Here is a 227,402-nt window from a genome sequence, read left to right on the forward strand (position 1 = left end):
CAGGGGGGACCCTGTGGGAGAGTAGGACGCCGCCGAACAAATATTGGGAAAACCCCCGCATCGATTCGATGCGGGGGTTTTCTGCGTTCCGGGGGCCTTCTGCGTCCCCGAAGGGACGACGGCGGACAGCAGCCGCGCGGGTAGCAGCCGCTCAGAGCCGGCCCGCCGCTTTCAGAGCCAGATAGGCATCCGCCAGCGCCGGCGCCAATTCCTCGGGAGTCGCGTCCACCACGGTCACTCCGTGACGGCGGAGTTGTTCCGCGGTACGCCGACGCTCGCTCTGCGCCTGAGCCGCCGCCGCTGCTTCGTACACGGCCTCTGTCGCGCCCCGGGCCCGCGCCATGAGAGCGATACGCGGATCGGCCACCGAGGCCACCAGGACAGTGTGGCGGCGCGTGAGCTGAGGGAGGACCGGCAGCAGACCCTGCTCCACCGGCGCCGCGTCCAGTGTCGTGAGGAGCACGATGAGAGAGCGCCGAGGGGCGCTTCGAAGAACGGTGGCGGTGAGGCCCCGGGCGTCGGTCTCGACGAGTTCCGGTTCGAGCGTGGCCATCGCGTTGACCAGGGAAGGCAGTACATCGCCCGCCGAGCGACCCTGGACCAGGGCGCGGACCCGGCGGTCGAAGGCCAGCAGGGCCACCCGGTCGCCGGCGCGCGAGGCGAGGGCCGCGAGCAGCAGTGCCGCGTCCATGGAAGCGTCCAGGCGAGGGGCGTCGCCCACCCGTCCCGCCGAGGTACGCCCGGTGTCCAGGACCAGCAGGATGTGCCGGTCGCGCTCCGGGCGCCAGGTGCGGACGGCGACGGCGGACTGCCGGGCCGTGGCACGCCAGTCGATCGAGCGGGTGTCGTCCCCCGGGACGTACTCGCGCAGACTGTCGAACTCCGTTCCCTCGCCACGGGTCAGCACACTGGTGCGTCCGTCGAGTTCACGCAATCGGGCGAGCCTCGACGGGAGATGCTTGCGGCTGGTGAACGGGGGCATGACTCGTACCGTCCAAGGCACCTTGTGGGCGCCCTGACGGGCGAACAAGCCGAGAGGGCCGTAGGAGCGGATCGTCACACGGTCCGCGTGGCGGTCGCCGCGGCGGGTGGGACGCAGCCGGGTCGTCACGCGTCGGCGTTCGCCCGGCGGGATGGACAGCCGGTGCCGGGAGTCCACGATCTCGGTGCCCCGCTGCCAGCTGCTGGGTGGCCAGGCGTCCCGCAGCGCCGCCCGCAGGAGGCGGCGGGACGGGTTCGTGATCGTGAGCGTGACGTCCGCCGTGTCTCCGAGGCGGGTGGAGGTGTCACCGGAGCGCGTCAGCAGCAGACGGCGCACCGGCGCGGCCAGCGCGTAGTCGCAGGCGCAGGCCAGGGCCAGGGGGCCGTTGACCGCGAGGACGCCCGTCCAGCTCGGTTCCAGGATGCCGACGGGGATCGAGCCGAGGGCCGCGAGGAGGGCGGCGCGTCCGGTGACCGCCATCAGCGGGGCACCGGGACGTGGGCGAGGACGGCGTTGATGACCGCGTCCGCGGTCACGCCCTCCATCTCGGCCTCCGGGCGCAGCTGGATGCGGTGGCGCAGAGTGGGCAGAGCGAGGGCCTTCACGTCGTCCGGGATGACGTAGTCGCGTCCCGTCAGCCACGCCCAGGCGCGTGACGTCGCGAGCAGAGCGGTGGCGCCGCGCGGGGAGACGCCCAGGGTGAGCGAGGGCGACTCGCGGGTGGCGCGGCAGATGTCCACGACGTACGCGGTGATCTCGGGGGACACGGTCGTGTTGGCGACCGCGGTACGGGCCGCCGCCAGATCGGCGGCGCCGGCGACCGGGCGCACACCGGCGGCGCGCAGGTCGCGAGGGTCGAAGCCCGAGGCGTGCCGGGTGAGGACGTCGATCTCGTCCTGGCGGGAGGGCAGAGGGACCGTCAGCTTGAGGAGGAAACGGTCCAGTTGGGCTTCGGGGAGGGGGTAGGTGCCCTCGTACTCGACCGGGTTCTGGGTCGCGGCGACGAGGAAGGGGTCGGGCAGCGGGCGCGGGGTGCCGTCGACCGTGACCTGGCGCTCCTCCATGGCCTCCAGAAGAGACGACTGCGTCTTGGGCGGGGTCCGGTTGATCTCGTCCGCGAGAAGCAGGTTGGTGAAGACCGGGCCGGGCTGGAAGGAGAACTCCGCGGTGCGGGTGTCGTAGACGAGGGACCCGGTGACATCGCTCGGCATCAGGTCCGGCGTGAACTGGACGCGCTTGGTGTCGAGTTCGAGGGCGGATGCGAGGGCGCGGACGAGCAACGTTTTGGCGACCCCGGGGACTCCTTCAAGCAGTACGTGTCCGCGGCAGAGAAGGGCGACGACGAGGCCGGTCACGGCGGGGTCCTGGCCGACCACGGCTTTGGCGATCTCGGCACGCAGGGCTTCCAGGGAGGCCCGGGCGGTTCCGGGGTCCCCGCTCTGCCCGGCGTTGTCGGTGGTCGGGTCCATCATGAACGGCGTACCTCTCTTTCGAGGGCGTCGAGTTGGTCGGTGAGTGCGATGAGGGCCGCGTCGTCGCCGGGCGGCGGTCCGAAGACAAGGGCGTGCAGGCTCTGTCCGTCGGCGGCGAGGTGGGCGGACAGGGCGGGAAGCAGGGCCTCGGGTGCGTGTGCCTGGGCGGCGGGGACGCCGACGAGGGGGGCGAGGCGGGTGCGGGTGGCGGAGCGAAGAGCGTCCGCGGCGCGGTCGCGGGCCCTGGCCTTGAGGTAGAGGCGGGCGCGGCCTTCGGCGGTCTCGGAGGCGCGGATCGCGACGGGAAGTCTCTCGGGCACGAGCGGGCCGAAGCGGCGTGCCCGCCAGAAGGCGGCGAGAGCCGCCGCGATGAAGAGCTGCAGGGTGGCCCAGAGCCATCCCGGGGGCAGCAGGTCGAGGAAGTCCTTCCGGTCGCCGGTTCCGGTGGCGGAGGCGTCTGACAGCGAGGGGAGGTACCAGACCAGATGGGGGCGGGAGCCGACGAGTTGCAGGGCGAGCGAAGCGTTGCCCTGCTCGTCGAGACGGTCGTTGTAGAGGATGTCGGGTGCGCCGAGCACGACGGTGTCGCCGCCGCCGGAGGCCGCGGGGACGCGCAGGAGGGTGGCCAGGCGCGCGCTGGGGTAGCAGGAGTCGGCGTCGAGGTGGCTGGTGGTGTAGCGGATGCCGCCGGTGTCCGCGGAGCCCGCGCGCCGCGCCTCCGGCAGCGCGCAGTCCGGGGCGAGCGTGGAGCCGCCACTGGTGGCCGGGTCGGCGGTGACGCCGGGGGCGAGTCGTTCGACGGACCAGCTGCCGGCCGCCACCAGGACGGTCCGGCCGCCGGAGGACGCCGTCGCCGCCCGCAGTCGCGTCTGCTGGCCGTGCGTCAGCCGGTCGGGTACGGCCACCAGCAGGGTGGTGTCCGGGCTCGCGGAGGTGCGCGCCGCGTCGAGTGTGGTGACCACGCGGGTGGAGACGCCCCGTTCGGCGAGCAGCTCGGCGACGGCGCGGCTGCCGTAGGGGTCGGGCGAGCGCGGGTCCAGGGCGCCGTGCCGGGTGGTGGAGCGTACGGCGGCCATGGCGACGGCCGCGGCCAGGATCAGTACGACGGCGAGCGCGATGCCCCGCGTCCGGGTCCACACCTGGCGGCCGGTGCGGGCGGTGGAAGTGCTCGTCGGCGTGGCCTCGATGGTCACTCGGCTGTCCCCTGGCGGGTGCTGTGGGCCGCGCTGGTGGCGCTCGTGGCGAAAGTCGGCCTGGTGCGTTCCACGTCCCGGTCGAGTTCGGCGAGGCGGTGGTACGACTGCTCGCCGGCCCTGCGTCCACCGTATGTGACGTCGTCGAACTCGCGGGCCGCGGCGCGCAGTCGGTCCGCGTGGGCGGGGAGGACACGGCCGGCCTCGGCAGTCGCTTCGTCGGCGGTGCGGCCGGGGCGGACGTCGAGCAGGGCTCGTTCCTCCAGAGCGCGGACGAGGGCCCGCATGCGCTCCTGGACGGCCTGGTTCCAGTGGCCCTGGGCCGCGTGCGCCTCGGCGGCCGCGCGGTGCTCGGCGGCGCTGCGGGGCCGCTCGTCGAACAGGACGGCGGCGGAGCGGGGTTGGCGTCGGGGGGTGCCGAGGCGCCACCACAGGGCGGCCAGGACGGCGACGGCGAACAGGACGACGACGATCAGGCCGACCACGCCGCCGGGAGTCGCCGAGGCGGCCGCGCCGAACAGCCGGTCGAGGAAGTCCCAGAACGCGTTCAGGGCGCGCTGGAGCAGGCCGGGATCGTTCTCGTGGTACATCCGCTTGGACAGTTCCCGCCGGGCCGCTTCCCGCGCGGGGTCGCGCGGGACGGTCACCGGCGGTTCGTCGCCCGAGCCGCCGGACGCCAGGACGGCGCGGTCCGTCGCACCCAGCAGCCGTCGTACGACCGTGGCGGCGGCACCGGATGGCGCCGCCGCCGTGAGAACTCCCCCCGCGAGGCTCACCGCATCAGCTCCCGGGGACGGTACCGGGGGCGCCGGTGCCGTAGCCCTGCACGCCGGCGGCGCGGGCCAGTTCGAGGTCGAGGGCCTCGCGGCGGATCCGCTGGTCGATGTAGAGGAGCACGGTGACGCCGGCGCTGATCGGAAGGGTGAGCGTGGTGCCGATCAGGGAACCGATCCCCCGGATGATCAGGAACGCCCAGCCGACGTGTCCGCCGTCGGGGCCGAGGAAGTTGTCCATGCTGTCGCCGCTCACGGCGGATCCGATGAGGGCGAACGGGATGGTGACGATCGCCGAGACGATGCCGGCGATGAGCCAGGCGAGCAGCTGGATGCCGAGGACGCGCCACCAGGCGCCGCGCACCAGCTTGGCGGAGCGGCCCATGGCCTTGAGGATGCCCTGGCGTTCCAGCATCAGGGCGGGCGCGGCCAGGTAGTAGCGGATCGCCAGCCACACCGCGACGACGACCCCGGCGAGGATGCCCAGGCCGAACAGCGCGGACCCGCCGGCGTCGCTGCCGCCCCCGGCGCGGACCAGGATGCCGGGCAGCGCGCCGGCGACGATCACGCCCACGGTGATCAGGCCGAGCAGGATGAGCAGACCCGCCAGCTTCGGAATCTGCGTGCGGGCCTCACGCCAGGCCTCGCCGGCGCTGACCGGTTTGCCGAGCACGGCGCGGCTGGTGACGGTCGTGAGCAGCGCGGTCGCGACGACGACGGCGGCTGCGGAGATCACCGTGACGATGCCGCTGCCGATCATGGAGTCGCGCAGGGCGCGGTACACCTCGTCGGGGGTCGCGGTCCGGCTGTCGAGAGAGGTGCGGGAGAGGACGTCGTTGAGGACGAAGCCCTGCACGAGGACCAGGCAGGTCTCCGTGACCACGGCGACGGCCAGCGCTATGCCGAGGACCGTGCGCCAGTGGGCGCGCATGGTGGACACGGCGCCGTCGAGGATCTCGCCGACGCCGAGCGGGCGCAGCGGGATGACACCGGGCTTGGCGGCGGGGGGCGGGCCGCCCCAGCCACCGCCCCAGGAGGGATGACCGCCGGGGGAGCCGTATCCGCCGTAGCCCGGGGGCGGGCCGCCGTGGCCGCCGGGTGGGCCCGCGTATCCGCCGCCGTGGCCCGGGCCGCCGGGATGCGGGGCGCCCCAGCCTGCGCCGGGCGGCGGGGGCGCCTGGTGCGGGCTGGGGGCACCGGTGGGCGCCGACCACTGGCCGGGTGGCGGCTGCTCCTTGGACCATTTCCCGCCCGGGCCCTGCGCGTCCGCGCTCGGCTGCGGCGCGGGCTCGGCGGGGCCGGGGCGGTCGGCGGGTTCGGCGGGGCCGGACGCACCGGGTTCCCGCCCCTCGGACGACGGGGCGGATCCGGGCGAGGCCCAGCCCGGAGTGTCTGTCATCGAAGCTCCTTCTCGGTGCCCGTCCGCCGACGCGGCGGCAGGTTGGCAGTAATCGTGCCATGGGCCGGTCATCGGGGGACCGGCCGCGGTAGGGGCTGGACACCTTCAATTGTCCGCCGGATCCGGGGCAGACTGACGGCATGGCTGATCAGCAGGCGCGAACCGGCGGGGAGAAGCGGTCGACCGAGATACCGGTGATCCGATGGGAGGAACCACCAGAAGGTCCCGTACTGGTCCTTCTTGATCAGACAAGGCTGCCGGCCGAAGAGGTCGAGCTGGTGTGCACCGACGCGTCGGCGCTGGTGGAGGCGATCCGTTCGCTCGCCGTGCGGGGAGCGCCGCTGCTCGGGGTCGCGGGGGCGTACGGGGTCGCGCTCGCCGCCGCGCGTGGCTTCGAAGTGGCCGAGGCCGCGCGGGCGCTCGAGGAGGCCAGGCCCACTGCGGTGAACCTGTCCGTCGGCGTGCGCCGGGCCCAGGCCGCGCACCAGGCGGAGCTGGCCAGGACCGGCGATCCCACCGCAGCGGCCGTGGCGACGCTGGCCGCGGCGCGGGCGCTGCACCGGGAGGACGCCGAGGCCAGCGCCCGGATGGCGGCCCATGGCCTGGCGCTGCTGGACGAGCTGATGCCCGGTGGCGGGCACCGGATCCTGACCCACTGCAACACCGGATCGCTGGTCTCGGGAGGGGAGGGCACGGCCTTCGCGGTGGCTCTGGCGGCGCATCGCGAGGGGCGGTTGCGGCGGCTGTGGGTGGACGAAACGCGTCCGCTGCTCCAGGGCGCTCGGCTGACGGCGTACGAGGCGGCCCGTACCGGCATGGCGTACACCCTGCTCACCGACAACGCGGCGGGCTCCCTGTTCGCGGCGGGCGAGGTGGACGCGGTGCTGATCGGTGCGGACCGGATCGCGGCCGACGGTTCGGTGGCGAACAAGGTGGGCAGTTACCCGCTCGCCGTGCTCGCCCGGTACCACCATGTGCCGTTCATCGTGGTGGCGCCGGTGACGACGGTCGACCCGGGCACCCCCGACGGGGCGTCCATCGAGGTCGAGCAGCGTCCCGGTTACGAGGTGACCGAGGTCGCGGCCCCCCAGGGGCCGGTGACGGGTGCGGGGGGCGGGATTGCGGTGGCTCCTCTGGGGACCCAGGCGTACAACCCGGCGTTCGACGTGACGCCGCCCGAGCTGGTGACGGCCGTCGTCACCGAGGAGGGAGTCGTTTCACCGGTGACCGCCGAGGCTCTCGCGGAGCTGGGCGCCAGATCCCGCCGGGCGGCGCTCGGCTAGGGACGACATCGGCTCGACGGCCGGCAGCGGCCCCTCCGCCCGCGGTGATGCGCGGAGAAGAGGGGCCGGGCCCGGAAAGCGGGCAGCGGAGCCGGAGCGCGGGGGCGAAAACGGGCCGGACGGGGGCGGGCCGCCGCGCGGCCGGAGACGTCCCGACGGACAGGGGCAGACAGTGACGGCTTCCTACGGCTAGGGTCACCGGCCAGTGACCTCCCTCACCAGGGCGCCTGTCGCTGTTATGAGAATGGGATGATGTCGTTTATGAAGGGACGAGTCCTTGTCGTCGACGACGACACCGCACTGGCCGAGATGCTCGGCATCGTGCTGCGTGGTGAAGGTTTTGAGCCGTCTTTCGTAGCCGACGGCGACAAGGCGCTGGCCGCTTTCCGGGAGAGCAAGCCCGATCTGGTGCTGCTGGACCTGATGCTGCCCGGCCGGGACGGCATCGAGGTGTGCCGGCTGATCCGGGCCGAGTCCGGGGTGCCGATCGTGATGCTCACGGCCAAGAGCGACACCGTCGATGTCGTCGTGGGCCTGGAGTCGGGCGCTGACGACTACATCGTCAAGCCGTTCAAGCCAAAGGAGCTGGTGGCCCGGATCCGGGCACGGCTGCGGAGGTCGGAGGAGCCGGCGCCGGAGCAGCTCACCATCGGTGACCTGGTCATCGATGTCGCCGGGCACTCGGTGAAGCGGGACGGGCAGTCGATCGCGCTGACTCCGCTGGAGTTCGACCTGCTGGTCGCGCTCGCGCGCAAGCCGTGGCAGGTGTTCACGCGCGAGGTGCTGCTGGAGCAGGTGTGGGGCTACCGGCACGCGGCCGACACGCGGCTCGTCAACGTGCATGTCCAGCGGCTGCGCTCCAAGGTCGAGAAGGACCCGGAGCGGCCGGAGATCGTGGTGACCGTCCGCGGTGTCGGTTACAAGGCCGGACCGAGCTGACATGTCCGGGGACAGCGCCGCTTCGGCTCCCGGCGGGTCCGGGACCCGTCCGGGGCGGTCTGTCGGCCGGAAGGCGGCTGGTGCGCGTTTCCGGAACCTGCTCGAGGGCGGGCTGCTGGAGGGCGGTGTTCAGGGCAGCCCGGTCCTGCGGCTGTTCCTGCGCTGGGTGCGCCGTCCGCTGCTGCCGGTGATGCGGCTGTGGCGGCGCAACATCCAGCTCCGGGTCGTCGCCACCACCCTGGTGATGTCGCTGGGTGTCGTCCTGCTGCTGGGCTTCGTCGTGATCGGGCAGGTGCGCAACGGCCTGCTGGACGCGAAGGTGAAGGCGTCGCAGAGCCAGGCCACGGGCGGATTCGCGGTGGCCAAGCAGAAGGCGGACGAGGCGGCCGGTGGGACCGGTGCGGCCGGCGACGCCGGTACGAGTGACGGCACGGCGACCGCGGACGGGCGGCAGTCCCAGAACGTCATCCAGTGGATGAGCGACCTCGTGGAGTCGCTGTCCAGCGGTGGCGCGGGCGCCTTCGACGTGGTGACGCTGCCCGTGGGTGACGACAGCGGCGGCGGGCGCAGCCCGCGCGGCTCCGGGAACGTCAACCCGACCTCCAGCGTGCCCGCCGACCTGCGCGAGCGGGTCAACAGCGGTACGACGGCCGTCCAGAGCAACACGCGGATCATCTACTACGGCGGCAAGGAGTCGCAGCCGGGGCTGGTCATCGGCAAGCAGGTCAACGACCCCAACGGCCGCTCGTACGAGCTGTACTACCTCTTCCCGCTCACGCAGGAGGAGAAGTCCCTCAGCCTGGTCAAGGGCACTCTCGCCACCGCCGGGCTGTTCGTCGTCGTCCTGCTCGGGGCCATCGCCTGGCTGGTGGTGCGGCAGGTCGTCACGCCGGTGCGGATGGCGGCCGGGATCGCGGAGCGGCTGTCCGCCGGGCGGCTGCAGGAGCGGATGAAGGTCACCGGCGAGGACGACATCGCCCGTCTGGGCGAGGCCTTCAACAAGATGGCGCAGAACCTCCAGGTCAAGATCCAGCAGATGGAGGACCTGTCGCGGATGCAGCGGCGGTTCGTCTCCGACGTCTCGCACGAACTGCGCACCCCGCTGACCACCGTCCGGATGGCCGCCGACGTCATCCACGAGGCGCGCGAGGACTTCGACCCGGTGACCGCGCGGTCGGCCGAGTTGCTCGCCGACCAGCTGGACCGTTTCGAGTCGCTGCTCGCGGACCTGCTGGAGATCAGCCGGTTCGACGCCGGGGCCGCGGCGCTGGAGGCCGAGCCGATAGACCTCAGGGAGGTCGTCCGCCGGGTCGTCAGCGGCGCCGAGCCGCTCGCCGAGCGCAAGGGCACCCACATACGGGTGCTCGGGGACCAGCAGCCCGTCGTCGCCGAGGCGGACGCCCGGCGCGTGGAGCGCGTGCTGCGCAACCTCGTGGTCAACGCCGTGGAGCACGGCGAGGGCAGGGACGTCGTCGTCAAGCTCGCCGCGGCGGGCGGGGCCGTGGCCATCGCGGTGCGGGACTACGGCGTCGGGTTGAAGCCCGGTGAGGCGACCCGGGTCTTCAGCCGCTTCTGGCGGGCCGACCCGGCACGCGCGCGTACCACCGGTGGCACCGGTCTGGGGTTGTCGATCGCCCTGGAGGACGCGCGGCTGCACGGCGGCTGGCTGCAGGCGTGGGGCGAGCCGGGCGGCGGCTCCCAGTTCCGGCTGACGCTGCCCCGGACCGCGGACGAGCCGCTGCGCGGTTCGCCGATACCGCTGGAGCCCAAGGACTCGCGCCGCAACCGCGGCCTCGACGAGGCCGGACTGCCCCGCGGGAGCGAGGAGAAGCGGGCGACCGTTCCGGTGCAGCCGGCGGGTGCCCAGGGGCCGGCGTTGCCGCCGCGGGCGTCGATCGCGCCGCGGCTGGCCTCGGCCACGCCCGCCGCCGGCCCGACGGCGCTGCCCGGCCACGGCAATGGCGCGCGCGTGGTGCCCCGGCCCACCGGTGGCGTACGCCGTCCGGGTGACGGGCCCGCCGCACGTCCGGCGCCCGAAGCGAGCGAGGGCGGGTCCGATGCCGTCGCGCCGGAGGACTCGACCGAGCCAGGGGAGGCATTTCGTGGTCGCTGACCGCGAGGGGGGCGCACGGCGGCGGCCGGGGCGTGCGGTGGCGTACGCCGCCTTGGGTGTCGTACTGCTGGCCGGTTGTGCCTCGATGCCCGACAGCGGGGACCTGCGGGATGTGGAGTCCACGCCGCGGCAGGACACCGGGGTCCGGGTGTTCGCGATGCCGCCGGCCGACGGCGCCGGTCCGGGCGAGATCATGCAGGGCTTCCTGGAGGCGCTGACCAGTGACGATCCGGAGTACGACACGGCGCGCAAGTATCTGACGGCCGACGCCGCGAGCAGTTGGCGGCCGGAGCGGTCGGCCACGGTCCTGGCGAACGGGCCGACCATCGAGACCGACTGCGGTCCGAGCGGCCGGGAGGAGGCCAACAGCGTCACCTGTGTGCTGGCCGGTACCCGGGTCGCCACGGTCGACGCTCAGCAGGCCTTCCAGCCCGCCGGCGGCTTCTACCGCAAGAAGCTGCACCTCACCAAGAGCCCCAAGAGCGGGCAGTGGCGCATCGACGGACTGCCCGACGGTGTCGTCATGGGTAAGTCGGACTTCCAGCGCAACTACACGTCCGTCGACAAGTACTACTTCGCGTCCGACGCGGCGGTCGGGACGGGCGGGCAGCCGGTGGCGGTGGCCGATCCGGTGTTCGTGCGCAGCAAGGTCGACCCGATGACCCAGCTGGTCCGTTCGCTGCTGCGCGGGCCCACCACCTGGCTCGGGCCGGTGGTCAGGTCCAGCTTCCCGACCGGTACGGCGCTGCAGAAGGACGTGTCCGGGCTGGCGCCGGACGACCAGAACAAGCTGACGGTGCCGCTGAACCTCAAGCCCTCCCGGGTAGCGGCGGGCAAGTGCACCGAGATGGCGACGCAGGTGCTGTTCACCCTGCGGAACCTGGCGCCGACGCTGGAGTCCGTGGAGCTGCGGGGGACCGGCGACGACCGGCTGTGCGAACTGACCGAGGAGCGCGCCGAGTCCGTCGCCTGGCACGGGTCGTCCAAGCGTCCCGAGTACCTGTACTTCATCGACGGCAAGCACCGGGTGGTGCGGATGCCCGCCGGGAGCACCGGCACCGGCTCGGTCCCGGTACCGGGTCCGCTGGGCGAAGGCGGCAAGGGGCTGCAGTCGGTGGCGGTGTCGCGCGACGAGCACACCGCGGCCGGGATCGGCGACGAGGGCCGGTCGCTGTACGTGACGTCGCTGGCGTCGGGCGGCTCGCTCGGCGAGGCGCTGGTGACCAGCGTCGGCGCCACTCCCGAGGAGCGGTTGACCACGCCGAGCTGGGACGCCCGCGGCGACCTGTGGGTGGCCGACCGCGACCGGCACCGTCCTCGGCTGTTCGTCGTGGACCCGGACACCGGCAAGCCGGAGCAGGTGGCCGTCCCGGATCTGTCGGGCCAGATCAAGGACGTGCGGGTGGCCGCCGACGGGGCGCGGATCGCGCTGGTGGTGGAGAAGGACGGCAAGCAGTCCCTGCTCATCGGCCGGATCCAGCGCGACGACGGAACCGGGCAGGGCATGTCCGTGGACGGGCTGCGGTCGGCGGCACCGGACCTGGAGCAGGTCAGCGCCATCTCCTGGGCCGGTGACAGCAGGCTGCTCGTCGTCGGACAGGAGCAGGGGGGCGTGCAGCAGATGCGGTACGTCCAGGTCGACGGGTCCACGCTCGACGGCCCGGCGCCGGGCGCGCTCACCAGCGTCAAGGCCATCGCCGCGTCCGAGGACGAGCGGGTGCCGCTGGTGGCCTACTCGGAGGACGGGATCGTACGGCTGCCGTCCGGGGCGCAGTGGCAGAAGGTCGACAAGGACGGGACGGCGCCGGTCTATCCGGGCTGAGGCCAGGCGGTACGGCCGGCAGCTTGCGGCCTCCCCTCGGGGCGAGCGGGCCCCGCCGCCCTCCCCGGGCGAACGGGTCGGCCGCACGGCGCTGTCCACAGGCGGGTCGGCCCCGCGGCGTCGTCCACAAGCGGGTCGGCTCCGCGGCGTCGTCCACAAGCGGGTTGTCCACAGGGGTGGCCGGTCGGCGGCGGTGTGGGCACAGTGGTGGTCATGCGGGGGTGGTGGCAGGACCTCACCGACCTGGTGCTGCCGGCCGACTGCGCGGGCTGCGGTGCACCTCGTACGGCGCTCTGCCCGCGGTGCCGGGCCACGCTGGAGGAGGCCGCGCCGCGGCGGGTGCGGCCCGTGCCGGAGCCGGCCGGGCTGCCGGTGGTGCACGCGGTGGCGCCGTACGCGGCGGAGGTGCGCGCGCTGCTCCTCGCGCACAAGGAGCGGGGTGCGCTGACGCTCGCGGGAGCGCTCGGCCCGGCACTGGCGAGGGCCGTGCGCGCCGGTCTGGGCCACGGCGGCGGCACGGGGGCCGGCGGCCGGGGCGCGGGTGCCGGGGGAGGGCCGGAGGGATGGCCGTGGCGCGGGCCGGTGCTGCTGGTCCCCGTGCCCTCCGCCCGGTGGGCCGTGCGGGCACGCGGACACGATCCGGTGCGGCGGATGGCGCTCGCGGCGGCGGGGGAGCTGCGGCGCACCGGCACGCCGGCCCGGGTGGCGGCCGTGCTGCGCCAGCGGCGGCCCGTGGCGGACCAGGCGGGGCTGGACGCGCGGCGGCGCCTGGAGAACCTCTCCGGGGCGCTGGAGGTGACCGCGGGCGGCGGGCGGCTGCTCGACGCCGGTCGCATCGTGCTCCTCGACGACCTGATGACGACGGGCGCCAGTCTCGCGGAGGCGGCGCGGGCCCTGCGCCTGGCGTCGGTATCCCGTCGGGATGACGAAACGGCCGTGTATCGGGCCATAACTCGGGAAGGTAGGGGGGAACGGAACGACGTACGGACGGAGAGGAGGAAGTGGGTGCACAGTGCACCGGAAAAAGTGGTGCCGAACGCCCTCCCGCGGGTGCTCCATGCAGCCGTGATCGCGGCTCCCGCTGATTCTTTCGAAATAAACAGGAACTGACTGTCAACTTGCATCGTTGCAGGTAGTGACGGGGGCAATTCACTTGAACGGAGGTACGGCGCAGTAGAGGGTGACGACATCCGTCCGGGCGAGATATGTTCGGTTGTGAGGAAAGGCGCAGGCCAGGGCCTCGCATTCCGAATGCCGTGCTGCGGGTTTTCCCGCAATCACCCGCACTGGTGGGGTGGAGATCTCGTCCATGGGGGAGGAGGAGGTGGAAGTCACCGAGTCCGAGGTCCGGTGATCACCGGACCTGGTGCAAAAGGGAGATGCTCCGCCGATGGAGCGGAGCGATCCGGGAACGGAGTTCTGCGTGGACATCGTCGTCAAAGGCCGCAAGACCGAGGTGCCCGAGCGGTTCCGCAAGCACGTGGCCGAGAAGCTGAAGCTGGAGAAGATCCAGAGGCTCGATGCCAAGGTGATCAGCCTCGACGTCGAGGTGTCCAAGGAACCGAACCCCCGACAGGCCGACCGCTGTGACCGAGTGGAGATCACGCTCCGCTCCCGCGGTCCGGTGATCCGGGCGGAGGCGGCGGCGAGCGATCCGTACGCGGCACTGGATCTGGCGGCGGAGAAGCTGGACGCCCGGCTGCGCAAGCAGCACGACAAGCGGTACTCGCGCCGAGGCGCGCGCCGGATCTCGGCGGCAGAGGTCCCCGACCACGTCCCGGGCGCAGCGACCCTCGACGGCAACGGTCTCCTCGTCCAGGAGGAGGAGACGGACGGAGTGCCGACCAAGAAGATCGGCCCGCTGGAGGTCAAGGGCGAAGGCCCCCTCATCGTCCGCGAGAAGACCCACGTCGCCGCCCCGATGAGCCTCGACCAGGCTCTCTACGAGATGGAACTGGTCGGCCACGACTTCTATCTGTTCGTCGACTCCGAGACGAAGGAGCCGAGTGTCGTCTACCGACGGCACGCCTATGACTACGGCGTGATCCATCTCAGCACGGACCCGATGGTCGCCGAGGCGCAGCCACCCGCGGCAGGTGGCACGCTGGGTGGCTGACCCGCCCGGCTGAAGCTGAGCCGGTGCCCCTGGAGCGCGTGTGCGCCCCCAGGGGCACCGGTGTGCGACCACTTCTCGCCCCACACGTCACCTCGGTGTCGCCCAGGCATGGAATCATGGCCGCACCGGCCCAACCGGTGGGCCGCTGCCTTGGGTTGGCGATGGCACAGGACCACAGGCCACAGCCTTCAGGGGGAGGAACGATGGCGGACACCTTCGGACCGATGCGGGACGGGGACGCCGACGACGATGTCATCGGCGCGGGCCCGGACACGGGCGCTTCACGCAACGAGCCGATCAGAGTCCTGGTGGTGGACGACCATGCCCTCTTCCGGCGCGGCCTGGAGATCGTGCTCGCGGCCGAGGAGGACATCCAGGTCGTCGGCGAGGCGGGTGACGGGGCCGAGGCCGTCGACAAGGCCGCCGATCTGCTGCCCGACATCGTGCTGATGGACGTCCGCATGCCCAAGCGCGGCGGGATCGAGGCCTGCACCTCGATCAAGGAGGTCGCTCCCAGCGCGAAGATCATCATGCTGACGATCAGCGACGAGGAGGCCGACCTCTACGACGCGATCAAGGCGGGTGCGACCGGATATCTCCTCAAGGAGATCTCGACCGACGAGGTGGCCACCGCCATCCGCGCGGTGGCCGACGGACAGTCGCAGATCAGCCCGTCGATGGCGTCGAAACTCCTCACCGAGTTCAAGTCGATGATCCAGCGCACCGACGAGCGCCGGCTGGTGCCCGCGCCCCGGCTGACCGACCGGGAGCTGGAGGTCCTCAAACTCGTCGCCACGGGGATGAACAACCGGGACATCGCCAAGGAGCTGTTCATCTCGGAGAACACCGTGAAGAACCACGTCCGCAACATCCTGGAGAAGCTGCAGCTGCACTCCCGGATGGAGGCCGTGGTCTACGCGATGCGGGAGAAGATCCTGGAGATCCGCTAGTGCCCGTCCCCGGCGCCTAGCCGAGGAGGCCGGCGAGTTCCCTGGCGAGGGGCTCGCGCAGCTCGGGTGCGTCCACCCGCTCCACGCGCACGTTCGTGCAGTTCACCCAGGTCGCCGCCTCGACCAGGGCCTGGGCGACCGCCGGGACCGCCTTCGGGCCGTCCAGGGTGGCCTGCTTGGCCACCAGCGTGCGGCCCTCGCGGGCCGGGTCGACACGCCCGACCAGCCGGCCGCCGGCGAGCACCGGCATGGCGAAGTAGCCGTAGACCCGCTTCGGCTTGGGCACGTACGCCTCCAGCCGGTGGGTGAAGCCGAAGATCCGCTCGGTGCGTGCCCGCTCCCAGATGAGTGAGTCGAACGGCGACAGCAGCGTCGTGCGGTGCCGGCCGCGCGGCGGCGTCGCCAGGGCCGCCGGATCGGCCCAGGCCGGCTTCCCCCAGCCCTCGACCTCGACCGGCACCAGACCCGAGTCCGCGATCACCGCGTCGACCTGGTCGCCCTTGAGGCGGTGATAGTCGGCGATGTCCGCGCGCGTGCCGACGCCGAGCGACTCGCCCGCGAGCCGGACCAGCCGGCGCAGGCACTCGGCGTCGTCCAGCTCGTCGTGCAGCAGCGCGTCCGGGACCGCGCGCTCGGCGAGGTCGTACACCCGCTTCCAGCCGCGCCGCTCCACGCACACCACCTCGCCGTACATCAGCGCCCGCTCCACGGCGACCTTCGTGCCCGACCAGTCCCACCACTCGCTCGTCTTCTTCGCACCGCCCAGCTCCGTGGCGGTCAGCGGGCCCTCCGCGCGCAGTTGCTTGACGACCTGGTCGTAGGTGCCGTCGGGAAGCTCGTGGTTCCAGTGCGGGCGGTTGCGGTAGGCGCGGCGGCGGAAGGCGAAGTGCGGCCATTCCTCGATGGGGAGGATGCAGGCCGCGTGCGACCAGTACTCGAAGGCGTGCGTCTGCGTCCAGTACGCGGCGTCGACCGTCTTGCGCCCGACCGCGCCCAGACGCGCGTACGGCACCAGCTCGTGGGACCGGGCGAGCACCGAGATCGTGTCGAGCTGGACCGCGCCGAGGTGGCGCAGGACCCCGCGCACACCCGCGCGCCGGTCGGGCGCGCCGAGCAGGCCCTGCGCCCGCAGAGCGATCCGGCGGGCGTCGTCCGCGGTGAGGGTGGTGGCGGGGCGCGGAAGGGTCGTCATGCGTCGGACGATAGAGGGTGCCACTGACAACCCGCGAGGAGCTGCGCGTTCTTCAGGCCGCCGACGGTGCCGGCCGGCACGCGCGGGTTCTCCGGGCCGCCGGCGGTGTCACCCGGCACGCGCCGGTTGTTCGGGTCCCGGACGGTGCCGGCGCCGGCACGCACGCGCCGTCCCACCGGCACGCGTGCGTGCGTGCCTCAGACAGGCGCGGGCAGATAGGGGGCCGTGGAGGGCAGGCTCAGATCCGAGGGGAGGAGGGAGCCGATCCAGCAGTCCCGGCGCACCCCCTTGTTGTTGATACCGGAGCGCAGGGTCCCCTCGACGGTGAAGCCCGCGCGTTCGGCCACCGCGCGGGAGGCGTGGTTGCCGACCTCGGCGCGCCACTCGACGCGGTCGACGCCGACGTCGGTGAAGACCCAGCGGCAGGCGGTGAGCGCGGCCTCCACGACATGCCCCCGGCCGCGGTGCTCCTTGGCCGCCCAGAAGCCGATCTCGGCGGTGCCCAGCGAGCGCATCGTGAGGGCGAGCATCGCGGCCAGCTCCCCGCCGGTGAGAAACACGCCGAAGGTGAACATCGACCGCTGCGCCCAGCCGTCCGGCACGATCTGCTCCGTGAAGCTGATCGCGTGCTCCGGCAGATAGGGCGAGGGGACCGTCGTCCAGCGCTGGATCTCCGGGTCCTGCACGGCCGCGTACACCGCGTCCGTGTCGTCGGGGCCGACCGGGCGCAGTACGAGACGGTCGGTGGTGAGCGTGACGGGTTCCATCGCCCGATTCTGCTCGGGACGTCCGTCCGGAGCCATGGTTTTTGCGATGTGTGAGCGGGCGATCACATTTCGCGCAAATCCTCGCGCCGATGCGGCACCATCCGGATGCCCCGGCCGTTGTCCCGGGTGAAGCAGCCGTCGGGCCGCCAGGCCTCCCGGCACGGCCGGGTCCTCGCATACGATGGCCGTTGCTCAGTACGTCAAATGGAAACCGACCGTCCCAGGCCCGACCGGCAAGGAGACAAACCCCCGTGTCCGTCCTCTCGAAGATCATGCGTGCAGGCGAAGGCAAGATCCTGCGCAAGCTGCACCGCATCGCGGACCAGGTCAACTCCATCGAAGAGGACTTCGTCGGCCTCTCCGACGCCGAGCTGCGGGCCCTCACCGAGGAGTACAAGCAGCGGTACGCGGACGGCGAGACCCTGGACGACCTGCTCCCCGAGGCGTTCGCCACCGTCCGCGAGGCCGCCAAGCGCGTCCTCGGCCAGCGCCACTACGACGTGCAGCTGATGGGCGGTGCCGCGCTCCATCTCGGCTATGTCGCCGAGATGAAGACCGGTGAGGGCAAGACCCTCGTCGGCACGCTGCCCGCGTACCTGAACGCCCTCTCCGGAGACGGCGTCCACCTGATCACGGTCAACGACTACCTGGCCGAGCGCGACTCCGAGATGATGGGCCGCGTCCACAAGTTCCTGGGCCTGGACGTCGGCTGCATCCTGGCCAACATGACGCCGGCCCAGCGTCGTGAGCAGTACCAGTGCGACATCACGTACGGCACGAACAACGAGTTCGGCTTCGACTACCTGCGTGACAACATGGCGTGGTCCAAGGACGAGCTGGTGCAGCGCGGCCACAACTTCGCCATCGTCGACGAGGTCGACTCCATCCTGGTCGACGAGGCCCGTACGCCGCTGATCATCTCCGGCCCGGCCGACCAGGCCACCAAGTGGTACGGCGACTTCGCCAAGCTGGTCACGCGCCTCAAGCGCGGCGAGGCCGGCAACCCGCTCAAGGGTGTCGAGGAGACCGGCGACTACGACGTCGACGAGAAGAAGCGCACGGTCGCCATCCACGAGTCCGGTGTCTCCAAGGTCGAGGACTGGCTGGGCATCGACAACCTCTACGAGTCGGTGAACACCCCGCTCGTGGGCTACCTGAACAACGCCATCAAGGCCAAGGAACTCTTCAAGAAGGACAAGGACTACGTCGTCATCGACGGCGAGGTCATGATCGTCGACGAGCACACCGGCCGTATCCTCGCCGGCCGCCGCTACAACGAGGGCATGCACCAGGCGATCGAGGCGAAGGAAGGGGTGGACATCAAGGACGAGAACCAGACGCTCGCCACGATCACCCTGCAGAACTTCTTCCGCCTCTACTCGAAGCTGTCCGGCATGACCGGTACGGCGATGACCGAGGCCGCCGAGTTCCACCAGATCTACAAGCTCGGCGTGGTCCCGATCCCGACGAACAGGCCGATGGTCCGCAAGGACCAGTCGGACCTGATCTACCGCACCGAGGTGGCCAAGTTCGAGGCGGTCGTCGACGACATCGCCGAGAAGCACGAGAAGGGCCAGCCGATCCTCGTCGGCACGACCTCCGTCGAGAAGTCGGAGTACCTCTCGCAGCAGCTCAGCAAGCGCGGCATCCAGCACGAGGTGCTCAACGCCAAGCACCACGAGCGTGAGGCGTCGATCGTCGCCCAGGCCGGCCGCAAGGGCGCCGTGACCGTGGCCACCAACATGGCCGGCCGTGGTACGGACATCAAGCTCGGCGGCAACCCCGAGGACCTCGCCGAGGCGGAGCTGCGCCAGCGCGGCCTCGACCCCGAGGAGCACATCGAGGAGTGGGCCGCGGCCCTGCCCTCCGCCCTGGAGAAGGCCGAGCAGGCCGTGAAGGCGGAGAAGGAAGAGGTCGAGGAGCTGGGCGGCCTCTACGTCCTCGGCACCGAGCGGCACGAGTCGCGGCGGATCGACAACCAGCTGCGCGGCCGTTCCGGCCGTCAGGGCGACCCCGGCGAGTCCCGTTTCTACCTGTCGCTGGGCGACGACCTGATGCGTCTGTTCAAGGCCCAGATGGTCGAGCGCGTGATGTCGATGGCCAACGTGCCCGACGACGTGCCGATCGAGAACAAGATGGTGACGCGCGCGATCGCGTCCGCGCAGTCGCAGGTCGAGCAGCAGAACTTCGAGACCCGTAAGAACGTCCTGAAGTACGACGAGGTGCTCAACCGGCAGCGCGAGGTCATCTACGGCGAGCGCCGGCGCGTCCTGGAGGGCGAGGACCTGCACGAGCAGATCCAGCACTTCATGGACGACACGATCGACGCGTACATCCACGCCGAGACCTCCGAGGGCTTCCCCGAGGACTGGGACCTGGACCGGCTGTGGGGTGCCTTCAAGCAGCTCTACCCGGTGAAGATCACCATCGAGGAGCTGGAGGACGCGGCCGGCGACCGGGCCGGTCTGACCGCCGAGTTCATCTCGGAGTCCATCAAGGAAGACATCCACGAGCAGTACGAGGGCCGCGAGACGCAGCTCGGCTCCGAGATCATGCGTGAGCTGGAGCGCCGGGTCGTGCTGTCGGTGCTGGACCGCAAGTGGCGCGAGCACCTCTACGAGATGGACTACCTCCAGGAGGGCATCGGCCTGCGCGCGATGGCGCAGAAGGACCCGCTGGTCGAGTACCAGCGCGAGGGCTTCGACATGTTCACCGCGATGATGGACGGCATCAAGGAGGAGTCCGTCGGCTACCTGTTCAACCTGGAGGTTCAGGTCGAGCAGCAGGTCGAGGAGGTCCCGGTCGAGGAGGCCCAGCCGGTCGGCGAGGGCGTGCAGGACACGGTGCCGGCGCAGGCGGGCGCGCGTCCCGAGATCCGCGCGAAGGGGCTGGACGTCCCGCAGCGGCGGGAGCTGCACTTCTCCGCGCCGACGGTGGACGGTGAGGGCGGCATCGTCGAGCGGGACCTGGAGGACGACGACGAGCCGGTGCGCTCCGAGTCGGACGGCCTGACGCGGGCCGAGCGGCGCCGGCAGGCCAAGGGCGGGCGACGCCGCAAGAAGTAGCGGGGCGCCTGCGGCGCTTCAGCCGTTCGAGAAGGGCCGGGTCTCCTTGCGGGGAACCCGGCCCTTCCCGTGTCGCCGTGCGCGGGCCGCGCGGGCCGCGCGGGCTGTGTGGCGGGGCTGTGCGAGGCCCGTGCTGGTGCTGGTGCTGGTGCTGGTGCTGGTGCCGGCACCGGCGCCGGCGCTCGGTTACGGCGTGCCCGTTTCCACCGCGGTGCAGCGCCAGCGGAGGTCCTTGCCCAGTTCCAGGCGGAAGGCCATGGCCCGGAGCCGGTCTCCGGCGGCGATGCGGGCGAAGACCTCCAGGGCGCCCTCGCTGGGGACGTAGTAGCCGATGTCGTGGACGACAGGACGGCGGCCGGGGGTGCGCAGCGGGCTGAGTTCGGCGAGGCGGGCCAAGTCGTCGTAGGCACGGCCCGCGGTGTGGCGGAGCATCCAGTGGACGGGCCTCTGGCCGCTCAGGACGGCCAGCAGGCGGTCGGCGAAGAGGTCGGTCGGACGTTGCTGCCGCACGCCCGGCACAGGCGCCGTACGGGGCGTCTCGGCGCGCGCGGCGGCTGCCGGCCGGCTGGGCGTGCGGGGCGGTGCGCCGCCGGGGCGGCGGGAGTCGCGGCGGGTCGGCGGACGGTGCCGCGGGCGGGACTGGGCGGCGCGGCTCATGACCTTGTTCATGGGGGTCCCCCGTTCGGCGGGCCCGGCGATACCGGGCGGTAACTCGCTGGTGGGGATCTTGTACGGGGCGCGGGAGGGGCTCGCAAGGAAAGGGCGGGGGCCGGCGAGGGGGCGGGAGGTTCACCTATCCGAGGGGCTCGGTGGGCCCCCGGCCCCGTGTCCAAGCGGCCGGGCAGGGTGAATCGACGGCCCGTGGTGGACGCCTCCGGGGGAGTGGGCAGGGCCCCGAAAGGGGACGGGCGCACGTATCCTGAAGGCCCTCCGGGAGACGGCGCCAGCCGCCCTCCCCGGGGCCCCAGCGGAGCCTTTGACCAGGAAAGAGCGGCCAGCATGCGCGTCTACGTCCCCCTGACCCTCCCCGCTCTCGCCGAGGCGCACAAGACGGGTGAGCTGGGGAGCGGCCCGTTCGTCGCGTATGCCGTCACGCCCGCGCTGCGCGAGTGGTACGTCTCCGAGAACATCGAGGAGCTGGAGTACGCGGCGCTCGGCCGGGCGGCGCTGGCCTCGCTGCGGCTGCTGGCGGCGGAGCCGGGCGCGGTACGGCGCCGGGTCGTGGTCGCCGTGGACGTGCCCGACGGCGCCGTGAGCGTGGACCCGGACCGCGGACGCGCATCGTCCGCCCTCGGCGAGGTGACCGTGAAGGTGTCGGTGCCGCTCGCGAAGGCGGCCGCGGTGCACGTGGACGCGGACGACGCGGAGGCGGACGTGGCCGCGGCGGCCGACGCGCTGGAGGCGGCGGACGGCGGGGACGACGACGCGCGGTTCGTCGTGGACGAGGCGGACGACCAGGAGCTGCTGTGGTACGCCACGCAGGAGATCCCCCACCTGGTCGGGCAGGGCTGACCTGACCCGTGCGGGAGGACGGCCCGGCCCGGACCCGGCGGGAGCCGGGCCGACCTGGGACGCGCACTGATTGTCAGTGGCGGCGGGTACGGTCTTCGACATGGGGATGCACGGAAGCGCGCACATCGTCTGGGACTGGAACGGGACCCTGTTCCACGACAATGACGCGATCATCGGGGCGACGAACGCGGCCTTCGCGGAGCTGGGGCTCGCCCCGATCACGCTGGAGCAGTACCGGTCGCTGTACTGCGTGCCGGTGCCGAAGTTCTACGAGCGGCTGATCGGGCGGCTGCCGACCGACGCCGAGTGGGAGCTGATGGACGGGGTCTTCCACCGGCACTACGCCAGCCACCGCGTGCGGTGCAGACTCACCGAGGGCGCGGAGGAGCTGCTCGCGGGCTGGCGGTCGGCGGGGCACAGCCAGTCGCTGCTGAGCATGTACGGGCACGAGGAACTGGTGCCGCTGGTGCGGACCTTCGGCATCGAGGCGCACTTCCTGCGCGTCGACGGGCGCACCGGGCCGTCCGGGGGCAGCAAGGCCGAGCACATGGTGCGGCATCTGGAGGCGCTGGCGCAGGCGGTGCAGCCGGCGCGGACCGTGGTCATCGGGGACGCGGCGGACGACGCGGTCGCCGCGCGGTACGTGGGGGCGAAGGCCGTGCTGTACACCGGGGGCTCGCACAGCCGGGCCAGTCTGGAGGAAGTCGGGGTGCCGGTGGTGGACACCCTGGCCGACGCCGTGGCGGAGGCACGAAGAATCGCCGGTAAGGGCTGACCCCGCAGCGGGGGCGGTGAGGGCAGGGGGCGGCGAGCCGGGTGGGCGTGCCCGGCCGCGGCGGGACCCTTCAGTTCACCGGTGCCTTCGTGCGCAGGACGTTCAGGAACTCCCGCATCCAGGCCGGGTGGTCCGGCCAGGCGCGGGCGGAGACCAGGGTGCCGTCGACGACCGCCTCGGCGTCCTGGAAGCCCGCTCCGGCCGCCTGCATGTCCGGCTCCAGCGCGGGGTAGGCGGTGACCCTCCGGCCCCTCAGGGAGTCGATCGCGGCGGTGAGCAGCGGGCCGTGGCAGATCTGGGCGACCGGCTTGTCGGCGTCGAAGAACGCCTTCAGGATCTTGCGCAGCTCGGCGTCGTTGCGCAGATACTCGGGGGCCCGGCCGCCGGGGATGACGAGGGCCGCGTACTGCCCCGGGTCGACCTCGGCGAAGGCCAGGTCGGCGGGCCAGGTGTAGCCGGGTTTCTCGGTGTAGGTGTCGTAGCCGGGTTCGAAGTCGTGGACGACGAAGCGGAGCGTCTTGCGGGTGGGGGCCGCGATGTGGACCTCGTAGCCTTCCTCGCGCAGCCGCTGGTAGGGGTACAGGACCTCCAGGGACTCCGCTGCGTCGCCGGTGACGATGAGGATCTTGGTGGGCATGTGGGCTCCTCGGGGCGGACTCCGGGCTCTGCGGGGGGAACTCTGGGCACCGTGCCCCGGCCGGGCGCGCTTGCCAAGAGGGCCCGATGCTTTTCAGCGTGCGGCCAAAGGCCCGGGGCCGCGACCGGGTCGGCGACCGCCGCGTCCCGGGCCGGGGCACCCGTCGGCGGATACGTCACTCCGCCCCGCACCACCGCTGTGCAGAACGTCAAACTTCACCCCTCGGTTTTGTACACATACGGCTCATGACGGGCCCCGGGTAAGTGGCGATAGCCTTGTGGCGTGATCAGCGCGATATCTCGCGGGGGCGATCCTGCTCCTGCCCTGCGCCCGGGTTGCACGGAACGCTTCCGTGACCGGGCGGCGGTCGCTGGTCTTCGCGGGCGGGGCGGGGGCGCGGAAGCCTCCGGAGCGCCGGGACCGGTCCGGACGGCGACGGTGCCGAGAGCAGCGTCACACCCGACGGACATCTCGACAATGGCCGAATACCCCCCGCTCATCTCACCTCGCGGCATACCGTCGGAACCGACCGGACACCCCGGGCCGTGGCGTTATGTCGCAAGGGAAGAGACCGTACTTCCTTCTACGTCACGCAACGGCGCGCGACAGGAGCCAGAGGACAATGCAGACCAAGCTGGACGAAGCCAAGGCCGAGCTGCTCGAAAGGGCCGCACGGGTAGCTGAGAACAGCCCGGTCGGGGGGCACCTACCGACCGGGACGACGAGCGAGGGCACCCCCGGCACCCCGGACAGCGAATCCGTGCTCGCGTTCCTCCAGCGCTACTACCTGCACACCGCCCCGGAAGACCTCGCCGACCGCGACCCGGTCGACGTCTTCGGTGCCGCGGTCTCGCACTACCGTCTCGCCGAGACCCGCCCCCAGGGCACCGCGAACGTCCGGGTGCACACCCCGACGGTCGAGGAGAACGGGTGGACCTGCAGCCACACCGTGGTGGAGGTCGTCACCGACGACATGCCCTTCCTCGTCGACTCCGTGACGAACGAGCTGACCCGGCAGGGGCGCGGCATCCACGTCGTCATCCACCCGCAGTTCGTCGTCCGGCGTGACCTGACCGGCAGGCTGATCGAGGTGCTGCCGACCCCGCCCAGCGGCGACCTCCCGCACGACGCGCACATCGAGTCCTGGATCCACGTCGAGATCGACCGGGAGACCGACCGCGCCGACCTGAAGCAGATCTCCGCCGACCTGCTGCGCGTCCTGTCCGACGTCCGTGAGGCCGTCGAGGACTGGGAGAAGATGCGCGACGCGGCGACCCGGATCGCCGACGGCCTGGAGGACGAGCCCGTCCCCGACGACCTGCCCCGGCCCGAGGTCGAGGAGGCCCGCGAGCTGCTGCACTGGCTGCACGCGGACCACTTCACCTTCCTCGGCTACCGCGAGTACCAGCTGCGCGACGACGACACGCTCGCCGCCGTGCCCGGCACCGGTCTCGGCATACTGCGCTCGGACCCGCACCACGCCGAGGCCGACCAGCACCCCGTCAGCCCCTCCTTCGAGCGTCTCCCGGCCGACGCCCGCGCCAAGGCCCGCGAGCACAAGCTGCTCGTGCTGACCAAGGCCAACAGCCGGTCCACCGTGCACCGGCCGTCGTACCTGGACTACATCGGCGTCAAGAAGTTCGACGCGGCAGGCAACGTCGTCGGCGAGCGCCGCTTCCTCGGCCTGTTCTCCTCCGCCGCGTACACCGACTCGGTGCGCCGGGTCCCGGTGGTCCGCCGCAAGGTCGACGAGGTGCTGGACCGCGCCGGCTTCTCGCCCAACAGCCACGACGGCCGCGACCTGCTCCAGATCATGGAGACCTACCCGCGCGACGAGCTGTTCCAGACGCCGGTCGCCGAGCTCCAGTCGATCGTCACGAGCGTCCTCTACCTCCAGGAGCGCCGCAGGCTGCGGCTCTACCTGCGCCAGGACGAGTACGGCCGCTACTACTCGGCCCTCGTCTACCTCCCGCGCGACCGCTACACCACCGGCGTCCGCCTCAGGATCATCGACATCCTCAAGGAGGAGCTGGGCGGCACCAGCGTCGACTTCACCGCCTGGAACACCGAGTCGATCCTGTCCCGACTGCACTTCGTCGTCCGCGTCCCGCAGGGCACCGAGCTGCCCGAGCTGTCGGACGCCGACAAGGACCGCATCGAGGCGCGCCTGGTCGAGGCGGCCCGCTCCTGGGCCGACGCGTTCGCCGAGGCACTGACCGCCGAGTGCGGCGAGGAGCGCGCGGCCGAGGTGCTGCGCCGCTACAACCACGCCTTCCCCGAGGGCTACAAGGCCGACCACAGCCCGCGCGCCGCGGTCGCCGACCTGGTCCACCTGGAGCAGCTGAGCGAGGACAAGGCGTTCTCGCTGAGCCTGTACGAGCCGGTGGGCGCCGCGCCCGACGAGCGCCGCTTCAAGATCTACCAGAAGGGCGGCACGGTCTCCCTCTCCAAGGTGCTGCCGGTGCTGAGCCGGCTCGGCGTCGAGGTGACCGACGAGCGGCCGTACGAGCTGCGCTGCGCGGACCGCACCACCGCCTGGATCTACGACTTCGGTCTGCGCATGCCGAAGTCGCTCGGCGGCGGCAACGGCGACTACCTGGGCGACGACGGCCGTGAGCGGTTCCAGGAGGCGTTCGCCGCGACCTGGACCGGCAAGGCCGAGAACGACGGCTTCAACGCCCTCGTGCTGAGCGCCGGGCTGACCTGGCGGCAGGCGATGGTGCTGCGCGCCTACGCCAAGTACCTGCGGCAGGCCGGCTCGACCTTCTCGCAGGACTACATGGAGGACACCCTCCGCAACAACGTCCACACCACCCGGCTCCTCGTCTCCCTGTTCGAGGCCCGGATGTCCCCGGACCGGCAGAAGGCCGGGCTGGAGATCACCGACGCCCTGCTGGAGGAGCTGGACGCCGCCCTGGAGCAGGTGGCCAGCCTGGACGAGGACCGCATCCTGCGGTCCTTCCTGACCGTCATCAAGGCGACCCTGCGCACCAACTTCTTCCAGGAGGCGCACGGCGGCACGCCGCACGACTACGTCTCCATGAAGTTCGACCCGCAGGCCATCCCGGACCTGCCCGCGCCCCGCCCGGCGTACGAGATCTGGGTGTACTCGCCGCGGGTCGAGGGCGTGCACCTGCGCTTCGGCAAGGTCGCCCGAGGCGGCCTGCGCTGGTCCGACCGGCGTGAGGACTTCCGCACGGAGATCCTCGGCCTGGTCAAGGCGCAGATGGTGAAGAACACCGTCATCGTGCCGGTCGGCGCCAAGGGCGGCTTCGTCGCCAAGCAGCTGCCGGACCCGAGCGTGGACCGCGACGCCTGGCTCGCCGAGGGCATCGCCAGCTACAAGACGTTCATCTCGGCGCTGCTCGACATCACCGACAACATGGTGGCCGGTGAGGTCGTGCCGCCGCAGGACGTGGTCCGGCACGACGGCGACGACACCTACCTGGTGGTCGCCGCCGACAAGGGCACCGCGACCTTCTCGGACATCGCCAACGGGGTCGCCGAGAAGTACAACTTCTGGCTCGGCGACGCCTTCGCCTCCGGCGGCTCGGCCGGCTACGACCACAAGGGCATGGGCATCACCGCGCGCGGCGCCTGGGAGTCCGTGAAGCGGCACTTCCGTGAGCTGGGCGTGGACACGCAGTCCGAGGACTTCACGGTCGTCGGCATCGGTGACATGTCCGGTGACGTGTTCGGCAACGGCATGCTGCTCTCCGAGCACATCCGCCTGGTCGCCGCCTTCGACCACCGCCACATCTTCATCGACCCCGTCCCGGACGCGGCCACCTCCTACGCCGAGCGCCGCCGCCTGTTCGAGCTGCCCCGCTCCAGCTGGGCCGACTACGACACCGCGCTGCTGTCGCCGGGCGGCGGGATCTTCCCGCGCAGCGCCAAGTCGATCACGCTGAACAGCCACATCCGCGAGGCCCTCGGCATCGCCGACAAGGTCACCAAGATGACCCCGGCCGACCTGATGAAGACGATCCTCAAGGCGCCGGTGGACCTGCTGTGGAACGGCGGCATCGGGACGTACGTGAAGTCGTCGGCGGAGTCGAACGCCGACGTCGGCGACAAGGCCAACGACGCCATCCGCGTCGACGGCGCCGACCTGCGGGTCAAGGTCGTCGGCGAGGGCGGCAACCTGGGCCTGACCCAGCTCGGCCGCATCGAGTTCGCCATGCTCGGCGGCAAGATCAACACGGACGCGATCGACAACAGCGCCGGCGTGGACACCTCCGACCACGAGGTGAACATCAAGATCCTGCTGAACGGCCTGGTCGCGGACGGCGACATGACCGTCAAGCAGCGCAACAAGCTGCTCGCCGAGATGACCGACGAGGTCGGCGCGCTGGTCCTGCGCAACAACTACGCGCAGAACACCGCCCTCGCCAACGCCCTGTCCCAGGCCAACGCCATGCTCCACGCCCAGCAGCGGTTCATCCGCCACCTGGTGCGCGAGGGCCACCTGGACCGCGCGCTGGAGTTCCTGCCGACCGACCGGCAGATCCGCGAGCGCCTCGCACAGGGCCAGGGCCTGACCAGCCCGGAGACGGCCGTCGTGCTGGCGTACACGAAGATCACGGTCGCCGAGGAGCTGCTGCACACCTCGCTGCCGGACGACCCGTACCTGCGCACCCTGCTGCACGCGTACTTCCCGACGGCCCTGCGCGAGCGCTTCGCCGAGGCCATCGACAACCACCCGCTGCGGCGCGAGATCACCACGACCGTGCTGGTCAACGACACGGTGAACACGGGCGGTACGACGTACCTGCACCGTATGCGCGAGGAGACCGGCGCCTCCCTGGAGGAGATCGTCCGCGCCCAGACCGTGGCCCGCGCGATCTTCTCCTCGGCACCGGTGTGGGACGCGGTGGAGGCCCTGGACAACAAGGTCGACGCGGCCGTCCAGACCCGCATCCGGCTGCACTCGCGCCGCCTGGTCGAGCGCGGCACCCGCTGGCTGCTGAACAACCGGCCGCAGCCGCTCCAGCTCGCCGAGACGGTCGAGTTCTTCGTCGACCGGGTCGAGCGGGTCTGGCAGGAGCTGCCGAAGCTGCTGCGCGGCGCGGACCTGGAGTGGTACCAGCACGTGTACGACGAGCTGTCCGCGGCCGGCGTCCCGGACGAGATCGCCACCCGCGTGGCGGGCTTCTCCTCCGCCTTCCCGGCGCTCGACATCGTCTCGGTGGCCGACCGCATGGGCAAGGAGCCGCTGGACGTCGCCGAGGTCTACTACGACCTCGCCGACCGGCTCAGCATCACCCAGCTGATGGACCGGATCATCGAGCTGCCCCGCGCCGACCGCTGGCAGTCCATGGCCCGCGCCTCCATCCGCGAGGACCTGTACGCGGCGCACGCGGCCCTGACCGCGGATGTCCTCGCGGCGGGCAACGGCACCTCGACGCCGGAACAGCGGTTCGAGGCCTGGGAGCAGAAGAACTCCGCGATCCTGGGCCGGGCCCGCACCACCCTGGACGAGATCCGCAGCTCGGATTCGTTCGACCTCGCCAACCTGTCGGTGGCGATGCGCACGATGCGGACGCTGCTGCGCACGCACTCGTAGCCGGACGCGCACACCTGCGCAGCCGTCAGGCACGAAAGGCGCCCCGGGCCGACTGCGGTCCGGGGCGCCTTCGTCGCTGCCCGCCCCGACCGGGCTCTCCCGCCCTCCCTCGGCGAGAAACCCGCGACCCGCGTCGCGAGGAACGCGCGTCGCGCGTCCTGACGAACACGCGGCACGCGTCCCGACGAACCCGCGTCGCGTGCAACTCGCGGTGGAATTACCGTTTCCTGCGGATAGTGGAGCTTCGGGTAGGGTCGGTGCACCATGCACACCGCGTCGCCTGAGACCCAGCCGGAGCGCCGTACGGCACCGTCGCGCGGCACGGTGTCCCGCGTCGGCCGGGCGGCGGCGCAGGCCGCCGCCGCGCTCGTGGTGGTGCTGCTGCTCCTGGTGGTGATCCGCCTGCCGTGGGCGGGCGACCTCGGTATGCACGCGGCCACGGTCCAACGTCTCCGGCACAGCCTGCTGCACCCCGGCAACCCACTGGTCGACGCCGACACACCGAGCCCGTACTACTCGCCGTGGATGCTGGTGCTCGGCATCGTCGCCAAGCTGACCGGCCTGTCGGTCTTCGTGGTCCTGCGCCTGGCCGCGCTCGCCGGGCTGGGCCTGCTGGTCACCGGGGTGTGGCGCTACGTCCGCACCCTCAGCGCCCACCGTGCCGCCCCCGCCCTGGCCCTGCTCGCCCTGCTCCTCCTCTGGGGGCCGCGGCTCTTCGAGTGGAGCGGCTTCCTCGGGCTGAACTCCCTCGCGCTGACGGTGTCGTACCCCAGCGTGTTCGCGCTCGGGCTCACCTTCCACTTCTGGGCATGGCTGACGCGCTCGCCGCTCGTGGAGACCGGCCGGCCGGGGTGGGTCGGGCTGGGGCTGCTGTGGGCGGTGATCCTGCTGTGTCACCAGTTCACCGGGGTCGTGGCCTCCCTCGGTGCCCTCGCCGTGCTGCTCGCGGCCCGGCCGGCCCGGACGGTGCTGCTCCGGCTCGGCGCCGGGCTGTCGGCGGGGCTGCTGGTGCTGTGGCTCTGGCCGTACTACGACTTCTTCGAGCTGTTCGCCGCGGGCGCGGACCTGGAGGCCATCCACCGGCCGCTGTACCAGGACCTCGCCGGAAGGTTCGGACTGGTGTCGCTCGGGGTGGTGGCGCTGGCCTTCCGGTGGCGGCGGAACCACCGGGACCCGCTGGTCCTCTTCTTCCTCCTCGGCGCGCTCGTGTGCGCGGCGGGCGGTCTGACCGGCCACTACTCCTGGGGCCGCGCCCTGCCTGCGGCGCTGATCCCGGCACAGCTCGCGGCCGCGCTGGAGGTGGTGTCGGCGGGGCGGCGGGCGGTGCGCCAGGGGTGGGCGTGCCTGCTGCTCGCCGCGCTGGCGGTGGGGGCGTGGACGCAGGCCGGGACGCTCGGGTACGTGGTGGGGCGGGACGGGCTGCCCGGGGTGGTCGCCGCGAAGTACCGGACGCCCTGGGCGGGTTATCAATGGATCATGCGGGCCGGGGTGGAGTACGGGGACGTGGTGATGGCCCGCACGTTTCCGGCTCGGCAGATCCCCGCGTACGGGCCGTACACCGTGGCGCCCGGGTATCCGGACGTGTTCCTGGCGGACGGCGCGCGGCGGGAGGCGGCGGTGGAGCGGTATTTCGCGGCGGGAGCGTCCGGGGAGGAGCGGCGGGGGATTCTGCGGGAGTACGGGGTGCGGTGGGTCGTCGGCGGTCCGTCGTCGGCGGCACCGTGGCTCCGGAAGGCGGCCGTGGGTCCGGGCCACCAGGTCCTGTACCGAGTGCTCCGCTGAGCGGCCCGGGGCGGACGGCCGACCCGCTCAGCGCAACGCACTCGCCACCAGCCGCACGGCGTTCCGCACCCGGGGGCGGGCCAGCCGTCGGACCATCGGACGGATCACCCGGGCCGTCGCTCCGACCGGATGCCAGCGAAGCTGGAGACGCCCGGGGTTGCGGGACTCCGGTTCGACCGTGAGTTCGTGGGCGCCGACCCGGATCCTGCGGGGCGGGATGTCGAGGGGCGCCAGCAGCAGGCCCGAGTGGGACAGGCCCTGCTGGTCGAGGCGGATCACGGGGTGGCGTACGCCCTCGAAGCCGTGGAGGGGGAGCGAGGCGGCGGCGAGGTCGAGGCGGACCGTGCCGTCGAAGACGCCGGGACGGACCGGGTCCAGCCGGAAGGGGATCGTCATCCGGCGCCGGCCCGGAGTGAGGAGCAGGGACGCGCGCTGCGGGCCCACGGGCAGGCGGAGGCCGGGGTCGTACGTGCGGATCGCGAGGGTCAGCGACGCACCCGGGCCGGGCGTCAGCTCGGTGATCTCGTGGCGGAACTGGGCCGCGGAGAACGGCCGGGTGTCCAACTCCAGCTCGGACAGGTCCAGTTCGCGGCGGGCACGGTCCGTGGCGGGCGGCGTGTCACCCCAGTACGGGGTGCCCGCGGCGTCGGTCGTCACGTGCCGTGGCGCCACCCCGTGTCCCAGCCCGCGCGCCGCCAGCCGGGCCTCGGCCGTGCGGCCGTCCCGCACCAGCTCCAGCACCACCCGCTCCGGCCGCGGCAGCCGTTCGTACGCGCCGGGGGACAACGTGTCCAGGTAGGGGTTCATCAGGTCCGCGAAGGAGGCCAGCCACTCCTCGTCCCGGTACGGCAGGTCGCCGGCGTACATCCGGAAGTCGTGCTTGAGGAACTTGTAGTCCTTGTCCTCCCGCAGCCCCGCGTGCCCGCTGCTCACCAGGAACTCGTCGATCAGCCGCTGCACGTGCACGCGGTCGCGGACGTTGGAGAGCCTGTGCCGCTGGTTGGAGATGGAGGCGGCGGACGCGGCGGCGAACGGCTCGATGTACCAGACGTACACCGGGTCCGGAATGATCGTGAACGCCTCGGCCAGGCAGTACGCCTGCGCCGAGAACAACTGGTCCTCGTAGTGGATGCCCTCGGGGAAGCGCAGCCGGTGGCGGTCCAGGAAGGTGCGGGCGTACATCTTGCTGGTCGCCAGGTGCTCGAAGAGCAGCCGCGGCTCCTCCTCGATGCCCGCCAGCGTGCGGCGTTCGGCGACCAGGTGCGGCATCCAGGTCGAGCGGCGGCCGTTGTCCACCCGGACCCGGCGGACCGCGCCCATGGCGAAGTCCACCTCCTGGGCGCGATGCGCGGCGAGCAGCAGTTCCACCGCTCGCGGCGGGAGTTCGTCGTCGCTGTCCAGGAACATCAGGTACGGCGCCCGGGCGATCTCGATGGCCCGGTTGCGCGGGGCGCTGCACCCGCCGCTGTTGTCCGGCAGGCGGATGCAGCGGATGCGGTGGTCCTGCGCCGCCAGCGCCCGTGCCACGGACGGCGTGTCGTCCGTGGAGTGGTCGTCGCTGATGATGATCTCGATGTTCGTGTGGGTCTGCGCGCGCAGGGAGGCGACCGCACGCGGGAGGCGGGCCGCGTCGTTGTGGACGATGACCGTGACCGTGACGTCGGGGAGGGTCATGCCGTGGCCTCCTCGGGGGTGGGGGCGGGGGTGCGGTCCTCCACGGGGAGCACCGGTGGCAGTACCTCCTCCGGTTCGCCGAGGAACACCCGCCGGACGACCCGCTCGGCGGCGCGCCCGTCGTCGTACTCGCAGAACCGGCGCCGGAACGCCGCCCGCGCCTTGGCCGCGCTCTCGTCGCGCCAGGCGCCGGAGACGAAGATCTCCGTGAGTTCCTCCTGGGTGCGGGCGACCTGGCCGGGGTGTTCGGCCATCAGGTCGAAATAGACACCGCGGGTGGTCCGGTAGGTCTCCCAGTCGTCGGCGTGGATCACGATCGGCCGGTCCAGGTTGGCGTAGTCGAACATGATCGACGAGTAGTCCGTGACCAGCGCGTCGGCGGCCAGGCACAGTTCCTCGACGGGGTCGTAGGAGGAGACGTCGATGATCCGGCCGGAGCGGCGCAGGCCGGTCAGCGGGGAGGCGGTGCCGCCGTAGAAGTAGTGGGCGCGGACCAGGAGGACGGTGTTCTCGCCGAGGCGGTCGGCGAGGGCGGCGAGGTCGACCCGGGGGGTGAAGCCGGCCTCGTAGTCGCGGTGGGTGGGGGCGTACAGGACGGCCGTCCGGCCGGGCGCGATGCCGAGGCGGTCGCGGGCCGCGCGGACGTCGGCGGCGGTGGCCGTGTAGTACACGTCGTTGCGCGGATAACCGTGGTCCAGCGAGGTGTAGCGGGACGGGTAGGCGCGCTCCCACATGCGGGTGGAGTGGCTGTTGGCGCTGATGCTGTAGTCCCACTTGTCGATGCGGGCCAGCAGGGCGGCGAAGTCCAGGCCCTGGGCGGCGGCCGGATGGTCCATCTGGTCCAGGCCCATGCGTTTGAGCGGGGTGCCGTGGTGGGTCTGGAGGTGGATGGCGTCCGGGCGCTTCACCACACCGTTCGGGAAGTTGACGTTGTTCGTGAGGTACTTGGCGGTGGCCAGGGTCTCCCAGTAGCGGCGGGTGCCGGGGATCACGTGGTCGGTGCCGGGCGGCAGCAGGGCCGCCTTCTCCTTGTTGACGACCCACACGGGGTGGATGTGCGGGGCGAGCTCGGCCAGCTTGGCGGCGATCGCGGCCGGGTTGCAGGCCACGCCGCGGTCCCAGTAGGCGGCGAACACGGCCAGGCCGGGGTCCACCGGGCGGCTCAGGGCGCGGCGGTACAGGTGGTCGCGGACCTTGACGCCCAGTTGCCGCTTGCGGGTCCGTACGGCCGCGCGGGCGGCGCGGCGGGTGCGGTTGGCGGCCTGGAACGCGCGGTACCTGGCGTAGGCGCCCTCCTCCAGCAGCCCGTGCCGCACGCCCTCGGGACCTGCCGGGCGCCGGTGGCCCTCGGGACGCCAGCGGACCGCGGCCAGGGAGGCGCGGCGGAAGAACTCGCGGGCCAGCGGCTCGGGCAGGTCCTCGCGGGCGAAGGTGCGCACCAGGTCACGCACCATGAGGTCGTACAGCACCGCGCGGGGGGCGCGGCGGTCCCGGGTGAGCGGGAGCAGGGACTCGTAGCGGTCGATGAGCGCGAGGCGGTCCTCGGGGGCGCGCGGGGGCAGGCTCTCGGGGCGCAGCACGCGGTGTTCGTAGGCGGGCTGGTTCAGGCAGGCGACGCGGTCGGCGCACAGCAGGGCCGAGTGGGCGGCGCACGGCTCGTCGTCGGTGGTCAACTGCTCCTCGTGGGCCTGCCAGAACGCGGCACGCAGGGCGCGGTTGCCGAGCAGCGGGGTGAGCCGCAGCAGGTCGGCCGCCTCGGCCAGGGGGAGACCGGCCCGGCCGACGGCGGCGAGCCGGCGCCCGTCCCGGGAGGGGACGGCGGCGGTCTTCCAGGTGGTGGTGACGTGGTCGAAGAGCAGGACGTCCACCGGGGGGCCGACGGCGTCCAGTTCGGCGGTCCGTTCGGCGATCAGGCGGGGCGCGCCGGCCGGCAGGCCGTCCTTGGCGTGGACGAAGTGCAGCCAGCGGCCGGTCGCGCGGGCGGCGCCGGCCGTCCGGGCCGCCGCGTCACCGGTGCCGTCCGGCAGCGGTACGACGATCGTCTCGGTGGTGTGGCGTTCGGCCGTCTCCCGGGCCCAGTCGCCGACGGCGGCGACGATCACCTCGGCATCGGGGAGGGGGTGGGCCGCCAAGGAGTCCAGTAGCTCGGCCAGATGTCCCTGCGTGTTCGGTCCGTGGACGATCACGCTCAGCTGGGGCATCGCAGGGACTCCTTCGGCTCGTCGTCTCCGAGTACACCTTTCATAACATACTGCTACTAAACGGATGAAAGGGATAATCGTGTCTCGGGTAAGAGCTGGGCTCAGGAGGGAAGAGGGACTTTCGGCGCCTCCGGGTTCCCCGCGGTCTTCGCCTCCGGGTTCCCTCCTGTGTTCGCCTCCGGGTTCCCCGCGGTTTTCGCCTCCGGGTTCCCTCCTGTGTTCGCCTCCGGGTTCCCCGCGGTTTTCGCCTCGGCCTTGGGTGCGGGGCTCTTCGGGGCGGGCTTCTTCGGGGCCGGCTTCTTGTCGCCGGTGAAGGCCTCGTACTCCTTCATGACCTCCTCCGTCGGCCCGTCCATGCGCAGCTCGCCGCGCTCCAGCCACAGGACCCGCTCGCAGGTGTCGCGGATCGACTTGTTGTTGTGGCTGACCAGGAAGACCGTGCCCGCGTGCTGTCGCAGCTCGCGGATGCGTGCCTCGGAACGCTTCTGGAAGGAGCGGTCGCCGGTGGCCAGCGCCTCGTCGATCAGCAGGACGTCGTGGTCCTTGGCGGCGGCGATGGAGAAGCGGAGCCGGGCGGCCATGCCGGAGGAGTACGTGCGCATCGGCAGGGTGATGAAGTCGCCCTTCTCGTTGATCCCGGAGAAGTCGACGATGTCCTGGTACCGCTCCTTGACCTGCTCCCGGGACATGCCCATGGCGAGCCCGCCGAGGAAGACGTTCCGCTCGCCGGTGAGGTCGTTCATCATGGCCGCGTTGACGCCCAGCAGGGACGGCTGGCCGTCGGTGTAGATGTGCCCGTTCTCCACCGGGAGCAGCCCGGCGACGGCCTTGAGCAGGGTCGACTTGCCGGAGCCGTTGGTGCCGATGAGTCCGATCGCCTCACCCTTGTAGGCGACGAACGACACCTTCTTGACCGCGTGCACCTTGCGCACGCCGGCCGCCTTCTCGGCCTGCTTGCGGCGCAGGATGCGGTTGAGGGCGGCGGTGGCGGTGCCGCGGCCGGCACCGGTGCCGTTGACCCGGTAGACGATGTCGACGGCGTCGGCGACGACGGTGGGGGCCTTCTCGGTGTTCTCGGGGGTCTGCTCAGCCACGGCCGTACGTCTCCTCAGCCTTCCAGAAGTAGATGAAGCCGCCGATGCCAGCGAGCAGGGCCCAGCCCGTGGCCGCCGCCCACACGTGCGGGGGCAGCGACGCGGCGTGGAAGCTGTCGATCAGCGCGAACCGCATCAGGTCGATGTAGACGGCGGCCGGGTTCAGCTCCAGCAGGACCGTGACGACGCGCGGCAGCTTGTCGTGCGAGGTGATCTTGTCGATGCTCCACATCACACCGGACACGTACATCCAGGTGCGCAGCACGAAGGGCATCAGCTGGGCGATGTCCGGGGTCTTGGCGCCCATCCGGGCCACGATCATCGACACGCCCGCGTTGAACGTGAACTGCAGAACGAGCGCCGGGATCGCCAGCACCCACGAGACGGCGACCGGCACGCCGAAGACGAGCAGGATGACGATCAGCGCGGCCATCGAGAACAGCAGCTGCTGGAGCTGCTGGAGCGCGAAGGAGATCGGCAGGGCGGCGCGCGGGAAGTGCAGGGCGCGCACCAGGCCGAGGTTGCCGGAGATCGCGCGGGTGCCGGCCATGATCGAGCTCTGCGTGAACGTCCAGATGAACACGCCCGTGACCAGGAAGGGGACGTAGTCCGGCACGTTGTGCTTGGTGCCGAGCAGCACGCCGAAGATGAAGTAGTAGACCGCCGCGTTCAGCAGCGGGTTCATGACCTGCCAGATCTGGCCGAGCTTCGCCTGGCTGTACTGAGCGGTGAGCTTGGCGGTGGCGAAGGCGCTGATGAAGTGGCGCCGGGCCCACAGCTGGCGGACGTACTCCGGCAGGGAGGGGCGGGCGCCGCTGACCGACAGGCCGTGCCGGGCCGCGAGCGCCGCGAGATCGTCGCCGGCCGGGGCCCGGGTGGGGGGCGGTGTGTGGAGGACCTGGCTCACATCCGCTGCTTTCGCTCGGGGGAGGGGGTGCTGCGCCCGGCTCTCGCCGGGTTCGCCGTGTCCGAGCCCGTCGTCCGGCGTTTCCTTACGCTTCTCTTCATGTTCTCTTACGTCGGGACGGGACCGTATCGTCGCAACGTGAGACTAGGCCCAAGGGACGTCGGAACGCAACCGTTTCGTCGTGACGGCCTATGCTGTGCGGTATGACGACGAACGCCGCCGAGTCCGCCGACGAGCCGCCGGCGCGTCCGCGCCGCCGGGCGCCCGCCGGGGCGGCCGTGCTCCGGGAGGACGTGACCGAGGCCATCCGGGCGGCCGTCTTCGAGGAACTGGCGGCCGTCGGCTACGCGCGCATGTCCATCGAGGGCATCGCCCGCCGGGCCGGCGTCGGCAAGACGGCGGTGTACCGGCGCTGGCGTTCGAAACTCCACCTGGTCCTGGACGTCGTCTCCGCGATGGCCGTGACCGGCTTCCCGGTCCCCGACACGGGCTCTCTGGAGGGCGACCTGCGCCTCCTCTACGAGGTCACCTCCCGTGCCCTGCGCCACCCGGTGGCGTCCCAGATCATCCCCGATCTCCAGGCGGAGGCGGCCCGCAACCCCGAGATCGCGGAGGCGCTCCAGAAGGCGCTGCGGGACGGCCAGGAGGGTGTGGCCAGCAGGATCGTGGCGGCGGCGGAAGCGCGGGGGGAACTGGGTCCGGGCGTCGACCCCGACCTCGCCCTGGACCTGATCTCGGGCCCCCTCTACTGGCGCTCGGTGGTCATCCGCTCCCCCAAACTCCCCAAGGGCTACCTGGAAAAGCTGGCCCGGGCCACGGCAGGGGCGCTCAAGGCACTGTGACACCCGCTGGTCGCCCGCCCGCCGCCGGCCGGGCGGCGGGCGGGACCGGCCGGCGCAGTGAGGCCGACGGGGTCCGCCAGGGTCCTTCGTTTGGATCAGGCCGGATCAGGGAGCGGTGCCAGGGCCCGCGAGCCCGGCATGATCCAAACGAGAGGCCCTAGGAGCGTGCCGCCTCCGGATGGCCGAGCAGCCAGCCCTCCCAGGCCGACGCGACCATGTCCTGGACGTCGTACTTGGCCCGCCAGCCGAGTTCCGTGGCGATCCGGGTGGCGGAGGCCACGACGCGGGCGGGGTCGCCGGGGCGGCGGGGGGTGACCGTCGGGGGACGGTCGTAACCGGTGACCGCGTTGACGCAGTCGATCATCTCGCGGACGGAGACACCCTCGCCGCGGCCGATGTTGAGGGTCAGATCGGTGCCGGGGGAGGAGCGCAGGGCGCGGGCGACGGTCACATGGGCCTCGGCCAGGTCGGCGACGTGGATGTAGTCGCGCACGCAGGTGCCGTCGGGGGTCGGGTAGTCGTCGCCGAAGACACGTGGCGCAGCGCCCTCGCCGAGCCGTTCGAAGACCATCGGGATCAGGTTGGACACGCCGTTGTCGGCCAGCTCGGGGTCGGCCGCGCCCGCCACGTTGAAGTAGCGGAGCGATGCCGTGGCGAGGCCGGTCGCCCGGCCCGTGGCACGGACCAGCCACTCGCCGGCCAGCTTGGTCTCGCCGTAGGGGGACAGCGGGTGGCAGGGGGTCTCCTCCGTCACCAGGTCGACGTCGGGCATGCCGTAGACGGCCGCGGAGGAGGAGAAGAGGAAGGAGCGGATCTCCGCCTTCGTCACCGCCTCCAGCAGCACGCGCAGACCCTCGACGTTCTCCCGGTAGTAGTGCAGCGGGCGGAGCACCGACTCACCCACCTGCTTCTTCGCCGCCAGATGCACCACCCCGGTGATCCCGTGCCCGGCGAGGGCGCGGGCCACCGCGTCCGCGTCCAGGACCGAGCCGCGCACCAGGGGGATCTCGGCCGGTACCCGCTCGGCGACACCTGTGGACAGGTCGTCGTAGACGACCGCGCGCTCGCCCGCCTCGGCCATCGCCCGTACGACGTGCGCCCCGATGTATCCGGCACCGCCGGTGATCAGCCAGGTCATGTGCGGGGCGTCTCCTCGTCAGCTGGTCGGTGGGCCCGGGTGTCGTCCGCCGGGCCCCGGTCCCGTGTCCCAGTGAAGCAGGCGGCGGAGCCGGCCGCGGGCCACCCTCAGCACTCCGCGCGGGCCGGTCGCCACACGCACCGCCAGCGCGCCGGAGTGCGTGGCGTACGGCTGCACCAGGATCACGCCGTGCACGGCGCTCGGCACGGCGCGTCGGCGCAGCCGTCCGGCGCCCGCGAGGGCGTGCGCCGTGACCTCCCGTCGCGCGCCGTCCGCGAAGCGCAGGGTCAGCCGCAGGTCCCAGGTACCCGAGCCGAGTGCCGCCGGCTGGACGGGCACCTGCGCCGACCAGACGTCCGCGCCGGCGGGCGTGAGCGTCACCGTCGTACGCCCGCCCGTGCGCTCGTCCTCGCGCGCGTGCCACTCCACGTCCACCTCCCGCGGGCCCGCCCCGGCCACCCTTCCGTACAGCTCGTGCAGCCGCAGACACAGCAGCGAGGCTCGCGCGCGCGGGCGCAGTTCCGCGTCCACCGCGAGGGGGAGCGCGGAGACGGGTCCGGTCAGCAGCGGGGCCAGGGAGACCTGGGGGAGGCCGGGGGACCAGACCGGGGTGCCGTCGGCGGCGCGGGCGTAGGGCGGGAGCAGCCGGGCGGGGCGGGCGGCGAGTTCGCGCAGGCGGGGCAGGTCGCGGGGCTCGGGGGAGGTCAGGACGACCCGTGCGAGCAGGCGGCCGGGGGCGGCGGGGTTGGGATTCCAGTCGGCCGCGTCGTAGCGCGCGAGGTACTCCCGGGTGTGCGCCCACCACGCGCGCTGGTAGTCCGCGTCGCGCAACCCCAGTTCGCGCGCGTACATACGCACCTCGTGGTCGAGGAACTTGGCCCGTGCCGCCCGCGCCAGCTCCTTCTGCCCGGCGCCCAGCAGAATGTCGTACGCCAGCGCGCACGCCTCGACGCGCGCCGTCCAGTTCTCGATGCGCTCGCGGTCCAGTGAGAGCGACAGCCGCTCGGCCGACCGGCGCACCTGCCACACGTAGACCCGGTCGGGGACGAGTGCGACCCGCGGGCTCGCGGCCAGCACGCGCGCGGTGAAGACGAAGTCCTCGTAGAGGAAGCGGCCCTCGGGGAAGCGGATGCCGTGTGCGCGCAGGAAGTCGGTGCGGTACAGCTTGTTGACGCACAGTGTGTCGTGGACCAGCCGGGGGCGCTGGGAGGGGTGCGCGAGGACGGTGGGCGCCGTGTAAAGGGGTGCCTGCCAGGGCTGTTCGCGCCCCGAGGGCAGCTCCCGGCGCACGCACAAGCCGCTCGCGACCTCGGCGCGCGCCCCCGTGGCCGCCGCCCGCAGCGCCTCCACCGCACCGGGCGGCAGCACGTCGTCGCTGTCCAGGAACATCACGTACGGCGCCGTCGCCGCGTCGATCCCGGTGTTGCGGGGGCTGCCGCAGCCGCCGCTGTTCACACTCCGGCGCAGCACCCGCAACCGCGGTTCGCCGGCGGCCAGCTCGCCGAGCAGTCCGTCGCTGCCGTCGGTGGAGCAGTCGTCCACCGCGATCACCTCGGCGACCGCGGGCCCCTGCGCCAGCGCCGAGCGCACGGCGTCGGCCACATGGGCGCGGTCGTTGTACCCGATGACGACGACGGCGACCCGAGGCTCCGGCTCCGGGGCCGGTTCCGCGTGCGGTTCTCGCGGTGGTCGGGGTTCTGGATGCATGGGGTCCATGGGTCGGCGGCGGAGAAATGTCCGGTGACGCCCCGTCAAGAGACGCTCAGCGCTCGACCGGGAAGACGGTCGGAGCCGGGTCGGGGTTCCGTCGCCGGCACGCTCTTGGCGGCCGGTGGCCGCGCGGCCCGCCACAGCCGCGTGAAGGACAGCACGGCGGCGGCCGTCAGCAGCCCGTTCCGGCCCAGCATCAGCAGGCACCCGGTCCAGGTGCCCTGGACCACCTCGTGGTAGTTCAACGGGTACGCCACCGTGCTCAGCGCGCACGCCGCCAGGACCAGCACCGTCACCGGCCGCTGGCTGGTGTGCCGCGAGGTCAGGCACACGGCGGCCAGCCCGACCAGCCAGATCATGTACTGCGGGCTGATGACCCGGCTGGTGACCGTGAACAGCAGCACCGCGCTCAGTGCCGCGTCGTAGGGCGTGGCCGCGCTCCAGTGCCGCGCCCGCACCCGCCACAGCACCAGCAGCCCGAAGGCCACCGCCGTCAGCGCGAGGGAGGCGGTGGCCACGGCGTGCACGTGCGGGCCCACCATCTCGATCGCCCCGTACCGGTAGCGGGACCGGCCCGGCCACCCCGCGTGCCGGGCCAGGTTGAGTGCCGTACCGCCGAGCGACTCGATCTGCACGCCCCGGCCGCCCTGCTCCCGCAGGAAGGACAGCGGGTGGGTGAAGAAGGCCGCGCACACGGCGAGGCACGCGATCCCGGTACCCGCGGCCCACGTCCACGCCGTCCGTGCCGGCCGGCCCCGGGGCGTGCCCAGCAGCACCAGCGCGGGCCACACCTTCACCAGCGCGCCCAGCGCCCCGAACACGCCGCTCGCGCGCGGGGAGCGTGCCGTGCCCAGCAGCGACAGCACGGCCAGGGCGGTGACCTGCACGTCGTACCGGGCGAGCGGCAGGTGCAGCAGCAGCGGCAGGCCGCCGGTCCACAGGGCCGCGCCCAGCAGGCTCCGTCCGGGCCGGGTGCCCGCGCGGACCAGCGCGGCCGTGGTCAGCGCGTCCACGGCCAGCGAGAGCAGCACGAACGCCTGAAAATACGTCAGGCCCGGCAGCAGGCCCGGCGCCAGCAGCACCGCGCCCGCGCCCGGCGGGTACTGCCACAGGCTGTCGTGCACCGGGAAGGAGCCGTGCGCGAGGACGCCGTACCAGTGGAAGTACAGCCGCCACACCTCCCGGGTCACCGAACCGCCGCCCAGCGGCCGGGCACCGCTGTGGGCGATCAGCCACAGCATCAGGGCACGGGTGATGAGCCACATGGCGGTGACGGTGAGGACCGGACCGGGGGTGACGCGGAGACGGTTCATCACATGGGAGCCTAAGCGGTGTGGATGGGGTATCCATGCTGATACTCCGTCAATGACTGCAAATGCTGGTTAATCCCAAAAGATCGGTCCATGGTGAACGTCGGGCTTCCTGCGAAACCGCGGTCGCGTCGGGCGGCCGGAGCGACCACTGCCGTGCCGACCGGTGCAACGAGGCACACACCCCGCCGGGTACCGGGGCACCTCCGGGAGCGGCTCGCGCGGACCGCCGCCGCGGGTGTGCCCGCGCTGGTGATGCTGACGCTCGGACTCTGGGGGCTCGACCGGGACGGCATGTGGCGCGACGAGGCCGTCAGCTTCCAGGTGGGGCGCCGTACGGTGCCCCAGATCTGGCACCTGCTGCACGGCGTGGACGCGGTGCACGGCCTGTACTACCTGCTGCTGCACGCCGTCCTCGCCGTCCATCCCGGCGAGGTCGTCCTGCGCCTGCCGTCGGTGCTGGCGGCGGCCGGCACGGCGGGCCTGGTGGCCGCCCTCGGCACCCGGCTGGTCCGGCCGCGCGTCGGCCTGTGGGCCGGACTGCTCTACGCCGTCACGCCGATGGCCGGGCACTACGCGCAGGAAGGCCGCTCCTACGCCCTCGTCGCGGCCGGTGCCACCGGGGCGACGCTGCTGTTCGTGCGGGCCGTGCGGAACGGCTCCTGGTGGCCGTACGGCGTCGTCCTCGGTCTCACCTGCTGGCTGCACGAGTTCGCGGTGCTGCTGCTCCTCGCCCACGCGGTGTCGCTGGCGCTGGCCCGGGCCGGGGCGCGGGTGTGGCGGGGCTGGGGGTGCGCGGCGGCGGCGGTCGCGCTCGCGCTGCTGCCGATGGTGGTGGTGTCGCGGCGGCAGGCGGCACAGCTGGCGTGGCTGCGGACGCCCACGACGGAGACGGCCGAGGGGCTGCTGCGAAGGTTCCTGGGGCCGGCGGACGCGGTGTTCTGGGTGTGTCTCGGGCTGGCCGTGGTGGGGCTCGTGACCTTGGTGGGGCGGCGCGGGGAGGTGACGTGCGCGGGCGTGGCGGTGCCGATGGCGGTGGTGCCGCCGGTGGCGCTGATGCTGGCGTCCCAGCTGTCGCCGCTGTACGTCGACCGGTACGTGCTGTTCGCGCTGTCGGGCGCGCCGTTGGCGGTGGCGTGCGGGGCCGAGCGGGTGGCGGGGGCGGTGGCGTGCGGGGCCCGGCGGGCGGCCGGGACGGTGCGGCGTCCGGGGCCGCCCGGCCGGCCGGCGAGGCGCCTCCTGTCGTGGTCCTCCTCCGTCACCCTCACCGGTGTGCTCGCCCTCGCCCTCTCCCTCCTCCACCAGTTCCCCCTTCTCCAGAAGGACCGGGAGCCGGGGTCGCGGGCCGATGATCTGGCCGCCGTCTCCCGGTCCGCCGCGCGGCGGCTGGGACCCGGTGACGCGGTGCTGTTCCTGCCGGCGTCCCTGCGGAACGCGGCGCTCACCTATCCCCGGGCGTTCCGGGGGACCGTGGACGTGGCGCTGGTGACGGGGGCGGCCGAGTCCGGGACGCTGTACGGGCGGGAGGCCGGCGCGGCCGAGCTGCGCCGCAGACTGGCCCGGCTGGACCGGGTCTGGGTCGTCGCGGACCGGAGGCTGCTCGCCGGCCGCGCGGCCCCCGCCGACCCCGTCGAACGCGCCAAGGCCGCCGTCCTCTGGCAGCAGTTCACCGGCCGTGAGGCGGCCGTACGGGGCGGGGCGGCCGTCCGGCTGTACGTCCGCCCGGTCAGCGGGCGGACCGGGCCTCCGACTGTGCCGCCGCGTCCAGCGCGGTCGTGAGCTGGTCGAGCCGGGCGCGCAGCTCGCCGATCTCCGCCAGGTCGAAGCCGGTCGCCGACATGATCCGGCGCGGCACCTCCAGGGCCCGCTCGCGCAGCGCCGCGCCCTCCTCGGTGAGGTGGACCCGGACGGACCGCTCGTCCTCGGCGCTGCGCTCGCGCCGCACCAGACCGGCCCCCTCCAGCCGCTTGACCAGCGGGGACAGCGTGCCCGAGTCGAGCCGCAGCTGTTCGCCGAGCTTCTTGACCGGCAGGTCGCCCTGTTCCCACAGCACCAGCAGCACCAGGTACTGGGGATAGGTGAGCCCGAGGTCCTTGAGGATCACGCGGTAGACGCCGTTGAAGGCGCGGGACGCGGCGTGCAGCGAGAAGCAGATCTGGCGGTCCAGGCGGAGCCAGTCGGCGTCGGGGGAAGCGGTGGCGGTCATGACTCCAGGGTAGCTCCAGCGGGCCATTTAGTTGTGCACAACTTAATTGTGTGCTCTACTTGGGCCGTGCGGCGGTCGGGACAGGGGCCGCCGGAACACCGACTTCGTACAAGGGATGGTCTCCATGGACGCGCTCTACACCGCCGTCGCCACCGCCACCCACGGCCGTGAGGGCCGTGCCGTCTCCTCCGACGGCAAGATCGACCTCAAGCTGGCCCCGCCGGTGGAGCTGGGCGGCAACGGAGAGGGCACCAACCCGGAGCAGCTCTTCGCCGCCGGTTACGCCGCCTGCTTCGGCAGCGCCCTCGGGCTGGTCGGGCGCCAGGCCAAGGTCGACGTCAGCGACGCGGCCGTCACCGCCGAGGTGGGCATAGGCAAGCAGGGCGAGGGCTTCGGGCTGAAGGTCGTCCTCCGTGTCGAGCTGCCCGACACCGTGGACCAGGAGACCGGCCGCAAGCTGGTCGAGACCGCCCACCAGGTCTGCCCGTACTCCAACGCCACCCGCGGCAACATCGAGGTCGACCTCGTCATCGAGTAGTCGCCGAGGGGAAGTCGGGGGCCGGTCCGGGACGGGGCCGGCCCCCTCGGGCGTTCCGGGACCGGGCCGGCCCCGGGCGTTTCCGGGCCGGCGGTTACGCCGACGTGAGGGCGTCCGGAGCCGCGGACTGGCCCACGATCCGTACCGACGACTGCGGCATCGGCTCGCCGAGCAGCAGCGTCCGCACCACCCGCTCGGCCGCCCGCCCGTCGTCGAACTCGCAGAACCGGGCCCGGAAGTCCGCCCGCAGCCGCTGCGACTCCTCGTCCCGCCACGCACCCGAGCCGAACAGCCAGGCCAGCTCCCGCCCCGAGTACGCGACATGGCCCGGCGGCTCGGCGGTGATGTCGAGATACGTGCCCCGGCTCGCCCGGAACGCCGCCCAGTCGTCGGCGTGCAGCACGATCGGCCGGTCCAGCACGGCGTAGTCGAACATCAGGCTCGAATAGTCCGTGACCAGCACGTCCGCCGCGAGCAGCACCTCCGCGACCCGCGGCTCGTCGGTCGCGTCGACCACGACCCGGCGCCGGGCCAGCTCCGTGAGCCCCATGCCCCGCGCGGGGCCGGCCGCCAGTGTCGGATGCAACCGGACCACGAGCGTGTGCCCCTCGCCGAGGTCGGCCGCGAACCGGGCCAGGTCGATCCGGTCCACGTGCCCGCCCCGGCGGTAGTCCCGGCGGGTCGGCGCGTACAGCACGACCCGGTGGTCCGCCGGGATGCCGTGCCGCTCCCGGAAGTCGCCGGCACCGCCGTTCACCAGCACGTCGTTGCGGGGGCTGCCGGTGCGCGCCGAGGCGAAGTGACAGGGGTAGGCCCGCTCCCAGACCAGCTCGGAGTGGCGGTTCGCGACCAGGCTGTGGTCCCAGCGGTCGGCCCGGCGCAGCATCTGCGGCACGTCGAAGCCGAGCCGGGCGCCCGGCTTGTCCAGCAGATCGGCGCCCGCGTACTTCAGCGGGGTGCCCTGGTGGGTGTGGATGTGCACGCTGCCCGGGCGCTTGGCCAGAGCGCCGGGCCAGTTGACGTCGTTGACGAAGAACTTCGCGCGCGCGGTCACGTCGAGATAGCGCCGCGAGCCGACGATCACGTGTTCGACGCCCGGCGGCAGCCCCGCGGCCGTCTCCGCGTCCCGCACCACCCACACCCCCCGCAGCCGCGGGGCGATCTCGCACGCGGCGGCGTAGACCGCCGCCGGATCGCCCAGCAGGCCGCGATGGGAGGACGCCGAGTACACCACGAGGTTCTCGTCCAGCGGGCGGTGCGCCCGCACGGCCGCCCAGCCGGTGCGGGCCCGCGCGGCGGCCGCCCGGCGCGCCCGCTCCGCCCGCCGGGCCGCCTCCCGCCCGGCCCGCACGGCCTGCCGCCGCAGCCGGTACCCGGTCCAGGAGCCCTCCAGCACCGCGACCTCGCCGTCCACCACGGCGTCCACGGGCCGGTGCCGGCGGAACATCTCCGCCGTACGCCGGAAGAACTCGGCCTTGTCGGCGGGCGGCAGCCGGTCCGGCTTGGCGAGGATGTCCAGGCAGTGCTCACCCATCTTGCGGTGCAGGTACGGCCGCCAGCCGGCCAGCTCCGGCCGCCCGGCGACGAACGCGAAGACCCGCTCGTACTGGTCGTGGATGTCGAAGTGCTTGCGGCTGGTGGTGGACAGGATGTTGCCCTGCCTGCGCTGCCGGTAGAGCACGCAGATCCGGTCCAGGGCGGCGATCCGGCGGGCGCTGAGCATGACCGGGAAGGTCCAGGGGGTGTCCTCGTAGTAGCCGGGCGGGAACGCGAAGCCGTGCTCCGCGACGAACCCCCGGCGGTAGACCTTGTTCCACACCACCATCAGCAGGTCCAGGACCTGCGGATACTCCGAGGCACTGAACGTGTCCTCGCGGGCCAGCAGGTCCGCGAGGACGTTGCGCCGGGTGCCGCCCCACCAGTAGGTGCGCGCGTAGTCGAAGACGAGCACGTCCGGGTCGGCGGCCTCCGTCAGCCGGTCGGCGATCGCCCGCAGCGCGCCCGGGGTGAGCGTGTCGTCACTGTCCAGGAAGAACAGGTAGTCACCGGTGGCCTCGGGCAGGCCCGCGTTGCGGGCCCGGCCGAGGCCCACGTTCTCCGGCAGGTGCAGCACCTTCACGCGCGGGTCGCGCTCGGCGTACTCGTCCAGGATCGCGCCGCAGCCGTCCGGGGAGCAGTCGTCCACGGCGATCAGCTCGAAGTCGCCGAAGGACTGCTGGAGCACCGAGTCCAGGCACTCGCGCAGAAAGCCCTGCACCTTGAAACAGGGCACGATCAGACTGAAGCGGGGCACGGCGGGTCAGCTCCTCACGAGGGTCGCGGCGGTGGGGGCGGGGATGCGCTCGGCGAGCGGGATCACGGGCGGCACCGCCTCCGGGGGCTCGCCGAGCAGTACCCGCCGCACCACCCGCTCGGCGGCCTGCCCGTCGTCGAACTGGCAGAACCGCTCCCGGAACGCGGCCCGCAGCGCCCCGGCCTCGCGGCCCGCGTAGGAACCGTCACGGAAGACGGCGGCCAGTTCCTCCGGGGTCCGGGCGACCAGCCCGGGCGGCTCGGCCGGCAGGTCGAAGTAGACGCCCCGGGTCTCCCGGTAGACGTCCCAGTCGTCGGCGTACACGACGATCGGCCGGTCCAGGTTGGCGTAGTCGAACATGATCGACGAGTAGTCGGTGACCAGCGCGTCCGCGGCCAGGCACACGTCCTCGGCGGAGCGGTGCGCGGTGACGTCGATGATCCGGCCGGAGCTTCTCGCGGGCCCCCGGTCGTAGAAGTAGTGGGCGCGCAGCAGCACGACGACGTCGTCGCCGGCCGCCGCGCAGAACGCCTCCAGGTCCAGGCCGGTCTCGAAGCCGGTGTGGTGGTCGCGGTGGGTCGGCGCGTACAGCACGGCCGTCTTTCCCTCCGGCACGCCCAGTGCGCGCCGGATCCGGGCCACGTCACGGGCGGTCGCCGTGTAGTAGACGTCGTTGCGCGGATAGCCGTACTCCAGATGCTCGTAGGAGCCGGGGAAGGCGCGCTCCCACATCTGGGTGGAGTGGCGGTTGGCCGACAGGTTGAAGTCCCAGCGGTCCACCCGGCCCAGCAGCTTGGTGAAGCTGCCGGACTGCGCGGCCACCACCGGGTACGTCGACTGGTCCACGCCCATCGTCTTCAACGGTGTGCCGTGCTGGGTCTGCAGGTGCACGCTGCCGGGCCGTTTGACGACGCCCTCGGCGAAGTTCGCGTTGTTGACCAGGTAGGTGGCGCGGGACAGCACCTCCCAGTAGCGACGGGAGCCGATCACCGCGTACTCGACGTCCCGGGGCACGGCGTGTTCCTGGCCGGCCTCGACGAGGAACACCGAGCGGATGTGCGGGGCGAGTTCGCGGGCCTTGGCGTGGATCGCGGCCGGGTTGCAGGTGTAGCCGCGGCCCCAGTAGGCGCAGTACACCGCCAGCTCGGGGTCGAGCGGGCGGCGCAGGTCGCGGGCGTAGCGCAGCCGGGTGCGCAGCATGTGCGGGCGGGGCAGCCGCCGGGCGGCGCCGCCGGCCGCCCGGTTGACGCCGCGCAGGGACCGGAAGGCGGCGTACGCGCCCGCTGCCAGCAGCCGGTGCTGCACGCCCAGGCTGCCGGCCGGCACCCGGTGGCCGGCCGGCCGGAACCGCCGGTGGAGGCGGGCCGCGCGGCGGAAGAAGGCCCGGTGCCCGGCGGGCAGCCGCTCCGGCCGGGACGCCGTCTTCAGCACCACCGCGAACAGCTGGTCGAACAGGGGCCCGGTCCGCTGGACGGGCAGAGCGCGCTCCGCCGCCCGCGTCAGCACCCGTTCCACCTGGTCCAGCAGGTTGTGCTGGTGCGGCCCGGGCAGATTGAGCCGGCTGCCCTGGCGGCGCAGCCGGTGCCGGACGACCGGCCGGCGCAGCACCGCGATCCGCTCGGCGGCGATGCCGGCCAGCCCGCCCCAGCCGAGGTCGGTGAAGCAGCCGTCCGGGAAGGTGAGCCCGTGCTCGACCAGGAAGGCACGGCGGTGGACGGCGCTCCACGCCGGCAGGAGCACGCCGGTCAGCTCCGGCAGGTCGGCGGGGGCGAAGACGCCCTCGGGGGCCCCCTTCAGCAACGGCGCGGCCGGGTTCGTCGGCTCGCCCTCCCACCAGGGGGCGCGTTCGTGCTCGGCGTACAGCACGTCCACGCCACCGGTCTCGGCGAGCCGGGCGTCCAGCGCCGCGAGCGCGCCCGGCAGCAGCAGGTCGTCGCCGTCCAGGAACAGCAGATACGCGCCGGTGGCCGCCCGCATCCCGGCGTTGCGCGCCCCGCTCAGACCGGCGGACGGGGGGGAGTGGACCGGGGTCACCCGGGAGTCCCGCTCCGCGTATCCGGCGGCCACGGCGGCGGCCGGGGCGTCGAGGGCGTCGCAGACCGGAATCAGCTGGAGGTCGCCGAAGGACTGGCCGAGGACCGAGTCCAGGGCCTGGGACAGCCGGCCGGCGACCCCGTGGGAGGGGACGATGATGCTGAAGCGGGGCATGTGGTTCTTTCTGTCGTCTTGCGGACGCGGCCGGGCCGTCCCGCCGGACGCCAGGTGGACGGCCGGCTCGGGGCGGGCCGCGTCGAGCCGAGGGGCACAGGAACTCCCGGGAGGACCAACGGTGTTCAACTGCTCTCGGTGACGGGGAGGGGGCCGGAAGGTTGCGGCACGGTGGCCAGCGGGGACCGGGCGCAGGCCGACGGCACCGGCCGCCGCTCCGCGAGCGGCACCACCGCGGGCAGCTCTCTCTCGCCCAGCACCACGCGCCGTACGACCCGTTCGCCGGCGCGCCCGTCGTCCCACGGGCAGAACCGCTCCCGGAACGCCGCCCGCAGCTCCTCCGAGCGCGAGCCGCGCCAGTGGCCGGTGGCGAAGATGTCGATCAGCTCGTCCTCGCTGCGCGCCACCGCGCCCGGCGGGAAGGCCCGCGGGTCGAAGTAGGCGCCGCGGGCCGCCTCGTACGCCGCCCAGTCCTCGGTGTGCACCACGATCGGCCGGTCCAGGTTCGCGTAGTCGAACATGACCGGCGCGTAGTCGGTGAGCAGCGCGTCCGAGGCGAGGCACAGGTCGGACAGGTCCGGGTGAGCGGAGACGTCGATGATCCGGGTGCCCCGGACGGGACCGTGCGTGCGGGCCAGGAGCACGAAGCGCGGGCCCAGGCGGCGCAGGATCCGCTCCAGGTCGAGCAGGGGGCGTTGGGTGCGCCGGTAGTCGCGGTGCGCGGGCACGTACAGGACGGCGACCGCGCCCTCCGGGACGCCCAGCGCGGAGCGCAGCCGGGCCACGTCCGCCGTGGTCGCCCGCTGGAGGACGTCGTTGCGGGGCAGTCCGTACTCCAGGGTGGTGTAGCGGCCCGGGTGGACCCGCTCCCAGGTCAGGGTGGCGTGCCGGTTGCCGGACAGGACGTAGTCCCACTGGTCGACGCCCCGCAGCAGCTCCGCGAAGTCGGTGTCCCGGGCCGCCGCGGGGCGCTCCTGCAGATCCAGGCCCGCGTGCCCCAGCGGGGTGCCCTGCTGGGTCTGCACGAAGACCTGCCCGGGCCGCTTGCGCAGCCGCCGCCCGAAGCCGGCGTCGCTGACCAGGTAGCGGGAGCGGGCCAGTGCCGTCCAGTAGGCGGCCGTGCCGGGCGTCAGCCGGCGCGGGCCCGGCGGGACCGCGTGCTCCTGCCCGGGCCCGGCGATCCACGCCGTGCGCAGGTGCGGGGCGTGCGTCCGGAAGGCCTCCTCCAGCGCGGCCGGGTCGCCACGCCCCTCCTGGGCGGTGAACACCGCCCGGTCCGCCCGCAGCGGCAGCCGCAGCTGGATGCGGTAGTGCAGCCGGAGCGCGCCGGCGCGCAGGGCGCGGGCCGGCTTCACCGCGGACTTCACCGTCCTCCGGCGGACGGCCGCGGCCAGCTGGAGGGCCCGGAACGTGCGGTGCAGTCCGAAGCGGACCAGGGTGTGCCGCAGCCCGGCGGGCCCGCCGGGCACCCGGTGACGGGCGTAGTGGGCGCGGGCCCGGCGCAGGAACTCGCCGTGGCTGCCGCGTGGCAGCCGGTCCCGCCGGGTGAACACCGCGATGTGGTGGTCGACCATCCGCCGGAACAACTCCGGCCGCCAGTGGTCGAGTTCGGGTCGCTCCGCCAGGTACGCGAACACCCGGTCGTACTGCTCGAACAGATCGAAGTGCCGACGGCTGGTGGTGTCCAGGATGCTGCCCCGGCGCTGCCGGTAGTGCACGCACACCCGGTCCAGGGTGGCGATCGACCGGGCCGTCAGCAGCACGGGGAAGGTCCACGGGGTGTCCTCGTAGTAACCGGGCGGGAAGGCGAAGCCCTGCTCCGTGACGAACTCCCGCCGGTACGCCTTGTTCCAGGCCACCATGAGCACCCGCAGCAGCCCCGGCCGGTCCGCCAGCCGGAACGGTGCCGGGCCCTGCTCGGTGAGCTGGGCGGCCAGTTGGTTGCGCACCTCCCGGCCGTCCCCGTAGGTGCGCGCGTAGTCGAAGACGAGCACGTCCGGGTCGCCGGTCTCCTTCAGCCGGTCGGCGATCGCCCGCAGCGCGTCCGGGGTGAGCGTGTCGTCGCTGTCCAGGAAGACCAGGTAGTCACCGGTCGCCTCGGCCATGCCCGCGTTCCGGGCACGGCCCAGCCCCCGGTTCTCGGGGAGGTGCACGGGCTTCACGCGGGCGTCGCGGGCCGCGTACTCGTCGATGAGCGCCCCGCAGGCGTCGGGCGAGCAGTCGTCCACCGCGATCAGTTCCAGATCGGACCACGACTGCGAGAGCACCGAGTCCAGGCACGCGGGGAGATACGCCTGGACCTGGTACGCGGGGACGATGACACTGAACCTGGGCAAGGGACATCCATGGGTCGGTCGGCGCGGGCGTTCTGCCCGGCAACGGCCGATGGAGTGACGTGGTTACGGGCCCGTACGGCATTCGGGCTACATCAGGTGAACGCGAAGGGGCGGGCCCCTGAAGACCCGCCCCTCGAAAGGTGTCCTTTTCGTGGCTACTTGACCGCGCCGGCCATCACCCCCGACACGAACTGCCGCTGGAACGCGAAGAACACGGCCAGCGGGATGACCATGGAGATGAACGCACCGGGTGCGAGCACGTCGATGTTGTTGCCGAACTGCCGTACCTGCGTCTGGAGGGCGACCGTGATCGGCTGGGTGCCCGACTTGGTGAACACCAGCGCGACCAGCATGTCGTTCCACACCCACAGGAACTGGAAGATGCCGAGCGAGGCGATCGCCGGGCCGCCCAGCGGCATCACGACCCGTGCGAACAGCCGGAGTTCCCCGGCGCCGTCCAGCCGGGCCGCCTCCAGCAGCTCGCGCGGGATCTCCGCGAAGAAGTTCCGCAGCAGGAACACCGCGAACGGCAGTCCGAAGCCGGTGTGGAACAGGATCACCCCGAAGATCGTCCCGAACAGGCCCAGGTCACCGAAGAGTTCGGCGATCGGGATCAGCGCCACCTGCACGGGCACCACCAGCAGGCTCACCACACCGAGGAACCACCAGTCCCGGCCCGGGAACTCCATCCACGCGAACGCGTACCCGGCCAGTGCCCCGATCACCACGACGAGGACGGTCGCCGGGACCGTGATCAGTACCGTGTTCACCAGGGAGTGGGTGATGTCGGAGTTCTCCAGCAGCTTCTGGTAGCTGTCCACGGTCAGCTGGGAGGGCTTGGAGAACACCGTCCACCAGCCGCTCGCGCTCATGTCCTGGGGCGCCCGCAGCGAGGACACGAGCAGGCCGATCGTGGGCACGAGCCAGAACAGGCCCACGACGATCAGGACCACGCGGACCAGTCCGCCGCCGAGCTTCCCGGTGATCCGGGCACCGACCGACCGCCCGGCCCCGACCGCCCGGACCGACTCGGCCTTCCCGACCCTTCCGGCGGTCGCCGTCATCGCCTGACCTCCCGCCGCAAGCGCCGAATATTGAACAGCATCACCGGGATCACCAGGAGCAGCAGGAACACCGAGATCGCGCTCGCGATGCCCGGCTGGCTCTCCGCGAAGCCCTTGCGGTACAGCTCCAGCGCCAGCACGTTCGCGTCGTCCTGGGAGGAGCCCGGCGCGATGATGAACACCAGGTCGAACACCTTCAGCACGTTGATCATCAGCGTCACGACGACGACCGCCAGCACCGGCGCCAGCAGCGGCACGGTGACCTTGCGGAACACCTGCCACTCGGTGGCGCCGTCCACCCGCGCCGCCTCCAGCAGTTCCCGTGGCACGCCCGCCAGCCCGGCCGCGATCAGCACCATCGCGAAGCCCGCCCACATCCACACGTACGCCCCGATGATCGACGGGGTGACCAGCGCCGGGCCGAGCCACTCGACGCCGTTGTAGGGCTCCCTGAAGTTGCTCGCCGGCAGCCTGAGCCGCGCCCCGTCGGCCGCCGCGGGCAGCGTGAACGTGCCGTCGCCGGCCGCCGTCGCCGAGGCGACCACCTTGCCGTCCTTCACCGCCTCGATCCGCATCCCGGCATAGCCCACCTCGGACGGATCGGGCGCGCCGAGTCTGCCGACGCCCTTGCCGCGGGTGAAGTCCTGCCAGGTGGTGCCGGTGACCTCGCCCGGCTCCGGCCGGGCGGCGGCGGCCTTCCGCACGTCGTCCGGCAACTGGTCCGGAGCGACCCCGACGAGGGGCAGGGCGACCGGCCGCCCGGCGTGCACGGCGTCCTTGGTGACGAAGCCGCCGCCCTCCGCCACCAGCGGCGACTCACGGCCCGGGTGGGCCTTGGGGAACGCCGACGCCTGCGCGAACGTGTCGTGCACGCCCACCCACACCGCGTTCGCGACCCCCTTGTCCGGGTCCTGGTCGTACACCAGCCGGAAGATGATCCCGGCGGCCAGCATCGAGATCGCCATCGGCATGAAGACGACCAGCTTGAACGCCGTCCCCCAGCGCACCCGTTCGGTCAGCACCGCGAAGACCAGACCGAGCGCGGTGGAGACCGTCGGCGCGAACACCACCCAGATGACGTTGTTCTTCAGGGCGGTCCGGATGCCGTCGTCGGTGAACAGGGTCGTGTAGTTGTCGAACCCGGCGAAGCCGTCGCCGGAGGCGTTGGAGAAACTGCGGACGATCGAGTACCCGATGGGGTAGACCACGAGCGCGCCGAGCAGCACCAGCGCGGGCAGCAGGAACAGGGCTGCCACGGTCCTGCGGGTGCCGGTCACGCTCTTGCGACTGCGGGGCGCGGCGGGGCCCGGTGGAGCCCCGGCCGCCGCTGCCGACGCCATGGCCGGATCAGCCCCCGTTCCCGTACGCCGCCGCCGCGTCCTTCTCCAGCTTCGCCTGGGCGCCCGCGATGTCCTTCGGGTTCTTCAGGAAGTCCTGAAGGTCCTTCCACTCGCCCTTGCCGGGCGTCCCGCCGAATGCCTGCGGAGCCTGGTCGGACATGTCGAAGCGGAAGTCGTCGCCGGACGCGATCAGCGCCTTGGCGATCTTCTGCTGCACCGCGTTCGGGTACGCCGAGACCGGCACGTTCTTGTTCGGCGAGAGGTAACCGCCGAGCTTCGCCTGGATCGTGGCCGCGTCCGGGGAGGCGAGGAAGGCGACCAGGGCCTGCGCCGCCTTGGAGTCCTTCAGGATCACGGCCGCGTCACCGCCGGAGACCACCGGCGCGGCCGAGCCGACGGCCGGGAACGGGAACACCTTCGCGTCCGTGCCCACCTTCGCCTTGGTCTCACCGATGTTGACCTGCACGAAGTCGCCCTCGTAGACCATCGCGGACTTCGGCTGGTCGCCGCCGGTGAAGGTCTGGGTGACAGACTGCGGGAACTCCGTCTGCAGCGCGCCGCTCTGGCCGCCCGCCAGGTAGTCCTTCTTGCCCCAGATCTGGGCGAGCGTGGTCAGCGCCTGCTTCACCGACGGATCGGTCCACTTGATCTTGTGCTGGGCGAGCTGGTCGTACTTCTCCGGGCCCGCCTGGGAGAGATAGATGTTCTCGAACCAGTCGGTCAGCGGCCAGCCGTCCGCGCCGGCCACCGAGAACGGCGTGACCCCGGAGTCGTACACCGCCCGCGAGGCGGTCAGCAGGTCCTGCCAGGTTTTCGGCTCCTGGGCGCCCGCGTTCTCGAAAACCTTGGTGTTGTACCAGATCAGCGACTTGTTGGCGGCCTTGTAGTAGACGCCGTACTGCTTGCCGTCGACCTTGCCGATGTCCTGCCAGCCCTGCGAGTAGTTCTTCGCCAGCTCCTTTCGGCCCTCCGGCCCGACGGGCTTGGCCCAGCCCTTCTGCACCGCCTGCTTGATGGCGCCGGGCTGCGGCAGCAGCGCGACGTCCGGCGGCTGGCCGCCCGCGACCTTCGAACCGAGGAAGTTGATGATCGGGTCCTGCGCGGGCACGAAGGTGACCTTCGCGCCGGTGCGCTTCTCGAACTCGGCGAGAACCTTCTTGAAGTTGGCCTGCTCCCCACCGGTCCAGACGGCGGCCACCTCCAGCCGGGCGCCGTCCAGTTGCGGCAGGGTGACGGTGGAACCGGTGGGCGCGCCGGTCTTCCGGCCGCTGCCCTTCTTGTCGTTGTCGCTGCCGGAGCAGGCGGTGAGCGCGAGGGCTCCCGCGAGCAGTGCGGCGAGTGTGGTGACGGCCCTGTCTGTGCGGAACGTGCTGCTCTTGCTGCGCATCACTTCCCCGTTCGTCGTTCTCCGTTGAACGTCGTTGAACGTCAGAACTCTGTCCCGTGCGGTCCGGTGTACGCCGGGCCGCTCCGGGTGGGCAAGAGCGCCTGCGGTGTCGACCGGCGCATCGTGACCGGCTCGTGACCAGGGGTGTATGCGCGCCGTTTTCCGGCGATCGCCGGACGGCAGGATCACTCAGAGGAGCGACGGCACCTCCGCCGCCGAGACCTGCCGGGCCGCCCGCTCCACCGCGCTCGCCAACAGGGCCAGGTCGGTCGGGCCGTTGCCCAGCTCCCGCACGGGCCGGCGGGTCGGCGGGTCGCCCATGCGCTGCCAGTCCAGCGGGACGACCGTGGGCCGCTGGGTCGCCGTACGCGGGATACGGCCGGTCACCCGGCCGCCCTGGAAGCCCACGGCCCGCCCGTCCGCGCCCACCAGCGTGCCGCGCCCCGGCGCCGGCTGGTCCGGCCCCGGCTGCGGGGCGTCCAGCCCGACCCGCAGGGCCGCCAGGCGCGCCGGTTCCGTCTCCGCCGTACGGCCGTCGGCCCCGGCCGCCGCCACCAGATGCACCCCGAGCCGCTCGCCCTCCCGGGCCACCGCCTCCAGCGCGCGTACGACCGAGCCGGCCGCGGGCCGCCCCGGAGAGCCGAGCGGGGGAGAGACCAGTGCGTCCAGGTCGTCGACGACCACCACCAGCCGGGGCAGCGGCGGCGCCGCCGCTGCCCGCCGCCGGGCCGCCGCGCCCGGCCGCAGCCGCAGGGTGGAGCTGGGCGGCGCCTCTATGTCACCGGAGCCGGAGGAGGGGGAGGCGGCGCGCTGGGCGACGATCCGGCCGGACACCTCGTGTCCCGCGTGCCACTGCGCGAAGTCCGTGCGGCCCAGCAACTCCGCCCGGCGCTTCAGCTCGGAGGTCAGGGACTGCGCGAACTCCCGCATGCGCACGGGGTCGTTGGCGATGAGGTGCGTGGTCACATGAGGTATGTCCGTGCAGACGCGCAGGCCCTCACCGTGCCCGGCGCCCGCCCCGGTCCCGTCCCGGCCGTCGAGCAGCACCACGGCCAGCCGGTCCGGCCGTTCGGCTGCGGCCAGCGAGGCGACCACGGTCCGCAGCAGCTCGGTACGGCCGCTGCCGGCCGGCCCCTCGACCAGCAGATGCGGCCCGTCGGCCACGAGGTCGACGGTGACCGGCCCGCGCGGCCCGGCACCCAGCACCGCCCGCGCCCGGCCGCCCGGCGACTCCGTGTCGTCCGCCGCGTCCGCCCAGCGGGCCATCAGCGAGGCCGGGGTGGCGCGGGCCAGCCCCAGCTCGTCCAGCAGCCGCGCCGACTGCGGCAACGGCGTGGCGACGCGCGCGTACGGCTCACCGGGCGGGCCGTCCGGGCGCAGCGGCGCCAGCGCCCGCGCGAACCGCTCCGCCCAGGCGGCGGAGACGGCGTCCACGGTGGCGAGCGTGCCGGGGGCGACGGGACCGCCCGGCGCGACCCGCAGCAGTTGCAGCGCGGCGGCGACGTCCCCGCTGAGCAGCGCCACGGCACCGCAGTGCCGGAACGTCGGCGTCACCGCGCACGCGTCCTCGTACGTCCGGCTCGCGGAGCCGGTCGCGGGGGAGCCGGGCGAGTGGGGCGAGCCGGTGGAGGGGGCTGCGGCGGGCTCGGTCTCGGCCAGGCACAGCACGTGGATCCCGGCCCGCGGCCCGGCCACGGCCAGCCGCGCGAGAGAGTCCCGCAGCGCGGCCCCGCCCGGATCACCGTCCACGACGACGACGGTGAAGGGCCCCGCGAAGCCGCCCCCGCCCGCGTCCTCCCTGGCCCAGGAGGGGCGACGGGAGGCGGAGAGGTGAGCGGGAACGCCGGTCCCGGCGTGGGGGCGGGCGGCGGCGTACGGGGCGGGGGGCGCGCCTTGACCGGGCGGGCCCGGGTTTCCGGCGGGCGGTGTGTGCCCGGGGCCGCCGGACGCGCCGCGGTGAGCACCGGCACCGGGGAGACCGGAGGAGCCGGAGAGTCCGGGGGGCCGGGAGGAGGGAGCGGTCGGCGAGGTCATGCCGGGGGCGCCGGGGTGGGGGGACCCGGGGAAGCCCGGGGTGCCGGGGTGCGGGTCCGGTACGGGGTGCGGGGGGTGTCCGGGAGCGCCGGAGCCGCCGGGGCGCGCGCCGGCTTCGGGGAAGCCGGGGGGCTGTGAGGGCGAACCGGACGCGAGGGGCCGTCCCTCGGCGCCGGGTGCCGTCGCGGGGTACGCGTCGCGGGCCGCGCCGGGGTGGGCCGCGGTCCGGCCCGTCGCCGCGTGGTCGTCCACCCGGCGCAGCAGTTCCTCCGCGCGGGCCGCCGCCTGCTCGCGGTCGTAGGCCAGCAGCAGGCGGCAGTCCTGGCCGTGGCCCGGCCGCACGTGCGGCAGCCAGCCCAGCCAGGCCCACTCGGCCGTACGGTCCGCCACCGGCCGTGCGCGGTCCGCGCTGATCAGCACGATCTCCAGCAGGTCGGGGGAGTGCAGCGCGGCGAGCTGGGCCAGCACCGCGCGCGCCAGCCCGGACAGCCGGGGGCGCGGACCGGCCAGGCCCAGCGCGCCCACCTCGCGCAGCGCGGTGGTCACCGGGACGGCCGGCAGCAGACCCGAGCCGTCCGGTGCGCTCCGGTCGGCCGTCCCGAGCCGCACGGTCAGCGCCTCGGAGTGTCCGGGCCCCCGCTCCCACAGCCGGGGCCCGGGGCCCAGGGCCGTCAGCAGCAGGGCGGCGGGGTCCGGCCAGGTCTCCGGCTGCCGCGGGGCACCAGCGGCCGGGACGCCGCCGGGACGGGCGGCCGTACGGTCGTACGCCTCCGGGCCGGCCGGCTGCTCCCCGCGTCCGCCGGCCAGCCGGCGCGCCCAGGCGCCGAGCCCGCGCCGCCGGGCGCCCTGCGGGGCCTCGGCGCCCCCGAGCGGAGTGTTCCCACGTCCGTCCGCCCGCGCGTCCTCGGCGTCCGTCGCGGCGGAGTACGGAATGTCGGTGTGCGGGGTGTCGGTGTACGGGGTGTCGGTGTACGGGGTGTCGGTGTACGGGGTGGCGGACGCGGCCCGGGGCGTCCCGCCCGGCCCGCCGACGCCGAAGCGCCCCGCGTGGGTGTCCCCGCCGGACGCCGTCCCCCGTCGGCTCTCCACACTCGGGGCCCCGGCCTGCCCCGGCACCACCGGCGACCGTCCGCGCCGGTGCTCCTGGGCGTCCACGCCACCGCCGGAGGAACCCCAGCCGGCGGAGTCGTGGGAGCCGTAGGCATGATGCGGGCTCCCGGAGGGCCCCGCCACGGCGCCGCCCGCCCCGCCGGCGCGCCCCGCACCGGCCGAAGGCGCCGTCGCCCCGCCGAAACGGTCCTCGCCGCCGAAACGGCCCGCACCGGCCGAAGGCGCCGTGGCCCCGCCCCGGCCTCCCGCTCCCGCCGACGGCGACCGTCCACCGCCGGGGCTCCCGGGGCCGACCGCACCCGGCGACGCCTCCCGCGCGTGCGGCGCGGCCGGGACGGCGGATCCCGCTCCCGGCGCACCCGGGGCCGACGAGCCACCGTCCCCGTCCCCCGGGGCGACCCGCACACACCCCTCGCCGTCGGGCACCGTCCGCACCCGCGTCCCGGGGCCCGCGCACGGCGTGACCCGCAGGGCGGACTCGCCGATCCGCAGCAGGCCCCCGGCGGGGACGCGCACCGGCCGGTCCGTCACCCGTGCGCCGTCGAGGGAGGTGCCGTTCGTGGAGCCGAGGTCGGCGACCGAGACCCGGCCGTCCGCGCCGACGGTGACCACGCAGTGCAGGCGCGAGACGTCGGGGTCGTCCAGCGGGACGTCCGCGTCGGCGGAGCGGCCCACGGTGATCCGGCCGCCGTGCAGCAGATGGACCCCGCCCGCGTCCGGACCCGCCACCACGTGCAGCTGGGTCGGGGCGTCGTCCAGCTCGGGATGCGGCTCGGGGGCCGCCGGGGCGCCCAGGGACAGCACGACGCCGTCGACCAGCGGCGGCTCGCCGAGGGTGCTGCGGCGGGGGTCGAGCCGCTCCCCGCCCGTGTACAGCACCACGGACGCGCCGCCCGCCTCCCGGCCCGCGCCGGTCTCGCCGGTGACCGCCCCGGCCAGCGCCGACGCGACCGCGGCCAGCTCCGTGCCCGCGGGCGCCGTGACCAGCACGTCGCGGCTCGCGGCGCGGCCCCGCTGCGGGGACGGGCCGAGCGGGTCTACGACGGTCAGCCGGATCTGCATCGGCGTCAGCGGTCCCTTCTGCGCGGGTCTGCGCGGGCGCGGACTTCCCCCCACCCCCACGAGCACGTCGGCCAGCAGCCGTCGGAGCCGTCCCGGCGAGCTGCTGGAGGCATCCTCGCACCTGCCGCCGACAACGCGCCCGGGACCCGGGCAGAAGTGATCTTGATTGGTCGGCTCTGCCCCCAAAAGTGCCTGACCAGTACGCCACAGGCGATCAGTTGAGATCGGTCACGTCCGGCTCCGGCAACCAGGAGACGGGCACGCGCGTCTTTCCGTCGAACTCCCCGAACATGCTCGGGAACGCGTACGTAGTGCCTTGAAGCACGGCACTAGAGTTGGGTCGGAACACCGGAACACCGGAACACCGGAACACCGGAAATGCAGGAAAGCAGCAACAGCAACCAGCAGGGAGCGCGTGACGTGCGGCCAGTCGGCAGCAAGTACCTGCTTGAGGAGCCGCTCGGACGCGGCGCCACAGGCACCGTCTGGCGTGCCCGCCAGCGCGAGACCGCGGGCGCCGAGGCGGCCGTGCCCGGCCAGCCGGGCGAGACCGTCGCGATCAAGGTCCTCAAGGAGGAGCTGGCGAGCGACCCGGACATCGTGATGCGCTTCCTGCGCGAGCGTTCCGTCCTGCTCCGGCTCACCCACCCGAACATCGTCCGGGTCCGCGACCTGGTCGTCGAGGGCGACCTGCTGGCCCTGGTCATGGACCTCGTCGACGGTCCCGACCTGCACCGCTACCTGCGCGAGAACGGCCCCCTCACCCCGGTCGCCGCCGCGCTGATGACGGCCCAGATCGCCGACGCGCTCGCCGCGAGCCACGCCGACGGCGTCGTGCACCGCGACCTGAAGCCCGCGAACGTGCTGCTCATGCAGCACGGGGGGCAGATGCACCCGATGCTGACCGACTTCGGCATCGCGCGCCTCGCCGACTCCCCGGGCCTGACCCGCACCCACGAGTTCGTCGGCACGCCCGCGTACGTGGCACCGGAGTCCGCCGAGGGCCGCCCGCAGACCTCCGCCGTCGACATCTACGGCGCCGGCATCCTGCTCTACGAACTGGTCACCGGGCGCCCGCCGTTCTCCGGCGGCAGCGCCCTGGAGGTCCTGCACCAGCACCTGAGCGCCGAGCCGCGCCGCCCCTCCACCGTCCCGGAACCGCTGTGGACGGTCATAGAGCGCTGCCTGCGCAAGAACCCCGAGCAGCGGCCCAGCGCCGAGAACCTCGCGCGCGGGCTGCGGGTCGTCGCGGAGGGCGTCGGCGTGCACGCGAACGCCGCGCAGATCGCCGCGGCCGAGGGCGTCGGCGCGCTGCTCGCGCCCGACCCGGACCCGGCCGCCGTCCCGGGCGTGCCCGGCGCCGCCGACCCCACCCAGGTGCTGCCGACGAACGCGCCGCAGGGGGCGTACGACCCGAACGCCGCGACCAGCGTGCTGCCGCACACCAACGGCCCCACCGGCGCGGCCGACCCCACCGCCGTGCTGCCGAACACGGGCGCGGCGGACCCGACGGCCGTCCTGCCACCCGTACCGCAGGGCCAGCAGGGCCAGCAGGGGCAGTACGGCCAGCAGGGGCAGCAGCCGGACCAGCCGCACCCCTGGCAGTCGCAGCTGCGGGCCGCCCGCGACCGCAACGAGCAGACGCAGATCCAGTACCTGGACCCGGACGAGGACCCGCTGCGCCGCCGGCCCCAGCGCCAGGTCGCCCGGCCCCAGCAGCAGCCGCGCCCGGCCCCGCAGGGCCGCCCGCAGCAGCCCCAGCCCCGCGGCCGGCACCCGCAGCAGTCCCCCGGCTACGGCTATCCGCAGCAACAACCCCAGCAGTACGCCCCGCCGCAGCAGCCCCAGCAGCCCCAGCAGCCGCAGCGGTACGCCCCGCCCGCCCCGCCCGAGCCGCAGCGGCCCGCGCGGGAGCCCAGGGCGCCGCGGCAGCGCGGCGCCAACCCGATGAAGATCCCCGGTCTGGGCTGCCTCAAGGGCTGCCTGTTCACGATCGTCATCCTGTTCGTGGCCGGCTGGCTGATCTGGGAGCTGACTCCGCTGCAGGACTGGATCGGCACCGGCAAGGGCTACTGGGACCAGCTGACCGACTGGGTGGGCACGGCGGCCCGCTGGATCAAGGATCTGGGCGGCTCGTCCGGCAGCGGAAACTGATCGCTGGTTTAGGGATTTGTCGACATCTGGCGGGTGATTTCCGTCTCCGCGGTGAAGGTTGGCTCCTCGGACGCGTAGTTTTAACGACAACACGCGTCTGTAGGAGCAGTCTTGGCACGGAAGATCGGCAGCCGGTACACCGCGAACCAGATCCTGGGGCGGGGAAGCGCCGGCACGGTGTGGCTGGGCGAAGGGCCGGACGGCCCGGTCGCCATCAAGCTGCTGCGTGAGGACCTCGCCTCCGACCAGGAGCTCGTCGGACGCTTCGTGCAGGAGCGCACCGCGCTGCTCGGCCTGGAGCACCCGCACATCGTCACCGTGCGCGACCTGGTGGTCGACGGCAACGACCTGGCCCTGGTCATGGACCTCGTCCGCGGTACCGACCTGCGCACCCGGCTGGAGCGGGAGCGGCGGCTCGCCCCCGAGGCGGCCGTGGCGATCGTCGCCGACGTCGCCGACGCGCTGGCGGCGGCCCACGCGGCCGGGGTCGTCCACCGCGACGTCAAGCCCGAGAACGTCCTGCTCGACATGCAGGGCCCGCTCGGGCCGGGCGGCGCCCACCCCGCCCTGCTCACCGACTTCGGCGTCGCCAAGCTGATCGACTCGCCGAAGCGCACCCGCGCCACGAAGATCATCGGCACTCCCGACTATCTCGCCCCGGAGATCGTGGAGGGCCTGCCGCCCCGCGCGGCCGTGGACATCTACGCGCTGGCGACCGTCCTGTACGAGCTGCTGGCCGGCTTCACGCCCTTCGGCGGCGGACACCCCGGCGCGGTCCTGCGCCGGCACGTCACCGAGACCGTCGTCCCGCTGCCCGGCATCCCCGAGGAGCTGTGGCAGCTCCTGGTGCAGTGCCTGGCCAAGGCCCCCGCCTCCCGGCTGCGCGCCTCGGAGCTGGCGGCGCGGCTGCGCGAGCAGCTGCCCCTGCTGGCCGGGATGCCGCCGCTGGACGTGGACGAGCCGGGGCCCGCCGACGAGGAGGCGGCGGAACCGGCCCCGGCGGCGCCGACGGGCGACGAGCCGGTACGGCGCCGGGGCGCGGTCTCCCTGGTGCCCGGCGCCAAGCCGGACTCCAACCGGGACACGCACACGTCGATGCGGGTGCCGGCGCCGGACGAGCTGGCCGGCGGGGCCCACGGGACCGCGCGCGCTCCCCGGACCCCCGGTACGCCCCGGCCGGGCTCGGCGCGGCACCGGGCCACCGTGCGGCGGCGCCGGATCACCCTCGGCGTGGCCGGGGTGGCGGTGGCCGCGGCGGTGGGCGTCGGCGCGTGGCTGGCGTCCGCCGACGGGGACGACCGGCCGGCACCGGCCAACCACAGCACGTCGGCGCCCTGAACCGCTTCCCGGCCGGTCGGGACGGGCGGCCGGGGCGGCGAGGAGGCCGGCGGCACCGCGGCTCCGGGCCCCCTGCCGGCAAGGGCTCACTCGCCACTCGGCGGAGCCGTTAGGCTTGAAGCGTGGCAGTCGTCGATGTATCCGAAGAGCTGAAGTCCCTCTCCTCGACCATGGAGTCGATCGAGGCCGTTCTGGACCTCGATGCGTTGAGGGCACAAATCGCCGTGCTTGAGGAGCAGGCGGCGGCCCCGTCCCTGTGGGACAACCCGGACGAGGCGCAGAAGATCACCAGCAAGCTCTCCCACCTCCAGGCCGAGGTGAGGAAGGCGGAGGGGCTGCGCGGCCGTATCGACGACCTCGCTGTCCTCTTCGAGATGGCCGAGGAGGAGAACGACCCGGACACCCGTGCCGAGGCCGAGTCCGAGCTGGTCTCGGTGAAGAAGGCGCTGGACGAGATGGAGGTCCGTACCCTCCTGTCCGGCGAGTACGACGCCCGTGAGGCGCTCGTCAACATCCGCGCCGAGGCCGGTGGCGTCGACGCCGCCGACTTCGCGGAGAAGCTCCAGCGCATGTACCTGCGCTGGGCCGAGCAGCGCGGCTACAAGACCGAACTCATCGAGACCTCGTACGCGGAAGAGGCCGGCATCAAGTCGACCACCTTCTCCGTGCAGGCGCCCTACGCCTACGGCACCCTCTCCGTCGAGCAGGGCACGCACCGCCTCGTGCGTATCTCGCCCTTCGACAACCAGGGCCGCCGCCAGACCTCCTTCGCGGGTGTCGAGGTGCTGCCGGTCGTCGAGCAGTCCGACCACGTCGAGATCGACGAGTCCGACCTGCGCATCGACGTGTACCGCTCCTCGGGCCCCGGCGGCCAGGGCGTCAACACGACCGACTCCGCGGTCCGTATCACGCACCTCCCCACCGGCATCGTGGTCTCCTGTCAGAACGAGCGGTCGCAGATCCAGAACAAGGCGACCGCGATGAACGTCCTCCAGGCCAAGCTGCTGGAGCGCCGCCGGCAGGAGGAGCAGGCCAAGATGGACGCCCTCAAGGGCGACGGCGGCAACTCCTGGGGCAACCAGATGCGTTCCTACGTGCTGCACCCCTACCAGATGGTCAAGGACCTGCGCACCGAGTTCGAGGTGGGCAACCCGGAGGCCGTGTTCAACGGCGAGATCGACGGGTTCCTGGAGGCCGGCATTCGCTGGCGCAAGCAGCAGGAGAAGTAACTTTGTCGACATGACAACTGCCGCCCCCGAGGCGGCAGTTGTTCTTTTGTCTGGGTTTTACATCACACTCACAGGCTTCAACTCTCCGCAAACACCTCCCCACCGGACATTGCGCCCGCAACGCCCTTGACGTTGCTTTGAAAAATGGGAAAGGTGAGCCGCGGCATGCGTACTTGCGGGGCGCATGTGAACCGGGGGATCGAGTTGACGCCACTTCGTCACCAGCTGCCTCCGTCGATCACGGCACGCCCCACGCGAAGCCTCATTGACGTACAGCTACTGGGGGTAGCAACCATATGACGAAGAAGACGCGGATCCGGGTCGCGCGGATAGCCGCCGGCGCCGTGATCGCGGCCGGTGCGTCGCTGACCGCGGCCGGCGCGGCCTCCGCCCTGGACCTCGACGTCCAGGCGGGCCCGATCAGCCTGGGTGTGAGCGGTGTCGGCGCCGACGGCGGCAACACCGACGGTGGTACCGACGGCGGCTGCCCGATCGGTATCTGCACCGACGGCGGCACGGACGGCTCGGGCGGTGCCGCCGCCAGTGGCGGTGACGCCTCCACGGGCGGTGACGCCTCGACCGGCGGTGACGCCTCCATCGGCGGTGACGCCTCCATCGGCGGTGACGCTTCCATCGGCGGTGACGCTTCCATCGGCGGCGACAGCGGCACCGATGGTGGCACCGGCACCGATGGTGGCAATGGCACTGACGGTGGCAACGGCACTGACGGTGGCAACGGCACCAACGGCGGTAACGGCACTGACGGTGGCAACGGCACCAACGGCGGTAACGGCACCGACGGCGGCAATGGCACCGATGGTGGCAACGGCACCGACGGCGGCAATGGCAACTCCGGCGGTAACGGCACCGACGGTGGCAACGGCAACTCCGGCGGCAACGGCAACTCCGGCGGCAACGGCACCTCGGGCGGCAACTCCGGCGGCAACGGCGGCACCAGCGGTTCCAGCACCGGCGGTGACTCCGGCAGCACCAGCGGTTCCACCGACGGCGGCTCCGGCGGCACCGGTGGCAACCACACCACCCCCGACGGCGGCAACGACAACGTTCCGCAGGACGAGGGCTCCTCGCAGCTGACCGACACCGGCTCCGACACCACGGCCCAGGGCGGCGACAAGCAGCTCGCCGAGACCGGTGCCGGCCAGACCGCGTTCCTGCTCGTGGGCGCCGCGACGATGATCGCCGGTGGCATCGGCTTCCGCGTTCTCCCGCGCCTGGTGAACGGCCGGGGCGGCGCCGCGGCCTGAGCGTAGCCATACGCTCACGCATCGCACGCACAGCATGAACGTAAGGGCCCGGAGCTTGGCGCTCCGGGCCCTTACGACGCTTTCGCGGGCTACGTCACACGGTCTGGTGCGCCAGCAGCGCCACCGCGGCGATCAACAGCGCCAGCAGCGCGATCAGCGCCATCGGGTTCAGCCCGTTCAGGCCCCCGAAGAAGCCCTCCTGCTGCAGTCGCTGGCGGTTGGCACGGCACACCGGGCACCGGCCCTCGCTCACGGGCGCCGCGCAGTTCGCGCACACCAACCGGTCGTACGTCATGCGCTCGCCCTCCTTGCACCGGCCATCACACGTACAACGCTCACGGGAACGAGAACGTTCCCCTTCGCTTCCCCTTCCACTGTGCCAGGTTCCCGCCCGGCGTGCGCGGGGCCCGTGCGGAGGAGGCGCGGACAGGGGGCGGTACAAATAGGCACAAGTCTTGCCCAACCTCAACCTGCGACTGCACTTGCACACCCGGTTCGCGTATGGTCACGCTCATCTACCCCCGGCGACCCGTGGTGCATCCGTGATCCGATTCGACAACGTCTCCAAGGTCTACCCCAAGCAGACCCGGCCCGCGCTCAGGGATGTCTCCCTGGAGGTGGAGAAGGGCGAGTTCGTCTTCCTCGTGGGGTCCTCCGGCTCCGGAAAGTCCACCTTTCTGCGGCTCCTCCTCCGTGAGGAGCGGTGCAGCCACGGCCAGGTGCACGTGCTGGGCAAGGACCTCGCCCGTCTCTCCAACTGGAAGGTGCCGCAGATGCGCCGCCAGCTGGGGACCGTGTTCCAGGACTTCCGGCTGCTGCCGAACAAGACGGTGGCGGAGAACGTGGCTTTCGCGCAGGAGGTGATCGGCAAGTCCCGCGGCGAGATCCGCAAGTCCGTGCCGCAGGTGCTCGATCTCGTCGGGCTCGGCGGCAAGGAGGACCGGAGGCCGGGCGAGCTGTCCGGCGGTGAGCAGCAGCGCGTCGCCATCGCCCGCGCGTTCGTCAACCGGCCCAAGCTGCTGATCGCCGACGAGCCCACCGGCAACCTCGACCCGCAGACCTCCGTCGGCATCATGAAGCTGCTCGACCGCATCAACCGGACGGGCACCACCGTCATCATGGCGACGCACGACCAGAACATCGTGGACCAGATGCGCAAGCGCGTCATCGAGCTGGAGAAGGGCCGCCTCGTCCGCGACCAGGCCCGCGGCGTCTACGGCTACCAGCACTGACCGCACCCAGTTCCCGAAAGGCCTGAAGAACCCGCCATGCGCGCCCAGTTCGTCCTGTCGGAGATCGGTGTCGGTCTCCGCCGCAATCTGACGATGACCTTCGCCGTCATCGTCTCCGTCGCCCTGTCCCTGGCCCTGTTCGGCGGCTCGCTGCTGATGAGCGACCAGGTGAGCACCATGAAGGGCTACTGGTACGACAAGGTCAACGTCTCGATCTTCCTGTGCAACAAGCACGACGCGGAGAACGACGTCCACTGCGCCAAGGGCGCGGTCACCGACGACCAGAAGAAGCAGATCCTCGCGGACCTGAAGAAGATGCCGGTCGTCGAGAACGTGACCCAGGAGTCGCAGGACGAGGCGTACAAGCACTACAAGGAGCAGTTCGGCAACTCCCCGCTGGCCGGCTCGCTGACGCCGGACCAGATGCAGGAGTCGTACCGGATCAAGCTCAAGGACCCGCAGAAGTACCAGGTGATCGCGACCGCGTTCAACGGGCGGGACGGCGTGCAGTCGGTGCAGGACCAGAAGGGCATCCTGGACAACCTCTTCCAGCTGCTGAACCTGATGAACCGGGGCGCGCTCGGCGTGATGGCGATGATGCTGATCGTCGCCCTCCTGCTGATCGTCAACACCGTGCGCGTCTCCGCGTTCAGCCGTAGGCGCGAGACCGGGATCATGCGCCTGGTCGGTGCCTCGGGCTTCTACATCCAGGCGCCGTTCATCGCCGAGGCCGCGGTCGCCGGACTCATCGGCGGCGGTCTCGCGTGCGTGGGCCTGGTGGTCGGCCGGTACTTCACCATCGACCACGGCATGGACCTCTCCCACAAGCTCACCCTCATCAACTTCGTCGGCTGGGACGCGGTGTTGACCAAGCTGCCGCTGATCCTCGCCACCAGCGTGCTGATGCCGTCGCTCGCCGCCTTCTTCGCGCTGCGCAAGTATCTGAAGGTGTGACGCATGCCAAGGGGGCCGCACGGACTTCGGGCCGTGCGGCCCCTTCGCGTTCCCCTAGACTCACCGCCATGTCAGGCCGCGACCTGTTCTGTCAGCCCCGCCGCATCCGCCGCGGGGCCGCCCTGACATTGGTCTTCGCCGGGGTGCTGATCACCGGCGCCGCCACCGGCTCGTTCCCGGAGCCCACCGGCCCCGCGCGCGGGGCCGCCGCCGGTCCGGTGGGTCCGGCCAGCCGGCACGAGGCCGTCGAGAGGGCCGCCGCCGAGGCGATGGCCGACGGCAAGTCCCCCATGGAGGCCGCCGAGCGGGCCGTCAGCCGCAGCGGCGACCGCTGGGGCGCGGTCTACTCCGAGGACGAGTACGAGGAGTTCCGGGACGCGCTCGACGGCCGGTACACCGGCGTCGGACTGTGGGCGCGGCAGGAGGCCGACGGCCGGATCGCGGTCACCAAGGTGCGGTCCGGCTCCCCCGCGGCCGCCGCCGGGATCCGCGCCGGCGACCGGCTGCGCAGCGTCGACGGAGGCAAGGTCGAGGGGCGGCCGGTCACCGACGTGATCGCCTTACTCCGCGGCGACGCCGAGGACGCCCCGGCCGGCACGACGGTCACCCTCGGCCTGGAACGCGGCACGCGCGCGTGGACCGAGACCTTGCGCCGGGCCCGGCTGTCCACCGACTCCGTGACCGTGCGCCGGCTGCCCGACGGCGTCACCGTCCTCAAGGTCTCGGCCTTCCCCAAGGGTTCCGCGGACGCGGTCCGCGAGGCGCTGCGCGCGGCCCCCGCCGACGGCCGTACCGTCCTCGATCTCCGGGGCAACTCCGGCGGCCTGATCACCGAGGCGGTGGACACCGCCTCCGCCTTCCTGGACGGCGGTCTGGTCGCCACCTACGACGTCGACGGCGACCAGCGCGTCCTGCACGCCGATTCCGGCGGCGACACCACCCGTCCCCTGGTCGTCCTCGTCGACGGCGGCACGATGAGCGCGGCCGAGCTGCTCACCGGCGCCCTGCAGGACCGGGGCCGCGCGGTGGTGATCGGCTCCCGCACCTTCGGCAAGGGCTCCGTCCAGATGCCGACGAACCTGCCCGACGGCTCGGTGGCCGAGCTGACCGTGGGGCACTACCGCACCCCCAGCGGGCACGCGGTGGACGGCCGGGGCATCACCCCCGACCTGGAGGCGGGGGCCGGGGCCCTGGAGCAGGCCGAGAAGGTCCTCGCCGGCCTCGGCGACCCGTCGTGAGCCCCCGTTAAAGCGCTTCCCTCACACCCCCTCCGTGGTGCGAAAATAGTCGGCACTATGAGCAAGGGAATGTACGTACCCAAGGAGTCCCAGCCCAAGCAGGGCGGCGGGGCCGCCAAGGCCAGGGACGGCGAGAAGGGCGGCAAGCGCAAGATCGTCGCCCAGAACAAGAAGGCCCGGCACGACTACGCGATCATCGACACCTACGAGGCCGGGCTCGTACTCATGGGCACCGAGGTCAAGTCGCTGCGCGAGGGACGGACCTCGCTGACCGACGGCTTCGTCCAGATCGACCGGGGTGAGGCGTGGCTGCACAACGCCCACATCCCCGAGTATCACCAGGGCAGCTGGACCAACCACTCCGCGCGCCGCAAGCGCAAGCTGCTCCTGCACCGCGAGGAGATCGACAAGCTGGAGTCGAAGTCCCAGGAGACGGGTCACACGATCGTGCCCCTCGCCATCTACTTCAAGGACGGCCGGGCGAAGGCCGAGATCGCTCTCGCGCGGGGCAAGAAGGAGTACGACAAGCGGCAGACGCTGCGGGAGAAGCAGGACCGGCGGGAGTCGGACCGGGCGATCGCGGCGGCGAAGCGCAGGCAGCGTGGCGTCTAGCGGGCCGACCGCCCGGGAATAGGCTGGCATGGTCGTGCGTTGGTCACGTACGATGGCACTGCACTCCACAGAGGGTGCGTGACCCCTCCACGGAGGGATTGAAAAATCAACATGGGGATGATCGGTTTCGACAGCGGTTGTCGAAGCAGGGGAAGCGTGTCGAGGAAGCGGCAATGATCTCGTAAACCATATGTCGCAAAAAATAATCGCCAACACCAAGCGCGATTCCTTCGCCCTCGCTGCCTAAGTAGCGACTTGCGAAGTGTCAGCCCGGGGCTGTTCCCGACCCGGATCCTGGCATCAGCTAGGGAACTAAACCTTGATCCCGGTCACGGGGTGAAGAGGGAAATCTAACAGTGACTGAGCCCGTCGGCGACTTGTTCGCGTGATCGCCGGGGCTGAGAAAAGCACAGCGAACTGCACACGGAGAAGCCCTGATTCCGCACCGTTGGACGCGGGTTCGATTCCCGCCATCTCCACGATCGGGAGGCTCCCGAGCCTCCTTACCCATGTGGGCGAAGGCCCCGTCGCTTCGAGCGGCGGGGCCTTCGTCATGCCGCCGCGGAGTCGGCCGTGGCATCGGCCGAGCCGTCCGCCGTGCTGATGAGCAGGGCGAGAGCCGCCGCCGCGGCCGGTACGGCGAAGGCGGTGACGGGGGAGAGGCGCTCCGCCGCCCAGCCGCCCGCCGCCGAGCCGCAGGCGACACCGGCGAGCAGCCCGGTCACCATCAGGCTCATGCCCTCGTTGAGCCGGTCGGCCGGGGTCCGCCGCAGCACCAGCGTCATCGCCGTGACCATGGTGGGCGCGGTCGCCATCCCCGCGATCAGCAGCGCACCGGCCAGCACCAGGAGCGAGCCGGTGGTGGCCGTCGCCCAGGGCAGGGTCATGAGCACGGCCATGGCCGCCAGGCACCGGGTCAGCCGGGGCCCGGCCGGCTTCCGTGCCCCGTACACCAGCCCCGCCGCGCACGAGCCGGCCGCCTGGAGGGCGAGCACGGCACCGGCCGCGGCCCGCTGCCCCTGTGCGTCGGCGTAGGCGATCGTGACCACCTCCATCGACCCGAACACCGCTCCGGTGGCCACGAAGCAGACCAGCAGCGGCGGGATGCCGGGGCTGCGCAGCGGTGACGGCGCCTGTGAACGGGCCCGGGTGGGCGGCTCGGTCGCCCGCTGGGCGGTGAAGACCAGCATGCCGACGAGCAGCAGCAGTGCCCCCGCGAGCGTTCCCGCCTCCGGGAAGAGCGTGCCGGCCAGGAAGGACGCGAGCACCGGCCCGAGCATGAAGCACAGTTCGTCCGCGGCCTGCTCGAAGGAGTTCGCGGTGTGCAGCGCCCCGGGCTCGTCGCGCAGCAGATGGGCCCAGCGGGCGCGGGACAGCCCACCGATGTTCGGGGTGGCCGCGGTGCCGGCGTAGGCGGCGAACAGGGTCCAGTCGGGGGCGTCGTAGCGGACGCACAGCAGCAGGGCGAGGCTGCCGAGCACGGAGACGACCGTGGCCGGCAGCGCGATCCGGGCCTGCCCGTTCCGGTCCACGAGACGCGCGAGGAAGGGCCCGGCCAGCGCGGTCGCCGCGAGGCCGGTGGCGGTGACGGCGCCGGCGAGGGCGTACGAGCCCCGGGAACCGGCGATCATCACGACCGCGCTCACGCTGAACATGCCCATGGGCAGCCTGGCGAGCAGGTTGCCGGCGGTGAAGGCGCGAGAGCCGGGCAGGGCGAAGAGACGGCGGTATCCGGTGTGCCGGTGTCTTTCTTCCGGTATGCGGCTGTTCTGTATTTTGCTGTCCTGTATCCGGTCCGGCATCCGGCTGTCCTGTATCCGGCTGTCCTGTATCCGGCTGTCCTGTACCCGGCTGTCCTGGGAGGTCTGTTGCGGCATGGCTCCACGGTCGCCCGAAGTGGATCACCGGGTCCAACACCTGCCGCGTACCGATTGACGCACTCGCGTTGTAAGTTCTCCGTCATGCCCGCTCCCGCCCACCTCGATCCCCGCCTGCTGCGAGCCTTCGTCGCCGTCGCCGAGGAACTGCACTTCACGCGGGCCGCGGCCCGCCTGTACATCGCCCAGCAAGCGCTCAGCCGGGACGTACGGCGACTGGAACGGGAGCTGGGCGCCGAGCTGTTCGTGCGGACCACCCGGCAGGTGACGCTGACCCCGGACGGCGAACGCCTGCTGCCGCACGCGCGCCGTGTCCTCGCCGCCCAGGACGACCTGCTCGCCGCGTTCGCGGCCGGCCAGGCCCGCCCCCTGCTGGTCGACGTCAACACCGCCGGCCTGGGCACCGGCCGCAGGGTGCTGCACCGGGCGCGGGAACTCGCCCCCGACTGCGAGCTGATGGCCCGCTACGAGAGCGGCCTGACCGGAGCCGCCGCCGAACTGCTGGCGGGCCGCCTGGACGCCTCCTTCGGCCGGTTCGCCGGCCTCGACCCGGCGCTCCGCTCCGGTCTGGAGCAGCAGCCGGTGCGGTACGAGCCGATGGCCGTCGTACTGCCCGAGAGCCACTCGCTGGCCGGGCTGCCCAGGGTGCCGGTGGCGGCGCTGGCGGGAGAGACGGTGTACGCCGGCGCCGGCAATCCGCGGACCCGGGAGTGGACCGACCTGGCCCTGCGGCTCTTCGAGGGGTGGGGGGTCCGGTCGGCCCCGGCCCTCCCGCCGGCCGTCGGCGACGAGGAGTTCGGCCGCATCATGGCGAAGACCGGGAACCCGGTGCTGGCCGTCGTGGACTACCCGCCCCTGCCCGGCACGGTGTGCCGTCCCCTCGTCGACCCCGTCCCGCTGTCGCCCGTCTCCCTGGTGTGGCGGAAGGGGCTGGTTCATCCCGGGCTGACCGCGTTGCGCAGGGCGGTGGCCGAGATCGCTCGGGTGGAGGGTTGGCTGCGGCGACCGGCTGATGGATGGATTCCGGACATGGACGAGGTGGCGATGAGCGCCCGCGTGTGACGAGGCGGCGCACGGCACTCCTGGGCGTGCGCTACATTCATGGCCCGGGCACAGGGTGGTAGTGGGGGCGCTCGGGCCGGGTGGGGGCCTGGTTCGATCGACGGGCCCGGGATCGTGAGCGCGCCCTGAACTGTCCCGTGGGGGGATGCACGCGCGTGAAAAAGTGGCCTGAAGACGCCCAACCGGAAGGGCAAGAGATGACGTCCGCGGAACGCGGTCTGCCGGTGGGCGAGGGCGACGAGCGGATAGATCCGGACACGGAACCGGAGACGAGTCCGGCCATGGACACGGAGCCGGCACGACCCGCACACGTCACACCGCCCACCGAGGCGGCCTCCTCCGCCCATACCGGTTCCACCGAGACCGGTTCCACCGATACCGCTTCCGCCGAGACCGGGTCCACCGAGACCGACGCTGTCGAGACCGGTTCCGTCGAGACCGAGGCTGTCGAGACCGGTTCCGTCGAGACCGACGCTGTCGAGACCGGTTCCGCCGAGACCGAGGCTGTCGCGACCGACTCCGCTGTGACCGTCGCGTCCGCGGTGTCCGCCGAGGCCGGCCCGCGGGGGTCCGGGGGGCCGGTGTTCGTGGACGCGTCGGGCCGTCGCAGCCGCCGTTTCCGTCGCCTCGGCGTGGCCGTGGCCGTCGCCTGCACCGGTTACGCCGCCCTCATCGTCGCCACCCTGCTGTCCGGGAACTCCGCCGCCCCCTGGCTGCCGGTGCCGGGCCAGCACGAGGACAGGCCCGCCGGCAAGATGGAGACCTCGCCGCTGCCCAGCGCCTCCACGACCCCGGTCCCGCCGGGTACCGGCACGGTGACCGCGCCGGCCGTGGGTGTCGCGGCGACCGGCGCCGCCGTACCCGGCAGCAAAACGCCCGCCGCCGGTACCGGTGCCTCCGCGTCGGCCCCGCCGGTGGCGGGCGACTCCACCCCGCCCGGCGCCGAGGACGGCACCACCGGCTCCCCGGCCCCGTCGGCCCCGGCCGGCGAGTCCCCGGCACCGTCCGCGTCCGGTACCGCCGGCGCCACCGCCACGGCGCCCACCCCGACCCTGCCGGGCCGTACCCACACCCCGCCGGGCCGCACCCGGCACCCACACTCCAAGCTCCCCCTCTGACCAGGCGGAACACCCTCAGATGGCCTCACACCCCCGGCGCCGCCCCCGGCTGCCGCTGCGCTACCTGCTGCCCCTGCTGGTCCTGGGCGCGACCCTGGCGATGCTGATGCTGCGCGGCTACGTGCACAACGAGATCCTCGCGGACCACCGCGTCAGCCCCGCCGCGGCGAACGACGAGGTGCCGCGGCGGATCCTGGACGGCGGGCCGGTCGTCGACACCCGCGACGGCCGCAGCGACAGCCTGCGCATACCGGACCACCGCATCGTCCTCACCTTCGACGACGGCCCCGACCCGACCTGGACCCCGCGGGTCCTCGACGTGCTGAAGAAGCACCACGCGCACGCGGTCTTCTTCGTCACCGGCACCATGACCTCCCGCCACCCGGAGCTGGTCCGGCGCATGGTCGCCGAGGGACACGAGGTCGGCCTGCACACCTTCGGCCACCCCGACCTGTCGTACCACTCCACGCGGCGCATCGACTGGGAACTGTCCCAGAACCAGCTGGCGCTCGCCGGAGCGGCCGGCATCCGCAGCTCGCTGTTCCGGCCGCCGTACTCGTCCTCCGCCAACGCCATCGACAACAGGTCGTGGCCGGTCACGCAGTACATCGGCAGCCGCGGCTATCTCACCGTCGTGGACGACACCGACAGCGAGGACTGGCGCAAGCCGGGTGTCGAGCGGATCATCCGCAACGCCACGCCCCACGGCGGCCGGGGCGCGGTCGTCCTCCTGCACGACTCGGGCGGCGACCGGCACCAGACCGTCCAGGCGCTCGACACCCTCCTGCCCCGGCTCCAGCAGCGGGGCTACACCTTCCAGACCCTCACCGGCGCACTGCGCGCCCCGAGCGCGGACACCCCCGTCACGGGCCTCGACCTGTGGAAGGGCAGGGCGTGGGTCTTCCTGGTGCGGGCGGCCGACGACATCACCGGCGTCCTGGTCGTCGGCCTCGCCGTCGTCGGCGCTCTCGTCCTCGCCCGCTTCGGGCTGATGCTGCTGCTGTCCGCCGCGCACGCCCGCCGCACCCGGCGCCGCGACTTCCGCTGGGGCGACGAGCCGGTCACCGAACCGGTGTCGGTGCTGGTACCGGCGTACAACGAGGCCAAGTGCATCGAGCACACGGTCCGCTCGCTGACCCGCGGCGAGCATCCGGTCGAGGTGCTCGTCATCGACGACGGTTCCGCCGACGGCACCGCGGACATCGTCGAGGCGCTGGACCTGCCCGGTGTCCGCGTGGTCCGCCAGGAGAACGCGGGCAAGCCCGCCGCCCTCAACCGGGGCCTGGCGGAGGCCCGCCACGATCTGGTCGTGATGATGGACGGTGACACCGTCTTCGAACCGGCCACCGTCCGCGAACTCGTGCAGCCCTTCGCCGACCCGCGGGTCGGCGCGGTCGCCGGCAACGCCAAGGTCGGCAACAAGAACCGGCTCATCGGGGCCTGGCAGCACATCGAGTACGTGATGGGCTTCAACCTCGACCGCCGGATGTACGACGTCCTGCGGTGCATGCCGACCATCCCCGGCGCGGTCGGGGCGTTCCGCAAGTCCGCGCTGGAGCGCGTCGGCGGCATGAGCGACGACACGCTCGCCGAGGACACCGACGTCACGATGGCCCTGCACCGGGACGGCTGGCGCGTGGTGTACGCCGAGAAGGCCCGCGCCTGGACGGAGGCGCCCGAGTCGGTCCAGCAGCTGTGGTCCCAGCGCTACCGCTGGTCGTACGGCACCATGCAGGCCATCTGGAAGCACCGCCGCGCGGTGTTCGAACGGGGTCCGTCCGGCCGCTTCGGCCGGGTCGGCCTGCCCCTGGTCTCCCTCTTCATGGTCGTCGCCCCGCTCCTGGCCCCGCTGATCGACCTGTTCCTCGTCTACGGCCTGGTCTTCGGCCCGACAGGAAGGACGATCGCGGCCTGGTCCGCCGTCCTCGCGGTCCAGGCGATCTGCGCGGCCTACGCCTTCCACCTCGACCGGGAGCCGCTCACCTCCCTGCTGTCCCTCCCCCTCCAGCAGCTGCTCTACCGCCAGCTCATGTACGTCGTCCTGCTCCAGTCCTGGATCACCGCCCTCACCGGCGGCCGGCTGCGCTGGCAGAAACTCCGTCGTACGGGAGGGGTGGCGGCGCCTCCGCCGGCACCGGCCGGGCGGCAGCCCGCGTCTGCGGGGAGCCCGGCGGGCTGACCGGCGGCGGCCTGCCCTACGCGGGGTGGGCCACCGCCTCCTTCTGCAACCGGACCGCCGCCAGCAGGCTCAGACCGGGCTCCGCCTGGCGCAGCGCCTTCACGGCGGCGACCGAGGCGATGTCCCCGGTGAAGCCGGCGTCGGCCAGCCGGGCGCGGACCCAGTCGGCCCGCAGCCGGCCCTCGCCGGCGCCCGCGGTGGCGGTGACGAGCGCGGCGGCACGCTCCAGCCCCGGCCGCTCCTCGTCCCCGGCCGCGGCCAACGCCTCCCGCAGCGCCGCCGCGATCAGGTCCGAGTCCCGGATGACCAGCACGGTGTCGTTCTTCTTGCTCAGGTGCGTGAATCCCTTCATGTGGATCATGGTGACGCGCCGGTGTCGCCGTCCGCACGTGACTTGAGGGGTTTCAGAGCCGGCGGCCGCGGGGCGGGCATGCCTCACCGGCCGCTTCCCGGGCGAGTGAGAGCAACGTTCCCTTGCGGTCACTCACAGCCACAGGCCGGAAACGAGCCCTCCCTACCTTCGGGGTCAGTCAGTGGTTGGCAGACCGAGCAGCCGGAGCCCCGTGGAGGCGTGATGACAGCCCCAGCCCCAACCCGTCGCAGTGGCCGCTGGATCGAGCGCTGGGATCCGGAGGACGAGGAGTTCTGGCACGCGACCGGGGAGCGGATCGCCCGCCGGAACCTGTGGTTCTCCGTGCTCTCCGAGCACATCGGGTTCTCCGTCTGGACCATGTGGTCCGTGCTGGTGCTGTTCATGGGCCCCGAGTACGGGCTCACCCCGGCCGACAAGTTCCTGCTGACCTCCGTGGTCACGCTGGTCGGCGCGGTCGTCCGGGTGCCCTACACCTTCGCCGTGGCCGTCTTCGGCGGGCGCAACTGGACGATCGTCTCGGCGAGTCTGCTGCTCGTGCCGAGCGTCGCCGCGTTCCTCGTGATGAAGCCGGGGACGTCCTTCTCCACCTTCCTGCTGGTGGGGCTGCTGGCCGGCATCGGCGGCGGCAACTTCGCCTCCTCCATGACCAACATCAACGCCTTCTTCCCGATGCGGAAGAAGGGATGGGCCCTCGGGCTCAACGCGGGCGGCGGCAACATCGGCGTGCCCGTCATCCAGCTGGTCGCGCTCGCCGTCATCGGCGCGAGCGGCGGCCCGCGCGTGCTGCTCGGGATCTACATCCCGCTGATCGTCGTGGCCGCCGTGCTGGCCGCGCTGTTCATGGACAACCTGGCCACGGTGCGGAACGACACCGGCGCCGCCAAGGACGCGGCGCGGGACCCGCACACCTGGATCATGGCCTTCCTCTACGTGGGCACCTTCGGTTCCTTCATCGGCTACAGCTTCGCCTTCGGCCAGGTGCTGACGAACGAGTTCGGCCGGACCCCGCTGCAGGCGGCGTACCTCACCTTCATCGGCCCGCTGCTCGGCTCCCTGATCCGCCCCGTCGGCGGCCGGCTCGCCGACCGCTACGGCGGCGCCCGCATCACCCTGTGGAACTACGTGGGCATGGCAGCCGCCACCGCCGTGCTCATCGTGGCCGGCATGCGGAAGTCGCTGCCGCTGTTCGTGTCCGTCTTCGTCGTCCTGTTCGTGCTCAGCGGCCTCGGCAACGGCTCGACGTACAAGATGATCCCCGGCATCTTCCAGGCCAAGGCGCTGGCCGAGGGACTGACGGGGGAGGCGGCCGTCGCCCACGGCCGGCGGCTCTCCGGCGCCTCGATGGGCCTCATCGGAGCGGTCGGCGCGCTCGGCGGCGTCGGCATCAACCTCGCCTTCCGCCAGTCCTTCCTCTCCTACGGCTCCGGCACGGGCGCGTTCGTGGCGTTCCTCGCCTTCTACGGTGTCTGCTTCGCGGTCACCTGGGCCGTATACCTTCGCCGCCCGGCCGGGCAGGTCACCGTCACGGCGGCGGCCTCGGAGGAGAAGGCCCAGCTCAGCTACGCCGAGGTATGACGTAACACCGGCGACATAGAGTCGAACCGAGCCTGTCACGGATCGTTGACAGGCTCGATCGGCGTGCCGGTCAGCTAGGAGAGCCCATGTACGACGAAGAGCAGCAACCCGAACACGGTCCCCTCGCCGGGTTCACCGTGGGTGTCACCGCCGCGCGCCGGGCCGACGAACTGGGCGCCCTGCTCCAGCGGCGCGGCGCCACCGTCCTGCACGCACCCGCCCTGCGGATCGTGCCGCTCGCCGACGACAGCGAACTGCTGGCCGCCACGAAGGAGATCATCGACCAGGTGCCGGACGTCGTCGTGGCCACCACCGCGATCGGCTTCCGGGGCTGGGTCGAGGCCGCCGACGGCTGGGGGCTCGGCGAACAACTGCTGGGCCGGCTGCGCGGGGTGCGGCTGCTGGCCCGCGGTCCGAAGGTCAAGGGCGCCGTCCGGGCGGCCGGACTGACGGAGGAGTGGTCGCCGTCCTCGGAGTCGCTGGCCGAGGTGCTCGACCGCCTGCTGGAGGAAGGCGTCGACGGCGACCGCATCGCCGTACAGCTCCACGGCGAACCCCTGCCCGGATTCGTCGAGTCGCTGCGCGCCGCCGGGGCGGAGGTGGTCCCCGTCCCGGTCTACCGCTGGATGCCCCCGGAGGACATCAGCCCCCTGGACCGGCTGCTGGACGCGGCCGTCACCCGCGGCCTGGACGCCCTCACCTTCACCAGCGCCCCCGCCGCGGCCTCCCTCCTCTCCCGCGCGGAGGACCGCGGGCTGCTGGACGACCTGCTGTCGGCCCTGGCCCACGACGTCCTGCCGGCCTGCGTGGGCCCGGTCACCGCGCTCCCCCTCCAGGCCCGCGGGGTGGACACGATCCAGCCGGAACGCTTCCGTCTCGGTCCCCTGGTCCAGCTCCTGTGCCAGGAACTCCCGGCTCGTGCCCGCTCGTTGCCGGTCGCGGGCCACCGGATGGAGATCCGCGGCCACGCGGTCGTGGTGGACGGCGAGCTGAAGCCGGTCCCGCCGGCCGGCATGTCCCTGCTGCGCGTCCTGTCCCGCCGCCCCGGCTGGGTGGTGGCCCGCGCGGACCTGCTCAGGGCCCTGCCCGGCGCGGGCCGTGACGAACACGCCGTCGAGACGGCGATGGCCCGCCTGCGGACGGCACTCGGCGCGCCCAAGCTGATCCAGACGGTGGTGAAGCGGGGGTACCGGCTGGCGCTCGATCCGGCGGCGGACGCGAAGTACGCCGACGCGTAGGGGCCGCGCGCGGAACACCGACCGGTACGAGGGGTTCCGGTGCCCCCGGCGAGCAGGCACTGTGAGAGGCGAGGAAGGCGACGGTTCCCCGGAACGGTTTCCCCGCACACTTCCGCACGGTTCCAGCCCAGGCGGTGACTCGCACATGGCATTCGGTGGCGCCACGCCCGCGTACGAGCTGCGATTCGATGCCGGGCGGGTGTGCCTGGACCTGCTCGCCACCACGCATCCGGGCGAACGGCTCGACGGCACGGGGGCGTTGCGTGCGTGGATCGCGGGCGCGGGACTGGTGCCGGCCGGTACGCCGCTGGACCACGCCGACGGGTCGTGGCCGGCGGGCTTCCGGGAACTGCGGGGGGACGTGGAGCTGTTGGTGCGAAACGCGCGGGGCGTTCCGGCACCGGCCTGCGGGCATGCGCTGGACCGCGTGAACGAGGTCGCGCGGGCCGCGCCCCCGGTGCCTCTCGCCGTGCGCGGGGCGGACGGCCGTCTCGTGCGGGAACTGGCCGGTCCGCCCGGCTGCGCCGCGCTGCTCGCCGTCGTCGCGCGGGACGCCGTCGAGCTGCTCACCGATCCCGTCGCGTGGGCCGCCGTGCGGGAGTGCGAGGGGGACAATTGCCCTCTGGTGTACCTCGACACGTCCCGTGGGCGGCGTCGGCGCTGGTGCTCCAGCGAGGTGTGCGGGAACCGGGAGCGGGTCGCCCGGCACCGGCGACGGGCCGCGCTGACGCGGGCGTGAGGGTGGGGGGACGTCCGGGGCGGGCGTGATTTCCGTAACACCAGGTTTAGTTGGCCCATACACGGGCATTTCCAGGCGTCTTCGGCGGCGTGTCGGAAATGTAAAGATCACGCGGTGGGAATGTGCACGCATGTCCCGCTCGTCACGTCATCCTCGAGAAATCTGTCACTCCGGTTTGAACACGCGGGCACCCCGGTCCGTACGGGTGGGCGAGCGACCGACTGGGGGAACCCCCGGACACCGGAGGTGGGCGTGCGCAAGGATGCGGCCGTGGCCAATGAACGTGGAGCGAGGGCCCGACATCGCATGTCCTCATCACAGCCCTCCGAACCCGACGAGGAGCTGATGCGTGCCCTGTACCGGGAGCACGCGGGGCCCCTGCTCGCCTATGTCCTGCGGCTGGTCGCCGGCGATCGGCAGCGCGCCGAGGACGTCGTGCAGGAAACACTCATCCGTGCCTGGAAGAACGCCGGTCAGCTCAATCGGGCGACCGGTTCGGTACGCCCCTGGCTGGTGACGGTCGCGCGCCGCATCGTCATCGACGGCCACCGCAGCCGGCAGGCCCGGCCGCAGGAGGTCGATCCGTCGCCGCTGGAGGTCATCCCCGCGGAGGACGAGATCGACAAGGCGCTGTGGCTGATGACGCTGTCTGACGCGCTCGACGACCTGACCCCGGCCCACCGGGAGGTGCTCGTCGAGACGTACTTCAAGGGGCGTACCGTCAATGAGGCGGCCGAAACTTTGGGCATACCCAGCGGAACGGTCCGTTCCCGGGTGTTCTACGCCCTGCGGTCGATGAAGCTGGCACTGGAGGAGCGGGGGGTGACGGCGTGATGAGCAACGGGTACGGGGGGATGCAGGGATTCGGACCGGGTGGTCCGGGTATGTCTGGGCCCATGAACCCCAGTCAGGGATCTTCGGTGCCGAGCGAGCACGAGACCGTCGGCGCCTATGCCCTCGGGATTCTGGACGACGCCGAGGCAACCGCTTTCGAGGCGCATCTCGCCGGCTGCGAGTGGTGCGCCCAGCAGCTGGACGAGCTGGCCGGGATGGAACCGATGCTGGCCGCCCTCGCGGACCTGCCGGGCTCCGGCAGTACGCCCGCGATCGGCGACTCGCTGTCCGCCAGACCCAGTCCGCGGCTGGTGGAGAAGCTGGTCGACGAGGTCGCCGAGAAGCGCGCCCAGAAGCGCCGGCGCAGCTTCTACATGATCGCCGCCGCGGCGGCGCTGATCATCGCGGGCCCGCTGGCCGCGGTGGCCGTCAACGGCGGCTCCGACGGGGGCAAGCAGGTCACGGCGACGCCGGCCCAGGCGACGTTCGAGACGATGGCCGACAAGAAGTCGGCCACCGACCCGGCGTCCCACGTCAGCGCCACCGTCGGCATGGCGCAGAAGGACTGGGGCACCCAGGCCGTCCTGGAGCTGAAGAACGTCAAGGGCCCGCTGAAGTGCTCCCTGGTCCTCGTCGCCAAGAACGGGCAGCGCGTGACCATGTCGTCGTGGTCCGTGCCCAACTGGGGGTACGGCATCCCGGACGCCACGACCGAGACGGCCAAGAACCCGCTCTACATCGGCGGTGCGGCGGCCTTCCAGCCGAACGAGATCGACCACTTCGAGGTGGTGACCTTCGAGGGCAAGAAGCTGGTGCAGGTCGACGCGTAGCGGGTGCCGCGCCCGGAGTCCGCGGCCCCCGGGCCTCCCGCCGGACCCCGGGCGCGGGGCGTGCCGCGTTCGCCCGCCGGTGTGCCGCGGCTCGGCGCACGGCTCCCCGCACCCCCCGGGAGTCGCGGCCCCGTAGCTTTGACGGGCCCCCTTCGCGTACGGTTGACGGCTGCCCAGCACGTCAGAAGGGGGCCCGGTGGCCGCTCAGGTTCAGCAGTCCGCGGTCGGCTCGGTACACGACGCACAGGATTCCGTCCGTGACCGGGAGATCAGCGTCGAACAGGAACACCTGGACCGGGTGTACCGGCGGCTGGAGGAGAAGATCCACGAAGCCGAGTTCCTGATGCGCGACGCGGCCCAACGCGGCCAGGTCGGCACCCCCGGCGCGCTCGCCGAGCGGGACGCGCAGGTCTTCCGGGCAGGTGTCCACCTGAACCGGCTGAACAACGAGTTCGAGGACTTCCTCTTCGGCCGGATCGACCTGCTGCTCGGCAAGGACGGGAAGAAGGGGCCCGACGGGGCCTACACGGCGGTCGAGCCGGCGGAAGGCGCCGTGCGGCCGGACCACACCGCCGACATCGCCGAGACCCTGCACATCGGCCGGATCGGCGTCCTCGACGAGGACTACTCCCCGCTGGTCATCGACTGGCGCGCACCCGCCGCCGCGCCCTTCTACCGGGCCACGCCCGTGGAGCCGGGGCGGGTGGTGCGGCGCCGGGTCATCCGGTCCAAGGGGCGCCAGGTGCTCGGCGTCGAGGACGACCTGATGCGGCCCGAGCTGACGGCCTTCCTCGACGGCCGCGAGCTGCCCGTCATCGGCGACGGCGCCCTGATGGCCGCCCTCGGCCAGGCCCGCGGCCACACCATGCGGGACATCGTCTCGTCCATCCAGGCCGAGCAGGACATGGTCATCCGGGCCCCCGCCGCCTCCATCACCTACGTGGAGGGCGGACCGGGCACCGGCAAGACGGCGGTCGCCCTGCACCGCGCCGCCTACCTGCTCTACCAGGACCGCAGACGCTACGCGGGCGGCATCCTGATCGTCTCGCCGACCCCGCTGCTCGTGGCCTACACCGAAGGCGTGCTGCCCTCGCTCGGCGAGGAGGGCCAGGTCGCGATCCGGGCGATCGGCTCGCTCGTCGACGGCGCGGAGGCCACCCTGTACGACTCCCCGTCCGTGGCCCGCGCCAAGGGCTCGTACCGCATGTTGAAGGTGCTGCGGAAGGCCGCCCGGGGGGCCCTGGAGCTGGGCCCGACCGCTCCGGCGGGGCAGCTCGCCCTGGACGAGGACAGCGAGCGGCCGGCCTTCGCCGGCCCGCCCTCGCGGCTGCGTGTCGTCGCCTTCGGCCGCCGGCTCGAACTGGAGGCCGGTGAGCTGGAACGTATCCGCCGTACCGCCCTCGGCGGCACCGCGCCCGTCAACCTGCTCCGCCCGCGCGCCCGCAAGCTGCTGCTGGACGCCCTGTGGGCCAAGTCCGGCGCCGGTTCCCGGCACGCCGACCCGGAGCTGGCCGCCGAACTGCGCTCCTCCTTCGACGAGGACGTCACCGGCGAGGACGCGTTCATCGGCTTCCTCGACAGCTGGTGGCCCGAGCTGACCCCGAAGGGCGTGCTCACCGCCATGGCCGACGAGAAGCGGCTCGGCCGCTGGGCCCGGCGCATCCTCAACCCCGGCGAGGTCCGCAAGGTGGCCCGCTCGCTGAGGCGGGACGGCCACACGGTGCACGACATCGCCATGCTCGACGAACTCCAGGCGATCCTGGGCGCGCCGGCCCGGCCGAGGAAGAAGCGCGAACTCGACCCGCTGGACCAGCTCACCGGTCTGGAGGAGCTGATGCCGGTGCGCGAGGAGTCGCAGCGGGAGCGGGCCGAGCGCCTCGCGCAGGAGCGCACCGAGTACGCGCACGTCATCGTGGACGAGGCGCAGGACCTCACGCCGATGCAGTGGCGCATGGTCGGCCGCCGTGGCCGGCACGCCACCTGGACGGTCGTGGGCGACCCGGCGCAGTCCTCCTGGTCCGACCCGGACGAGGCGGCCGAGGCCCGTGACGAGGCCCTCGGCACCCGGCCCCGGCGCCGCTTCCAGCTCACCGTGAACTACCGCAACCCGGCCGAGATCGCCGAGCTGGCCGCGAAGGTGCTCGCGCTCGCCATGCCCGGCTCCGAGGCCCCGTCCGCCGTTCGGTCCACCGGGGTCGAGCCGCGCTTCACCGTCGTACGGGACTCGTGGGAGAAGACCGTGCGGTCCGAGGCCGAGCGGCTGCTCGGGCTGGTGGACGGCACGGTCGGCGTGGTCGTCGCGATGAACCGGCGCGAGGAGGCCCGGCGCTGGCTGGCCGGGCTCGGTGACCGCGTGGTGGCCCTCGGCAGCCTGGAGGCCAAGGGCTTGGAGTACGACGCGACGGTCGTCGTCTCGCCCGCCGAGATCGCCGACGAGTCGCCGGCCGGGCTGCGGGTGCTGTACGTGGCGCTGACCCGGGCCACCCAGCAGCTGACGGTGGTGTCGGGGGAGCGGGACGAGCCGGACGAGGCGGGGGTCGCGGACCTGCTGCGGGATTAGCGCCCAGGAACTCTCGGCAGGGGGAATGGGCCTACGGCATCCGTTTGTTAGCCTTGGTGTGGCACCGGCCCGATCCAAGCCCCCGGGCCCAACCTTCGTCCCTCAGAGGGACCACTTGCCGCGAGGCGAGCATGGCGGGTCGGTGTCATGAACGTGGGAGGCCCACGTCACGCATGTGACGTGGGCCTCTTTCTTTGCCCTGACGGCCTCTTTCCCTGCTCGATCGATTCTCGTATGGTGGAATTAGTTTTCCGAAATCGCGCACCTCGGGCAGTCTCGTGTGAACAAAACGTCCGCAACTCAGGGCGGCTACCACGTACTGAGCGGTAGGTGCGACGATCGGACGGCACAACTCGCGACACGGTGAAAGCAGAGGAAGTCGGCCATGGCAACGGCGCCCAGCGTCTCCTACTCGATGACGATCCGGCTGGAGGTGCCCGCGAGCGGAACCGCCGTCTCGCAGCTCACCACCGCCGTGGAGTCCTCCGGAGGCTCGGTGACCGGCCTCGACGTCACCGCGTCCGGGCACGAGAAGCTCCGGATCGACGTCACCATCGCGGCCACCTCCACGGCCCACGCCGAGGAGATCGTCGAGCAGCTGCGCGGCATCGAGGGCGTCACCCTCGGCAAGGTCTCCGACCGTACGTTCCTGATGCACCTCGGCGGCAAGATCGAGATGGCGTCGAAGCACCCCATCCGCAACCGTGACGACCTCTCCATGGTCTACACGCCGGGCGTGGCCCGGGTCTGCATGGCCATCGCCGAGAACCCCGAGGACGCCCGCCGCCTCACCATCAAGCGCAACTCCGTTGCGGTCGTGACGGACGGTTCCGCCGTGCTCGGCCTCGGCAACATCGGCCCCAAGGCCGCGCTGCCCGTCATGGAGGGCAAGGCGGCCCTGTTCAAGCGCTTCGCCGGCATCGACGCCTGGCCGATCTGCCTGGACACCCAGGACACCGACGCGATCGTGGAGATCGTCAAGGCCATCGCCCCGGGCTTCGCCGGCATCAACCTGGAGGACATCTCCGCGCCGCGCTGCTTCGAGATCGAGGCCCGGCTGCGCGAGGCCCTCGACATCCCCGTCTTCCACGACGACCAGCACGGCACCGCGATCGTCGTCCTCGCCGCCCTGACCAACGCCCTGCGCGTCACGACCAAGGCGATCGAGAACATCCGGGTCGTCATGTCCGGCGCCGGCGCCGCCGGTACGGCCATCCTCAAGCTGCTGCTCGCCGCGGGTGTGAAGAACGCGGTCGTCGCCGACATCCACGGTGTCGTCCACGCCGGCCGCGAGGACCTGGTGAACGCCCCGGCCGACTCGCCGCTGCGCTGGATCGCCGACAACACCAATCCCGAGGGCCTGACCGGCACCCTGAAGGAGGCCGTGCACGGCGCCGACGTCTTCATCGGCGTCTCCGCCCCGAACGTCCTGGACGGCGACGACGTGGCCGCCATGGCCGAGGGTGCCATCGTGTTCGCGCTCGCGAACCCGGACCCCGAGGTGGACCCGGCGATCGCCCGGCAGACGGCGGCCGTCGTGGCCACCGGCCGCTCCGACTTCCCCAACCAGATCAACAACGTGCTGGTCTTCCCGGGTGTCTTCCGCGGTCTGCTGGACGCGCAGTCCCGTACGGTGAACACCGAGATGATGCTCGCCGCCGCGAAGGCCCTCGCCGACGTGGTGAGCGAGGACGAGCTGAACCCGAACTACATCATCCCGAGCGTCTTCAACGACAAGGTCGCGGGCGCGGTGGCCGGAGCGGTCCGCGAGGCCGCCAAGGCGGCCGGCGCGACGGCCTGATCACGGCGTGGCGTACTGTGCGAGGGGCTGTGAGCATCACCACGGCAGCCCCCGCACCGGCGCGTCGTGGAACCACGCGATGCCGGGCGCGCTCTAGGGTGACGGCCGAGCGGGCGCTTTTCGTGTGACTCCCCAGGGTGTTCTCACGACTCCTACGGGTGCCGGATTGGCTTTCCCGCCGCAGGTAGGGGCAGGATGCGTCCCTGGGCGCGAGCGCATCGGCATCGCAGTGCCTCGGGCGGCTCCGCCGCGTGGCACACCCCAACGGCAAGAAAAACACGGGAGTAACAACATGAACCGCAGTGAGCTGGTGGCCGCGCTGGCCGACCGCGCCGAGGTGACCCGCAAGGACGCCGACGCCGTGCTGGCCGCGTTCGCCGAGACCGTCGGCGAGATCGTCGCCAAGGGCGACGAGAAGGTCACCATCCCCGGCTTCCTGACCTTCGAGCGCACCCACCGTGCCGCTCGCACCGCGCGCAACCCGCAGACCGGCGAGCCCATCAACATCCCGGCCGGCTTCAGCGTGAAGGTCACCGCGGGCAGCAAGCTCAAGGAAGCCGCCAAGGGCAAGTAAGCGCTCCGCTCCGAGCGCCGCGGGTGACTGCGGGCCGGCGCCGGCCGGCCGGGCAGTTCCCGCGCCTCCTCAGGGGCGCAGCCCAGCCTGAGACGCCAAAGGGGCGGCCCTCCTTCACCGGAGGGCCGCCCCTTCGTCGTACGGCCGTGTCACGGGCTTCTGGTCCCGTCCACCGGGCGCCTCGCCCGGCCACCTCACCGTCGCCCCCCGTTGCCCGTGTCTTTCCCCGCCGTGCCCGGCCGGGGCGCTCCGCGGGCCCCCGGCCGGGGGCGGTGCCGTCCTCGGCCGGGGAGTGGGGGAGCCGCCGGGGTCAGCCGAGGGCCTTGCCGGGCAGCTCGACCTTCGCGCCCAGTTCCACGAGCTTCTCCATGAAGTTCTCGTAGCCGCGGTTGATCAGGTCGATGCCGTGCACCCGGGACGTGCCCTCGGCGGCCAGGGCCGCGATGAGGTACGAGAAGCCGCCGCGCAGGTCGGGGATGACCAGGTCGGCGCCCTGCAGCCTGGTGGGGCCGGAGACGACCGCGGAGTGCAGGAAGTTGCGCTGGCCGAAACGGCAGTCCGAGCCGCCCAGGCACTCGCGGTAGAGCTGGATGTGCGCGCCCATCTGGTTCAGCGCCGAGGTGAAGCCGAGCCGGGACTCGTACACCGTCTCGTGGATGATGGACAGGCCCGTGGCCTGGGTCAGGGCCACGACCAGCGGCTGCTGCCAGTCGGTCTGGAAGCCCGGGTGGACGTCCGTCTCCAGGGCGATGGACTTCAACTGGCCGCCGGGGTGCCAGAAGCGGATGCCCTCGTCGTCGATCTCGAAGGCACCGCCCACCTTCCGGTAGGTGTTCAGGAACGTCATCATCGAGCGCTGCTGCGCGCCGCGGACGTAGATGTTGCCGTTGGTCGCGAGGGCGGCCGACGCCCAGGACGCGGCCTCCAGGCGGTCCGAGAGGGCACGGTGGGTGTAGCCGCCGAGCTTCTCCACACCGGTGATCCGGATCGTCCGGTCGGTGTCCATCGCGATGATCGCGCCCATCTTCTGCAGCACGCAGATGAGGTCCTCGATCTCCGGCTCCACGGCCGCGTTGGACAACTCGGTGACGCCCTCGGCCAGTACGGCCGTCAGCAGCACCTGCTCGGTCGCGCCGACGGACGGGTACGGCAGCCGGATCTTGGTGCCGCGCAGGCCCTTCGGCGCCTCCAGGTACTGCCCGTCGGCCCGCTTCTCGATGGTCGCGCCGAACTGCCGCAGCACGTCGAAGTGGAAGTCGATGGGCCGGCCGCCGATGTCGCAGCCGCCGAGGCCCGGGATGAACGCGTGGCCGAGGCGGTGGAGGAGGGGACCGCAGAAGAGGATCGGGATACGGCTGGAACCCGCGTGGGCATCGATGTCGGCCACGTTGGCGCTCTCGACGTACGTGGGGTCCATCACCAGTTCGCCGGGCTCCTCACCCGGACGGACCGTCACCCCGTGCAGCTGGAGCAGACCTCGGACGACCCGCACGTCACGGATGTCCGGAACATTGCGCAGTCGGCTGGGGCCGCTGCCCAGCAGGGCGGCGACCATGGCCTTCGGTACGAGGTTCTTCGCACCGCGGACACGGATCTCGCCCTCCAGCGGGGTTCCGCCGTGGACAAGCAGGACATCGTCGTTGACGGTCATGAATCTCGCGTTCCGATGAGTTGGTCAGGGGCCGGCCGATCACTGTGCGCAGGGGCCGGGAAGACAGGGTAATCGCCGATTACCCCCCTCCCGTAAGCCCAAGGACCGCCCAGCCGCGTCATAGCTGTGTCACAACACGAAACGTTCCCCGTCGGGCACATGGGGTCACCGTCGTCGGGTCGGTGCGCCGGGGCCGCGCCCCCGCGCCTGAGCAGGCTTCACTCCGGTGCCCCCGATTGGCTCCCCACTCCGGGGGAAGATGCGGGATCATGTCTGGCATGACCGAGGTGTCCTCGCTCACAGGGCGGCTGCTCGTGGCCACCCCCGCCCTGGCGGACCCGAACTTCGACCGTGCGGTCGTGCTCCTTCTCGACCACGACGAGGAGGGCTCCCTCGGTGTCGTCCTCAACCGCCCCACACCGGTGGGCGTCGGCGACATCCTGGAGGGCTGGGCCGCCCTCGCCGGCGAGCCCGGTGTCGTCTTCCAGGGCGGACCCGTCTCGCTGGACTCGGCGCTCGGCGTCGCCGTCATCCCCGGCGGCGCGAGCGGTGACGGCGCGCCGCTCGGCTGGCGGCGGGTGCACGGCGCGATCGGGCTGGTCGACCTGGAGGCGCCGCCGGAACTGCTCGCCGCCGCCGTCGGCAGCCTGCGCATCTTCGCCGGTTACGCCGGGTGGGGGCCGGGCCAGCTGGAGGACGAGCTGGTGGAGGGCGCCTGGTACGTCGTGGAGTCCGAGCCGGGCGACGTGTCCTCGCCGGCCCCGGAGAGGCTCTGGCGCGAGGTGCTGCGCCGGCAGCGCAACGAGCTGGCGATGGTGGCCACGTATCCGGACGACCCTTCGCTCAACTGATGCGTGTGAGCTTTCAGTACCCTGGGCGGTATGAGCACTCTTGAGCCCGAGCGCGGGACTGGTACGGGGACCCTCGTAGAGCCGACGCCACAGGTGTCCCACGGCGACGGTGACCACGAGCGCTTCGCCCACTACGTCCAGAAGGACAAGATCATGGCGAGCGCCCTCGACGGCACCCCCGTCGTGGCGCTGTGCGGCAAGGTCTGGGTGCCGGGCCGCGATCCGAAGAAGTACCCCGTGTGTCCCATGTGCAAGGAGATCTACGAGTCCATGGGCAGCGGCGGCGAGGACAAGGGCGGCGACAAGAAGTAGGTCCCCGGTCCGCCCGGTGGTGCCGAGATCCCCGGGGCGCGCGTCAGGCGCGTCCCGGGGATCTTCGTGTTCTCCGGCCGCCGGGTGGTCCAGACCTCTTGTGGGGGCCCGGCGCAGTCCCTAGCCTTCGATGCGTGCTGCACGCGTTGTGCAGGAAGCAAAGGTCGTTGCGCCCTGTGCAACGCGCCGTGGGCTGAGGGGCTGATGTCGTGGAACTGATTCCGGCGCCGCGCGCCGTCGAGGAACCGGCGGGGGCCGGTGTGCCGCTCGGCCCGGACACCGTGCTGTGGGCCGGTCCGGGCACGGAACGCGCCGAACGCTGGCTGCGCGCCGCCCTCGGCGCGGCCCTGGGGCTGCCGCTGCGCCCCGGCCCCCGGGACGCCCGCGACTGCGTACGGCTGCTCCTGGACGACACCCTGGAACCGGAGGCGTACCGGATCGACGCCGCCGCCGGGCGGGGCGTGGAGATCCGCGGCGGCGGGCCCGCCGGCGTGTTCTGGGGCGCGCAGACCCTGCGCCAGCAGCTGGGGCCCGACGCCTTCCGGCGCGCCCCCGTACGGCCGGGCGCCGCCCTCGCCGTCCCCCGGCAGGTCGTCGAGGACGCCCCCCGGTTCCGCTGGCGCGGCCTCCTCCTCGACGTCGCCCGGCACTTCATGCCCAAGGAGGGCGTGCTGCGCTATCTGGACCTGATGGCCGCGCACAAACTCAACGTCCTGCACTTCCATCTGACGGACGACCAGGGCTGGCGCATCGAGATCAAGCGATACCCGAAACTGACCGAAATCGCTTCCTGGCGCTCACGGACCAAATTCGGCCACCGCGCCTCACCGCTCTGGGACGAGAAACCGCACGGCGGCTACTACACCCAGGACGACATCCGCGAGATCGTCGCCTACGCCGCCGAACGGCACATCAGCGTCGTCCCGGAGATCGACGTACCGGGCCACTCGCAGGCCGCCGTCGCCGCGTACCCCGAACTCGGCAACACCGACGTCGTCGACACCACCGCCCTCTCCGTCTGGGACACCTGGGGCATCTCCGCCAACGTACTGGCTCCCACCGACACCACCCTGCGCTTCTACGAAGGGGTGTTCGAGGAGGTCCTGGAGCTGTTCCCCGCGGACGCCGCGGGATTCTCGGAGTTCGTCCACGTCGGCGGCGACGAGTGCCGCAAGGAGCAGTGGACCGAGTCCGTGGCGGCCAAGACGCGGATCGCGGACCTCGGACTCGCCGACGAGAACGAGCTGCAGTCCTGGTTCATCGGGCACTTCGACGCCTGGCTGGCCGCGCGCGGGCGCCGCCTCATCGGCTGGGACGAGATCCTGGAGGGCGGGCTCGCCCCGGGCGCCGCCGTCTCCTCCTGGCGCGGCTACGGAGGCGGCGTCGCGGCGGCGCGGGCGGGCCACGACGTGGTCATGTGCCCCGAGCAGTACGTGTACCTGGACCACCGTCAGGCGCCGGGCGAGGACGAGCCCGTGCCGATCGGTTTCGTGCGCACGCTGGAGGACGTCTACCGGTTCGAGCCGGTGCCGGACGGGCTCACCGGGGACGAGGCCCGGCGGGTGCTGGGCACCCAGGCCAACGTGTGGACCGAGGTGATGGAGGACGCCGCGCGCGTGGACTACCAGACCTTCCCCCGCCTGGCGGCCTTCGCCGAGGTCGCCTGGAGCCGGCTGCCCGCCCCGGCGGAACGGGACTTCGCGGACTTCGAACGCCGGATGGCCGCCCACTACCGGCGACTTGACGCCCTGGGCGTCGCCTACCGGCCACCCACCGGCCCCCGCCCGTGGCAGCGGCGCCCCGGCGTGCTCGGCCGCCCGATCGAGGGACCGCCGCCGAACCGGTGACGGCGGCGCGGGCCGCCCCGAACAGGTAACGGAAAAATACCGCCGGGATCACCGAAGAGTGGCAATCCGCTTGTACCGGTTATGCCGTGCGAAAACGGACCATCTCCCTGATGAGGTGGGCGAATGCCTCCTAGCGGACCCCCGCGTTCGAGCGTTGCGAAGATGTGCCAGAGTTGCGTCGTCCGCCCTGTCAGCACGTACCGTACGGCAACACAGGCGGGACCATGTGGGGCAGCGGGAAGGGGCAGCCGGTTTGACCACGCACGCACCGCAGACGGCGCAGGCCGTCACGTTGCCCACGACGCTGGACGAGGCCGTGGCGGCCCTCGCCGCCATGCCCACCGCGGTCCCCGTGGCGGGCGGCACCGACCTGATGGCCGCCGTCAACTCCGGCCAGCTCAGGCCCGCCGCCCTGGTGGGCCTCGGCCGGATCAGCGAGATCCGCGGCTGGCAGTACCAGGACGGCCACGCGCTGCTCGGCGCGGGCCTCACCCACGCGCGCATGGGCCGCCCCGACTTCGCGGCCCTGATCCCGGCGCTCGCCGCCGCCGCGCGTGCCGCGGGCCCGCCGCACATCCGCAACGCCGGCACCCTCGGCGGCAACATCGCGACGGCCGCCCCCACCGGGGACGCGCTGCCGGTGCTGGCCGCCCTGGAGGCGACACTGATCATCGCGGGCCCGGGCGGCGCCCGCCGGGAGATCCCGGTGTCGCACCTGCTGGCCGGCGTGGAGATGCTGCGCGGCGGCGAACTCATCGGCTACGTGCGCGTACCGCTGCTGCACGCCCCGCAGGTCTTCCTGAAGGCGACCGGACGCACCGGCCCGGGGCGCGCGCTGGCCTCCGTGGCCCTCGTCCTCGACCCCGCCCGGCGCGGCGTGCGCTGCGCGGTGGGAGCCATAGCGCCGATGCCGCTCAGGCCCCTGGAGGCCGAGGAGTGGGTCGCGCGGCTCATCGACTGGGACAACGACCGCGCCCTCGTCCCGGAGGCCCTGAACGCCTTCGGCGAGTACGTCGCCGCGGCCTGCATCCCGGACCCGGCCCCCGAGCCCGACGGCTCGGTGACCCCCCTGCCGCCCGCCGTACTGCACCTGCGGCGCACCGTCGCCGCGCTGGCCCGACGAGCACTGGGGAGGGCGCTGTCGTGACCGACGACCAGCACGGAGAGGACACGCCCCAGGGCGGCGGACGCTGGAACCCGCTGCCCCAGGGCGACTACGACGACGGCGCCACCGCCTTCGTCAAACTCCCCGAGGGCGGTATCGACGCCCTGCTGAACGGCGACAGTCCGCTGGCCGCGCCCGGACACGGCTATGTGCCGCCGCGGATAGCGGCCAGGCACGCGGAGGGCGCCGTCGACGACTGGCCCACGCCCGCCGGCGGCGGCCGGTGGCCCGACGCGAACGCCGCGCCGGCCCAGCCGGGGGCCGCGGACGACCGGTTCACGTACCAGCCGGGTGCCACCCAGCACTGGACCTTCGAGGAGCCCGCGGCACCGGCCGCCCCGGGACACGACGTCACCGGGCAGTGGTCCATCCCCGTCGCGGGGGGCGATCTCCCCGACGAGTCGGGCGAGTACACCACGTCCTCGCTGGTCGAGCAGTGGGGCGGCACCCCGCCGGCCACGCTGCCGGGCGGCGCGCCGGCGCCCTGGGCGACGGACGGCGCCGGCCACGCGTGGGGCGAGTCCCCGGCCCGCCCGGCCGCCCCCGAGCCGGGCACCCACACCGACCACACCGGCCACCCGGCCCTGCCCGACCACACCGGCGCCCACCCGGCGGGCGGCGCCCCGGCGTCCGCGCCGGACGCGTACGTCCCGGAGGGGGGGTACGCGCCGGAGGACGGGTACGCCGCCGAGGAGGGTTACGCCCCGGAGGACGGGTACGCCGCCGAGGAGGGTTACGCCCCCGAGGACGGGTACGCCCCCGAGGACGGGTACGGGCATGGCCCGGCCACCGGACATGGGACGCCGTTCACGCGGGACGCCCGGGCGGAGACCGCCGACGCGGAGGACGGCCGCGCCGGAAGCGGGCACGAGGGCGCCGGGCACGTCGGGAGCGGTCACGACGGGGCCGGGCGCGAGGATGCCGGGCACGTCGGGAGCGGGCACGCGGACGGGCGGCACACCGGCAGCGGTCACGCCGACGGGCGGCACACCGGCAGCGGCCCCGTGGACCCCGGGCACCCCCGGGCGCACGGCGACACCGCCGACGCCGGCCCGCACGGCGAACCGGCGCCGCCGGCCCACCGGTCGGCCGAGCCCGGAGCGGCGCCCGCGGCGCCCCGAACGGAGGCCCACGGCCTCGCCGAAGCCCCTGAGCGCCCCGCTGACACCCCCGCGGGCCACGAGGGGCACATCGGCCCGGACACCGCGCCCCGGCCCGCCACGACGGCGGCCACGGCCGCCGCGCCCGACCCGGCGGACCCCCAGGGCTCCGTGACGGCGGCTCACCCGGCGGACCCCGCCGACACGCCCGACACGCCCGACCCCGCGGAAGCCACCGGCCCGGCGGACCCCGCCGACCCGGCCGCGTCCGCGCCCCCGGCCGCGGCGGCCGTACCCGAGGGCACCGCGGGCGCGCCCGCGCCGGACGGCGACACCGAGAGCGCCGCCGGGGAGCCCGCGCCCGAGGGGGCCGGAGAGCCGGCCGCCGCGGCCCTGCCGCCGCACGACGACCACCCCCTCGCCTCCTACGTCCTGCGCGTCAACGGCACCGACCGTCCGGTCACCGACGCCTGGGTCGGCGAGTCCCTGCTGTACGTGCTGCGCGAGCGGCTCGGCCTCGCCGGCGCCAAGGACGGCTGCTCACAGGGCGAGTGCGGGGCCTGCAACGTGCAGGTCGACGGCCGCCTGGTGGCCTCCTGCCTGGTTCCGGCGGTCACCGCGGCCGGCAGCGAGGTGCGCACGGTCGAGGGCCTGGCCGCGGACGGGCAGCCCTCCGACGTACAGCGCGCGCTCGCCCGGTGCGGCGCCGTCCAGTGCGGTTTCTGCGTGCCCGGAATGGCGATGACCGTGCACGACCTGCTGGAGGGCAACCCGGCGCCGACCGAGCTGGAGACCCGGCAGGCCCTGTGCGGGAACCTCTGCCGCTGCTCGGGCTACCGGGGTGTCCTGGAGGCCGTCAAGGAGGTCGTCGCCGAGCGCGAGGCGTCCCACGCCGACACCGAGACGGACACGGACGAGGCACGTATTCCCCACCAGGCGGGCCCCGGCGCCGGCGGCGTCCACCCGTCGGCGTTCGAGGCGCCGGGCGCGTTCGCCACCCCGCACACGCCGGGCGCGTTCGGCACCCCGGGGACCGCACCGGACGGCTACGACGCCCACGGCGGCACCTACGGCGACGCGCAGGACCCGTACGGGGACGCGCCCGACCCGTACGGCACGCAACCCGGACCGCAGGACCAGCACTACGGCCAGGACGGAGGCCAGGGGTGAGCAACGAAGCCGGCATCGCGACCACCGCCGCGGAACCCGCTCCCGCCGCCGAGCCGCCGCCGCACGGCCTCGGCGCCTCCCTGCCGCACGCCGACGCCCGCGCCAAGACCGAGGGCACCTTCCCGTACGCGGCCGACCTGTGGGCCGAGGGCCTGCTGTGGGCGGCCGTACTGCGCTCCCCGCACGCACACGCGCGCATCGTGTCCATCGACACCACCCACGCGCGCGAGATGCCCGGCGTCCGGGCCGTCGTCACCCATGAGGACGTGCCCGGCACGCCCCGCCACGGCCGGGGCACGCCCGACCGGCCGGTGTTCGCCTCCGAGGTCGTACGGCACCACGGCGAGCCCATCGCCGCGGTCGCCGCCGACCACCCGGACACCGCGCGGATGGCCGCCGCGGCCGTCATCGTCGAGTACGAGGTGCTCGATCCCGTCACCGACCCCGAGCAGGCTTTCGAAGCCGAGCCGCTGCACCCCGACGGCAACCTGATCCGGCACATCCCGCTGCACCACGGCGACCCGGAGGCGGTGGGCGAGGTGGTGGTCGAGGGCCTGTACCGCATCGGCCGCCAGGACCCGGCCCCGATCGGCGCCGAGGCCGGCCTCGCCGTGCCGCGCCCCGACGGCGGGGTGGAGCTGTACCTGGCCTCCACCGACCCGCACCGCGACCGCAACACGGCCGCCGCCTGCTACGCCCTGTCCCCGGATCGGGTGAAGATCGTCGTCACCGGGGTGCCCGGCGCCACCGCCGACCGCGAGGACCAGGGCTTCCAGCTCCCGCTCGGCCTGCTCGCGCTCAAGACCGGCTGCCCGGTGAAACTCACCGCCACGCGCGAGGAGTCCTTCCTCGGTCACGTCCACCGCCACCCGACCCTGCTCCGGTACCGGCACCACGCCGACGCCGAGGGCCGGATCGTCAAGGTCGAGGCGCAGATCCTGCTGGACGCGGGCGCGTACGCCGACACCTCCGCCGAGGCGCTGGCCGCCGCCGTCTCCTTCGCGTGCGGCCCGTACGTCGTCCCGAACGCGTTCATCGAGGGCTGGGCCGTCCGCACCAACAACCCGCCCTCCGGCCATGTGCGCGGCGAGGGCGCCATGCAGGTGTGCGCCGCCTACGAGGCGCAGATGGACAAGCTGGCCAGGAAACTGGGCCTGGACCCGGCGGAAGTGCGCCTGCGCAACGTCCTCGCCACCGGTGACGTCCTGCCGATCGGCCAGACGGTGACCTGCCCGGCGCCGGTCGCCGAACTCCTCCAGGCGGTACAGGACTTCCCGCTGCCCGCGCTGCCCAAGGACACGCCCGAGGAGGACTGGCTGCTGCCCGGCGGCCCCGAGGGCGCCGGCGAACCGGGCGCGGTGCGCCGCGGCGTCGGCTACGGCCTGGGCATGGTGCACATGCTCGGCGCGGAGGGCGCCGACGAGGTGTCGACGGCGACGGTCAAGGTCCACGACGGGGTCGCGACCGTGCTGTGCGCGGCCGTGGAGACCGGCCAGGGCTTCACCACCCTGGCCCGGCAGATCGTCCAGGAGACCCTCGGCGTCGAAGAGGTCCACGTCGCCCCCGTCGACACCGACCAGCCCTCGGCCGGCGCGGGCTGCCGGGGCCGGCACACCTGGGTGTCCGGCGGCGCGGTGGAACGTGCGGCGAAGATGGTCCGTACCCAGCTCCTCCAGCCCCTCGCGCACAAGTTCGGCATGTCGACGGAGCTGCTGCAGATCACCGACGGAAAGATCACCTCCTACGACGGTGTCCTCTCCACCACCGTCATGGAGGCGATGGAGGGCAAGGAGCTGTGGGCCACGGCCCAGTGCCGCCCGCATCCCACCGAGCCGCTGGACGCCTCCGGCCAGGGCGACGCCTTCGTGGGCCTCGCCTTCTGCGCGATCCGCGCGGTGGTGGACGTCGACGTCGAACTGGGCTCGGTCCGGGTGGTGGAGCTGGCGGTCGCCCAGGACGTCGGCCGGATCCTCAACCCGGCCCAGCTGGCCGCCCGCATCGAGGCGGGCGTCACCCAGGGCGTGGGCATCGCCCTCACCGAGAACCTCCGTACGCCCCGCGGCCTGATCCGCCACCCCGATCTGACCGGCTACGCCCTCCCGACCGCTCTGGACGCCCCCGACATCCGGATCGTGAAACTGGTCGAGGAACGGGACGTCGTCGCCCCCTTCGGCGCCAAGTCGGTCAGTGCGGTCCCGGTGGTGACGGCCCCGGCGGCGATCGCCTCCGCGGTCCGCGCCGCCACCGGCCGCCCGGTCAACCGCCTCCCGATCCGGCCGCAGGCGGCGGTGGTCACGGACCGATGAGCACGTCTCCCGGCGACCCGCGCTACGAACCCGCGCCCGGCGCGGGCAAGCTGCTGCTGTGGATCCTGCTGTTCGCCGTGGCGGCCCTCGCCGTCGTGCTCGGCGGGATCTACCTCACCTGAGGGACGGCGCCGTCCCGGTCACCGGGGTGACGGCGACCGGCGGCCGACGGTCGCCACGGCGGCTCACGGAGAGACCGCCGCGGGCCGGGTACGCCCCCGGAGGGGACGGCGCGGCCGTCCCCCCCGGCCAACCGCGCCCCCGCGCCCCCGCACCCCGCCCACCCCACGCACCGGCCTCCGGCGACGGTGGAGGTGATCCGGGCGGACGCGCAACGGACACGGCGCGCCCGGCGTCCTCTTCCGTGGGCCGTTGTCAGTGGGGCGGCGTAGTGTGCCGAGTGGTGGGGGCACCTGCCCGGAGGCCGCGTACGACGGTGTGCGCGGGCCTGTCACGTACGGGGAAGATCGCGGGGGAGCGATGAGCACGACGGACGCGGGGACGACCGCGATCACGCTGACCGAGGCGGAGCTGGAGCGCTACGTCACGCACATGCCGACCCGCGGCCTGCTCACCGGCGCCGGCCTGCCTCCGGAGACCGACCTGCTGACCTTCTCCCCGCTGCGCACACACGGCCTGCGCACCCTCGCCGACGCCGCCGACAGCCCCAGCCCCTTCCGCCTGGCGGAGGAACTGCGCAGCCGCCTGGTCATAGGCGAACTCCTCACCCCGGCCGGCATGGAGCGCGAGTCGATCCTGCTCGACGGCGCCACCGGCGAGATCACGACGGCCCACCTCTTCGATCCGTCCGAGCCGCGGCCCTTCGCGCCCTCCCTCGCCACGCTGCTGCGCTTCGCCGCGGTCACCGAGGAACTGGCGGGCTTGCGCGGCCGTTTCGCCTCCCTGGCGGGCCAGTACGGCCCCCGGACCGTAGCCGAGGCGTCCCGTCGCCTCCTCGCGCTCTTCGAGGCGGACACGAACGGCGAGGTCCCGCCGTACTGGAAGGCGGCGGCCCTGATCCGCCCCCTCGCCCTGGTCGCCGGTCCCGGTACGGCCTCGGGCCTCGCCCTGGACGTCCCCGCGCGCGTCCTGGACCAGCAGTTCGGGCACGGCAGGGTGGCCCGCTTCGAGGAGGTCGACTTCCCGGCGACGCTCACGCACGAGCCGACCCGCCGCTTCCTGCGCGAGACGGGGCTGCCGGAGGAGGCGGTCTTCTACCGCACGGACACCGACGTCCCGCTGCCGACGCTGCGCGAGCACTTCTCCCAGGAGCACCCCGACTATCCCCTCGCGGAACTCCCGGCCCACTGCGACCACTTGATCCGCCTGGGCTGTCTGCTGGAGGAGAACAGCCTGGTGGTCGACGGCAGAACGGGCCGGGTCCTCACCTTCAGCGAGCCGGACGCGACGCTCCACTCCCTCAACACCGACGTCTCCACCCTGGCCTGCACTCTGTGGCTGATCCACCACGAGCGCACGATCGACGCACACCTCGGCCACGAGCTGGCGACCCACGCCTACGACCACCTGGTCGCGGCGATGATCCACACCCTGAACACCCTCGACCCCACGGGCACCCTGCCCGACACGACCTGGCACTACTGGACGGAACTGTTCCAGAACGAGGCGGGCGGGGTGTTCTGAAGCCCCGGGGCCGGTGAACTTCCGCTATCCGGTCACTGAGCGTGTCCGCATCGCCCTACCGTGAACCGTGACGGTGTTGACACGCACGGTGAGGGAGGGGTGTGGATGACGACCGACGCGAACGCGGAGCCACTCAAGGACGGGGCCGGCGAGCGGGGCTGGGAGGTGGACCCGGACGACGAGTGGGGTGTCGCAGTCATCACCACGGTCGGACGGCAGATGAAGCTGCGGCGAGAAGCGGTGGGAATGAGGGCTGGCGACTTCGGCATGGCTGTCGGCTATGGCGAGGACATGGTCTACAAGATCGAGAGCGGCAAGCGGATTCCCCGGCCCGAGTATCTGGACAAGGCCGACGAGGTGTTGGGCGCGGGTGGACTGCTCTCGGCGATGAAGGAGGACGTGGAGCGGGTCCGATACCCGAAGAAGGTGCGGGATCTGGCGGAGATGGAGGCCAGGGCGGCCGAGATCGGTGTCTACGAGTGCAACATCATCGCCGGACTCTTGCAGACAGCCGAGCACGCGCGAGCCGTGATCAGGGCAGCGCAGCCGCCGTACTCGCGGGACGATGTCGAGCGTATGGTGGCCGCTCGTCTTGCCCGACGGTCGGTCTTCGATCGCACACCGGCCCCGTCCATCCACTTCGTACTGGAAGAAGCGCCGCTGCGTCGTCAAGTAGGGGGCACAATGGTGTGGTGTCGGCAGCTCGAACACCTGTTGGAAGTGGGGCGGTTGGACAACGTCACACTTCAGGTCATGCCGACGAACACCGACGCCCACCCCGGGCTGGACGGCAGGATCGAGCTGCTGAAGTTCTCTGACGGCAAGGCGGTGGGCCGCTCGGACGGCCTGTTCTCCGGTCGGCCTGTCTCGGAGCCGAAACAGCTCCGCATCCTGGAATTGCAGTACGGCACCATCCGTGCGCAGGCCCTCCCGCCACGGGAGTCGCTTGCCTTCATCGAGAAACTGCTTGGAGAGACATGATGCGCAATGCCTCCGCCGGGCGCGCCCCCGAACTGGCGTGGTTCAAGAGCAGCTACAGCGGCGGTACCAACGGCGAGTCCTGCGTAGAGGTGGCCACCACTCCCGGCACGGTGCACGTTCGTGACTCGAAGACCGTCGGCGGTCCGCGACTCGCTGTCACGTCGGATGCCTGGACGGACTTCGTGTCGTACGTGTTCAGCCCACGGTGACACCTCGACAGCCGGTCTCCGAGGACCAGAAGGGCGGCACCCTCTCGGGGTGCCGCCCTTTCGTTGTGCCTGGTCAGACGATAGAGGCCGTGGCGGGAATCGAACCCACGTAACTCGCTTTGCAGGCGAGTCCCTAAACCACTCGGGCACACGGCCGTGTTGAGTTGTTCTTCTCGGCCGTGTCGGGCGGCCGTGTTCGTGAGAAGAACGTACGGGGGCGGGGATCCGGGGCTCAAGGGGATCCGGGGGGCCGCAACGGGACTGCCATGCCGCGTTCACAAACGGTGGGGGCGTACGGACGGGGTGGGCGTACGACCAAGGGCGGAGGGGAGGTCCGACTCCTGACAGGGGTCAAACCGGTTCGTGCCGCTTACTCTGACGGAATGAGTGCCCTCGGATCCCGTGACCCCGCCGTCCTCGACGCACCCCCTGAGCAGGGCGGCGGTGTGCTGAGCCGGTCGTACCGGGCGCTCAGCGTGGGGATCGTGTCCGTCGTGGTGCTGATCGCCTTCGAAGCGACCGCCGTCGGAACCGCCATGCCCGTCGCCGCCCGCGAACTGGACGGCGTGGCGCTGTACGCGTTCGCCTTCTCCGGGTACTTCACGACCAGCCTCTTCGGCATGGTGCTCGCCGGGCAGTGGTCCGACCGCAGGGGACCCCTGGGGGCTCTCACCACCGGCATCGCCGCCTTCGCCGCGGGTCTCGTCGTCGCCGGCACCGCGCAGGTCATGTGGGTGTTCATCCTCGGCCGGGCCGTACAGGGCCTGGGCGGCGGGCTGGTCATCGTGGCGCTGTACGTCGTCGTCGGCCGTGCCTACCCGGAGCCGCTGCGGCCCGCGATCATGGCGTCCTTCGCGGCCGGCTGGGTCGTCCCCTCCATCGTCGGCCCCCTCGCCTCCGGCGCCGTCACCGAGCACCTCGGCTGGCGCTGGGTCTTCCTCGGCATCCCGGCCCTCGTCGTCTTCCCGCTCGCCCTCGCCCTGCCCCAGATACGGCGGAGGGCGTCGGGCCCGGTGGACGAGGAGGCCGGCGCCGCCTCCTTCGACCGGCGGCGCATCCGGCTCGCCCTCGGCATCTCCCTCGGCGCCGGCCTCCTCCAGTACGCCGCCCAGGACCTGCGCCTCCTCTCCCTCGTCCCCGGCCTGGCCGGTGCCGCGCTGCTCGTGCCCGCCGTCCTCGGCCTGCTCCCGCGCGGTACCTACCGGGCGGCCCGCGGCCTGCCCTCCGTCGTGCTGCTGCGCGGACTCGCCGCCGGTTCCTTCATCTCCGCCGAGTCCTTCGTACCGCTGATGCTGGTCACCCAGCGCGGGCTGTCACCGACGCTCGCCGGGTTCTCGCTGGCGGCCGGCGGCGGGACGTGGGCGCTCGGGTCGTTCGTGCAGTCCCGGCCGCGCCTGGCGCCCTACCGGGAGCGGCTGATGACCGTCGGAATGGTGCTGGTCGCCGTCGCGATCGTGACCGCGCCGAGCGTGCTCGTGCACGCCGTGCCCGTGTGGACCGTCGCCGTCGCCTGGGGCGTCGGCTGCTTCGGGATGGGGCTGGTGCTCTCCTCCACCAGCGTGCTGCTGCTCCAGCTCTCCGCCCCCGAGGAGGCCGGCGCCAACTCCGCCGCCCTGCAGATCTCCGACGCCCTCGCCAACGTCGTCCTCCTGGCGGGGACCGGCGCGGCCTTCGCGTCCCTGGGCGGCGGCAGCACGGCGGCCACCACCGCCGCGTCCTCGGGCCGTCCCGCCGCCTACGCCGCCGTCTTCCTGCCGATGGCGGCCGTGGCGCTGGCGGGGACCTGGGTGACCCGCCGACTGCGGCAGCGGGACGCCTGAGGCAGCGAGCCGGTCACGCCGGGTGCGCCTGCGGGAGGGAGGGCGGAGAGACGGTGATCGCGGGACGGGTGCGGCAGTTGTGACGTGCCTCCCACCCACGCGCGCCCCGGGCTCGTTCGCGCGTCGACCGGAGGGCGGCGCCGGTAGGGTGGCCCGGTTGTCATACGTAGCCACCGACCACTGATCTACGGAGACCGTGACTACCACCGCCGCTTCCTCCGCTTCCTCCCACCACCTCTCGCCCGCCTTCCCCGGCCGGGCCCCCTGGGGTACCGCCAGCAAGCTGCGTGCCTGGCAGCAGGGGGCGATGGAGAGGTACATCCAGGAGCAGCCCCGTGATTTCCTCGCCGTCGCCACCCCCGGCGCCGGCAAGACGACCTTCGCGCTGACGCTGGCGTCCTGGCTGCTGCACCACCACGTCGTGCAGCAGGTCACCGTGGTCGCGCCCACCGAGCATCTGAAGAAGCAGTGGGCCGAGGCCGCGGCCCGGGTGGGGATCAAGCTCGACCCCGAGTACAGCGCGGGCCCGCTCGGCCGGGAGTACGACGGCGTGGCCGTGACGTACGCCGGTGTCGGTGTCCGGCCCATGCTGCACCGCAACCGGGTGGAGCAGCGCAAGACCCTCGTGATCCTCGACGAGATCCACCACGCCGGCGACTCCAAGTCCTGGGGCGAGGCCTGCCTGGAGGCGTTCGAGCCCGCCACCCGGCGCCTGGCGCTGACCGGTACGCCGTTCCGCTCCGACACCAACCCCATCCCCTTCGTGACGTACGAGGAGGACAACGCCGGCATCCGGAGGTCCGCCGCCGACTACACGTACGGCTACGGGTCCGCGCTGGCGGACGGCGTCGTCCGCCCGGTGATCTTCCTCAGCTACAGCGGCAACATGCGCTGGCGCACCAAGGCCGGTGACGAGATCGCCGCACGGCTCGGCGAGCCGATGACCAAGGACGCGGTCAGCCAGGCCTGGCGTACGGCCCTCGACCCGCGCGGCGACTGGATGCCCAGCGTGCTGCGCGCCGCCGACCAGCGGCTGACCGAGGTCCGCAAGGCCATCCCGGACGCGGGCGCCCTCGTCATCGCCTCCGACCAGGACTCCGCGCGCGCCTACGCCAAGCTCATCCGGGAGATCACGGGGACCAAGGCGACGCTCGTGCTGTCGGACGACGTCGGCGCCTCGAAGAGGATCGACGAGTTCAGCGACAGCAACGACCGGTGGATGGTCGCCGTGCGGATGGTGTCCGAGGGCGTCGACGTACCGCGGCTCGCGGTCGGGGTGTACGCCACCACCATCTCGACCCCGCTGTTCTTCGCGCAGGCCGTCGGGCGCTTCGTGCGGTCCCGGCGGCGGGGCGAGACCGCGTCCGTGTTCCTGCCGACCGTGCCCGACCTGCTGACCTTCGCCAACGAGATGGAGAAGGAGCGCGACCACGCCCTCGACAAGCCGCAGAAGGAGGGCGAGGGGGACCCGTACGCCGAATCCGAGAAGGAGATGGAGGAGGCGAACAAGCAGCAGGACGAGGACACCGGCGAACAGGACATGCTGCCCTTCGAGGCGCTGGAGTCCGACGCCGTCTTCGACCGGGTGCTGTACGACGGCGCCGAGTTCGGCATGCAGGCCCACCCCGGGAGCGAGGAGGAACAGGACTACCTGGGGATTCCGGGGCTGCTGGAGCCCGAGCAGGTGCAGATGCTGCTGCAGAAGCGGCAGGCCCGGCAGATCGCGCACAGCCGGAAGAAGCCGGACACCGACGCGGATCTGCTGGAGCTGCCGGCCGAGCGGCGGCCGGTGGTCACGCACAAGGAGCTGATGGAGCTGCGGAAGCAGCTGAACACGATGGTCGGCGCGTATGTGCACCAGAGTGGGAAGCCGCACGGGGTCATCCACACCGAGCTGCGGCGGGTGTGCGGGGGGCCGCCGAGTGCGGAGGCCACGGCGGGGCAGTTGCGGCAGCGGATCGCCAAGGTGCAGGAGTGGGCGACCCGCATGCGGTGACGCTGCGCCGGCCTGGCCGACGTGCATGCCTGCCTGCCCACCCACCCACCCGACTCGGTCGGCCCGAACCGCACCCTCACGGGGCTCCGCCCCGGACCCCGATGGGGTGGGGTGGGCCGGGCGTTCGGTCGGGCTGAGGTCACCCTCACGGGGCTCCGCCCCGGACCCGGGATGGGCGGGGGCTGTTCGGGTGAGGTTTGGGGCGGTGGTTCGGTGTGGCTTCGTTGGTCCTCGTGGTGTGCGTATCCGGACGAATGGAGCCAGGCCGGATCTGGTCTTGCCCGGATTCTGGACGAAGGCTTCCGCTCAGCGAACCGGCTTCGCTACTGTCCGGCTACGCACACGCCCCGTGGCAGCGCCGCCGCGGAGCGCAGCCGTGAAGCGACTCGGCCCGGAGCCGCCGGGCAGACATGCCGATCGGCGGCCCTCTGAAGCGCGTCGCCGACGGGACTCGACGACGCATCCTTCGCTCGGAGGCCGCCGACCTCACCGCCGAAGGAGTGGGCGTCGTGACCGCGGAGACCTCTCAGACGCTCGACCGGGGACTGCGCGTCCTCAAGCTGCTGGCCGACACGGACCACGGGCTGACCGTCACCGAGCTGTCCACCAAACTGGGCGTGAACCGGACCGTGGTGTACCGGTTGCTCGCCACGCTGGAGCAGCATGCACTCGTACGCCGTGATCTGGGCGGCCGGGCCCGGGTCGGGCTCGGGGTGCTGCGGCTCGGGCGGCAGGTGCATCCGCTGGTACGGGAGGCCGCGTTGCCCGCGTTGCGGTCGCTGGCCGAGGACATAGGGGCGACGGCGCATCTGACGCTCGTGGACGGCTCCGAAGCGCTGGCCGTCGCGGTCGTGGAGCCCACGTGGACGGATTACCACGTCGCTTACCGGGCCGGGTTCCGGCATCCACTGGACCGGGGCGCGGCCGGCAAGGCGATCCTCTCCGCACGGCAGTCGCCGTCCGCCGACCCCGGGTACACGCTGACGCACGGTGAACTGGAGGCGGGGGCGAGCGGGGCCGCGGCGCCCCTGGTGGGGGTCACCGGCGTCGAGGGCAGTGTGGGCGTGGTGATGCTGGTCGACGCCGTGCCGGAGCGGGTCGGCCCGCGGGTGGTGGAGGCGGCACGGGAGGTCGCCGAAGCCCTGCGCTGAGCTGCCGCCCGGCGCACCACGCCCGGCCGCCCGCGGCGTGCCCGGTCCTCCCGGGCCGCCACGTGCGTTCGTTGGCCGTCCGGACGATCTTTTTGGCCGTCCGGACAATCAGGGACCCTTCTCTTTGACCGAACGGCGCACTCGTGCGTCCGTTCGGTGGCGGATCATCGGGGATCGAGCAAGCCCGAGGCGGAGGGAGCGGCCCGGGTGCCGGTGGCCGGGGTCGTCCTCGGCGGTCTTGCCGGTGTCCGCGGCATCCGGTGCTCCCGGCTCGCCCCGGATTCTGGGAGGCCCCCTCGTATGACCGTTCTCGATCTCACCGCCGACGTCGTGACGCTGACCCGCGCCCTCGTCGACCTGCCCTCCGAGAGCGGAGAGGAGGAGCGCATCGCGGACGCCGTGGCGGCGGCCCTCCGGCGCCTGCCCCATCTCACCGTGGACCGCGTCGGCAACTCCGTCATCGCCCGCACCGCTCTCGGCCGGCCCGAACGCGCCCTGCTGGCCGGCCACCTGGACACCGTGCCGGCCGCCGGGAACCTGCCCTCCCGGCTCGCCGGCGGCCGGGTCCACGGACTCGGCGCCTGTGACATGAAGGGCGGCGTGGCCGTCGCGCTGCGGCTCGCGGCCACCGTGCCCGAGCCCACCCGCGACCTCACCTACGTCTTCTACGAGTGCGAGGAGGTGGAGGGGGAGCGCAACGGGCTCGGACGGATCGCCGCCGCCCGGCCGGGACTGCTGGAGGAAGCGGACCTCGCCCTCCTCATGGAGCCCTCCGACGCCGGTGCCGAGGCCGGCTGCCAGGGCATCCTCACCGCCGACATCGTGGTCGAGGGCGTCCGCGCGCACACCGCCCGCGCCTGGCAGGGCGTCAACGCCGCGCACCAGGCCGGCCGGGTGCTCCAGCGGCTCGACGCGCACATTCCCGAGCGGGTGGTGATCGACGGGCTGGAGTACCGGGAGGGGCTCGGCGCCGTCGCCGTACGCGCCGGGGTCGCCGGGAACGTCGTGCCCGACGAGTGTGTCGTCACCGTCAACTGCCGCTTCGCGCCCAGCCGTTCGGCGGAGGACGCGGAGGCGTACGTGCGCGGGCTCTTCCCGGAGTACGAGGTGCGGGTCACCGAGGTCGTCGAGGGCGCCCTGCCCCACCTGGACCGGGTCGGCGCCCTCGTCACCGCGCTCGGCGCCGAACCGCGGGCCAAGCTCGGGTGGACGGACGTCGCCCGGTTCGCCGCGCTGGGCGTGCCCGCGGTGAACTACGGTCCCGGGGACCCCTCGCTGGCGCACACCGCGGGGGAGTACGTGCCCGTGGAGCATCTGGAGCGGTGCGAGGCCCGCCTCAGGGCATGGCTGAGCTGAGCCCCGCCAGCGCCCGCAACTGCAGCCACAGCACGAGCCGTTCGTCGGGGTCGTCCAGCGCGACCCCGGTGTGCTGCTGGAGCTGCTTGAGCCGGTAACGGCAGGTGTTGGGGTGCACGGCCAGCAGCCTGGCCGCGCCCGCCATGTCGCAGCCCGCCTCGAACCAGCAGACCAGCGTGCGGGCGTACTCGGTGCCGTGCCCGGCGTCGTACGCCAGCACCCGCCGCCAGGCGCCCGCGGTCAGCTCCCGCCGCTCGCCCATCACCTCGGTCAGCCGCAGCAGGGTCACCCGGGCCCGCACCTCGTCCACCGCGGCCACCGGCAGATCCGCGTCCAGCACCCGCAGCACCAGGTCGGCGTCCGCCCGCGAGTCGGCGAGCCCGTCCGCGCCCGGCACCACCTCGCCGAGCGCCGCCCGCACCGGCACCCGCAGCGCCTGCCCGGCCCGCGCCACGATGTCCTCGGCCAGCCGCTTGTGCCGTTCACCGGGCCCCGGCAGCACCGCGTACACCACCCCGTCCACCAGCACGCACGCGTGTCGGCCGTAGCGGGCCTCGCACTGCAGGCGTACGACGTCCAGCAGCCGCAGCGCGGTGCGTTCGGCGTCCGGGACGCTCGCGGCGGAGTCCAGGACGAACGCCGCCACCCGGGCCGGGCCCTCGGCCCCCAGACGGGCGGCGGCGGTTGCCGGGTCGGGCGCGGTGCCGTCCAGCAGCCGGCGCAGCAGATCACTGCCGCGGTGCCGGGCCAGTTCCCGGGCCGCCCGCGCGCGCAGCAGGAGCAGGGCCGCGGTGGAGGCGCCCTGGGCGAGAGTGTCCTCGGCGTCGGGGGCGAGCGAGCCGCCGTCGATCACCCACACCGAGCCCAGGGTCTCCCCGCCGGCCCGTACCGGCATGGCCAGCCGGGGCAGGCCGGTGCCGGTCAGCGCGGGCAGCCGCACCGGCCGGTCGGCGGCGAACAGCCGCCGGTACTGCTCGGTGTTCTCCGCGCTGGCCGGCACCTGCCGGCCCAGGATGCCCTGCCGGCGGTCCTCGTCCACGGGCTGGCCGGAGACGGTGGAGTAGGCGAGGATGCGCTGCCGCGGGTCCTCGACGGCGGTGGCCCCGCCGGTCGCCGTCGCGATCGCGTCGGCCAGCGCGAACAGGTCGCCGAGTCCACCGTCGGCCCAGGCGGCGGCGGGCTCGGCGGAGACGGCCGAGGCCAGCAGCAGATGGACCCGGTGCCAGGGGGCGTCCTCCGCGACCGACAGCAGGGCCACCCCGTGCGCCTGCGCCGCGGCGACCGGCCCGTCCGCGCCGCGCACCACCACCCCGGTCAGCCCGGCCCGCGCCGCCTCCGCCGGCAGCGGTCCCGCGTCCGCCGCCCGCACTCCGACCGCCAGCAGCAGCCCGCCGGGCAGCGGGGGCAGCGGGGTGCGGCCGTCGTGGAGCACGATCTCGGTGACCGGGGCCCCGAGCCCGGCGGGGGCGGTGTGCAGGCGCAGCGCGGGGCCGCCGACGACGTCCAGGAGATCGCCGAGGGTGCAGGCGTCCATGGGGGTCCTCAGCAGGCTGTTGGCGGATGGTGAAACGAACGTACGGCTGCGTTGGCTGCTCGCACAACACGGGCGCCCGCGTCGCCGCCGAGACTCGTGCCATGACAGCAGCACCACCGATCACCGGGGTCACCGTCCGTACCGTCCACGACGTCGCCGGGCTCGCGGCCGTCGCCGACCACTTCAGCGACGTCTGGCGGACACCCCGCACCGCCCCGCCCTATCCGGCCGAGGTGCTGCACAGCCTGGCGCACGCGGGGGGCGCGGTGCACGCCGTCCACGCCGGACAGCGGCTCGCCGGGGCGTCCGTGGCCGTCCTCGGCCCGGAGCGCGGCACGTACTCGCTGGTGGCCGCCGCCGAGCGCGGTCTCGGGCACCGGCTGAAGCTGGCCCAGCGGGACTGGGCCGTCGCGCTCGGCGCCCGCACCATGCGCTGGACCTTCGACCCCCTGGTGGGCCGCAACGCCCGCTTCAACCTGGCCAAGCTGGGTGCCGTCGGCACCGAGTACCTGGTCGACTTCTACGGCCCCATGGCCGACGGCGTGAACGACGGCGACGAGAGCGACCGGCTGACGGTGACCTGGGACCTGACGGCGCCCGGCGGGTCGTACGACGTCCACCCCGAGGGGCCCGTCCTGCGGACCGCCCCCGACGGCGGGCCGCTCGTCCGGCGCGCGGGACGGCACCTGTGGTGCCGGGTCCCGGACGACGTCGTCGGCCTGCGCGCCGAGGACCCCGGACGGGCACTGCGCTGGCGGCACGCGGTGCGCGAGGTGTTCCTGGACGCCTTCGCGGAGGGGTTCCGGGCCACCGGGATGTCCCGGGACGGCTGGTACACGCTCACCCGGACGGAGGAGGCGGCGTGAAGCTGGAGCGCGTGGAGATCGTGCACGTGGCGATCCCCCTGGTCACCCCGTTCCGTACGTCCTTCGGGACCATGACGGCGAAGGACACCTTCCTGCTGCGGGTCGTCACCGACTCCGCCGAGGGCTGGTCGGAGTTCGCCGCCGACCCCGAGCCGCTGTACTGCTCGGAGTTCGTCGCCGGCGCGGAGATCGTGCTGCGTGACTTCCTGCTGCCCCGGGTGGCCGCCCTTCCGCGCCCGACCACGGCCGCGCTGGCCCCGGCCATGGCGAAGATCAAGGGGCACGAGCTGGCCAAGGCGGCCCTGGAGACGGCCGTGCTCGACGCCGAGCTGCGCAGCCACGGCATGCCGCTCGCCACCTACCTGGGCGCGGTACGGGACCGGGTGCCCGCCGGGGTCTCCGTCGGCATCAGGAACTCGGTGCCCGAACTGCTGGACGAGGTCGAGCGCTACCTCGCCGAGGGGTACGTGCGCATCAAGCTGAAGATCGAGCCCGGCTGGGACGTCGAGCCGGTACGGGCGGTCCGCGAGCGCTTCGGCGAGGACCTCCCCCTCCAGGTCGACGCCAACACCGCCTACACCCTCGCCGACGCCGAGCACCTGCGGCGGCTGGACGCGTTCGGGCTGCTGCTGATCGAGGAGCCGCTGGAGGAGAACAACCCCCACGCCCACGCCCTCCTCCAGCGGCGCCTCGCGACCCCGGTCTGCCTGGACGAGTCCCTGCACCACGCCCGCGACACCGCGTCCGCGATCGCCATGGACGCCTGCCGGGTGGTGAACGTCAAACCGGCCCGCGTCGGCGGCTATCTGGAGGCCCGCCGGGTGCACGACGTGGCGCACGCCCACGGGGTGCCGGCGTGGTGCGGCGGCATGCTGGAGACCGGCATCGGACGCGCCCCCAACCTCGCCCTGGCCGCGCTGCCCGGCTTCACCCTGCCCGGGGACACCTCGGCGTCCAGCCGCTACTTCGCCGAGGACATCACCGAGCCGTTCGTCCTCCAGGACGGCCATCTGCCCGTGCCCACCGGCCCCGGCATCGGTGTCGTGCCGCTCCCGGACGCCCTGCGCCGGTTCACGCGGGAGCGCCGGGACCTGTACAGGGCGTGACGGGAGCGCCGGGACCTGGACAGGGCATGACGGGAGCGCCGGGATCCGCGCAGGGCGTGGGTCGGGACCCGCGCACGGCAGGAGACGGGACCCCGCGCACGGCAGGAGACGGGACCCTGTACACGGCGGGAGACGGCACCCGTACGCGGCACGAGGGGACCAGTGGGGGTCGCGTTAGATTGAACCCGTGCTCTCACGTCTCACACGCCCCCAGGCCCTCGCCGTCTGCGCACTGCCCGTCGTGGGCCTGCTGGCCACGGCGGTCTTCGCGCCGCTGCCGTTCTCACTGGCGCAGCCCGGCCCGACGGCGAACGTGCTCGGCGAGAACCGGGGCACCCCGGTGATCACCGTCTCCGGTGCGGCCACCCGGAAGACCCGTGGGCAGCTGCGGATGGTCACGATCGTGGCGACCGGTCCGGACGCCCGGATCTCCCTGGGCGACGTGGTCGGCGACTGGTTCCGCACCGACCGGGCGGTCATGCCCCGCGACTCGGTCTACCCGAGCGGGGACACCGTCAAGGAGGCCGAGGAGCACAACAAGGCGCAGATGCGGCAGTCCCAGGACGCGGCGACCCAGGCGGCGCTGAAGTACCTCGGGCTGAGCGCCGACAAGGTCAAGGTCACGCTGAAGCTCGCCGACGTGGGCGGGCCCAGCGCGGGGCTGCTGTTCACCCTGGGGATCATCGACAAGCTGGACGGCGACGGCAGCGGCGGTGACCTGACCGGAGGCCGCACCATCGCCGGTACGGGCACCATCGACGCCGCCGGCAAGGTCGGCGCGGTCGGCGGGGTGGCCCTGAAGACCCAGGCCGCGCGCCGCGACGGGGCCACCGTCTTCCTGGTCCCGAAGGCGGAGTGCGCCGACGCCGAGGCGGAGCTGCCCCAGGGGCTGCGGCTGGTCCCGGTGACCACGCTCGAGAGCGCCGTCGACTCCCTGGTGGCCCTGGAGAAGGGCAAGGGCCCGGTCCCCAGCTGCTAGCTCCGGTGCGCCGGGAGGGCCTACTTCACGAACCCCTCCTGCTGCATCCGGTCCGCAGAAGCTCACCCGCGCTCACCCCCGGTCGGTCGTGTCTCTTCCCGGTCCGTGCTCCGTCGGCTCGCCGGCCGCCTGCTCCACCAGCGGGATGATCCGCAGCGGAACCGGGTTCTCCATGACGATCGCCGTGGAGGCCCGGACGATGCCGTCGAAACCGACGACCCGGTCGATCACCCGTTGAAGATCGGCGTTGGAGCGGGCCACCAGGCGGCACAGCATGTCCCCGCTGCCGGTGGTGGTCAGCAGCTCCAGCACCTCCGGCACGGTCGTCAAGTACGCCCGGACGTCGGCGCCTTGGCCCTGCCGGATCTGGAGCGTGGCGAACGCGGTGACCGGGTAGCCGAGGGCCGCCGGGTCCACCTGCGGACCGAATCCGCGGATGACTCCGTTCGACTGAAGCCGGTCCAGGCGGGCCTGCACCGTGCCCCGGGCCACGCCCAGCCGCCGGGACATCTCCAGCACGCCGATGCGCGGCTCGCGCGCCAGCAGCACGATGATCCGCCCGTCCAGATGATCGATCGCCACGGGACCCCCTGAGATGGTCATCCTGTACAGAAAGACCGCCGATGCGGTCGCACCACTGAACAGATTGCCCAGTGGATTCGCGAACTATTGCGCACCTTGCAGAGCGAGGCCACCCTTCCGCTATGACGCAGACCACACAGCACACTCCCGACACGACCGCCCGGCAGGCCGACCCCTTCCCGGTCAAGGGAATGGACGCGGTCGTCTTCGCCGTGGGCAACGCCAAGCAGGCGGCGCACTACTACTCCACCGCCTTCGGCATGCGGCTGGTCGCCTACTCCGGACCGGAGAACGGCAGCCGCGAGACCGCCAGCTACGTGCTGGAGAACGGCTCCGCCCGGTTCGTCTTCACCTCCGTCGTCAAGGCGACCACCGACTGGGGCCGCTTCCTGGACCAGCACGTGGCCGAGCACGGCGACGGCGTCATCGACCTGGCCATCGAGGTCCCGGACGCCCGTGCCGCGCACGCCTACGCCGTCGAGCACGGCGCCCGCTCCGTCGTCGAGCCGTACGAGGTGAAGGACGAGCACGGCACCGTCGTCCTCGCCGCGATCGCCACCTACGGCGAGACCCGCCACACCCTGGTGGACCGCTCCGGCTACGACGGCCCCTACCTCCCCGGCTACACCGCCGCCCAGCCGCTCGTCCAGCCGCCCGCCCAGCGCACCTTCCAGGCCGTCGACCACTGCGTCGGCAACGTCGAACTCGGCAAGATGAACGAGTGGGTCGGCTTCTACAACAAGGTCATGGGCTTCACGAACATGAAGGAGTTCGTGGGCGACGACATCGCCACCGAGTACAGCGCGCTGATGTCGAAGGTGGTCGCGGACGGCACCCTCAAGGTCAAGTTCCCGATCAACGAACCCGCCGTCGCCAAGAAGAAGTCCCAGATCGACGAGTACCTGGAGTTCTACGGCGGCGCGGGCGTCCAGCACATCGCGCTCAACACCAACGACATCGTGGCGACGGTCCGCACCATGCGCGCGGCCGGCGTCGAGTTCCTCGACACCCCCGACTCGTACTACGACACCCTCGGCGAGTGGGTCGGCGACACCCGGGTACCGGTCGACACCCTGCGCGAGCTGAAGATCCTGGCCGACCGCGACGAGGACGGCTACCTGCTGCAGATCTTCACCAAGCCGGTCCAGGACCGGCCGACCGTGTTCTTCGAACTCATCGAGCGGCACGGTTCGATGGGCTTCGGCAAGGGCAACTTCAAGGCACTGTTCGAGGCCATCGAACGCGAGCAGGAGAAGCGGGGCAACCTGTAGCCGACAGGTCCCCCCGCCGGACGCGCAGGGGGGACCGTGGAGCAGCGCATCGACCTCGCCGCACCGGCCGTGCGCTGGCTGCGGGAGCGGCACACGCTGCGCGAACCCACGGTCCTCCAGTCCTTCGCCTTCGACGACGTCCATCGCCACCTCTACGTCCTCCAGCTCACCCGGGGCGGCCGGGACACCGGCGACCTGTGCCTGAACCGGCTGGACCACCAGGGCGGACACCTCGGCCACATGTATCTGGAGGGCTTCGGACACGGCGTGAGCATGGGTGTCCAGCACGCCGCCGACGGCACGGTGTGGATCTGGACCGAGACCGACGCCCTGGCCGGCTACGGCCGGGGCGTCACCCGTTTCCGGTTCGTGAGCGGCGCGACCCGCACCCCGCGGGACGTCAAGGTCCGCCGTCCGATCGAGGGTTCCCGCACCAACCAGCCCACGGTCTGCCCGGCCACCGGCCGCCTGGCCGTCCGCTACCGGCTGCGGGGCGGCCCGCGCTACCGGGTCTGGGACCTCGCCGCCTTCACCGCCCGCGACTACGCCTCCCCGCTCGCCGACCTCCCCCAGACCGGCGCCCACCCCGACCCCGACGTCCCCTTCCAGGGCTTCGCCCTGCACGGCGACCACCTCTACCAGCTCGCCGGCAGCGCCTACGACCCGCGCACCAACCCGCCCGCCGGCCACGGCGACACCTGGCTGTCCTGTCTGGACATCCGCACCGGCGAGCTCGTGGCCCGCCACCGCACCGAGGCGGCCTGGTCCCTCGACCACCGCGAACCGGAGGGCCTCGCCGTCCGCTCCACGGGCACCCCGCGCCTCTACCTGGGGTTCGCGTCGGGGCGGGAGGGCGCCCGCAAGTTCTCCCTGTACTACAAACCCGGCCCCTAGGGTCTTTCGTTTGGATCAGGCCGGATCAGGGAGCGGGGTCTGGTGCCGTGCATCGCAAGGCGGAGGAGGGCGCCATGGCAACCGACGACAACGCGGCGAGGCGCGGTGCCAGGGCCCGCGAGCCCGGCCTGATCCAAACGAGAGGCCCTAGGCGGCCTCCCCGGGCAGCGGTTCGTCCGGCACGTCGCCGAGCGCGTTCAGCGCGTCACGGGCGTCGGGCGCCCACAGCGGGGAGAAGACGGGGTTGATGCGCAGCGCCTCCTGAAGATGCCGCCGCGCCGGCGCGTACTCCTCCAGCTCGCCCTCGATCATGCCCCGGTGGAACACGTACAGCGCGCTGCGCACCCCGCCCCCCTTCGCCTTGTCGGTCGCGACGGACGCGTAGGTCAGCGCCTCCTCGTCCTCGCCGGCCCGGTGCAGCGCCCACCCCAGCGCGTCGGCCACCTCGATACCCGGCTGCCGCCGCCACTCCTCCCGCAGCCGCTCCACCGCTTCCCACGGGTCCCCGTGGTCCGCCTCGTACCGCCCGATCAGCAGCTCCTCGTCGACCCCGCCGGCCACCGACTGCCGTACCGCCGTCTTCAGCAGCGTGTACTGCTCCTCGGCGAGCCGGGGCTGCCCCAGCGCCTCGTACAGCTCGCCCAGCTCCAGCAGGTCGTCGGCGTCCGGCCGCTTCGCGACGGCGGCCCGGTACGCGGCCAGCGCCTCGTTCGTGCGCCCCAGCGCGGCCAACGTCCGCGCCCGCCCGGCCGGCGCCGTCCGCTGATCGGGATCGAGCCGCAGCGCGGCCTCGAAGTGCCGCAGCGCGTCCGGCAGGTCCCCGCGCTCCCAGGCCAGCTGCCCGACCCCGGCCAGCCAGGCGGCCCGCTCGGCCGGGGTGCGGGCGGCGGCCGCCGCGTCGGTCAGCTGGGCCACCGCGTCCTCGCGCCAGCCCCGGTCCCGGTACACCGCCGCGGCCCGCGCCATCACGGCGGGCCGGTCCGCCGCGCCGGTCCGCAGCGCCAGCAGCTTGTCCAGGGTGGAGCGGGCGTTCTTGTAGTCGCCGAGCCCGGTGTAGGCGTCGATCAGCGGCGGATACGCCGTCCACCGCTTCGGCGCCGCCTTCAGCGCCTGCTCGGCGTTCTGTTTCGCCGTGGGGAAGTCCCGGCGCGCCAGCGCCAGCGAGGCCAGCCCGTCCAGCGCCTCGGGGTTCCGCGAGCCGCGCACCTCCAGCGAGGACCGCAGCGCCCGCTCGGCCCGCGGGTAGTCCGCCGTGTCGCCCGTCCGGCGCCCCCGCTCCACGTACGCCGACCCCAGCACGGCCCACGCCCCGGCGTCCCGCGGCTGCGCCCGCACCCGCGCCTCCTGCCGCCCGATGAGCGCGGTCAGGCCGGGCAGCGCGGTCGGCGCCCCGTAGGTCACCGTCGTCAGCGTCCCTGCCTGGGCCTGCGCCCGCGGACCCGCGGCCGGCGCCGTGACGTCCCGGTCCTGCCGCTCCTTCGGCAGCAGTGTCAGCACGGTGCCGGCGACGACCCCGCCCGCCAGCGCGGCGACCAGCAGCCGGCGCAGCACCCGCCGGGAGCGGCGCGGCGCCGGCGGCCCGGCGAGCGGGGACGTACCCGGCACAGACCCTCGGTTGTCCATGGCGCTCACTGTGCGCCAGTACGACGAGCACATCCGGGTGGCCGAAGGGCGGGGCGGGCGGGGTTCACACCGATGGCCGCGAGTGCCACGCTGTGATCATGAGCCGTATCGAAGCACCGCGCGACGAGCACACGGGCAACCTCACCGACCGGCTCCTCGCCGGCCTGCCGCCCGAGGCCGTGCTGACCGATCCCGACGTCACGGCCTCCTACGGACGCGACATGGCGAGCTTCTGCCCGGCGGGCACCCCCGCCGTCGTCGTCCTCCCGCGCACCGTCGAGCAGGTCCAGCACATCATGCGGACCGCCACCGAGCTGCGCGTCCCCGTCGTCCCGCAGGGCGCCCGCACCGGCCTGTCCGGCGGCGCCAACGCCACCGACGGATGCATCGTGCTGTCCCTCGTCAGGATGGACCGGATCCTGGAGATCAGCCCCGTCGACCGGATCGCCGTGGTCGAACCGGGCGTCGTCAACGCGACCCTCTCCCGCGCGGTCGAGGAACACGGCCTGGCCTACCCGCCGGACCCCTCCAGCTGGGAGATGTGCACCATCGGCGGCAACATCGGCACCGCCTCCGGCGGCCTGTGCTGCGTCAAGTACGGCGTGACCGCCGAGTACGTGCTCGGCCTGGACGTCGTCCTCGCCGACGGCCGTCTGCTGTCCACCGGCCGGCGGACCGCGAAGGGCGTCGCGGGCTACGACCTCACGCGCCTCTTCGTCGGCTCCGAGGGCTCCCTCGGCATCGTCGTCCGGGCGGTCCTGGCACTGAAGCCCAAGCCGCCCCGGCAGCTCGTGCTGGCCGCCGAGTTCGCCTCCGCCTCCGCCGCCTGCGACGCCGTCTGCCGCATCATGGCGGGCGGTCACGTGCCGTCCCTCCTCGAACTGATGGACCGTACGACCGTCAAGGCGGTCAACGACCTCGCCCACATGGGGCTGCCCGAGAGCACCGAGGCGCTGCTGCTGGCCGCCTTCGACACCCCGGACCCCGCCGCCGACCTCGCCGCCGTCGGCGCCCTGTGCGAGGCGGCCGGCGCCACCCAGGTCATCCCCGCCGACGACGCCGCCGAGTCCGAGCTGCTGCTCCAGGCCCGGCGGCTCTCGCTGACCGCGCTGGAGGCGGTCAAGGGCACGACGATGATCGACGACGTGTGCGTGCCCCGCTCGCGGCTCGGCGCCATGCTGGACGGCGTGGAGCGGATCGCCGCCGCGTACGACCTGACGATCGGCGTCTGCGCGCACGCCGGCGACGGCAACACGCACCCCACCGTCTGCTTCGACGCCCAGGACCCCGAGGAGTCCCGCCGGGCCCGCGAGTCCTTCGACGAGATCATGGCCCTCGGCCTGGAGCTGGGCGGCACCATCACCGGCGAACACGGCGTCGGCGTGCTGAAGAAGGAGTGGTTGGCCCGGGAGATCGGCCCGGTCGGGGTGGAGATGCAGCGGGCCGTGAAGCAGGTCTTCGACCCGCTGGGCATTCTCAACCCCGGCAAGCTGTTCTGACGCCTCCCTCACCGGGCGAGCAGCTGGTCGAGCGCGTCGTCGAGGCCCAGTCGCCCGCCCTCCGTCCCCGGCGGCACCGCCCGCAGCGTCCGCTCCAGCCAGGCCGACACCTGCGGGATCGGCGCCTCCAGCAGCGCGTCCCCGTCCGGCGAACTCAGCGCCATCAGGACGACACCGCGCCCGTCGACCTTCGTGGGCCACGCCCGTACGTCCCCGTGCCCGCACGGCCGGAACACCCCCTCCACCAGCAGGTCGCGGGCGAACGTCCAGTCGACGGGGTGCTCGGAGTCGATGTGGAAGGTGAGGTGGACGGCATAGGGGTCGTCGGAGCGGTAGCTGAGCCGGGCCGGGACCGGGACGCTGTGCCCCGGCGACAGAACCAGCCTCAGTTCCAGCTCGCGCTCCACCACGGTGTGCTGCATGACCTGCGTTTCCTTTCTGGCCGGGGCCGCTCGGAACGGGCCCGCACCAGAGAGAGGGGGCGGGGGCCGGGGCATTACGCGGGTTCGGGGAAGATCTTTCGCGAGGCCCGGGAGTCCGGCGTGGCGTTGCCCGGATCGGGGTGGGTCCGGCGGGACTGGCGGTGGGGAGATGCCCGGGTCTGATAGATGTGGAGCCCCCCATCCCACCCCCGAGCAGATACGGGACGACGGACATGAGCGCCCCAACCCCGGCCCCAGGTGACGACCGGCCCCGCGAGGGCTACTACCCGGATCCGTCCATCCCCGGCTATGTCCGGTACTGGAACGGCGCCTCCTGGGTGCCCGGAACCAGCCGCCCGGCACCCAAGGACGGCGAACCGCTCATCCCGCCCCCCGGCGTCCACCCGGCACCCGTGTCCGTGGAGGAGACGGGGCCGCACTTCTTCGACGAGGACCCGGCGGACCCGGGCCGCCCGGACGGCGGCGACCAGCAGGGCCGGTCCGACCAGTGGGCCGCGGCGGCCGGGTCCGGGCAGGACGCCCAGCCCGCGCAGGGCGCCCAGTGGGGCCGGCCCGGCCAGTCCGGCGCGGCCGGGCAGTGGGCCGGTTCCGGTCCGGCGGGCCGGCCCGGTCAGCCTCCCCGGTCCGCGCAGCCCGGCCGGCCGGCCGGGTTCGGCGCCGACCCCGGCCGGGGCGCCCCCTGGGGCACCGACCCGCGCGTGCCCGCGGACTCCCGGAGCGGGGACTCCCCGAATGCGCCGGAGGGCTCCGGCGCCGCCGGGACCGACGGCACCGTGACCGTCCCGCCGGCGGAGGGCGGCGGCGCGCCGGATCCCGGGACCTTCATCTTCCGCCGGCCGATCCCCGGCCCGGCCGCGCCCCGGACCGACGACGGCACGATGACCTTCCGCCCGGTACCGCCCGGCCCGTCCGAGGGCGGGGCGTCCGGCGGTCCCGGCCCGGCCGGTCTCGGCCCGCAGGGGCCGGTCGGCGCGCCCGCGAACCCCGGCTTCAGCGCCGGGAAGGCCGCGGCGGCCCGCGCGGCCTCCGCCCAGCCTCCCCAGGCGTCCCAGGGACCGCAGACCCCCCGCATCCCCCAGCCCTCCCCGCCCCCGAACCCGGCCGCCGCGCCCCCTTCGGTGCCGCAACAGGCGGGTCCCGTGCAGGCGGGTCCCGTGCAGGCGGGCCCCGCGCAGGCCGTGCCCCCGCAGTCCGGTGCTCCCGCCACCCCGCTGAGCAGCGGACCCGGCGGCGGACAGGCGTCCTGGGCGCAACAGGTGCACCAGCTGGCCGGGGGCGGGGACGAACAGCCGGTGGCGCCGTGGAAGCCGCCGGTGGAGGACCCCTTCCAGGCCGCCGCGCGCCGGCAGGCCGCCGCCCGTCCCGCCGGACTCGGCAAGCGGCTCGCCGCCCGGCTGATCGATCTGCTGGTGGTGGGGGCCGTGACGGCCGTCGCGGCGGTCCCGCTCGGCAGCCGGGCCGTGGACCACGCCCAGGAGAAGATCGACGCGGCCCGGGTGTCCGGCCACGAGGTCACCGTCTGGCTGCTCGACGGCACGACCGGCACCAGCCTCGGCATCGTCCTCGGCGTCCTGCTCCTCGCCGGTGTCCTGTACGAGGTGCTGCCCACCGTCAAGTGGGGCCGCACCCTCGGCAAGAAGCTGTGCGGTCTTCAGGTGCGGGACATCGAGGGGCACGAGCCCCCGACGTTCGGCCCGGCGCTGCGCCGCTGGCTGGTCCTCAGCGTGCCGGGGCTGCTGGTCGTGGGGGTCGTGGGGGTGCTGTGGTGCCTGTTCGACCGGCCCTGGCACCAGTGCTGGCACGACAAGGCCGCCCACACGTTCGTGGCGGGCTGACCGGGGCGGGCGTACTCCGTCCGGCCGTCTGCCGGATGCGGAGCCGGGAGGCTCGGGTTCCACTCGGGCCATGAGCAGCGAACCGCCCCCCGGCTCCGGAGAGCAGCCCCCCGAGGACGACCCCTTCAGGAAGCGGCCCCCCTCGGACCAGGGATCGGGCTCGCCGTACGACGCCCCGTACGGCGGCGCCCGGCAGCCCCCGCCGCCGGGCGCGGGCCAGCCTCCCCCGCCCGGCGGCCAGCCACCCCCCTACGGCGGCGGCCCGCCTCCCGGCGGTCAGCCCCCTCCCCACGGCGGCCCCTACGGCGGTGGTCCGTACGGCGGTTCCCCCTACGGCTCCGGCCCGGAGGGGCCCTACGGGGCCGGCGGCTATCCGGCGGATCCGCTGGCCGGCATGCCCCCGCTCGCCGACAGCGGGAAGCGGACACTCGCGCGGATCATCGACATGATCCTCGTCGGCATCGTCGTCTGGCTGCTCACCTGGGCGTTCGGGGTGCGGGAGTACACCGTCGACGGCGACCGCATCGAGGTCGGCAGGTCCCTCGCGCAGTCCTGTATCGCCGCCGTGCTCTACATCGCGTACGACACCTTCCTGATCAGCAGGTCGGGGCAGACCCTCGGCAAGAAGTGGCTCCATCTGCGGGTGGCCGACCTGGCGAACGGCGCCACGCCCTCCGTGCAGACCTCGCTGCTCCGCTCCCTGGTGCTGTGGCTGCCGTTCGCCTTCTGCTGTGCGTGCATCTGGACGGCGATCTGCGGGGGTTGGAGCTTCTTCGACAAGCCCTACAAGCAGGGTCTGCACGACAAGGCGGCCAAGACGGTGGTGGTCGGCACCCGCTGAGCGAAGCGGCCCCCGGCCGCCCGTACGGCGGCGGCGGATCCGGAGCACGCCCGGACCCGCCGCCGTCGTGTCGTACCGTCACGGGGGCCCACGGTCACAGGGCCGTACCGGCGCCGGCCCGTACGGTCACAGGGCCGTGGGGACGCGCTCCTCGTCCGCCACGGGCTCGGCGGACGCCGGTGCCGTGCGCGCCCCGGGCGCCGGGACCGTCATGGCGACCAGCAGCCCCAGGGCGAGTGCGGCGACGGCGATGACGGCGATCCCGAGGCCCGAACTCGTCTGCGACAGCAGCAGCATGGCGAGCGTCGAGAAGAGCACGGTGCAGGAACCGTAGGCGAGCTGTGCGGCGGTCGGACGAGGCATGGCAATCGTGTCCTCGGCAGTATTCGGGAGTGGGGTGCGGGGGGTGCCGTGCGACTCTCTCGGCGTGCATGCCCGAGCGGAACGCCCGGTAAGCACGACCTAACCCACGGTACCGTTGCACGGGGGGCGCACGGAGTCACCGAACCCGCCGAACGGGCCTTGCCCTGCGCCCGTCGGCCGGACGGCACGTGTTCGTAAAACGAACGCCACCTCCGCATAGTGCACTTGTCCTGCTCAAGTCAAGGTCTGTCTTTTCCGCTAAACCTCTAGTCAAATGTCGTCACTTGATTACACGCGTTGATCTTGCGCGCACGGATTCCTCCATGACCCGGAACCCCCTGTCCGTGTGCGCGGCGCGGGGGAGGAACTCAAGTGACCAGCAGATCCTGGACGTTCAGAGCGGCTGCCATCGGCGTGACGCTCGCGGCGGCCTCCGCCACGTTCGCGACCTTCGCCGTCGCGGAGGCGAGCACCCCGGCCCGGTCCGCTGCCGCCAACCGGCACGACCCGGCCCCGGTCAAGCAGCAGAAGCACGACCTGGACGGCCCGCTGAGCAAGACTCAGGACGCCCAGCGCGAGGAAGCCCTGAACCAGCTCATATCGGGCAAGGTGAAGGCCCAGGAGCGCAACGGCTCCAAGGTCGTCCAGCTCAAGAGCCGCAAGGGCCAGAGCAAGTACGTCGAGCTGAGCCGCGAGAAGACCGACAAGATCTTCACGATCCTGGTGGAGTTCGGGAACCAGACCGACCCCAAGTACGGGGGCACGGCGGGACCGCTGCACAACAAGATCGCCGCGCCGGACCGCAAGAAGGACAACTCCACGGCCTGGCAGAAGGACTACGACAAGAAGCACTACCAGGACCTCTACTTCGGCACCGGCAAGAAGACCGAGTCGCTGAAGAAGTACTACGAGAAGCAGTCCTCGGGCCGCTACTCGGTCGACGGTGAGGTCACGGACTGGGTCAAGGTCCCCTTCAACGAGGCCCGTTACGGCAACAACGCCTGCGGCTCGAAGAACTGCCCGAGCGTGTGGAACGTCGTCAGCGACGGTCTGAGCGCCTGGGTCGCGCAGCAGAAGGCGGCCGGCAGGACCGACGCCGCGATCAAGGCGGACCTGGCCAAGTACGACCAGTGGGACCGCTACGACTTCGACGGCGACGGCAACTTCAACGAGCCCGACGGCTACGTCGACCACTTCCAGATCGTGCACGCCGGTGAGGACGAGTCCGCGGGCGGCGGCGTCCAGGGCGAGGACGCGATCTGGGCCCACCGCTGGTACGCCTTCGGCACCGACGCCGGCGCCACCGGTCCCGAGAACAACAAGCTCGGCGGCACGCAGGTCGGCAGCACCGGCATCTGGGTCGGCGACTACACCATCCAGCCGGAGAACGGCGGCCTCGGTGTCTTCGCCCACGAGTACGGCCACGACCTCGGTCTGCCGGACGAGTACGACACCAACGGCGGCGACAACTCCACCGGCTTCTGGACGCTGATGTCCTCCGGCTCCTGGCTGGGCACCGGCAAGGAGTCCATCGGCGACCTGCCCGGCGACATGAACGCCTGGGACAAGCTCCAGCTGGGCTGGCTGAACTACGACACCGCCGCGGCCGGCAAGCAGTCCACGCACAAGCTGGGCCTCGCCGAGTACAACACCTGGGACAAGCAGGCCCTCGTGGTCAACCTGCCCGACAAGGCGGTCACCACCACGATCACCCAGCCCGCCGAGGGCTCGACCCAGTGGTGGAGCGGCAGCGGCAACGACCTCAAGAACACGCTGACCCGTACGGTCGACCTGACCGGCAAGTCGTCGGCGAGCCTGGACCTGGACGGCTGGTGGGCCACCGAGGACGGCTACGACTACGTCTACACCGAGGCTTCGACCGACGGCGGCGCCAACTGGACGGCCCTGGACGGCACGGCGGACGGCCAGGCCCTCCCGCGTGACGCCAGCGGCAAGCCGGCGCTGAGCGGCTTCTCGCAAACGCACAAGAAGCTGTCGTTCCCGCTCGACGCCTACGCGGGCAAGAAGATCGACCTGCGCTTCCGCTACGCCACCGACGGCGGTGTCGCGGAGAACGGCTTCACGGCCGACCGGATCACCGTGACCGCCGACGGCGCGCCGGTGTTCTCGGACAACGCCGAGACCGCCGACGCCGGTTGGACCGCGGCCGGCTTCTCCCGCATCGGCGCGTCCTTCACCAAGGACTACAAGCAGTACTACATCGCCGAGAACCGCCAGTACGTGTCGTACGACAAGACCCTCAAGGTCGGCCCGTACAACTTCGGTTACCTCAACACCAGCCGGCCGGACTGGGTGGAGCACTACGCGTACCAGAACGGCCTGCTGATCTGGAAGTGGGACACCTCCCAGGCGGACAACAACACCAACAGCACCAACGGCCACCCGGGCTCCGGTCTGATCCTGCCGGTCGACGCCCACCCGAAGGCGCTGAAGTGGTCCGACGGCACGCTGCTGCGCAACCGCATGCAGGCGTACGACTCGCCGTTCAGCCTGGAGGCCACGGACGCGATCACCCTGCACCAGGCGGGCGTCGCGACCAAGATCAAGTCGCAGAAGGGGGTGTCGGTCTTCAACGACCACACCAGCACCTACTACGACCCGGCGAACCCGACCGGCGGTGTCAAGATCACTGACACCAACACCAAGATCGCCATCGTGAAGCAGGCCAAGGACGGCTCCACGGTGCAGATCAAGATCGGCCCCGCGGTGAAGTAGTTCCCTGTCATCGCAGGTCACAGACGTATCGGCGGCAACCCCTTGGCGGGTTGCCGCCGATCGTGTTTAGGTGCGTCCTGTGGGTCTCTTATTGACAGCGATCGAAACGGGGATGTGACCGCATGGCCGCAGGAGGCTTCTGCAAGCTGCCGAACGGCACGGTGGTGGTGGCGCTGAACCTGCCCAGTCCGGCCGGCGGGCCGGGCGGCGTGCGGGTGCTGGTGCACGCCCAGAACCGGGCGCGTGCCCTGACCCGGCTGCGCAACCTGGGCCTGCGCGCGATCTACCTGCGCGGCAACGCGGCTCCGCCCAGCCCGGACGAGATCACGGCGGTGCTGCACCATCCCGACGGCCTGATATGGCGCACGGCCCCGGACAACGGTGTCACCGGCACCGAGCTGTGGCATCCGATCCGGGCCCTGCTGCGCCTGCCGGTGACGCAGGCATGACCGAGCGGCCCGCGCCCCCGGGGGGTGCGGGCCGCTCGGTGCGGGCCGGTCGTCCGGTGTTACTTCGCGGTCGCGTGCTTGGCGGCGCGCTGCTTGGCGGCGGCCACCTTCGCGGCCTCCTTCAGGCCGGCCACGGTCGTGTGCAGCCGCTCGGGCCGGGACTTCCCGGCGGAGGCGCGCAGCTTCTTCTGGGCCTCGGCGTTCGTGAGGGCCACGATGTTCGCCGAGGCCGGCTGGACGGAGCCCTTGGCGAGGGTGAAGATGCCCTGGTTGCCGCCGACCGGGATCCAGAAGTTCGGCACGCTCGTGATGCCGGGGTGGTCGGCCGCCACCAGCTGCCGCAGGTACAGCGCGTACTGCTTGCCGACGGTCAGCGGGGCGGTGCCCTCCATCGTCACCTGGTCCGTGTCGATGTTGCCGACGATGATCTCGTCCCCCTCGGAGATCCCGCCGCCGCGCTTCATCATCCCGGCGACCCGCACCTTCAGGAAGATCATCGGCGTGCAGTCCGCCGCGCCCGGCCCGTCACCGGCGATCCCGGAGGGGGTGGCCGTCGGGTCGGGGGAGCTGGTGGCCGAGGGGTCCGGGTTGGGGTCGGTGCTGTCCGGCTCGGTCGGGTCGATGGCGGGCTCGCCGGCGTTGTCGCCGCCCTTGTCGCACTCCCGCGTCTGGATGCTGAGCACGGGCCCGGTGATGGCGATCTCCGCCACCGAGCTGACGTCCTCGGCGCTGCTGTAGTAGGCGTAGTCCGCCTCGACGTGCAGCCCCCCGCCCGCCTCGGTGGAGCCGGGGCCCGAGCAGGCCGTCAGGCAGGCCAGTGCCGCACCGGCGGCCACGGCGAAACGCGTTCTCGTCTTCATCACTGTCGTTGTCCTCCTCAACCGCTCAGTACTTGGCCTTGACGCCCTTGACGTCGTCGTACCAGGGGCCGTCGCTCCCGCAGCCGAACTTGCCCGTGCCCTGCCGCATGACGGCCGGTCCGGGGTTGGCGCAGGTGATGTACTCGTGGTCGAGGCCGTAGGCGTGGCCCACCTCGTGCTCGGCGACGATCTTCTTCTCGCGTGCGCTGAGGCCGCGCATGGTGGAGGTGTTGAAGACGATGTACACCTCGTCGTAGCTCCAGTAGCCGAGGGTGCAGCCCTGCCAGCTGGTGCGGGCCCAGTCGTCCCAGGCGTGCCCCTCGTCCTTCACCTCGATCTCGGGGTCGCCGTTGTTCTTCTCGTACCGGAAGTATCCGGGGGCACTGGTGGCGTCCCAGCGGCCCTGGGCGCCGTTGAAGGCGTTGTAGTACGTGGTGGTGATCTTGTTGTACTTGTACGAGATGGGGTCGTTGCCGCTGACCCCGAAGAACTTGCCGCAGAGATGGTGGTAGGCCTGGGCCGGAGCGGCGGTGCTGAAGTGGATGGCGACGAACGAGGCGCACAGCAGGAACACCTGGAGGATCCTGGGCGCGGCCCCGAGTCTGCGGCGGCGCAGAGGTTCGGACATCGATCTGCTCCCTGTGAGGAAAAGTTCCGAGGAGGGGAGCAGTGCTGTGTTCCGGACATGACAAAGCAGACCGTCCGCGCGACTGGAGATCCCTTTACCGCCCCCTGGCGTGGACATTACATAGGTGATCCACAGGATGTAAGGGGTCCGGGGAGAATGTGTTGATCTTGAGGTGAGGCGGGGCGGGGCGCCGCTCCGGTCAGGCGGAGACGACCGGCTTCCCGGTCAGCTCGACGCCCGCCTCCCGCAGTTCCTCCAGGGCCCGCTCCGTCGTCCCGGAGGCGACCCCGGCCGTCAGGTCCAGCAGCACCTGGGTGCGGAAACCCTCCCGGGCGGCGTCCAGGGCGGTGGCCCGCACGCAGTGGTCCGTGGCGATGCCCACCACGTCCACCTCGGTGATCTCCCGCTCCCGCAGCCAGTCGGCCAGCCGGACCCCGTTCTCGTCGGTGCCCTCGAAGCCGCTGTAGGCCGCCGAGTACGCCCCCTTGTCGAACACCGCGTCGACCGCGCCGGAGGCGACGGCCGGGGCGAAGTTCGGATGGAAGCCCACGCCCTCGGTGCCCGCGACGCAGTGCGCGGGCCAGGAACGGACGAAGTCGGGGTTGTCCGCGAAGTGGCCCCCGGGCGCGATGTGGTGATCGCGGGTGGCCACCACATGCCGGTACCCCGTCCCCGCCGCCTGGCCGATCAGCTCGGTGATGGCGGCGGCCACGTCGGCGCCCCCGGACACCGCGAGACTGCCCCCCTCGCAGAAGTCGTTCTGCACGTCTACGACGATCAAGGCGCGGCGCATGGTGGGTGTCCTTCGACTAAGAGTGAAGTAACTGAGCCTAGAGACTTCCGGGCCCGTGCGGGAGGGGGCGTTCGAAGGGGCGGGCGGTCCCGCTCTAGCTACCCGAGCGCCCGTGCACGTACTCCGTCGGAAGGACGGGTTCCCCGCGGGAGAGCTGGATCGCGGAGAGCGGCAGATTCGCGCGGGCCGCGATGTGGCGCTCCCGGACCGCGTCCAGCGGCTCGCGGGCGACCACCTCACCGCCCTTGACCAGCTCGACCAGCAGCTGCCGGTCGACCAGCTCGGCCGGGACGGGTCCGGTGCCGACGACCTCGGCCTCCGCGACACCCTCCGCGTCCAGCCGGCGCGCGGCCCATTTGCGCCCCCCGATGGAGGTCTTGCCGCCGCTGGACTTCTTCGCGACCGGCACCAGCGGCGCCTTCGGGTCGGTGGTCTCGGCGCGGGCGACCAGCTTGTAGACCATGGAGGCGGTCGGGTGCCCGGAGCCGGTGACCAGCTGGGTGCCGACGCCGTACGCGTCCACCGGGGCCGCGGCCAGCGAGGCGATGGCGTACTCGTCCAGGTCGGAGGTCACGACGATCTTCGTGTCCGTCGCGCCCAGCTCGTCCAGCTGCTGCCGCACCCGGTGGGCCACCAGCAGCAGGTCGCCGGAGTCGATGCGGACCGCGCCCAGCCCCGGGCCGGCCACCTCCACCGCCGTACGGACGGCCTCGGCGACGTCGTAGGTGTCCACCAGCAGGGTGGTGCCGCGGCCGAGGGTGTCCACCTGGGCCCGGAAGGCGTCCCGCTCGCGGTCGTGGAGCAGGGTGAAGGCGTGCGCGGAGGTGCCGACGGTCGGGATGCCGTAGCGGAAGCCGGCGGCCAGGTCGGACGTGGTGGCGAAGCCGCCGACGTAGGCGGCGCGGGCGGCGGCCACCGCGGCCAGCTCGTGGGTGCGCCGGGCGCCCATCTCGATCAGCGGGCGCGGTCCGGCGGCGGAGGCCATCCGGGAGGCGGCCGCGGCGATCGCGGAGTCGTGGTTGAGGATGGAGAGGATCACGGTCTCCAGCAAAACGCACTCGGCGAAGGTGCCCTCGACGCGCATGATCGGCGAGCCGGGGAAGTACACCTCGCCCTCGGGGTAGCCCCAGATGTCCCCGCCGAAGCGGTAGTCGGCGAGCCACCGCAGGGTCTCCTCGTCGACGATCTCCCGCTCGCGCAGGAAGCCGAGGACACCGGAGTCGAAGCGGAAGTTCTCCACCGCGTCCAGGACGCGGCCGGTGCCGGCCACCACGCCGTAACGGCGCCCGTCCGGCAGCCGCCGGGTGAAGACCTCGAACACGCTCCGCCGTTCGGCCGTACCGGCCTTCAGCGCGGCTCGCAGCATCGTCAGCTCGTACTGGTCCGTGAAGAGCGCCGTCGAGGGAACATCCACCGGCAGCCCAAGGTCCGCTGTGTTCATGGCAAGGATCGTACTCCCTTCTCGTCGGTGTGACGATTTATCGGGGCCGTGGCAGCATGGGCTTTGTGACGTCACCCGCGCCCGTAGAGATCGAACGCACCGAGTCGGCGGAGGAGGTCTTCGCCGTACCCGAGCCCGACGTCCCCTGGGTCACGATCGTCCACAACGACCCGGTCAACCTCATGAGCTATGTGACGTACGTCTTCCAGACGTACTTCGGCTACACCAAGGACAAGGCCGCCAAGCTCATGCTCGACGTCCACCACAAGGGCCGGGCCGTCGTCTCCAGCGGGAGCCGCGAGGAGATGGAGCGCGACGTGCAGGCCATGCACGGCTACGGTCTGTGGGCCACCCTCCAGCAGGACCGGAAGTAGCGACCGAACTCATATGCCCGGACATTTCGAACCGCTCCCCGGCGGCGGCGCCGCCGTCGCGCTCGACGACGTCGAGATCTCCATCATCCGGTCGCTGGCCGTCCAGCTGCTGGAGCTGATCGGCCCCGGCCCCGCCGCCGACACCCCGGACGACCCGCTCGCCGAGCTGTTCGCCGAGGGCCCGAGCGAGCCGCCCGCCGACCCGGTGCTGCGCCGGCTCTTCCCGGACGCCTACAGCGATCCGGAGCAGGCCGCGGGCACGTCGGCGGAGGCCGAGGAGCGGCGGGCGCACTCCGCCGAGTTCCGCCGCTACACCGAGAACGACCTGCGCGCCGGCAAGCGGGAGAACGCGCTCGGGGTGATCCGCAGCCTGGACGCGCTCGCCCCGGTCGACGAGGGCGGGGCGGTGCTCAAGCTCTCCCCCGAGGAGTCCCGGCAGTGGGTCGGCTCCCTCAACGACCTCCGGCTGGCGATCGGCGCCCGGCTGGAGATCACCGACGAGGACGACACCGATCTGCTCTACCGCCTCCCGGAGGAGGACCCCCGCAAGCCGATGGTGCTGGCCTATCTCTGGCTGGGCGGGCTCCAGGAGACCCTGGTGACGACCCTTATGCCGTGATCGGCAGGATTTGCCCTGCCGGGGGTGTTCGCTCAGAGGACGCTCAAATCCGGATAACGATCCCGTCACCTTAGTGGCCGGGTTTAGTGCATTCAGCCGCACTTTGTCCGCTTTTTCCTATGCGATGCCTCACAGCGCCCCTCTGTGATCAATATTGCGGCCGTGATAAATCTTCACGACCGCCCGGCCAACACCACCCATGTTCGGCCGGGTGCGCCACCGAGCCGACGACCGTCGGCCAGGCAACAGCTCCAGCAATCCGGGGGGATCGAGACCCGATCCGAGGCCGACGAAAGGCCCGGGTCGGCATGGAGAAAGGCGCACCACACATGACCTCAGCGCAGGTCGACCAGCATCGCGACGGCAACGAGGCCGTGCGGGCGGAGGGCAGCGAGGGCGGCGAGGGGTATCAGCGCGGGCTCGGTGCCCGGCAGATCCAGATGATCGCCATCGGCGGTGCCATCGGCACCGGCCTCTTCCTCGGCGCGGGCAAGGGCATTTCCAAGGCCGGCCCGAGCCTCATCCTGGCGTACGCCGTCGCGGGCCTCGTCATCTTCTTCATCATGCGCGCGCTCGGCGAGCTGCTGATGTACCGCCCGGTGTCGGGCTCCTTCTCGGAGTACGCGCGCGAGTTCATCGGTCCCTTCGCGGGCTTCGTGACCGGATGGACGTACTGGCTGTTCTGGGTGGTCACGGGCATCACCGAGGTCACCGCGGCAGCCGCCTACATGACGTACTGGTTCGACATCCCGCAATGGGTGTCGGCCCTGATCTTCACGGTCATCCTCTACGGCGCCAACCTGATCTCCGTGAAGCTCTTCGGTGAGCTGGAGTTCTGGTTCTCCATGGTCAAGGTCACCGCCATCATCGGCATGATCCTGATCTGCGTCGGCATCCTGACCGTCGGCTTCTCCGACGCCGGTGACACCGCCTCCGTCAGCCACCTGTGGAGCGACGGCGGCTTCTTCCCGCACGGCGTCGGCAACACGCTGATGACGCTGCAGATGGTCATGTTCGCCTTCCTCGCCGTCGAGCTGGTCGGCGTCACCGCGGGCGAGTCCAAGGACCCGAAGACCGTGCTGCCCAAGGCGATCAACACCGTGCCGTGGCGCATCGCCGTCTTCTACGTCGGCGCGCTGATCATGATCCTGTCGGTCGTGCCGTGGACCAACTTCCACCCGGGCGTCAGCCCCTTCGTGGCCGCCTTCGAGAAGATGGGCTTCGCCGCCGGCGCGGGCATCGTCAACTTCGTCGTGCTCACCGCCGCGCTGTCGTCCTGCAACTCCGGCATGTACTCCACCGGCCGCATGCTGCGCGACCTGGCGCTCAACAGCCAGGGCCCGAAGGTCTTCACCAAGCTGACGCGCAGCGGCACCCCGCTCGTCGGCACCACGGTCTCCGCCGCGCTGATGCTCGTCGGCGTCTGGATCAACTACCAGTGGCCGGGCAAGGCGTTCGACTACGTGGTGTCCTTCGCGACCATCTCCGGCATGTGGGCCTGGATCGTCATCCTGCTCTGCCAGATCCGCTACCGCGCCAAGGCCGACCGCGGCGAGCTGCCCCGCTCGGAGTTCCGCACCCCGGGCGCGCCGTTCACCAGCTGGATCGCCCTCGCCTTCATCGGCATGGTGATCGTGCTGATGGGCATCGACAAGGACGCCCGGGTCTCGCTGTACTGCGCGCCGCTGTGGGGCCTGATCCTCGCCGTCGCCTACCTGGTGCTCAAGCGCCGCAACCCGGAGGCCGCGGCGTTCCGCAAGCGCTGACGGACACAGAGACACCCTCCCCAGGACGTCCGGCCACCGGGAGCACTCGTGGCGCCCCTGGTGGCCGCCGCTCAGGACGTCCAGCATGTGGGCCGTCCCGTACCATCCCTCGGTACGGGACGGCCCCTCTGCTTATCCTGACCCCCATGCTGACCATCACCCAGGCCCTCGTGGACCAGATCGTCGCGCACGCGCGCAAGGACCACCCCGACGAGGCGTGCGGCGTCGTCGCCGGCCCGGCCGGCTCGGACCGCCCCGAGCGCTTCATCCCGATGCTGAACGCGGCCATGTCGCCCACGTTCTACGAGTTCGACTCGGGCGACCTGCTCAAGCTCTACCGCGAGCTGGACGACCGCGACGAGGACCCCGTGGTCATCTACCACTCGCACACCGCCACCGAGGCCCACCCGTCCCGCACGGACATCTCCTACGCGAACGAGCCGGGCGCCCACTACGTCCTGGTCTCCACGGCGGACACCGACGGCCTCGGCCCGTTCCAGTTCCGTTCCTTCCGGATCGTGGACGGCGTGGTCACCGAGGAAGAGGTCGAGGTCGTCGAGTCCTACTGAGACCGGCGCCCCGGTCCGGTGTCCGACAGGCCCCCGGGCCGCCCCCGGGCCGCACCGCCGTCTCGCTCTCCGGATGCACAGCGTCCGGCATACGGAATCACACTCCGGGAAACGAAGGGGGAATCGATACGATGAGCCCATGGTTTTCCACGACGTGAGCGACAAGACGCCGGGCATGCTGCTCGTCGCGCGGCTGCACGTCGACCTGTGCAGGCTCGCCAGCGCCATCTGTTGACGCCGGCCTGCCGCCGTACGGCCGTGAGCCGCGGCGTCCAGACCCGCGCATGTCGCCCGTGCGCTCCGCGCCGCCGCGCGCCCACCGACCAGACACCTTCCGACAGGAGCCCTGAGCCATGGCCATCGAGGTCCGCATCCCCACCATCCTCCGCCAGTACACCGACGGTCAGAAGGCGGTGGAGGGCAGCGGGAGCACCCTCGCCGAGCTGTTCGCCGACCTCGAGACCCGGCACGCGGGCATCCAGGCCCGCATCGTGGACGGCGACCAGCTGCGCCGCTTCGTCAACGTCTACCTCAACGACGAGGACGTCCGCTTCCTGGACGGCATCGGCACCAAGCTGTCCGACGGCGACAGCGTGACGATCCTGCCGGCCGTGGCCGGCGGCATGCGCTGATCGGCCGCTGAGCAGCGATGCGCTACGACTCCCCGCTGGCCGCGGTGGGCAACACCCCTCTGGTGCGCCTGCCGCGGCTGTCGCCGTCCCCGGACGTCCGCATCTGGGCCAAGCTGGAGGACCGCAACCCCACCGGCTCCGTCAAGGACCGCCCCGCCCTGCACATGATCGAGCAGGCGGAGAAGGACGGCCGGCTCACCCCGGGCTGCACGATCCTCGAACCCACCTCCGGCAACACCGGCATCTCCCTCGCCATGGCGGCCAAGCTCAAGGGCTACCGCATGGTGTGCGTGATGCCGGAGAACACCTCCCAGGAGCGCCGGGACCTGCTCGGCATGTGGGGCGCCGAGATCATCCCCTCGCCGGCCGCCGGCGGCTCCAACACCGCCGTGCGCATGGCCAAGGAGCTGGCCGCCGAGCACCCCGACTGGGTGATGCTCTACCAGTACGGCAACCCGGACAACGCGGGCGCCCACTACGCCACCACCGGCCCCGAGATCCTCGCCGACCTGCCCTCGATCACCCACTTCGTGGCGGGCCTCGGCACCACCGGCACCCTCATGGGCGTCGGCCGCTACCTGCGCGAACACAGGCCGGGCATCCAGATCGTCGCCGCCGAGCCGCGCTACGACGACCTGGTCTACGGCCTGCGCAACCTCGACGAGGGGTTCGTCCCCGAGCTGTACGACGCCTCCGTCCTCACCACCCGGTTCTCGGTCGGCTCGGCCGACGCGGTCACCCGCACCCGCGAACTCCTCCAGCAGGAGGGCATCTTCGCGGGCGTCTCCACCGGCGCCGCCCTGCACGCGGCGATCGGCGTCGGAAGGAAGGCCGTCAAGGCGGGCGAGAGCGCCGACATCGTCTTCGTCGTGGCCGACGGCGGCTGGAAGTACCTCTCCACCGGCGTCTACACCGCGGCCACCACCGAGGAGGCCATCGAGACGCTCCAGGGCCAGCTCTGGGCCTAGGGCCTCTCGTTTGGATCATGCCGGGCTCGCGGGGTCTGGTGCCGTGCCTCGCGGCGTTGTCGTCGGTTGCCATGGCTCCGCCATGGCGCCCTCCTCCGCCTTGCGATGCACGGCACCAGACCCCGCTCCCTGATCCGGCCTGATCCAAACGAAAGACCCTAGCGGGGGACCGGCGCGGCAGCGGCGGTGGATCCGTTCGCGCCGGTGGTACGTCACATCTGCACCAAGGCCGCCGGGCCGACCGGGCCCGGCGGCGGACGGCAGAAAGGCGGACCCATGCGCCGTACGACGCCCCTCGCACTCGCGGCGGCAGCGCTGCTCCTCGCGGGCTGCGGCGCCCGGCAGGACACCGGAAGCAGCGACAAGGTCTCGGCGCAGCCCCGCGGTGACACCCCGTCCCCCACCCGCTCCGCAGGCTGCACCTCCGCTCTGGAGCTGACCGCCGCGGATCACGGCCGTACCGTCTGCGTGCGGAAGGGCGGCGAGATCCGGCTGACCCTGGACGGCACCAAGGCCCGCCCCTGGAAGCCGGTGACCGCGAGCGGCACGGGGCTGGAGGCCGGCAACGCGGGCTTCGTGCTCCAGCCGGGCGATGCCACGGCCGCCTACCGGGCGGTGGCCGCGGGAACGGTGAAGCTCACCTCGTCCCGCCCCCTGTGCGCCGAGCCCACCGCGCCCGGCCAGGTGTCCTGCAAGGGCATCGAGGAGTGGGCGGTCACCGTGCGGGTGGGGTAGCCGAAGCCCCTAACCGGCCAGGTGCCGCACCTGGTCCCACAGGACCGGGTCGACCACGCCCACCCGGCGCCGGAAGCCGTCCACGGGCACCTCGCGCAGCTCGTCGGTCTCCAGGAAGCTGGGCCGTCCCTGGGCGTCGCCGACCGCGCCGGGGGGCAGCGGGATCACCCCGCTGCGCTCGTCGTGGTACTTGCTGGTGATCTTCGCGACCGTGGCCCGGTCGCCGCGCACGGCCAGCACCAGACACGGCCGGTCCTTGATCCCGGGCCGGTCCTCGTAGGGGACGTTCGCCCACCAGATGTCCCCCGGGTACGGGCGCTGCGCGTGCGCCGTACGGGTGCCCGCCCGGCCCGGCGGCCTGAGGCGCCGCCCACCCGGCCGGCGACCGCGGCCCCAGCCGTCCACCAGCGTGGCGACCAGGGCGAGCAGTACCACCGCCGCGAGCGCCAGCCACCAGGACGTGTCCATACGACGACGTTACCGGCGCGCGCCGAACATCGCGCGCCCTCTGCCAAAGCTTGCGCGCCCCCAGGGCCATCCGAACCGGTGACAGCACGGGTGAGTTCCCCCACAACGGCCCCTGGCGGAGGAGCGACCCGTGCTTTCGCGCCTTAGGCTCGACAAACCGCACGACCCCCGACAGCCCTCATCCCGAGTGGCCTCTCGTCCCCACCCGTCGCTTTCCCGCCAACGGAGGTTTCTGCTTCATGAAGCTCACCGTCGTCGGCTGCTCGGGGTCGTTCCCGTCCGCGGAATCGGCCTGCTCGAGCTACCTCGTAGAGGCCGACGGCTTCCGGCTGCTCCTCGACATGGGCAATGGCGCCCTCGGCGAGCTGCAGCGCCACTGCGGTCTCTACGACCTCGACGCGATCTTCCTCAGCCATCTGCACGCCGATCACTGCATCGACATGCTCGCGTACTTCGTCGCGCGCTACTACCGGCACGACGGCGGGCGCTGCGCCCCCATCCCGGTCCACGGCCCCGAGGGCACCGAGCACAGGCTGACCACGGCCTACGCCGACACCCCCTCCGCCTCCTCGATGAGCGAGGTCTTCGACTTCCACACGGTCAAGCCGTCCACGTTCGAGATCGGCCCGTTCACCGTGCACACCGAACGGGTCCGCCACCCCGTGGAGGCCTACGCCATCCGCCTGGAGCACGGCGGCAAGTCCCTGACGTACTCCGGCGACACGGGTGCCACCGAGGTGCTCGACGAGCTGGCCCGGGACACCGACCTGTTCCTGTGCGAGGCCGCGTTCACGCACGGCAAGGAGAGCATCCCCGACCTGCACCTCAACGGCCGCGAGGCGGGTGAGACGGCGGCCCGCGCGGGCGCCCGCCGCCTGGTGCTCACCCACATCCCGCCGTGGACGGACCCCGAGGTGAACCTGCGGGACGCCCGAGAGGTGTTCACCGGGCCGGTGGAGCTGGCCGCTCCGCGGGTGACGTACGAGATCTGAGCTCGAGTACGCGCGAGGCCCCGGAACCGAGGAGGTTCCGGGGCCTTTCAGGTGGCTGTCGCCGGCCGGGCTACTTCGCCTCGGCCTTCTGCAGTTCCGCCAGCTCCTCGTCGGACTCGCGGCCCGGGGTGGGGAGATTGAACTTGGTGATCGCGAAGCGGAAGATCACGTAGTAGACCGCCGCGAAGCACAGACCGACCAGGACCAGCCCCCACGGGTTGCTGGCGATGCCCAGGTTCAGGCCGAAGTCGACCGCGCCCGCCGAGAAGCCGAAGCCGTCCTTCATCCCCAGCGACCAGGTCAGCGCCATCGAGACACCGGTGAGCACCGCGTGGATGGCGTACAGGACCGGCGCGATGAACATGAAGGTGAACTCGATGGGCTCGGTGACACCGGTGACGAAGGACGTCAGCGCCAGCGAGAACATCATGCCGCCGACGACCTTGCGGCGCTCGGGCCGGGCGCAGTGCACGATGGCCAGGCACGCGGCCGGCAGGGCGAACATCATGATCGGGAAGAAGCCGGTCATGAACTGGCCCGCGTGCGGGTCGCCGGCCAGGAAGCGCCCGATGTCACCGCTCTTGCCGTGGTACTCGCCCGCCTGGAACCACGGGAACGAGTTGAGCAGGTGGTGCATGCCGATCGGGATCAGCGCACGGTTGGCGACACCGAAGATGCCGGCGCCGACCGCGCCCGACTTGACCAGCCACTCGCCGAAGTTGTGCAGGCCCGTGCCGAGGACCGGCCAGATGTAGCCGAAGACGACGCCGATGACCAGGCCGGCGAAGGCCGACAGGATCGGGACGAGGCGACGGCCGCCGAAGAAGCCCGCCCAGTCGGGCAGCTTGGTGCGGTAGAAGCGCTGGTAGAGCAGGGCCACGACGATGCCCATCACGACGCCGCCGAGGACCTTCGCGTCCACCGGGGCGTTCTGCATGACGATCTTGCCGTCGACGACGGTCGCGACCTTCGGCAGGTTCTTGTCGGTGAACGTGGCGAGGACGTTCTTGAAGACCAGGTAGCCGGTGACCGCCGCGAGGGCGGTCGAGCCGTCCGCCTTCTTCGCGAAGCCGATCGCGATGCCCACGGCGAACAGCAGCGCCATGTTGTCGAGGATCGCGTTTCCGCCGGCGGCCATGAAGGACGCTATCTTCGTCAGGAACGTCGGGAAGGAGGGGCGGCCCAGCATGTCGGGGTTGCCGAGGCGCACCAGCAGGGCGGCGGCCGGCAGCACGGCCACCGGCAGCATCAGGCTGCGGCCGATGCGCTGCAGAACAGCCATCACGCCCGCGCCCTTCTTCTTCTCGGCCGCGGGAGCGGCGCTGGCCGTGGTCACAACTTCCTCCATCGGGCATGGCGCCGCCCGGGAACCAAGGAAGGGGACGGCGGCGTCTCTGGTCTACACCACCCAGTGGTGTAGACCTGTTGTAGCACGATGAAGGTGGCGTAAGGAACCCGCGAATCCGCTACCGCGGCGCTACGCGCTGTGTGCCCTCAGACCTTGGTGACGTCCTCGACCTCGTCCGCCGGTTCCCGGCCCGGCGTCTTCAGGTCGAACCGCGTGATCGCGATCCGGAACACGAGGTAGTACACGGCCGCGAAACACAGTCCGATCGGGATGATCGCCCACGGCTTGGTCGCCAGGTGCCAGTTGATGACGTAGTCGATCAGGCCCGCCGAGAAGCTGAAGCCGTCGTGCACCCCGAGCGCCCAGGTCACCGCCATCGAGACTCCGGTGAGCACCGCGTGGACGGCGTACAGGGCGGGCGCGATGAACAGGAACGAGTACTCCAGCGGCTCGGTGATGCCCGTGACGAACGAGGTCAGCGCGACCGACAGCATCAGGCCGCCCACCTCCTTGCGGCGCTCCGGCCGCGCGCAGTGCGTGATCGCCAGCGCGGCGGCGGGCAGCGCGAACATCATGATCGGGAAGAAGCCCGAGGTGAACTGGCCGGCGTGCGGGTCGCCGGCGAGGAACATGTTGATGTCGCCGTGGACGGGCTTGCCGCCCGGCGGTGTGTAGGTGCCGAACTGGAACCAGATGGGCACGTTGAGGAACTGGTGCAGGCCGATGACGAGGAGCGCCCGGTTGGCGACCCCGAAGGCGCCGGCCCCCCAGGCGCCCGCGTTCCGCAGCCAGTGGCTGAAGCTCTCCAGCGCGGCACCGACCGGCGGCCAGACCCACAGGCACACGACCGCGAGGACGATGGCCACGAACGCCATGACGATCGGCACGAGCCGGCGGCCGTTGAAGAACCCCAGCCAGTCCACCAGTCTGGTGCGGTGGTACCTCGCCCAGAAGAAGGCCGTCAGCCACCCCATCACGATGCCGCCGAACACCCCGGGGTTCTGGAACGTGAACGGTGTCACCGCGCCGGCGCCCCCGCCGACGCTCACCTGGCAGCCGACGTCCGGGACCGCCGTCGCACCGCCCGGACACCCTTCCGGGAACTGGTGCAGGACGCCGTAGTAGACGAGGAATCCGGCCACCGCCGCCAGCGCCGTGGAGCCGTCCGCCTTCTTCGCCATGCCGATCGCGACGCCCACGCAGAACAGCAGGGGCAGGCCGAGGGAGCCGTCGAGCAGCGCGCTGCCCGCCCCCTTCATCACCTTGGAGACATCGGTCCAGCCCAGGCCGTCGGACCCGAACACGTCGGGCTGCCCCAGCCGGTTGAGGATGCCCGCCGCCGGCAGCACCGCGATGGGCAGCTGGAGGCTCCGGCCCATCTTCTGCAGGCCCTGGAACATGAGGTTCCAACGGGCCCGTGCGGGAGTGACCGTGCTCTCGGTGCTCATGGGTTTGGCGACCTCCCCCACGGTGGTGTAGACCAGTCGGCGGACGGTTCCGCTGTCGTGATCGCCATCATTCGGCACGGACGGCATGACCGCTCGCGAAGATGGGCCAACTGTGGGTTACTGCGACAAAGCGGTTCGGAGCAGGGAGAAGGAACATGGCCAGCAAGGCTGAGAAGATCGTCGCCGGGCTCGGGGGCATCGACAACATCGAGGAGATCGAGGGCTGCATCACCCGGCTGCGCACCGAGGTGTCCGACCCCGACCTCGTCGACGAGACCGCTCTGAAGGCCGCCGGCGCCCACGGCGTCGTGAAGATGGGCACCGCCATCCAGGTCGTCATCGGCACCGACGCCGACCCGATCGCCGCGGAGATCGAAGACATGATGTGAACCCCCCGGTTCACCGGTGAACCCGGTTCACCCTCCAGGGGCTCTTCCCGACGCGGGAGGAGCCCCTTCCGTGTCTCCGGATAGGCTCGACGCCATGTCTCGCATCGACGGCCGTACCGCCGAACAGCTCCGCCCGGTCACCATCGAACGGGGATGGAGCAAGCACGCCGAGGGCTCCGTCCTCATCGCCTTCGGCGACACCAAGGTCTTCTGCACCGCCTCCGTCACCGAAGGCGTCCCGCGCTGGCGCAAGGGCAGCGGCGAGGGCTGGGTCACCGCGGAGTACGCCATGCTGCCCCGCGCCACCAACACCCGCGGCGACCGCGAGTCCGTCAAGGGCAAGATCGGCGGCCGCACCCACGAGATCTCCCGGCTCATCGGCCGCTCCCTGCGCGCCGTCATCGACTACAAGGCGCTCGGCGAGAACACCATCGTCCTCGACTGCGACGTCCTCCAGGCCGACGGCGGCACCCGCACGGCCGCCATCACCGGCGCCTACGTGGCACTGGCCGACGCCGTCGCCTGGGCCCAGGGCAAGAAGCTGATCAAGGCCGGCCGGCAGCCGCTGACCGGAACCGTGAGCGCCGTCTCGGTCGGCATCGTCGGCGGCGTGCCGCTGCTCGACCTCTGCTACGAGGAGGACGTCCGCGCCGAGACCGACATGAACGTCGTCTGCACCGGCGACGGCCGCTTCGTCGAGGTCCAGGGCACCGCCGAGGCCGAGCCGTTCGCCCGCGAGGAACTCGACGCCCTGCTCGACCTCGCCGTCACCGGCTGCACCGAACTGACCGCCATCCAGCAGGCGGCGCTCGCGAGCACGCGCGCGTAAAGAAACCCTCAAGGCCCGGGCAACCCACCGGGCCTCCCCGGCGTCCCTCTGGATACGGGCGCACAGCCGACCAGCGTGCGCCCGGCCAGCCGTACCAGGGGAGGGAACACCACCATGTCCGCCAGCCGACGCGCACGCCGGGGCCGGGCCACCGCCATCGCCGCCGTCGTGGCCGCCGCCGCGCTCACCGCCGGCCTGACCACCGGCTGTGACGCCGTGGACAAGGCGCTGGACTGCGTGCAGACCGCCGACGCCATCGCCGACAGCGTCACCGACCTGCAGCAGGCCGTGGAGAACGCCGCGAACGACCCCTCCCAGACCGACGCCTCGCTCGACTCCATCGAGAAGAACCTGCGGCAGATCGGCGACAAGACGGACAACGCCGACGTCAACCAGGCCGTGGACGATGTGACCAAGGCCGTGGAGAACGTCCGCACCGCGATCAAGAACGGTGACCAGACCCCGGACGTCCGCCCGGTCACCGACGCGGCGGGCGAACTGACCAAGGTCTGCACGAGCTAGAGGCCACGGGCGCGGGACACCGGACCGACGCACGCCCCGGACGACCGCGGGACCGCCCCGCGCTGCCGCGGCCACGCGGCGCGGCCACACACGGCGCCGTGAACGGCCGCGGGTCCGCCGCGACGGGCCGCGGCCACGCGGCGCCGCCCGTCACCGCCCCGCGCTGCCGCGGCGCACTCCCGGGGCGCTCTCAGTACTCCCTGTCGCGCCGCCGCGCCCGCTCCTCGTAGCGCTCCTCGCGGCGCTCCTCGCGCCGCGCCCGGTGCAGTTCGTGCCGTTCCGCGCGGCGCTCCAGCTGCTCCTGGCGGCGCTGCTCCTTCAGGCGCTTGCGTTCCGCACGCGGGAGCTTGCGTTCCACGCCGACCCCGCCCCAGAACGCGAAACCGCCGATGACCACCCGCGGGGCGCCCGGCTCGGGCGGACCGTCGTCCCTCGGGTGCTCGAAGCCCCCCATCACCCCGATGCCACGGACGACGACCTCGACCCCCGGCGGCACGATCACCTGCACCCCGCCCATGATCGCCACACAGTCGATCACGACCTCACGGTCCGCGAAGTCCGCCTCCCGCAGGTCCAGTTCACCGCCCCCCATGAAGGTGAAGCAGGAGAACCTCCGCGGCACCGTCCAGCGGCCCTTGCGCTCGAACCCCGACAGGATCGCCACCGCCCCCGTCGAGGTGCCCTCGCCGCCGGTGATCCGCCCCGCCCAACCCCCGCCGCGCACCGGCTCCTTGACGAAGGAGACCGCAACCGGCGGAGCCACCGCCCCGCCCGCCGGCAGATCGCGGGTCAGCGGCGCCAGCTCGCCGTACGTCCGGGCCCGGTAGGCGGCCTCCAGCCGCTCCTCGAACTCGTCCATGTCGAGCCGGCCCTCGGCCAGCGCGTCCCGCAGGACCTCGGCGACCCGCTCGCGGTCGGCGTCGGACGCCCGGAGGTCCGGGGCTGCGTCGTCGCTCATGGCAGCAGACTACGAGACGGTCTTCCCGGCGTACATCCTGGCGATGACGGCCTCGATGTCCGGTTCCCGCACCGACAGGTCCACCAGCGGATAACGGGCCGCCAGATGCGCCACGACCGGCGCCGCCGACTGCCCCGCCGGGAACGCCAGCCACTGCCGCGGCCCCTCCACCCGTACCACCCGCGCCGCCGGCACCTCCACCGGAGGCAGCTCCCGCTCCAGGTCCACCACCAGCGTCCGTTCGCTCTCGCCCGCCTCGTGCAGACCCGCGAGCGGGCCGTCGTACACCAGCCGCCCGTGGTCGATCACCATCACCCGCGAGCACAACTGCTCGATGTCCTGGAGGTCGTGCGTGGTCAGCAGCACCGTCGTGCCCCGCTCGGCGTTCAACTCCCGCAGGAACTCCCGCACCTTCGCCTTCGACACGACGTCCAGGCCGATCGTCGGCTCGTCCAGGTACAGCACGTCCGGATCGTGCAGCAGCGCCGCCGCGACGTCCCCGCGCATCCGCTGCCCCAGCGACAGCTGCCGCACCGGCACGTCCAACAGCTCGCCCAGCTCCAGCAGATCCACCAGACGGTCCAGGTTCTCCCGGTACCGGGCATCAGGGATGCGGTACATACGGTGCGCCAGCCGGTACGAGTCGATCAGCGGCAGGTCCCACCACAGCGTGGTCCGCTGCCCGAACACCACCCCGATCCGGTGCGCCAGCCGCGCCCGCTCCCGTGCCGGATCGATGCCCGCCACCCGCAACCGCCCCGCACTCGGCGTCAGGATCCCGGTCAGCATCTTGATCGTGGTCGATTTCCCGGCGCCGTTCGGCCCGATGTACCCGACCATCTCGCCCCGCGCCACGGTGAACGACAGCGAGTCCACCGCCCGCACCTCGCGCCGCTCCCGTGTGAGGAACCCGGTCTTCCGGCGCACCTCGAAGACCTTCTCGACCTTCTCCAGTGCGATGAAGTCGCTCACGCTCAACTCCCTGTGCTGCGGTACGAACGAAGACCCGCGCGCCAGGCCAGCCCCGCCAGCGCACAGCACCCCACCGCCACCAGCGGCGGGGTCCACGCCACCCACCGGGGCAGCCCCAGCGGGTACGGCCGCCCCAGCACATAGGTCGCGGGCAGCCAGTTGACGAAGGCCAGCGGCAGCACGAACGTCACCCCGCGCACCAGCTCCTTCGTGAACACCGTCGGCGGATACTGCAACAGCGTCGTACCGCCGTAGGTGAAGGCGTTCTGCACCTCCGAGGCGTCCTGCGCCACGAACTGGAACGCCGCCCCCGCCACGAACACCGCGCAGAAGATCCCGCAGCCGCTCACCACCATCACCGGCATCAGCAGCAGCCTGTCCGCCGTCCAGTCGATGTCCACCCGGGTCAGCGACCAGCCCAGCACCAGCGCCCCCTGGGTCACCCGGCCCAGCCGCCGCAGCGCGAACCGGTCGGCCGCCACCTGCGCCAGCACCGGCGCCGGCCGCACCAGCAGGGTGTCCAGCGTGCCGTCCCGCACCCGCCGGCCCAGCCGGTCCATCGACCCGATCACCAGGTCCGCCGCCCCGAAGGAGACCGCGGACAGCCCGTACAGGAACGCCACCTCGGGCAGCGGGTAGCCGCCCAGCGCGTCCACCCGGGAGAACATCAGCATGATCGCGACGAAGTCCAGGAAGGTCGCCGCGAAGTTCCCGAACGTGGTCATGACGAAGGACGCGCGGTAGGCCATCGTGGACCGCACCCACATCGCCGCGATCAGCCGGTACGCCCGCACCCCCTCGGCCAGCCGCTCCGCCCGCGTCGGGGCCGCCACCGGGCTCCGGTCAGCCACCCTGCACCACCACCCGGCGGGTCGCCGCCGACTGCACCAGCCGCCCGGCACCCAGCAGCACGGCTGCCCAGCCCGCCTGGAAGAGGTACGTCCGCAGCGGGTCACCGCGCCCGAGCAGGAGATCCGCCGGCGCCTGGAGCAGCGAGGACCAGGGCAGCGCCCGTACGACCTCGCCCAGGGCGCCCGGGAACACGTTCAGCGGCAGCAGCATCCCGGAGCAGAAGAACCCCGCCAGCCACGCCATCTGCACCACGCCGGTGCCGTCCAGCAGCCAGAACGCGCTCAGCGCCACCAGGTACCGGATACCGAAGCCGACCAGCATCGCGAGACCGACGGAGACCAGGAAGGCCGCCCAGGTACCGGCGTCGGCGGGCAGCCGCACCGGGAAGCACAGCGCGCCGAACACGAACGGCACGACGCCCCGGCCCAGCAATTGGAAGGACGCCCGGCCCAGGTCGGCCGCCAGCCACCACAGTTGCAGGTCGGCCGGCCGGTACAGGTCGATCGCCACGTCCCCCGTACGGATGCGTTCCATCAACTCGTCCTCGACGCCGCCACCCCCGATCGCGAGCGTCGACAAGAGCGCCTGCCCGAGCCATACGTACGTCACGGCCTGCGCCTGGTCGTACCCCCCGAGGTGCGGCTTCTCGCTCCACAGCGCGAGGTAGGTGTAGACGAGAATCAGACCGAAGACCGTGTTCGTGAAGACCCCTGCCGCAGTGGCCGCCCGATAGGTCGCGTACCGTCGGAACCCCCCTGCCGCGACGGCCGCGTACAACCGTCCCGCGCCCACACCAGTCCACCTCCTCGGACCGCTCGACACCGAAGCGCAGGAGCCTAGTCCGGAGGCCCGGCGGCCGGCCACGCGTTTTCCGGTCGGAAGCGTGCCGGAATCCGGGAACGGAACGCCAGGTGCGAGAGTCTTCAAACAGGGGGAGCGCAGAAGCGTACGAGGCGTACGGGAAACGTACGACGCGAAACAGGAGTCCGTGCACGACATGAGCGACGAGCCGCAGCCGCAGCAGCCGAACGAAGGCGTGGCACCGAAACGGCCGCTGCCGGCTGAAGGGCCCGGGCACCCGGGGGGCCGCGACGAGACGGCCACCGAGCCGCGCAGGGCGACGACACCGAGGGGTACGAACGCCGGGAGGGGCGACAGCGTGAGCGCCGAGGGGTCCCAGGGGGACACCGCGAGCGCCCGGCGCGACACCGGCGACGCAAGCGCCGAACGTCCCGCCGGGCGAGCAGAACGACCCGCCGGGCGTGCCGAGCGTCCCGCCGAGCCCGCCGGGCGGCCCGAGGGCACCGAGCGGCCCCGGGACGGCGGGCGCGCCGGGACCGCGGGCACGCCGCGGAGCGCCGGCCGGCCCGCCGACGGCCCCCGCGGCGCCGGCACCGAGGGCGCCCGCGGCGCCGGTACCGGGGGCACCCGGCCGAGCGGCTCGGAGACGTCCGACCGCGGCGCGGGTCCGGCGGACTCGGCAGCCCCGGACCGGACCGCGTCCATGGCCCGGGCCCGCCAGGCGGCCCGCGACGCCCGGACGGACCGGCCGGGACCCACGGAGCCCCCGAAGACCCCGGCCGCCGGTGACGGCTCGGCACCGGGCCGCGGCCCGGTGTCCGGTGGTGCCGCGGCGCCCGGCCGCGGTCCGGTGACCGGCCGTGGCGCCGCCGCCGGTGGTGCTTCGGCCGCCGGTGGTGCCTCGGCACCCGGCAAGGGCTCCGGTGTGTCCGGCGGTGGCCCGGCGTCCGGCAAGGGCCCCGGTGTGTCCGGTGGTGGCCCGGCGTCCGGTGGCTCCGCTCCCTCGGCCAAGGCCCCCGGTGCCGGGAAGCCGGCCGCGCCCGGCGGGCCCGGCGGCTCCGACGGGGCCCAGTCCGCCGAGAGCACGCAGGTGCTGCGGCGTATCACCCCGCCCCGGAAGTCCGCGGAGTCCTCGCCGCAGTCCGGCAAGGACGGCCGGCCGGACCGGCCCGGCGAGGGATCCGCACCCGAGACCACCCAGGTGCTGCGGCGCGTCGGCGCGCCTCGCGCGGGTGAGCCGAACCCCGCCGGAACCGCTCCCCGTCCCTCCGTGCCCCGCCCCGCAGGCCAGAACCCTGCCGGCCAGAAGCCCGCAGGCCAGAACCCTGCTGGTCAAAAGCCCGCCGGTCAGAAGCCCGCCGGCCAGAACCGCGGCGCCCAGGCCACCGGCGCCACCACGGCCGGCACCGGAGCCGCCACGGTCGGCACCGGTGCGACCGCTCCCACCTCCCCGGCCGCCGCCCGCGCCGCCCGTGCCGCCCGTGCGGCGAGCGCCGCCGGTGCGGCCGGTGCCGCTGCCGGTGCCGGGGCCCTGGGCGCCAAGGCCGGCACCGCGGCCGCGGCCGGCGCAGCCGCCTCCGCGCCCGGGACCGGCACCGCGCCCCGGACCGGCACCGGTGCGGCGGCGAAGCCGGGCTCCCCCGAGGACGAGACCACCGTCCTCGCCGCCACGGACGGCGCGAACGCCGGGGACGACGGCAACGGCAAGCCCAAGGCCAAGGCCAAGAAGGGCAAGCGGCCCAAGCGGACCGGATGGCGGCGGATCATCCCCACCTGGCGCATGGTGCTCGGCACCTTCGTCATCGGCGTGCTGCTGCTCATCGGGCTCTTCTTCGTCGGCTACTCCATGGTGAAGATCCCGCCGGCCAACGCGTTCGCGACCAAGCAGAGCAACGTCTACCTCTACGCCGACGGCTCCCAGCTGGCCCGCGACGGCGAGGTCAACCGCGAGAACGTCAACCTCGCCCAGGTCTCCAAGGACGCCCAGCACGCCGTACTGGCCGCCGAGGACCGCGACTTCTACACCGAGTCCGCCGTCGACCCCAAGGCGATGCTCCGCGCCGGCTGGAACACCGCGACCGGCAAGGGCAAGCAGTCCGGCTCGACCATCACCCAGCAGTACGTGAAGAACTACTACCTGGCCCAGGAACAGACGGTCACCCGTAAGGCCAAGGAGTTCTTCATCTCGATCAAGCTCGACCAGAACAAGTCCAAGGACGAGATCTTCGAGGGCTACCTCAACACCAGCTACTTCGGCCGCAACGCCTACGGCATCCAGGCCGCCGCCCAGGCCTACTACGGCCGCGACGCCGACGCCCTGGACCCCGCCCGCGCCGCCTACCTCGCCGCGCTCGTCAACGCACCGAGCGAGTACGACGTCGTCGCCCACCCGGAGAACAAGAAGGCGGCCGTCGCCCGCTGGAACTACGTGCTCGACGGCATGGTCGAGAAGGGCTGGCTCGGCGCCTCCGAGCGCGCCGGCATGAAGTTCCCGATGCCCAAGGAACAGACGATCTCCACCGGCATGTCCGGCCAGCGCGGCTACCTCGTGGAAGCCGTCAAGCACTACCTGACCACCAACAACATCATCGACACCGACCACCTCGCGGCCGGCGGCTACCGCATCACCACCACCATCCAGAAGAGCAGGCAGGACGCCTTCGTCAAGGCCGTCGACGACCAGCTGATGTCCAAGCTGGACAAGAAGAACCGCAAGGCCGACACCTACGTCCGGGCCGGCGGCGCCTCCGTCGACCCCAGGACCGGCAAGGTCGTCGCGATGTACGGCGGCATCGACTACGTGAAGCAGTACACCAACGGCGCGACCCGCGGTGACTACCAGGTCGGCTCCACCTTCAAGCCGTTCGTGTTCACCTCCGCCGTGGAGAACGGGTCCACCACCCAGGACGGCCGGACGATCACCCCGAACACCGTCTACGACGGCACCAACCAGCGTCCCGTCCAGGGCTGGAGCGGCGGCTCCTACGCCCCCGAGAACGAGGACCAGCGCTCGTACGGCAACATCACCGTCCGCAAGGCCACCGACCTGTCGGTGAACTCGGTGTACGCGCAGATGGCCGTCGACGTCGGCCCCGCCAAGGTCAAGCAGACCGCCGTCGACCTCGGCGTCCCCTCCGACACCCGGGACCTCCAGCCGTACCCGTCCATCGCCCTCGGCACCGCCACCGCCAGCGTCCTGGACATGGCGGAGGCCTACGCCACGCTCGCCAACCACGGCAAGCACGGCACGTACACCATGGTCGAGAAGATCACCAAGAACGGCACCGACGAGATCAAGCTGCCCGGACGGCAGGCCAAGCAGGCCGTCAGCCGGGAGGCCGCCGACACCACCACGTCCGTCCTGCGGAGCGTGGTCGAGAGCGGCACCGCCACCGCCGCGCAGGCCGCGGGCCGCCCGGCGGCCGGCAAGACCGGTACCGCCGAGAGCGACAAGGCCGCCTGGTTCGCCGGCTACACCCCCGACCTGGCCACCGTGGTCTCCGTCATGGGCCAGGACCCGGTGACGGCCCGGCAGCAGCCGCTGTACGGCGCCCTCGGCCAGGCCCGGATGAACGGCGGCGGCCCGCCCACCGCGATCTGGGCGCAGTACACGCGCACCGCCCTCAAGGGCAAGCCGGCCGCCGACTTCGACCTCCAGCTGCAGCAGGGCGCCGACCGGATCCAGGAACCCCCGGCCAGCAGCACGGCCGAGCCCGGCACCGACGGCGGCCAGGACGACGGCGGCACCACCACCGACGGCGGCCAGGACACCGGCGGCGCGACCGCCACCCCCACCGACGGCGGCACCACCACCGGCACCCCCACCGACGGCGGCACGACCACCGGCGGGGGCACCCCCACCGACGGCGGCACGGCCACGGACGGCGGCGCCACCACCGGCGGCCAGGACACCGGCGGGGCCACCACCGGCGGCGGCACCGCGGACGGCGGCGGCACGACCGGTGGCCAGGACACCGGCGGCGGGACCACGGCAGGGGGCGCCGACGCCGGCGGCACGACGGGCACCGTCGCCGGCCCCGGCGGCGGCCCGGGCACCTGACGCGCCGACGACTCAGTGACCGCTGGTCGCCTTCAGCCCCACCACGGCGACCAGCAGCAGACACACGAAGAAGATGCGGGCGGCGGTGACCGGCTCACCCAGCACCACCATGCCGAGCACCGCCGCACCGGCCGCCCCGATCCCCACCCACACGCCGTAGGCCGTACCGATGGGCAGGGACTTCGCGGCGTACGACAGCAGGACCATGCTGGCGACGATGCCGGCACCGGTGAGCACACTGGGCACCAGCCGGGTGAAACCCTCGCTGTACTTCATCCCGATCGACCAGCCGACTTCCAGCAGACCGGCGACGACAAGCAGAACCCAGGCCACGACAGGCACCTCCGAGACGAACGACGACTCTTCTCTCCGGTGCGTCGTCTTTGCCTGCATCCCGGTACGGCGCGTCTCGTCGGGCTCGCTCCCGAACATAGCAAAGGCACACGAAAAGGGGCCGGTGACCATCGTCACCGGCCCCTTTCCGCATCGCCTCACCGGCCGTGCCACCGGCAGCCGCCGTGGCAGGCCGTACCGGCCGTCCTACAGGTACAGGCCCGTGGAGTCCTCCGACCCCTCGAAGCGGTCCGCGGCCACGGCGTGCAGATCCCGCTCGCGCATGAGCACGTAGGCCACGCCCCGCACCTCGACCTCGGCCCGGTCCTCCGGGTCGTACAGGACCCGGTCACCCGGCTCCACGGTCCGCACGTTCTGCCCGACCGCGACGACCTCGGCCCAGGCCAGCCGCCGGCCGACCGCCGCGGTGGCGGGAATCAGAATGCCGCCCCCCGACCGCCGCTCGCCCTCACCGGCGTCCTGCTTGACCAGAACCCGGTCGTGCAGCATCCGGATGGGAAGCTTGTCGTCATGGGGGCTTCTGTGCTCGTTTCTGTTGGCGCTCACGCCTCGAACCTACCTGTCCTCGCCCTGCCCGTACCCGCCCGGGTCAGCCCTTGCGTCGCCGGGAGCCCACGGTGAGCAGTCCGACGACACCGACGGCGAGCAGCGCGACCGGCAGGGCCCGCTCCACCCGCAGCGCGCCGTCCTCGTCGACGAACTGCGCCCGTACCTCACTCACCAACCGGTTGACCTGTACGTACGCCCGTCCGATCGTGTGATCGACCTTGGCGACGACCTTGGCCTTCGCGTCCCCGGCGATGGTCTTCGGGTGCACGCGCACCCCGATCTCGTCGAGCGTCTCGGCCAGCACTTCGCGGCGGCGCTTGATGTCCGCCTCGATCTGCGCCGGGGTTCTGGTGTCCGACGTGTCCGCCACCGTACGGCCTCCGAAGTCTCCTGATGCTGTCCCGAACAGTCTGTCAGCTTCTGCTCCCGGCGCACCGCAAGGCCCCCCGGTTACGCTGGCCCGATGAGCGAGCGACTCCAGCCGGGGGACGTGGCCCCCGCCTTCACCCTCCCCGACGCCGACGGCAACGAGGTGTCCCTTTCCGCCCACCAGGGCCGCAAGGTCATCGTCTACTTCTACCCGGCCGCCCTTACCCCCGGCTGCACCAAGCAGGCCTGCGACTTCACGGACAACCTGGAGGTCCTGGCCTCCGCCGGCTACGACGTCATCGGCGTCAGCCCCGACAGCCCCGAGAAGCTGGCGAAGTTCCGCGAAAAGGAGTCCCTCGGGATCACGCTCCTCGCCGACCCCGACAAGAAGGTCATCGAGGCCTACGGCGCCTACGGCGAGAAGAAGAACTACGGCAAGACGTACATGGGCGTCATCCGCTCCACGATCGTCGTGGACGAGCAGGGCAAGGTCGAGCGGGCCTTGTACAACGTCCGCGCCACCGGTCACGTGGCGAAGATCATCAAGGACCTGGGCATCTGAGCCCCCGCACCCACGGACGACGGCCCGCCCCGGGAGGACCCGGCGCGGGCCGTTCCGCGTGCTCCCCGGCGCGACCGGCCGGCCCCGGCGGGGCGGCCGCATCGGAAGCCTTCGGTTCGGTCGCCCCAACTGCCATGCGTGCGCGGGCGCCTGATGTCGAGGCGGCCGACGGTGAAAGGCGCAGCCCCGTACACTGGGCGAGGCAAAACGGGCTGCGAGTGATTGGTCCGTTTTGGGGCGGCCGTGGCGAAATAGGCATACGCGCGGGTTTTAGGTGCCCGTGGGAGAAATCCCGTGTGGGTTCGAGTCCCACCGGCCGCACGCGCGAGGGGCCGTCCGTTGCGGGCGGCCCCTCCGGTGTTCTCAGCCCAGCAACTCCCGCACCACCGGCACCAGCGCCCGGAACGCCTTGCCGCGGTGGCTGATCGCGTTCTTCTCCGCGGGACTCAGTTCGGCGCAGGTGCGGGTCTCGCCCTCCGGCTGGAGGACCGGGTCGTAGCCGAAGCCGTTCGTGCCCGCGGGGGTGTGGCGCAGGGTGCCCCTCAGCTGTCCCTCGACCACCCTCTCCGTGCCGTCCGGCAGGGCGAGCGCCGCCGCGCAGGCGAAGTGGGCGGCGCGGTGCTCCTCCGCGATGTCGGAGAGCTGGGCCAGCAGGAGGTCCAGGTTGGCCTTGTCGTCGCCGTGGCGGCCGGCCCAGCGGGCGGAGAAGATGCCGGGGGCGCCGTTCAGTACGTCCACGCAGAGGCCGGAGTCGTCGGCGACGGCGGGGAGCCCGGTGGCCCGGGCCAGGGCGTGCGCCTTGAGCAGGGCGTTCTCGGCGAAGGTGACGCCCGTTTCCTTGACGTCGGGGATGTCGGGGTAGGCGTCGGCGCCGATCAGCTCGTGGGGGAGCCCGGCTTCGGCGAGGATCGCCCTCAGCTCGGTGATCTTTCCGGCGTTGCGGGTGGCGAGGATCAAGCGGGTCATGCCCGCCAGTATTCCTCGCCCTCCGGCCGGGGATCCGTCCGGTCCGCTACAGCTCGGCCTGTCCCGCGCCCTTCAGCGCGCGCAGGTCGAAGGTGTCGGCCATGGTGCGGAAGCCCAGATCGCTGGGGTGGAGGTGGTCGCCGGAGTCGTACTCGGGGCGCAGCCGGCGGGGGTCGTAGGGGTCGCGGAGGGCCTTGTCGAAGTCGACGACGGAGTCGTAGACGCCGCCGGCCCGGATCCGGGCGTTGATCTGCTGCCGTACCGCTTCCCGGGCCGGGGTGTAGCCGCGGTGGCCCTCGAAGGGCATCAGGGTGGCGCCGACGACCCTCAGGCCGCGGGCGTGCGCCTGGCGGACCAGGGTGCGCAGGCCGGTGACGACGCGGTCGGGGTCGGCGAGCCTGCGGTTGCGGAGGATGTCGTTGACGCCGAGGTCGATGACGACGACCTTGACGTTGGTGCGGGCCAGTGCGTCGCGGCCGAAACGGGCGAGGCCGCTCTGGTTCTCGGCGGGCCGGCCGAGGCCGTCGGCGAGGACCTGGTTGCCGCTGATGCCCTCGTTGACGACGCTGTAGCGGGGGAGTTGTCCGCCGTCCTCCAGGGCGCTGCGCAGCCGGCCGGACAGGATGTCGGGCCAGCGGTGGTTGGCGCCCACGGTGGAGGTGATGCCGTCGGTGATGGAGTCGCCGAAGACGACGACGGTGCCGGCGGAGTCGTTGCTGAGGACGTCAAGGGCCGTCAGATAGCGCCAGTACGGGGTCTGTTCGGTGTACGGCGTGCCGGTGGTGTCCTCGGTGCGGTCGCCGGTGGCGACGTAGGACAGCTGCCGGGCGTGGGGGTGGTAGGTGACCGGGCCGGACGGGGTGGGGGAGTAGGTGGTGACGAGGACGTCGGCGCCGAGCGGGACGGTGAGGCGCACGGCGTCGCTGACGGCCTGTCCGCCGGCGGGTATGACGATGCCGGTGCTGCCGTTGAAGGTGAGGCGGCGCATCGTCTCCGCGTCGGCGGCCGCGGCGCCGTCGCCGGTGGAGAGGGCGACGGAGGCGTGGGTGAGAGTGAGGGGTGACTGGCCGTAGAGGTTGGACAGCGTGACGCGGGCGCTCGTACCGCCGGCGCTGGTGTGGATCACGTTGCGTACGGTGTGGCCGGCCAGGCCGGTCGTCTCGGTGCCGGGTTCGCCGCCGACGGGGGCGGTGGCCCAGGCGCCCACCCAGGTGCCGGTGGAGGCGGGGGCGGCGGCGGAGTCGCGGTGGGGGCGGCTGCCGGTGAGGGTGCCGCGCGGGGTGCCGTCGTCGGCCGCCACGGTGGCGTATATGGCGGCGGACACCGTGATGACCAGGGCGACGAGCGCGCCGAGCACCGAATAACCATGACGCTTGGTCACGCTTGTGTTGTTCTCCTCGGGAGATGGGAGCCCGAGGCTCCGATCTTGCTGAGTCCCATGATGCGTCATGGGCCGGGGAAGTCTGACAGGACCCTGCCACTACTCCCGTTCAGACAGACGCCGGGAACTCCTGTTCCGTTCCGGGAGTCGGTCAGGAAGGGACAATTGTGGGCGGGATCACCGAACGGGTGGAGCTGATGGAACCTACGGAGACGGGAACACCGGGGCCGGTGGCCTCGTACCGGACCATGACGGCGTTCACCCCGGCCGACGAGGAGCGCCGGCGCGGGGTGCGGCGGATGAAGCTGACGGCGACGGGGCTGCTGCTGCTGGTGGCGGTGGTCTACGTCCTGGCGAAGACGGCCGGGCACGCGGGGGCCGGGGCGTGGGCGGATTATGTGGCGGCGGCGGCCGAGGCGGGCATGGTGGGCGCGCTCGCCGACTGGTTCGCCGTCACGGCGCTGTTCCGGCATCCGCTCGGGCTGCCCATCCCGCACACCGCGATCATCCCGACCAAGAAGGACCAGCTGGGGGAGTCGCTGGGGGAGTTCGTGGGGGAGAACTTCCTCTCCCAGGACGTCGTGCGGCAACGGCTGCGGGCGGTCGGCATCGGCAGCCGGCTCGGGGCCTGGCTGGCGGAACCGGAGCACGCGGACCGGGTCACGGCGGAGCTGGCCACGGCGCTGCGCGGGGCGCTGACGGTGCTGCGGGACTCGGATGTGCAGGCGGTCGTCGGGGAGGCGATCACCCGGCGGGCGAACGCGCAGGAGATCGCTCCGGGCATCGGCAAGATGCTGGAGAAGGTCGTCGCCGACGGTGGTCACCGGCGGGCGGTGGACCTGGTGGTGTCCCGCGCGCACGACTGGCTGGTGCTGCACCGGGACGATGTGATGGTGGCCGTGGAGGGCGGTGCGCCGGGCTGGACGCCGCGGTTCGTGGACCGGAAGGTGGGGGACCGGGTCTACAAGGAGCTGCTGCGGTTCGTCACGGAGATGCGGGACATGCCGGGGCATCCGGCGCGCGGCGCGCTGGACCGTTTCCTCACCGACTTCGCGTCCGACCTGCAGTCCGACACGGAGACGCGGGCGCGGGTGGAGCGGCTGAAGGGCGAGGTGCTGGGCCGGGGCGAGGTGCAGGATCTGATCGCGTCGGCGTGGACGGCCGTACGGTCGATGATCGTGGCGGCGGCGGAGGACGAGCGCAGCCAGCTGCGGCAGCGGGTGCGGGCCGCGTTGCTGGCGCTGGGGTCGCGGATGGCGACGGAGCCGAAGGTGCAGCAGAAGGTCGACAGCTGGGTGGAGGGTGCGGCGGTGCACGTCGTGACGACGTACCGCAAGGAGATCACCTCGCTGATCACGGACACGGTGGCGGGCTGGGACGCCGAGCACACCACCCGGAAGATCGAGGCGCACATCGGCCGCGACCTGCAGTTCATCCGGATCAACGGCACGGTGGTGGGGTCCCTGGCGGGGCTGCTGATCTACGCGGTCTCGCGCGGGCTGGGTGCCTGACCGGGACTGTTCCGGGCAGGTCAGGGCACCCGATCCCCGTCCTTCGGCGAGGAGGGAGCCCCATGAGCAGAGCCGAGGCCGCGACCGGCCGGACCATCACCACCGACATTCCCGCCCGGCTGGACCGGTTGCCCTGGTCACGCTGGCACTGGACGATCGTCATCGGTCTGGGGACCGTGTGGATCCTGGACGGCCTGGAGGTCACGGTCGTCGGCAACATCGCGAGCCGGCTGGCGGAGCCGGGCAGCGGCCTGTCGATCACCTCCGGGCAGATCACCGGTGTGGCCGCCGCGCTGTATGTGGCGGGCGCCTGTGTGGGTGCCCTGTTCTGGGGCCGGCTGACCGATCGCTGGGGCCGCAAGAAGCTCTTCATGATCACCCTGGCGGTGTATCTGGCCGCGACCGCCCTGACGGCCGTCTCCTGGGAGGCCTGGTGGTTCTTCCTGTTCCGTTTTCTGACCGGCTTCGGCATCGGCGGTGAGTACGCGGCGATCAACTCGGCGATCGACGAGCTGATCCCGGCGAACTACCGCGGCCGGGTCGATCTGATCATCAACGGCAGTTTCTGGCTGGGCGCGGTCGGCGGCTCGCTGCTGTCGATCGTCGCGCTGAACACGGACCTGCTGGCCGCGAACGTCGGCTGGCGCCTGACCTTCGCCCTCGGTGCCGTCCTGGCCCTGGTCATCCTGCTCGTACGACGGCACGTCCCGGAGAGCCCGCGCTGGCTGCTGATCCACGGCCGGGACCGGGAGGCGGAGGAGATCGTCTCCGACATCGAGCGCCAGGTGGAGGCGGAGAAGGGCGAGCGGCTGCCGGAGCCGCAGGGCGAGCTGGAGATCCACCAGCGCCGGAGCGTGACCTTCCTGGAGATCGCCCGCACCGTCTTCGGGCAGTACCGCAAGCGCGCGGTGCTCGGCTTCTCCCTCTTCATCGGCCAGGCGTTCCTGTACAACGCCATCACCTTCGGCTTCGGCGCCATCCTGACCAAGTTCTTCGACGTGCCCGCGGACCACACCGGCTACTACTTCGCGGTGATCGCGGTCGGCAACTTCTGCGGCCCCCTGCTGCTCGGCAAGCTCTTCGACACGGTCGGCCGCAGGATCATGATCTCCTCGACGTATCTGCTCTCGGGCCTCCTGCTGTTCGGCACGGCATGGCTGTTCGACCGGGGTTCGCTGAGCGCGGGCACGCTGACGGCGTGCTGGTGCGTGGTGCTGTTCTTCGCCTCGGCGGGCGCCTCCAGCGCCTACCTCACGGTGTCGGAGATCTTCCCGATGGAGACGCGGGCGATGTCCATCGCCTTCTTCTACGCCCTCGGTACGGCGGCCGGCGGCATCAGCGGCCCGCTGCTCTTCGCCGACCTCACGAGCACCGGCAAGGTCGGTGACACCGTCCTCGCCTTCTGCGTCGGCGCGACGCTGATGTGCGCGGCCGGCCTGGTCGCGGCGTTCCTGGCGGTGCGGGCCGAGCGCCGCTCCCTGGAGGACATCGCCCGCCCGCTGACGGCGGTGGCGGACCGGGCGAAGGCGGCGACGCGGAGTGCCCGGCCGGGGCAGGGGCCGGGCACGGGTACGGGCCCGCAGGGCCGCGGCCCGGCGGCCCCACCGGCGGCCAGCAGGCCGTGACCTCGCGTGTGCGCCGCCGGCGACGGCAGGCCGGGAACCCGCGTGTGAGTCGGCGGCGGCAGGCCGCCGGCGGGCGGGCGGTGACCCGTGTGTGCGTCGCCGACGGCGGCAGGCCGCGGCGGTCGGGCGGTGGCCCGTGTGTGCGTCGCCGGCGGTGGGGCAGGCCGGTAACCGGTGACCCCCCTGTGCCCTCGTCGGCTACGCGCCTGTCGTGGAGCCGGGCCGCACGATCATCAGGACGGTCACGGCGGCCCACAGCAGGTTGAACAACCCGGTGGACATGGCGAGCCGGGCGGCCGACGCGGCCGTACCGGCGCCCTCGACGAACGCGTGCTGGGCCGGCAGCACCGACGCGGCGAGGACGAGGGCGGCGAGGGCGGTCAGCGCGATCGACACGATCAGCCAGGCGCTGCCGAGCACGCCCATCTCGCTCGCCGTCGCGAACCCGAACACGGGGACGACGACGCCGACGACGGCGTACACCCGGCAGATCCGGTGCAGCAGCCGCAGCGTCCCGGGGGCGTCGAGACCGCCGAGACCGCCGAAACCGTTGAAACCGTCGAGGCCGTTGGGGCCGTCGGAGCCGCCCGGGTGGCCGCCGGGGTCGCCGGAGCCGATGAGGCCGTCCGAGGCGTGGGAGGCGTCCGAGGCGTGGGAGGCGTGGGAGGCGCTGGCGCCGGCGGCCAGGGCGCGGCGGGCGGCGGGCGGGAACATGCTGGCGGCGACGGCGACGGGCCCGACGGCGAGGATCGCGGCGATGACGTGCACGGCGAGGAGGAACTTGGTCACGGGGGGACGGTAGGAGGCGGCGGGATCTCGCGACAGTGGCGAGATTGCCACCTCCCAACGGATTCCCGCCACCCGCTGCCACGACGACTTCCAACCCGACACCCCCGTGGGGCTTGGTTGGCGAAGACCCGTCGTACCGCTAGATTCCCGCCATGCACACCGTGGCCGTACTGGCGCTGGACGGGGTCATCCCGTTCGATCTCTCCGCCCCCGTCGACACCTTCGGCTGGGCGCGGCTGCCCGACGGCCGGGAGCCCTACCGGGTGCGGGTGTGCTCGGAGCGGGAGGAGGTGAGCGCGGGCGCCTTCACGGTCCGCGCGCCGTACGGCCTGGACGCGCTGGCGGAAGCGGACACGATCATCCTGCCCGGGGTCGCGGAACCCCCGCAGGCGCTGCCGCCCGGGGTCGCGGAGGCCCTGCGCGCGGCGGCGGCGAACGGCACCCGTATCGCGTCGATCTGCGTGGGCGCGTTCCTCTTCGCGGCGACGGGTCTGCTGGACGGGCTGCGCGCGACGACCCACTGGGCCGCGGCACCGGACCTGGCCGCACGCCACCCGGAGGTGACGGTCGACCCGAACGTCCTGTACGTCGACAACGGCCAGTTCCTGACCTCGGCGGGTGCCGCGGCGGCCCTGGACATGTGCCTGCACATGATCCGCAGGGACTTCGGCTCGGCGGTCGCCGCGCACGCGGCCCGGATGTCCGTGATGCCGCTGGAACGGGAGGGCGGGCAGGCCCAGTTCATCGTCCACGACCTGCCGCCCGCCCCGGCCGGTGCCACCCTGGAACCGCTGCTGGCGTGGCTGGAGGACCACGGTGACCGGGACCTGACGCTGGAGGAGATCGCGGCGAAGGCCGGGATGAGCACCCGCACCCTCAACCGCCGCTTCCGCGACCAGACCGGTACGACACCGCTCCAGTGGCTGCACCGGGCGCGGGTGCGGCGGGCCCAGCACCTGCTGGAGACCACGGACCACCCCGTCGAGCGCATCGCCGCCCAGACGGGCTTCGGCTCCCCCACGGCCTTCCGGGAACGCTTCCGCAGGGTGGTGGGGACGAGCCCGCAGGCTTACCGGAGGGCCTTCCGGGCGGGGGAGAGGACGTCGTAGCGGGAGCCGTTGGCGGGGAGAGGGAGCCGTAGGGGGAGAGGGAGTCCCGGCGGGCGTGGCCGGGGCACGGGGGCCCCGTGAGGGAGCCTCAGGAGACGGCGAGCCCCGCGCACGCAGCCCGTCGGATCAGGCCCTGCGGTCGGCCACGGCCCAGGAGGCGAGGGCGACGGCGCCGGCGACACCGAGGACGGAGGGCCAGGCGCCGACCTTCTTGGCGAGCGGGTGGGACCCGGCGAAGGCGGCGACATAGGCGGCGGTCAGCGCGCCCGCGGCCTTCCCGCCGGCCTGCGCCCGCCACTGCCGCGCGGCGGCGGCCCCGGCCACGGCCAGCACGGCCCCGCCCAGCTGACGCTTCTTCGTCCAGCGGGCGACACCGTAGCCGCCGACGAGTCCGGTGGCGGCGACGACTGCACTGGGAACCCTGGCCATGAGTGCCTCCTCGTATTCCGTATGTCTGCGCTCGAGGCTAACGCGCAGGCCAGGGGCCGAGCCGAACCTGAGTCGCCGCTTGTCAACTTTCCGGCGGCGAGCTATATAAGAACCCGTAGGGCATCGCACCCAGTGCCAGAGGAGAGGAGCGACCTGTGATGCTCGTGCGTACGGACCCGTTCCGTGGAATCGACCGGCTCGCGCAGCACATGCTCGCCACGCACGCCGGCCGCCCGCCCGTGATGCCCATGGACGCCTACCGCAGCGGGGACGACTTCCTCGTCCACTTCGACCTTCCCGGCATCGACCCCGAGACGATCGAACTCGACGTCGAGCGCAACGTCCTCAACGTCCGCGCCGAGCGGCGGAACCCCGCTCCCGAGGACGCGGACATGCTGCTCGCCGAACGGCCCACGGGCACCTTCACCCGCCGGCTGTTCCTGGGGGACGCGCTCGACACCGACCGCATCGACGCCTCGTACGAGACCGGCGTCCTGACCCTGCGCATCCCGGTGGCCGAACAGGCCAAGCCGCGTCGTATCCGGATCAGCGCCGGGGGCGGAGACCGCAAACAGCTCAGCGGCTCGGCCGACGGCCGTGCCGAACTGCCCGCCAAGGCCTGAACCGCGGCCCCGGGACGTGACAGCCCCCCGACCCGCGCCCCGGGCCACCCTCTGCCCACTCACTGCCCCACAGGCCGTATGAGACCACATGCCGCACATTGGCCGAACTACCGCTCATACGCGCCCCATTGCGGGGTACCAGACGTCCGGATATCCGGATGCCCGGTGCCCGGAAGTGTCCCGGAGGAGGAACCACCACGATGACCGTGACGACGCCGCAGCCGCAGACGAGAACCACGATCCCCGCTTCTTCCCTGCGCACAGGCCCTTCACTGCACGCAGGCGAGGCTGCGGACGCCGCGCGGTGGGAGGAACTGACCGAGGCGGTACGGGAGGCGGGTCAGTACGCCACGCGAGCGGAGGCCGAACGCGTCACCCGCGTCGTCCTTTCGGCTCTGGGCACCCACGTCACCGGTGACGAACGCGTGGCCCTGGCCCAGGCGCTTCCCCAGGAGGCGGGCCGGGTGATCGCGTCCCAGATCCCCGTGCCCCACCCCCTGACCGCTCGCGAGTTCGTCGACTCGGTGGCAACCCGCATCGAGAACTCGACCCCGGCGACGGCCCGCTGGGACGTCAGCTCGGTACTCAGCGTCCTGGCGGACCGCCTCGGCGAAACCTTGACCACCCGAGTCCTTTCCCAGCTCCCCCCGGGCTACGCCCTGCTGTTCGGCCGGGCGGACTTGGCGCCGACGGCGTAGTACGCGATGGGCGCCGCACACCCTGTTGCGGCGCCCGACCAGGCCTCCGGCCGATAAGCCGCCCTACCCGGCAGGAGTTCCATTTCGACGGCCCGCCACATCACGGGCTCGTTCGTGTCCCGCCACACCAGAGAACCGAGCCACGCGAGCTATGTGACGCCTTCCATAAGAGCCCCGTACTCGGTGCCGTTCCAGCGCTGAACGCCGATCCTGTCCATGGCCCTCCGCTCGACACGCACCCAAATGCGCCGCCAGTCCGTGCGCCGACCGTTCGACGCTTGTGCACCACCGTGTCCCGGTTCGGACGGGCACGAAGAGACCGCTCAACATGGCCGAGGACTTGATCACTCACCTAGGCCCTCAGATCGGCGGAGGGGGCACCGCGTCCCACGCTGGGTGCGTTCAGCGGTCCAGCGGCAGTGGCTGAGCCAATGACTCGAGAAAGGGGAGCCAAGCGCGGGTGCGAACGGGGATGACTGGCCCGTCAGCGAACTTCGAGTCCCGAACGCTGATGCCGTTGCTGACGTACGCACACTCAACACACTCGGTCGCGTTGCCACCGCTGTACGACGACTTGAACCACCTGGGCTCGGTGATGGGCTGAGTGCCGACGGACATTCACAGCTCCTTGAGGGCGCGATGGATCATGGCGGACGAGGACTCCATATCCAACGCTTGTGCCTGAAGGTACTCGAACGCAAGTCTGTAGCGGTCCAGCTCCTCGTCCTTCTCCAGGAAGAGAGAGCCGGCGTGGAAGTCGACGTACACCACGTCAAGGGCCGGTTCGGGGGCACCGATGATGACGAAGCTTCCCAGCGCCGCGGCGTGCGCTCCCTTGGAGAAGGGCAGTATCTGGAGAGTGATGTGAGGCGACTCGTTCGCTTCCAGCAGTCGGCCGAGCTGCTCTTTCATGAGCGGAGGTGATCCGACGACGCGGCGGATGACCGACTCATCAAGGATCGCCCACAGCCGCGGCGGGTTCGGCCGGATGAGGATCTCCTGCCGCTTCATGCGGATGTCAACCAGGCGCTCGATCTCCTCCTGAGCAAGGGGAACTTCGTTGGCCTTCTGAAGTGCGGTGCTGTAAGCCCGCGTCTGGAGGAGACCGGGCACGTAGACGCACGAGAAGTGGCTCTCGCGGACGGCATCGTCCTCAAGAGTGAGCAGCAGGTTCATGCTCTCGGGGATGGAGTCCGCGAACGAGTTCCACCATCCCTCCTGCTTGGCGTCCTTCGCCAGGCCGATCACGGTCCTTGTCTCGGCCTCAGTCGCTCCGTACTCACGGCACAGAGCTTCAACGACGATCCACCTGACTGGCCCAGCCTGAGTTTCGTACCGGCTGACCGTCGCCTTCGAGACACCGACGAGCCGCCCGGCCTCCTCGAGCGTTAGGCCTCTGTGAGCACGCAACTTACGCAAGGTCGCGCCAAGCTGGCGTCGGCGAGTGGTGGTTCGCTCGGACATTCGACTCCTTCACCGTGTACCGGGATGGTGGCCCCGAGATCTCCACAGGCTAGGTAGCACTGAACCGGGCTCACCACCGGATTCACTCGATCGGGATGCCTGAGAAGTTGCATGGCGAGAGTTCTCATGTGCCATGCTCGGCCTCAGACCGCTACGCGATGCAGCCGTTCGGATACGGCAGGCGCGGGCATGTGCGTGGCTTGGTAGGGAGGGTGGTCATGCACATCTCCGGAACGACCGATTGCCGGCTGCGCTGTGTCTTGCCTTTCACGGCGGCGCCAGTTGAGGTAGGCCTGCTGCGGAACGCAGCGGCGAGGCAGCTGTCTAGGTGGGGAATGCTGGCAGCTGTCGACGAGGCCGAAGTCATTGTCACCGAGCTCGCGACGAACGTTGTCAGGCACGTGGGGGACGGTGCGCCGGCAGCACTGGTGCTGGAGTGGAGGAGTAACCGTCTACGGCTGGAGGTTCACGACAGGAGCCCTGCCCTCCCGACCCCCGGGAAGGCAGGATGCTACGACGAGTGCGGCCGGGGCCTGCACCTCGTCGCTAGCCTGACCGCTGACTGGGGCGTGGTTCTTACCGCCGCCGGTAAGGCGGTGTGGTGCGAGGTGCCGCTCAGCTTGGGGGCGGGCTGCCGTCGAATCGAGCGCGCTGTCGGTCTGCTGGAGGCGTACCAAAGCACTGGAGATGCCCCGGAGCGGCAAGGGCGGAGCTGGGAGGCCCGACTTGAGGAGTCCGCGGTCGAGCTGATTGTCGGCCTGCTCCATTGGAGCGCCGCACGTGGGTACGATCCCGATGACTTTCTGGACCGTGTCCAGACGAGCTATGAGGCCGGAGCGGACGCGGCCTGACCGCGAGCGCCGCGCGCCGGCGCATTAACCGAGCGCGGCTCGCAGCATGGCGCCGGCATCATCTGGCGCGCCTTCTTCGTGCAGCTCTAGGGCTACCGCCATGACGTCCTGATTTTCCTGGTCCCGCCCGTAGACGTGGATCAGGTCATCGGCCAGGTGGCCTCGCTCGCGATACCTCAGCTCTGCCACCACCAGCGCGGTCTCGGCCGGGGTGAGCAGCTCTGTCGTGCTCTGCCGGAGCAGGGTGAAGGCGAGGTCTTCCCGACCGGAGCTGTCCAGTTCTTCGGCCTGCGCCACCAGCTGCCGTGCCGCCGACACGTCTTTCGTGCTCAGCTGCCGGTCCCTTGGCCGACGGGGGACCGGCAGCTGAGCCCTGCCACTCTGTACCGCCGCCAGACGTTCCCGCAGGCCGGCTTCGCTGACTGCTTTTTCAGTCACCTTGGTCTCCAAATCGGCCACTGCGGCCCTCAAATCGGCCACCGCCGTCCGCAGCCTTGCCTCTTCTCTCCTGGCGGATCGCAGTCGGGCGGCGAGCTGTTTCCGTTGCCGCCGACGGGCTTCCTGTTGCCGCTCGTGCGTCGCGCAAGCCGGGCAAGGAGCGTTCAGCTGCCGGGTGAGCGAATCGATTCGTCCGCCGAGATCCGGGCAGTACTCGCAGCCTCGCTGTTCCCCTAGGGCGCTGGTATGGAGGTCGAGCAGCGCTTCGCGGGTGATGCCGACGTCCTGGCCCCTGGCGGTGGCGTCAACGCAAGCTTCCTTGTGCAGGCGCTCAATGAAATCCCGGCCAGGGATCCTTGAGGTGTTCAGGTACCGGGACAACATGTCCGCGGAGCAGTCCAGCCGGGCTGCCGCCTCTGCCTGCTTAAGTGTCCTTTCTCCTGCTTCACCCAGGTCTTCTGGTCGTAGCAGGCGGCACAAGGCCCGGAGTTGCAGGGCGAGTCGCCGCTTCCTGGGTCGTACGTCGCCTTTGAAGCCCTTGCCGGGATCCAGCCAACGACCCACGACCGGGCTGTTTCCGGTTGATGACATGCGATTCCCCTCCCCGGGACGCTCGGGCGGGGGTGAGGGCAGTCATCCCCCAAGGCCCGCTCTGTGCCGACGTAATTGTGCCTCTGTAGTCGCTTCCGCGCTTGCGTTTCCCGCTCTTTCCCTTTGGGTTCCTTTGGGTGCTGGACTTGCTCGTACGGAGCAAGTCCAGCACTGCGGATTTGCTTTACTCGGGCAAGTCAGGAAGGGGCTGGACTTCCGCGTTGGTGTGATGTCAGCTGGATAAGCCGCTGGGAGGCGGGGGAACGCGGAGCTTTGCGCTGTGCACTGTCAGTCGCGGCGTCAGTGCTCTCCGCTTAACAGGTGTGCTATCGGAACGAGTTCACGGAGGCGTTAGTGGAAGAGATCCCGTCCTACCAGGACAAGAAGTTCGGAAGCATGGTCCGGGCAGCGCTGTGGCTGGTCTCCGTTGTGGAGGAGGGCAACATCTTCACCAAGGCGCAGCTGCGCGAGACGTTCCCGGACGTCGCGCAGATCGACCGCAGGCTGCGGGACCTGCGTGACCACGGCTGGCGGATCGACACGAACCGCGACGACCCCTCCCTGCTCCAGCAGGAACAGCGGTTCGTGACCAGGGGCGCGGACGTCTGGATCCCTGGAAAGTCGAAGGCACCGAAGCACAAGGCCAGCCTGACCGCCGCTCAGCGCGCCAAGGTCCTCCAGGACGACAACCACCTGTGCCGGTCGTGTGGCATTGGCGCCGGCGAAGCGTACGAGGACGGCGGAATCGATCTTGCCAAGCTCAACGTCGCCCGGCGTAAGGTGCTCCAGTCTGGCGGCACCGCTGACTACCAGCTCGTGACCGAGTGCAAGAAGTGTGGGACCGGCGGCGGGGCGGACCGTGAGGTCGACCTCGGGGCGCTGCTGGAGCTTGTGGAGAACCTCTCGTCGGTGGAGCGGCGTCTCTTCGCTAAGTGGATCGACGCCGACCAGCGCTCGTTCAGCCCGATCGAGAAGATCTGGGGCATCTACCGGACGCTGCCCCAGGAGTCGCGCGCATCGGTGGCGCAGGCCATCGGTGACCTGGCCGACTGATCCAAGACCGGCAACGCAAGCTGACAGGACCGGCAAGAGAAGGGACGGGGAAGGACATGGTGCGGGAGTTCCCGCCGCCGCCGCGCGCGGAGACGGTCAGTGAGTTGATCAAGAAGAGGCTGGAGGAGGTGAGGGCCGCCGGAGGTACCCGGGAAACCGTCACGGTCGACTGGAACGGACAGCAGATTCATGTCGATGTAATCGACCTGCCGTTGAACGACCTCTACCTCAACCCGGGTACGCACCGGATCCGTGCCCAGCGCAGCCACAGGCCGGATCAGGACCGGAACCTGGACAAGGACCCCTTCGGGGAGGCTGGTCAGGACTACCTGCGCAGCCTGCTCCAGGCCAAGCCTTCTGACCCGGATTTGCGGGATCCCGACTTCGACAAGCTGAAGGAGGATCTGGACAAGTTCGGCCAGAACGAGCCGGGACTCGTCACCCACCACGGCGTTCTGGTGAACGGCAACACGCGTGCCGTCGCCTTGCGGGAGCTGGGCAAGCAGTCGATGAGGGTAGGCGTACTCCCGTCGTCGTTCACGCAGGCCGACATCGACGCTGTGGAGCTGGCGCTCCAGCTCCGCCAGGACCAGCGGCGCGACTACTCGTACATCAACCGGCTGATCGCCATGGAAGAGCAGGCGGCGATGGGCCGGACGCCCGAGCAGATCGCCAAGGAGTTCCGGATCCGGACGGCGACGTACCACCAGGAGCGGTGGATTCTCAGCACGATCAAGGAGTTGAACGACCGCAGCGCGAGCGGCGGGGGAGTCGCGCTGAGACTCGTTGACTGGGAGGGGGCGCAGGAGCGTCTCAAGGAACTCCAGCGCCTTTACGCGAAGTTGGAAACCCTGGACCGGGACCAGGCTGAAATCGTGAAGGAGCGGCGTCTGGCCGCGATCCTGCTGAACTTCTCGAAGACGGACCTGCGTCACATCGACGAGGCGTTCCTGGCGGAGGGGTACCTGGAGGAGGTGCTTCCGCCGGAGCTGGCTGACAGCGGGACCGTCACCCAGCCTGAGTCGGTGTCCATCCCCGGGCTGGACCTAGAGGTGCCGGCGACCACGTCGGCCGTATCGGCGGCCCGTGCGCTGAACGACCGTATCCTCCGGGCGGCAGCTACCGTCCGCGATACGACTGCGGGGCTGCCCGACAGCGAAAAGGCCTCGGCTCAGGCCCTGCTCGACCAGGCCAAGGATGCCTTCGACCGGGCGATCGAGAACGCTGGCCGTGACGCCCGGCTCCGCAAGCGCAAGCAGCTCGCGCCGGCCCGGCTCGCTGACGCGTGCGTCAACATCGACCAGTGCGTCATCGAGCTGGTTCAGGCACGCACCTCGAACAGCCTGGACGAGGAGGCCTTCGACGAGGCTGTACTCAAGCTCCGGGGCAGTCTGCGCAAGCTCGCCCAGCAGGCCGGACGCGGGATTCCGAACCCTGGGGACGGTGTCTCCTGGCTCCTCGCAGCCGCCACCGCGGAGGCCACCCAGTGACGGAAACGTCCCTGCACCTCGGGTTCGACGATTCGCGTACCCGCGTGGTCCTGCGGACCACAGAGCAGTATCGGCAGGACCTCGTCCAGCTGGCCGGCCGGTTCCGTACCGGCGGCCAGCTGGGCCCGCTCTCCGCCTCGGTGGCGCTGGACGAGCTCCTGGTGAATCTGCCTGTCCTCAGCAGCTGGCCCGACCCGGCCGGCGTCGAGTGGACCCCGGAACTCCGGAACCTCGTATCCGGGGTGGTCAAGGACTCCAGGCTGGTCGAAGAGCGTCTGGCCGGCTCCTCGGTCCCCCCGGAGGCCGCTGCCGACGATGTGCTGAGCATGCTCGGAGACACCTGGAAGGAAGACCTCAACGCCTTCCAGCGCCGGGACGTCGCCAAGCTGCTCTCACTCGGGCACGGAGCGAACTTCAGCGTGCCCGGCGCCGGCAAGACCCGTGTAGCGCTCGCGGTCTACGCCGCCGAGCGGGAGCAGGGCGCCGCTAGCAGGCTGCTGGTCGTCTGCCCCAAGTCAGCCTATGAGTCATGGCGTTACGAGACCGCCGTCTGCTTCAACTACCCGCTGCGCACCCATGTGCTCGACGGCTCTCTGGATGAGTGGGCCGAAGTGCTCATCGTCAACTATGAGCGCCTGGACCGTTCGTTGCCGCTCTTGGCGAACTGGCTCAAGGCCGCCCCTTCGATGATCATCCTCGACGAGGCTCACCGGATGAAGCTCGGCGCGCGCGGAACGTATGGCGCCGCATGCATGGCGCTGGGTCCGCTCGCTGAACGCCGGCTCATCCTGACCGGAACGCCCGCTCCGAACGGCGCCAAGGACCTGGAGAACCTCATGGGCTTCGTCTGGCCAGGCCATGGCCAGCGGGCGGTCACCAGGGCGGTCTCGGGCGGAGACCTGGCATACGCGAGCACGGTCCTGCGGCCGCTGTTCACCCGGACGACCAAGCAGGAACTCGGCCTGCCGCCGATGACCCTGCGGATGCGCTACGTCGACATGCCGGCACTGCACGCCGAGATCTACAGCTCTCTGGTGGGCGGCATGTCCAACGGCACCGCACGCGACGACCTCAGCGCGCTCGGCAAGACAGCGCTGCGTCTGCTGATGGCGGCGACCAGCCCGGCCCTGCTGCTGGAAGGCGCGACCAAGCACGAGCCGCTCGCCTACCAGTTGCCGCCGCTGGAGATCCCGGCCGACAGCTCCCTGTATTCGCTGATGCAGAACCTGCCGGACTATGAGCTGTCCCCCAAGTACAAGGAAGCGCTGGCGATCATCGCCGAGAATGCCGCGCAGGGCCGCAAGACCCTGGTGTGGACGACTTTCGTGCGCAGCTTGGCCACCCTGGCCCAGATGCTTCAGGAGTACAGCCCGGCTGTGGTGTACGGGGGCACGCCCGACCGGGAGGAGCAGTTGCGCCGCTTCCGTGAGGATCCCAGCTGCATGGTGCTGATCTCCAACCCGGCGACTCTGGGAGAGGGGATCAGCCTGCACCACGTGTGCCACGACGCGGTGTACGTGGACCGGGACTTCATGGCCGGCCGTTACCTGCAGAGCCTGGACCGGATCCACCGCCTCGGCCTTGCCCCCGGCACGGAAACAAGGGTGACCGTGATCGCGGCGCGCGGCACGATCGACGAAGTCGTTGAGGTGCGGCTGGACCAGAAGCTCGAATTCATGGGGAAGATCCTTGATGACCCCACGGTTCAGCAACTGGCTGACCTGGAGGAAGAGCCCTCCGTGGCGGCTGGACTGGCTCCCGGTGACATCGAGGCGCTGCTCCGGCACATCGGTGGTGCATGAGACGGATCCCGGCCTCACGCCGCGCGGTGCCGATGGGTTCACCGGCACGGCGCCAGGCTGTGCGACCTGAATGGCCCAGGGCTCTTTGGGGCAGGAAGCCGGGCATGGCCGATCTGATGATGGAGTGGGCGGCGCGGGTAGCGGAAACCGAGCTCAGTGCTGCGCTTCCACGGCGGTGGGCGCATACGCAAGGAGTGACTGAGCGTGCGATTGGAATCCGGCAGCTTCTTGGCAAGGACGCCGACCTGCTGACCGCTGCCGCCACACTGCACGACGTCGGGTACGCACCTCGACTGGCCGTGACGGGGTTCCACCCGCTGGACGGGGCAAGGTTTCTTCGTGACCAGCACGGGGCCGATGACCGGCTGGTGCGGCTGGTCGCGAACCACTCGTTTGCCCTGCTGGAGGCCGATGGGTGGGGACTCCGCGACGAGTTGGCGTCGGAGTTTCCGTTGCTGGACGATCCACTGCTGAGGGACGCCCTCGTCTACTGCGACATGACGACGACGCCGGACGGCGGCCGGACCGGTGCGCAGGAGCGGATCATGGAGATCGTCAGCCGCTACGGCGCGGACAGTGTGGTCGGCCGGTTCATCCGCCGTGCAGCGCCGGAAATCATCTCCTCAGTGCAGAGGATCGAGGCAGCGTTGGCGGCTCAGCCGAGGTAGGGGTAGGTGCCAGCCAGGTAGTCCCCGATCTGCTGGCGCATGCTCGGGTGGATGTCGTACTCGTCGAGGTCGGCCGGCTGGACGAAGCGGACCCCGTCGGCCTCGTCGTTGATCGTGGGGGCCCCGCCGACGGGACGGCCGATGTACGTGTTCTCGTACTGCTGCCGAATCTCTCCGTCGCTGTAGGCGACGATGTGGTTCGGGTTGGTGTAGACGCCAAGGAAGCCGGTGATTACGGCGACGATGCCGGTCTCTTCCAGACACTCGCGCACTGCGCACTCTGCCGCGGTCTCGCCGATGTCCTGCGCACCTCCGGGAAGCGCCCACTGGCCGGTGTCACGGCGGCGCTGGAGAAGGATGGCCCCGGTCTCGTCGACGACGAGCAGGTTGCTGGCGGGGATGAGGGTGTTTGCCTTCGGGGCAGCCGGGTCGTTGTAGTACTCAGTCCTGCCCATGGGCAGCGGTCCTCTCGTGGTCGGGTGTCCACGGCCGTGCAGCGGCCCAGACGGAGTCGAAGCTCTGAGCGTAACTGTCGAACCATCCCGTTCCCTCAGCCCTCTTGAGGTGGAGCAGGGGGTTGGCGCTGGCCGGCTGTCCCCAGATATGGGGGTTGACCAGAAGGTTGTCGTCGTAGCGGAACATGGACGTGTAGAGCGTGGTGTCGTGGAGGCGTACGGCACACCCAGCCTCACCCAGCAGGGGCCGGTAGTACGTCAGCGACGCCCGGATCTTGGCGGCCAGGGTGTCGCCGATTCCCTCTTCGCGGCCTCGGATCGCGACTGCCTGACCGTCCGGGTCACCGAAGCACAGGCGCACCCGGATCCCCTCCGCAGCACGCTCGGAGAGCATTTTGGCAACATGCGGATTGGACTGCGCGAAGAACGTGCCCGAGAAGACGAGGACACTGATCTCGTGCTGGGCCTCTCGCAGCAGAGAGAGCCAGACGTCCCGCGGCACGCTGGCCCGGTTCTGATAGGCACCGATCAGCTCGGTGCCTAACCCGTCACGCGCTCGGCCGGACCGTCGAGACGGAGTCGGCCAAAGGAAGGTCTCTTCCACGCGCAGGTGGCGGGCGACGCGGAAGCGATGCCGTGCGTGTGGAACACGCCCTCCCAGCCACCGGCTCACCGTCTTGGGATCCACCTCGCAGACTTCCGCGAGCGATTCGGGCGAGACACCGCGCTGCGCGAGCACGGAGTGTAGTCGGTCGTTCACAGTGGCCATGGAAGCCGTCCATTGCGTGATCGCGCAAGGACGTTATGGGACGTTGTCACGGAAGCAGAGCACCGAATCGACTGCCTACCCTGGCGCCATGGAGCTCATCGTGCTGTGGGACATCGACCACACCCTCATTGAGAACGCGGGTGTCAGCAAGGAGATATACGCTGCCGCCTTCTCATCACTCGCGGGACGTGAGCCGTCGGGGCCGGCGCACACCGAGGGGCGCACGGATCGGCTCATCATGCGCGACATGTTCCTCCGCGACGGGCTGCCCGTGCCTGAGTGGTCCATCATCGAAGACATTCTCGAGCGGGCTGGGCATGACCGCTGGTATGACCTTCGCCTGCGCGGGACGGCTTTGCCAGGGGTTCATGAGGTGCTGAAGGCCGCTTCCACGCGGAGCGGCTGGGTCTCCTCTGTCCTGACCGGCAACATCGCCGCCAACGCGCACGTGAAGCTGTCCGCCTTCGGCCTCGACTCACTGTTGGATTTGCCTGTGGGCGCCTACGGAGCGGACGCCGAGCTCCGTCCCGGACTTGTCGAGGTCGCCCGCGAACGCATACAGCGGCTCCGTGGTGTGCCGGCCGATGTGCCCGTCGTCCTGGTGGGTGACACCCCCCGGGACGTGGAGGCAGCCCTGGGTACTGGATCCGGGATCCTCGCGGTCGCCTCCGGTGTCCACAGTCCCGAGGAGCTGGCCGCTGCCGGTGCCCACGAAATCCTGCCCGACCTTTCGGACACCAGGCGGGTTCTCAGCATCCTGGAGTCCTTCGCGGGGCATGTGAAACGTCCCAGGACGTCCCTGGACTGTCCTCGAACGCGGTGACGAGGTCCTCTGTCAGGCGGCCACCATCAGGGTTCCCGTTAGGCAGTCAGCCGAAGGAGCCCATGTGATCGGGGAAGTCACCGGGATCAGGAAGATCCGGATGCTGTATCTGCAGCTGTTGTACCGCTGCAACTTTGTGTGCCTGCACTGCTTCCACGGCAAGCGGCTCCAGCACGCTGACGCCTTCACCGCCGAAGAAGCCGTCAGGCTTTGCACCCTGATGCGAGACGAATACGGCACGGAGGCCATAACCCTCCTCGGCGGAGAACCGTTCGTCCACCGAGAGCTCCCGCAGGTCGTCCGGCATGCAAAGCGGGAACTGGGCCAGCGCGTCGAGATCTGCACCAACGGATACCGGATTGAGCGCCGCCTGAGCGAGATCGCTCCGTACTTGGACCTGCTCCGGGTCTCCCTGGAGGGTGTCGGCTCGACCAACGACGGCATCCGCAAGCGCGGCAGCTATCAGAGCGCCCTCAGCTCACTCAGTCTGGCACGGGACCTCGGTGTTCCGGCGGGCGCGACCATGACCGTGACCTCCCGGAACATCAGGGAGGTACTTCCCCTCGCCAGTATCCTGGCGCAGCTCGGGGTCCGGCAACTGAAGCTCCACCACTTGCGGCCGGTCGGCAATGCCGCCGACCACCCTGAGCTGCTGGTCACGGAAGAAGCCGCTTACGGTCGGCTCCGCGAAGAGCTCACGGAGACCAAGCTGCCGCTTGAAGTGATCGTTGACGAGGACCTTTCCGAGCACGGCGCTCCGGAGGTCTGCGTTCCGTCCGGCGGCCTTCGTGAGATCGACCGGATCGAGGCCGACCCGCGTGGTGCGCTCACCATGTCCTGCAAGGCGGTGGGTAAGGACTCCCAGGCGTTCTGGTACGAGAAGACCGAGAACCGTATCGTTCACAGGCCCTCAGCCACGGACGAACTCACGCTCCGAGTACCGGACGTGGTGTACGGCCGTGCCTGATCAACCGGCATTTGAAAGTCTGGAGGGCTTACGGGGCACCGGGAAGTCGACGATCGCACCGATGCTTGCCGCTGCCCGCCAAGCCGTCCTTGTCCCCACCGTGCCTGCCTTGTACCAGCCCCTCAGACGCGAAGTGGATAAGCGGACCAACGTCGAAGCCCGGATGTGCCTTTACCTGTCCGCACTGTTCACGGCGGCCGAAGAGATTCAGCGCCACCTTAGAGGTGGCGTTCCCGTCGTCGTGGAGAGCTACTTCGCCCGGTGTCTCACCAGCCACCGGGCCCTGGGCGCCAGGCTCGGCGTCACTCTGCCGGCCTGGCTCCCCATGCCCGTCACCTACCACCTCGTCTGCGCTGACGACGAACGCCGTCGTCGCCTCGCAGCACGGAACAAGCCGACATCGCGATGGGACGCGCTGACGGAAACCGTTATGGACCGAGTGACGGATGCCTACGCCTCGTTCCCGATGCAGCGCATCGACACTACGGGGCTCACGCCCGAAGAGGTCCTCCGCGTGATCACCGCCACCGATACGCAAGGAGCACCTTCCCGTGCAGTCACAGAGCCTGTGGGAGCACACCCTCACCTTCTTCCCGCAGTTTCTCGCGGTCCTGCGGGAACGCGTTGCCCCTGATGCCACCATCGCAGTCGTCGGTGCGAGCGACGGAAAGTTCGTCCTGCCTCTGGCCGCCGCTGGGTACCGCGTGGTGGCGATCGAACGCGACGCACTCGCCGTGCACGGAGGTGGCATCCGCCTTCCGGATAACAGCGAGGTGCACACCATGGGATTGATCGACCGGCTGAAGCTGGAGGAACTCCATGCCCGTGTGCAGGTGAGCGAAGAGGACTTTCTTACGGGGGAACCCCTGGACATGCAGTGCGAGGCGGTCTGGACGAGCTGCTCGTGGCACTACAGTGCCAACCACCACCGTCCGCTCGCCGAGTTCGTCGACCGCATGCAGCGCCTGGTCCGCCCGGGAGGTGTGTTCGGTGCGGAGTTCATGATGCCTGTCGAAAAGCGTCACCACTTGGTGGAGCACTACACCTCTCCCGAGCGCCTGCACCGTCACTTCCTCGGCGACTGGGACGTCCTGCTCACCCTGCGCACGAACGAGTTCACCGAACGGCCCCACATCGGCCAGCCGCATGACCACATCCATCGCATGGGCCTGCTCCTGGCGGCCCGTTCGTCCACCCTCGCTGACCGTCTCTGAGAGAAGGACACATGAAACACGAGTACGAGGCGAAGTTCCTGGCCGTTGACGTCGCCGGCCTTCAGGCAAAGCTGGGCGCCCTCGGCGCCGTCCAGGCGCTCCCCCGCACCCTCCTCACCCGCAAGATCTTCGAGAACGACTCCCTCGACGGCGGGGCGTGGCTCCGTCTGCGGGACGAGGGCACCCGCTCGACGCTCACGCTCAAGCAGGTCACCGACGCCACGACGATCGACGGCACCAAGGAGATCGAGACCGAGGTCGCCGACCTGCACGCCATGGCCGACATCCTCCGTCGGGTCGGCCTCACCGAGGTGCGCTATCAGGAGAACTACCGCGAGGAATGGCGACTCGGGGAGGTCGCCTTCGACTTCGACACCTGGCCCGACCTCCCCACGTTCCTGGAGATCGAGGGGCCCGACGAGGTATCCGTCCGGCAGGCCGCCGATCTCCTGGAACTCGACTACTCCGAGGCCCGCTTCGGCAGTGTCGACGAGATCTACAAGAGCGAGGCCAGCCGCGACATCCTCGCCGAACCCACCCTGCTGTTCTCCGACCGCGAGAAGCAGGAGAGCGCTTCCGCGGCGGTCCAGGGGCCCTGATTGAGGAGGCGATAGGTGCTCAGGCCCCTATGCACGCGTGCGGGCCCGCATCCGCGAGCTCCAGGCAGGCGTCCTGGCTTCCCTGCTCAACACCGACGAACCGGCTCACTTGACCAGCGGAACGAGGCCATCACTGCGGGGCCGCCCTCAACCCGGCGTATTGGGCAAGGGCACCGCGCCCAGAGCAGGTTCCTCCGCCGCGGTTAAGCCCCCGCCCTGGTCCCGGAAGAGCCTGCCGTCCCCCGCGGCATGAGCCCCGTGGCCAGGGCGGGTTTTCAGTGGGACGCCTGAAGGCCAGTAGCGGGCACTGCCCGCCCCCGTATGGACCGACAGGAATGCTCGTTCGACGAGCACCCATCAAGATCGGAAAGGCAGCAGTTGCTTAGATCACAGGGACGTGGCGTGTTCCATGACTTCGGCCGCGCCCCCTCAGGGGCGCAAGGTTGTTCGACAGTGGGAGACTCGGAGGTGTCAAGTGCTCAAGGGGCAGCAGGTGATCGCGGCCTCTGGGACACTTGACCTCGGTTTTGAGTCAATCCTGGAAGGAACACTATGAGCGCCAGCGGTAGTGAGCGTCCGCAGTTCACCCGGCCACTGACCTCGCTGGAGATCTGTGCCGGTGCGGGCGGGCAAGCCGTTGGACTGCATAACGCGGGGTTTGACCATCTTGATCTGGTCGAATGGGACTCGCACGCGGTGGCTACCCTTCGGGCGAACGTAGGCAGCTGGCCGGGGTGGGGCCAGGGGCGAGCTGATGGCCTCAAGCCCATGGACGTGAAGGACTTCCTGAAGCCAGGGGTAAGCGCCGGTCCCGGGATCAATGTGGAGGGTCTGGATCTGCTGGCCGGCGGAGTTCCCTGCCCGCCATTCTCGCTAGCCGGAAAGCGCTTGGGTAAAGACGACGAGCGTGACTTGTTCCCGGATGCGCTGAGGATCATTGATGAACTCAGGCCGAAGGCGGTCATGATTGAAAATGTCCGGGGAATTCTAGAGCCCCCTGAGGTCTTCATTGACTACCGCCGGGACATTCTGGCTACGCTGCGCGATCTCGGCTATGTGGTTCCTGAAATCAAGGAGAGCTGGTCGGCGGTAGAGCAGGACCGTGTAATGCGCCAGGTGTGGCGACGGATTGACGCCAGCAATTTTGGTGTGCCGCAGTTGCGTCCGAGGGCGATCCTGGTTGTGATTCATGAGAGCGCGCTAGACGATTCCGGCGTGGGATTTATCTGGCCGTCGAAGCTTAAAGGCAAACAGGCGACCGTAGTGGGAGAGCTCGCCGCCAGCATGGAAGCGCGCTGCCGCAAGTACTGGGATAAGAACAAGTACGGAGAGCAAGCGAAGCCAGGAGAGCGTACCGGGGAGCATGTGTACCTGGACTGGTTGCGCAAGGCTGCGACGGCCGCAGAGCTGGGCCGGGGTGTCGCTCCGACCCTCGTGGGAGGCTCAAAAAAGCACGGTGGCGCGGATCTCGGGCCGACGAGGGCCAAGCGGGCCTGGGCGCAGCTTGGCGTAGATGGGATGGGTGTGGCCAACGAGCCCAAGGAGTGTGATCCCGAACGGGACCTTTTCCGTCCTGCCGGCCCTATGCTGACGGTAGAGCAGGCCGCGATTATTCAGGGCTTCCCAGCGCACTGGAAATTCCAGGGCCGGAAGACTGCCCAGTACCGGCAGGTCGGAAATGCCTTCCCTCCTCCGGTGGCGGAGGCGGTGGGGCGTGCCATTGCCGCAGTGCTCCGGCCCGAGTGGCGCAATCAGCTTCTGCGGGATTATGAACTCGACACTACGGGTGTCGATGCGGGCGTGCCGACGTCGGAGCAGATGGCTCTGTCTGTGTCAGGCGCGCCTGTTGCTGACAACCCGCCGGTCGCGCACGACAGCAGCGATCTTATCCGCGCAGGCGTCTGACGGCTCGTGCTCCCAGAAGCGGAGCACGAGCCACCCGGCATTCCTCAGGCGTTGGTCGGTGTCCCGGTCCCGCTCCACGTTGCGGAGAACCTTTTCCGACCAGTAGCCGGAATTGGTTTTCGGCGGGACATAGTGCTCGGAGCAGCCATGCCAATAGCAGCCATCGATAAAAACCGCCACCTTTGCCGGACGGAATACCAGGTCCGCTGTCCGCCGAAGGTCCGGCAAGGGGCGGGCGGCGACGCGATAGCGCAGACCGCGTGCGTGAACCAACCGCCGGATCAGCGTTTCTGGCTTGGTGTCCCGGCTACGGATCGCCTGCATGTTGCGACGACGTGCGGCGGATGAGGCCCAGGAGCCTTCGGGCGGGTTCCAGGGAGGGTCTTCGGACACGTTTGTAAGCCTAGCCCGCTGACGTCACAGTCCATGACAGTCCGCGTAAACCACACCCACCCCGCACCAGCACTCCGCCCCGGCCTCCGGTGGCCAGGCGATCGCTCGTCCCCGGGAGGCCAGGGTCGTCGCGTACTGGGGGAGCAGGGTGGGGTCGTCGGGGGACGTGGCCTCCGATGCCGCGAAGGCCTCGTACGACGGGACCGTGCCCGTGACGATGCCCAGGTTGGGGGTGCCCGAAGCGGAGAGTTCGCGGAGGGAGGCTTCTATGGTCGTCAGGTGGTCGGAGTGGGACGGGTACTCCGACGCCAAGGCCGGGTAGGTCGACAGCAGTTCCGACAGTTCCGGTGCCGGCCAGTGGAGGACCGCCACCGGGAACGGGCGGGAGAGGGCCTCCCGGTAGGCGCCCAGCTCCGCGCGGAGGCGGGAGATCTCCGCTTCCAGTTCCGCCGGGTTGTCCGAGCCCAGGGACCACACCCGCTTCGGGTCGTGGAGTTCGTCCAGGGTGACCGGGGATGTGTGGAGGGTGTCGGCCAGGGTGTCCCAGTCGTCGTGGGGCAGGCCCAGCATGCGGCGGACGCGGTGGCGGCCGTAGAGGACGGGGTGGGTGGCGGGGGACGGATCCGTGGAGTCCGGCAGGAGCAGGGCCGCCGCCTCCGTGAAGGTCTCCGCCGCCGCTTCCAGCTCGTCGTGGGCTTCGAGGGCCTCCGCGGCGATCACCCAGGGGGCCGGGTCGCGGGGGGCCGTCGTGCGGATGCCCTCGATGATCGCCCTCGCCTCCGCCTCGTGGCCGTACTCCCAGAGGTTCGATGCCTTCAGGGCGCGGACCAGGGCAGCGTTGTCCAGTCCTGTGGCGGACGACAGCAGGCGGTCGTAGAGCGTGGTCGCCGCGGGGCGGTCGCCGGACAGTTCCAGGTGGGCCGCCGCCCGGAGCAGGAGCGTCTCGGTGTCCTCGGGGTACAGGCCGGCGGTCCGCTCCAGGCGGGCCGCTTCGGCGGTGTGGTCGACATTCTCGGCAGGCGTGTCGGGGCGCATGGGGGACACCGTACTGCCGTGCGGTGGTGAATGTGAGGCGCGGTCCGGTACCACGGGGGCGGCTCGCCGACGTGGTCCGGCACCATGGGTTGGCTCTTCGTCGCGGTCCGATACCACGGGTCGGCTCTCCGTCGTGGTCCGGTATCACGAGGGTCGGTCTCCGTTCCGGTTCCGCTCCGGAGAGCCGGCTGCCCTTGCCCGGGGTGCGGGCACCGGCCGACGGCGTCGGGGTCCGGGTGGATATCTTCGGGGCCGACATCGACATGCGGAGTCGCCATGCAGACAACGGGTGAGCCGGTCCGGATCGCGGACGATCAGCCGGCCGCCGGGGGCGGGGAGCCGACTGCCGGGGGCGCGGCGATGGGCGCCGAGGGCGCGGCGACCGGTGCCGTCGGCAGGGAGGCGGGCGGGGCGGAGTTGCCTCGTTACTGGCCGCTGCTGCTGGCGGGCGCCGCCCTCGTGCCCGGGTCCGTGCTCTTCTTCCTCGGGCGGTGGGGCGACGCCCCCGCCGTGCAGGCGTGGCGGACGGTGTGCCTGGCCGTCACCGTGCAGGCCCTGCCCTTCCTGCTGCTCGGCACCGCCCTGTCCGGCGCGATCAACGCCTTCGTGCCGGAGGGGGTGTTCCAGAGGATCCTGCCGCGGCGGGCCGCCCTCGCCGTTCCGGTCGCCGGGGTCGCGGGGGTCGTCCTGCCGGGGTGCGAGTGTGCTTCCGTGCCGGTCGCCGGCAGTCTCATCAGCCGCGGAGTGACGCCGGCCGCCGCCTTCGCCTTCCTGCTGTCCGCGCCCGCCATCAATCCCGTCGTGCTGACCGCCACCGCGATCGCGTTCCCCGGCAACCCCGCCATGGTCCTCGCCCGGCTGTTCGCCTCCCTCGCCACCGCCGTGGTCATGGGCTGGCTGTGGCTGCGGTTCGGGCGGGCCAAGTGGCTGCGACCTGCCGTACGGCACACCGGGCATCGGGTGGGCCACAGCCGGTGGGACGAGTTCCGGCGCGGGTTCCAGCACGACTTCCTGCACGCCGGCGGCTTCCTCGTGCTCGGCGCCATGGCCGCGGCCACCTTCAACGTCGCCGTCCCGCGCTCCGTGCTGGACACCTTCGCCGCCACGCCCTGGCTGTCCGTGCTCTTCCTCGCCGGGCTCGCCGTGCTGCTCGCGGTGTGTTCCGAGGCCGATGCCTTCCTCGCCGCCTCGCTGACCGGGTTCCCGCCCGTGGCGCGGCTGGCGTTCATGGTGGTGGGCCCCATGGTCGACCTGAAGCTCATCGCCCTCCAGGCGGGGACCTTCGGGCGGGCCTTCGCGGTGCGGTTCTCCGCCGCCACCGTCGTCGTCGCCGTCGCGTGCAGCGCGCTGATCGGATGGGTGTTGCTGTGAAAAGGTCGTTCCAGGCGGGGCTGCTCGTGCTGTGCGGGCTCGGTCTGCTGCACGTCTCCCTCTTCACCGACCTGTGCCTGCGGTACGTCAAGGAGGGCATGCGGCCCCTGCTCATCGCCTCCGGCGCCGTCCTGATCCTGCTGGGGCTCGCGAGCGCCGTCCTCGACCGCGGCGGGGCAGACGACCGGGAGCATGGAGGCCGGCACCCCGGCAACCGGGAGCATGGCAGCCGGGAGCCCGACGGCCACGGGTACGACGACTCCGGCGCGCACGGCAACTCCGGCGCCCATGACCACTCCGGCGCGCACGGCAACTCCGGCGCGCACGACGACTCCGGCGCGCACGGTCACGCGGGCGCGCACGACCACTCCGGCATGCCCCGCGTCGCCTGGCTGCTGCTCCTCCCCGCTCTGAGCCTGCTCCTCTACGCCCCGCCCGCCCTCGGCGCCTACACCGCCTCCCGGCAGCCGCCCAAGCCCGTCACGCATCCGGACGGCTTCGATCCGCTGCCGCGCACCTCGCCCCTGCCCATGACCCTCTCCGACTTCACCAGCCGGGTGCAGCAGGACCGCGCGCAGGCCGTCAAGGGGCGCGTGGTCCGGATGACCGGGTTCGTCACGCCCGGCTCGGGAGGCCGGGGCGGTGGCTGGGAGCTGACGCGGATCATCCTCAACTGCTGTGCCGCGGACGCCCAGTCCGTGAAGGTGAGGGTCTACGGCGGCCCCGCGCTCGCCGCCGACACATGGGTGACGGTCACCGGCACCTGGCATCCGGGCGGGACGCTGGGCACCGGGTCGGCGGCGGTCGCGCTGGACGCTCGTACCGTCACGAAGGTCGCCCGGCCGGTGAACGGCTACCAGGACGCCCTGCCGCTGTCCTGAGAGCCCCGGGAGTCCCGAGAGCCCCGGGAGTCCCGGGAGTCCCGGGAGCCGCTCAGACGGTGACGCCGTCCACCTGGAGCGTCTGCACCGACTTCGCCGCGAAGGGGACGGCCACCGACCTGCCGTTCAGGTACGTGTCCGACCGTGCCGTGTACCGGTCGCCGCCGGTGGTGACCGTGTTCCAGCGGGGGACCAGGCCGTCCGAGCCGCCGGTGACGGCGGAGAAGCGGGAGAGGTCGAAGGTCAGGGTCCGGGCGGCGGCGGAGGTGTTCGCGGCGACGATCACCAGGCGCCGCGCCGCGCGGTCCAGGGCCGCCGCCGCGTACTCGACGCCCGTGTCCAGGATCGTCATGCCCGGCCGGATGTGCCGGGTGAACTGGGCGAGGACGTAGTACTTGGTCTGGATCGCGCCCGGCTGGAGCGTGTCCGCGTCGTACGCGATCGCGGCCCAGCCCGCGCTCGGGTCCATCACCTGCCAGTACACCCAGGCCGTGGGGTGCAGCCAGCGGAAGTCGTAGAGCAGGTTGCTCGCTGTCGTCAGGCCGGTGGCGTCACCGTCCCCGGTCTCCGAGTTCCACAGGGCCTTGCCGCCCCTGGTCACCACGTCGGTGTACAGCAGGTCCCTGCGGCCTCCGGAACCCTGGTAGCCGTGCACGTTGACCCGGTCGACGCAGCCCTTCGCCGCGGCGGAGAAGGAGTTCCAGGTGGTGCGGGCCAGGTCGTAACCCGTCTCGTCCGACGCGGCGATCCTCGTGCCCGTCAGGCCGCGCTTGTCCAGCTCGGCGCGTAGGTACGGCAGGACGGCCGCCTGCACGCTCGCGCCGATGTGGCAGCCCTCCTGCGTCCCGGTCGCCGTCCACCAGGACGAGGAGGGCTCGTTGAAGGGCTCCACCGTCGCGAAGGTCACGCCCCAGCTCTGCCGCGCGCGGAGGGCGACCGCGGCGAGGTGGGAGGCGTGCTGGCGGTGGTTCCAGGACTGCAGGTTGTCGCCGCCGCCGGCCGCGCCGGAGGGGTTGTGGTTGGAACACATCCACCACATGGGCGAGTTGGCGAAGAGTTCGGTGGTCGCGCCGCGCCGGGCGGCCTTCACGAGCATGGCCCGCTGGGTCGCGTCCGCCGTCCACTTCCAGGCGGCGGAGGCCGGGTCCTCGTTCGTCCAGTCCTGCCAGTAGCCCTCGATCTGCTTGAAGGAGGGGATGTTCGGGGAGACGGCCATGGACTTGCCGTTCACGCTGTTCCAGCTGCACGCGCCCAGGTTGTAGCGGGCGATGTTCAGGCCGAGGCCGGGCAGTGACGTGCCGTTGTACGTCGTGTTCCCGGTCGTGAAGAAGATGTCGGCGAAGTCGTCCCGGGCGCCGAAGACGTTCGCCCACCAGGCCAGGGAGGTGCCCCACCCCTCCCATGTGCCGTACGTGGTGGCCGGGTCGACGGCGATCGTGGCGTCCGCCCGGGCCGTGCCCGTGGCCAGTGCGCTGCCGAGAAGGCCGCCGCCCGCGGCGGCCAGCAGTGTTCTGCGTCGGATCATGGCGTTCGCTGCCTCTCCGTGCGGTCCCGGCACCGCGTTCCTGGGAGCGGTGCCGACTCGTCCCCCCGGCATGCCAACAGGAAGCATCGGGGGTGCCGGACAGGCTTGTCGAGGGTTGTGACGGCCCTTTTTCAAACCAGTTGCAGAAGCCTGCCGCCGGTGTTCGTCCGCTGGTGTCTCTGGCCAGTCGAGGGCGCTGCGCCTATCGTGCGGGCGGCTCCGGCGGGAGGTGGGGTGCGATGCGGGCTGCGGCGGGCGTGCGGGTCGTGGGACACAGGGACCGGCGTCGGCGTGCCCGGCGCAGGCGGGTGCTGTGGGGCGGCGGCGAGGTGCTCGTGACGGCCGGGCTGGTCCTTCTGCTGCTCGTCGTGCACCAGTTGTGGTGGACGAATCGCGAGGCCCGGCGTGGGGCCGAGCGGAAGGTGGCGGCGCTGGAGCGGGAGTGGGGGAGCGGCGGCGGTGGCGAGAGCGGCGGCGCGAGCCCGCCCGCCGAGAGCGGCTCCTCCGGCGGTTCCGGTACGGCCTCCGGGGCGGGTGCGGGTGACTCCGGTACCGCGCGCGCGGCACCGCGCGCGTACGCCCCCGGCCCCCTGCCCCGGAGGTCCCAGGCGTACGCCGTGCTCACCATCCCCCGGCTGCACCTGCGCGTACCCGTCGCCGAGGGCGTGAGCAAGGCGGACGTCCTGAACAAGGGGTACGTCGGGCACTATCCCGGCACCGGACAGCCGGGCCGGGCCGGGAACTTCGCGCTCGCCGGGCACCGGAACACGCACGGTGAGCCGTTCCGGTACCTGCCCCGGCTGCGGCGGGGGGACGCCGTGGTGGTGGAGACGCGGTCGGCGACGTACACGTACGACGTGGACCAGGTGCTGCCGCACACGTCCGCCATGGACTCGGGGGTCGTCCGGCCCGTCCCGCACTCGCTCGTGCGGCCGGGGTACGGGTACGACGAACGCGGCTACTACCTCACCCTGACCACCTGCACACCCGAGTTCACCTCCCGCTACCGGCTGGTGGTGTGGGCCAGGCTGGCGTCCATGCGGCCCAGGTGAGCACCGGGGCGCGTGCGGTCGCCGGGCGGATCGGGGGCGTCGGGCGGACGCACCGGACCCGTCGGCGGGGTGCGGGTGCGGGTGCGGCGGGCGGGCGCACCGGGATCGTCGGGCGGGTGCGGCTCGGAGGTGGGCGGTTCGGGATCGGCGGGTGGGTGCGGCTCGGGGGTGGGCGGTTCGGGATCGGCGGGTGGGTGCGGCTCGGAGGTGGGCGGGCCGGGGGGTGTTCCCGGAACGGCTCGCCCGGTCCGGGGCACCCGCTCACTCCCCCCGCTCCCGCAGGGCCAGCACGCTCACCGCCCCCACGACCGCGAGCCCCGCCGACACGAGCAGGGCGATGTCGGCGCCGCGGGCCATGCTGTCGGCCGAGGTGGCGAGGGCGATGGTGAGGGCCACGCCGGCGCAGGAGCCGATGTAGCGGAAGGTCTGCTGGGCGCCGGAGCCCATCGCGGCCCGCTCGCGCGGCACCGACTCGACGGCGAGCAGCGGGAGCGCGCCGTTCAGCAGGCCGCTGCCCAGGCCGCCGACGATCAGGCCCGGCAGCAGGCGGGGCCAGGAGCCGGAGCCGATCGCGCCGAGCATCGTCACCACGGCGATCGCGTGCAGGGCGAAGCCGAGAGCGAGCTGGGTGCGCGGGTCGACGCGGCCGGCCAGATGCTTGACCTGGAGGGCGACGACGAAGCTGAGCCCGGACCAGAGCAGGAACAGCCAGGCCGTGGCCAGGGGGGAGAGCCGGAGTGCCTGCTGGAGCAGCGCCGGCAGGAAGCTGAACATGCCGATCACGGCCAGGCCGGTGAACAGGCCGCCCGCGGAGGAGGCCAGGAAGCGGGGACGGCGCAGCAGCCCGAGGTCGATCATCGGGGTGCCGGTCCGGTGCTCCACCGCGGCGAACGCGGCGACGAGGAGGACGGCCGCCGCGAGGAGCAGGCCGACCGGGGCGCGCAGCCAGCCGTCCCGGCCCAGGGTCAGCGCGGCGACCAGGGCCACCAGGGCCAGCCCGAAGGTGAGGGCGCCCAGCACGTCCGGCCGGCCGCCGCGCGGGGCACGGGACTCGGTGAGCGCCCGGGTGCCGAGCGCGGCCACGACGAGGGCGGCGGCGCCCAGGACACCGTAGCCCAGCCGCCAGTTCGGCAGCGCGCCGGCGAGCAGCGGGCCCACGGCGATGCCCCCGCTGACGAAGGCGCCCCACACGCCGGTGGCGTGGAGCCGGCCGCGCGGGCTGGGGAAGGCGTGCACGATCAGGCCGAGGGCGCTGGCCAGCAGAGCCGCGCAGGCCGCGCCCTGGGCGATGCGGGCCAGGGTGAACTGCCAGGTCGACGTCGTGAACGCGCCGAGGGCGGTGGTGAGGCCGAGGGCCGCGGTGCCGGCGAGGAAGATCCGGCGGCGGCCGTGGTCGTCGGCGAGGCTGCCGGCCACCAGGAGGAGCGCGGCGAGGCCGAGGGGGGTGCCGTTGAGCAGCCAGGCCTGGGCGGAGAGCGGGGTGTGCAGGGCGGCCGCGGTGTCCGGGAGGGTGACCATCGGGGCCGTGTACGTCATGAGGGCCACGGCGGTGGCCGCGCTGGTCAGGGCGAGGGTGGCGCGGGGGCGTGCGGGGGCGTCCCGGGGGACGGCGCCGCGTACGGCCGCGGAGGTGGTGGCGGAGGGGAGCCGGGTCATGGCCTGTCCTGTCCTTCCGGGGCCCCGGTCCGTCCGGCGGAGCCGCGCATTAGGTTCGTTCATTGAACCGACCTGTCGCTCTCACCGTAGCACCGTAGGTTCGGTCAATGAACCGACCTGCTGTCGGTGGTTACAGTGGAGGGCATGGCACTGGGCAAGGACTACGTGACGCAGGAGTGCTCGATCGCCCGCGCGCTGGAGGTCGTCGGCGAGCGGTGGACGCTGCTCGTCGTCCGCGACGCGATCTACGGCGTCCGGCGCTACAACGACTTCCTCGTCCACCTCGGCATCCCGCGCGCCGTCCTCTCCGCCCGGCTCCGCACGCTCACCGAGGAGGGGATCCTGGAGAAGCGCCGCTACCAGGAGTCCCCGCCCCGGGACGAGTACGTCGTCACCGAGCGCGGCGCCGCCCTCTGGCCCGCGCTGCGCGCCCTCGGCCACTGGGGGCGCGAGTACGTCGACGGCAACCGGCTGCGGAGCTTCCGGCACGCGGACTGCGGCGGGGACGTCGATCCCTGCGGAACGTGCGCGGCCTGCGGAACTCTCGTGCCGGTCGCGGACGTTGTCATGGTGCCGGGGCCCGGACTCGACTCCGCGCCGGCGGATCCGGTCAGCAGGGCGCTGCTGCGGCCGAAGCGGCTGCTGGAGCCCCTGGAGGCCGATCCGGTCCAACCGGCATACTGACAGCGGAAGAAGAGAAGGGGGGAGTCTCGATGCGCAGCCGTGCCGCCACACGTCCCCTCGCCCCGCTGCTGCTCCTGGCACAGCTGCTGCTGCTCCAGTCCGCCCTCCTCGGCACCGGCGGCCTCACCACCGCCGTCGCCCTCGCCGCGACCGCCACCGCCGCCGCCACGCTCGCCGCCTGCACCCTGCTGGCCGCGCGCGCCGTGCCCGCCGTACCCCCCACCCGCGTCCGCACGGCGATACGCGACCGGGCCCGCCGTACGGCCTTCCTGCCGCAGCGCGATCCCGACGCGCCCGGCCGGCGGCGGCCCAGAGCACCCGGACACGCCCGTCCGGCGACCGCCGCGTAGGGCACGTCCGCAGATCCGTCAGCACGTGACCCCGCGCGGGTCGTCCTGCCGTTCTCCACTCACGACCGGCCGCTTCCGGTCGCTTCCGGCACGACGAGACCCCCGGAGGGCTCACCCATGTCCGTTCTCGCCCACGTGGTCGAGCAGCTCGCCGACCTGCTGACCCCGCTCTTCCACGACTCCGCGGCAGCCGCCGCGATCATCCTGTGCACCGCGCTGGTACGGCTCCTCGTCCACCCGTTGTCCCGGGCCGCCGCCCGGGGCCGGCGCGCGAGCGCCGCACTCCAGCCCACCATCGCCGCCCTGCGCGAGAAGCACGCCGGGAACCCGCAACGGCTCCAGCAGGCGGTACTGGAACTGCACGCCCGGGAGAAGGTCTCGCCGCTCGCCGGCTGCCTGCCCGGCCTGCTCCAGCTGCCCGCCTTCTTCCTCCTCTACCACCTCTTCTCCAGCACCACGATCGGCGGCGAGAGCAACGGCCTGCTCGACCACCGGCTGTTCGCGGCACCGCTCGGCGGACGCTGGACCGACGCGCTCGGCGACGGCGGGCTGTTCGGCCCGGCCGGACTGGTCTACCTGGCCCTCTTCGCCGTCGCCGCGACCGTCGCCACCGTCAACCAGCTGCGCGCCCGGCGGACGGCGGCCCGGCAGCCGGCCCCGGTCGCCGGCGCCCCGGTGCCCGGCCTCGCCGCGATCACCCGGGCCACCCCCTTCCTGTCCTACTTCACGCTCGTCACCGTGGCGGTCGTCCCCCTGGCAGCCGCGCTGTACGTCGTCACCAGCACGGCCTGGAGCGCGGCGGAACAGACCCTGCTGTACCGCTGAGCGGCGCCCCGCCGTACCGCCGAGCGATCACGGTTACGGTCCAGTACCTGAACAGGGTCTTGCGGAGTGGACAGCCTAATTGGAGGATCAGCCAGTCCTCCGATGGCTGCACCCGTCGGCCGGGCGCCCCGCGACCGAGGGAGATGGTGACCATGAAGCTGCTGCGAGTCGGTACGGCAGGGGCGGAGCGCCCCGCACTGCTCGACGCCGAGGGAACCCTGCGGGACCTGTCGGGACTCGTGGCCGACATCGACGGCGCGCTCCTCGCCGACGGCGCCGCACTCGGCCGGGTACGGGCGGCGGCCGACGCCGGTGAGCTGCCCGCGCTCGACCCGGCCGGCCTGCGGACCGGGCCGCCGCTCGGCCGCATCGGGAAGATCGTGTGCATCGGGCTCAACTACCACGACCACGCCCGGGAGACGGGCGTCGAGCCGCCCGCCGAGCCGGTGGTCTTCCTCAAGGCCCCGGACACGGTCGTCGGACCGGACGACACGGTGCTGGTGCCGCGCGGCTCGGTGAAGACCGACTGGGAGGTCGAACTCGCGGTCGTCATCGGCCGTACGGCCCGCTACCTGGAGTCGGCCGAGGACGGCCTCGCGCACGTCGCCGGGTACGCGGTGGCGCACGACGTCTCCGAGCGGGAGTTCCAGATCGAGCGGGGCGGAACCTGGGACAAGGGCAAGAACTGCGAGACGTTCAACCCGCTGGGGCCGTGGCTGGTGACGGCCGACGAGGTGCCGGACCCCCAGCGGCTGTCGCTGAAGCTGTGGGTGAACGGCGAGCTGAAGCAGGACGGTACGACGGCCGAGCAGATCTTCCCCGTGGGGGAGGTCGTGCGCTACCTCAGCCAGTTCATGACGCTGTACCCCGGGGACGTCGTCAGCACGGGGACGCCGGCGGGCGTGGCCATGGGGCGGCCCGAGCCGAAGCCGTATCTGCGGGCCGGTGACGTCGTCGAGCTGGAGATCGAGGGGCTGGGGCGGCAGCGGCAGGAGTTCAAGGACGCGTAGGCGTTCCGCGGGGGGCGCCGGGGAACCGCGGCTCCGCCTTCGGCCGCGGCGGGTTCGCGGCCGAGCGTGCGGTTCCCCGCGCTGCTGTCCGGGGGACGGCTCAGCCCAGCAGGGAAGCCAGCCGGCGCCATTCCTCCCTAGGGAGGGTGCCGGCCGTGTCCGCCGTGACCACCTGGAGGGCCACGTGGTCCGCGCCCGCCTCGTGGAAGGCGGCGATGTGCTTGCGGATCCGGGTCTCGTCGCCCCAGGCGAAGACCGCGTCGACGAGGCGGTCGCTGCCGCCGTCGGCGATGTCGGCCTCCGTGAAGCCCAGGCGGAGGAAGTTGTCGGTGTAGTTGGGGAGTTCCAGATAGCGGGCCAGACAGGCGCGGGCCGTCTCCCGGGCGCGGGCCGGGTCGGCCTCCAGGACCACCTTGAACTCCGGTGCCAGCAGGACCTGTCCGCCCAGGATCTCGCGGGCCCGGGCGGTGTGTTCCGGCGTGCCCAGGTAGGGGATCGCGCCGGCCGCCCGGTCCCGGGACAGGCCCAGCATCTTCGGGCCCAGCGCGGCGAGCACCCGGCGCTCGGCCGGGACGCCCGCCACGTCCAGCTCGTCGAGGTAGTCGACCATCGCCGCGTACGGGCGGCGGTAGCCCGTGACCTGCGGCCCGTGGCTCACGCCGAGACCCAGCAGGAAGCGGCCCGGATGGGCCGTGTCCACCTCGACGAAGCCGGTCGCCGACGTGGCGGCGTCCTGCTGCCAGACGCTCTGGATGCTGGTGCCGACGACGACGCGGCGCGTCGCGCCGAGGAGCGGGGCCGCGTTGTCCGCGGTGCTGTTGCCGCCCAGCCAGATCGCGCCGTACCCGAGTTCCTCCAGCTCGGCCGCGGCCTCGTCCAGTTCGCCGCGCCGGGCCGGGTCCTCCGAGCGCAGCTCGATGCTCCAGACGCCGTACCGGCCGACGGTGTCCTTCAGTGAGGTGGTCATCGGATGTGATCCCTCCGGGTGGTGGGCTTTGCCGTGATCATCACGTCTGCGGCCACCGCCGGCCGGAGGGCGTCCCGGGCCGGCCCCCGCCGTTCCCTCAGTCGGCCGAACGGCCGAGGAACTCCTCCAGCACCTCCACCACGAACCGGTGGTCCTGGAGCTGGGGCAGGCCGGAGACGGTCACCGAGCCGATCACGCCGACGCCCTCGACGGTGATCGGGAAGGAGCCGCCGTGCGCCGCGTAGGTGTCCGGGTCGAGGCGGGAGGACTCCTCGAACGTCGTGCCCTTGGCGCGGAAGCGGGCGCCGACCAGGTAGGAGGCGGCGCCGTAGCGCTCCACCACCCGGCGCTTGCGGGCGATCCAGGCGTCGTTGTCCGGGGTGGAGCCCGGCAGGGCCGCGTGGAAGAGCTGCTGGCCGGCCCGGTGGATGTCGACGGCGACCGGCGCCTGGCGCTCCCGGGCCAGCTCCACCAGGCGGGAGCCGAGGGCCCAGGCGTCGTCGTGGGTGAACCGCCGGAAGACCAGGCGGCGTTGCTGCGCCTCCAGTTCCTCGACGGACGGGGTCAGTTCGGCAGTGGTCCGGGGAGTGGTCTGGGACATCAGAGCGTCACCGTCACCTTGTCCCGGGCGGACCGGCGGGCCGCTTCCAGCACGTCGAGCGCGGCAGCCGCCTCCAGGGCGGTCACCGGGTTGGGACCGGCACCGCGCAGGGCGTCGGCCACCGCCGCGTAGTAGGCGGGGTAGTCACCGGGGAGGGTCGGCACGGGGGTGCCGCCGCCGGTCAGCGGGGACTCGCCGGATCCGAGACGGCCCCACAGGGACTCGTCCTCCGCGCCCCAGTCGGGAGTGGTGCCGGGGCGGCTGCCCTCACGGAGGGCCGCCTCCTGCGGGTCCAGGCCGTACTTGACGTAGCCGGCGCGGGAGCCGAGGACCCGGAAGCGGGGGCCGAGCTGGGCGGCCGTCGCGGAGACGTAGAGGTGGGAGCGGACGCCGCTCGCGTGGGTGAGCGCGATGAAGGTGTCGTCGTCGGTCTCGGCACCGGCGCGGCGCACCTCCGCCTCGGCGTAGACCTCGGTGGCCGGGCCGAAGAGGACCAGGGCCTGGTCGACGACGTGGCTGCCGAGGTCGTAGAGCAGACCTCCGATCTCTGCGGGGTCGCCCGACTCGCGCCAGCCGCCCTTGGGCTGGGGGCGCCAGCGCTCGAAGCGGGACTCGAAGCGCCAGGCGTCCCCGAGTTCGCCGTCGGCGAGGAGGCGCCGGAGCGTCAGGAAGTCGTTGTCCCAGCGGCGGTTCTGGAAGACCGACAGGAGCAGCCCGCGCTCGTCGGCGAGAGCGGCGAGGCCGCGGGCCTCGGCGGCGGTGCCGGCGACCGGCTTGTCCACGACCACCGGCAGGCCGGCCTCGAGGGCGGCCGTGGCGAGCGGGACGTGCGTCTTGTTCGGGGAGGCGATGACGAGCAGGTCCAGTTCGGCCGCGCGGTCGAACAGCTCCTCGGGGGTGGCGGCGAGCCGCACGTCGGGGAACTCGGCGCGGGCCTGCCGTTGCCGCTCCGGGGCGGAGGTGACCACGGTGTCCAGGGCGAGGCCCTCGGTCGCGGCGATCAGCGGGGCGTGGAAGACGGAGCCGGCGAGGCCGTAGCCGATCAGGCCGACGCGGAGGGGGGTACCAGTCATGCCCTCCACTTTGGCAACGCTGTTGCGAAAGTGCAAGCGGCGGGGAGAATGGGGGACGTGGACAGGACGAGGGAGACGGTGAAGGCGACGGCGGGGACGGCACCGAGGGCGGCGACGCGGGGCGGCGGGCCCACGGGGGCCAACCTGGGCCTGGTGCGCAGCCACAACGCCGCGCTGGTGCTGGGGCTGCTGCGGGACGCCGGCACCGAGGGGATAAGCCGCCTGGAGCTGGCCGAGCGCACCGGACTGACCCCCCAGGCCGTCAGCAAGATCACCGCACGGCTGCGGGCGGAGGGGTTCGCCGCGGAGGCCGGACGCCGGGCGTCCACCGGCGGCAAGCCGCGGACCGTGCTGCGGCTGGTGCCGGAGGCGGGGCACGCGGTCGGGGTGCACCTGGACCGCGACGAACTGCGCGTGGTGCTCGTGGACCTGGACGGAACCGTGGTGGAGGAGCGGCGCGCGGAACTGGACCTGGGGGCGGGGGCGGAGGCCGTACTGGGAGCGGTGTGCGCGGCGGCGCGCCACGTGGTCGCAGGGCTGGTCGAGGGGCCGGGTGAGCGGCTGGGTGAGCGGCTGGGGGAGGGTCTGGGGGAGGGGCTGGCCGAGGAAGACGGGCCGGTGACCGGCGGTTCGGCGGCCGGCGGGCTGCCGGGTGGTGGTCTGTCGGGTCGCGGTTCGCCGGGTGGGGCGGCTGGTGGTGGGGACGCCCGCGGTGCGGCTGGGGGTTCGGCGGCCGGTGGTGGGGGCTTCGGCGGTGCGTCGCTGCTCGGGGTTCGGTCGCTGGTGGGGGTGGGGGTCGCGCTGCCCGGGCCGCTGGATCACGCGCACGGGGTGCTGCACCGGGTCACCGGGTTTCCCGAGTGGGACGGCTTTCCGCTGCGGGACGCGCTCGCGGAGCGGCTGGGGGTGCCCGTCGTGGTGGACAAGGACACCAACGCGGCGGCGCTCGGGCTGGCCGTCGGGGGCGTGGAGGACGGGGCGGGCGGGTCCTTCGCCTATCTGCACCTCGGTACCGGACTCGGCGCCGGTCTGGTGATCGACGGGAGCGTGCACCGGGGGGCGCGGACCGGGGCGGGGGAGTTCGGGCACCAGGTGATCCAGCTGGACGGCCCGCTGTGCGAGTGCGGGAACCGGGGGTGCGTGGAGGTGCTGTGCCTCGGCGCCGTGGCGCGCGGCGAGGTGGCCGAGGCGGCACGGGTGCTGGGGGTGGCGGCCGGGAACCTGGTGGGACTGCTGGACATCGATGTGGTGCTGCTCGGGGGACGGACGGTCGCCGGGGCGCCTGAGGCGTACGTACGAGGGGTCGGCGAGGTGCTGGGGGCGCGGGCCCGACGGGAGGGTACGAGCGGGGGGACGGTGCCGGTACGGGTCGCTCCGCGGGGGGAGCGGGTGGTGGCCGAGGGGGCCGCGCAATTGCTGTTGGCGCCGCTGTTCGGGCGGGGCGACGTCTGACGGGGCGTCTGAGGGTGCGGGCCGTCCGAGCACTGCGACTGCGTCGTGGCCGGTCGCGCAGTTCCCCGCGCCCCTTCGGGCGCTCATGCGGCTGAGGGTCTGGCTGCCGCGCGTTGGGCTGGGTGGTGGTTTTCCGCGTCCCTTCGGGGGCTCATGCGGTTGAGGGTCTGGCTGCCGCGCGTTGGGGTGGGTGGTGGTTCTCCGCGTCCCTTCGGGGGCTCCTGCGGCGGAGGTCCCGGCGATCGCGCGCTGGGCCGGCCGGGCGGACTTCGGGCCGTCTTCCGTGTCGTGCCGCTCGGCCCGGCGCCCGCCCGGCACGATCATGTGTTCATGCGACTGTGTCCCTCCTTGTCCCCCCGTCTCGCCGCAGCCGCAGCCGTCTCCGCCACTGCCGCTGTCGCCGTCGTCCCCCTCTCCCCCCACGTCGCTCACGCCGACGCGACTCCCTCCTGTGTCGGTGCCGACGCGCACACCTTCCCGCTGGCCGCCCGTATCCGGGGCGGCCCCCGGGCCTACGAGGCCGGTGGCGGATACGGCACGTGGTACATCGACCTCACCAACACCACCCAGCGCATCTGCACCGGCATCCACCCGGTCGTGGTCCTCGTCGACGACCAGCGCGTCCTGCGGCCGGACCAGCCCCACCTGGACTTCCACGACGGCTCGCGGAACCGGCCGGTGACCTTCGAGAGCACCGACAAGCACGAGCTGGTCGGCGTGCTGGACGGCACCGGCTTCGGCGGGTTCACCGTCCCCGCCGGCCGGACCGTCAGCGTCCGGGTCCGGCTCGCGCTCCCGTCCGACGCCGCACCCGGCCAGGTCACGGCCAACGCCGCCGTCGTGCAGCGGCGGGGCCAGGACGGGGACTGGGTCGGAGAGTCCAACGCCTACCGCTTCGAGATCGGCGAGGAAGGCGAGAACGACACCCAGCACACCCCGGACACCCAGGACACCGAGGACACCCAGGACGCGCAGGAAGCCCAGGAAGCCGAGGACACCCAGGACGCTCAGGAAGCCCAGCGCACCCCCGACGCCCAGGACGCCCAGGACGCCCAGGACGCTCAGGACCCCCGGCGCACCCCCGCCGCCCCCTCCGGCAACGCGACCGCCACCCCCACGACCCCCCCGACCTCCACCCCCGCCGCCACCCCCACGGACACCCTCGTCCCCACCGCCACCGGCCCCGATTCCCCCGACTCCCCTGATTCCGTCGGCTCCTCCCTGTACCTCGCCCGTGAGGCCCAGGAGGCCGAGGCGCGGGCGCGGGAGCTGGCGCGTACCGGGCCGGAGCTCGTCCACGGGCTGCTCGCGGCCGTCGCGGCCCTGTTCGGCGCGGGCGCGGGCGCGTTCCTGCTGGCCCGTGGCCGCCGCTGAAGCCGGGCCCGATCCCTCGCCGGGCCCTCCGTCTGCGACGATCCCTCCGTGGACTACCCGAACGACCAGGCTCCCGGCGCCCCCGTCCGCGCCGGCATTCCCGAGCACGGGCGCATCCCCAAGTACTACGCGGTGAAGGCGCGCATCGCCGCGCTGCTGGAGGAGCTGGGGGAGGACAGCGTCATCCCCACCGAGCGGGACCTCGCCGAGCGGTACGACGTCGCCCGCGAGACCGTGCGCCAGGCCGTGCGGGAGCTGGTGCTGGAGGGGCGGCTGCGCCGCCGGGGCCGCGGCACGGTCGTCGCCGGGCCCAAGCTGGCCCAGCCGCTGTCGCTGGCCAGCTACACCGAGGGGGTGCGCCGGCAGGGTCGGACGCCCGGCCGTGCCCTCGTCACCCTCGACCGCTTCCCGTGCCCGGAGGCGCTGGCCGCCGAGACCGGGCTCACCCGGGGCGAACCCGTCTGGCATCTGGAGCGCGTGCTGCTCGCCGACGACGAGCGGGTCGGTCTGGAGAGCACGTACGTCGCCGTCGAACGGGTGCCGCGGCTGGGCGGCGACTTCGACCCGGACTCCTCCTTCTACGCCTACCTGGAGGACCAGGGCATCGCCTTCGGTGACGCCGACGAGCGCATCGAGACCGTGCTGGCCACGCCCCGCGAGGCCCTGCTCATCGGCACGCCCCCCGCCCTGCCGATGCTGCTGATCCACCGGGTGTCCCGGGACACGGAGGGCCGTCCGCTGGAGCGGGTGCGGTCGCTGTACCGGGGGGACCGGTTCTCCTTCACCACGCATCTCGCGGGCTGAGGTTCCGCGGCATGTCCACCACGCATCCCGCGGGCTGAGGATCTCCGGAACGTCGAGGAGGGCCGGCAGGTCGGCCCCCGGGTGCGCCGGCCTCGGGGCGGGGCCTCCGTCCAGACCCAGGAGTATCACGAAAAGATAACGGGTCTAGCCCAAACGTGATGGGTCGTTCACGCTCTCGTTGTCAGCCGGATGTTTCCGGTTCCCGATCCGCGAGGAGCGTTGCCGTCGTGAAAGTGACAGTCGTCGGAGCCGGCGTGGTGGGCACCATGCACGCCTGGCAAGCCGTGCAGCGAGGCCACCAGGTCGTCCAGATCGAGCGCGAGGCCGAGGCGCGCGGCGCCTCGCTGCGCAACTTCGGGCAGATCTGGGTCAGCGGGCGCGCCGGAGGAGAAGAGCTGGAAGCCGCCCTGCGGGCGCGGGAACTCTGGGAGGGGATCGGCGCCCGGGTCCCGGCGCTCGGCTTCCGGGCCATCGGCTCCCTCACCCCCGTCCGCGGGCCGCTCGAACTCGCCGTCGCCGAGGCCGCCCTCGCCCGCCCGGACGCCGCCGCCCGCGGCTACAAGCTGCTCACCCCGGGCGAGGCCCGTGCCGTCAACCCCGCCCTGCGCGGTGAGTTCACCGCCGCCCTGTACTGCGAGCGGGACGCGGCCGTGGAGCCGCGCACCGCGCAGCTCGCCCTGCGGGCCGAGCTGCGGAAATCGCCGCACTACACCTTCCTGCCGGGCCGGGAGGTGCGCGAGGTGACCGGCGCCGGCACCGTCCGCGACGACCACGGCGAGGTGCACCACGCCGACGCCGTCGTCCTGTGCACCGGCGCCTGGCTCGGCGGACTCGTCCGCGAACTGGCGGGTCCCGGCCTCCCCGTGCGCCGCGTCCGGCTGCAGATGATGCAGACCGACCCGCTCGGCGAGCCGCTGACCACCTCGGTCGCCGACGCCGACAGCTTCCGCTACTACCCCGCCTACGCCTCCCCGGCGCTGGACGAGCTGAACGCCCGGCAGCCGCAGCCGGAGACCGCCGCCGCGCACCGGATGCAGCTGCTCATGGTCCAGCGGGCCGACGGCGGCCTGACCATCGGCGACACCCACGCGTACGAGCACCCCTTCGCCTTCGACACCGTCGAGGAGCCGTACGAGCACCTGGCCGGTGTCGTGGAGTCCTTCCTCGGCCGGCCGCTGCCCCGCGTCCGGCACCGCTGGGCGGGCGTGTACGCGCAGTGCACCGAGCCCGGCCGGGTGGTGCACCGCCAGCGGGTGCACGACGGGGTGTGGCTGGTCACCGGGCCCGGCGGGCGCGGCATGACCTGCGCCCCCGCGATAGCCGAGACCACCGCGAACGAACTGGGCTGGTGAGCACCCCATGACACCCACAACCGACACCACGGGCATCCGTCTCGTCGTCCTCGACATGGCCGGCACGACCGTCGCCGACGGCGGCCTGGTCGAGCGTGCCTTCGCCGCGGCCGCCGCCGAACTGGGCGTCGAGACCGGCTCCGCCGAGCACGCCGAGCACCTGGCCTACGTCCGCGCCACCATGGGCGAGTCCAAGATCTCCGTCTTCCGGCACCTGTTCGGCGACGAGGACCGCGCCCGGCGCGCCAACACCGCCTTCGAGAAGGCGTACGGCGAACTGGTCGACGACGGCCTGATCGCCCCCGTCCCCGGCGCCCGCGAGGCCATCGAGGAGCTGGCCGGCAGCGGCCGTACCGTCGTCCTGACCACCGGATTCGCCCGCGTCACCCAGGACGCCGTCCTCGACGCCCTCGGCTGGCGGAACCTCGTCCCGCTCACCCTGTGCCCGGCCGACGCCGGCGGACGCGGGCGGCCGTACCCGGACATGGTGCTGGAGGCGTTCGTCCGCACCAAGGCGGCCGAGGACGTCCGGCAGATCGCGGTGGCCGGCGACACGTCGTACGACGTGCTCAGCGGCGTACGCGCCGGAGCGGGACTGGTCGCCGGGGTGCGCACCGGCGCCCACGGCGACGCGGAGTTCACCGCCGCCGGCGCCACCCATGTGCTGGACTCGGTCGCCGCGCTGCCCGCCCTGCTCGACGGAGACCGGTGACATGGGCATCCGCTTCGACTCCGTCACGGTCGCCTACGACGGCAACGTCGTCCTCGACGCCCTCGACCTGACCGTCGAGCCCGGCGAGGTCATGGCGCTCCTCGGACCGTCCGGATCCGGCAAGACCACCGCGCTGCGGGCGGTCGCCGGGTTCGTCCGGCCCGCGTCCGGGCGGGTGCTCCTCGGCGGCGAGGACGTGACGGACCTGCCGCCGTACCGGCGGGGGATCGGCATGGTCGTCCAGAGCTACGCCCTCTTCCCGCACCTGCGTGTCGACGAGAACGTGGCCTTCGGACTCAAGGCCCGCAAGACGCCCAGGAGCGAGATCCGGCAGCGGGTCGCCGAGGCGCTGGAGCTGACCGGCATGGCCGGCTACGCCCGCCGGCACCCGCGCGAGCTGTCCGGCGGCCAGCAGCAGCGCGTCGCCATCGCCCGCGCGCTCGCCATCCGGCCCCGCGTCCTGCTCCTGGACGAGCCGCTGTCCGCGCTGGACGCCCGGCTGCGCTCCGACATGCTCGCCGAGCTGGCCCGGCTGCACCGCGAGTTGCCGGACGTCTCGATGCTGTACGTCACCCACGACCAGGTCGAGGCGCTCACTCTGGCCGACCGGATCGCGGTGATGGACAAGGCCCGCCTCCAGGGCTGCGGCACGCCCAGGGAGCTGTACCGGTCCCCGGACAACGCGTTCACGGCGTCGTTCGTGGGCGGCGCCAACCTGCTGCCGGTGACCGTCGGATCCGGGGGCGTCGACTTCTCCGGCACCCGGCTGAAGGTCGACACGGCGGCGGCGGTCGCGGGAGCACGGGCCACACTGTGCGTCCGGCCGCACCTGGTCGGACTGGGCGAGGGGCCGAACCGGATCACCGGCACGGTCGCCGAGATCCAGTGGCGGGGCGCGACGCACCGGCTGTACGTCGAGATCGACGGGCACCGAGTCATGGCGGACGTGCGTGAACTGAAGGAGCCGCCGGTCCACGGCGAGCCGGTGACCCTGCACTTCGCGCCCGAGGACGCGGTGCTGCTGCCCGCGGGGGTGAGCCATGGCTGAGGCCGTCGCGAAACCGCGGGCCGTGCGCGGCGGAACCCGCCCACGCGGCAGCCGGAAGCAGGCCCCGGCCCCGCGCTCCCCCGGGGCGCTGCTCTGGGCCCTTCCCCCCTTCGCCCTCCTCGCCCTCTTCTTCCTCTACCCGCTCGCCCTCGTCGTCCGGCAGTCCCTCCACCCGGACACCGGCGGCGTCTCGCTCCAGCCGTACTCCGACGTGTTCGCCTCCGAGGGCTTCCGGCACGCGCTGTGGACCACCGTCTGGCTGGCGCCGGCCGCCACCGCGGGCTGTCTGGTCCTCGGGTTCCTGCTGGCGCTGGTCATCGCCTTCGTGCCGTTCCCGGGCGCCAGGACGGTGGCGCGATTCATCGACGTGTACCTGTCCTTCCCGTCCTTCCTCATCACCCTGGCGCTGCTGTTCCTCTACGGCACCACCGGCGTCGTCGGTTCCTTCCGGTTCCTCACCACGCCGTGGGGTGTGCTGCTGGCGGAGGTCACCTACTTCACGCCGTTCGTGATGCGCCCGCTGCTCGCCGCCTTCGCGCAGCTCGACACCGCCCAGCTGGAGGTGGCCGGTTCCCTGGGGGCGCGGGCACCGCGGATCGTCCGGCAGGTGATCCTGCCGGAGGCGCTGCCCGCGCTCGCGGCCGGCGGCAGCCTCGTCCTGGTGCTGTGCCTCAACGAGTTCGGGATCGTGCTGTTCACCGGCGCGAAGGGGGTCACCACCCTGCCGATGCTCGTCTACGGCAAGGCCATCCTGGAGTCCGACTACCCGGGCGCCTGCGCGGTCGCCGTCGTCAACGTCCTGATCTCCGTGGGCCTGTACGGCCTGTACCGGGTGGTGAGCCGTCGTGCTGGTGCATAGCCGCAAGGCCAGGTGGGCCCTGTGGGCGGTGTTCCTCGTCCTGTTCCTGCCGCTGTTCGCGCTGCCCCTCCTCGTCGTCCTCGGCGCCTCCTTCGCCACCCACTGGTCCGGCGCCCTGCCCTCGGGCCCGACCATCGCCAACTACCGTGCCGCCACCCGGGACGAGGCCCTCCAGGCACTCACCACCAGCCTCGTCACGGCCGTCGCCGCCAGCCTGCTCGCGCTGACCGCCGGCACCTGGGCCGCACTGGCCGGGGCGGCCCTGAGGAAGCGGTACCGCCGACTGCTCGACGCCGTGTTCGTCCTGCCCGTCGCCGTGCCGTCGGTGGTGGTCGGACTGTCGGTGCTGGTGGCGTTCTCCCAGCCGCCGCTGCTGCTCAACGGCACCCGGTGGATCGTGATCAGCGCGCACACCGTCCTGGTCACCGCCTTCGCCCACCAGTCGGTGTCGGCGGCCCTCACCCGCCTCGACCCGGCCTACGAGCAGGCCGCCGCCTCCCTCGGCGCCCGGCCCGCTTATGTCCTCCTCCGGGTGCGGCTGCCGCTGCTGCTGCCCTCGCTCACCGCCGCCGCCGGCCTCTGCTTCGCCCTCTCCATGGGCGAGCTGAGCGCCACGATGATGCTCTACCCGCCCGACTGGACCCCGCTGCCCGTCCTGATCTACGCGGCCACCGACCGCGGCGCCCTGTTCACCGGCTCCGCCGTCGCCGTGGTGCTGATGGCGGCCACCCTGCTCGTCCTGTTCGCCGTCTCCCGGATCCGCACCCGGGCGTCGTACCGCTGACACCTCCGCCGACGCCCCCCACCGCACCGCAGACACCTCCGCCAACGCCCCGGCCCCGCAAGGAGTTCCTCTCGCCATGCCCAGAAACCGCGTCGCACTCGCCGTAGCCCTCGCCCTGCTCGCCACCCCCGCGCTGTCCGCCTGTGGCGGCTCCTCCGCCGCCTCCGACGCCAAGGTCGTCACCGTCTACAGCGCCGACGGCCTGAAGGGCGAGAACGGCGACGGCTGGTACGACCAGGTCTTCGCCGACTTCCGGAAGCAGACCGGCATCGAGGTCAAGTACGTCGAGGGCGGCTCCGGCGAGATGGTGCAGCGCGCCGTCCGCGAGAAGAACAACCCGCAGGCCGATGTGCTGGTCACCCTCCCGCCGTTCATCCAGCAGGCCGGCGGCAAGGGCCTGCTGCAGAAGTACGAGCCGAAGGACTCCGATCAGGTCAGCGGAGCCGACAAGGCCCCCGACGGCACCTGGACCTCCGTCGTCAACAACTACTTCGGCTTCGTCTACAACAAGAAGGAGCTGAAGCAGGCCCCCAGGACCTGGGACGAACTGCTCGACGCCAAGTACAGGAACAAACTCCAGTACTCCACCCCGGGCGTGGCCGGCGACGGCACCGCCGTGCTCATCAAGGCCGTCCACGACTTCGGCGGCAAGGAGCAGGCCCTCGCCTACCTGAAGAAGCTCCAGGCCAACAACGTGGGCCCGTCCGCCTCCACCGGCAAGCTCGCCGCCAAGGTCGACAAGGGCGAACTCCTCGTCGCCAACGGCGATGTGCAGATGAACTACGCCCAGACCAAGACCATGCCCGACCTCGGCATCTGGTTCCCGGCCGGCAAGGACGGCAAGCCCACCACCTTCGCCCTGCCCTACGCGGCCGGCCTGGTCACCAAGGCCCCGCACAGTGAGAACGGCAGGAAGCTGCTCGACTTCATGCTCGCGCGCAAGCAGCAGCAGGAGGTCAGCGAGATCGGCGGCGGCTTCTCCGCCCGCCGGGACGTGAAGGCCACCGACGCCGACGCCGTCGCCCTCACCAAGGTCATGGACGGCGTGGACTTCTTCCAGCCCGACTGGAACGACATCGACGACCACCTCGGCACGTACGTCGAGGACTGGAAGTCCGCCACCGGCAGCTGACCCCTCCGCGACGCCCCTGGAACCACCGGGGGCGTCGCCATGCCCGCACGCACGTCCACCCCCCGTCTCCCGGAGGTCTCCGTGCCCAGCCTCTCCCGTCGTTCCCTCCTCGTCTCCGCCGCCGCGGTGGCCGCGTCCGCCGGACCCCTCGGCGCCGTCGCCCGCGCGGCCGACCGCACCCCCAAGGTGCTGGTCATCGGCCTGGACGGCGCCCTGCTCAGCCGCATCAAGGACGCCGACGCGCCGAACCTGGACGCCCTGATGGCCGCCGGTCTCACCGCGCCCAGCAGCATCTACGCCAACCCGCTCGCCCCGACCCTGTCCGGCCCCGGCTGGTCGACGATCATCACCGGCGTCTGGCCCGACAAACACAACGTCAAGGACAACGCCTTCACCGGCTCCCGGTTCACGCGGTACCCGGACTTCCTCACCCGCGTCGAGACGGTGAAGCCCGCCCTGACCACCTACGCCGTCGCCTCGTGGGCGCCGATCACCGACACCGTCTTCTCCTCGGAGGTCGACACCCGCGTCTCCACCCCGAGCGCCGAGTACGACACCGGCACCACCTCCCGCGCGGTGGCGACGCTGCGGGACGGCAACCCGGACGCGGTCTTCGTCCACCTCGACAACATCGACCACGCCGGTCACAGCCACGGCGCCGCCTCCGCCGAGTACCTGGACGCCATCCACGGCGCCGACGCCCAGGTCGGCCTGCTCCTCGCCGCGGTCAGGGCCCGGCCCGCCCACGCCACCGAGGACTGGCTGATCATGGTCACCGCCGACCACGGCCACACCGACGCCGGCGGGCACGGCGGCTCCACCCTCCAGGAGCGGCAGACCTTCCTCATCGCCACCGGCCCGACCCTGGCGGCCGGTTCGGTGCGGTACGACGTGAAGATGCCCGACGTCGCCGCCTCCGCGCTCGCCCACCTCGGCATCCCGCTCGACCCGGCCTGGGACCTGGACGGCCGCCCGGTCCAGCAGCCCGCCCCCGACGACTTCGACGCCCTGCGCGGCCGCTTGCAGTCCCGCGTCGACGAGACCGGCATCCCGGCGGGCGTCCTCGGCTTCACCCACACCCCGCCCGCAGGCTGGTCCGTCGACAACTCCGCGATGGGCACCGGCGGGGTCACCGAGTGGCGCGGCTGGACCTTCACCACCGACGAGTTCTGGACCCAGGCCCAGCGCGACCAGAACCGCGAGGGCAACGTCCGCGCCCGGAACGTCTTCGCGGTCGCCGACGGCGACGAGTGGAACGACAAGGCGGTCACCGGCACCTTCGACTCCACCCTGGTCAGCCCCGTCCACCCGGTCACCGGCGGCGGCACGGCCGTCCTGACGTACACCACCTGCTACCGGCACGAGGCCCCGCAGAAGGGCGAGGTCCTCGTCTCCTACGACGGGGGCGCCCCGGCGGTCGTGCGGACGTACACCGCCGACGTGCCCTCGCGCACCGAGAGCATCACCCTCCAGGTGCCCGCGGGCGCGACCGGTGCCCAGGTCCGGTTCCGGTACACCGGCGGCAACAACTGGTACTGGGTGATCGACGGGGTCAGGATCGGCAGGTCCTGACTAGGCTGGGGGCGTCGGTACGCCGTGGTTCCGGCGCCCCCGCTTCCCGAACGCACGTACGCCAGGAGACGCACAACATGGCAGACCGCAAGCCCATCGAGTCGTGGCTCACCGACATGGACGGCGTCCTGATCCACGAAGGGGTGCCGATCCCCGGCGCCGACGCCTTCCTGAAGAAGCTGCGGGAGTCCGGCCGGCCCTTCCTGGTGCTCACCAACAACTCCATCTACACCGCCCGTGATCTGCACGCCCGGCTGCGGCGCATGGGCCTGGACGTGCCGGTGGAGAACATCTGGACCTCGGCCCTGGCCACCGCCCAGTTCCTGAACGACCAGCGGCCCGGCGGCAGCGCCTACGTCATCGGCGAGGCCGGCCTGACCACCGCGCTGCACGACATCGGCTACATCCTCACCGACCACGAACCCGACTTCGTGATCCTCGGCGAGACCCGCACCTACTCCTTCGAGGCCCTGACCAAGGCCGTGCGGCTCATCAACGACGGCGCCCGGTTCATCGCCACCAACCCCGACAACGTCGGCCCCTCCACCGAGGGCGACCTGCCCGCCACGGGCTCGGTGGCCGCGCTGATCACCGCCGCCACCGGCAAGAAGCCGTACTTCGTCGGCAAGCCCAACCCGCTCATGATGCGGGCCGGACTGAACGCGATCGGCGCCCACTCCGAGACGTCCGCGATGATCGGCGACCGCATGGACACCGACGTGCTCGCGGGCCTGGAGGCCGGCATGCGCACCTTCCTGGTGCTGACCGGCGTCACCCAGCCCCCGGACGTCGACCGCTACCCCTTCCGCCCCTCCCAGGTCGTCGACTCCATCGCGGACCTGGTCGACCTGGTCTGAGCCCGGTTCCCGCCGGACCGAAACCCGGCCTCACCCGTTCGGCGCAGCGGGGCGCCCTCCGAGGATGCGGAGACGCCCCGGCCGGGGGAACCTCCTCATAACTGGAGGTTCACGATGGGCTCACTACGCCTCACTGTCTGTGCAGGATTTCTCGTGGTCGCCGCAGGCGCCGCCTTCGCGCCCGCGGCCCACGCGGCGGGCGGCGGCTCGGTCACCGTGACCCCCGCCTCCCCGGCGCCGGGCGACGAGGTCACCCTCCGGGTCAGCGGCTGCGGCGGCGGGCAGGGCACCGCCGCCTCGGCCGCCTTCGTCGCCGACGCCCGGCTGACCGCGGGCCAGGGCCTCCTGGACCGCGCCACGGGAGTCGCGAACGGCGAGACCCGGGTCCGCTCCGCGCTGGAGCCCGGTGCCTACGCCGTCAAGGTCACCTGCGGCGACACCGTGATCACCGGACGGTTCACCGTCGGAGGGCCGGGTGCCGCCCAGGCCGCCGAGCCCGCACGGCCGGACCCCGAGCACGCCTCGCCCATCGCTCCGGTGCCCGCGGGCGGCGGCGGCACCGCGCACTTCGCCACGGTGGCCACCAGCGCCTCCGGACCCGACACCGGTCAGACGGTGACCGGGCTGGCGCTCGCCGGGGTCGCCGCGGCCGCCGTCGGGCTGCGCGCCCGCCGGAGCCGCGGCACCCGCTGAGCGCCCATGTCCGACGACCACGGGGGCGGCACCGCCGCCGGGCGGCTCGTCACCGTCCTGGCCTGGGCGCTGCTGCTGTTCGGGCTGTGGCTGTGGGGGCGCGGGGTGACCGGCACCGGGGGGAGCGCGGAGGGTCCCGCCGCGAGCGGCGTCCTCGCCACCGACGGCTCCGTCGACCCCGCCCTGCTGCCCCGCGCGGCGCGGCCGCTGGGCGACGCCGTGCCCCAGCGTGTCGACATCCCCGCCCTGGGCGTCCAGGCTCCGGTGGTGGCCCGCGGTCTGGACGCCCAGGGCGCCATCGACCCGCCGCCCTACTCCCAGGCGGGCGTGGTCGGCTGGTACGGCGCCGGTCCGGGACCGGGCGCCGCCGGTGCGGCCCTGCTGGTGGGCCATGTCGACACCGAGACCCGGCCCGCCGTCTTCTACCGGCTCAGCACCCTCAAGCCGGGCCAGCGGGTCCGGGTGTTCCGCGCGGACGGCAGGGTCGCCGAGTTCACCGTCGACGACGTCCGCGTGCTGCCCCGCGCCGGCTTCGACGCCGGGCAGGCGTACGGCCAGCGCGAACGGGGCCGCGCCGAACTCCGTCTGATCACCTGCGGCGGCACCTTCGACCGCGTCAGCCACAGCTACACGGCGAACGTGGTGGTCTCCGCGTACCTCACGGGGACGGCCGGCTGAGCGGGCGGGCGGTTCCCCCGGGGGCCACGGCCGCGGGGGACAGGCGGGTGCGGACGTTGCCGAAGTGGTCCCTTATGGCCCGCTCCGCCCGCAGCGAGTCACCGGAGCGGACCGCGTCCAGGATCTCCCGGTGCTGGCGGCAGGTGACCCGCGGATCCTGCGGCACGTCCACCAGGTCCTGCCCCACCCGGTGGAAGGCGTCCCAGAACGCCTCCAGCACCTCGCCGAGCAGGACGTTGTCCAGTCCCCGGTAGAGAGTGGCGTGGAAGGCCCGGTCGGTCTCGGCGAGCCCGGTCCCCTCGGCGGCCTCCCGCTCCATGCGGTCCACGAGCGCTTCCAGCGCCCTGAGGTCCGCCTCCGGCAGCCGCCCGGCGAGCCGTGACACCAGCCCGGTCTCGACGGCCTCGCGCAGCTCCAGCAGCTGGAGCAGGGAGTCCTCGCCGCGGTAGTGGCCGGCCACGGTCCGGAAGGCCAGGCCCTCGATCATCGGCGCGAACGACATCGAGCCGACGTACGTCCCGAAGCCGTGCCGGATCTCCACGATCCCCATCGCCTGGAGCGCCTTGAGGGCCTCGCGGACCGAGTTCCGGCTGGCCCCGAGGAGCCGCATCAGCTCGGGTTCGGTGGGCAGCGGGGCACCCGAGGGCAGCCGCTGGTCCACGATCAGCTTCTTGATCCGCTCCTGAAGGTCCCGGGCTGCCATGGCCAGAGGGTAACCGGCCATTCGGATGAGGCATACGAAAAGCCCCCCGCTTTCGCGAGGGGCTTTCCGGTCGGTGCGCCGCCAGGGACTCGAACCCCGGACCCGCTGATTAAGAGTCAGCTGCTCTAACCAACTGAGCTAGCGGCGCCTGCTGACAGAGAAAACTCTACCCGACCTCCCGGGGTGCTCCCGACCACCCCGAGGGGGCGGGGGGCCGCCCGGAGGGGCCGCGTACATCATTCGGACCGTCAAAATGCGCGTTCCGTGGACGGTTGGGAAACTGATCAACGTGCACACTCGCGGACAAAACACCCCCGAATGTGAGGCAGATCGCATGACCGCTCCGGTGTTCGACGAAATCGATCCCGCGAGCGACTGCGACTGCCCTGGTTGCGCCGACGGCCGTCGGCAGGCCCCCGGCCGGTCGCCCGGCCGCGGCCACCCGGCGGCCCGCTCGGTCGTGGTCGTGGCCGCCGCCTCCGCCGCTCTCGGCGCGGCCCCGCCGGCCGCCGCCCTCGCCCCCGGTCACTCCCCGCACCGCCAGGCCCTGCCCGGTGACGGCGAACCCGAGACCCCGCAGGGCAAGAAGGCCCCGCTGCACGGCTCGGCCGGCCAGTCCGGGGGGACCACCACCGCCCCGATCCCCGCCACCACCCGGACCGACATCATCAAACGGGCCAAGGTCTGGGTGGCCGCCAAGGTCCCCTACAGCATGAGCGCCTTCTGGTCCGACGGTTACCGGCAGGACTGCTCGGGCTATGTCTCCATGGCCTGGGGCCTGCCGAGCAACGAGTGGACGGGCAGCCTCGACCAGTTCGGCACGAAGATCGCCAAGGAGGAGCTCCAGCCCGGCGACATCCTGCTCTACCACAACCCCGACAACCCCGAGAAGGGCTCCCATGTGGTGATCTTCGGCGGCTGGACGGACTACACGCACACCTACTACACGGTCTACGAGCAGACACCGCCGCACGCCCGCAGCCAGACCACCCCCTATCCCTACTGGAGCAACACCGGCAAATACGTCCCCTACCGCTACAAGGGCGTGACCAAGAGCGCGGCCGGCACGAAGGGGGCGACCGGCGTGAGGGCGGCGGTGCCCTACCCGGGCGCGGCCTACTTCGGGCCCGGCGCCGAGAACAAGTACGTGACCATGCTCGGCGAGATGCTGATCGCCAGAGGGGCGGGCGCGTACTACCCGAAGGGCCCGGACCAGGTCTGGGACGAGTCGGACCGGCGCGCCACCCAGGCGTTCCAGCAGGCCCAGGGGTGGACGGGCGCCGAGGCCGACGGGCTGCCCGGCCCGCGCACCTGGGCGCTGCTGGCCTCGGGCCAGGGCAAGGCCGTCCCACCCGGACCCGCCGGCCCCGCCTCGCACGGGGTGCCCGGCTACCCGGGGCGGCAGTACTTCCGGCCGGGCGCGACCAACGACTACGTCACCCGGCTCGGTGTCCGGCTGGCGGAGAAGGGGTTCGGCCGGTTCTACGCCCTCGGCCCGGGCCCGCACTGGGGCGAGGCGGACCGGCGGGCCGTCGAGGCCTTCCAGCGCACCCAGGGCTGGCGGGGCGGCGCGGCGGACGGCTACCCGGGGCCGGAGACCTGGCGCCGCCTGTTCGCCTAGCCCGCCCGGCACCCTCTCGCACACTCCCCCTGTTCATGACGCATCTGGCGCGGAGGCTGGAGCACGCATGAGTACGACCACATCCCACACGCCACCCGAGTCCGAGGGGCAGTCGGACGGCGGTGCCGCGGTCCACGGCACCCGGCCGGCCCGTCTGATCCACAACGAGGCGACCACCGAGATCCCGGTCCATCTGCTCTTCCGGGACGATCCCGATCCGGTGAAGGTGCCGCTCAGACCGGCCGTGGTGGGCCGCCGGCAGGGCACCGGAGAGCAGCCCCGGCAGCGCCGCCCGGTGCCGGTGCGCAGACGGCCCCTGCCGGAGGTCGACGCCGAGCTGGTGGAACGTCCGGCGCGGGTGCTGCCGGGGGCGGCCGGGCTGCTCGCCGGGGCCTGCGGGCTCACCGGCTGTCTGGCCACCACCTGGTGGGCGGGGCTGCTCCCCTCGCTCGCCGCGGAGACGCTGCGCCTGCCGGTGCACACGGGCGCCGGGCTCGGTCCGGCGCAGTGGGCCGCGTACGCCGGGGCCGGGCTGCTCGGCGCGTGCGGTTTCGGCGGGCTGACCCGGGGGCGGACCGGCCGGGCCTGGGTGCTCGGCCTGTTCGGGCGGTACCGGGGGACGGTCCGGCGCACCGGGCTGCTGTGGGTGAATCCGCTGGTGCTGCGCCGCCGGGCGGATGTGCGGCTGCGGCACTGGCGCAGCGAGGCGATGCCGGCGGCGGATCCCGACGGGATGGCGCTGCGGGTGGTCGTGCTGGTGGTGTGGCGGGTGCGGGACACCGCGCGGGCCCTGCTCGGCGTCGAGGACCACGAGACGTACGTGCGGGAGTGCGTGGAGGCGGCGCTGGCCCGGGTGCCGGTGGAGCCGACGGGCGGGACGCGGGGCGGGACGACGGCGGCCGGGGACGCGCTGACCCGGCTGGTCGCGACGGAGACCGCGCCGGTCGGCGTGGAGGTGTTCTCGGTGCAGCCGGTCCGGGTGGACTACGCCCCCGAGGTGGCCGCCGCCGTGCACCGGCGCCGGATCGCCGCGCTGGACGCCCGGCAGCGGGCCAGCATGCTCACCTCGGTGGTGGACTCGGTGGAGGACACCGTGACCCGGCTGACCATGCGCGGCCTGGTCGAACTGGACGACTACGAGCGCAAGGTGCTGGTCCGCGACCTCACGGTGGCGTTCTGCTCGGGACGCGGCGAACCGGTCTAGTCCGGTTCGCGATTGGTATGGACATGTTCAACTCACGGCAATAATCTGAGACTTGGTCTAGACCTACCTGCACGGCTCATCGAACTCCCCACGTTCTCCAGGAGCGGCAGCATGCGCACCAAGACCAAGTTGTCCGCGGTGGTGCTGGGCGCGGTGACCGCCGGAGCCTTCGCGCTCTCCACCGGCGGCGCCAGCGGCCACGGCTACACCGACCTCCCCATCAGCAGGCAGAAGCTCTGCCAGAACGGCACCGTGGCGAACTGCGGCCAGATCCAGTGGGAGCCGCAGAGCGTCGAGGGCCCGAAGGGCTTCCCGGCCGGCGGCCCCGCCGACGGCCAGATCTGCAACGCCGGCCTGGGTCAGTTCGCCCAGCTCAGCGCGCCGAAGACGCCGTCGGGCGCGGCCTGGCCCACCACCAAGGTGACGGGCGGCCAGTCGTACACCTTCCGCTGGCAGTTCACCGCGATGCACGCCACGACCGACTTCAAGTACTACGTCACCAAGGCGGGCTGGAACCAGAACCACAACCTCGCCCGCTCGGACCTCAACCTCACCCCGTTCCTGACGGTGCCCTACAACGGCCAGCGCCCGCCGGCCACGCTCAGCCACAGCGGCACACTGCCGTCCGGCCTGAGCGGGCACCACGTCATCGTCGCGGTGTGGACGATCGCCGACACGAGCAACGCGTTCTACGCCTGCTCGGACGTCACCTTCTGATCCGCGTTCCGGCACAGCCCGGAAACTGAGCATTCTCTGAGGTCGGCCGCCCGGCCGGTCGGATAGGTTCGCGCCACGCCGGCCGACCGAACCGGCGCCGACCTCGGGGGACACCATGGAGCTCTTCTTCTACGCCGTGCCCGGCCTCATGCTCGCGGGCTTCGCGTTCGCCGCGTACCTGCTGGTCCGCCGCGCCCGGCGGATCAGCAGGACGTGGGCGCACGGCCTGACCGCCGAGGCGCGCTGTCTGCGGACGTACACCACGACCAGTGGCGGCGGCGGGGACACGTCCGTGCACACGACCCTGCACCACGTCTACGAGTTCACCACCCGCGAGGGCCGCACGGTCCGCTTCGAGGAGGAGGACGGTCCCGGGACCGTCCTGGAGGGTGACTTCGTGACCGTGCGCTACCTCCCCGAACTGCCCCAGCAGGCCACCGCCAAGCCGCCGGCGCCCGGCAGGCTCGCCGCCGGCACCGGCTGCGGGCTGGCCTTCCTCGGCGTGGCGGGCGCCTTCTGCGTCGGCTTCATGATCCTCGCCCACACGATCTTCGCCGAGTCGGGCGGCCTCATGCCGTAGCCCTCCCCATCTGACGCCATGTCAGCTACCGTGCGCGGCCATGGACACCACGCCGCACACGGTCGCCGCGCTGATCGCGGCGCGCTGGGGTGACCACCGGCCCGGGCTGTGGTGCGAGGACCGGGTGCTGACACACCACGAGGTGGCCGCCGGCGCCGCCGCACGGGCCGCGCTGCTGGCCGACCTGCTCCCGCCCGGTGCCGTACCGCACGTCGGGGTGCTGCTCGACAACACCGAGGAGTTCCCGCTCTGGCTCGGCGCCGCGGCCCTCGCCGGGGCGGCCGTCGCCGGCGTCAACCCCACCCGGCGCGGTCCCGAACTGGCCCGCGACATCCGGCACACCGAGTGCCCGCTGCTGGTCACCGAGCGGGCCCACCTCCCCCTGCTGGCCGGGCTGGACCTGCCCGCCGTCCGGCTGCTCGTCACGGACACCCCGGAATACGCCGCCCTCCTCGCGCCCTACTCGGGTGCCGTGCCCGACCCCTCCCGGGCGGCCCCGGCCGACCGGCTGCTGCTGTACTTCACCTCCGGCTCCACCGGCGCCCCCAAGGCCGCGCTCTGCTCCCAGGGCCGGCTGGCGGCGGCCGGGCAGGCCCTGGTGCGGCAGTTCGGGGTGGGCCCGGACGACGTGCACTACGTCTGCATGCCGATGTTCCACGGCAACGCGGTGATCGCGGACTGGGCGCCCGCGCTGGCCGCAGGCGCCGGGGTGGCCCTGCGCCGGCGCTTCTCGGCCTCCGGCTTCCTGCCCGACGTACGCCGATACCGCGCGACCTACTTCACCTACGTCGGCCGGGCCGTCCAGTACGTCCTCGCCACCGAGCCGCGCCCCGACGACCGGGACAATCCGCTGCGGCTCGGCTTCGGGACGGAGGCGGGCGCGGTGGACGCGGCGGCCTTCGAGCGGCGTTTCGGGGTACGGCTGGTGGAGGGGTACGGCTCCTCCGAGGGCGGGGCGGCGATCCAGTGGGCGCCCGGGACCCCGGCGGGGGCGGTGGGCCCGGCCGGCCCCGGTCTGGCGGTGCTGGACCCCGCCACCGGACGGGAGTGCCCGCCGGCCGTCTTCGACACGGCCGGGCGGCTGCTCAACGGGGCACAGGCGATAGGCGAACTGGTCAACCGCGCCCCGAACCCCTTCGAGGGCTACTGGCGCAACCCGGCCGCCGAGGCCGAGCGGCGCCGGGCGGGGGCCTACTGGACCGGCGACCTGTTCTACCGCGACACCGACGGCTACCTCTACTTCGCGGGCCGTACCGACGACCGGATCCGGGTCGACGGCGAGAACCTGGCCGCCGCGATGATCGAGAACATCGTCGCCCGGTACGCGGGCGCCGACGCCGTCGCCGTGTACGGGGTACCGGATCCGGTCACCGGCGACCAGGTGATGGCGACCGTCGCCGGGAGCTTCGACCCGGTGGGCTTCGCGGCGTTCCTGCGGGCCCAGCCGGACCTCGGGACGAAGATGGCACCCCGGTTCGTACGGGTGGTGCGGCGGATGCCGGTGACGGCGACGAACAAGATCGAGCGGGCGCGGCTGCGCCGGGAGGGGTACGCCTGCGCGGATCCCGTGTGGTGGCGTCCACCGGGGGAGGAGGCGTACCGGAGACTGACCGCGGAAGACGCCGAAGGGCCCCTCGCTTCCGCGAAGGACCCTTCGATCTCGTGCGCCGCCAGGGACTCGAACCCCGGACCCGCTGATTAAGAGTCAGCTGCTCTAACCAACTGAGCTAGCGGCGCATGACTCCCGCCACCGCGGTTTTTCGCTCCCGCGGCCGGCGACGAAGAAAATACTACCTGGTCCTGAGCGGTGCTCGTGACCACCTCGGTGGCCGCCTAGAGCGTCAGCGAGAGCAGGACCGGTGCCGCGCTGCGGTTCAGGGCGTCCGCGGCCTGCTTCAGCCGGTGCGCGTCCTCCACCGGGAGCGAGAGGGCCAGGCAGCCGACGGAGGAGCCCGCGGTGATCGGGACGGCCGCGCAGACCGTGCCCACCGCGTACTCCTGGAGGTCCAGCACCGGAACCGTGGGCGGCTGCGACTCCAGGCGGGACAGCAGCAGCTTGTCGCTGGTGATGGTGCGCGAGGTGAGGCGGGCCATCTTGTGCCGGGAGAGGTGATCGCGGCGGGCGTTGTGGTCCAGCTGGGTCAGCAGGCTCTTGCCGACGGCGGTGGCGTGGGCGGAGTAGCGGAAGTCCACCCACTCGTTGACCGCCGGGGTGGCCGGTCCGGCCGCGTACTGGGTGACCCGGACCTCGCCGTCGACGTACCGGCTCATGTAGACGGCCGCGCCGACCGAGTCGCGCAGCCGGTCCAGGGTGTGCTGGAGCTTGTCGCGCAGGGCCTGCTCCCGGTCGTGCGCCGAGGTGAGCCGCCGCAGGGTCTCACCCGTGACGTACGCCCCGTCGGTGATCTGCTCGACATAGCCCTCGCGGCGCAGCATCAGCAGCAGGGCGGTGAGCCGCTCGGGGCCGAGGCCGGTGCGGCGGGCCAGCTCGGTGACGGTGACGCCGGCGGCGTGCCGGGCCACGGTCTCCAGCACGCGCAGCGCGTCCTGGGCGGAGTGGTACGGGGCGGTCGGCTCGATTCTCATGGCGCTCCCCCTCGGCCGCGGTCCGGGTCGGCGGACCGTCTCCACGATAGCCGTCAAAGGGCCGACCGGGAGAGGGGGTTGGCGAGATTGTGCCCCGTGCGCCCGCGCCCCCAACTGGGGCGGAGATCCTCTGGCATATGCCAGAGGCATGCCCCAGTGACGGGACCTCGGCTGTTCCCTCCCGCACCCCCGCGTTCACAGCACCGCGCTGATGAATTCCCGGGTGCGCTCCTGCTCCGGGTCGCCGAAGATCTTCTCCGGCGGGCCCGTCTCGATGACCCGGCCCCCGTCGAACATCAGCACCTGGTCGGAGATGTCCCGGGCGAAACCCATCTCGTGGGTCACGCAGAGCATCGTGATGTCGGTGGAGCGCGCGATGTCCCGGAGCAGGTCGAGCACGCCCGCGACCAGCTCGGGGTCGAGCGCGGAGGTCACCTCGTCCAGCAGCAGCACCTGCGGTCGCATCGCCAGCGCCCGGGCGATCGCCACCCGCTGCTGCTGCCCGCCCGAGAGCCGGGTGGGCCGCGCGTCGCACTTGTCGGCCAGGCCCACCAGGTCCAGCAGCTCCCGGGCCCGCGCCTCGGCCTCGTCCTTCGACAGGCCCAGCACCCGGACCGGGGCCTCGGTGAGATTCCGCAGCACCGACATGTTCGGGAACAGGTTGAACTGCTGGAACACCATCCCGATCTTCTTGCGCACCTCCCGGACCTGCTTCTCCGGTGCCGGGAACAGCCGCTGCCCGTCGACGGTGATCGTGCCCTCGTCCGGCTTCGCCAGCGTCATCAGCAGACGGAGGATCGTGGTCTTGCCGGAGCCGGAGGGGCCGATCAGGGTGACGTGCCGGCCCGCGTCCACGGACAGGTCCAGACCGTCGAGGACGGTGTTGTCGCCGAACCGCTTGGTCACGCCCTCCAGACGTATCAGCTCGGTCGGCAGGGTGCCGGTCACGGCCGGCTGCTTGCTGGTCTCAACGGACAAGACGTCGCTCCAGGGTGCGCAGAAGAAGGGAGGCCAGATACGAGACGACGACGAAGGCGACCCCGATCAGCGTCAGGGGCTCGGTGAACTGGAAGTGCTGCTGGGAGACGAGCCGCGCCCGGCCCAGCATCTCCAGCACGCCGATCGTCATCAGCATCGGCGTGTCCTTCAGCATCGCGATGACGTAGTTGCCGAGCGGCGGCACCACCCGGCGGACCGCCTGCGGCAGGATCACCGCCGTCCAGGTGCGCCGCACCGGCAGGCTCAGCGCCGTCGCGGCCTCCCACTGGCCCGCCGGCACCGCCTCGATACCGGCCCGGTAGACCTGCATCGTGTACGTCGAGTAGTGCAGCCCGAGCCCGAGGACACCGGTGGTCAGCGGGGACAGGGTCACACCCGCCTCGGGCAGCACGTAGAACAGGAAGAACAGCTGCACCAGCAGCGGGGTGTCCCGCACGAACTCCGTGAAGACCCCCACCGGCCAGCGCACCCAGCGGGTCGGCGTCCGCAGCAGCAGGGTCCACACCAGCCCCAGCGCGAACGAGATCAGCGACCCCAGGGCCAGCGCCTCCAGGGTGACGGCCAGGCCCTTCCAGAAGAAGGGCATGAAGTCGGAGACGGCTCCCCAGTCCCAGGTCATCGGGCCACCTCCGCCTTCAGCCGGCGCTCCAGACCGCGCATCCCGCGGGTGAGCAGGAACGCGATCACGAAGTAGATCAGCAGCAGATACGTGTAGATCTGGCCGCTCTGCTGGAGGGCGAGGCGCACCAGGTTGCCGCTGAACGCCAGGTCGCCCATGCCCGTGATGGACACCAGCGCGGTGCCCTTGAGCAGCTCCACCAGCAGGTTGGAGAAGGACGGGATCATCTCGGGCACCGCCTGCGGCAGCAGGACCAGGCGGAGCCGCTGCCAGGGCGAGAAGCCGAGCGCGATCCCGCCCTCCCGCTGGGCCGGGTCCACCGCCCGCAGGGCGCCGCGCACGATCTCCGCGCCGTACGCGCCGTAGGTGAGGCCCAGCGCGAGCGTGCCCGCCCACATCGGCACCAGCTGCCAGCCGAAGGCGACCGGCAGCACGAAGAACACCCAGAAGATCATCACCAGCGCGGAGATGCCGCGGAACACCTCGGTGTAGAGGGCCGCGACGAAGCGGACCAGCCGCGAGCGGTGGGTGCGCGCGGCACCGACGACGAACGAGACCGCGCCGGCCAGCAGCGCGCTGTACACCAGCAACTGCAGGGTGGTGCCTATCCCTTGGAGGACGTGAGCCCAAAGTCCCCGGGTCATGAGCCGCACAACTCCTTCGCGGTCAGGGTCGTCATCTCGGCCTTGGTGAAGCCGAACGGCCGGACGATCCGGTACAGCTCCCCGCTCCGGCGCAGCTTGTGCAGCTCGGCGTTGAAGGCGTCCCGCAGCCGGGTCTCCGTCCGGCGGAACGCGAACGCGCCGCCGTCCGCCTTCGGTCTGCCGTCGACCAGCGCCACGAACGGCTCGGTCGACTCGGCCTTGGCGGAGTCCCGCGCGACGAGCCGCGCGGTGACGGCCGTGGCCGTGAACAGGTCCACCCGCCCCGACTCCACCGCGTTCAGCCCGGCGACCTGGTCCGGGACGATGACGAGGTCGCTCTCCTTGTAGCCCGCCTCCACGGCGTGCTGGATCTGCGCGTACCCGGTGCCGGTGGCCACCTTGGCGTGCCGGCGCAGCGCGTCCGCGTAGGTGCGCAGCCCCAGCGGATTGCCCTTGCGGACGATGAAGGCGTCGGGCATCCGGTAGTCCGGATCCGCGAAGATCACCTGCTCGCAGCGGTCCGGGGTGACGTACATGCCCGCGGCCACCACGTCGAACTGCTGCGCGTTCAGCCCCGGGATCAGCGAGCCGAACTCGGTCGGCACCGGCTGTACCCGGTCCACCCCGAGCCGCTTGAAGATCGCCTTCGCCAGCTCGGGCGCCTCCCCGGTGAGATTGCCGTCCCTGTCGATGTAGCCGAAGGGGATCTCACCGGCGATCCCGAGCCGTACGACCCCCTGGGCGCGCAGCCTCTCCAGCAGATCGCCGCCGCCCTTGCCGGACGCCGACGCCACCCGTGTACAGCCCGCCGCGCCCAGCGCACCGAACGCCGCGAGGCCCGCCAGCAACGAGCGCCGGGTGTGTCTGCGTTCCGACCGGATCGTGTGTACGTCGTTCCCAAGTGGTGGAGCCATGGCGGCGCGGCTACCCAAGCGCAACCGGGCTATGCACCCGCTTTTCACGGCCGAACGACGCGTCACCGCCTCGCGGACCCGGCGCGATGTGCACGGCCCGGCAGGCCTGTTGACCCGGCCGCGCGCCCCTGACCTGCGCCGCGGCGGGGGGAGGTCCTGCCGCTCGCGGGCGACGTCGTCCACGCCGCGTTCGCGCGCACCGGGATCCGCGCCCTCTTCCCGCCCCTCGCCTCCACCGAACCCCCACCGGAGAACCCGACGGTCACCCCGATCCCCGGCGGCCTCCGTCACTTCTTCTTCACCGGCACCGAACCGGGCAGGGCCCCGGTGTCGCCGGCTCCCCGCTAAGGGACCGGCTGCCAGTCGGGCTGCGTGTTGCGCGTGCTCTCACCCGGCCCGCTGGTCAGGCGCTGCTCCGAGGTCCCGTCCAGCTTCCTTGCGTAGATGTCGGCGTTGCCGAGACCGTTCCACGAGGTGTACACGACCCAGGCGCCGTCCGGTGAGAACGCCGGCTGCCAGTCCTCCGACACGTCGTTCGTGATCTGCCGCACCCCGGTGCCGTCGGCGTTCATCACGTAGATGTCGGTGTTGCCGCCCCGGTTGCTCTGGAAGGCGATCTTCGTCCCGTCCGGGGAGAAGGACGGCCAGGAGTCGTTCGACGGTCCCGTGGTGAGCCGCCGTGTGTCCAGACCGGAGCACCCCATGACGTAGAGGTCGCGGTTGCCGCCGGCGCGCTTGCTGGAGAAGGCGATCCGACAGGCGGTCGGGGACCACGCCGGTTCCGTGTCCAGCTCGGGATCGAAGGTGAGCTGCATGGCCAGCCCGGCGCTCTCCGGATCCAGCCGGTAGATCTCGTGGTTGAAGGGGTGCGCGCCGGAGACGTCGCGGGTGCTCGTGAAGGCGATCGTCTGCCGCGGCCGGGTGAACCCGGGGGCGAAGGTGGGCTGGAACTCACCCGACGCGTCCGTGGTGATCCTGGTCTCGTCCGTGCCGTCGGCGTTCATGGTGTAGATGTCCCAGTTGTCGTCGCGCAGGCTCGCGAAGGCGATCTTGCTTCCGTCGGAGGAGAAGACCGGATCGCGGTCGGGCACCGAGTTGTTCGTGAGCCTCCTGAGCGAAGCGCGATCCGCGGGCGTCGTCCCGGCGTTCATCGTGTAGATCTCGTCGTTGCCGTCCCGGTCGCTCACGAAGACGATCCGTCCGTTGCTCCCGGGAAAGGCATCGGGTGGTGCGGCGGACGCGCCCGGTGCCGACCAGGGCGCGAGCACGACGACCGTCAGCACACCGGCCGTCCTGCACCGTAACCGCAGGCTCATGGCCACCATCTCCCCGTACCACGTGCTCCTTCGAGGCTACGCTCGGCGTCCCGGTCCCGCAGGACCTGGCCCGGCGGCACCCGCCGCCCCGGCCTCGTACAGGGCGTGCGCGGCCCGCAGCACCAGATCGTCGCGGTGCCGGGCGGCGACGATCTGCATGCCCACCGGCAGCCCCGCCGGGTCCGCGCCCACGGGGACGGTCGCCGCCGGCTGCTGCGTCAGGTTGAAGGGGTACGTGAACGGCGTCCACCCCGTCCAGCGCCGGTGAGCGGACCCCGCCGGCACCTCCAGCCCCGCCCCGAACGCCGTCACCGGCAGCGTCGGCGTCACCAGCAGGTCGTACCGCTCGTGGAAGCGGCCCATCCGCCGCCCCAGGCCCATCCGGACGTCCACCGCGGCCAGATACTCCAGCGCGCTCATCCGGGCACCCCGCGCGCAGATCTCCCGCAGCCCGGGGTCCAGCAACTGCCGGCGGTGCGGGGAGAAGCTCTGGGTCAGCCGGGCCGCGCCGCTGAACCACAGGGTGTGGAACGCCTCCACCGGGTCGCTGAAGTCGGGGTCGGTCTCCTCGACGTACGCCCCGAGGTCCGCGAGGGAGGCCACCGCCCGCCGTACCGCCGCGGCCACCGCCGGCTGGACCGCCACCTGGCCGCCGAGCGACGGCGAGTAGGCCACCCGCAGCCCCCGCACGCCTCCCCCCAGCGCCTCCGTGAAGGAGCCCGGCGCGGCGGGCAGCGCCGACCAGTCGCGCGCGTCGGGCGTGCCGATCACATCGAGCAGCAGGGCCGCGTCGGCCGCGTCCCGGGTCATCGGCCCCGTGTGCGACAGCGTGCCGAACGCGCTCGCCGGATACAGCGGCACCCTGCCGTACGTCGGCTTCAGCCCGAAGATCCCGCAGAACGCGGCCGGGATGCGGATGCTGCCGCCGCCGTCCGTGCCCAGCGACAGCGGGCCCGCGCCGAGCGCGACGGCCGCCGCGCTGCCCCCGCTGGAGCCGCCCGCGGTGCGCGTGAGGTCGTGCGGGTTGCGGGTGATCCCGGTCAGCGGGGAGTCGGTGACGCCCTTCCAGCCGTACTCGGGCGTGGTCGTCTTGCCGAGGAACACCGCCCCGTGCTCGCGCAGCCGCGCCACCGCAGGCGCGTCCTCCGTCCAACTGCCCTGCTCGGAAATGGTCTTCGAGCCACGCAGGGTGGGATGCCCGCGCAGCAGCAGGATGTCCTTGACCGTCACCGGCACCCCGTCGACCAGCCCGGCCGGCTCACCGCGCCGCCAGCGTTCCGCCGACTCCCGGGCCCGGGCGAGCGCGTCCTCCTCGGTGAGCCGCACGAACGCGTTCACCTCCGGCAGGCTCCGCCGCGCCCGCTCCAGCGCCTCCTCGGTCACCTCCACCGGGCTGAACTCGCCCTTGCGGTAACCGTCGAGAAGCCGGCGTGCGGTCAGGTCGGTGAGCTGCATGCACCCTCCCAGGGGCTCAGTGGCCGGGCACGTATCCACGCGTCTTGTCGACCACGTTCGGCAGAGATCTGCCCGCCGCCCATCTCTCGTACAACTCCAGGAACTGCGCGCCCAGTTCGTCCCGCCAGCCGGCCGTGTCGCCGCTCATGTGCGGGGACACGATCAGCCCCGGCAGCTCCCACAACGCACTGTCCGCGGGCAGCGGTTCGGCGGTGAACACGTCCAGGGCCGCGCCCGCGATCCAGCGCCGGGCCAGCGCGCGGCCGAGGGCCTCCTCGTCGACCAGGTCGCCCCGGCCGACGTTCACGAAGAACGCCGAGGGCTGCATCACGCCGAACCGGTGCGCGTCGAACATGCGGTACGTCTGCTCCGTCAGCGGAGCCGCCGCGATCACCCAGTCCGCGCGGGAGATCAGCCGGTCCAGGTCGTCCGGGCCGTGCACACCCGTGCGCGGCACCCGCCCGACCAGCGCCGTCGTCACGCCCAGGGCCTTCAGCATGCGGGCGATCGCCCGGCCGATCGGGCCCGAGCCGACCACGCACGCACGGGTGCCCGCCACCCGTCGGGTCTCCCGGTGCCGCCAGGTCCGCTCCCGCTGGTACTCCAGGGTGCGCGGCAGATCCTTGGCGACCGCCAGCACCAGCGCGGCCACGTACTCGGCGATCGGCTGGTCGAAGACCCCTCGCGCGTTGGTCACCACCGTGTCCGAGGCGGCCAGCTCCGGGCAGAGCAGATGATCCACGCCCGCGCTCGCCGTGTGCACCCAGCGCGGCCGGGGCCCGCCGCCGGGCCACGCCTCCCGCACCGCCCGCGAGGTGAAGTCCCACACCAGCAGCACGTCGGCGGCGGGCAGCCGCTCGGCCAGGTGCGCCGCGTCCGTGTGCACGATCCGGGCGCGACCGGTGAGGCGGCCGAGCCGCGGCGGCGGATCGGCGTCGAGGACCAGGACGGTGGGGACTGACGGCGTCATGCGGGGCGGCTCCCGGCGTCTGGCATGCGCGGATTGACCACGCTCGCACCCGAACCCACCTTCGTCAACACGGGCGTGCGCACGATCCGTTGTCCACCCGTCGCCCCGTGTGAGGCCGGTGCCGGCCACGGACATCTCCTTCCTCGGCGGCCCCCGCCCCCGGCGGGGGGTGGGCGTGGTGGCCCCTTCGACTTCGCCCTGGACCCCGAGCTGTGGCACTGGGTGCCCGACGAGGTCTCGCTGCGCCTGACCCGGACCCCGTTCGCGCCGGCCGAGGCGAACTGCGGATGCCCGTCCTGTCGGCCAACCAGGTCACGATGTGGGCGGCGCTGCGCCGATATGGGGTACCCGAGCCGTGGGGCCCTGTCAGGCGCTGCTGGACGCTGCTGCCCGGATAAGGCCCGTACTGCCGGAAGAACAGCAGGAAGGCTGGTCATGACCGCACTCGGACTCCTCTACCCGGGCCACTCCGCCGAGGACGACTATCCACGCATCGAGCAGCTCCTGGGCAGTGACGTCCGGGTGGACCTGTTCCACACCGACATCGGCGAGGACGCGCACCGGGTGGACGCGCTGCGCGAGATGGGCTCCCCCGAGCGGCTCGCCCGGGGCGTGGAGGGACTGCGGCTGGCCGGCGTCGAGACGGTGGTGTGGGCCTGCACCAGCGGCGGCTTCGTGCACGGCTGGGCGGGCGCCCAGGAGCAGGTCCGCACCCTCGCCCGGCTGGCCGGCATGCCCGCCTCCTCGACGTCGTTCGCCTTCGTGCACGCGGCGCGGGAGATCGGGGTACGGCGGGTCGCCGTCGGCGCGACCTACCCGGAGGAGATCGCCGCGCTGTTCGCGGACTTCCTGCGGGCCGGCGGCCTGGAGGTGACCGGGACGCGGTCCTCCGGGATCGTCACGGCCGCGGAGGTCGGCACGTGGGGCGAGGAGGACGTGCTCACGCTGGCGCGGGCCGCGGACACCTCCGACGCGGAGGCGGTGCTGCTGCCGGACAGCGCGCTGCACACCGCCGCGCACCTCGGGCTGCTGGAGAAGGCCCTGTCCAAGCCGGTGCTCACGGCGAACCAGGTCACCGTGTGGGAGGGCCTGCGGCTCGCCGACCGCCGGGTGAACGCGCCGTCCCTGGGGACCTTGTTCACCCGGGAGCCGCTGGTGCAGACGTAGGCCCCGGCGCTCCCCGGTCCCCCGGCCGCGGCACACGGATCTCCTCGGCCCCACGTCCCCTTGCGCGGGCGCGGGACAATGGACGGTGGCCCACCCGAAGGCGGTGCCGGCGACATCGTACGAGGAGGAGACGAGACATGGCGGAGCCCACGCCGCGTCGTAACGAACCGCGGCTACGCCCCGCGCCCCTGCTCTTCGAGCCCGCGGAGGCGGCCTCGGATCCCGAGCACTTCTTCGACCTGGAGTCGATCGAGGATCCGCGGGCGCTGCTGGTCCGGGCGACGGAGCTGACCCAGGCGTTCCGGGCGGCCGCCGACCGGGCCGTGGAGTTCCAGGCCGTCGCGGCGGCCCAGCTCTCCGACCCGCGCCGGTTCGACCGGCTGACCCCGGCGGACATCGCCGAGCAGGCCGAGTGGACCGAGGACTACGCGAAGAAGATGGTCGAGTTCGGACGGGACCTGATGCGGGGGAAGGGCGACGCGCGGACGCCCGCCGATCCGCTGTAGGCCACGGATGCCGGGGAGCAGCCCGGCGGCATATGCCAGGCGGGCAAGATACTCCTCCCGGCCGCCGCTGTCCCGGCTTTCGGCAACTCAGCAGAACGCTCCGCTCACCCGCTGTACATGTGGGTGTCATGAGCAGCGCACCGAACGTCACCCGTGTCAGCTCCGACGGCGTCGCCTGGCTCGCGTCGGCGGGAACGTCTCCGCGGAGCACCCTGGCCCTGTGGGAGGAGCGCCCCCAGGCCCCGGTCGTCCTGCCCTGCGGCACCGTCTTCGACGTGGTGAGCGCCCCCGCGATGTTCGGGCGCCGCATGCTGGACCGGCTGTGGGACGAGGGGGCGGGATCGGGGCCGGTCGCGGTGTACCGGGGCCGGACGCTGCTGTTCGCCGCCCCGGGCACGGCTCAGCGGCTGCCCTCGCTGATGGCCTGGGAGGAGTGGGGGTCGCACCGTGCGCAGGAGGTACCGCCGCTGCTGTGCCACGGACCCGGTGACGCCGTGACTGCGCCTCCTTTGACCTGCGGCGACACCCCCGGTGCCGCCCGCTGGCTGGTCGCCCCCGACACCCGGCACCCCTGGCTGCCCGGCCCGGAGGTGGTGCTCTGGGCGGCCGTACGAGCCGCCCGGGCCGCCGTGCGGATTTCGATTTTTCCTCCCGCCGACCAGGATGCTAAGGTCTACGACGTCAGCAGGCGCCGCTAGCTCAGTTGGTTAGAGCAGCTGACTCTTAATCAGCGGGTCCGGGGTTCGAGTCCCTGGCGGCGCACGATGGCGATGGCGAGTCGTGTCCACGGAATGCGTGGACCGGCTCGCCATCGTTGTTTTTGCGCGGCTTCGCCGCGCGTGTGGGGGCTTCGCCACCCACACCCCCCTTCAAGCCGGTGCAGGGGGCGTCGGCCGAGGGGCGGGGGCGGCGGGCGGCCGGTCCGGCTTGCCGCGGTGGGCGTCGGCCGGGAGCGGGGGGCCCGGACGCCGGGCGGTTCCGGTTCGCTGCCGCCGAGGCCGGCCCGGAAGAGGCCGTGGGGTCAGCCCTTCATGCCCGGGGTGATCTTCACCGTCCACGCTCCCGACGCCGTGCGTCCCTCCGCCTCCACCCGCACGCCCTCCCGGGGCACGGTGAAGCTCTCGCCGAGGGCGACCGGGGCGTCGGCGAGAGGCGGGTAGACCGAGTTCTCCCAGCACGCCTCGGTACGCGGATGGGCGTCCACGACCTGGACCGGGCCGTCTCCGGACGCGGAGCCGCCGTGCACCCGGTAGATCAGGATCCCCTGTCGGCAGGAGGCGTGGTCGTTCCCGGCCGCGCCGCGGGCCTCGAAGGCGAGGGCGCTGTCCGGGCCGGTGCGCACGACGGCCAGTTTGACCCCGTGGCCGAGACCGAACGCGGGAGCCCCGCCCATGCCCTGCACCGGGACACCCGGCCCCGCCTCCAGGGGCTCCAGGGTGAGACGGGCCGGCGCGGCACCCCGCACGCACACCACCTGGCGCGGATCCAGCCAGCCGAGCCGCCACTTGTGCCAGCCGAACAGATCCGGTGACAGCCCGAACTGGCTGCCCATCAGATCCCAGTCGCCGACGTAGGTGTCCCAGTCGCCCTTGCCGTCGACCGGGCGGTGGTAGAGGTCGGGCAGGTCGAAGACATGACCGGTCTCGTGGGCCAGGACGAGCCGGTCCGGGGGATGGTGTTCGAACACCGTGACGACCCGGCGGACGTCGGTGCCGTCCATGCGCAGCGGCGTGTCCAGGTTCACCACCTTCGTGGCGTCCGAGTCGACGCCGGGCGCGTCCGGGTCGGCGACGAAATACACCACCGGATAGCGCGAGAAGTCGACCTCCTTGTCGGCCACGGCGAACGCGTCGCGCAGATAGGCGGCCCGGTCCTCGGCGCTCCAGTCCCGCCGCATGGCGTACGCCGTCGACGGGCGCGGCATGCGCAGCCAGTGCTTCAGCGGGTGCGGGCGCAGGGTGAACCTGCCGTAGGAGGACTGCTCGTAGAACCGGCTGGTGGCCGGGAAGTGGTCGGCCGTCAGCTCGGCCGGCGTGGTGCGCGGGGCGGCGTCCGGGAAGGAGAGGAAGACCAGCACCGCATCGAGCGCGCCGGTCGGACGGGTGTAGGCGGGACTCCAGGTGTCCACCCCCTCCGAGTGGTGGGCCTCGGTGCGGGGCAGGGCGCACGGGGCCGTCGAGAAGGGCTCGGCGGCCGACTGACCGGACAGGATCGAGGTCGCGGCGAGCGCCGACATCGTGGTGAACACGGCGGCGGTGCTGCGCAGCTTGGGCACGGACATGACCTCCGGATACGGTTCGCGGGACCGCACCCAGATTGCAGGTGTTCCATGTGTTTTGCCCTGTTTACCTGCACCAGAAGGGTGAGCGCGCCCCCCGCGCACGCCCGCGCACCACGGCGCTCGACATCCCGAATCACTCACGGAACGTCACAACTGGTCGAGAGGCCGAAGAACCTGTCCAGGTGCGGGCAGAAACGATCTGTCAGAACCTGTCCTCGGTCCGGGACACTGGTGAGTGGCTGGAAGGGCCCGGGGCCAGCCTCTATGATCGGCACACTTTCCGGCACGGACAGAGATCGAGTGCACTGCGGGAGCGAGCGGTGAGCGGAACCTCCGAAGGGCCGACGCCCGCGGCAGACCTCGACCGGTCAGCCGTCACAGACAGTCACCACACCACCTACTACCGTGTCTTCGCGACCGCCCCGCTCGCCATGGCGGTCGTGGCCTCCGACGGACTCGTCGTCCACGCGAACACCGCCCTCGGCGAACTCCTCGGTATCGATCCGGACACACTCACCGGGCGGGTCGCCGCCGACCTGGTGGACCTCTCCTCGGACACCCGCAGCTGGCACGCCTACCGCGAGGTGCTGCGCGGCCGGCAGGCCCGCCTGCGCTGCACCCGCCGGCTGAAGCACCGCGAGGGGCACTCGGTATGGGTGCAGGTCACCGTCGCCCCGCTGACCGGCGGCGAGTCCGGCGTGCTGATGTCGGTCGCCGACGTCAGCGCCCGCCGTGAACTCCAGGCGAGACTGCGGCACTTGCAGATGCACGACCCGGTGACCCGGCTGCCCAACCGCACGCTGTTCTTCGAGCGGCTGACGGCGGCGCTGGAGGCGGAGTCGTACGAGCAGGGCGGCACCGGCCGGATCGGCCTGTGCTATCTGGACCTCGACGGCTTCAAGGCCGTCAACGACACCCTCGGCCACCGCTTCGGCGACCGGCTCCTCGCGGCCGTGGCCGAGCGGCTGACCCTGGTCGCCGACGAGACCGGCTATGCGCGCGCCGTCACCCCCCTGGTGGCCCGGCTCGGCGGTGACGAGTTCGCCCTGCTGGTGGAGGACTCCACCGGCACCGAACAGCTCGCCGAGCTGGCCGAGTCCGCGCTGAAGGCGCTGGAGGAGCCCTTCGATCTGGCCGGTCAGCGGCTGTCGCTGACCGCGTCCATCGGAGTCGTCGAGCGGCACGCGGCCGGTACGACGGCCACGGGGCTGATGCAGGCGGCCGACACGACCCTGTACTGGGCCAAGGCCGACGGCAAGGCCCGCTGGACGCTGTTCGACCCCGAGCGCAACGCCCACCGCATGACGCGCCAGGCCCTGTCCTCCACCCTGCGCCCCGCCATCGAACGCGGCGAGTTCGCCCTGGAGTACCAGCCGTTGGTCGCCATGGAGGACGGCCGGCTCAACGGCGTCGAGGCGCTGATCCGGTGGCATCACCCGCAGTTCGGCACGCTGACGCCGAATCGGTTCATCGGACTGGCGGAGGAGGACGGCTCGATCGTGCCGCTCGGCCGCTGGGCGCTGGTCACCGCCTGCCGGCAGGCCCGCCGCTGGCAGCTGGACCACCCCGGCGAACCGCCCATCTTCGTCAGCGTGAACGTGGCCGTACGGCAGGTGTGGGACTCGGACCTGGTGGCCGACGTCGCGGAGACCCTCGCGGAGACCGGGCTCGCCCCGCACCTGCTCCAGCTGGAGCTGACCGAGTCGGCGGTGATGGGCTCGGCGGGCCGCCCCCTCCAGGCGCTCCAGGCCCTCAGCGACATGGGCGTGCGCATCGCCATCGACGACTTCGGCACCGGCTACTCGAACCTGGCCTATCTGAGCCGGCTCCCGGTCTCCGCGCTGAAACTCGACGGGTCCTTCGTGCGGGGCTTCCAGTACGAGGAGGCCGCCAAGGGAGCCATGCCCAACCCCGCCGACGAGGTCATCGTGGAGGCGATGATCCAGCTCGCCCACCGGCTCGGGCTGACGGTCACCGCGGAGTGCGTGGAGACCTCGGCCCAGGCCACCCGGCTGCGCCGGATCGGCTGCGACACCGGACAGGGCTGGCTGTACTCCCGCCCGGTGCCGCCGGATCGTATCTCCGAGCTGCTGGACACGCAGACCTACGCGGTCGGCAACCCGTAGGCGTCCGCGATCAGCTCGTAGGAGCGCAGCCGCAGTTCGCCGCGGTGCGCGTGCGAGGTGAGCATCAGCTCGTCGGCGCCGGTGCGCTTGTGCAGATCGTCCAGGCCGGAACGGACCTCGTCGGCCGTGCCGTGCACGATGTTCGCCGTCCAGGAGGCGACGAACTCCTCCTCCATGGGGGTGAACTCGTACGACTCCACGTCCTCCGGGTCGGGGAACAGGCCCGGACGGCCCGTGCGCAGCCGAAGCATGTTCAGTGCCACCGCCCGGGTCTGCCGTCGGGCCTCCCGCTCCTCGTCCGTCGCGATCGCGGAGACGCCGATGAGGGCGTACGGCTCGGCCAGGACCGCCGACGGCCGGAAGGTCTGCCGGTACAGGTCGAGAGCCGGGATGGTGTTCTGCGCGGAGAAGTGATGCGCGAAGGCGAACGGCAGGCCGAGGAGGCCGGCCAGCCGGGCGCTGAAGCCGGAGGAGCCGAGCAGCCAGATCGGGGGGCGGTGCGGGGACTGCACGCCGCCGGGGGTGGTGCCCTGGACCGGGCCGGGGATCGCGTGGATACGGCCGTACGGGTGCCCGTCGGGGAAGCTGTCGTCCAGGAACCGGGTCAGCTCCGCGAGCTGCTGCGGGAAGTCGTCGGCGCCTTCGTTGAGCGAGTCGGTGCGGCGCAGGGCGGCGGCGGTCGCCCCGTCCGTGCCCGGCGCCCGTCCCAGCCCCAGGTCGATCCGTCCCGGCGCCATCGCCTCCAGCGTGCCGAACTGCTCGGCGATCACCAGGGGGGCGTGGTTGGGCAGCATGACGCCGCCCGAGCCGAGCCGGATGCGGTCGGTGTGGGCGGCGAGGTGGGCGAGGATCACGGCGGGCGAGGACGAGGCCACGCCGGGCATGGAGTGGTGCTCGGCGACCCAGTACCGGTGGAAGCCGCGGGCCTCCGCGAGCCGGGCGAGAGCGACGCTGGTGCGCAGGGCGTCGCCGGCGGTACTGCCCGCGCCCACGGTCACCAGGTCCAGTACGGAGAGGGGGACGGGGGCGGTCCCGCGCACGGTCCCCCGGATCTCGTCTGCCTCGTCTGCCGACACGGTGTGGCCTCCTGTTGCAAGCGTGAGCTGTCCTCAGGCACCTAACAGGAGGGAGTCTCCGTTTATTCCTGGCTCTCCGCCCGTTCCGCCCGGCCGTCCGTCCGCGGACGCCGCCTGCGGCGGCGTACCGGACTCCGTCCAGCGGGGTGGGGCGGTGCCGTGCCGGCCGCCTGTCGGCGCGGGACGGAGCGGTGTCAGGGGCGCCAGGACACTCGGTGTTCCGCGAGGTGCGACAGGACCGCGTGGTTGGCCTCCCAGCCGTCCGGGAACTTCACCAGCGTTCCCAGCTGGACCGGTTCCGTGGAGGGGTAGTCGTCCAGGAGGTCGGTCACACCGGCGCGGCAGATCACGATGCAGGCGTGGCGGTGGCGGGAGGCCAGGACGCACAGGCGGCCCGTCTCCAGGTGGAAGGCGGTGGCGTCGGGGCGGCCGGAGAGCGGGTGCAGGACGACCGTGACGTCGTACTCGCGGCCCTGGAGACGGTTCGCCGTGTCGACCGTGACGTCCGGCACGCCCAGGTCGGCCAGCGCCGTACGGACCGCCGCCGCCTGGTCGCGGTGGGCCGTACCCACGGCGACGCGGTCGGCGGTGAGCGGGGCGGGCCGGTCCGGTGCGCGTTCCGACACCGCCGCGCCGCCCCTGTCCAGCAGCCGCCGGACCACCGTGGCCACCGCCCGGACCGCCTCGGGGTCCGTGCGCGGGGTGTGCCGGGCGGGCAGTTCCAGCAGGCCCCAGCCCGACTCCGCGGCCTCGTCGATCACCCGGTCGGGGCCGGAGCCGTCGGAGGGGACCGCGAAGGTCAGCCGGCGGTCGCCGTGGTCCGTGCCGCTGCGGAAGGGCGTGTAGGGGTAGAACGCGTCCGACACCAGCGGGGCCGCCGAGGCCGGCAGGCGCCAGGAGACCGGCAGCCGGTGCTGCGGGAGGTCCGGGTTGTGGGCCAGCAGCGTGGTGACCGCGGACGCCGAGGGGTCGTACGACAGGCCCGCCCACTGCTCGCTGCCCACGATCGCGAACGGGTCCAGCTGCCCGGGGTCGCCCACGAACAGCGCCCGTTCGAACAGGCCCGCCACGGCGAGCAGGGAGTCCGAGCGCATCTGGTACGCCTCGTCCACGATCGCGTGCCGCCACGGCTCGTCCGCCGTCACGTGCGCCCACTTCGCGGCGGTGGACAGGACGACCGGCAGGCCGTTCAGGTCGGCCGCCTTCGCCGACGTGCGGACCTGCGGCAGGCCGTCCAGCGCCTTGTCGTACGCGTCGGCGTCGCTGCTGTGCAGGCGGCCGACGGGCAGCTCCGGGTTCTTCTCGGCCAGACGCAGCACCAGGTCGTCGACCTGGGCGTTCGTCTGGGCCACCACCATCAGCGGGCGCCCCGCCTCGGCGAGTTCGAGGGCCGCGCGCACCACCAGGGTCGACTTGCCGGCGCCCGGCGGGGAGTCCACCACCACGCCCCGCTCGGTGCCGTGCAGCGTGTCGTGGAGGATCGCGTCGGTGGCGCGGCCGGCCGCGGCTCCGGGATCGAAGTCGACGGTCGTCACAGCACGTCCTCCTCGGTCACGGCGTCGGGGGCCTCCGGCGAGCGCTCGCCCGGCGGCCCGCCGTGCGTCCACGGGGTCTCCTCCGGGTCGGGCAGCTTCGCCCCGCCGCGCTGCTCGTGCTCGAAGAGCGTGCAGCACACCCGGTCGCCCTTCGCCGGCACGGACCCGGGCTCGGGCTCCTTGCCGCGGCCCATCTTGTCCAGGATCCGCAGCACCAGCACGCCCTCGTCCTCGTACCCCACGAACTCCGCCGACTGGGGCCTGCCGTTCAGCGAGCGGTACACCTTCGCGCGCTCCGCCAGATGCGGCCGGTCCGCCGTACGGATCGTCACCAGCGGACGCGGGCTGGGCCGCCTGCCCTCGCTGTAGGCCGGCACGACGTCGGTCACCTCGCCCGCGAACGCCTCGCCGGCCAGCCGCCGCTCCGCCATCACCAGCGGATCGTCCAGCGCTTCCTGCGCCTCCAGCCGGGCCTGCTCACGCTCGCGCGTGGCCAGCTTGTTCGCCGCCGTCACCGCGTCATCCCGGCGCGGCTGCGGCGGCTCGCCGGCCAGCACCCGGTCCCGGTGCCCGGTGAACGACCAGCGGTCCCGGGTCCAGCGCCCCTCCACGTGCGCGCCCGCCGACAGCGCCCGCAGCAGGTCCAGGCCCCGCCACACCGCGTCCCAGGTGGGCCGGGTGCGGCTCTCGACCAGGTCGCGGACGTCCCGTTCGGCCGCGGTGAGCGCGGCCAGCCGGTCGTCGGCCTCCAGCGGGTCCTCGGCCGCGGCCAGCGCCGTACGCGCGCGGTCGTAGCGCTCGATCGCCGGGGCCAGCAGCTTGTTGTCGAACGCCGGGTCGGTGGCGGGACCGGCCGGCGGGCACAGCAACTGCCCGGCCGCGTCCCGCGCCAGCTCGGCCCGGCGGGCGGCCTCGGCGCCGGTCGCCCCCTGCGGAGGGTCGATCCAGGCGAGCAGCGCGCCCAGGTGCTGGTCCTCCAGTCCGGACTGACCGGTCGCCCAGTGCCGGGACAGCACGTCGGTCAGGGCGAGCAGCAGCGAGGAGCCGGGCACCCGGGCCCGCTCGCCGTAATGGGTCAGCCAGCGGCCGAGCAGCGGCACCCGGGGCGGCGCCGGATAGGGCGCGTCCGGGTCCTGCTCGACGGTCCGCCGGAACCGCATCGAACGGCCCAGCAGCCGCACGAAGTCCAGGCCCGCGCGGCTCGGCACGATCAGCTGCGGCGCGTCCGCGCACAGCTCGGCCTCCACCTTGACCCGCTTGCCGGTCTCCGGGTCGGTCTCGGTGCGCTCGGCCGCCTCCACGGACGCGGCGTACGCGTCGATGTGGGGCAGCACGACATCGGCCAGGTCGGCGAGGAACGCGAAGCGCAGATCGCGGTCCCGGGGCTGCGGCACGACCAGCAGCCGGGGCGCGTCCCGGTCGGTGCCGACCAGCGCGCCCAGCGGGGCGCCGGTCTCACCGGCCGTGGTGAGCGGCACGAACACCAGCGGCCGGTCGGACAGATGCCGGTGCCGGACGGTCGCGGCCGGCTGGGCCCGGCCGCTGTCGACGGCTTCCAGCCGGGCGAGGGTGCTGATCAGCGACATGTGGTCACCGCCACGGGGGCCGCCGCCGCGCCCGGGACCGCGGCCTCGGACCGGAGGGCCGCCGCCTCGTCGGCGCTCCGCAGGGCCTCCGCGCGCAGCGCCGCCGCCCGGCGCAGCGCGGCCACCGCCGGGTCGTCCGGGTCGCCGGTCTCGCCGCGGGCCGCCGCGAGGACCTCCTCGACGGTGGTCAGGCCGCCCAGTTCGGCCCGCAGGGGCCGGCCGAGGCGGGTGACCGCGCCGGCCGAGCGGGCCCGGTCCCGGCAGTGGAAGGCCAGTTCGCAGGCGGACAGGCACTCGGGCGCGTAGCTCGCCGGCACCGCCGCGACGGCCGCCGTCAGCTCCTCGGCGGGCCGGTCGGGCGCGAAGCACGTGCCCTCGGGCAGCGTGCCGGCGATGTCGTCGATCCGGGTGAGCCGGGCCAGCTGGCGCGCGGTGACCGCACGCTGTTTGCGGACGTCCACGGCGGAGGCCGCGGCCAGGTTGGAGAAGTCCTTCGGGCACACCAGCAGGACCCGGTGGTGGACGCGCGGGGCGGGGTCGAGACGGGCGGCGACCTCTTCCAGCGCCAGCACGTACACCGCGGCCTGGCGGGCCGCCGCGCCGACCTTCGCCGGGTCCGCGGCGCCGTCCACCATCGGGAAGGACTTGATCTCCACCACCGACCAGCTGCCGTCCGGGTGCACCACCACCGCGTCCGGCTCCAGGAAGGCGAGCGAACCCGCCACGTCCAGGGCGAGCATGGGATGGTCCAGCAGTGTCCAGCCGCCGGCCCGCGCGGCCTCGCGCAGCGCCAGCGCCGTACGCGCCGTACGCCCCTCGGGGCCGTGCGCGGTCAGGTCGGGCACGGCCGCCCCGGCGGGCGGTTCCGCGCCGGGGTCGAGCCGGTCGTGCACCAGCCGCAGCAGCTCCGCGCCCCCGTCGGCCTTCACCCGCGCCTCGAACGCGTTGCCGCGGGTCAGCGCGAACTGGGACTGCCCGAAGCCGGACGGCGCGCCCAGCGCGGTGGCCAGCCGGGCCTTGTCCACCCCCGCGCCGTCCAGGATCGCCCGCCGGGCGCACCCGGGGTTCGCGGCGAGCGCCGCGAGGGCGCGCGCGTCCAGGGACTTGGCCGGTACGTCGGGACCGCGCAGCTCAGCGAGCCGGTGCCGGAGCCCCTTCTCCCGCGTCGCTGGGGGAGGCGTCCGGTCCGGCCGCGGGGTCGAGCTGCGACTCGCGCTGCCGTGGAATTCGCTCACCCGCGGAAGTCTGGCATCCGGCACTGACAATCGGGGAACCGGTGCCGGCCGTGACCGGTGTGCCGCGGCGGGACAGCCGGGCGCGGACCAGGTCCAGGCCCCGCATCACGCGCGGCGCCAGCAGGAGGCCGACACCCATCACGGCGGCGCCCGCGACCGCGTCCAGGAAGTAGTGGTTGGCGGTGCCCATGACGACGAGCGCGGTCAGCAGCGGGTAGACGACACCGAGGACCTTCGCCAGGCGCGTGCCGCCGTGGCGCCACAGCATCACACCGCACCACAGCGCCCAGCCCACGTGCAGGCTCGGCATCGCCGCGTACTGGTTGGTCATGCCGCCCATGCCGCGCGGGGCGCTGGCCTCGCCACCCCACCAGCCGTACGAGCTGTACTGGGCCATGGTGTCCACGAAGCCGTGGCCGGCGGAGAGCAGACGGGGCGGGCAGGTCGGCAGCAGCGTGAAGCCGATCAGGCCTATGAACGTCGACGTCATCAGCCAGGTGCGGGCCGCCCGGTAGTGGCGGGCACGCGCGCGGAACAGCCAGATCAGGACGGCGGGCGTGACCAGGTAGTGCAGCGAGGCGTACCAGAAGTCGGCGGGCACCCCGAGCCAGGCCTCCCGCGTGAACAGCCGGTTCAGCGGGTGCTCGGCGTTGAGGTGCAGGGCCTTCTCGATACGCAGCAGGGCCAGGCCGTGGTCGACGGCGCCGGCGACGTCACCGCGCGCGAGGAGCCGGCCGGCCGAGTAACAGCCGTAGACCAGCAGGATCAGCGGCAGCTCGGTCCACCAGCGCAGCCGGGATCGCGGGGACACCTCGGTGCCCGGTGTCTCGGTCTGCGGCATCCGATCGCCCTCCCCCTTCTGCTGTGCGGTCCGCCCCGGCGGGCGACCGTGCCACTTTACGGTGTCCCCGCGCCGCCCAGGAGAAGTACTCCGGTCCCGTCCGGCGCCGCGTTCAGCCCTCGAAGACGCCGAGACCGCCCGGCGGGTTGCCTCGGCGCGGGGTGCGCGATGATGGAGGGACCGAATCCACTTGTTGTCCACCCCTGTGTCGTCCGTGGCGCCCGTGCGGCGGCACGGCGCTCTCCCGGAGAGGTCTCCCATGGCACCGCGCATCCTGCTGGCCCGGCACGGACAGACCGCTTGGTCGCTGTCCGGCAAGCACACCGGCAGGACCGATGTGCCGCTGCTGGAGGAGGGCCGACGCGGGGCCAAGCTGCTCGGCGAGCGCCTGCACCGGGCCCCGCTGGACGGGCTGGCGGGCGCGGAGGTGCGGACCAGCCCGCTCTCACGCGCGCGTGAGACGTGCGAACTCGCCGGGTTCGGCGAGCGTGCCGCGCACTGGGACACGCTGATGGAGTGGGACTACGGCGCGTACGAGGGGATGACCCCGGCCGAGATCCAGGCGGTCCGGCCGGGCTGGCTGATCTGGCGCGACGGGGTCCCGGAGGGCGAGTCCGTGGCCGAGGTCACCGCGCGCGCGGACGAGGTGGTGTCCTGGGCGCGGTCGGCCGACCGTGACGTGCTGGTCTTCGCCCACGGCCACATCCTGCGGTCCATCGGCGCGCGCTGGCTGGGGCTGCCGCTGGACTTCGCGGCCCGGATCCGCCTGAACCCGACGTCGCTGTCCGTCCTGGGCTGGGCCTACGGCGAACCGGCGATCGAGAGCTGGAACGACGTGGGGCACCTGACGGTGTGACCGGTTGCCCGGCGCCCCGAAGGGGCGCGGGGAACCGCGCGATCAGCCCGCACGCGCCCGCGGACCGGCGACTTGCCGCCCCTTCACGGCAGGGACCACGGCGGCCCGCCGACCGGTGATCTGCCGCCCCCTCACGGCGGGGACTGGACCGGCGACCTGTCGTCCCCGCCCGGCGGGGACGACCGCGGCCCGCCGACCGGTGATCTGCCGCCCCCCCCCACGACGGGGCCTACGCCTTCCCCGTCCTCGGCACGGACGCGTGCCGGTCCAGGAACTCCGACACCCCCGACGCCCGCCGGTGCGGCAGCAGCACCCGGGCCGTGCCCGCCAGCATCGTCTGGATGCGCGAGGACTGCACCTGGTCCAGCAGGGACAGCACCCGCAGCCCCGCCTGCGCCGCCTCGTCGGGGCGGCCCTCACGGGCCAGGTCGTCGGCCAGCTCCGCGGTGTACAGCGCGATGTTGCGCGTGAAGTGCGGATCCTGGAGATGTGCCGCCCGCCGCGCGTGCCGCGAGGCCCGCCGCCAGTCGCCCAGCGTGGACCAGCACTGCGCCTCCAGCCCCTCCAGTTCGGCCTCCCCGTAGAAGCTCATCCACTCGGGGTCGGCGTCCGAACGGCCCCGCGAGAAGAGGGCCTGCGCCCGGACCAGTGCCTGCTCGCAGCCGGTGCGGTCGGCCAGCCCCGCCCAGCCGCCCGCCTCACGCAGCGCCAGCAGTGACATCAGCCGGGCGGAGCCGAGCGGCCGGGCGGCGCGCTGCGCGGCCTGCGCGGCCCGGACCGCCTCCCGGGGGCGGCCCGTGTCCCGGGCGAGGAAGGCGGTGTTGCAGAAGGCGTGCGCCTCCAGCCCCGGATCCCCCGTCATCCGGGCGGTGGCCAGCGCCTCCGCGTAGTGCGAGCGCGCGTCGTCGAAGCGGCCGGAGTCGTGGGCCAGCCAGCCCACGGAGATGGCGAGTTCACCGGCGCCCGCGTGCAGCCGGTCGACGGTGGTCTGCCGCGTGGCGCCGGCGTCGAGCAGCGCGTAGGCGGCGCGCAGCGGAGCCGCCGCGCGCTGGTAGAGGCCGTCCGCGCCGTGCCGGTCGTCGAGCAGCCGGATGCGGCGGACGGCCTCCTCCAGCGCCGTCGCCTCGGGGGTTCCGGCGCGCAGGGCCGGCCGTTCCGCCGCCGTGGCACCGGTGGTGAGCCCCAGCGGGGCCAGCGTGGCGGCGGCGACCGTGGCGCCTCCGCCGGTCATGAATGCGCGACGCAGCACGTCGCTCTCCTCGTGGTTCAGGGGGTCTTTCTCGTGGGGGTCCTGCGGGTCATACGGATCGGGGATCCCGCCCGACTCACGGGACCCCGCGTCCGGAGCCGGCCCCTCCGGCGGCTCCGCGGCCGTACGCGCCGTCCGTCCGCGGACGGACGAGCGGGGCGCGAAGCCGAGGTCGGTGAGCGTGCGGCCGGGAAACATGTGCAGGAACACCCGCTCGTACGCGTAGTTGGGACAGCGGATCTCGCCCGCCTCGACTCGGCCGATGTAGCGCGCGTCACAGCTCACCCGCTCACCGATCTCACGCGCGGCCCGCCGCACCAGCGCCGCGAACTCGGCCGGTGAACGCCGGCCGCGCAGCCGCCGGAAGGCGAGGTTCGGCCGCGGTGGCCGTTCGGGCTGTGACGAGGTCACCGTTGACGACGCCATGGCCGGGTCCTCTCGTGCGAACCGTCGAACCATGCCGGGACCGAGACGATTTCGGGACGAGTTGCCCGTGTGACGCTCTGGTTCCGGCGGGCATGAACGTACCTGCTGTGACGGGCCCGCCACGCGGTGTTTGGCTACAAACCGGATATCTCATGCACGATCTGCCATGAAGTGCCATCCTTTGCGGCGCACTTGTGCCGTAGCCGTTGACGGGCTCG

Annotated in this window: 195 protein-coding genes, 5 tRNA genes, 1 other RNA gene, 3 pseudogenes and 1 riboswitch; of the genes and pseudogenes, 122 read left to right on the plus strand and 82 right to left on the minus strand. The window is 72.3% G+C overall.

Annotated features, from left to right (window positions below):
• Nucleotides 1–151: 151 nt before the first annotated feature.
• From ACZ7KF_RS16600 to ACZ7KF_RS16620, 5 genes are read right to left on the minus strand one after another with little or no spacing between them, the layout of a single operon-like run.
• Nucleotides 152–1,462, minus strand: coding sequence for a DUF58 domain-containing protein (locus tag ACZ7KF_RS16600; RefSeq protein ID WP_471074539.1), 1,311 nt, complete (start codon nt 1,460–1,462; stop codon nt 152–154).
• Nucleotides 1,462–2,451 (minus strand): AAA family ATPase, encoded by a 990-nt coding sequence (locus ACZ7KF_RS16605; RefSeq protein ID WP_471075444.1) that lies wholly within the window; start codon nt 2,449–2,451, stop codon nt 1,462–1,464. Before ACZ7KF_RS16605 ends, ACZ7KF_RS16600 begins: the two co-directional genes overlap by 1 nt.
• Nucleotides 2,451–3,647: a DUF4350 domain-containing protein gene (locus tag ACZ7KF_RS16610; protein ID WP_471074542.1), complete on the minus strand. Its 1,197-nt coding sequence runs from the start codon at nt 3,645–3,647 to the stop codon at nt 2,451–2,453. The genes ACZ7KF_RS16605 and ACZ7KF_RS16610 overlap by 1 nt, the downstream gene beginning before the upstream one ends.
• Nucleotides 3,644–4,423: a DUF4129 domain-containing protein gene (locus tag ACZ7KF_RS16615; protein WP_471074545.1), complete on the minus strand. Its 780-nt coding sequence runs from the start codon at nt 4,421–4,423 to the stop codon at nt 3,644–3,646. Before ACZ7KF_RS16615 ends, ACZ7KF_RS16610 begins: the two co-directional genes overlap by 4 nt.
• Before the next feature lie 4 nt (nt 4,424–4,427).
• Entirely contained in the window at nt 4,428–5,819 is a 1,392-nt protein-coding gene (locus tag ACZ7KF_RS16620; protein ID WP_471074548.1) for a glycerophosphoryl diester phosphodiesterase membrane domain-containing protein, read from the minus strand.
• 140 nt (nt 5,820–5,959) lie between these two features.
• On the opposite strand from ACZ7KF_RS16620, the gene mtnA reads away from it, so the two are divergent.
• The 7 genes from mtnA to ACZ7KF_RS16655 all read left to right on the plus strand — a co-directional run bounded on the left by mtnA (nt 5,960) and on the right by ACZ7KF_RS16655 (nt 15,042).
• Nucleotides 5,960–7,102 carry an S-methyl-5-thioribose-1-phosphate isomerase gene (mtnA, locus tag ACZ7KF_RS16625; RefSeq protein ID WP_471074551.1) on the plus strand — a complete coding sequence of 381 codons (1,143 nt, stop codon included), beginning with the start codon at nt 5,960–5,962 and terminating at the stop codon, nt 7,100–7,102.
• Between the two features lie 249 nt (nt 7,103–7,351).
• On the plus strand, nt 7,352–8,041 hold the full coding sequence (gene mtrA, locus ACZ7KF_RS16630) for a two-component system response regulator MtrA (protein ID WP_187279108.1): 690 nt from the start codon (nt 7,352–7,354) through the stop codon (nt 8,039–8,041).
• 1 nt (nt 8,042) lies between these two features.
• Nucleotides 8,043–10,154 (plus strand): MtrAB system histidine kinase MtrB, encoded by a 2,112-nt coding sequence (mtrB, locus tag ACZ7KF_RS16635; protein ID WP_471074554.1) that lies wholly within the window; start codon nt 8,043–8,045, stop codon nt 10,152–10,154.
• Entirely contained in the window at nt 10,144–11,976 is a 1,833-nt protein-coding gene (locus ACZ7KF_RS16640; protein ID WP_471074557.1) for an LpqB family beta-propeller domain-containing protein, read from the plus strand. The genes mtrB and ACZ7KF_RS16640 overlap by 11 nt, the downstream gene beginning before the upstream one ends.
• Before the next feature lie 213 nt (nt 11,977–12,189).
• The gene (locus tag ACZ7KF_RS16645; RefSeq protein ID WP_471074560.1) at nt 12,190–13,086 is read left to right on the plus strand and encodes a ComF family protein; all 897 of its coding nucleotides are present in this window, start codon (nt 12,190–12,192) and stop codon (nt 13,084–13,086) included.
• A 313-nt stretch (nt 13,087–13,399) separates the two neighbouring features.
• On the plus strand, nt 13,400–14,092 hold the full coding sequence (gene hpf, locus ACZ7KF_RS16650) for a ribosome hibernation-promoting factor, HPF/YfiA family (RefSeq protein ID WP_471075448.1): 693 nt from the start codon (nt 13,400–13,402) through the stop codon (nt 14,090–14,092).
• A gap of 203 nt (nt 14,093–14,295) precedes the next feature.
• Nucleotides 14,296–15,042, plus strand: coding sequence for a response regulator (locus ACZ7KF_RS16655; protein ID WP_471074563.1), 747 nt, complete (start codon nt 14,296–14,298; stop codon nt 15,040–15,042).
• 16 nt (nt 15,043–15,058) lie between these two features.
• Here ACZ7KF_RS16655 and ACZ7KF_RS16660 read toward each other — a convergent pair whose 3' ends face one another.
• Nucleotides 15,059–16,234, minus strand: coding sequence for a winged helix-turn-helix domain-containing protein (locus ACZ7KF_RS16660; protein WP_471074566.1), 1,176 nt, complete (start codon nt 16,232–16,234; stop codon nt 15,059–15,061).
• 197 nt (nt 16,235–16,431) lie between these two features.
• Nucleotides 16,432–17,001: a GNAT family N-acetyltransferase gene (locus ACZ7KF_RS16665; protein WP_471074569.1), complete on the minus strand. Its 570-nt coding sequence runs from the start codon at nt 16,999–17,001 to the stop codon at nt 16,432–16,434.
• A 251-nt stretch (nt 17,002–17,252) separates the two neighbouring features.
• Here ACZ7KF_RS16665 and secA point away from each other — a divergent pair, with 251 nt between their 5' ends.
• Entirely contained in the window at nt 17,253–20,066 is a 2,814-nt protein-coding gene (gene secA, locus ACZ7KF_RS16670; protein WP_471074572.1) for a preprotein translocase subunit SecA, read from the plus strand.
• Nucleotides 20,067–20,252: 186 nt separating this feature from the next.
• Here secA and ACZ7KF_RS16675 read toward each other — a convergent pair whose 3' ends face one another.
• Nucleotides 20,253–20,735: an Rv3235 family protein gene (locus tag ACZ7KF_RS16675; RefSeq protein ID WP_471074575.1), complete on the minus strand. Its 483-nt coding sequence runs from the start codon at nt 20,733–20,735 to the stop codon at nt 20,253–20,255.
• Nucleotides 20,736–21,065: 330 nt separating this feature from the next.
• Here ACZ7KF_RS16675 and ACZ7KF_RS16680 point away from each other — a divergent pair, with 330 nt between their 5' ends.
• Together ACZ7KF_RS16680 and ACZ7KF_RS16685 are read left to right on the plus strand one after the other, a co-directional pair.
• Entirely contained in the window at nt 21,066–21,578 is a 513-nt protein-coding gene (locus tag ACZ7KF_RS16680; protein ID WP_471074578.1) for a DUF6912 family protein, read from the plus strand.
• Between the two features lie 100 nt (nt 21,579–21,678).
• Nucleotides 21,679–22,353 carry an HAD family hydrolase gene (locus tag ACZ7KF_RS16685; protein WP_471074580.1) on the plus strand — a complete coding sequence of 225 codons (675 nt, stop codon included), beginning with the start codon at nt 21,679–21,681 and terminating at the stop codon, nt 22,351–22,353.
• Nucleotides 22,354–22,423: 70 nt separating this feature from the next.
• On the opposite strand, the gene ACZ7KF_RS16690 is transcribed toward ACZ7KF_RS16685, so the two are convergent.
• On the minus strand, nt 22,424–22,990 hold the full coding sequence (locus tag ACZ7KF_RS16690; protein ID WP_471074583.1) for a DJ-1/PfpI family protein: 567 nt from the start codon (nt 22,988–22,990) through the stop codon (nt 22,424–22,426).
• Between the two features lie 622 nt (nt 22,991–23,612).
• Here ACZ7KF_RS16690 and ACZ7KF_RS16695 point away from each other — a divergent pair.
• On the plus strand, nt 23,613–28,556 hold the full coding sequence (locus ACZ7KF_RS16695) for an NAD-glutamate dehydrogenase (RefSeq protein ID WP_471074586.1): 4,944 nt from the start codon (nt 23,613–23,615) through the stop codon (nt 28,554–28,556).
• A 264-nt stretch (nt 28,557–28,820) separates the two neighbouring features.
• A complete protein-coding gene (locus tag ACZ7KF_RS16700; RefSeq protein ID WP_471074589.1) occupies nt 28,821–30,338 on the plus strand; it encodes a hypothetical protein in 1,518 nt (505 codons plus the stop codon).
• A gap of 27 nt (nt 30,339–30,365) precedes the next feature.
• On the opposite strand, the gene ACZ7KF_RS16705 is transcribed toward ACZ7KF_RS16700, so the two are convergent.
• From ACZ7KF_RS16705 to ACZ7KF_RS16720, 4 genes are all read right to left on the minus strand, one after another.
• Entirely contained in the window at nt 30,366–32,012 is a 1,647-nt protein-coding gene (locus tag ACZ7KF_RS16705) for a glycosyltransferase (protein WP_471074592.1), read from the minus strand.
• Nucleotides 32,009–34,213 carry a CDP-glycerol glycerophosphotransferase family protein gene (locus ACZ7KF_RS16710; protein WP_471074595.1) on the minus strand — a complete coding sequence of 735 codons (2,205 nt, stop codon included), beginning with the start codon at nt 34,211–34,213 and terminating at the stop codon, nt 32,009–32,011. Before ACZ7KF_RS16710 ends, ACZ7KF_RS16705 begins: the two co-directional genes overlap by 4 nt.
• 101 nt (nt 34,214–34,314) lie before the next feature.
• The gene (locus tag ACZ7KF_RS16715) at nt 34,315–35,307 is read right to left on the minus strand and encodes an ABC transporter ATP-binding protein (RefSeq protein ID WP_471074598.1); all 993 of its coding nucleotides are present in this window, start codon (nt 35,305–35,307) and stop codon (nt 34,315–34,317) included.
• Nucleotides 35,300–36,214: an ABC transporter permease gene (locus tag ACZ7KF_RS16720; RefSeq protein WP_471074601.1), complete on the minus strand. Its 915-nt coding sequence runs from the start codon at nt 36,212–36,214 to the stop codon at nt 35,300–35,302. The genes ACZ7KF_RS16715 and ACZ7KF_RS16720 overlap by 8 nt, the downstream gene beginning before the upstream one ends.
• 203 nt (nt 36,215–36,417) lie before the next feature.
• On the opposite strand from ACZ7KF_RS16720, the gene ACZ7KF_RS16725 reads away from it, so the two are divergent.
• A complete protein-coding gene (locus ACZ7KF_RS16725) occupies nt 36,418–37,056 on the plus strand; it encodes a TetR/AcrR family transcriptional regulator (RefSeq protein ID WP_471074604.1) in 639 nt (212 codons plus the stop codon).
• Nucleotides 37,057–37,213: 157 nt separating this feature from the next.
• Here ACZ7KF_RS16725 and galE read toward each other — a convergent pair whose 3' ends face one another.
• Genes galE through ACZ7KF_RS16740 form a run of 3 tightly spaced genes read right to left on the minus strand, consistent with a single transcriptional unit; the run spans nt 37,214 to nt 41,217 of the window.
• On the minus strand, nt 37,214–38,194 hold the full coding sequence (gene galE / locus ACZ7KF_RS16730; RefSeq protein WP_471074607.1) for a UDP-glucose 4-epimerase GalE: 981 nt from the start codon (nt 38,192–38,194) through the stop codon (nt 37,214–37,216).
• Between the two features lie 18 nt (nt 38,195–38,212).
• On the minus strand, nt 38,213–39,910 hold the full coding sequence (locus ACZ7KF_RS16735; protein WP_471074610.1) for a glycosyltransferase: 1,698 nt from the start codon (nt 39,908–39,910) through the stop codon (nt 38,213–38,215).
• A gap of 35 nt (nt 39,911–39,945) precedes the next feature.
• Complete coding sequence (locus ACZ7KF_RS16740; RefSeq protein WP_471074613.1) at nt 39,946–41,217, minus strand: glycosyltransferase 87 family protein; 1,272 nt, start codon at nt 41,215–41,217, stop codon at nt 39,946–39,948.
• Nucleotides 41,218–41,370: 153 nt separating this feature from the next.
• On the opposite strand from ACZ7KF_RS16740, the gene ACZ7KF_RS16745 reads away from it, so the two are divergent.
• A complete protein-coding gene (locus tag ACZ7KF_RS16745) occupies nt 41,371–42,993 on the plus strand; it encodes a glycosyltransferase family 39 protein (protein WP_471074616.1) in 1,623 nt (540 codons plus the stop codon).
• Here ACZ7KF_RS16745 and ACZ7KF_RS16750 read toward each other — a convergent pair.
• The gene (locus ACZ7KF_RS16750) at nt 42,941–43,447 is read right to left on the minus strand and encodes a MarR family winged helix-turn-helix transcriptional regulator (RefSeq protein WP_471074619.1); all 507 of its coding nucleotides are present in this window, start codon (nt 43,445–43,447) and stop codon (nt 42,941–42,943) included. The genes ACZ7KF_RS16745 and ACZ7KF_RS16750 overlap by 53 nt on opposite strands.
• A gap of 97 nt (nt 43,448–43,544) precedes the next feature.
• Between ACZ7KF_RS16750 and ACZ7KF_RS16755 the strand changes: the two genes are divergently transcribed.
• Nucleotides 43,545–43,958 (plus strand): organic hydroperoxide resistance protein, encoded by a 414-nt coding sequence (locus ACZ7KF_RS16755; RefSeq protein WP_471074622.1) that lies wholly within the window; start codon nt 43,545–43,547, stop codon nt 43,956–43,958.
• Nucleotides 43,959–44,052: 94 nt separating this feature from the next.
• On the opposite strand, the gene ACZ7KF_RS16760 is transcribed toward ACZ7KF_RS16755, so the two are convergent.
• The 7 genes from ACZ7KF_RS16760 to ACZ7KF_RS16790 all read right to left on the minus strand — a co-directional run bounded on the left by ACZ7KF_RS16760 (nt 44,053) and on the right by ACZ7KF_RS16790 (nt 58,792).
• A complete protein-coding gene (locus ACZ7KF_RS16760) occupies nt 44,053–46,251 on the minus strand; it encodes a bifunctional glycosyltransferase/CDP-glycerol:glycerophosphate glycerophosphotransferase (RefSeq protein ID WP_471074625.1) in 2,199 nt (732 codons plus the stop codon).
• Between the two features lie 6 nt (nt 46,252–46,257).
• Complete coding sequence (locus ACZ7KF_RS16765) at nt 46,258–48,459, minus strand: bifunctional glycosyltransferase/CDP-glycerol:glycerophosphate glycerophosphotransferase (RefSeq protein WP_471074628.1); 2,202 nt, start codon at nt 48,457–48,459, stop codon at nt 46,258–46,260.
• Nucleotides 48,460–48,584: 125 nt separating this feature from the next.
• Nucleotides 48,585–50,795 carry a bifunctional glycosyltransferase/CDP-glycerol:glycerophosphate glycerophosphotransferase gene (locus ACZ7KF_RS16770; RefSeq protein WP_471074631.1) on the minus strand — a complete coding sequence of 737 codons (2,211 nt, stop codon included), beginning with the start codon at nt 50,793–50,795 and terminating at the stop codon, nt 48,585–48,587.
• 155 nt (nt 50,796–50,950) lie between these two features.
• The gene (locus ACZ7KF_RS16775; RefSeq protein ID WP_471074634.1) at nt 50,951–51,859 is read right to left on the minus strand and encodes a carbohydrate ABC transporter permease; all 909 of its coding nucleotides are present in this window, start codon (nt 51,857–51,859) and stop codon (nt 50,951–50,953) included.
• A complete protein-coding gene (locus ACZ7KF_RS16780; RefSeq protein WP_471074637.1) occupies nt 51,856–53,199 on the minus strand; it encodes a carbohydrate ABC transporter permease in 1,344 nt (447 codons plus the stop codon). The genes ACZ7KF_RS16775 and ACZ7KF_RS16780 overlap by 4 nt, the downstream gene beginning before the upstream one ends.
• 7 nt (nt 53,200–53,206) lie before the next feature.
• Nucleotides 53,207–54,586 carry an ABC transporter substrate-binding protein gene (locus ACZ7KF_RS16785; protein WP_471074640.1) on the minus strand — a complete coding sequence of 460 codons (1,380 nt, stop codon included), beginning with the start codon at nt 54,584–54,586 and terminating at the stop codon, nt 53,207–53,209.
• A gap of 189 nt (nt 54,587–54,775) precedes the next feature.
• Nucleotides 54,776–58,792 carry an FtsK/SpoIIIE domain-containing protein gene (locus ACZ7KF_RS16790; RefSeq protein WP_471074643.1) on the minus strand — a complete coding sequence of 1,339 codons (4,017 nt, stop codon included), beginning with the start codon at nt 58,790–58,792 and terminating at the stop codon, nt 54,776–54,778.
• A gap of 420 nt (nt 58,793–59,212) precedes the next feature.
• Between ACZ7KF_RS16790 and ACZ7KF_RS16795 the strand changes: the two genes are divergently transcribed.
• The 4 genes from ACZ7KF_RS16795 (at nt 59,213) to ACZ7KF_RS16810 (ending at nt 64,778) form a co-directional block, all read left to right on the plus strand.
• Nucleotides 59,213–60,946 carry a serine/threonine-protein kinase gene (locus ACZ7KF_RS16795; protein WP_471075451.1) on the plus strand — a complete coding sequence of 578 codons (1,734 nt, stop codon included), beginning with the start codon at nt 59,213–59,215 and terminating at the stop codon, nt 60,944–60,946.
• 111 nt (nt 60,947–61,057) lie between these two features.
• Nucleotides 61,058–62,284 carry a serine/threonine-protein kinase gene (locus ACZ7KF_RS16800; protein WP_471074646.1) on the plus strand — a complete coding sequence of 409 codons (1,227 nt, stop codon included), beginning with the start codon at nt 61,058–61,060 and terminating at the stop codon, nt 62,282–62,284.
• Nucleotides 62,285–62,406: 122 nt separating this feature from the next.
• Nucleotides 62,407–63,513, plus strand: a complete 1,107-nt coding sequence (gene prfB / locus ACZ7KF_RS16805; RefSeq protein WP_471074649.1) for a peptide chain release factor 2 — start codon at nt 62,407–62,409, stop codon at nt 63,511–63,513.
• A gap of 296 nt (nt 63,514–63,809) precedes the next feature.
• Entirely contained in the window at nt 63,810–64,778 is a 969-nt protein-coding gene (locus tag ACZ7KF_RS16810; protein WP_471074652.1) for a hypothetical protein, read from the plus strand.
• Between the two features lie 94 nt (nt 64,779–64,872).
• Here ACZ7KF_RS16810 and ACZ7KF_RS16815 read toward each other — a convergent pair whose 3' ends face one another.
• Complete coding sequence (locus ACZ7KF_RS16815; protein ID WP_471074654.1) at nt 64,873–65,073, minus strand: hypothetical protein; 201 nt, start codon at nt 65,071–65,073, stop codon at nt 64,873–64,875.
• Nucleotides 65,074–65,320: 247 nt separating this feature from the next.
• Between ACZ7KF_RS16815 and ftsE the strand changes: the two genes are divergently transcribed.
• The 5 genes from ftsE to ssrA all read left to right on the plus strand — a co-directional run bounded on the left by ftsE (nt 65,321) and on the right by ssrA (nt 69,296).
• Nucleotides 65,321–66,010: a cell division ATP-binding protein FtsE gene (gene ftsE, locus ACZ7KF_RS16820; protein WP_030348507.1), complete on the plus strand. Its 690-nt coding sequence runs from the start codon at nt 65,321–65,323 to the stop codon at nt 66,008–66,010.
• A gap of 36 nt (nt 66,011–66,046) precedes the next feature.
• Nucleotides 66,047–66,964 (plus strand): permease-like cell division protein FtsX, encoded by a 918-nt coding sequence (gene ftsX, locus ACZ7KF_RS16825; protein ID WP_471074657.1) that lies wholly within the window; start codon nt 66,047–66,049, stop codon nt 66,962–66,964.
• 68 nt (nt 66,965–67,032) lie between these two features.
• Nucleotides 67,033–68,202 (plus strand): S41 family peptidase, encoded by a 1,170-nt coding sequence (locus ACZ7KF_RS16830; RefSeq protein WP_471074662.1) that lies wholly within the window; start codon nt 67,033–67,035, stop codon nt 68,200–68,202.
• 69 nt (nt 68,203–68,271) lie between these two features.
• Nucleotides 68,272–68,814 carry an SsrA-binding protein SmpB gene (gene smpB / locus ACZ7KF_RS16835; RefSeq protein WP_153535457.1) on the plus strand — a complete coding sequence of 181 codons (543 nt, stop codon included), beginning with the start codon at nt 68,272–68,274 and terminating at the stop codon, nt 68,812–68,814.
• A gap of 113 nt (nt 68,815–68,927) precedes the next feature.
• Nucleotides 68,928–69,296, plus strand: a transfer-messenger RNA (tmRNA) gene (gene ssrA, locus ACZ7KF_RS16840).
• A 69-nt stretch (nt 69,297–69,365) separates the two neighbouring features.
• On the opposite strand, the gene ACZ7KF_RS16845 is transcribed toward ssrA, so the two are convergent.
• On the minus strand, nt 69,366–70,691 hold the full coding sequence (locus ACZ7KF_RS16845) for an MFS transporter (RefSeq protein WP_471074665.1): 1,326 nt from the start codon (nt 70,689–70,691) through the stop codon (nt 69,366–69,368).
• Between the two features lie 84 nt (nt 70,692–70,775).
• On the opposite strand from ACZ7KF_RS16845, the gene ACZ7KF_RS16850 reads away from it, so the two are divergent.
• The 3 genes from ACZ7KF_RS16850 (at nt 70,776) to ACZ7KF_RS16860 (ending at nt 75,050) form a co-directional block, all read left to right on the plus strand.
• Nucleotides 70,776–71,753, plus strand: a complete 978-nt coding sequence (locus ACZ7KF_RS16850; RefSeq protein ID WP_471074668.1) for a LysR family transcriptional regulator — start codon at nt 70,776–70,778, stop codon at nt 71,751–71,753.
• 197 nt (nt 71,754–71,950) lie between these two features.
• Nucleotides 71,951–72,871, plus strand: a complete 921-nt coding sequence (locus ACZ7KF_RS16855; protein ID WP_471074671.1) for a hypothetical protein — start codon at nt 71,951–71,953, stop codon at nt 72,869–72,871.
• A gap of 19 nt (nt 72,872–72,890) precedes the next feature.
• Nucleotides 72,891–75,050, plus strand: coding sequence for a bifunctional polysaccharide deacetylase/glycosyltransferase family 2 protein (locus tag ACZ7KF_RS16860; RefSeq protein WP_471074673.1), 2,160 nt, complete (start codon nt 72,891–72,893; stop codon nt 75,048–75,050).
• A gap of 16 nt (nt 75,051–75,066) precedes the next feature.
• Here the strand turns inward: ACZ7KF_RS16860 and ACZ7KF_RS16865 are convergent, their stop codons facing one another.
• Nucleotides 75,067–75,402 carry a hypothetical protein gene (locus ACZ7KF_RS16865; RefSeq protein WP_471074676.1) on the minus strand — a complete coding sequence of 112 codons (336 nt, stop codon included), beginning with the start codon at nt 75,400–75,402 and terminating at the stop codon, nt 75,067–75,069.
• A gap of 222 nt (nt 75,403–75,624) precedes the next feature.
• Here ACZ7KF_RS16865 and ACZ7KF_RS16870 point away from each other — a divergent pair, with 222 nt between their 5' ends.
• From ACZ7KF_RS16870 to ACZ7KF_RS16905, 8 genes are all read left to right on the plus strand, one after another.
• Nucleotides 75,625–76,998: a nitrate/nitrite transporter gene (locus ACZ7KF_RS16870; RefSeq protein ID WP_471074679.1), complete on the plus strand. Its 1,374-nt coding sequence runs from the start codon at nt 75,625–75,627 to the stop codon at nt 76,996–76,998.
• A gap of 86 nt (nt 76,999–77,084) precedes the next feature.
• A complete protein-coding gene (locus ACZ7KF_RS16875; RefSeq protein ID WP_471074682.1) occupies nt 77,085–78,236 on the plus strand; it encodes a uroporphyrinogen-III synthase in 1,152 nt (383 codons plus the stop codon).
• Nucleotides 78,237–78,381: 145 nt separating this feature from the next.
• Entirely contained in the window at nt 78,382–78,975 is a 594-nt protein-coding gene (locus ACZ7KF_RS16880) for a CGNR zinc finger domain-containing protein (RefSeq protein WP_471074685.1), read from the plus strand.
• A gap of 246 nt (nt 78,976–79,221) precedes the next feature.
• Nucleotides 79,222–79,809 (plus strand): sigma-70 family RNA polymerase sigma factor, encoded by a 588-nt coding sequence (locus ACZ7KF_RS16885; RefSeq protein ID WP_030348495.1) that lies wholly within the window; start codon nt 79,222–79,224, stop codon nt 79,807–79,809.
• Between the two features lie 62 nt (nt 79,810–79,871).
• The gene (locus tag ACZ7KF_RS16890) at nt 79,872–80,639 is read left to right on the plus strand and encodes an anti-sigma factor family protein (RefSeq protein WP_471074688.1); all 768 of its coding nucleotides are present in this window, start codon (nt 79,872–79,874) and stop codon (nt 80,637–80,639) included.
• Between the two features lie 196 nt (nt 80,640–80,835).
• Entirely contained in the window at nt 80,836–83,199 is a 2,364-nt protein-coding gene (locus ACZ7KF_RS16895; protein ID WP_471074691.1) for a HelD family protein, read from the plus strand.
• Between the two features lie 385 nt (nt 83,200–83,584).
• Nucleotides 83,585–85,000: an NAD-dependent malic enzyme gene (locus tag ACZ7KF_RS16900; RefSeq protein WP_471074694.1), complete on the plus strand. Its 1,416-nt coding sequence runs from the start codon at nt 83,585–83,587 to the stop codon at nt 84,998–85,000.
• Nucleotides 85,001–85,292: 292 nt separating this feature from the next.
• On the plus strand, nt 85,293–85,574 hold the full coding sequence (locus ACZ7KF_RS16905) for an HU family DNA-binding protein (RefSeq protein WP_014673024.1): 282 nt from the start codon (nt 85,293–85,295) through the stop codon (nt 85,572–85,574).
• 310 nt (nt 85,575–85,884) lie between these two features.
• On the opposite strand, the gene murA is transcribed toward ACZ7KF_RS16905, so the two are convergent.
• Nucleotides 85,885–87,225: a UDP-N-acetylglucosamine 1-carboxyvinyltransferase gene (gene murA, locus ACZ7KF_RS16910; protein WP_471074697.1), complete on the minus strand. Its 1,341-nt coding sequence runs from the start codon at nt 87,223–87,225 to the stop codon at nt 85,885–85,887.
• 278 nt (nt 87,226–87,503) lie between these two features.
• On the opposite strand from murA, the gene ACZ7KF_RS16915 reads away from it, so the two are divergent.
• The 10 genes from ACZ7KF_RS16915 to ACZ7KF_RS16960 all read left to right on the plus strand — a co-directional run bounded on the left by ACZ7KF_RS16915 (nt 87,504) and on the right by ACZ7KF_RS16960 (nt 98,810).
• Nucleotides 87,504–88,076 carry a YqgE/AlgH family protein gene (locus ACZ7KF_RS16915; protein WP_471074700.1) on the plus strand — a complete coding sequence of 191 codons (573 nt, stop codon included), beginning with the start codon at nt 87,504–87,506 and terminating at the stop codon, nt 88,074–88,076.
• Between the two features lie 30 nt (nt 88,077–88,106).
• Entirely contained in the window at nt 88,107–88,388 is a 282-nt protein-coding gene (locus ACZ7KF_RS16920; RefSeq protein WP_191870597.1) for a DUF3039 domain-containing protein, read from the plus strand.
• Nucleotides 88,389–88,597: 209 nt separating this feature from the next.
• Nucleotides 88,598–90,235 (plus strand): beta-N-acetylhexosaminidase, encoded by a 1,638-nt coding sequence (locus ACZ7KF_RS16925; protein ID WP_471074703.1) that lies wholly within the window; start codon nt 88,598–88,600, stop codon nt 90,233–90,235.
• A gap of 253 nt (nt 90,236–90,488) precedes the next feature.
• The gene (locus ACZ7KF_RS16930; RefSeq protein WP_471074706.1) at nt 90,489–91,382 is read left to right on the plus strand and encodes an FAD binding domain-containing protein; all 894 of its coding nucleotides are present in this window, start codon (nt 90,489–90,491) and stop codon (nt 91,380–91,382) included.
• Nucleotides 91,379–93,670: a (2Fe-2S)-binding protein gene (locus ACZ7KF_RS16935; RefSeq protein WP_471074708.1), complete on the plus strand. Its 2,292-nt coding sequence runs from the start codon at nt 91,379–91,381 to the stop codon at nt 93,668–93,670. Before ACZ7KF_RS16930 ends, ACZ7KF_RS16935 begins: the two co-directional genes overlap by 4 nt.
• Entirely contained in the window at nt 93,667–95,976 is a 2,310-nt protein-coding gene (locus ACZ7KF_RS16940; protein WP_471074711.1) for a xanthine dehydrogenase family protein molybdopterin-binding subunit, read from the plus strand. The genes ACZ7KF_RS16935 and ACZ7KF_RS16940 overlap by 4 nt, the downstream gene beginning before the upstream one ends.
• The gene (locus tag ACZ7KF_RS16945) at nt 95,973–96,098 is read left to right on the plus strand and encodes a hypothetical protein (RefSeq protein ID WP_471074714.1); all 126 of its coding nucleotides are present in this window, start codon (nt 95,973–95,975) and stop codon (nt 96,096–96,098) included. The genes ACZ7KF_RS16940 and ACZ7KF_RS16945 overlap by 4 nt, the downstream gene beginning before the upstream one ends.
• Nucleotides 96,099–96,456: 358 nt before the next feature.
• Nucleotides 96,457–97,620 (plus strand): SUKH-4 family immunity protein, encoded by a 1,164-nt coding sequence (locus ACZ7KF_RS16950; RefSeq protein WP_471074717.1) that lies wholly within the window; start codon nt 96,457–96,459, stop codon nt 97,618–97,620.
• A gap of 105 nt (nt 97,621–97,725) precedes the next feature.
• Entirely contained in the window at nt 97,726–98,601 is an 876-nt protein-coding gene (locus tag ACZ7KF_RS16955) for a helix-turn-helix domain-containing protein (RefSeq protein ID WP_471074720.1), read from the plus strand.
• Nucleotides 98,598–98,810: a DUF397 domain-containing protein gene (locus ACZ7KF_RS16960; protein WP_471074723.1), complete on the plus strand. Its 213-nt coding sequence runs from the start codon at nt 98,598–98,600 to the stop codon at nt 98,808–98,810. Before ACZ7KF_RS16955 ends, ACZ7KF_RS16960 begins: the two co-directional genes overlap by 4 nt.
• Nucleotides 98,811–98,894: 84 nt before the next feature.
• Here ACZ7KF_RS16960 and ACZ7KF_RS16965 read toward each other — a convergent pair.
• Nucleotides 98,895–98,966 (minus strand) — tRNA-Cys (locus ACZ7KF_RS16965).
• A gap of 227 nt (nt 98,967–99,193) precedes the next feature.
• On the opposite strand from ACZ7KF_RS16965, the gene ACZ7KF_RS16970 reads away from it, so the two are divergent.
• The 4 genes from ACZ7KF_RS16970 (at nt 99,194) to dapE (ending at nt 105,133) form a co-directional block, all read left to right on the plus strand.
• The gene (locus ACZ7KF_RS16970) at nt 99,194–100,630 is read left to right on the plus strand and encodes an MFS transporter (RefSeq protein WP_471074726.1); all 1,437 of its coding nucleotides are present in this window, start codon (nt 99,194–99,196) and stop codon (nt 100,628–100,630) included.
• Nucleotides 100,631–100,826: 196 nt separating this feature from the next.
• Nucleotides 100,827–102,626, plus strand: coding sequence for a DEAD/DEAH box helicase (locus ACZ7KF_RS16975; RefSeq protein ID WP_471074729.1), 1,800 nt, complete (start codon nt 100,827–100,829; stop codon nt 102,624–102,626).
• A gap of 509 nt (nt 102,627–103,135) precedes the next feature.
• Nucleotides 103,136–103,777: an IclR family transcriptional regulator gene (locus ACZ7KF_RS16980; protein ID WP_471074732.1), complete on the plus strand. Its 642-nt coding sequence runs from the start codon at nt 103,136–103,138 to the stop codon at nt 103,775–103,777.
• 300 nt (nt 103,778–104,077) lie between these two features.
• Nucleotides 104,078–105,133 carry a succinyl-diaminopimelate desuccinylase gene (gene dapE, locus ACZ7KF_RS16985; protein WP_471074735.1) on the plus strand — a complete coding sequence of 352 codons (1,056 nt, stop codon included), beginning with the start codon at nt 104,078–104,080 and terminating at the stop codon, nt 105,131–105,133.
• On the opposite strand, the gene ACZ7KF_RS16990 is transcribed toward dapE, so the two are convergent.
• Nucleotides 105,114–106,667: a PucR family transcriptional regulator gene (locus tag ACZ7KF_RS16990; protein ID WP_471074738.1), complete on the minus strand. Its 1,554-nt coding sequence runs from the start codon at nt 106,665–106,667 to the stop codon at nt 105,114–105,116. The genes dapE and ACZ7KF_RS16990 overlap by 20 nt on opposite strands.
• A gap of 101 nt (nt 106,668–106,768) precedes the next feature.
• On the opposite strand from ACZ7KF_RS16990, the gene ACZ7KF_RS16995 reads away from it, so the two are divergent.
• The 3 genes from ACZ7KF_RS16995 to ACZ7KF_RS17005 all read left to right on the plus strand — a co-directional run bounded on the left by ACZ7KF_RS16995 (nt 106,769) and on the right by ACZ7KF_RS17005 (nt 109,618).
• Entirely contained in the window at nt 106,769–107,533 is a 765-nt protein-coding gene (locus ACZ7KF_RS16995) for a chorismate synthase (protein ID WP_471074741.1), read from the plus strand.
• Complete coding sequence (gene menC / locus ACZ7KF_RS17000) at nt 107,530–108,639, plus strand: o-succinylbenzoate synthase (RefSeq protein WP_471074744.1); 1,110 nt, start codon at nt 107,530–107,532, stop codon at nt 108,637–108,639. The genes ACZ7KF_RS16995 and menC overlap by 4 nt, the downstream gene beginning before the upstream one ends.
• Nucleotides 108,640–108,826: 187 nt before the next feature.
• Nucleotides 108,827–109,618 carry a S16 family serine protease gene (locus tag ACZ7KF_RS17005; protein ID WP_471074747.1) on the plus strand — a complete coding sequence of 264 codons (792 nt, stop codon included), beginning with the start codon at nt 108,827–108,829 and terminating at the stop codon, nt 109,616–109,618.
• Nucleotides 109,619–109,690: 72 nt separating this feature from the next.
• Here the strand turns inward: ACZ7KF_RS17005 and ACZ7KF_RS17010 are convergent, their stop codons facing one another.
• Nucleotides 109,691–110,200: an Lrp/AsnC family transcriptional regulator gene (locus ACZ7KF_RS17010; protein ID WP_471074750.1), complete on the minus strand. Its 510-nt coding sequence runs from the start codon at nt 110,198–110,200 to the stop codon at nt 109,691–109,693.
• Nucleotides 110,201–110,322: 122 nt separating this feature from the next.
• On the opposite strand from ACZ7KF_RS17010, the gene hppD reads away from it, so the two are divergent.
• Both hppD and ACZ7KF_RS17020 read left to right on the plus strand, forming a co-directional pair.
• A complete protein-coding gene (gene hppD, locus ACZ7KF_RS17015) occupies nt 110,323–111,471 on the plus strand; it encodes a 4-hydroxyphenylpyruvate dioxygenase (RefSeq protein WP_471074753.1) in 1,149 nt (382 codons plus the stop codon).
• A gap of 36 nt (nt 111,472–111,507) precedes the next feature.
• Nucleotides 111,508–112,365, plus strand: a complete 858-nt coding sequence (locus ACZ7KF_RS17020) for a phage baseplate protein (RefSeq protein ID WP_471074756.1) — start codon at nt 111,508–111,510, stop codon at nt 112,363–112,365.
• Nucleotides 112,366–112,512: 147 nt separating this feature from the next.
• On the opposite strand, the gene ACZ7KF_RS17025 is transcribed toward ACZ7KF_RS17020, so the two are convergent.
• Nucleotides 112,513–113,988 (minus strand): tetratricopeptide repeat protein, encoded by a 1,476-nt coding sequence (locus ACZ7KF_RS17025; protein WP_471074759.1) that lies wholly within the window; start codon nt 113,986–113,988, stop codon nt 112,513–112,515.
• Between the two features lie 92 nt (nt 113,989–114,080).
• Between ACZ7KF_RS17025 and ACZ7KF_RS17030 the strand changes: the two genes are divergently transcribed.
• Nucleotides 114,081–115,487 carry an FAD-binding oxidoreductase gene (locus tag ACZ7KF_RS17030; RefSeq protein WP_471074762.1) on the plus strand — a complete coding sequence of 469 codons (1,407 nt, stop codon included), beginning with the start codon at nt 114,081–114,083 and terminating at the stop codon, nt 115,485–115,487.
• 8 nt (nt 115,488–115,495) lie between these two features.
• Here ACZ7KF_RS17030 and ACZ7KF_RS17035 read toward each other — a convergent pair whose 3' ends face one another.
• The gene (locus ACZ7KF_RS17035) at nt 115,496–115,909 is read right to left on the minus strand and encodes an SsgA family sporulation/cell division regulator (protein WP_471074765.1); all 414 of its coding nucleotides are present in this window, start codon (nt 115,907–115,909) and stop codon (nt 115,496–115,498) included.
• A 233-nt stretch (nt 115,910–116,142) separates the two neighbouring features.
• Between ACZ7KF_RS17035 and ACZ7KF_RS17040 the strand changes: the two genes are divergently transcribed.
• Nucleotides 116,143–117,765 carry an RDD family protein gene (locus ACZ7KF_RS17040; protein ID WP_471074768.1) on the plus strand — a complete coding sequence of 541 codons (1,623 nt, stop codon included), beginning with the start codon at nt 116,143–116,145 and terminating at the stop codon, nt 117,763–117,765.
• 70 nt (nt 117,766–117,835) lie between these two features.
• Complete coding sequence (locus ACZ7KF_RS17045) at nt 117,836–118,606, plus strand: RDD family protein (RefSeq protein WP_471074771.1); 771 nt, start codon at nt 117,836–117,838, stop codon at nt 118,604–118,606.
• Nucleotides 118,607–118,732: 126 nt separating this feature from the next.
• On the opposite strand, the gene ACZ7KF_RS17050 is transcribed toward ACZ7KF_RS17045, so the two are convergent.
• Nucleotides 118,733–118,969, minus strand: a complete 237-nt coding sequence (locus tag ACZ7KF_RS17050; protein ID WP_471074774.1) for a hypothetical protein — start codon at nt 118,967–118,969, stop codon at nt 118,733–118,735.
• 372 nt (nt 118,970–119,341) lie between these two features.
• Between ACZ7KF_RS17050 and ACZ7KF_RS17055 the strand changes: the two genes are divergently transcribed.
• Nucleotides 119,342–121,705: an immune inhibitor A domain-containing protein gene (locus ACZ7KF_RS17055; protein WP_471074777.1), complete on the plus strand. Its 2,364-nt coding sequence runs from the start codon at nt 119,342–119,344 to the stop codon at nt 121,703–121,705.
• A gap of 122 nt (nt 121,706–121,827) precedes the next feature.
• Nucleotides 121,828–122,154, plus strand: coding sequence for a hypothetical protein (locus ACZ7KF_RS17060; protein WP_471074780.1), 327 nt, complete (start codon nt 121,828–121,830; stop codon nt 122,152–122,154).
• A 59-nt stretch (nt 122,155–122,213) separates the two neighbouring features.
• On the opposite strand, the gene ACZ7KF_RS17065 is transcribed toward ACZ7KF_RS17060, so the two are convergent.
• The 4 genes from ACZ7KF_RS17065 to ACZ7KF_RS17080 form a co-directional block, all read right to left on the minus strand.
• Nucleotides 122,214–123,014 carry a hypothetical protein gene (locus ACZ7KF_RS17065; protein WP_471074783.1) on the minus strand — a complete coding sequence of 267 codons (801 nt, stop codon included), beginning with the start codon at nt 123,012–123,014 and terminating at the stop codon, nt 122,214–122,216.
• Between the two features lie 25 nt (nt 123,015–123,039).
• Nucleotides 123,040–123,642, minus strand: a complete 603-nt coding sequence (locus ACZ7KF_RS17070; RefSeq protein ID WP_471074786.1) for a hypothetical protein — start codon at nt 123,640–123,642, stop codon at nt 123,040–123,042.
• 199 nt (nt 123,643–123,841) lie between these two features.
• Nucleotides 123,842–124,435, minus strand: coding sequence for a nicotinamidase (locus tag ACZ7KF_RS17075; RefSeq protein WP_471074789.1), 594 nt, complete (start codon nt 124,433–124,435; stop codon nt 123,842–123,844).
• 94 nt (nt 124,436–124,529) lie between these two features.
• Nucleotides 124,530–125,876, minus strand: coding sequence for a nicotinate phosphoribosyltransferase (locus tag ACZ7KF_RS17080; protein ID WP_471074792.1), 1,347 nt, complete (start codon nt 125,874–125,876; stop codon nt 124,530–124,532).
• 56 nt (nt 125,877–125,932) lie between these two features.
• On the opposite strand from ACZ7KF_RS17080, the gene clpS reads away from it, so the two are divergent.
• From clpS to ACZ7KF_RS17120, 8 genes are all read left to right on the plus strand, one after another.
• Complete coding sequence (gene clpS / locus ACZ7KF_RS17085) at nt 125,933–126,250, plus strand: ATP-dependent Clp protease adapter ClpS (protein ID WP_471074795.1); 318 nt, start codon at nt 125,933–125,935, stop codon at nt 126,248–126,250.
• Nucleotides 126,251–126,263: 13 nt separating this feature from the next.
• Entirely contained in the window at nt 126,264–126,869 is a 606-nt protein-coding gene (locus tag ACZ7KF_RS17090; protein ID WP_471074798.1) for a DUF2017 domain-containing protein, read from the plus strand.
• Nucleotides 126,870–127,198: 329 nt separating this feature from the next.
• Nucleotides 127,199–128,635: an amino acid permease gene (locus tag ACZ7KF_RS17095; protein ID WP_471074801.1), complete on the plus strand. Its 1,437-nt coding sequence runs from the start codon at nt 127,199–127,201 to the stop codon at nt 128,633–128,635.
• 146 nt (nt 128,636–128,781) lie between these two features.
• Nucleotides 128,782–129,204, plus strand: coding sequence for a M67 family metallopeptidase (locus ACZ7KF_RS17100; RefSeq protein ID WP_471074804.1), 423 nt, complete (start codon nt 128,782–128,784; stop codon nt 129,202–129,204).
• 139 nt (nt 129,205–129,343) lie between these two features.
• Nucleotides 129,344–129,439, plus strand: a complete 96-nt coding sequence (locus tag ACZ7KF_RS17105; RefSeq protein ID WP_020270288.1) for a putative leader peptide — start codon at nt 129,344–129,346, stop codon at nt 129,437–129,439.
• Between the two features lie 118 nt (nt 129,440–129,557).
• Complete coding sequence (locus ACZ7KF_RS17110; RefSeq protein WP_471074807.1) at nt 129,558–129,836, plus strand: MoaD/ThiS family protein; 279 nt, start codon at nt 129,558–129,560, stop codon at nt 129,834–129,836.
• Between the two features lie 17 nt (nt 129,837–129,853).
• Entirely contained in the window at nt 129,854–130,804 is a 951-nt protein-coding gene (locus ACZ7KF_RS17115; RefSeq protein ID WP_471074810.1) for a PLP-dependent cysteine synthase family protein, read from the plus strand.
• Nucleotides 130,805–131,080: 276 nt separating this feature from the next.
• Nucleotides 131,081–131,539 (plus strand): hypothetical protein, encoded by a 459-nt coding sequence (locus tag ACZ7KF_RS17120; RefSeq protein ID WP_471074813.1) that lies wholly within the window; start codon nt 131,081–131,083, stop codon nt 131,537–131,539.
• Between the two features lie 9 nt (nt 131,540–131,548).
• Here ACZ7KF_RS17120 and ACZ7KF_RS17125 read toward each other — a convergent pair whose 3' ends face one another.
• Nucleotides 131,549–132,007 carry a type II toxin-antitoxin system PemK/MazF family toxin gene (locus ACZ7KF_RS17125; RefSeq protein WP_471074816.1) on the minus strand — a complete coding sequence of 153 codons (459 nt, stop codon included), beginning with the start codon at nt 132,005–132,007 and terminating at the stop codon, nt 131,549–131,551.
• A gap of 239 nt (nt 132,008–132,246) precedes the next feature.
• Here ACZ7KF_RS17125 and ACZ7KF_RS17130 point away from each other — a divergent pair, with 239 nt between their 5' ends.
• Nucleotides 132,247–132,999, plus strand: a complete 753-nt coding sequence (locus tag ACZ7KF_RS17130; protein ID WP_471074819.1) for an MBL fold metallo-hydrolase — start codon at nt 132,247–132,249, stop codon at nt 132,997–132,999.
• A 70-nt stretch (nt 133,000–133,069) separates the two neighbouring features.
• Here ACZ7KF_RS17130 and ACZ7KF_RS17135 read toward each other — a convergent pair whose 3' ends face one another.
• The gene (locus tag ACZ7KF_RS17135; protein WP_471074822.1) at nt 133,070–134,335 is read right to left on the minus strand and encodes a PTS transporter subunit EIIC; all 1,266 of its coding nucleotides are present in this window, start codon (nt 134,333–134,335) and stop codon (nt 133,070–133,072) included.
• A 158-nt stretch (nt 134,336–134,493) separates the two neighbouring features.
• A complete protein-coding gene (locus tag ACZ7KF_RS17140; protein WP_471074825.1) occupies nt 134,494–135,795 on the minus strand; it encodes a PTS transporter subunit EIIC in 1,302 nt (433 codons plus the stop codon).
• Nucleotides 135,796–135,950: 155 nt separating this feature from the next.
• Here ACZ7KF_RS17140 and ACZ7KF_RS17145 point away from each other — a divergent pair, with 155 nt between their 5' ends.
• The 3 genes from ACZ7KF_RS17145 (at nt 135,951) to ACZ7KF_RS17155 (ending at nt 137,535) form a co-directional block, all read left to right on the plus strand.
• A complete protein-coding gene (locus ACZ7KF_RS17145; RefSeq protein ID WP_059249775.1) occupies nt 135,951–136,184 on the plus strand; it encodes a PTS sugar transporter subunit IIB in 234 nt (77 codons plus the stop codon).
• 94 nt (nt 136,185–136,278) lie between these two features.
• A complete protein-coding gene (gene rph, locus ACZ7KF_RS17150) occupies nt 136,279–137,013 on the plus strand; it encodes a ribonuclease PH (RefSeq protein ID WP_471074828.1) in 735 nt (244 codons plus the stop codon).
• Between the two features lie 114 nt (nt 137,014–137,127).
• Nucleotides 137,128–137,535: a hypothetical protein gene (locus ACZ7KF_RS17155; RefSeq protein ID WP_471074831.1), complete on the plus strand. Its 408-nt coding sequence runs from the start codon at nt 137,128–137,130 to the stop codon at nt 137,533–137,535.
• 190 nt (nt 137,536–137,725) lie between these two features.
• Here the strand turns inward: ACZ7KF_RS17155 and ACZ7KF_RS17160 are convergent, their stop codons facing one another.
• From ACZ7KF_RS17160 to ACZ7KF_RS17175, 4 genes are read right to left on the minus strand one after another with little or no spacing between them, the layout of a single operon-like run.
• On the minus strand, nt 137,726–138,493 hold the full coding sequence (locus ACZ7KF_RS17160; RefSeq protein WP_471074834.1) for a DUF1707 SHOCT-like domain-containing protein: 768 nt from the start codon (nt 138,491–138,493) through the stop codon (nt 137,726–137,728).
• A 9-nt stretch (nt 138,494–138,502) separates the two neighbouring features.
• On the minus strand, nt 138,503–139,471 hold the full coding sequence (locus ACZ7KF_RS17165) for an ABC transporter ATP-binding protein (protein ID WP_471074837.1): 969 nt from the start codon (nt 139,469–139,471) through the stop codon (nt 138,503–138,505).
• Nucleotides 139,468–140,316 carry an ABC transporter permease gene (locus tag ACZ7KF_RS17170; protein ID WP_471074840.1) on the minus strand — a complete coding sequence of 283 codons (849 nt, stop codon included), beginning with the start codon at nt 140,314–140,316 and terminating at the stop codon, nt 139,468–139,470. The genes ACZ7KF_RS17165 and ACZ7KF_RS17170 overlap by 4 nt, the downstream gene beginning before the upstream one ends.
• Nucleotides 140,309–141,109: an ABC transporter permease gene (locus tag ACZ7KF_RS17175; RefSeq protein WP_471074843.1), complete on the minus strand. Its 801-nt coding sequence runs from the start codon at nt 141,107–141,109 to the stop codon at nt 140,309–140,311. The genes ACZ7KF_RS17170 and ACZ7KF_RS17175 overlap by 8 nt, the downstream gene beginning before the upstream one ends.
• A 1,099-nt stretch (nt 141,110–142,208) precedes the next feature.
• Between ACZ7KF_RS17175 and ACZ7KF_RS17180 the strand changes: the two genes are divergently transcribed.
• Nucleotides 142,209–145,178: a transglycosylase domain-containing protein gene (locus tag ACZ7KF_RS17180; protein ID WP_471075454.1), complete on the plus strand. Its 2,970-nt coding sequence runs from the start codon at nt 142,209–142,211 to the stop codon at nt 145,176–145,178.
• Between the two features lie 12 nt (nt 145,179–145,190).
• On the opposite strand, the gene sugE is transcribed toward ACZ7KF_RS17180, so the two are convergent.
• The 3 genes from sugE to ACZ7KF_RS17195 all read right to left on the minus strand — a co-directional run bounded on the left by sugE (nt 145,191) and on the right by ACZ7KF_RS17195 (nt 146,451).
• On the minus strand, nt 145,191–145,511 hold the full coding sequence (gene sugE / locus ACZ7KF_RS17185; RefSeq protein WP_353754266.1) for a quaternary ammonium compound efflux SMR transporter SugE: 321 nt from the start codon (nt 145,509–145,511) through the stop codon (nt 145,191–145,193).
• Nucleotides 145,512–145,549: 38 nt separating this feature from the next.
• Nucleotides 145,550–145,618, minus strand: a riboswitch (guanidine-III (ykkC-III) riboswitch).
• 100 nt (nt 145,619–145,718) lie between these two features.
• Nucleotides 145,719–146,078: a GroES family chaperonin gene (locus ACZ7KF_RS17190; RefSeq protein ID WP_471074846.1), complete on the minus strand. Its 360-nt coding sequence runs from the start codon at nt 146,076–146,078 to the stop codon at nt 145,719–145,721.
• Nucleotides 146,079–146,121: 43 nt separating this feature from the next.
• Complete coding sequence (locus ACZ7KF_RS17195) at nt 146,122–146,451, minus strand: DUF3618 domain-containing protein (protein ID WP_471074849.1); 330 nt, start codon at nt 146,449–146,451, stop codon at nt 146,122–146,124.
• 93 nt (nt 146,452–146,544) lie between these two features.
• On the opposite strand from ACZ7KF_RS17195, the gene bcp reads away from it, so the two are divergent.
• Nucleotides 146,545–147,012 (plus strand): thioredoxin-dependent thiol peroxidase, encoded by a 468-nt coding sequence (bcp, locus tag ACZ7KF_RS17200; protein ID WP_471074852.1) that lies wholly within the window; start codon nt 146,545–146,547, stop codon nt 147,010–147,012.
• Between the two features lie 237 nt (nt 147,013–147,249).
• Nucleotides 147,250–147,333, plus strand: a tRNA-Leu gene (locus ACZ7KF_RS17205).
• Between the two features lie 42 nt (nt 147,334–147,375).
• On the opposite strand, the gene rdgB is transcribed toward ACZ7KF_RS17205, so the two are convergent.
• On the minus strand, nt 147,376–147,978 hold the full coding sequence (gene rdgB, locus ACZ7KF_RS17210) for an RdgB/HAM1 family non-canonical purine NTP pyrophosphatase (protein WP_471074855.1): 603 nt from the start codon (nt 147,976–147,978) through the stop codon (nt 147,376–147,378).
• A 46-nt stretch (nt 147,979–148,024) separates the two neighbouring features.
• A complete protein-coding gene (locus ACZ7KF_RS17215) occupies nt 148,025–149,359 on the minus strand; it encodes an SGNH/GDSL hydrolase family protein (RefSeq protein ID WP_471074858.1) in 1,335 nt (444 codons plus the stop codon).
• Between the two features lie 197 nt (nt 149,360–149,556).
• Between ACZ7KF_RS17215 and ACZ7KF_RS17220 the strand changes: the two genes are divergently transcribed.
• On the plus strand, nt 149,557–150,870 hold the full coding sequence (locus ACZ7KF_RS17220) for a DUF445 domain-containing protein (protein ID WP_471074861.1): 1,314 nt from the start codon (nt 149,557–149,559) through the stop codon (nt 150,868–150,870).
• Nucleotides 150,871–150,932: 62 nt separating this feature from the next.
• Nucleotides 150,933–152,495 (plus strand): MFS transporter, encoded by a 1,563-nt coding sequence (locus ACZ7KF_RS17225; protein WP_471074864.1) that lies wholly within the window; start codon nt 150,933–150,935, stop codon nt 152,493–152,495.
• 198 nt (nt 152,496–152,693) lie between these two features.
• Here the strand turns inward: ACZ7KF_RS17225 and ACZ7KF_RS17230 are convergent, their stop codons facing one another.
• Nucleotides 152,694–153,284: a hypothetical protein gene (locus ACZ7KF_RS17230; RefSeq protein WP_471074867.1), complete on the minus strand. Its 591-nt coding sequence runs from the start codon at nt 153,282–153,284 to the stop codon at nt 152,694–152,696.
• Nucleotides 153,285–153,436: 152 nt separating this feature from the next.
• On the opposite strand from ACZ7KF_RS17230, the gene ACZ7KF_RS17235 reads away from it, so the two are divergent.
• Nucleotides 153,437–154,393, plus strand: coding sequence for a GlxA family transcriptional regulator (locus ACZ7KF_RS17235; RefSeq protein WP_471074870.1), 957 nt, complete (start codon nt 153,437–153,439; stop codon nt 154,391–154,393).
• 126 nt (nt 154,394–154,519) lie between these two features.
• Here the strand turns inward: ACZ7KF_RS17235 and ACZ7KF_RS17240 are convergent, their stop codons facing one another.
• Entirely contained in the window at nt 154,520–154,822 is a 303-nt protein-coding gene (locus tag ACZ7KF_RS17240; protein WP_471074873.1) for a hypothetical protein, read from the minus strand.
• A 158-nt stretch (nt 154,823–154,980) separates the two neighbouring features.
• Here ACZ7KF_RS17240 and ACZ7KF_RS17245 point away from each other — a divergent pair, with 158 nt between their 5' ends.
• Nucleotides 154,981–155,445 (plus strand): Hsp20/alpha crystallin family protein, encoded by a 465-nt coding sequence (locus ACZ7KF_RS17245; RefSeq protein ID WP_471074876.1) that lies wholly within the window; start codon nt 154,981–154,983, stop codon nt 155,443–155,445.
• Between the two features lie 200 nt (nt 155,446–155,645).
• The gene (locus tag ACZ7KF_RS17250; RefSeq protein WP_471074879.1) at nt 155,646–156,143 is read left to right on the plus strand and encodes a DUF2267 domain-containing protein; all 498 of its coding nucleotides are present in this window, start codon (nt 155,646–155,648) and stop codon (nt 156,141–156,143) included.
• A 402-nt stretch (nt 156,144–156,545) separates the two neighbouring features.
• Here ACZ7KF_RS17250 and ACZ7KF_RS17255 read toward each other — a convergent pair whose 3' ends face one another.
• Nucleotides 156,546–156,761 carry a DUF397 domain-containing protein gene (locus ACZ7KF_RS17255; RefSeq protein ID WP_471074882.1) on the minus strand — a complete coding sequence of 72 codons (216 nt, stop codon included), beginning with the start codon at nt 156,759–156,761 and terminating at the stop codon, nt 156,546–156,548.
• The gene (locus ACZ7KF_RS17260) at nt 156,762–157,607 is read right to left on the minus strand and encodes a helix-turn-helix domain-containing protein (RefSeq protein WP_471074884.1); all 846 of its coding nucleotides are present in this window, start codon (nt 157,605–157,607) and stop codon (nt 156,762–156,764) included. It lies immediately after the preceding gene.
• Between the two features lie 218 nt (nt 157,608–157,825).
• On the opposite strand from ACZ7KF_RS17260, the gene ACZ7KF_RS17265 reads away from it, so the two are divergent.
• Nucleotides 157,826–158,458, plus strand: coding sequence for an ATP-binding protein (locus ACZ7KF_RS17265; RefSeq protein ID WP_471074887.1), 633 nt, complete (start codon nt 157,826–157,828; stop codon nt 158,456–158,458).
• A gap of 24 nt (nt 158,459–158,482) precedes the next feature.
• Here ACZ7KF_RS17265 and ACZ7KF_RS17270 read toward each other — a convergent pair whose 3' ends face one another.
• Nucleotides 158,483–159,487 carry a hypothetical protein gene (locus ACZ7KF_RS17270; RefSeq protein ID WP_471074890.1) on the minus strand — a complete coding sequence of 335 codons (1,005 nt, stop codon included), beginning with the start codon at nt 159,485–159,487 and terminating at the stop codon, nt 158,483–158,485.
• Nucleotides 159,488–159,841: 354 nt separating this feature from the next.
• Between ACZ7KF_RS17270 and ACZ7KF_RS17275 the strand changes: the two genes are divergently transcribed.
• From ACZ7KF_RS17275 to ACZ7KF_RS17290, 4 genes are all read left to right on the plus strand, one after another.
• A complete protein-coding gene (locus ACZ7KF_RS17275; RefSeq protein WP_471074893.1) occupies nt 159,842–160,540 on the plus strand; it encodes a hypothetical protein in 699 nt (232 codons plus the stop codon).
• Nucleotides 160,541–160,596: 56 nt separating this feature from the next.
• The gene (locus ACZ7KF_RS17280; protein WP_471074896.1) at nt 160,597–162,030 is read left to right on the plus strand and encodes a hypothetical protein; all 1,434 of its coding nucleotides are present in this window, start codon (nt 160,597–160,599) and stop codon (nt 162,028–162,030) included.
• Nucleotides 162,027–163,832 (plus strand): DEAD/DEAH box helicase, encoded by a 1,806-nt coding sequence (locus ACZ7KF_RS17285; RefSeq protein ID WP_471074899.1) that lies wholly within the window; start codon nt 162,027–162,029, stop codon nt 163,830–163,832. The genes ACZ7KF_RS17280 and ACZ7KF_RS17285 overlap by 4 nt, the downstream gene beginning before the upstream one ends.
• Before the next feature lie 104 nt (nt 163,833–163,936).
• Complete coding sequence (locus ACZ7KF_RS17290; RefSeq protein ID WP_471074902.1) at nt 163,937–164,500, plus strand: HD domain-containing protein; 564 nt, start codon at nt 163,937–163,939, stop codon at nt 164,498–164,500.
• Here the strand turns inward: ACZ7KF_RS17290 and ACZ7KF_RS17295 are convergent.
• Complete coding sequence (locus tag ACZ7KF_RS17295) at nt 164,488–164,955, minus strand: NUDIX hydrolase (protein ID WP_471074905.1); 468 nt, start codon at nt 164,953–164,955, stop codon at nt 164,488–164,490. The genes ACZ7KF_RS17290 and ACZ7KF_RS17295 overlap by 13 nt on opposite strands.
• Complete coding sequence (locus ACZ7KF_RS17300) at nt 164,942–165,715, minus strand: XRE family transcriptional regulator (RefSeq protein WP_471075457.1); 774 nt, start codon at nt 165,713–165,715, stop codon at nt 164,942–164,944. The genes ACZ7KF_RS17295 and ACZ7KF_RS17300 overlap by 14 nt, the downstream gene beginning before the upstream one ends.
• Nucleotides 165,716–165,812: 97 nt before the next feature.
• On the opposite strand from ACZ7KF_RS17300, the gene ACZ7KF_RS17305 reads away from it, so the two are divergent.
• The 5 genes from ACZ7KF_RS17305 (at nt 165,813) to ACZ7KF_RS17325 (ending at nt 171,232) form a co-directional block, all read left to right on the plus strand.
• On the plus strand, nt 165,813–166,547 hold the full coding sequence (locus ACZ7KF_RS17305; protein WP_471074909.1) for an HAD family hydrolase: 735 nt from the start codon (nt 165,813–165,815) through the stop codon (nt 166,545–166,547).
• A 64-nt stretch (nt 166,548–166,611) separates the two neighbouring features.
• Nucleotides 166,612–167,514 (plus strand): radical SAM protein, encoded by a 903-nt coding sequence (locus tag ACZ7KF_RS17310; protein ID WP_471074912.1) that lies wholly within the window; start codon nt 166,612–166,614, stop codon nt 167,512–167,514.
• Between the two features lie 551 nt (nt 167,515–168,065).
• Nucleotides 168,066–168,728, plus strand: a complete 663-nt coding sequence (locus ACZ7KF_RS17315; protein ID WP_471074915.1) for a methyltransferase domain-containing protein — start codon at nt 168,066–168,068, stop codon at nt 168,726–168,728.
• Nucleotides 168,729–168,739: 11 nt separating this feature from the next.
• Nucleotides 168,740–169,327, plus strand: coding sequence for a class IV adenylate cyclase (locus ACZ7KF_RS17320; protein WP_471074918.1), 588 nt, complete (start codon nt 168,740–168,742; stop codon nt 169,325–169,327).
• A gap of 552 nt (nt 169,328–169,879) precedes the next feature.
• Complete coding sequence (locus ACZ7KF_RS17325; protein WP_471074921.1) at nt 169,880–171,232, plus strand: DNA cytosine methyltransferase; 1,353 nt, start codon at nt 169,880–169,882, stop codon at nt 171,230–171,232.
• Here ACZ7KF_RS17325 and ACZ7KF_RS17330 read toward each other — a convergent pair.
• Together ACZ7KF_RS17330 and ACZ7KF_RS17335 are read right to left on the minus strand one after the other, a co-directional pair.
• On the minus strand, nt 171,161–171,625 hold the full coding sequence (locus ACZ7KF_RS17330) for a very short patch repair endonuclease (protein ID WP_471074923.1): 465 nt from the start codon (nt 171,623–171,625) through the stop codon (nt 171,161–171,163). The two genes, ACZ7KF_RS17325 and ACZ7KF_RS17330, sit on opposite strands and share 72 nt — an antisense overlap.
• 24 nt (nt 171,626–171,649) lie before the next feature.
• Nucleotides 171,650–172,660, minus strand: coding sequence for a hypothetical protein (locus tag ACZ7KF_RS17335; RefSeq protein ID WP_471074925.1), 1,011 nt, complete (start codon nt 172,658–172,660; stop codon nt 171,650–171,652).
• Nucleotides 172,661–173,020: 360 nt separating this feature from the next.
• On the opposite strand from ACZ7KF_RS17335, the gene ACZ7KF_RS17340 reads away from it, so the two are divergent.
• On the plus strand, nt 173,021–174,031 hold the full coding sequence (locus ACZ7KF_RS17340; protein ID WP_471075460.1) for a permease: 1,011 nt from the start codon (nt 173,021–173,023) through the stop codon (nt 174,029–174,031).
• A complete protein-coding gene (locus tag ACZ7KF_RS17345; RefSeq protein ID WP_471074927.1) occupies nt 174,028–174,912 on the plus strand; it encodes a TIGR03943 family putative permease subunit in 885 nt (294 codons plus the stop codon). Before ACZ7KF_RS17340 ends, ACZ7KF_RS17345 begins: the two co-directional genes overlap by 4 nt.
• A gap of 52 nt (nt 174,913–174,964) precedes the next feature.
• Here the strand turns inward: ACZ7KF_RS17345 and ACZ7KF_RS17350 are convergent, their stop codons facing one another.
• On the minus strand, nt 174,965–176,437 hold the full coding sequence (locus tag ACZ7KF_RS17350; RefSeq protein WP_471074929.1) for a glycoside hydrolase: 1,473 nt from the start codon (nt 176,435–176,437) through the stop codon (nt 174,965–174,967).
• A 239-nt stretch (nt 176,438–176,676) separates the two neighbouring features.
• Between ACZ7KF_RS17350 and ACZ7KF_RS17355 the strand changes: the two genes are divergently transcribed.
• Nucleotides 176,677–177,489: a class E sortase gene (locus tag ACZ7KF_RS17355; protein ID WP_471074931.1), complete on the plus strand. Its 813-nt coding sequence runs from the start codon at nt 176,677–176,679 to the stop codon at nt 177,487–177,489.
• A gap of 261 nt (nt 177,490–177,750) precedes the next feature.
• On the opposite strand, the gene ACZ7KF_RS17360 is transcribed toward ACZ7KF_RS17355, so the two are convergent.
• Nucleotides 177,751–179,145: an MFS transporter gene (locus ACZ7KF_RS17360; RefSeq protein WP_471074933.1), complete on the minus strand. Its 1,395-nt coding sequence runs from the start codon at nt 179,143–179,145 to the stop codon at nt 177,751–177,753.
• 144 nt (nt 179,146–179,289) lie between these two features.
• Here ACZ7KF_RS17360 and ACZ7KF_RS17365 point away from each other — a divergent pair, with 144 nt between their 5' ends.
• The 4 genes from ACZ7KF_RS17365 (at nt 179,290) to ACZ7KF_RS17380 (ending at nt 182,014) form a co-directional block, all read left to right on the plus strand.
• The gene (locus ACZ7KF_RS17365) at nt 179,290–179,829 is read left to right on the plus strand and encodes a winged helix-turn-helix transcriptional regulator (protein WP_471074935.1); all 540 of its coding nucleotides are present in this window, start codon (nt 179,290–179,292) and stop codon (nt 179,827–179,829) included.
• Nucleotides 179,830–179,858: 29 nt separating this feature from the next.
• Nucleotides 179,859–180,179 carry a DUF6412 domain-containing protein gene (locus tag ACZ7KF_RS17370; RefSeq protein WP_471074937.1) on the plus strand — a complete coding sequence of 107 codons (321 nt, stop codon included), beginning with the start codon at nt 179,859–179,861 and terminating at the stop codon, nt 180,177–180,179.
• Nucleotides 180,180–180,296: 117 nt separating this feature from the next.
• Entirely contained in the window at nt 180,297–181,004 is a 708-nt protein-coding gene (locus ACZ7KF_RS17375; RefSeq protein WP_471074939.1) for a YidC/Oxa1 family membrane protein insertase, read from the plus strand.
• Between the two features lie 152 nt (nt 181,005–181,156).
• Nucleotides 181,157–182,014, plus strand: coding sequence for a fumarylacetoacetate hydrolase family protein (locus ACZ7KF_RS17380; protein ID WP_471074941.1), 858 nt, complete (start codon nt 181,157–181,159; stop codon nt 182,012–182,014).
• A 100-nt stretch (nt 182,015–182,114) separates the two neighbouring features.
• Here ACZ7KF_RS17380 and ACZ7KF_RS17385 read toward each other — a convergent pair whose 3' ends face one another.
• The 3 genes from ACZ7KF_RS17385 to ACZ7KF_RS17395 form a co-directional block, all read right to left on the minus strand.
• Nucleotides 182,115–182,981, minus strand: a complete 867-nt coding sequence (locus ACZ7KF_RS17385; RefSeq protein WP_471074943.1) for an LLM class F420-dependent oxidoreductase — start codon at nt 182,979–182,981, stop codon at nt 182,115–182,117.
• Nucleotides 182,982–183,078: 97 nt separating this feature from the next.
• On the minus strand, nt 183,079–183,582 hold the full coding sequence (locus ACZ7KF_RS17390) for a heme-degrading domain-containing protein (protein ID WP_471074945.1): 504 nt from the start codon (nt 183,580–183,582) through the stop codon (nt 183,079–183,081).
• Nucleotides 183,582–184,655, minus strand: a complete 1,074-nt coding sequence (locus ACZ7KF_RS17395) for a Gfo/Idh/MocA family protein (RefSeq protein ID WP_471074947.1) — start codon at nt 184,653–184,655, stop codon at nt 183,582–183,584. Before ACZ7KF_RS17395 ends, ACZ7KF_RS17390 begins: the two co-directional genes overlap by 1 nt.
• 48 nt (nt 184,656–184,703) lie before the next feature.
• Here ACZ7KF_RS17395 and ACZ7KF_RS17400 point away from each other — a divergent pair, with 48 nt between their 5' ends.
• From ACZ7KF_RS17400 to ACZ7KF_RS17460, 13 genes are all read left to right on the plus strand, one after another.
• The gene (locus ACZ7KF_RS17400; protein WP_471074949.1) at nt 184,704–186,107 is read left to right on the plus strand and encodes an ROK family transcriptional regulator; all 1,404 of its coding nucleotides are present in this window, start codon (nt 184,704–184,706) and stop codon (nt 186,105–186,107) included.
• Between the two features lie 330 nt (nt 186,108–186,437).
• A complete protein-coding gene (locus ACZ7KF_RS17405) occupies nt 186,438–187,481 on the plus strand; it encodes a hypothetical protein (RefSeq protein WP_471074951.1) in 1,044 nt (347 codons plus the stop codon).
• A gap of 48 nt (nt 187,482–187,529) precedes the next feature.
• Nucleotides 187,530–188,285 carry a GntR family transcriptional regulator gene (locus tag ACZ7KF_RS17410; protein WP_471074953.1) on the plus strand — a complete coding sequence of 252 codons (756 nt, stop codon included), beginning with the start codon at nt 187,530–187,532 and terminating at the stop codon, nt 188,283–188,285.
• A 227-nt stretch (nt 188,286–188,512) separates the two neighbouring features.
• Complete coding sequence (locus ACZ7KF_RS17415) at nt 188,513–189,637, plus strand: TIGR03364 family FAD-dependent oxidoreductase (protein ID WP_471074955.1); 1,125 nt, start codon at nt 188,513–188,515, stop codon at nt 189,635–189,637.
• Between the two features lie 7 nt (nt 189,638–189,644).
• Nucleotides 189,645–190,349, plus strand: coding sequence for a phosphonatase-like hydrolase (locus ACZ7KF_RS17420; RefSeq protein WP_471074958.1), 705 nt, complete (start codon nt 189,645–189,647; stop codon nt 190,347–190,349).
• 1 nt (nt 190,350) lies between these two features.
• Complete coding sequence (locus tag ACZ7KF_RS17425) at nt 190,351–191,397, plus strand: ABC transporter ATP-binding protein (protein WP_471074961.1); 1,047 nt, start codon at nt 190,351–190,353, stop codon at nt 191,395–191,397.
• Entirely contained in the window at nt 191,390–192,256 is an 867-nt protein-coding gene (locus ACZ7KF_RS17430) for a 2-aminoethylphosphonate ABC transporter permease subunit (RefSeq protein WP_471074964.1), read from the plus strand. Before ACZ7KF_RS17425 ends, ACZ7KF_RS17430 begins: the two co-directional genes overlap by 8 nt.
• Nucleotides 192,243–193,040, plus strand: coding sequence for an ABC transporter permease (locus ACZ7KF_RS17435; protein WP_471074967.1), 798 nt, complete (start codon nt 192,243–192,245; stop codon nt 193,038–193,040). Before ACZ7KF_RS17430 ends, ACZ7KF_RS17435 begins: the two co-directional genes overlap by 14 nt.
• Nucleotides 193,041–193,116: 76 nt before the next feature.
• A complete protein-coding gene (locus ACZ7KF_RS17440) occupies nt 193,117–194,172 on the plus strand; it encodes a 2-aminoethylphosphonate ABC transporter substrate-binding protein (RefSeq protein WP_471074970.1) in 1,056 nt (351 codons plus the stop codon).
• A gap of 39 nt (nt 194,173–194,211) precedes the next feature.
• Entirely contained in the window at nt 194,212–195,744 is a 1,533-nt protein-coding gene (locus tag ACZ7KF_RS17445; protein ID WP_471074973.1) for an alkaline phosphatase family protein, read from the plus strand.
• A gap of 77 nt (nt 195,745–195,821) precedes the next feature.
• Entirely contained in the window at nt 195,822–196,601 is a 780-nt protein-coding gene (locus ACZ7KF_RS17450) for an HAD-IIA family hydrolase (protein ID WP_471074976.1), read from the plus strand.
• Between the two features lie 114 nt (nt 196,602–196,715).
• Nucleotides 196,716–197,294 carry a hypothetical protein gene (locus ACZ7KF_RS17455; RefSeq protein ID WP_471074979.1) on the plus strand — a complete coding sequence of 193 codons (579 nt, stop codon included), beginning with the start codon at nt 196,716–196,718 and terminating at the stop codon, nt 197,292–197,294.
• A gap of 6 nt (nt 197,295–197,300) precedes the next feature.
• A complete protein-coding gene (locus ACZ7KF_RS17460) occupies nt 197,301–197,972 on the plus strand; it encodes a class F sortase (RefSeq protein ID WP_471074982.1) in 672 nt (223 codons plus the stop codon).
• On the opposite strand, the gene ACZ7KF_RS17465 is transcribed toward ACZ7KF_RS17460, so the two are convergent.
• Nucleotides 197,953–198,675: a FadR/GntR family transcriptional regulator gene (locus ACZ7KF_RS17465; protein ID WP_471074985.1), complete on the minus strand. Its 723-nt coding sequence runs from the start codon at nt 198,673–198,675 to the stop codon at nt 197,953–197,955. The two genes, ACZ7KF_RS17460 and ACZ7KF_RS17465, sit on opposite strands and share 20 nt — an antisense overlap.
• A gap of 74 nt (nt 198,676–198,749) precedes the next feature.
• Nucleotides 198,750–198,823 (minus strand) — tRNA-Lys (locus ACZ7KF_RS17470).
• 186 nt (nt 198,824–199,009) lie between these two features.
• On the opposite strand from ACZ7KF_RS17470, the gene ACZ7KF_RS17475 reads away from it, so the two are divergent.
• The 5 genes and pseudogenes from ACZ7KF_RS17475 to ACZ7KF_RS17495 all read left to right on the plus strand — a co-directional run bounded on the left by ACZ7KF_RS17475 (nt 199,010) and on the right by ACZ7KF_RS17495 (nt 204,495).
• A complete protein-coding gene (locus ACZ7KF_RS17475) occupies nt 199,010–200,296 on the plus strand; it encodes a peptidoglycan-binding protein (RefSeq protein ID WP_471074988.1) in 1,287 nt (428 codons plus the stop codon).
• Nucleotides 200,297–200,363: 67 nt separating this feature from the next.
• Nucleotides 200,364–201,500 (plus strand): SPFH domain-containing protein, encoded by a 1,137-nt coding sequence (locus ACZ7KF_RS17480; protein WP_471074991.1) that lies wholly within the window; start codon nt 200,364–200,366, stop codon nt 201,498–201,500.
• Between the two features lie 111 nt (nt 201,501–201,611).
• A complete protein-coding gene (locus ACZ7KF_RS17485) occupies nt 201,612–202,217 on the plus strand; it encodes a lytic polysaccharide monooxygenase auxiliary activity family 9 protein (RefSeq protein WP_471074994.1) in 606 nt (201 codons plus the stop codon).
• A gap of 115 nt (nt 202,218–202,332) precedes the next feature.
• Nucleotides 202,333–202,797 carry a DUF3592 domain-containing protein gene (locus tag ACZ7KF_RS17490; RefSeq protein WP_471074997.1) on the plus strand — a complete coding sequence of 155 codons (465 nt, stop codon included), beginning with the start codon at nt 202,333–202,335 and terminating at the stop codon, nt 202,795–202,797.
• A gap of 40 nt (nt 202,798–202,837) precedes the next feature.
• Nucleotides 202,838–204,495: pseudogene (locus ACZ7KF_RS17495) on the plus strand (AMP-binding protein).
• Here ACZ7KF_RS17495 and ACZ7KF_RS17500 read toward each other — a convergent pair.
• From ACZ7KF_RS17500 to ehuB, 6 genes are all read right to left on the minus strand, one after another.
• Nucleotides 204,461–204,534, minus strand: a tRNA-Lys gene (locus ACZ7KF_RS17500). The pseudogene ACZ7KF_RS17495 and the gene ACZ7KF_RS17500 overlap by 35 nt on opposite strands.
• Nucleotides 204,535–204,630: 96 nt before the next feature.
• Complete coding sequence (locus ACZ7KF_RS17505; protein WP_471075000.1) at nt 204,631–205,383, minus strand: IclR family transcriptional regulator; 753 nt, start codon at nt 205,381–205,383, stop codon at nt 204,631–204,633.
• A 195-nt stretch (nt 205,384–205,578) separates the two neighbouring features.
• Nucleotides 205,579–206,361 carry an ectoine/hydroxyectoine ABC transporter ATP-binding protein EhuA gene (ehuA, locus tag ACZ7KF_RS17510; RefSeq protein ID WP_471075003.1) on the minus strand — a complete coding sequence of 261 codons (783 nt, stop codon included), beginning with the start codon at nt 206,359–206,361 and terminating at the stop codon, nt 205,579–205,581.
• The gene (ehuD, locus tag ACZ7KF_RS17515; protein ID WP_471075006.1) at nt 206,351–207,001 is read right to left on the minus strand and encodes an ectoine/hydroxyectoine ABC transporter permease subunit EhuD; all 651 of its coding nucleotides are present in this window, start codon (nt 206,999–207,001) and stop codon (nt 206,351–206,353) included. Before ehuD ends, ehuA begins: the two co-directional genes overlap by 11 nt.
• Nucleotides 206,998–207,645, minus strand: a complete 648-nt coding sequence (gene ehuC / locus ACZ7KF_RS17520) for an ectoine/hydroxyectoine ABC transporter permease subunit EhuC (protein WP_225822820.1) — start codon at nt 207,643–207,645, stop codon at nt 206,998–207,000. Before ehuC ends, ehuD begins: the two co-directional genes overlap by 4 nt.
• Nucleotides 207,642–208,559 (minus strand): ectoine/hydroxyectoine ABC transporter substrate-binding protein EhuB, encoded by a 918-nt coding sequence (ehuB, locus tag ACZ7KF_RS17525; protein WP_471075010.1) that lies wholly within the window; start codon nt 208,557–208,559, stop codon nt 207,642–207,644. Before ehuB ends, ehuC begins: the two co-directional genes overlap by 4 nt.
• A 31-nt stretch (nt 208,560–208,590) precedes the next feature.
• On the opposite strand from ehuB, the pseudogene ACZ7KF_RS17530 reads away from it, so the two are divergent.
• A pseudogene (locus ACZ7KF_RS17530) lies at nt 208,591–208,877 on the plus strand (DUF3830 family protein); the annotation flags it as partial.
• 26 nt (nt 208,878–208,903) lie between these two features.
• Here ACZ7KF_RS17530 and ACZ7KF_RS17535 read toward each other — a convergent pair.
• Genes ACZ7KF_RS17535 through ACZ7KF_RS17545 form a run of 3 tightly spaced genes read right to left on the minus strand, consistent with a single transcriptional unit; the run spans nt 208,904 to nt 212,300 of the window.
• The gene (locus ACZ7KF_RS17535; RefSeq protein WP_471075013.1) at nt 208,904–209,875 is read right to left on the minus strand and encodes a TolB family protein; all 972 of its coding nucleotides are present in this window, start codon (nt 209,873–209,875) and stop codon (nt 208,904–208,906) included.
• Nucleotides 209,876–209,911: 36 nt separating this feature from the next.
• Nucleotides 209,912–211,330 (minus strand): amidase, encoded by a 1,419-nt coding sequence (locus ACZ7KF_RS17540; RefSeq protein ID WP_471075016.1) that lies wholly within the window; start codon nt 211,328–211,330, stop codon nt 209,912–209,914.
• Nucleotides 211,331–211,346: 16 nt separating this feature from the next.
• Nucleotides 211,347–212,300: a D-2-hydroxyacid dehydrogenase gene (locus ACZ7KF_RS17545; protein WP_471075019.1), complete on the minus strand. Its 954-nt coding sequence runs from the start codon at nt 212,298–212,300 to the stop codon at nt 211,347–211,349.
• Nucleotides 212,301–212,418: 118 nt separating this feature from the next.
• On the opposite strand from ACZ7KF_RS17545, the pseudogene ACZ7KF_RS17550 reads away from it, so the two are divergent.
• The 5 genes and pseudogenes from ACZ7KF_RS17550 to ACZ7KF_RS17570 form a co-directional block, all read left to right on the plus strand.
• Nucleotides 212,419–212,582, plus strand: a pseudogene (locus tag ACZ7KF_RS17550) (maleate cis-trans isomerase family protein); the annotation flags it as partial.
• A 153-nt stretch (nt 212,583–212,735) separates the two neighbouring features.
• Entirely contained in the window at nt 212,736–213,467 is a 732-nt protein-coding gene (locus tag ACZ7KF_RS17555) for a maleate cis-trans isomerase family protein (protein WP_471075463.1), read from the plus strand.
• A gap of 137 nt (nt 213,468–213,604) precedes the next feature.
• Nucleotides 213,605–213,973, plus strand: a complete 369-nt coding sequence (locus tag ACZ7KF_RS17560) for a hypothetical protein (RefSeq protein WP_471075022.1) — start codon at nt 213,605–213,607, stop codon at nt 213,971–213,973.
• 128 nt (nt 213,974–214,101) lie between these two features.
• Nucleotides 214,102–214,671, plus strand: coding sequence for a bifunctional DNA primase/polymerase (locus ACZ7KF_RS17565; protein ID WP_471075025.1), 570 nt, complete (start codon nt 214,102–214,104; stop codon nt 214,669–214,671).
• Nucleotides 214,662–214,735: transfer RNA gene (locus ACZ7KF_RS17570), tRNA-Lys, on the plus strand. Before ACZ7KF_RS17565 ends, ACZ7KF_RS17570 begins: the two co-directional genes overlap by 10 nt.
• Nucleotides 214,736–214,994: 259 nt before the next feature.
• On the opposite strand, the gene ACZ7KF_RS17575 is transcribed toward ACZ7KF_RS17570, so the two are convergent.
• Nucleotides 214,995–216,254, minus strand: a complete 1,260-nt coding sequence (locus ACZ7KF_RS17575) for a M6 family metalloprotease domain-containing protein (RefSeq protein ID WP_471075028.1) — start codon at nt 216,252–216,254, stop codon at nt 214,995–214,997.
• A gap of 320 nt (nt 216,255–216,574) precedes the next feature.
• Between ACZ7KF_RS17575 and ACZ7KF_RS17580 the strand changes: the two genes are divergently transcribed.
• Nucleotides 216,575–218,380 (plus strand): putative bifunctional diguanylate cyclase/phosphodiesterase, encoded by a 1,806-nt coding sequence (locus tag ACZ7KF_RS17580; protein ID WP_471075031.1) that lies wholly within the window; start codon nt 216,575–216,577, stop codon nt 218,378–218,380.
• Here ACZ7KF_RS17580 and ACZ7KF_RS17585 read toward each other — a convergent pair.
• The 5 genes from ACZ7KF_RS17585 to ACZ7KF_RS17605 form a co-directional block, all read right to left on the minus strand.
• Nucleotides 218,359–219,456, minus strand: coding sequence for an LLM class flavin-dependent oxidoreductase (locus ACZ7KF_RS17585; RefSeq protein ID WP_471075034.1), 1,098 nt, complete (start codon nt 219,454–219,456; stop codon nt 218,359–218,361). The two genes, ACZ7KF_RS17580 and ACZ7KF_RS17585, sit on opposite strands and share 22 nt — an antisense overlap.
• Nucleotides 219,457–219,650: 194 nt before the next feature.
• On the minus strand, nt 219,651–220,991 hold the full coding sequence (locus ACZ7KF_RS17590) for an AAA domain-containing protein (protein ID WP_471075037.1): 1,341 nt from the start codon (nt 220,989–220,991) through the stop codon (nt 219,651–219,653).
• The gene (locus tag ACZ7KF_RS17595; protein ID WP_471075040.1) at nt 220,988–222,577 is read right to left on the minus strand and encodes a hypothetical protein; all 1,590 of its coding nucleotides are present in this window, start codon (nt 222,575–222,577) and stop codon (nt 220,988–220,990) included. The genes ACZ7KF_RS17590 and ACZ7KF_RS17595 overlap by 4 nt, the downstream gene beginning before the upstream one ends.
• Nucleotides 222,568–223,812 (minus strand): hypothetical protein, encoded by a 1,245-nt coding sequence (locus ACZ7KF_RS17600; protein WP_471075042.1) that lies wholly within the window; start codon nt 223,810–223,812, stop codon nt 222,568–222,570. Before ACZ7KF_RS17600 ends, ACZ7KF_RS17595 begins: the two co-directional genes overlap by 10 nt.
• Entirely contained in the window at nt 223,709–224,653 is a 945-nt protein-coding gene (locus ACZ7KF_RS17605; RefSeq protein WP_471075045.1) for a phosphatase PAP2 family protein, read from the minus strand. Before ACZ7KF_RS17605 ends, ACZ7KF_RS17600 begins: the two co-directional genes overlap by 104 nt.
• A gap of 259 nt (nt 224,654–224,912) precedes the next feature.
• Between ACZ7KF_RS17605 and ACZ7KF_RS17610 the strand changes: the two genes are divergently transcribed.
• Nucleotides 224,913–225,509 (plus strand): histidine phosphatase family protein, encoded by a 597-nt coding sequence (locus ACZ7KF_RS17610; RefSeq protein ID WP_471075048.1) that lies wholly within the window; start codon nt 224,913–224,915, stop codon nt 225,507–225,509.
• A 229-nt stretch (nt 225,510–225,738) separates the two neighbouring features.
• Here ACZ7KF_RS17610 and ACZ7KF_RS17615 read toward each other — a convergent pair whose 3' ends face one another.
• A complete protein-coding gene (locus ACZ7KF_RS17615; protein ID WP_471075051.1) occupies nt 225,739–227,184 on the minus strand; it encodes a hypothetical protein in 1,446 nt (481 codons plus the stop codon).
• Nucleotides 227,185–227,402: the final 218 nt, after the last annotated feature.

Source organism: Streptomyces sp. NPDC038200 (genome assembly GCF_055600785.1).

Coding starts and splice junctions, on each gene's coding strand:
- ACZ7KF_RS17255 (WP_471074882.1), bottom strand. CDS start 156,761: ATGTCCGTCGGCACTCAGCCCATCACCGAGCCCAGGTGGTTCAAGTCG.
- ACZ7KF_RS17370 (WP_471074937.1), top strand. CDS start 179,859: ATGCGCAGCCGTGCCGCCACACGTCCCCTCGCCCCGCTGCTGCTCCTG.
- ACZ7KF_RS16960 (WP_471074723.1), top strand. CDS start 98,598: ATGATGCGCAATGCCTCCGCCGGGCGCGCCCCCGAACTGGCGTGGTTC.
- ACZ7KF_RS17440 (WP_471074970.1), top strand. CDS start 193,117: ATGCCCAGAAACCGCGTCGCACTCGCCGTAGCCCTCGCCCTGCTCGCC.
- ACZ7KF_RS17140 (WP_471074825.1), bottom strand. CDS start 135,795: ATGAGCACCGAGAGCACGGTCACTCCCGCACGGGCCCGTTGGAACCTC.
- ACZ7KF_RS17035 (WP_471074765.1), bottom strand. CDS start 115,909: ATGCAGCACACCGTGGTGGAGCGCGAGCTGGAACTGAGGCTGGTTCTG.
- ACZ7KF_RS17400 (WP_471074949.1), top strand. CDS start 184,704: ATGGGGGACGTGGACAGGACGAGGGAGACGGTGAAGGCGACGGCGGGG.
- ACZ7KF_RS16810 (WP_471074652.1), top strand. CDS start 63,810: ATGACGAAGAAGACGCGGATCCGGGTCGCGCGGATAGCCGCCGGCGCC.
- ACZ7KF_RS16995 (WP_471074741.1), top strand. CDS start 106,769: ATGACAGCAGCACCACCGATCACCGGGGTCACCGTCCGTACCGTCCAC.
- ACZ7KF_RS17360 (WP_471074933.1), bottom strand. CDS start 179,145: ATGACCCGGCTCCCCTCCGCCACCACCTCCGCGGCCGTACGCGGCGCC.
- murA (WP_471074697.1), bottom strand. CDS start 87,225: ATGACCGTCAACGACGATGTCCTGCTTGTCCACGGCGGAACCCCGCTG.
- ehuC (WP_225822820.1), bottom strand. CDS start 207,645: ATGACCCGGGGACTTTGGGCTCACGTCCTCCAAGGGATAGGCACCACC.
- ehuD (WP_471075006.1), bottom strand. CDS start 207,001: ATGACCTGGGACTGGGGAGCCGTCTCCGACTTCATGCCCTTCTTCTGG.
- ACZ7KF_RS16870 (WP_471074679.1), top strand. CDS start 75,625: ATGACAGCCCCAGCCCCAACCCGTCGCAGTGGCCGCTGGATCGAGCGC.
- ACZ7KF_RS16605 (WP_471075444.1), bottom strand. CDS start 2,451: ATGGACCCGACCACCGACAACGCCGGGCAGAGCGGGGACCCCGGAACC.
- ACZ7KF_RS17355 (WP_471074931.1), top strand. CDS start 176,677: ATGCGGGCTGCGGCGGGCGTGCGGGTCGTGGGACACAGGGACCGGCGT.
- ACZ7KF_RS16850 (WP_471074668.1), top strand. CDS start 70,776: ATGCCCGCTCCCGCCCACCTCGATCCCCGCCTGCTGCGAGCCTTCGTC.
- ehuB (WP_471075010.1), bottom strand. CDS start 208,559: ATGGCTCCACCACTTGGGAACGACGTACACACGATCCGGTCGGAACGC.
- ACZ7KF_RS17270 (WP_471074890.1), bottom strand. CDS start 159,487: ATGTCATCAACCGGAAACAGCCCGGTCGTGGGTCGTTGGCTGGATCCC.
- ACZ7KF_RS17120 (WP_471074813.1), top strand. CDS start 131,081: ATGCGCCGTACGACGCCCCTCGCACTCGCGGCGGCAGCGCTGCTCCTC.
- ACZ7KF_RS17545 (WP_471075019.1), bottom strand. CDS start 212,300: ATGACGCCGTCAGTCCCCACCGTCCTGGTCCTCGACGCCGATCCGCCG.
- ACZ7KF_RS17265 (WP_471074887.1), top strand. CDS start 157,826: ATGCACATCTCCGGAACGACCGATTGCCGGCTGCGCTGTGTCTTGCCT.
- ACZ7KF_RS16780 (WP_471074637.1), bottom strand. CDS start 53,199: ATGGCGTCGGCAGCGGCGGCCGGGGCTCCACCGGGCCCCGCCGCGCCC.
- ACZ7KF_RS17060 (WP_471074780.1), top strand. CDS start 121,828: ATGGCCGCAGGAGGCTTCTGCAAGCTGCCGAACGGCACGGTGGTGGTG.
- ACZ7KF_RS17540 (WP_471075016.1), bottom strand. CDS start 211,330: ATGCAGCTCACCGACCTGACCGCACGCCGGCTTCTCGACGGTTACCGC.
- ACZ7KF_RS17365 (WP_471074935.1), top strand. CDS start 179,290: ATGGCACTGGGCAAGGACTACGTGACGCAGGAGTGCTCGATCGCCCGC.
- ACZ7KF_RS17390 (WP_471074945.1), bottom strand. CDS start 183,582: ATGTCCCAGACCACTCCCCGGACCACTGCCGAACTGACCCCGTCCGTC.
- ACZ7KF_RS16675 (WP_471074575.1), bottom strand. CDS start 20,735: ATGAACAAGGTCATGAGCCGCGCCGCCCAGTCCCGCCCGCGGCACCGT.
- ACZ7KF_RS16945 (WP_471074714.1), top strand. CDS start 95,973: ATGAGCACGTCTCCCGGCGACCCGCGCTACGAACCCGCGCCCGGCGCG.
- ACZ7KF_RS17050 (WP_471074774.1), bottom strand. CDS start 118,969: ATGCCTCGTCCGACCGCCGCACAGCTCGCCTACGGTTCCTGCACCGTG.
- ACZ7KF_RS16900 (WP_471074694.1), top strand. CDS start 83,585: ATGGCAACGGCGCCCAGCGTCTCCTACTCGATGACGATCCGGCTGGAG.
- ACZ7KF_RS17235 (WP_471074870.1), top strand. CDS start 153,437: ATGCACACCGTGGCCGTACTGGCGCTGGACGGGGTCATCCCGTTCGAT.
- ACZ7KF_RS16750 (WP_471074619.1), bottom strand. CDS start 43,447: ATGGCCCGCTGGAGCTACCCTGGAGTCATGACCGCCACCGCTTCCCCC.
- ACZ7KF_RS16645 (WP_471074560.1), top strand. CDS start 12,190: ATGCGGGGGTGGTGGCAGGACCTCACCGACCTGGTGCTGCCGGCCGAC.
- ACZ7KF_RS17070 (WP_471074786.1), bottom strand. CDS start 123,642: ATGTCCGAACCTCTGCGCCGCCGCAGACTCGGGGCCGCGCCCAGGATC.
- ACZ7KF_RS17560 (WP_471075022.1), top strand. CDS start 213,605: ATGGCGGAGCCCACGCCGCGTCGTAACGAACCGCGGCTACGCCCCGCG.
- ACZ7KF_RS16705 (WP_471074592.1), bottom strand. CDS start 32,012: ATGACCCTCCCCGACGTCACGGTCACGGTCATCGTCCACAACGACGCG.
- ACZ7KF_RS17375 (WP_471074939.1), top strand. CDS start 180,297: ATGTCCGTTCTCGCCCACGTGGTCGAGCAGCTCGCCGACCTGCTGACC.
- ACZ7KF_RS17075 (WP_471074789.1), bottom strand. CDS start 124,435: ATGCGCCGCGCCTTGATCGTCGTAGACGTGCAGAACGACTTCTGCGAG.
- ACZ7KF_RS17045 (WP_471074771.1), top strand. CDS start 117,836: ATGAGCAGCGAACCGCCCCCCGGCTCCGGAGAGCAGCCCCCCGAGGAC.
- ACZ7KF_RS16970 (WP_471074726.1), top strand. CDS start 99,194: ATGAGTGCCCTCGGATCCCGTGACCCCGCCGTCCTCGACGCACCCCCT.
- ACZ7KF_RS17080 (WP_471074792.1), bottom strand. CDS start 125,876: ATGAACACAGCGGACCTTGGGCTGCCGGTGGATGTTCCCTCGACGGCG.
- ACZ7KF_RS17145 (WP_059249775.1), top strand. CDS start 135,951: ATGGCCAGCAAGGCTGAGAAGATCGTCGCCGGGCTCGGGGGCATCGAC.
- ACZ7KF_RS17595 (WP_471075040.1), bottom strand. CDS start 222,577: ATGTCGCTGATCAGCACCCTCGCCCGGCTGGAAGCCGTCGACAGCGGC.
- ACZ7KF_RS16875 (WP_471074682.1), top strand. CDS start 77,085: ATGTACGACGAAGAGCAGCAACCCGAACACGGTCCCCTCGCCGGGTTC.
- ACZ7KF_RS16950 (WP_471074717.1), top strand. CDS start 96,457: ATGAGCACGACGGACGCGGGGACGACCGCGATCACGCTGACCGAGGCG.
- ACZ7KF_RS17245 (WP_471074876.1), top strand. CDS start 154,981: ATGCTCGTGCGTACGGACCCGTTCCGTGGAATCGACCGGCTCGCGCAG.
- ACZ7KF_RS16920 (WP_191870597.1), top strand. CDS start 88,107: ATGAGCACTCTTGAGCCCGAGCGCGGGACTGGTACGGGGACCCTCGTA.
- ACZ7KF_RS17040 (WP_471074768.1), top strand. CDS start 116,143: ATGAGCGCCCCAACCCCGGCCCCAGGTGACGACCGGCCCCGCGAGGGC.
- ACZ7KF_RS17260 (WP_471074884.1), bottom strand. CDS start 157,607: ATGTCCGAGCGAACCACCACTCGCCGACGCCAGCTTGGCGCGACCTTG.
- ACZ7KF_RS16710 (WP_471074595.1), bottom strand. CDS start 34,213: ATGCCCCAGCTGAGCGTGATCGTCCACGGACCGAACACGCAGGGACAT.
- ACZ7KF_RS16865 (WP_471074676.1), bottom strand. CDS start 75,402: ATGAAGGGATTCACGCACCTGAGCAAGAAGAACGACACCGTGCTGGTC.
- smpB (WP_153535457.1), top strand. CDS start 68,272: ATGTACGTACCCAAGGAGTCCCAGCCCAAGCAGGGCGGCGGGGCCGCC.
- ACZ7KF_RS17110 (WP_471074807.1), top strand. CDS start 129,558: ATGGCCATCGAGGTCCGCATCCCCACCATCCTCCGCCAGTACACCGAC.
- ftsX (WP_471074657.1), top strand. CDS start 66,047: ATGCGCGCCCAGTTCGTCCTGTCGGAGATCGGTGTCGGTCTCCGCCGC.
- ACZ7KF_RS17535 (WP_471075013.1), bottom strand. CDS start 209,875: ATGAGCCTGCGGTTACGGTGCAGGACGGCCGGTGTGCTGACGGTCGTC.
- ACZ7KF_RS16785 (WP_471074640.1), bottom strand. CDS start 54,586: ATGCGCAGCAAGAGCAGCACGTTCCGCACAGACAGGGCCGTCACCACA.
- ACZ7KF_RS16890 (WP_471074688.1), top strand. CDS start 79,872: ATGAACCCCAGTCAGGGATCTTCGGTGCCGAGCGAGCACGAGACCGTC.
- ACZ7KF_RS17350 (WP_471074929.1), bottom strand. CDS start 176,437: ATGATCCGACGCAGAACACTGCTGGCCGCCGCGGGCGGCGGCCTTCTC.
- ACZ7KF_RS16700 (WP_471074589.1), top strand. CDS start 28,821: ATGCACACCGCGTCGCCTGAGACCCAGCCGGAGCGCCGTACGGCACCG.
- ACZ7KF_RS16815 (WP_471074654.1), bottom strand. CDS start 65,073: ATGACGTACGACCGGTTGGTGTGCGCGAACTGCGCGGCGCCCGTGAGC.
- ACZ7KF_RS17610 (WP_471075048.1), top strand. CDS start 224,913: ATGGCACCGCGCATCCTGCTGGCCCGGCACGGACAGACCGCTTGGTCG.
- ACZ7KF_RS17325 (WP_471074921.1), top strand. CDS start 169,880: ATGAGCGCCAGCGGTAGTGAGCGTCCGCAGTTCACCCGGCCACTGACC.
- ACZ7KF_RS17065 (WP_471074783.1), bottom strand. CDS start 123,014: ATGAAGACGAGAACGCGTTTCGCCGTGGCCGCCGGTGCGGCACTGGCC.
- bcp (WP_471074852.1), top strand. CDS start 146,545: ATGAGCGAGCGACTCCAGCCGGGGGACGTGGCCCCCGCCTTCACCCTC.
- ACZ7KF_RS17565 (WP_471075025.1), top strand. CDS start 214,102: ATGAGCAGCGCACCGAACGTCACCCGTGTCAGCTCCGACGGCGTCGCC.
- ACZ7KF_RS17240 (WP_471074873.1), bottom strand. CDS start 154,822: ATGGCCAGGGTTCCCAGTGCAGTCGTCGCCGCCACCGGACTCGTCGGC.
- ACZ7KF_RS17125 (WP_471074816.1), bottom strand. CDS start 132,007: ATGGACACGTCCTGGTGGCTGGCGCTCGCGGCGGTGGTACTGCTCGCC.
- ACZ7KF_RS17575 (WP_471075028.1), bottom strand. CDS start 216,254: ATGTCCGTGCCCAAGCTGCGCAGCACCGCCGCCGTGTTCACCACGATG.
- rph (WP_471074828.1), top strand. CDS start 136,279: ATGTCTCGCATCGACGGCCGTACCGCCGAACAGCTCCGCCCGGTCACC.
- ACZ7KF_RS17385 (WP_471074943.1), bottom strand. CDS start 182,981: ATGACCACCTCACTGAAGGACACCGTCGGCCGGTACGGCGTCTGGAGC.
- ACZ7KF_RS16915 (WP_471074700.1), top strand. CDS start 87,504: ATGACCGAGGTGTCCTCGCTCACAGGGCGGCTGCTCGTGGCCACCCCC.
- ACZ7KF_RS16790 (WP_471074643.1), bottom strand. CDS start 58,792: ATGCAGATCCGGCTGACCGTCGTAGACCCGCTCGGCCCGTCCCCGCAG.
- ACZ7KF_RS17395 (WP_471074947.1), bottom strand. CDS start 184,655: ATGACTGGTACCCCCCTCCGCGTCGGCCTGATCGGCTACGGCCTCGCC.
- ACZ7KF_RS16990 (WP_471074738.1), bottom strand. CDS start 106,667: ATGGACGCCTGCACCCTCGGCGATCTCCTGGACGTCGTCGGCGGCCCC.
- ACZ7KF_RS16860 (WP_471074673.1), top strand. CDS start 72,891: ATGGCCTCACACCCCCGGCGCCGCCCCCGGCTGCCGCTGCGCTACCTG.
- ACZ7KF_RS17460 (WP_471074982.1), top strand. CDS start 197,301: ATGTCCGACGACCACGGGGGCGGCACCGCCGCCGGGCGGCTCGTCACC.
- ACZ7KF_RS16830 (WP_471074662.1), top strand. CDS start 67,033: ATGTCAGGCCGCGACCTGTTCTGTCAGCCCCGCCGCATCCGCCGCGGG.
- ACZ7KF_RS17505 (WP_471075000.1), bottom strand. CDS start 205,383: ATGAGAATCGAGCCGACCGCCCCGTACCACTCCGCCCAGGACGCGCTG.
- ACZ7KF_RS17425 (WP_471074961.1), top strand. CDS start 190,351: ATGGGCATCCGCTTCGACTCCGTCACGGTCGCCTACGACGGCAACGTC.
- ACZ7KF_RS17430 (WP_471074964.1), top strand. CDS start 191,390: ATGGCTGAGGCCGTCGCGAAACCGCGGGCCGTGCGCGGCGGAACCCGC.
- ACZ7KF_RS16660 (WP_471074566.1), bottom strand. CDS start 16,234: ATGACGACCCTTCCGCGCCCCGCCACCACCCTCACCGCGGACGACGCC.
- rdgB (WP_471074855.1), bottom strand. CDS start 147,978: ATGACCCGCTTGATCCTCGCCACCCGCAACGCCGGAAAGATCACCGAG.
- ACZ7KF_RS17280 (WP_471074896.1), top strand. CDS start 160,597: ATGGTGCGGGAGTTCCCGCCGCCGCCGCGCGCGGAGACGGTCAGTGAG.
- hppD (WP_471074753.1), top strand. CDS start 110,323: ATGACGCAGACCACACAGCACACTCCCGACACGACCGCCCGGCAGGCC.
- ACZ7KF_RS16695 (WP_471074586.1), top strand. CDS start 23,613: ATGCAGACCAAGCTGGACGAAGCCAAGGCCGAGCTGCTCGAAAGGGCC.
- ACZ7KF_RS16775 (WP_471074634.1), bottom strand. CDS start 51,859: ATGACGGCGACCGCCGGAAGGGTCGGGAAGGCCGAGTCGGTCCGGGCG.
- ACZ7KF_RS17480 (WP_471074991.1), top strand. CDS start 200,364: ATGAGTACGACCACATCCCACACGCCACCCGAGTCCGAGGGGCAGTCG.
- ACZ7KF_RS17290 (WP_471074902.1), top strand. CDS start 163,937: ATGGCCGATCTGATGATGGAGTGGGCGGCGCGGGTAGCGGAAACCGAG.
- ACZ7KF_RS17450 (WP_471074976.1), top strand. CDS start 195,822: ATGGCAGACCGCAAGCCCATCGAGTCGTGGCTCACCGACATGGACGGC.
- ACZ7KF_RS16665 (WP_471074569.1), bottom strand. CDS start 17,001: ATGGAACCCGTCACGCTCACCACCGACCGTCTCGTACTGCGCCCGGTC.
- mtrA (WP_187279108.1), top strand. CDS start 7,352: ATGATGTCGTTTATGAAGGGACGAGTCCTTGTCGTCGACGACGACACC.
- ACZ7KF_RS16905 (WP_014673024.1), top strand. CDS start 85,293: ATGAACCGCAGTGAGCTGGTGGCCGCGCTGGCCGACCGCGCCGAGGTG.
- ACZ7KF_RS17475 (WP_471074988.1), top strand. CDS start 199,010: ATGACCGCTCCGGTGTTCGACGAAATCGATCCCGCGAGCGACTGCGAC.
- ACZ7KF_RS17250 (WP_471074879.1), top strand. CDS start 155,646: ATGACCGTGACGACGCCGCAGCCGCAGACGAGAACCACGATCCCCGCT.
- ACZ7KF_RS16655 (WP_471074563.1), top strand. CDS start 14,296: ATGGCGGACACCTTCGGACCGATGCGGGACGGGGACGCCGACGACGAT.
- ACZ7KF_RS17305 (WP_471074909.1), top strand. CDS start 165,813: ATGGAGCTCATCGTGCTGTGGGACATCGACCACACCCTCATTGAGAAC.
- ACZ7KF_RS17420 (WP_471074958.1), top strand. CDS start 189,645: ATGACACCCACAACCGACACCACGGGCATCCGTCTCGTCGTCCTCGAC.
- ACZ7KF_RS16600 (WP_471074539.1), bottom strand. CDS start 1,462: ATGGCGGTCACCGGACGCGCCGCCCTCCTCGCGGCCCTCGGCTCGATC.
- ACZ7KF_RS16880 (WP_471074685.1), top strand. CDS start 78,382: ATGGCATTCGGTGGCGCCACGCCCGCGTACGAGCTGCGATTCGATGCC.
- ACZ7KF_RS16685 (WP_471074580.1), top strand. CDS start 21,679: ATGGGGATGCACGGAAGCGCGCACATCGTCTGGGACTGGAACGGGACC.
- ACZ7KF_RS16855 (WP_471074671.1), top strand. CDS start 71,951: ATGACGTCCGCGGAACGCGGTCTGCCGGTGGGCGAGGGCGACGAGCGG.
- ACZ7KF_RS16755 (WP_471074622.1), top strand. CDS start 43,545: ATGGACGCGCTCTACACCGCCGTCGCCACCGCCACCCACGGCCGTGAG.
- ACZ7KF_RS17380 (WP_471074941.1), top strand. CDS start 181,157: ATGAAGCTGCTGCGAGTCGGTACGGCAGGGGCGGAGCGCCCCGCACTG.
- ACZ7KF_RS16955 (WP_471074720.1), top strand. CDS start 97,726: ATGACGACCGACGCGAACGCGGAGCCACTCAAGGACGGGGCCGGCGAG.
- ACZ7KF_RS16690 (WP_471074583.1), bottom strand. CDS start 22,990: ATGCCCACCAAGATCCTCATCGTCACCGGCGACGCAGCGGAGTCCCTG.
- ACZ7KF_RS17615 (WP_471075051.1), bottom strand. CDS start 227,184: ATGGCGTCGTCAACGGTGACCTCGTCACAGCCCGAACGGCCACCGCGG.
- ACZ7KF_RS17605 (WP_471075045.1), bottom strand. CDS start 224,653: ATGCCGCAGACCGAGACACCGGGCACCGAGGTGTCCCCGCGATCCCGG.
- mtrB (WP_471074554.1), top strand. CDS start 8,043: ATGTCCGGGGACAGCGCCGCTTCGGCTCCCGGCGGGTCCGGGACCCGT.
- ACZ7KF_RS17405 (WP_471074951.1), top strand. CDS start 186,438: ATGCGACTGTGTCCCTCCTTGTCCCCCCGTCTCGCCGCAGCCGCAGCC.
- ACZ7KF_RS17320 (WP_471074918.1), top strand. CDS start 168,740: ATGAAACACGAGTACGAGGCGAAGTTCCTGGCCGTTGACGTCGCCGGC.
- ACZ7KF_RS17455 (WP_471074979.1), top strand. CDS start 196,716: ATGGGCTCACTACGCCTCACTGTCTGTGCAGGATTTCTCGTGGTCGCC.
- ACZ7KF_RS16765 (WP_471074628.1), bottom strand. CDS start 48,459: ATGCCCCGCTTCAGCATCATCGTCCCCTCCCACGGGGTCGCCGGCCGG.
- ACZ7KF_RS16620 (WP_471074548.1), bottom strand. CDS start 5,819: ATGACAGACACTCCGGGCTGGGCCTCGCCCGGATCCGCCCCGTCGTCC.
- ACZ7KF_RS16680 (WP_471074578.1), top strand. CDS start 21,066: ATGCGCGTCTACGTCCCCCTGACCCTCCCCGCTCTCGCCGAGGCGCAC.
- ACZ7KF_RS17130 (WP_471074819.1), top strand. CDS start 132,247: ATGAAGCTCACCGTCGTCGGCTGCTCGGGGTCGTTCCCGTCCGCGGAA.
- ACZ7KF_RS16735 (WP_471074610.1), bottom strand. CDS start 39,910: ATGGACCCCATGCATCCAGAACCCCGACCACCGCGAGAACCGCACGCG.
- ACZ7KF_RS16845 (WP_471074665.1), bottom strand. CDS start 70,691: ATGCCGCAACAGACCTCCCAGGACAGCCGGGTACAGGACAGCCGGATA.
- ACZ7KF_RS17160 (WP_471074834.1), bottom strand. CDS start 138,493: ATGAGCGACGACGCAGCCCCGGACCTCCGGGCGTCCGACGCCGACCGC.
- ACZ7KF_RS17155 (WP_471074831.1), top strand. CDS start 137,128: ATGTCCGCCAGCCGACGCGCACGCCGGGGCCGGGCCACCGCCATCGCC.
- ACZ7KF_RS16725 (WP_471074604.1), top strand. CDS start 36,418: ATGACGACGAACGCCGCCGAGTCCGCCGACGAGCCGCCGGCGCGTCCG.
- ACZ7KF_RS17465 (WP_471074985.1), bottom strand. CDS start 198,675: ATGGCAGCCCGGGACCTTCAGGAGCGGATCAAGAAGCTGATCGTGGAC.
- galE (WP_471074607.1), bottom strand. CDS start 38,194: ATGACCTGGCTGATCACCGGCGGTGCCGGATACATCGGGGCGCACGTC.
- ACZ7KF_RS17100 (WP_471074804.1), top strand. CDS start 128,782: ATGCTGACCATCACCCAGGCCCTCGTGGACCAGATCGTCGCGCACGCG.
- ACZ7KF_RS17335 (WP_471074925.1), bottom strand. CDS start 172,660: ATGCGCCCCGACACGCCTGCCGAGAATGTCGACCACACCGCCGAAGCG.
- ACZ7KF_RS16740 (WP_471074613.1), bottom strand. CDS start 41,217: ATGAACCGTCTCCGCGTCACCCCCGGTCCGGTCCTCACCGTCACCGCC.
- ACZ7KF_RS17555 (WP_471075463.1), top strand. CDS start 212,736: ATGACCGCACTCGGACTCCTCTACCCGGGCCACTCCGCCGAGGACGAC.
- ACZ7KF_RS17095 (WP_471074801.1), top strand. CDS start 127,199: ATGACCTCAGCGCAGGTCGACCAGCATCGCGACGGCAACGAGGCCGTG.
- ACZ7KF_RS17445 (WP_471074973.1), top strand. CDS start 194,212: ATGCCCGCACGCACGTCCACCCCCCGTCTCCCGGAGGTCTCCGTGCCC.
- ACZ7KF_RS17295 (WP_471074905.1), bottom strand. CDS start 164,955: ATGGGCAGGACTGAGTACTACAACGACCCGGCTGCCCCGAAGGCAAAC.
- ACZ7KF_RS17225 (WP_471074864.1), top strand. CDS start 150,933: ATGAGCAGAGCCGAGGCCGCGACCGGCCGGACCATCACCACCGACATT.
- ACZ7KF_RS17220 (WP_471074861.1), top strand. CDS start 149,557: ATGGAACCTACGGAGACGGGAACACCGGGGCCGGTGGCCTCGTACCGG.
- dapE (WP_471074735.1), top strand. CDS start 104,078: ATGACCGTTCTCGATCTCACCGCCGACGTCGTGACGCTGACCCGCGCC.
- ACZ7KF_RS17025 (WP_471074759.1), bottom strand. CDS start 113,988: ATGGACAACCGAGGGTCTGTGCCGGGTACGTCCCCGCTCGCCGGGCCG.
- ACZ7KF_RS17490 (WP_471074997.1), top strand. CDS start 202,333: ATGGAGCTCTTCTTCTACGCCGTGCCCGGCCTCATGCTCGCGGGCTTC.
- ACZ7KF_RS17485 (WP_471074994.1), top strand. CDS start 201,612: ATGCGCACCAAGACCAAGTTGTCCGCGGTGGTGCTGGGCGCGGTGACC.
- ACZ7KF_RS17115 (WP_471074810.1), top strand. CDS start 129,854: ATGCGCTACGACTCCCCGCTGGCCGCGGTGGGCAACACCCCTCTGGTG.
- mtnA (WP_471074551.1), top strand. CDS start 5,960: ATGGCTGATCAGCAGGCGCGAACCGGCGGGGAGAAGCGGTCGACCGAG.
- ACZ7KF_RS17090 (WP_471074798.1), top strand. CDS start 126,264: ATGCCCGGACATTTCGAACCGCTCCCCGGCGGCGGCGCCGCCGTCGCG.
- clpS (WP_471074795.1), top strand. CDS start 125,933: ATGGGCTTTGTGACGTCACCCGCGCCCGTAGAGATCGAACGCACCGAG.
- ACZ7KF_RS17340 (WP_471075460.1), top strand. CDS start 173,021: ATGGGCGCCGAGGGCGCGGCGACCGGTGCCGTCGGCAGGGAGGCGGGC.
- ACZ7KF_RS17105 (WP_020270288.1), top strand. CDS start 129,344: ATGGTTTTCCACGACGTGAGCGACAAGACGCCGGGCATGCTGCTCGTC.